Origin of the sequence: Nocardioides cynanchi (assembly GCF_008761635.1) — a bacterium.
Taxonomy (GTDB): domain Bacteria; phylum Actinomycetota; class Actinomycetes; order Propionibacteriales; family Nocardioidaceae; genus Nocardioides; species Nocardioides cynanchi.
The window spans coordinates 778343-1006231 of sequence record NZ_CP044344.1; the positions used below are offsets into that span (position 1 = coordinate 778343).

Annotated in this window: 212 protein-coding genes, 2 tRNA genes, 3 rRNA genes, 1 pseudogene and 2 riboswitches (1 of these 220 running past the window's edge); of the genes and pseudogenes, 149 read left to right on the top strand and 69 right to left on the bottom strand. The window is 71.8% G+C overall.

Annotation, left to right across the window (positions count from 1 at the left end):
• Nucleotides 1-422: the 3' portion of a methionine adenosyltransferase gene (gene metK, locus E3N83_RS04035; protein ID WP_151082085.1), read on the top strand. 775 nt of this gene lie to the left of the window's left edge; only the last 422 of its 1197 coding nucleotides appear in the window; its start codon lies beyond the left edge, outside the window; the stop codon is at nt 420-422.
• 129 nt (nt 423-551) lie between these two features.
• Nucleotides 552-3077 carry a M4 family metallopeptidase gene (locus tag E3N83_RS04040; protein WP_151082086.1) on the top strand — a complete coding sequence of 842 codons (2526 nt, stop codon included), beginning with the start codon at nt 552-554 and terminating at the stop codon, nt 3075-3077.
• A 10-nt stretch (nt 3078-3087) separates the two neighbouring features.
• Here the strand turns inward: E3N83_RS04040 and E3N83_RS04045 are convergent, their stop codons facing one another.
• On the bottom strand, nt 3088-3861 hold the full coding sequence (locus E3N83_RS04045; RefSeq protein WP_151082087.1) for a class I SAM-dependent methyltransferase: 774 nt from the start codon (nt 3859-3861) through the stop codon (nt 3088-3090).
• Nucleotides 3862-3939: 78 nt separating this feature from the next.
• Here E3N83_RS04045 and E3N83_RS04050 point away from each other — a divergent pair, with 78 nt between their 5' ends.
• The 13 genes from E3N83_RS04050 to ribH all read left to right on the top strand — a co-directional run bounded on the left by E3N83_RS04050 (nt 3940) and on the right by ribH (nt 16964).
• Nucleotides 3940-5970 carry a primosomal protein N' gene (locus E3N83_RS04050; protein WP_151082088.1) on the top strand — a complete coding sequence of 677 codons (2031 nt, stop codon included), beginning with the start codon at nt 3940-3942 and terminating at the stop codon, nt 5968-5970.
• Between the two features lie 35 nt (nt 5971-6005).
• Nucleotides 6006-6782 (top strand): hypothetical protein, encoded by a 777-nt coding sequence (locus E3N83_RS04055; RefSeq protein ID WP_151082089.1) that lies wholly within the window; start codon nt 6006-6008, stop codon nt 6780-6782.
• 9 nt (nt 6783-6791) lie between these two features.
• A complete protein-coding gene (gene def, locus E3N83_RS04060; RefSeq protein WP_151082090.1) occupies nt 6792-7340 on the top strand; it encodes a peptide deformylase in 549 nt (182 codons plus the stop codon).
• A complete protein-coding gene (gene fmt / locus E3N83_RS04065) occupies nt 7340-8260 on the top strand; it encodes a methionyl-tRNA formyltransferase (RefSeq protein ID WP_151082091.1) in 921 nt (306 codons plus the stop codon). The genes def and fmt overlap by 1 nt, the downstream gene beginning before the upstream one ends.
• Nucleotides 8257-9594 carry an RsmB/NOP family class I SAM-dependent RNA methyltransferase gene (locus E3N83_RS04070; RefSeq protein ID WP_238343058.1) on the top strand — a complete coding sequence of 446 codons (1338 nt, stop codon included), beginning with the start codon at nt 8257-8259 and terminating at the stop codon, nt 9592-9594. The genes fmt and E3N83_RS04070 overlap by 4 nt, the downstream gene beginning before the upstream one ends.
• 298 nt (nt 9595-9892) lie before the next feature.
• Nucleotides 9893-10846 (top strand): non-homologous end-joining DNA ligase, encoded by a 954-nt coding sequence (gene ligD, locus E3N83_RS04075; protein ID WP_151082093.1) that lies wholly within the window; start codon nt 9893-9895, stop codon nt 10844-10846.
• On the top strand, nt 10843-11847 hold the full coding sequence (locus E3N83_RS04080; protein WP_151082094.1) for a GTP pyrophosphokinase: 1005 nt from the start codon (nt 10843-10845) through the stop codon (nt 11845-11847). Before ligD ends, E3N83_RS04080 begins: the two co-directional genes overlap by 4 nt.
• Before the next feature lie 9 nt (nt 11848-11856).
• Complete coding sequence (gene rpe, locus E3N83_RS04085) at nt 11857-12519, top strand: ribulose-phosphate 3-epimerase (protein ID WP_151082095.1); 663 nt, start codon at nt 11857-11859, stop codon at nt 12517-12519.
• A 59-nt stretch (nt 12520-12578) separates the two neighbouring features.
• Nucleotides 12579-12723, top strand: a riboswitch (FMN riboswitch).
• Nucleotides 12724-12837: 114 nt separating this feature from the next.
• Nucleotides 12838-13887 carry a bifunctional diaminohydroxyphosphoribosylaminopyrimidine deaminase/5-amino-6-(5-phosphoribosylamino)uracil reductase RibD gene (ribD, locus tag E3N83_RS04090; protein WP_238343059.1) on the top strand — a complete coding sequence of 350 codons (1050 nt, stop codon included), beginning with the start codon at nt 12838-12840 and terminating at the stop codon, nt 13885-13887.
• The gene (locus E3N83_RS04095) at nt 13887-14519 is read left to right on the top strand and encodes a riboflavin synthase (protein ID WP_151082096.1); all 633 of its coding nucleotides are present in this window, start codon (nt 13887-13889) and stop codon (nt 14517-14519) included. Before ribD ends, E3N83_RS04095 begins: the two co-directional genes overlap by 1 nt.
• The gene (locus E3N83_RS04100) at nt 14516-15235 is read left to right on the top strand and encodes a nicotinamide mononucleotide transporter family protein (RefSeq protein WP_151082097.1); all 720 of its coding nucleotides are present in this window, start codon (nt 14516-14518) and stop codon (nt 15233-15235) included. The genes E3N83_RS04095 and E3N83_RS04100 overlap by 4 nt, the downstream gene beginning before the upstream one ends.
• Nucleotides 15232-16491 (top strand): bifunctional 3,4-dihydroxy-2-butanone-4-phosphate synthase/GTP cyclohydrolase II, encoded by a 1260-nt coding sequence (locus E3N83_RS04105; RefSeq protein WP_151082098.1) that lies wholly within the window; start codon nt 15232-15234, stop codon nt 16489-16491. Before E3N83_RS04100 ends, E3N83_RS04105 begins: the two co-directional genes overlap by 4 nt.
• Nucleotides 16488-16964 (top strand): 6,7-dimethyl-8-ribityllumazine synthase, encoded by a 477-nt coding sequence (gene ribH, locus E3N83_RS04110; protein ID WP_151082099.1) that lies wholly within the window; start codon nt 16488-16490, stop codon nt 16962-16964. Before E3N83_RS04105 ends, ribH begins: the two co-directional genes overlap by 4 nt.
• Before the next feature lie 4 nt (nt 16965-16968).
• Here ribH and E3N83_RS04115 read toward each other — a convergent pair whose 3' ends face one another.
• From E3N83_RS04115 to E3N83_RS04125, 3 genes are read right to left on the bottom strand one after another with little or no spacing between them, the layout of a single operon-like run.
• Nucleotides 16969-17547, bottom strand: a complete 579-nt coding sequence (locus tag E3N83_RS04115; protein WP_151082100.1) for a GNAT family N-acetyltransferase — start codon at nt 17545-17547, stop codon at nt 16969-16971.
• The gene (locus E3N83_RS04120; RefSeq protein ID WP_202879320.1) at nt 17544-18137 is read right to left on the bottom strand and encodes a GNAT family N-acetyltransferase; all 594 of its coding nucleotides are present in this window, start codon (nt 18135-18137) and stop codon (nt 17544-17546) included. Before E3N83_RS04120 ends, E3N83_RS04115 begins: the two co-directional genes overlap by 4 nt.
• A gap of 32 nt (nt 18138-18169) precedes the next feature.
• Nucleotides 18170-18754 (bottom strand): GNAT family N-acetyltransferase, encoded by a 585-nt coding sequence (locus E3N83_RS04125; RefSeq protein WP_151082101.1) that lies wholly within the window; start codon nt 18752-18754, stop codon nt 18170-18172.
• A gap of 56 nt (nt 18755-18810) precedes the next feature.
• Between E3N83_RS04125 and E3N83_RS04130 the strand changes: the two genes are divergently transcribed.
• From E3N83_RS04130 to E3N83_RS04140, 3 genes are read left to right on the top strand one after another with little or no spacing between them, the layout of a single operon-like run.
• On the top strand, nt 18811-19074 hold the full coding sequence (locus tag E3N83_RS04130; protein ID WP_151082102.1) for a phosphoribosyl-ATP diphosphatase: 264 nt from the start codon (nt 18811-18813) through the stop codon (nt 19072-19074).
• A 7-nt stretch (nt 19075-19081) separates the two neighbouring features.
• A complete protein-coding gene (hisG, locus tag E3N83_RS04135; RefSeq protein ID WP_151082103.1) occupies nt 19082-19927 on the top strand; it encodes an ATP phosphoribosyltransferase in 846 nt (281 codons plus the stop codon).
• Nucleotides 19911-20393 carry a PH domain-containing protein gene (locus tag E3N83_RS04140; RefSeq protein WP_151082104.1) on the top strand — a complete coding sequence of 161 codons (483 nt, stop codon included), beginning with the start codon at nt 19911-19913 and terminating at the stop codon, nt 20391-20393. Before hisG ends, E3N83_RS04140 begins: the two co-directional genes overlap by 17 nt.
• Here the strand turns inward: E3N83_RS04140 and E3N83_RS04145 are convergent.
• The 9 genes from E3N83_RS04145 to E3N83_RS04185 all read right to left on the bottom strand — a co-directional run bounded on the left by E3N83_RS04145 (nt 20361) and on the right by E3N83_RS04185 (nt 27942).
• Nucleotides 20361-21284 (bottom strand): aldose 1-epimerase family protein, encoded by a 924-nt coding sequence (locus E3N83_RS04145; RefSeq protein WP_151082105.1) that lies wholly within the window; start codon nt 21282-21284, stop codon nt 20361-20363. The two genes, E3N83_RS04140 and E3N83_RS04145, sit on opposite strands and share 33 nt — an antisense overlap.
• Before the next feature lie 23 nt (nt 21285-21307).
• Nucleotides 21308-21721, bottom strand: coding sequence for a VOC family protein (locus tag E3N83_RS04150; protein WP_151082106.1), 414 nt, complete (start codon nt 21719-21721; stop codon nt 21308-21310).
• Between the two features lie 80 nt (nt 21722-21801).
• On the bottom strand, nt 21802-22356 hold the full coding sequence (locus E3N83_RS04155; protein WP_238343060.1) for a nucleoside/nucleotide kinase family protein: 555 nt from the start codon (nt 22354-22356) through the stop codon (nt 21802-21804).
• Nucleotides 22357-22363: 7 nt separating this feature from the next.
• Nucleotides 22364-23596, bottom strand: coding sequence for an amino acid deaminase/aldolase (locus E3N83_RS04160; protein ID WP_151082107.1), 1233 nt, complete (start codon nt 23594-23596; stop codon nt 22364-22366).
• Nucleotides 23596-24042 (bottom strand): hypothetical protein, encoded by a 447-nt coding sequence (locus E3N83_RS04165; protein ID WP_151082108.1) that lies wholly within the window; start codon nt 24040-24042, stop codon nt 23596-23598. Before E3N83_RS04165 ends, E3N83_RS04160 begins: the two co-directional genes overlap by 1 nt.
• Nucleotides 24043-24103: 61 nt before the next feature.
• Complete coding sequence (locus E3N83_RS04170; RefSeq protein WP_151082109.1) at nt 24104-25279, bottom strand: LLM class flavin-dependent oxidoreductase; 1176 nt, start codon at nt 25277-25279, stop codon at nt 24104-24106.
• A 1-nt stretch (nt 25280) separates the two neighbouring features.
• Nucleotides 25281-26306, bottom strand: coding sequence for an ABC transporter substrate-binding protein (locus tag E3N83_RS04175; RefSeq protein WP_151082110.1), 1026 nt, complete (start codon nt 26304-26306; stop codon nt 25281-25283).
• Nucleotides 26303-27130, bottom strand: a complete 828-nt coding sequence (locus E3N83_RS04180; protein ID WP_151082111.1) for an ABC transporter ATP-binding protein — start codon at nt 27128-27130, stop codon at nt 26303-26305. The genes E3N83_RS04175 and E3N83_RS04180 overlap by 4 nt, the downstream gene beginning before the upstream one ends.
• Nucleotides 27118-27942 carry an ABC transporter permease gene (locus tag E3N83_RS04185; RefSeq protein WP_151082112.1) on the bottom strand — a complete coding sequence of 275 codons (825 nt, stop codon included), beginning with the start codon at nt 27940-27942 and terminating at the stop codon, nt 27118-27120. Before E3N83_RS04185 ends, E3N83_RS04180 begins: the two co-directional genes overlap by 13 nt.
• Before the next feature lie 88 nt (nt 27943-28030).
• On the opposite strand from E3N83_RS04185, the gene E3N83_RS04190 reads away from it, so the two are divergent.
• The 5 genes from E3N83_RS04190 to E3N83_RS04210 all read left to right on the top strand — a co-directional run bounded on the left by E3N83_RS04190 (nt 28031) and on the right by E3N83_RS04210 (nt 31134).
• A complete protein-coding gene (locus E3N83_RS04190) occupies nt 28031-28558 on the top strand; it encodes an SseB family protein (protein ID WP_151082113.1) in 528 nt (175 codons plus the stop codon).
• A 216-nt stretch (nt 28559-28774) separates the two neighbouring features.
• The gene (infC, locus tag E3N83_RS04195) at nt 28775-29512 is read left to right on the top strand and encodes a translation initiation factor IF-3 (protein ID WP_151082114.1); all 738 of its coding nucleotides are present in this window, start codon (nt 28775-28777) and stop codon (nt 29510-29512) included.
• 149 nt (nt 29513-29661) lie between these two features.
• Nucleotides 29662-29856: a 50S ribosomal protein L35 gene (gene rpmI, locus E3N83_RS04200; protein WP_151082115.1), complete on the top strand. Its 195-nt coding sequence runs from the start codon at nt 29662-29664 to the stop codon at nt 29854-29856.
• Between the two features lie 89 nt (nt 29857-29945).
• Nucleotides 29946-30329 carry a 50S ribosomal protein L20 gene (rplT, locus tag E3N83_RS04205; RefSeq protein ID WP_151082116.1) on the top strand — a complete coding sequence of 128 codons (384 nt, stop codon included), beginning with the start codon at nt 29946-29948 and terminating at the stop codon, nt 30327-30329.
• 7 nt (nt 30330-30336) lie between these two features.
• A complete protein-coding gene (locus tag E3N83_RS04210) occupies nt 30337-31134 on the top strand; it encodes a TrmH family RNA methyltransferase (RefSeq protein WP_151082117.1) in 798 nt (265 codons plus the stop codon).
• A 25-nt stretch (nt 31135-31159) separates the two neighbouring features.
• Here E3N83_RS04210 and E3N83_RS04215 read toward each other — a convergent pair whose 3' ends face one another.
• Complete coding sequence (locus E3N83_RS04215) at nt 31160-31801, bottom strand: MerR family transcriptional regulator (RefSeq protein ID WP_151082118.1); 642 nt, start codon at nt 31799-31801, stop codon at nt 31160-31162.
• A 217-nt stretch (nt 31802-32018) separates the two neighbouring features.
• On the opposite strand from E3N83_RS04215, the gene E3N83_RS04220 reads away from it, so the two are divergent.
• From E3N83_RS04220 to E3N83_RS04235, 4 genes are all read left to right on the top strand, one after another.
• Nucleotides 32019-33062: a sensor histidine kinase gene (locus tag E3N83_RS04220; protein WP_238343061.1), complete on the top strand. Its 1044-nt coding sequence runs from the start codon at nt 32019-32021 to the stop codon at nt 33060-33062.
• 94 nt (nt 33063-33156) lie between these two features.
• Entirely contained in the window at nt 33157-34260 is a 1104-nt protein-coding gene (gene pheS / locus E3N83_RS04225) for a phenylalanine--tRNA ligase subunit alpha (RefSeq protein ID WP_151082119.1), read from the top strand.
• Nucleotide 34261: 1 nt separating this feature from the next.
• Nucleotides 34262-36742 carry a phenylalanine--tRNA ligase subunit beta gene (gene pheT, locus E3N83_RS04230; RefSeq protein WP_151082120.1) on the top strand — a complete coding sequence of 827 codons (2481 nt, stop codon included), beginning with the start codon at nt 34262-34264 and terminating at the stop codon, nt 36740-36742.
• A 160-nt stretch (nt 36743-36902) separates the two neighbouring features.
• Nucleotides 36903-38849, top strand: a complete 1947-nt coding sequence (locus E3N83_RS04235; protein ID WP_238343062.1) for a M3 family metallopeptidase — start codon at nt 36903-36905, stop codon at nt 38847-38849.
• 56 nt (nt 38850-38905) lie between these two features.
• On the opposite strand, the gene E3N83_RS04240 is transcribed toward E3N83_RS04235, so the two are convergent.
• Nucleotides 38906-39700, bottom strand: coding sequence for a maleylpyruvate isomerase family mycothiol-dependent enzyme (locus E3N83_RS04240; RefSeq protein ID WP_151082121.1), 795 nt, complete (start codon nt 39698-39700; stop codon nt 38906-38908).
• Between the two features lie 85 nt (nt 39701-39785).
• Here E3N83_RS04240 and argC point away from each other — a divergent pair, with 85 nt between their 5' ends.
• The 15 genes from argC to E3N83_RS04315 all read left to right on the top strand — a co-directional run bounded on the left by argC (nt 39786) and on the right by E3N83_RS04315 (nt 57515).
• The gene (argC, locus tag E3N83_RS04245) at nt 39786-40820 is read left to right on the top strand and encodes an N-acetyl-gamma-glutamyl-phosphate reductase (RefSeq protein WP_238343063.1); all 1035 of its coding nucleotides are present in this window, start codon (nt 39786-39788) and stop codon (nt 40818-40820) included.
• Nucleotides 40817-41971 (top strand): bifunctional glutamate N-acetyltransferase/amino-acid acetyltransferase ArgJ, encoded by a 1155-nt coding sequence (gene argJ, locus E3N83_RS04250; RefSeq protein WP_151082123.1) that lies wholly within the window; start codon nt 40817-40819, stop codon nt 41969-41971. Before argC ends, argJ begins: the two co-directional genes overlap by 4 nt.
• Nucleotides 41968-42888 (top strand): acetylglutamate kinase, encoded by a 921-nt coding sequence (argB, locus tag E3N83_RS04255; protein ID WP_151082124.1) that lies wholly within the window; start codon nt 41968-41970, stop codon nt 42886-42888. The genes argJ and argB overlap by 4 nt, the downstream gene beginning before the upstream one ends.
• Nucleotides 42885-44111, top strand: coding sequence for an acetylornithine transaminase (locus tag E3N83_RS04260; RefSeq protein WP_151082125.1), 1227 nt, complete (start codon nt 42885-42887; stop codon nt 44109-44111). Before argB ends, E3N83_RS04260 begins: the two co-directional genes overlap by 4 nt.
• 23 nt (nt 44112-44134) lie before the next feature.
• Nucleotides 44135-45061 (top strand): ornithine carbamoyltransferase, encoded by a 927-nt coding sequence (argF, locus tag E3N83_RS04265; protein ID WP_151082126.1) that lies wholly within the window; start codon nt 44135-44137, stop codon nt 45059-45061.
• The gene (locus E3N83_RS04270; RefSeq protein WP_151082127.1) at nt 45058-45612 is read left to right on the top strand and encodes an arginine repressor; all 555 of its coding nucleotides are present in this window, start codon (nt 45058-45060) and stop codon (nt 45610-45612) included. The genes argF and E3N83_RS04270 overlap by 4 nt, the downstream gene beginning before the upstream one ends.
• 87 nt (nt 45613-45699) lie before the next feature.
• Entirely contained in the window at nt 45700-47142 is a 1443-nt protein-coding gene (gene argG / locus E3N83_RS04275) for an argininosuccinate synthase (RefSeq protein WP_151082128.1), read from the top strand.
• A 149-nt stretch (nt 47143-47291) separates the two neighbouring features.
• A complete protein-coding gene (locus tag E3N83_RS04280) occupies nt 47292-47762 on the top strand; it encodes an NUDIX domain-containing protein (RefSeq protein WP_191907937.1) in 471 nt (156 codons plus the stop codon).
• Entirely contained in the window at nt 47759-49174 is a 1416-nt protein-coding gene (gene argH / locus E3N83_RS04285) for an argininosuccinate lyase (protein WP_151082129.1), read from the top strand. The genes E3N83_RS04280 and argH overlap by 4 nt, the downstream gene beginning before the upstream one ends.
• Entirely contained in the window at nt 49158-49760 is a 603-nt protein-coding gene (locus E3N83_RS04290) for a DNA-3-methyladenine glycosylase (protein ID WP_151082130.1), read from the top strand. The genes argH and E3N83_RS04290 overlap by 17 nt, the downstream gene beginning before the upstream one ends.
• A gap of 9 nt (nt 49761-49769) precedes the next feature.
• Nucleotides 49770-51065, top strand: a complete 1296-nt coding sequence (locus E3N83_RS04295; RefSeq protein ID WP_151082131.1) for an MFS transporter — start codon at nt 49770-49772, stop codon at nt 51063-51065.
• A gap of 396 nt (nt 51066-51461) precedes the next feature.
• Nucleotides 51462-52999, top strand: a 16S ribosomal RNA gene (locus E3N83_RS04300).
• 577 nt (nt 53000-53576) lie between these two features.
• Nucleotides 53577-56724: ribosomal RNA gene (locus tag E3N83_RS04305) — 23S ribosomal RNA — on the top strand.
• Nucleotides 56725-56873: 149 nt separating this feature from the next.
• Nucleotides 56874-56990: ribosomal RNA gene (gene rrf, locus E3N83_RS04310) — 5S ribosomal RNA — on the top strand.
• The 16S, 23S and 5S rRNA genes sit together here, the layout of an rRNA operon.
• Nucleotides 56991-57164: 174 nt before the next feature.
• On the top strand, nt 57165-57515 hold the full coding sequence (locus E3N83_RS04315) for a single-stranded DNA-binding protein (protein WP_151082132.1): 351 nt from the start codon (nt 57165-57167) through the stop codon (nt 57513-57515).
• Here E3N83_RS04315 and E3N83_RS04320 read toward each other — a convergent pair.
• Nucleotides 57493-58614, bottom strand: coding sequence for a DUF1015 family protein (locus tag E3N83_RS04320; RefSeq protein ID WP_151082133.1), 1122 nt, complete (start codon nt 58612-58614; stop codon nt 57493-57495). The two genes, E3N83_RS04315 and E3N83_RS04320, sit on opposite strands and share 23 nt — an antisense overlap.
• Nucleotides 58615-58651: 37 nt before the next feature.
• On the opposite strand from E3N83_RS04320, the gene E3N83_RS04325 reads away from it, so the two are divergent.
• The 8 genes from E3N83_RS04325 to E3N83_RS04360 all read left to right on the top strand — a co-directional run bounded on the left by E3N83_RS04325 (nt 58652) and on the right by E3N83_RS04360 (nt 67335).
• Nucleotides 58652-59668, top strand: a complete 1017-nt coding sequence (locus E3N83_RS04325; protein ID WP_238343064.1) for an HAD-IIA family hydrolase — start codon at nt 58652-58654, stop codon at nt 59666-59668.
• A gap of 9 nt (nt 59669-59677) precedes the next feature.
• A complete protein-coding gene (locus E3N83_RS04330; protein WP_151082134.1) occupies nt 59678-59983 on the top strand; it encodes a hypothetical protein in 306 nt (101 codons plus the stop codon).
• 4 nt (nt 59984-59987) lie between these two features.
• Complete coding sequence (locus E3N83_RS04335) at nt 59988-60830, top strand: TlyA family RNA methyltransferase (RefSeq protein WP_151082135.1); 843 nt, start codon at nt 59988-59990, stop codon at nt 60828-60830.
• Nucleotides 60827-61756 carry an NAD kinase gene (locus E3N83_RS04340; RefSeq protein ID WP_151082136.1) on the top strand — a complete coding sequence of 310 codons (930 nt, stop codon included), beginning with the start codon at nt 60827-60829 and terminating at the stop codon, nt 61754-61756. Before E3N83_RS04335 ends, E3N83_RS04340 begins: the two co-directional genes overlap by 4 nt.
• Nucleotides 61749-63470: a DNA repair protein RecN gene (gene recN / locus E3N83_RS04345; protein ID WP_151082137.1), complete on the top strand. Its 1722-nt coding sequence runs from the start codon at nt 61749-61751 to the stop codon at nt 63468-63470. Before E3N83_RS04340 ends, recN begins: the two co-directional genes overlap by 8 nt.
• 75 nt (nt 63471-63545) lie before the next feature.
• Nucleotides 63546-64760, top strand: a complete 1215-nt coding sequence (gene steA / locus E3N83_RS04350; protein WP_151082138.1) for a putative cytokinetic ring protein SteA — start codon at nt 63546-63548, stop codon at nt 64758-64760.
• The gene (locus E3N83_RS04355; RefSeq protein ID WP_191907938.1) at nt 64757-65623 is read left to right on the top strand and encodes a copper transporter; all 867 of its coding nucleotides are present in this window, start codon (nt 64757-64759) and stop codon (nt 65621-65623) included. Before steA ends, E3N83_RS04355 begins: the two co-directional genes overlap by 4 nt.
• An 11-nt stretch (nt 65624-65634) precedes the next feature.
• Nucleotides 65635-67335 carry a CTP synthase gene (locus E3N83_RS04360; protein WP_151082140.1) on the top strand — a complete coding sequence of 567 codons (1701 nt, stop codon included), beginning with the start codon at nt 65635-65637 and terminating at the stop codon, nt 67333-67335.
• 17 nt (nt 67336-67352) lie between these two features.
• Here E3N83_RS04360 and pepN read toward each other — a convergent pair whose 3' ends face one another.
• Complete coding sequence (gene pepN / locus E3N83_RS04365; protein ID WP_151082141.1) at nt 67353-69806, bottom strand: aminopeptidase N; 2454 nt, start codon at nt 69804-69806, stop codon at nt 67353-67355.
• Between the two features lie 183 nt (nt 69807-69989).
• On the opposite strand from pepN, the gene E3N83_RS04370 reads away from it, so the two are divergent.
• The 11 genes from E3N83_RS04370 to E3N83_RS04420 all read left to right on the top strand — a co-directional run bounded on the left by E3N83_RS04370 (nt 69990) and on the right by E3N83_RS04420 (nt 81136).
• Complete coding sequence (locus E3N83_RS04370) at nt 69990-70877, top strand: ABC transporter substrate-binding protein (protein ID WP_151082142.1); 888 nt, start codon at nt 69990-69992, stop codon at nt 70875-70877.
• Nucleotides 70878-70887: 10 nt separating this feature from the next.
• Nucleotides 70888-71982 (top strand): amino acid ABC transporter permease, encoded by a 1095-nt coding sequence (locus E3N83_RS04375; protein WP_151082143.1) that lies wholly within the window; start codon nt 70888-70890, stop codon nt 71980-71982.
• Between the two features lie 2 nt (nt 71983-71984).
• Nucleotides 71985-72728 carry an amino acid ABC transporter ATP-binding protein gene (locus tag E3N83_RS04380; RefSeq protein WP_151082144.1) on the top strand — a complete coding sequence of 248 codons (744 nt, stop codon included), beginning with the start codon at nt 71985-71987 and terminating at the stop codon, nt 72726-72728.
• Nucleotides 72729-72748: 20 nt separating this feature from the next.
• On the top strand, nt 72749-73342 hold the full coding sequence (locus E3N83_RS04385; protein ID WP_151082145.1) for an NUDIX domain-containing protein: 594 nt from the start codon (nt 72749-72751) through the stop codon (nt 73340-73342).
• Nucleotides 73339-74457 carry a dipeptidase gene (locus tag E3N83_RS04390; RefSeq protein WP_151082146.1) on the top strand — a complete coding sequence of 373 codons (1119 nt, stop codon included), beginning with the start codon at nt 73339-73341 and terminating at the stop codon, nt 74455-74457. Before E3N83_RS04385 ends, E3N83_RS04390 begins: the two co-directional genes overlap by 4 nt.
• Before the next feature lie 88 nt (nt 74458-74545).
• Nucleotides 74546-75670, top strand: a complete 1125-nt coding sequence (gene ald / locus E3N83_RS04395; RefSeq protein WP_151082147.1) for an alanine dehydrogenase — start codon at nt 74546-74548, stop codon at nt 75668-75670.
• A gap of 2 nt (nt 75671-75672) precedes the next feature.
• Nucleotides 75673-76602 (top strand): site-specific tyrosine recombinase XerD, encoded by a 930-nt coding sequence (gene xerD, locus E3N83_RS04400; RefSeq protein WP_151082148.1) that lies wholly within the window; start codon nt 75673-75675, stop codon nt 76600-76602.
• Nucleotides 76603-76837: 235 nt separating this feature from the next.
• The gene (locus E3N83_RS04405; RefSeq protein ID WP_151082149.1) at nt 76838-79732 is read left to right on the top strand and encodes a sensor histidine kinase; all 2895 of its coding nucleotides are present in this window, start codon (nt 76838-76840) and stop codon (nt 79730-79732) included.
• The gene (locus E3N83_RS04410) at nt 79729-80160 is read left to right on the top strand and encodes a roadblock/LC7 domain-containing protein (protein WP_151082150.1); all 432 of its coding nucleotides are present in this window, start codon (nt 79729-79731) and stop codon (nt 80158-80160) included. Before E3N83_RS04405 ends, E3N83_RS04410 begins: the two co-directional genes overlap by 4 nt.
• A gap of 9 nt (nt 80161-80169) precedes the next feature.
• Nucleotides 80170-80553, top strand: a complete 384-nt coding sequence (locus E3N83_RS04415) for a DUF742 domain-containing protein (protein ID WP_151082151.1) — start codon at nt 80170-80172, stop codon at nt 80551-80553.
• Entirely contained in the window at nt 80534-81136 is a 603-nt protein-coding gene (locus E3N83_RS04420) for a GTP-binding protein (protein ID WP_202879321.1), read from the top strand. Before E3N83_RS04415 ends, E3N83_RS04420 begins: the two co-directional genes overlap by 20 nt.
• Nucleotides 81137-81181: 45 nt before the next feature.
• Here E3N83_RS04420 and E3N83_RS04425 read toward each other — a convergent pair whose 3' ends face one another.
• Nucleotides 81182-82828 carry a fatty acid--CoA ligase gene (locus E3N83_RS04425; protein WP_151082153.1) on the bottom strand — a complete coding sequence of 549 codons (1647 nt, stop codon included), beginning with the start codon at nt 82826-82828 and terminating at the stop codon, nt 81182-81184.
• A gap of 92 nt (nt 82829-82920) precedes the next feature.
• Here E3N83_RS04425 and E3N83_RS04430 point away from each other — a divergent pair, with 92 nt between their 5' ends.
• Nucleotides 82921-86070 (top strand): ATP-binding protein, encoded by a 3150-nt coding sequence (locus E3N83_RS04430; RefSeq protein WP_151082154.1) that lies wholly within the window; start codon nt 82921-82923, stop codon nt 86068-86070.
• Here E3N83_RS04430 and E3N83_RS04435 read toward each other — a convergent pair.
• Nucleotides 86054-86872: an ABC transporter permease gene (locus E3N83_RS04435; protein WP_151082155.1), complete on the bottom strand. Its 819-nt coding sequence runs from the start codon at nt 86870-86872 to the stop codon at nt 86054-86056. The two genes, E3N83_RS04430 and E3N83_RS04435, sit on opposite strands and share 17 nt — an antisense overlap.
• Entirely contained in the window at nt 86869-87876 is a 1008-nt protein-coding gene (locus E3N83_RS04440; protein WP_151082156.1) for an ATP-binding cassette domain-containing protein, read from the bottom strand. The genes E3N83_RS04435 and E3N83_RS04440 overlap by 4 nt, the downstream gene beginning before the upstream one ends.
• A gap of 141 nt (nt 87877-88017) precedes the next feature.
• Here E3N83_RS04440 and E3N83_RS04445 point away from each other — a divergent pair, with 141 nt between their 5' ends.
• On the top strand, nt 88018-89118 hold the full coding sequence (locus tag E3N83_RS04445) for an ROK family glucokinase (protein ID WP_151082157.1): 1101 nt from the start codon (nt 88018-88020) through the stop codon (nt 89116-89118).
• Between the two features lie 4 nt (nt 89119-89122).
• On the opposite strand, the gene E3N83_RS04450 is transcribed toward E3N83_RS04445, so the two are convergent.
• Entirely contained in the window at nt 89123-89860 is a 738-nt protein-coding gene (locus E3N83_RS04450; RefSeq protein WP_238343065.1) for a GntR family transcriptional regulator, read from the bottom strand.
• A gap of 123 nt (nt 89861-89983) precedes the next feature.
• On the opposite strand from E3N83_RS04450, the gene E3N83_RS04455 reads away from it, so the two are divergent.
• The 23 genes from E3N83_RS04455 to E3N83_RS04565 all read left to right on the top strand — a co-directional run bounded on the left by E3N83_RS04455 (nt 89984) and on the right by E3N83_RS04565 (nt 111580).
• The gene (locus E3N83_RS04455; RefSeq protein WP_238343066.1) at nt 89984-90904 is read left to right on the top strand and encodes a TIM barrel protein; all 921 of its coding nucleotides are present in this window, start codon (nt 89984-89986) and stop codon (nt 90902-90904) included.
• Complete coding sequence (gene iolC, locus E3N83_RS04460; RefSeq protein WP_151082159.1) at nt 90901-91854, top strand: 5-dehydro-2-deoxygluconokinase; 954 nt, start codon at nt 90901-90903, stop codon at nt 91852-91854. The genes E3N83_RS04455 and iolC overlap by 4 nt, the downstream gene beginning before the upstream one ends.
• Entirely contained in the window at nt 91851-92723 is an 873-nt protein-coding gene (locus tag E3N83_RS04465) for a Cgl0159 family (beta/alpha)8-fold protein (protein WP_151082160.1), read from the top strand. Before iolC ends, E3N83_RS04465 begins: the two co-directional genes overlap by 4 nt.
• A complete protein-coding gene (iolB, locus tag E3N83_RS04470; protein WP_151082161.1) occupies nt 92723-93604 on the top strand; it encodes a 5-deoxy-glucuronate isomerase in 882 nt (293 codons plus the stop codon). Before E3N83_RS04465 ends, iolB begins: the two co-directional genes overlap by 1 nt.
• On the top strand, nt 93601-95526 hold the full coding sequence (gene iolD, locus E3N83_RS04475) for a 3D-(3,5/4)-trihydroxycyclohexane-1,2-dione acylhydrolase (decyclizing) (protein WP_151082162.1): 1926 nt from the start codon (nt 93601-93603) through the stop codon (nt 95524-95526). The genes iolB and iolD overlap by 4 nt, the downstream gene beginning before the upstream one ends.
• 106 nt (nt 95527-95632) lie before the next feature.
• The gene (locus E3N83_RS04480) at nt 95633-96619 is read left to right on the top strand and encodes a substrate-binding domain-containing protein (protein ID WP_151082163.1); all 987 of its coding nucleotides are present in this window, start codon (nt 95633-95635) and stop codon (nt 96617-96619) included.
• Nucleotides 96620-96699: 80 nt separating this feature from the next.
• Nucleotides 96700-97803 (top strand): ABC transporter permease, encoded by a 1104-nt coding sequence (locus E3N83_RS04485; RefSeq protein WP_151082164.1) that lies wholly within the window; start codon nt 96700-96702, stop codon nt 97801-97803.
• Entirely contained in the window at nt 97800-98777 is a 978-nt protein-coding gene (locus E3N83_RS04490; RefSeq protein ID WP_151082165.1) for an ATP-binding cassette domain-containing protein, read from the top strand. The genes E3N83_RS04485 and E3N83_RS04490 overlap by 4 nt, the downstream gene beginning before the upstream one ends.
• Nucleotides 98774-99946, top strand: coding sequence for a Gfo/Idh/MocA family protein (locus E3N83_RS04495; RefSeq protein ID WP_238343067.1), 1173 nt, complete (start codon nt 98774-98776; stop codon nt 99944-99946). The genes E3N83_RS04490 and E3N83_RS04495 overlap by 4 nt, the downstream gene beginning before the upstream one ends.
• On the top strand, nt 99943-100959 hold the full coding sequence (locus E3N83_RS04500; RefSeq protein WP_151082166.1) for a Gfo/Idh/MocA family protein: 1017 nt from the start codon (nt 99943-99945) through the stop codon (nt 100957-100959). The genes E3N83_RS04495 and E3N83_RS04500 overlap by 4 nt, the downstream gene beginning before the upstream one ends.
• Nucleotides 100960-101448: 489 nt before the next feature.
• The gene (locus E3N83_RS04505; RefSeq protein ID WP_238343156.1) at nt 101449-102264 is read left to right on the top strand and encodes a ParA family protein; all 816 of its coding nucleotides are present in this window, start codon (nt 101449-101451) and stop codon (nt 102262-102264) included.
• Nucleotides 102249-102611, top strand: a complete 363-nt coding sequence (locus E3N83_RS04510; protein WP_151082167.1) for a hypothetical protein — start codon at nt 102249-102251, stop codon at nt 102609-102611. The genes E3N83_RS04505 and E3N83_RS04510 overlap by 16 nt, the downstream gene beginning before the upstream one ends.
• 10 nt (nt 102612-102621) lie before the next feature.
• Entirely contained in the window at nt 102622-103548 is a 927-nt protein-coding gene (locus E3N83_RS04515; RefSeq protein ID WP_191907939.1) for a segregation and condensation protein A, read from the top strand.
• Nucleotides 103545-104159 (top strand): SMC-Scp complex subunit ScpB, encoded by a 615-nt coding sequence (scpB, locus tag E3N83_RS04520; RefSeq protein WP_191907940.1) that lies wholly within the window; start codon nt 103545-103547, stop codon nt 104157-104159. The genes E3N83_RS04515 and scpB overlap by 4 nt, the downstream gene beginning before the upstream one ends.
• 19 nt (nt 104160-104178) lie before the next feature.
• Nucleotides 104179-104937: a pseudouridine synthase gene (locus tag E3N83_RS04525; RefSeq protein ID WP_151082169.1), complete on the top strand. Its 759-nt coding sequence runs from the start codon at nt 104179-104181 to the stop codon at nt 104935-104937.
• 154 nt (nt 104938-105091) lie between these two features.
• On the top strand, nt 105092-105529 hold the full coding sequence (locus E3N83_RS04530) for a YunG family protein (RefSeq protein WP_151082170.1): 438 nt from the start codon (nt 105092-105094) through the stop codon (nt 105527-105529).
• A 52-nt stretch (nt 105530-105581) separates the two neighbouring features.
• Nucleotides 105582-105977 carry a chorismate mutase gene (gene aroH, locus E3N83_RS04535; protein WP_151082171.1) on the top strand — a complete coding sequence of 132 codons (396 nt, stop codon included), beginning with the start codon at nt 105582-105584 and terminating at the stop codon, nt 105975-105977.
• A complete protein-coding gene (locus E3N83_RS04540; RefSeq protein WP_151082172.1) occupies nt 105970-107031 on the top strand; it encodes a prephenate dehydrogenase in 1062 nt (353 codons plus the stop codon). Before aroH ends, E3N83_RS04540 begins: the two co-directional genes overlap by 8 nt.
• 153 nt (nt 107032-107184) lie before the next feature.
• Nucleotides 107185-107868, top strand: coding sequence for a (d)CMP kinase (cmk, locus tag E3N83_RS04545; RefSeq protein WP_151082173.1), 684 nt, complete (start codon nt 107185-107187; stop codon nt 107866-107868).
• On the top strand, nt 107865-108560 hold the full coding sequence (locus tag E3N83_RS04550) for a lysophospholipid acyltransferase family protein (RefSeq protein ID WP_151082174.1): 696 nt from the start codon (nt 107865-107867) through the stop codon (nt 108558-108560). The genes cmk and E3N83_RS04550 overlap by 4 nt, the downstream gene beginning before the upstream one ends.
• On the top strand, nt 108557-109906 hold the full coding sequence (der, locus tag E3N83_RS04555; RefSeq protein ID WP_151082175.1) for a ribosome biogenesis GTPase Der: 1350 nt from the start codon (nt 108557-108559) through the stop codon (nt 109904-109906). Before E3N83_RS04550 ends, der begins: the two co-directional genes overlap by 4 nt.
• Before the next feature lie 28 nt (nt 109907-109934).
• Nucleotides 109935-110573, top strand: coding sequence for a LysE family translocator (locus E3N83_RS04560; protein WP_151082176.1), 639 nt, complete (start codon nt 109935-109937; stop codon nt 110571-110573).
• Nucleotides 110570-111580 (top strand): hypothetical protein, encoded by a 1011-nt coding sequence (locus E3N83_RS04565; RefSeq protein WP_151082177.1) that lies wholly within the window; start codon nt 110570-110572, stop codon nt 111578-111580. Before E3N83_RS04560 ends, E3N83_RS04565 begins: the two co-directional genes overlap by 4 nt.
• Here E3N83_RS04565 and E3N83_RS04570 read toward each other — a convergent pair.
• The 3 genes from E3N83_RS04570 to E3N83_RS04575 form a co-directional block, all read right to left on the bottom strand.
• The gene (locus tag E3N83_RS04570) at nt 111577-112017 is read right to left on the bottom strand and encodes an OsmC family peroxiredoxin (protein WP_151082178.1); all 441 of its coding nucleotides are present in this window, start codon (nt 112015-112017) and stop codon (nt 111577-111579) included. The genes E3N83_RS04565 and E3N83_RS04570 overlap by 4 nt on opposite strands.
• Before the next feature lie 70 nt (nt 112018-112087).
• Nucleotides 112088-112246 (bottom strand): hypothetical protein, encoded by a 159-nt coding sequence (locus E3N83_RS19420; protein ID WP_191907941.1) that lies wholly within the window; start codon nt 112244-112246, stop codon nt 112088-112090.
• Between the two features lie 116 nt (nt 112247-112362).
• Entirely contained in the window at nt 112363-113568 is a 1206-nt protein-coding gene (locus E3N83_RS04575; protein ID WP_151082179.1) for a S1C family serine protease, read from the bottom strand.
• Nucleotides 113569-113778: 210 nt separating this feature from the next.
• On the opposite strand from E3N83_RS04575, the gene E3N83_RS04580 reads away from it, so the two are divergent.
• Nucleotides 113779-113852, top strand: a tRNA-Pro gene (locus E3N83_RS04580).
• Between the two features lie 174 nt (nt 113853-114026).
• Here E3N83_RS04580 and E3N83_RS04585 read toward each other — a convergent pair.
• The 3 genes from E3N83_RS04585 to E3N83_RS04595 all read right to left on the bottom strand — a co-directional run bounded on the left by E3N83_RS04585 (nt 114027) and on the right by E3N83_RS04595 (nt 118313).
• Nucleotides 114027-114944, bottom strand: coding sequence for an exonuclease/endonuclease/phosphatase family protein (locus E3N83_RS04585; protein ID WP_151082180.1), 918 nt, complete (start codon nt 114942-114944; stop codon nt 114027-114029).
• 184 nt (nt 114945-115128) lie between these two features.
• Nucleotides 115129-116313, bottom strand: a complete 1185-nt coding sequence (locus E3N83_RS04590) for an acyltransferase family protein (protein ID WP_151082181.1) — start codon at nt 116311-116313, stop codon at nt 115129-115131.
• 110 nt (nt 116314-116423) lie between these two features.
• Nucleotides 116424-118313, bottom strand: coding sequence for a glycine rich domain-containing protein (locus E3N83_RS04595; RefSeq protein WP_191907942.1), 1890 nt, complete (start codon nt 118311-118313; stop codon nt 116424-116426).
• Nucleotides 118314-118464: 151 nt separating this feature from the next.
• On the opposite strand from E3N83_RS04595, the gene E3N83_RS04600 reads away from it, so the two are divergent.
• On the top strand, nt 118465-119985 hold the full coding sequence (locus tag E3N83_RS04600) for a CYTH and CHAD domain-containing protein (RefSeq protein WP_151082183.1): 1521 nt from the start codon (nt 118465-118467) through the stop codon (nt 119983-119985).
• 46 nt (nt 119986-120031) lie between these two features.
• On the opposite strand, the gene E3N83_RS19425 is transcribed toward E3N83_RS04600, so the two are convergent.
• On the bottom strand, nt 120032-120343 hold the full coding sequence (locus E3N83_RS19425; protein WP_191907943.1) for a hypothetical protein: 312 nt from the start codon (nt 120341-120343) through the stop codon (nt 120032-120034).
• An 88-nt stretch (nt 120344-120431) separates the two neighbouring features.
• Here E3N83_RS19425 and E3N83_RS04605 point away from each other — a divergent pair, with 88 nt between their 5' ends.
• On the top strand, nt 120432-121100 hold the full coding sequence (locus E3N83_RS04605; RefSeq protein WP_191907944.1) for a class II aldolase/adducin family protein: 669 nt from the start codon (nt 120432-120434) through the stop codon (nt 121098-121100).
• A 47-nt stretch (nt 121101-121147) separates the two neighbouring features.
• Here E3N83_RS04605 and E3N83_RS04610 read toward each other — a convergent pair whose 3' ends face one another.
• Nucleotides 121148-121588, bottom strand: coding sequence for a DUF6069 family protein (locus E3N83_RS04610; RefSeq protein ID WP_151082185.1), 441 nt, complete (start codon nt 121586-121588; stop codon nt 121148-121150).
• A gap of 181 nt (nt 121589-121769) precedes the next feature.
• Between E3N83_RS04610 and E3N83_RS04615 the strand changes: the two genes are divergently transcribed.
• Entirely contained in the window at nt 121770-122132 is a 363-nt protein-coding gene (locus E3N83_RS04615; RefSeq protein WP_151082186.1) for a YciI family protein, read from the top strand.
• A gap of 16 nt (nt 122133-122148) precedes the next feature.
• Here E3N83_RS04615 and E3N83_RS19430 read toward each other — a convergent pair whose 3' ends face one another.
• Nucleotides 122149-122301, bottom strand: coding sequence for a hypothetical protein (locus E3N83_RS19430; protein WP_191907945.1), 153 nt, complete (start codon nt 122299-122301; stop codon nt 122149-122151).
• A 229-nt stretch (nt 122302-122530) separates the two neighbouring features.
• Between E3N83_RS19430 and E3N83_RS04620 the strand changes: the two genes are divergently transcribed.
• Nucleotides 122531-122920 carry a VOC family protein gene (locus E3N83_RS04620; RefSeq protein WP_151082187.1) on the top strand — a complete coding sequence of 130 codons (390 nt, stop codon included), beginning with the start codon at nt 122531-122533 and terminating at the stop codon, nt 122918-122920.
• A 15-nt stretch (nt 122921-122935) separates the two neighbouring features.
• Here E3N83_RS04620 and E3N83_RS04625 read toward each other — a convergent pair whose 3' ends face one another.
• Together E3N83_RS04625 and E3N83_RS19435 are read right to left on the bottom strand one after the other, a co-directional pair.
• Nucleotides 122936-123274, bottom strand: a complete 339-nt coding sequence (locus E3N83_RS04625) for a hypothetical protein (protein WP_151082188.1) — start codon at nt 123272-123274, stop codon at nt 122936-122938.
• A gap of 102 nt (nt 123275-123376) precedes the next feature.
• Nucleotides 123377-123775 (bottom strand): low affinity iron permease family protein, encoded by a 399-nt coding sequence (locus E3N83_RS19435; RefSeq protein ID WP_191907946.1) that lies wholly within the window; start codon nt 123773-123775, stop codon nt 123377-123379.
• A gap of 73 nt (nt 123776-123848) precedes the next feature.
• On the opposite strand from E3N83_RS19435, the gene E3N83_RS04635 reads away from it, so the two are divergent.
• Nucleotides 123849-125540: a cyclic nucleotide-binding domain-containing protein gene (locus E3N83_RS04635; RefSeq protein WP_191907947.1), complete on the top strand. Its 1692-nt coding sequence runs from the start codon at nt 123849-123851 to the stop codon at nt 125538-125540.
• 18 nt (nt 125541-125558) lie between these two features.
• On the opposite strand, the gene E3N83_RS04640 is transcribed toward E3N83_RS04635, so the two are convergent.
• From E3N83_RS04640 to E3N83_RS19440, 5 genes are read right to left on the bottom strand one after another with little or no spacing between them, the layout of a single operon-like run.
• Complete coding sequence (locus E3N83_RS04640) at nt 125559-126302, bottom strand: PIG-L deacetylase family protein (protein ID WP_202879322.1); 744 nt, start codon at nt 126300-126302, stop codon at nt 125559-125561.
• Entirely contained in the window at nt 126299-126874 is a 576-nt protein-coding gene (locus E3N83_RS04645) for a GNAT family N-acetyltransferase (RefSeq protein WP_151082192.1), read from the bottom strand. The genes E3N83_RS04640 and E3N83_RS04645 overlap by 4 nt, the downstream gene beginning before the upstream one ends.
• Nucleotides 126871-127083 carry a hypothetical protein gene (locus tag E3N83_RS04650; protein ID WP_151082193.1) on the bottom strand — a complete coding sequence of 71 codons (213 nt, stop codon included), beginning with the start codon at nt 127081-127083 and terminating at the stop codon, nt 126871-126873. Before E3N83_RS04650 ends, E3N83_RS04645 begins: the two co-directional genes overlap by 4 nt.
• Entirely contained in the window at nt 127080-128540 is a 1461-nt protein-coding gene (locus E3N83_RS04655) for an MFS transporter (protein ID WP_191907948.1), read from the bottom strand. Before E3N83_RS04655 ends, E3N83_RS04650 begins: the two co-directional genes overlap by 4 nt.
• Entirely contained in the window at nt 128537-128734 is a 198-nt protein-coding gene (locus E3N83_RS19440) for a hypothetical protein (protein WP_191907949.1), read from the bottom strand. The genes E3N83_RS04655 and E3N83_RS19440 overlap by 4 nt, the downstream gene beginning before the upstream one ends.
• 231 nt (nt 128735-128965) lie before the next feature.
• On the opposite strand from E3N83_RS19440, the gene E3N83_RS04660 reads away from it, so the two are divergent.
• A complete protein-coding gene (locus E3N83_RS04660) occupies nt 128966-130042 on the top strand; it encodes a class I SAM-dependent methyltransferase (RefSeq protein WP_151082195.1) in 1077 nt (358 codons plus the stop codon).
• A gap of 4 nt (nt 130043-130046) precedes the next feature.
• On the opposite strand, the gene E3N83_RS04665 is transcribed toward E3N83_RS04660, so the two are convergent.
• Nucleotides 130047-132887, bottom strand: coding sequence for an ATP-binding protein (locus E3N83_RS04665; protein ID WP_191907950.1), 2841 nt, complete (start codon nt 132885-132887; stop codon nt 130047-130049).
• Nucleotides 132888-133026: 139 nt separating this feature from the next.
• On the opposite strand from E3N83_RS04665, the gene E3N83_RS04670 reads away from it, so the two are divergent.
• The gene (locus E3N83_RS04670) at nt 133027-134196 is read left to right on the top strand and encodes an NAD(P)/FAD-dependent oxidoreductase (protein WP_151082197.1); all 1170 of its coding nucleotides are present in this window, start codon (nt 133027-133029) and stop codon (nt 134194-134196) included.
• Nucleotides 134197-134220: 24 nt separating this feature from the next.
• Here the strand turns inward: E3N83_RS04670 and E3N83_RS04675 are convergent, their stop codons facing one another.
• On the bottom strand, nt 134221-134670 hold the full coding sequence (locus tag E3N83_RS04675; protein ID WP_151082198.1) for a hypothetical protein: 450 nt from the start codon (nt 134668-134670) through the stop codon (nt 134221-134223).
• 260 nt (nt 134671-134930) lie between these two features.
• On the opposite strand from E3N83_RS04675, the gene E3N83_RS04680 reads away from it, so the two are divergent.
• The 8 genes from E3N83_RS04680 (at nt 134931) to E3N83_RS04715 (ending at nt 142315) form a co-directional block, all read left to right on the top strand.
• A complete protein-coding gene (locus tag E3N83_RS04680; protein ID WP_151082199.1) occupies nt 134931-135857 on the top strand; it encodes a universal stress protein in 927 nt (308 codons plus the stop codon).
• 126 nt (nt 135858-135983) lie between these two features.
• Entirely contained in the window at nt 135984-136562 is a 579-nt protein-coding gene (locus E3N83_RS04685; RefSeq protein WP_151082200.1) for a 2-oxoacid:acceptor oxidoreductase family protein, read from the top strand.
• A gap of 4 nt (nt 136563-136566) precedes the next feature.
• The gene (porA, locus tag E3N83_RS04690; protein WP_238343068.1) at nt 136567-137808 is read left to right on the top strand and encodes a pyruvate ferredoxin oxidoreductase; all 1242 of its coding nucleotides are present in this window, start codon (nt 136567-136569) and stop codon (nt 137806-137808) included.
• Nucleotides 137805-138800 (top strand): thiamine pyrophosphate-dependent enzyme, encoded by a 996-nt coding sequence (locus E3N83_RS04695; RefSeq protein ID WP_151082202.1) that lies wholly within the window; start codon nt 137805-137807, stop codon nt 138798-138800. The genes porA and E3N83_RS04695 overlap by 4 nt, the downstream gene beginning before the upstream one ends.
• Nucleotides 138800-140434, top strand: coding sequence for an NAD(P)-binding protein (locus E3N83_RS04700; protein WP_191907951.1), 1635 nt, complete (start codon nt 138800-138802; stop codon nt 140432-140434). Before E3N83_RS04695 ends, E3N83_RS04700 begins: the two co-directional genes overlap by 1 nt.
• Nucleotides 140435-140706: 272 nt before the next feature.
• Nucleotides 140707-141288 carry a dihydrofolate reductase family protein gene (locus E3N83_RS04705; protein ID WP_151082204.1) on the top strand — a complete coding sequence of 194 codons (582 nt, stop codon included), beginning with the start codon at nt 140707-140709 and terminating at the stop codon, nt 141286-141288.
• A gap of 86 nt (nt 141289-141374) precedes the next feature.
• The gene (locus E3N83_RS04710; RefSeq protein WP_151082205.1) at nt 141375-141788 is read left to right on the top strand and encodes a hypothetical protein; all 414 of its coding nucleotides are present in this window, start codon (nt 141375-141377) and stop codon (nt 141786-141788) included.
• A gap of 137 nt (nt 141789-141925) precedes the next feature.
• Nucleotides 141926-142315, top strand: coding sequence for an ester cyclase (locus E3N83_RS04715; protein ID WP_191907952.1), 390 nt, complete (start codon nt 141926-141928; stop codon nt 142313-142315).
• A 305-nt stretch (nt 142316-142620) separates the two neighbouring features.
• On the opposite strand, the gene E3N83_RS04720 is transcribed toward E3N83_RS04715, so the two are convergent.
• On the bottom strand, nt 142621-143421 hold the full coding sequence (locus E3N83_RS04720) for an alpha/beta fold hydrolase (protein ID WP_151082207.1): 801 nt from the start codon (nt 143419-143421) through the stop codon (nt 142621-142623).
• A complete protein-coding gene (locus E3N83_RS04725; RefSeq protein ID WP_202879323.1) occupies nt 143422-143961 on the bottom strand; it encodes an ester cyclase in 540 nt (179 codons plus the stop codon).
• A gap of 202 nt (nt 143962-144163) precedes the next feature.
• Between E3N83_RS04725 and E3N83_RS04730 the strand changes: the two genes are divergently transcribed.
• From E3N83_RS04730 to E3N83_RS04740, 4 genes are all read left to right on the top strand, one after another.
• Nucleotides 144164-144622, top strand: a complete 459-nt coding sequence (locus tag E3N83_RS04730; protein ID WP_191907953.1) for a nuclear transport factor 2 family protein — start codon at nt 144164-144166, stop codon at nt 144620-144622.
• A gap of 192 nt (nt 144623-144814) precedes the next feature.
• Nucleotides 144815-144937, top strand: coding sequence for a hypothetical protein (locus E3N83_RS20185; protein ID WP_272950290.1), 123 nt, complete (start codon nt 144815-144817; stop codon nt 144935-144937).
• 247 nt (nt 144938-145184) lie between these two features.
• The gene (locus E3N83_RS04735) at nt 145185-145496 is read left to right on the top strand and encodes a hypothetical protein (RefSeq protein ID WP_151082209.1); all 312 of its coding nucleotides are present in this window, start codon (nt 145185-145187) and stop codon (nt 145494-145496) included.
• A 90-nt stretch (nt 145497-145586) separates the two neighbouring features.
• Nucleotides 145587-146129: a DinB family protein gene (locus tag E3N83_RS04740; protein ID WP_202879324.1), complete on the top strand. Its 543-nt coding sequence runs from the start codon at nt 145587-145589 to the stop codon at nt 146127-146129.
• Between the two features lie 56 nt (nt 146130-146185).
• On the opposite strand, the gene E3N83_RS04745 is transcribed toward E3N83_RS04740, so the two are convergent.
• A complete protein-coding gene (locus E3N83_RS04745; protein ID WP_191907954.1) occupies nt 146186-146656 on the bottom strand; it encodes a CBS domain-containing protein in 471 nt (156 codons plus the stop codon).
• A gap of 148 nt (nt 146657-146804) precedes the next feature.
• On the opposite strand from E3N83_RS04745, the gene E3N83_RS04750 reads away from it, so the two are divergent.
• Nucleotides 146805-147320, top strand: coding sequence for a GtrA family protein (locus E3N83_RS04750; protein WP_191907955.1), 516 nt, complete (start codon nt 146805-146807; stop codon nt 147318-147320).
• The gene (locus E3N83_RS04755; protein WP_151082212.1) at nt 147317-148048 is read left to right on the top strand and encodes a class I SAM-dependent methyltransferase; all 732 of its coding nucleotides are present in this window, start codon (nt 147317-147319) and stop codon (nt 148046-148048) included. The genes E3N83_RS04750 and E3N83_RS04755 overlap by 4 nt, the downstream gene beginning before the upstream one ends.
• Here E3N83_RS04755 and E3N83_RS04760 read toward each other — a convergent pair.
• From E3N83_RS04760 to E3N83_RS04780, 5 genes are all read right to left on the bottom strand, one after another.
• The gene (locus E3N83_RS04760) at nt 148012-149439 is read right to left on the bottom strand and encodes a hypothetical protein (protein WP_151082213.1); all 1428 of its coding nucleotides are present in this window, start codon (nt 149437-149439) and stop codon (nt 148012-148014) included. The genes E3N83_RS04755 and E3N83_RS04760 overlap by 37 nt on opposite strands.
• Nucleotides 149426-150874, bottom strand: a complete 1449-nt coding sequence (locus E3N83_RS04765) for a hypothetical protein (protein ID WP_151082214.1) — start codon at nt 150872-150874, stop codon at nt 149426-149428. Before E3N83_RS04765 ends, E3N83_RS04760 begins: the two co-directional genes overlap by 14 nt.
• On the bottom strand, nt 150861-152363 hold the full coding sequence (locus E3N83_RS04770; protein WP_151082215.1) for a glycosyltransferase family 2 protein: 1503 nt from the start codon (nt 152361-152363) through the stop codon (nt 150861-150863). Before E3N83_RS04770 ends, E3N83_RS04765 begins: the two co-directional genes overlap by 14 nt.
• 5 nt (nt 152364-152368) lie before the next feature.
• Complete coding sequence (locus E3N83_RS04775; RefSeq protein ID WP_238343069.1) at nt 152369-153265, bottom strand: NAD-dependent epimerase/dehydratase family protein; 897 nt, start codon at nt 153263-153265, stop codon at nt 152369-152371.
• Between the two features lie 85 nt (nt 153266-153350).
• A complete protein-coding gene (locus tag E3N83_RS04780) occupies nt 153351-155390 on the bottom strand; it encodes a DUF6077 domain-containing protein (RefSeq protein ID WP_151082217.1) in 2040 nt (679 codons plus the stop codon).
• 41 nt (nt 155391-155431) lie between these two features.
• Between E3N83_RS04780 and E3N83_RS04785 the strand changes: the two genes are divergently transcribed.
• From E3N83_RS04785 to E3N83_RS04795, 3 genes are all read left to right on the top strand, one after another.
• The gene (locus tag E3N83_RS04785) at nt 155432-156301 is read left to right on the top strand and encodes an NAD(P)-dependent oxidoreductase (RefSeq protein ID WP_151082218.1); all 870 of its coding nucleotides are present in this window, start codon (nt 155432-155434) and stop codon (nt 156299-156301) included.
• Nucleotides 156302-156491: 190 nt separating this feature from the next.
• The gene (locus E3N83_RS04790) at nt 156492-157139 is read left to right on the top strand and encodes a response regulator transcription factor (RefSeq protein WP_151082219.1); all 648 of its coding nucleotides are present in this window, start codon (nt 156492-156494) and stop codon (nt 157137-157139) included.
• A 66-nt stretch (nt 157140-157205) separates the two neighbouring features.
• Complete coding sequence (locus tag E3N83_RS04795) at nt 157206-157577, top strand: DUF5709 domain-containing protein (protein ID WP_151082220.1); 372 nt, start codon at nt 157206-157208, stop codon at nt 157575-157577.
• Nucleotides 157578-157614: 37 nt separating this feature from the next.
• On the opposite strand, the gene selA is transcribed toward E3N83_RS04795, so the two are convergent.
• Both selA and E3N83_RS04810 read right to left on the bottom strand, forming a co-directional pair.
• Nucleotides 157615-160629: an L-seryl-tRNA(Sec) selenium transferase gene (gene selA, locus E3N83_RS19910; RefSeq protein WP_238343070.1), complete on the bottom strand. Its 3015-nt coding sequence runs from the start codon at nt 160627-160629 to the stop codon at nt 157615-157617.
• A 21-nt stretch (nt 160630-160650) separates the two neighbouring features.
• Nucleotides 160651-160745: transfer RNA gene (locus E3N83_RS04810), tRNA-Sec, on the bottom strand.
• A 76-nt stretch (nt 160746-160821) separates the two neighbouring features.
• On the opposite strand from E3N83_RS04810, the gene E3N83_RS20375 reads away from it, so the two are divergent.
• From E3N83_RS20375 to E3N83_RS04840, 6 genes and pseudogenes are all read left to right on the top strand, one after another.
• Nucleotides 160822-161391, top strand: a complete 570-nt coding sequence (locus tag E3N83_RS20375; protein WP_151082222.1) for a molybdopterin-binding domain-containing protein — start codon at nt 160822-160824, stop codon at nt 161389-161391.
• 12 nt (nt 161392-161403) lie between these two features.
• Entirely contained in the window at nt 161404-164091 is a 2688-nt protein-coding gene (gene fdh, locus E3N83_RS04820) for a formate dehydrogenase (RefSeq protein ID WP_151082223.1), read from the top strand.
• Nucleotides 164091-165002: a 4Fe-4S dicluster domain-containing protein gene (locus E3N83_RS04825; RefSeq protein WP_151082224.1), complete on the top strand. Its 912-nt coding sequence runs from the start codon at nt 164091-164093 to the stop codon at nt 165000-165002. The genes fdh and E3N83_RS04825 overlap by 1 nt, the downstream gene beginning before the upstream one ends.
• Nucleotides 164999-165943, top strand: coding sequence for an NrfD/PsrC family molybdoenzyme membrane anchor subunit (gene nrfD, locus E3N83_RS04830; RefSeq protein WP_151082225.1), 945 nt, complete (start codon nt 164999-165001; stop codon nt 165941-165943). Before E3N83_RS04825 ends, nrfD begins: the two co-directional genes overlap by 4 nt.
• A 27-nt stretch (nt 165944-165970) precedes the next feature.
• Nucleotides 165971-166968 (top strand): annotated as a pseudogene (gene selD / locus E3N83_RS04835) (selenide, water dikinase SelD).
• Nucleotides 166969-167077: 109 nt separating this feature from the next.
• Nucleotides 167078-167437 (top strand): dsRBD fold-containing protein, encoded by a 360-nt coding sequence (locus E3N83_RS04840; RefSeq protein ID WP_191907956.1) that lies wholly within the window; start codon nt 167078-167080, stop codon nt 167435-167437.
• On the opposite strand, the gene E3N83_RS04845 is transcribed toward E3N83_RS04840, so the two are convergent.
• Both E3N83_RS04845 and E3N83_RS04850 read right to left on the bottom strand, forming a co-directional pair.
• Complete coding sequence (locus tag E3N83_RS04845; protein ID WP_151082227.1) at nt 167380-167934, bottom strand: Dps family protein; 555 nt, start codon at nt 167932-167934, stop codon at nt 167380-167382. The two genes, E3N83_RS04840 and E3N83_RS04845, sit on opposite strands and share 58 nt — an antisense overlap.
• Before the next feature lie 93 nt (nt 167935-168027).
• Nucleotides 168028-168978, bottom strand: coding sequence for an SAM-dependent methyltransferase (locus tag E3N83_RS04850; protein WP_151082228.1), 951 nt, complete (start codon nt 168976-168978; stop codon nt 168028-168030).
• 73 nt (nt 168979-169051) lie between these two features.
• Here E3N83_RS04850 and E3N83_RS04855 point away from each other — a divergent pair, with 73 nt between their 5' ends.
• From E3N83_RS04855 to E3N83_RS04870, 4 genes are all read left to right on the top strand, one after another.
• Nucleotides 169052-169651 carry a TetR/AcrR family transcriptional regulator gene (locus tag E3N83_RS04855; RefSeq protein ID WP_151082229.1) on the top strand — a complete coding sequence of 200 codons (600 nt, stop codon included), beginning with the start codon at nt 169052-169054 and terminating at the stop codon, nt 169649-169651.
• Nucleotides 169652-169788: 137 nt separating this feature from the next.
• Nucleotides 169789-170712, top strand: a complete 924-nt coding sequence (locus E3N83_RS04860) for a universal stress protein (protein ID WP_191907957.1) — start codon at nt 169789-169791, stop codon at nt 170710-170712.
• The gene (locus tag E3N83_RS04865; protein WP_151082231.1) at nt 170690-173092 is read left to right on the top strand and encodes a cation-translocating P-type ATPase; all 2403 of its coding nucleotides are present in this window, start codon (nt 170690-170692) and stop codon (nt 173090-173092) included. Before E3N83_RS04860 ends, E3N83_RS04865 begins: the two co-directional genes overlap by 23 nt.
• 102 nt (nt 173093-173194) lie before the next feature.
• Nucleotides 173195-174124 (top strand): universal stress protein, encoded by a 930-nt coding sequence (locus E3N83_RS04870; protein ID WP_151082232.1) that lies wholly within the window; start codon nt 173195-173197, stop codon nt 174122-174124.
• 39 nt (nt 174125-174163) lie between these two features.
• On the opposite strand, the gene E3N83_RS04875 is transcribed toward E3N83_RS04870, so the two are convergent.
• On the bottom strand, nt 174164-176884 hold the full coding sequence (locus E3N83_RS04875; RefSeq protein ID WP_151082233.1) for a cation-translocating P-type ATPase: 2721 nt from the start codon (nt 176882-176884) through the stop codon (nt 174164-174166).
• A 162-nt stretch (nt 176885-177046) separates the two neighbouring features.
• Here E3N83_RS04875 and E3N83_RS04880 point away from each other — a divergent pair, with 162 nt between their 5' ends.
• From E3N83_RS04880 to E3N83_RS04915, 8 genes are all read left to right on the top strand, one after another.
• The gene (locus E3N83_RS04880; protein WP_151082234.1) at nt 177047-177922 is read left to right on the top strand and encodes a slipin family protein; all 876 of its coding nucleotides are present in this window, start codon (nt 177047-177049) and stop codon (nt 177920-177922) included.
• The gene (locus E3N83_RS04885) at nt 177876-178130 is read left to right on the top strand and encodes a dsRBD fold-containing protein (protein WP_151082235.1); all 255 of its coding nucleotides are present in this window, start codon (nt 177876-177878) and stop codon (nt 178128-178130) included. The genes E3N83_RS04880 and E3N83_RS04885 overlap by 47 nt, the downstream gene beginning before the upstream one ends.
• Nucleotides 178131-178346: 216 nt before the next feature.
• Complete coding sequence (gene kdpF / locus E3N83_RS04890; RefSeq protein ID WP_151082236.1) at nt 178347-178436, top strand: K(+)-transporting ATPase subunit F; 90 nt, start codon at nt 178347-178349, stop codon at nt 178434-178436.
• Nucleotides 178436-180100, top strand: coding sequence for a potassium-transporting ATPase subunit KdpA (kdpA, locus tag E3N83_RS04895; RefSeq protein WP_151082237.1), 1665 nt, complete (start codon nt 178436-178438; stop codon nt 180098-180100). The genes kdpF and kdpA overlap by 1 nt, the downstream gene beginning before the upstream one ends.
• Nucleotides 180097-182172 carry a potassium-transporting ATPase subunit KdpB gene (gene kdpB, locus E3N83_RS04900; protein ID WP_151082238.1) on the top strand — a complete coding sequence of 692 codons (2076 nt, stop codon included), beginning with the start codon at nt 180097-180099 and terminating at the stop codon, nt 182170-182172. The genes kdpA and kdpB overlap by 4 nt, the downstream gene beginning before the upstream one ends.
• Before the next feature lie 5 nt (nt 182173-182177).
• Nucleotides 182178-182753 carry a potassium-transporting ATPase subunit KdpC gene (gene kdpC / locus E3N83_RS04905; RefSeq protein WP_151082239.1) on the top strand — a complete coding sequence of 192 codons (576 nt, stop codon included), beginning with the start codon at nt 182178-182180 and terminating at the stop codon, nt 182751-182753.
• 4 nt (nt 182754-182757) lie between these two features.
• Nucleotides 182758-185286, top strand: coding sequence for a DUF4118 domain-containing protein (locus E3N83_RS04910; protein ID WP_151082240.1), 2529 nt, complete (start codon nt 182758-182760; stop codon nt 185284-185286).
• Nucleotides 185283-185984, top strand: a complete 702-nt coding sequence (locus tag E3N83_RS04915; RefSeq protein ID WP_151082241.1) for a response regulator — start codon at nt 185283-185285, stop codon at nt 185982-185984. The genes E3N83_RS04910 and E3N83_RS04915 overlap by 4 nt, the downstream gene beginning before the upstream one ends.
• A gap of 12 nt (nt 185985-185996) precedes the next feature.
• Here E3N83_RS04915 and E3N83_RS04920 read toward each other — a convergent pair whose 3' ends face one another.
• The 3 genes from E3N83_RS04920 to E3N83_RS04930 all read right to left on the bottom strand — a co-directional run bounded on the left by E3N83_RS04920 (nt 185997) and on the right by E3N83_RS04930 (nt 190606).
• A complete protein-coding gene (locus E3N83_RS04920; RefSeq protein ID WP_238343071.1) occupies nt 185997-187682 on the bottom strand; it encodes an ABC1 kinase family protein in 1686 nt (561 codons plus the stop codon).
• Nucleotides 187683-187766: 84 nt separating this feature from the next.
• Entirely contained in the window at nt 187767-189044 is a 1278-nt protein-coding gene (locus E3N83_RS04925; RefSeq protein ID WP_191907958.1) for a DUF1501 domain-containing protein, read from the bottom strand.
• Nucleotides 189045-189058: 14 nt separating this feature from the next.
• A complete protein-coding gene (locus tag E3N83_RS04930) occupies nt 189059-190606 on the bottom strand; it encodes a DUF1800 domain-containing protein (RefSeq protein WP_151082244.1) in 1548 nt (515 codons plus the stop codon).
• 316 nt (nt 190607-190922) lie between these two features.
• On the opposite strand from E3N83_RS04930, the gene E3N83_RS04935 reads away from it, so the two are divergent.
• The 12 genes from E3N83_RS04935 to gcvP all read left to right on the top strand — a co-directional run bounded on the left by E3N83_RS04935 (nt 190923) and on the right by gcvP (nt 202374).
• A complete protein-coding gene (locus E3N83_RS04935) occupies nt 190923-192272 on the top strand; it encodes a hemolysin family protein (protein ID WP_238343072.1) in 1350 nt (449 codons plus the stop codon).
• Nucleotides 192269-193354 (top strand): hemolysin family protein, encoded by a 1086-nt coding sequence (locus E3N83_RS04940; protein WP_151082245.1) that lies wholly within the window; start codon nt 192269-192271, stop codon nt 193352-193354. Before E3N83_RS04935 ends, E3N83_RS04940 begins: the two co-directional genes overlap by 4 nt.
• Nucleotides 193355-193375: 21 nt before the next feature.
• Entirely contained in the window at nt 193376-193993 is a 618-nt protein-coding gene (gene clsA, locus E3N83_RS04945; protein WP_151082246.1) for a cardiolipin synthase ClsA, read from the top strand.
• Nucleotides 193986-194873 carry a DUF881 domain-containing protein gene (locus E3N83_RS04950; protein WP_151082247.1) on the top strand — a complete coding sequence of 296 codons (888 nt, stop codon included), beginning with the start codon at nt 193986-193988 and terminating at the stop codon, nt 194871-194873. Before clsA ends, E3N83_RS04950 begins: the two co-directional genes overlap by 8 nt.
• Nucleotides 194870-195202 carry a small basic family protein gene (locus E3N83_RS04955; protein ID WP_151082248.1) on the top strand — a complete coding sequence of 111 codons (333 nt, stop codon included), beginning with the start codon at nt 194870-194872 and terminating at the stop codon, nt 195200-195202. The genes E3N83_RS04950 and E3N83_RS04955 overlap by 4 nt, the downstream gene beginning before the upstream one ends.
• Nucleotides 195195-196040: a DUF881 domain-containing protein gene (locus E3N83_RS04960; RefSeq protein ID WP_151082249.1), complete on the top strand. Its 846-nt coding sequence runs from the start codon at nt 195195-195197 to the stop codon at nt 196038-196040. Before E3N83_RS04955 ends, E3N83_RS04960 begins: the two co-directional genes overlap by 8 nt.
• A gap of 47 nt (nt 196041-196087) precedes the next feature.
• A complete protein-coding gene (gcvH, locus tag E3N83_RS04965; protein ID WP_151082250.1) occupies nt 196088-196474 on the top strand; it encodes a glycine cleavage system protein GcvH in 387 nt (128 codons plus the stop codon).
• A 150-nt stretch (nt 196475-196624) separates the two neighbouring features.
• On the top strand, nt 196625-197125 hold the full coding sequence (locus E3N83_RS04970; RefSeq protein WP_151082251.1) for an FHA domain-containing protein: 501 nt from the start codon (nt 196625-196627) through the stop codon (nt 197123-197125).
• Nucleotides 197122-197868, top strand: a complete 747-nt coding sequence (ftsR, locus tag E3N83_RS04975; RefSeq protein WP_151082252.1) for a transcriptional regulator FtsR — start codon at nt 197122-197124, stop codon at nt 197866-197868. The genes E3N83_RS04970 and ftsR overlap by 4 nt, the downstream gene beginning before the upstream one ends.
• Nucleotides 197869-197920: 52 nt before the next feature.
• Complete coding sequence (locus E3N83_RS04980; protein WP_151082253.1) at nt 197921-198388, top strand: bifunctional nuclease family protein; 468 nt, start codon at nt 197921-197923, stop codon at nt 198386-198388.
• Between the two features lie 174 nt (nt 198389-198562).
• Entirely contained in the window at nt 198563-199177 is a 615-nt protein-coding gene (locus E3N83_RS04985) for a MerR family transcriptional regulator (protein ID WP_151082254.1), read from the top strand.
• 192 nt (nt 199178-199369) lie between these two features.
• Nucleotides 199370-199474: riboswitch (glycine riboswitch) on the top strand.
• A 125-nt stretch (nt 199475-199599) separates the two neighbouring features.
• Nucleotides 199600-202374 (top strand): aminomethyl-transferring glycine dehydrogenase, encoded by a 2775-nt coding sequence (gcvP, locus tag E3N83_RS04990; RefSeq protein ID WP_238343159.1) that lies wholly within the window; start codon nt 199600-199602, stop codon nt 202372-202374.
• Nucleotides 202375-202520: 146 nt separating this feature from the next.
• Here the strand turns inward: gcvP and E3N83_RS04995 are convergent, their stop codons facing one another.
• The 5 genes from E3N83_RS04995 to E3N83_RS05015 are packed head-to-tail and all read right to left on the bottom strand — an operon-like array spanning nt 202521 to nt 210490.
• Nucleotides 202521-203945, bottom strand: coding sequence for a metallopeptidase TldD-related protein (locus tag E3N83_RS04995; RefSeq protein WP_151082256.1), 1425 nt, complete (start codon nt 203943-203945; stop codon nt 202521-202523).
• Nucleotides 203945-205483, bottom strand: coding sequence for a TldD/PmbA family protein (locus E3N83_RS05000; RefSeq protein ID WP_151082257.1), 1539 nt, complete (start codon nt 205481-205483; stop codon nt 203945-203947). Before E3N83_RS05000 ends, E3N83_RS04995 begins: the two co-directional genes overlap by 1 nt.
• 25 nt (nt 205484-205508) lie before the next feature.
• Entirely contained in the window at nt 205509-208463 is a 2955-nt protein-coding gene (locus E3N83_RS05005) for an AAA family ATPase (RefSeq protein WP_151082258.1), read from the bottom strand.
• A complete protein-coding gene (locus E3N83_RS05010; protein WP_151082259.1) occupies nt 208463-209617 on the bottom strand; it encodes an exonuclease SbcCD subunit D in 1155 nt (384 codons plus the stop codon). The genes E3N83_RS05005 and E3N83_RS05010 overlap by 1 nt, the downstream gene beginning before the upstream one ends.
• 48 nt (nt 209618-209665) lie before the next feature.
• Nucleotides 209666-210490 carry a formate dehydrogenase accessory sulfurtransferase FdhD gene (locus tag E3N83_RS05015; protein ID WP_151082260.1) on the bottom strand — a complete coding sequence of 275 codons (825 nt, stop codon included), beginning with the start codon at nt 210488-210490 and terminating at the stop codon, nt 209666-209668.
• A 121-nt stretch (nt 210491-210611) separates the two neighbouring features.
• Between E3N83_RS05015 and E3N83_RS05020 the strand changes: the two genes are divergently transcribed.
• Nucleotides 210612-212348 carry a SpoIVB peptidase S55 domain-containing protein gene (locus E3N83_RS05020; RefSeq protein ID WP_151082261.1) on the top strand — a complete coding sequence of 579 codons (1737 nt, stop codon included), beginning with the start codon at nt 210612-210614 and terminating at the stop codon, nt 212346-212348.
• 78 nt (nt 212349-212426) lie between these two features.
• Here the strand turns inward: E3N83_RS05020 and E3N83_RS05025 are convergent, their stop codons facing one another.
• Both E3N83_RS05025 and E3N83_RS05030 read right to left on the bottom strand, forming a co-directional pair.
• Nucleotides 212427-213878, bottom strand: coding sequence for a hypothetical protein (locus E3N83_RS05025; protein ID WP_151082262.1), 1452 nt, complete (start codon nt 213876-213878; stop codon nt 212427-212429).
• A 106-nt stretch (nt 213879-213984) separates the two neighbouring features.
• Complete coding sequence (locus tag E3N83_RS05030) at nt 213985-215412, bottom strand: hypothetical protein (RefSeq protein WP_151082263.1); 1428 nt, start codon at nt 215410-215412, stop codon at nt 213985-213987.
• A 113-nt stretch (nt 215413-215525) separates the two neighbouring features.
• Between E3N83_RS05030 and E3N83_RS05035 the strand changes: the two genes are divergently transcribed.
• The 3 genes from E3N83_RS05035 (at nt 215526) to E3N83_RS05040 (ending at nt 218090) form a co-directional block, all read left to right on the top strand.
• Complete coding sequence (locus E3N83_RS05035; protein WP_151082264.1) at nt 215526-217244, top strand: aminotransferase class V-fold PLP-dependent enzyme; 1719 nt, start codon at nt 215526-215528, stop codon at nt 217242-217244.
• A gap of 205 nt (nt 217245-217449) precedes the next feature.
• Nucleotides 217450-217587, top strand: a complete 138-nt coding sequence (locus tag E3N83_RS19445) for a hypothetical protein (RefSeq protein ID WP_191907959.1) — start codon at nt 217450-217452, stop codon at nt 217585-217587.
• Nucleotides 217588-217658: 71 nt separating this feature from the next.
• The gene (locus E3N83_RS05040) at nt 217659-218090 is read left to right on the top strand and encodes an OsmC family protein (RefSeq protein WP_151082265.1); all 432 of its coding nucleotides are present in this window, start codon (nt 217659-217661) and stop codon (nt 218088-218090) included.
• Nucleotides 218091-218099: 9 nt separating this feature from the next.
• Here E3N83_RS05040 and E3N83_RS05045 read toward each other — a convergent pair whose 3' ends face one another.
• Nucleotides 218100-218771: a peptidylprolyl isomerase gene (locus tag E3N83_RS05045; protein WP_151082266.1), complete on the bottom strand. Its 672-nt coding sequence runs from the start codon at nt 218769-218771 to the stop codon at nt 218100-218102.
• A gap of 94 nt (nt 218772-218865) precedes the next feature.
• On the opposite strand from E3N83_RS05045, the gene tpx reads away from it, so the two are divergent.
• Complete coding sequence (tpx, locus tag E3N83_RS05050; RefSeq protein WP_151082267.1) at nt 218866-219363, top strand: thiol peroxidase; 498 nt, start codon at nt 218866-218868, stop codon at nt 219361-219363.
• A 12-nt stretch (nt 219364-219375) separates the two neighbouring features.
• Nucleotides 219376-219705 (top strand): PGPGW domain-containing protein, encoded by a 330-nt coding sequence (locus tag E3N83_RS05055; protein ID WP_151082268.1) that lies wholly within the window; start codon nt 219376-219378, stop codon nt 219703-219705.
• Nucleotides 219706-219786: 81 nt separating this feature from the next.
• On the opposite strand, the gene E3N83_RS05060 is transcribed toward E3N83_RS05055, so the two are convergent.
• A complete protein-coding gene (locus E3N83_RS05060) occupies nt 219787-220068 on the bottom strand; it encodes a Fe-S cluster assembly protein HesB (protein WP_151082269.1) in 282 nt (93 codons plus the stop codon).
• 111 nt (nt 220069-220179) lie between these two features.
• On the opposite strand from E3N83_RS05060, the gene E3N83_RS05065 reads away from it, so the two are divergent.
• Nucleotides 220180-220821: an HAD family hydrolase gene (locus E3N83_RS05065; RefSeq protein WP_151082270.1), complete on the top strand. Its 642-nt coding sequence runs from the start codon at nt 220180-220182 to the stop codon at nt 220819-220821.
• Between the two features lie 42 nt (nt 220822-220863).
• Here E3N83_RS05065 and E3N83_RS05070 read toward each other — a convergent pair whose 3' ends face one another.
• The 3 genes from E3N83_RS05070 to E3N83_RS20325 all read right to left on the bottom strand — a co-directional run bounded on the left by E3N83_RS05070 (nt 220864) and on the right by E3N83_RS20325 (nt 225293).
• Nucleotides 220864-221886, bottom strand: a complete 1023-nt coding sequence (locus E3N83_RS05070) for a phosphotransferase enzyme family protein (RefSeq protein WP_191907960.1) — start codon at nt 221884-221886, stop codon at nt 220864-220866.
• A gap of 861 nt (nt 221887-222747) precedes the next feature.
• The gene (locus E3N83_RS05075; protein ID WP_151082272.1) at nt 222748-223539 is read right to left on the bottom strand and encodes a hypothetical protein; all 792 of its coding nucleotides are present in this window, start codon (nt 223537-223539) and stop codon (nt 222748-222750) included.
• A gap of 1199 nt (nt 223540-224738) precedes the next feature.
• Complete coding sequence (locus E3N83_RS20325) at nt 224739-225293, bottom strand: rolling circle replication-associated protein (protein ID WP_420371837.1); 555 nt, start codon at nt 225291-225293, stop codon at nt 224739-224741.
• A gap of 1060 nt (nt 225294-226353) precedes the next feature.
• On the opposite strand from E3N83_RS20325, the gene E3N83_RS05080 reads away from it, so the two are divergent.
• Nucleotides 226354-226695, top strand: coding sequence for a hypothetical protein (locus E3N83_RS05080; protein ID WP_151082273.1), 342 nt, complete (start codon nt 226354-226356; stop codon nt 226693-226695).
• A gap of 196 nt (nt 226696-226891) precedes the next feature.
• Here the strand turns inward: E3N83_RS05080 and E3N83_RS05085 are convergent, their stop codons facing one another.
• Nucleotides 226892-227155 carry a hypothetical protein gene (locus tag E3N83_RS05085; protein ID WP_151082274.1) on the bottom strand — a complete coding sequence of 88 codons (264 nt, stop codon included), beginning with the start codon at nt 227153-227155 and terminating at the stop codon, nt 226892-226894.
• Nucleotides 227152-227640, bottom strand: coding sequence for a hypothetical protein (locus E3N83_RS05090; RefSeq protein WP_151082275.1), 489 nt, complete (start codon nt 227638-227640; stop codon nt 227152-227154). Before E3N83_RS05090 ends, E3N83_RS05085 begins: the two co-directional genes overlap by 4 nt.
• Nucleotides 227641-227889: the final 249 nt, after the last annotated feature.

Genomic DNA, 227889 nt, shown 5'->3' on the forward strand with positions numbered 1-227889 from the left:
TCGTCGACACCTACGGCGGGATGGCCCGGCACGGTGGCGGCGCCTTCTCCGGCAAGGACCCCTCGAAGGTCGACCGCTCCGCGGCGTACGCCATGCGCTGGGTGGCCAAGAACGTCGTCGCGTCCGGCCTGGCGCGGCGCTGCGAGGCCCAGGTCGCCTACGCGATCGGCAAGGCCGCTCCGGTGGGGGTCTTCATCGAGACGTTCGGCACCGGTGTGATCCCCGACGAGGAGATCCAGCGGGCTGTGCTCGAGGTCTTCGACCTGCGCCCCGCCGCGATCATCGAGGACCTCGACCTGCTGCGCCCGATCTACGCCCGGACCGCCGCCTACGGCCACTTCGGCCGCGAGCTCCCCGAGTTCACCTGGGAGCGCACCGACCGCGCCGAGGCGCTGCGCAAGGCGGCGGGCGTCAGCGACTGACGACCGCGCCGACCCCGTTCGGCTCGGACCGTTACCACTTCTTGACCGCTGCGTGATGTCGCCCGCGCTGCGGTGATGGCTAGATTGCCCCGGAGACCAACGGCCGCACGGCCAGACGGGGGCGATCGGGTGAGGTCCACCGCAGCAGCACTCGGGGCGGCCCTGGCCCTGACCGTCACCGCCCTCGGGTCGCTGCCTGCCGACGGCAGTGCGAGCGCGAAGCCGGATCGCGGCGGCGACCGCTCCGCCCGGGCCCTCGGGCTGCTCGAGACGGAGGCACGGGGCAGTGTCGAGGTGTCCCGCTCGCCGTCCGGCGCGGTCCGCGTCGTGGGCTTCCGGGGTGAGAGCGCCGACCCCGCCGTCGGCCCGGCGATGACCGCCCGGGGGGCCGCACGCACCCACCTCGCCCGGTACGGCGCGGCCCTCGGGCTGGCCGGCTCGAGGCTGGTCGCGGGCCGCACGACGCACTCGGTGACCGGCGACGACGTGGTCCGCTTCGCCCAGTGGCGCGGCGGTCTGCGGGTGATCGGCGGGGCAGTGGCCGTCGACCTCCGGCCCGACCGGCAGCTCGGCTCGATCACGGCGTCGGTCTCCCGCGCCAGGGTCGCGCCGGCGTCGTACCCCCGGCGCAAGGCCGTGCAGACCGCCCTGGCCGCCGCGCTGAAGCGGCCCGGACACCCGGCCCGCGCCGACCTGGCCGCGCACGCCGTGCGACGCCTCGACGACCCGGCGGTGCTCGGCATCGCGCGCAGCAGCGACCCGGCGACCCACGCGCGGGGGGTCTGGCGGGTGGTGGTCGACGGCGGACCGACCTTCCGCCGGCTCGTCCTGGTCGACGACCGCACCGGCGCGGTGCTCCAGGACGTCGACCTGGTCGAGCGGCTCGACCGGGTGGTCTGCGACTACGACAACGGCTACCACGTCGACTCGCCCTGCGACCACGGGTTCGCGCGCACCGAGAGCGACCCCCCGAGCGCCTCCGCCGACGTGAACTCGGCCTTCGACCTGGCCGGGGTGGTTTCGGACTTCTACCAGCAGATCGGCGGCATCGACCTCACCGACCTGATCGGGATCGACGTCGCCGGTCAGAAGAAGCTGGCCTCCAGCGTCCGGATCTGCCTGCCCGGCGCCGAGTGCCCGCTCCAGAACGCCTTCTGGAACGGCGTCCAGATGTTCTACGGCGACGGGTTCGCCGGCGCCGACGACGTGGTCGGGCACGAGATGACCCACGGCGTCATCCAGCACAACGCGAACCTGCTCTACTGGGGCCAGTCCGGCGCGATCAACGAGTCGCTGGCCGACGTCATGGGCGAGATCATCGACCACCGCCACCCGGGTCCGGGCGACAGCGCGAGCAGCTGGACGATCGGCGAGGACCTGCCGATCGGCGCGATCCGGAGCATCGAGGACCCACCGCTGCTCGGCCAGCCCGACACGATGACCAGCCCGCTCTACGCCGGCGGGATCGACGACAACGGTGCCGTGCACACCGACAGCGGGGTCGGCAACAAGGCGTTCTACCTGATCTCGCAGGGCGGCACGTTCGGAGGCCGGACGATCCACGGCATGGACGGCCCCGGCCTCGCCAAGACCGCGACCCTCTACCTCGCGGTGATCCAGCACCTGGTCTCCGGCAGCGACTACGCCGACCTGGCGGAGGTGCTCGAGCAGAGCTGCGCCGACCTCGCGTCGCACCACGGCAGCGGGTTCGGTGCGGCCGACTGCCGGTCGGTGCACCGGGCCACGGTGGCCACGCAGATGCGGACCACCCCGCCGGCGGCAGCCCAGCCGCCGGACGCGCCGGAGTCGTGCCCGGCGGGCGCCGGGCGGGTCCGCGTGCTGTTCGACTCCGAGAAGGGCTCGCCGCGCTCGAAGTTCGTGACCGGCCCGACCTGGAGCCGCTCGCCGTCCGCGGACGGGCCGGCCAACGCGATCTCCGGCACCCACTCGTGGTTCTCCCTCGACCCCGAGGACATCGGCACCAGTGCCCTGGTGGCCCGGCGGCCGGTCGCGCTCCCGGCCGGGCGGCCGGTCTACCTGTGGTTCCACCAGTGGCGGGTGCTCGACTTCATCGGCCACGGGGTCTTCGACGCCGGCACGGTCGGCATCGCCGACCGCTCCACCGACAGCCGCCCGCGCAACGCCGCCCGGCTGCCGTGGGTCAACGGCCCGCACAACCTGATCGACGACCGCTACGGCAACCCGGCCGGCGGCCAGCTCGGCTTCGGCCGGGACAGCTTCGGCTACGTCGCGAGCCGGGCCGACCTCTCGTCGTACGCCGGCCACGCGGTGACGCCGCGGTTCACCATGAACACCGACAACAGCGTGGCCTTCCCGGGCTGGTACCTCGACGACATCCGGGTCTACACCTGCGGCTCGCGGCTGGTGCCGACCCGGAGTCCCGTCATCTCCGGGCGGGCGCGGGTCGGCGCGCGGCTGACCGCCAGTCGTGGCGGCTGGTCGCTGTCCGGGACGACGACCCGCTTCCAGTGGCGCTCCGGCGGCCACGCTGTCCACGGCGCCACCGGGGCGTCGTACCGGGTGCAGCGGGCCGACCTGGGGCACCGGATCACCGTGCGGGTCACGGCCTACCGGTCAGGTCGCGGTCACACCGCCACCATCTCGCCGGCCACGAGCCGGGTCACCCGGCACTGAACGCTGCCGATCAGTCGTCGTCTTCGTCGTCGGAGCGGCCGCGCCTGCGGTTGCGGTTCGGGAGCCGCAGGCGGAGCACCGAGCCGCCCATGATGTCGAGCTCCTCCACGTCGTACCACGTGGGGTCCTGGGCGACCATCGCCCGGATCGTCTCCTGGTGCGGGGTCGGGTCGTCGTAGCACGCGTAGAGCTTCTTGCGCGTGGTCGCGAAGGGGATCAGGCCGTCGGTGACCACGGCCTCCCAGATCGCGGCGCCGACGCCCGGGCTGCTGGCGTTGCGGTAGTCGTCGAAGGAGACGACGCCGCCCGGCCGCATCAGCGCCCTCGAGGACTGGCAGTCGACCTTCACGGCGGGATAGAGGTGCGAGGCGTCGATGTGGATGAACCGGGCCGTCCCGGGCTCGACGTGCTTGACGATCTCGGTGGTGAAGGCCTGGACCACGACCGGCAGCTCGTCGTGGACCGAGAGGTAGTTCTCCTCGAAGACCCCACGGGTCAGCCGCGGGTAGGAGCGCTGGTTCTCCCGCCGGTTGGCCTTCGCCTCCTCGCTCTGGTCGAACTGGCCCTCGTCGCCGAAGAGGTCGATGACGACGAAGCGCTCACCGTCCCGGAGGTAGTCCCCGATGATCACCGCGCTCTTGCCCTGGTAGGCCCCCATCTCGACCAGATCGCCGGGGGGAGAGTCCCGCTGGCTCTCCAGCAGCGCCGTGAAGCACCGCCGGTCGATCTCGTTGAACCAGCCCTTGATGTCCTGGTAGGCCTCGGATGCGCTCTTCTTCGCCATGGGCACACGCTAGTAGTACGACGTCGCCCCGCCCCGCAGGGGGACAGCGGGTCGGTGCCCGCTGGTAGAACTGCGGCCATGTCCGAGCGCGCCCAGCCGCCGCCCCCCGAGACCCTGCCGGGTCTGCGGGCGACGGTGCGCGCGTCGCGGGCCCGTCGGCCGGCTCGGACCACGCCCGAGCCGCTCGCCGAGGTCGACCCGGTGGCACGGGTGCTCGTCGACACCCCGCTCGCCCATCTCGACCGGACCTTCGACTACGCGGTGCCGGCATCCCTCGCGGAGGGGGCGGTGGCGGGAGCCCGGGTCAAGGTCCGCTTCGCCGGCAAGGACCTCGCCGGCTTCGTCGTCTCCCGGGTCGCGGCCTCCGACCACACCGGGGCCCTGAGTCCGCTCCGCAAGGTCGTCAGCTCCGAGCCGGTCCTCTCACCCGCGGTCGCACACCTCGCCGAGACCCTCGCCGAGCGGTACGCCGGCACCCGCGCCGACGTGCTCCGGCTCGCCGTGCCTCCCCGCCACGCCACCACCGAGAAGCAGCCGTCGCCGCCCGAGGGGCGGGTCACGGTCGACCCGGCGGCCGCTGCCGAGGCCTGGGCCGCCTACCCGACCGCCGGCGCGTTCCTCGACCACCTGGGAGCCGGCGGCGCGCCCCGCGCCGTCTGGTCGGCGGCCCCCGGTGCCGACTGGCCGCGGCTGCTCGCGCACGCTGCTGCCGTCGCCCTCGGGGGCGGGCGCGGCAGCGTGCTCGTGGTCCCCGACCGGCGCGACGTCGTCCGGCTGGACGCCGCCCTCACCGACGTGCTCGGTGAGGGGCACCACGTCGTCCTGACCGCCGGCGCCGGGCCGGCCCGGCGCTACCGCGAGTTCCTGGCCGTGTCGCGGGGCACCCGGCGCGTCGTCGTCGGCACCCGGGCGGCCGCGTTCGCACCGGTCGCCGACCTCGGCCTGGTGGCGATCTGGGACGACGGCGACGACCTGCACGCGGAGCCACGAGCGCCGTACCCCCATGCCCGCGAGACCCTGCTCACCCGTGCCGTGCACGAGGGAGCCGCGGCCCTGGTCGGCGGGTTCTCCCGCAGCGTCGAGGCCGAGCAGCTGCTGGCGACCGGTTGGGCCCACGAGCTGGCCCTGCCGCGCGAGGTGCTGCGCGCCGCGGTCACCGTGTCGGTCACCGGCGACTCCGACCTCGCCCTCGAGCGGGACCCCCTGGCCCGGGCGAGCCGGCTGCCGCGACAGGCCTACGACGCTCTCGGCGCCGGGCTCGCGCGGGGTCCGGTCCTGGTGCAGACGCCACGCCAGGGGTACGCCGCGTCCCTGGCCTGCGAGCGCTGCCGCACGCCCGCACGCTGCGACCTGTGTGCGGGGCCGCTCGTGGTGCCGCGCCGGGCCGCTCCACCCACCTGCCGCTGGTGCGGGACGGTCGCCGACTCGTGGTCCTGCCGGGCCTGCGGCCATCGCGGCCTGCGAGCACCGGTGGTGGGTGAGCGGCGCACGGCCGAGGAGCTCGGCCGGGCCTTCCCCGCGGTGCCGGTGGTGGCCTCCGGTGGTGACCACGTCGTGGAGTCGGTCGCCGCGCGGCCGGCGATCGTGGTGGCGACCCCGGGGGCCGAGCCGGTCGCGGACGGGGGCTACTCCGCCGTGCTGGTCCTCGACACCTGGCTGGCCCTGGCCCGGGCCGACCTGCGCACCGACGAGGAGGCGCTGCGCCGCTGGCTCAACGCCGCCGGTCTGGTCGCGCCCGGGGGCACGGTCGTGGCCGTGGGCGACCCCTCTCACCCGGCGCTCCAGGCGCTGGTGCGGTGGGACCCCGACGGTCATGCCCGTCGTGAGACCGAGGCCCGCGCCGAGGCTCACCTGCCGCCCGCGAGCCGCCTGGCCACCGTCACCGGACCTCCCGGGGCCGTCGACGACGCGCTGACCCTGCTCGACCTGCCACCCGGTGCCGAGGTGCTCGGGCCCGTCCCGGTCGACGACGACGCCTACCGGGTGGTGGTCCGGGTCCTGCGCGCCTCCGGGCCGTCCCTGTCCCGCGCGCTGGGCGAGGTGCAGCGGGTGCGTTCGGCGCGCAAGCTCGACGCCGTCCGCATCCAGGTGGACCCGGTGACCCTCTGACGGAACCCCTCGGTAGGCCCCTGCGTCCGACCCGCATGCGTCCGCGACTCGCCCTGATCCCCGCGGCGCTGCTCCTCGTCGGGTGCGGAAGCCATCAGCCGGTCGCCTACGTCGCGCATCCCACCGGTCATCGCGACGTGGTGCTCCGGCTCACCACCGGCCCGGGCATGGGCACCGTCGAGACCTTCTTCAGCGAGCCGCCGGTGCTGGTCGTCACCGGTGACGGCACGTCGTACCTCCGCGGCGAGGAGGTGACGGCCCACGGGATCGTGTGGCCGGTCTTCCGGTTCCGGGCCGGCGACGCCGAGGTCCAGTCTCTGCTCCAGGAGGCCGACCGCGACGGACTGCTCGCACCGTCGCCCGACTACTCGCCCCCCTCCCCGATCATGGACGGGGGCGACACCACCGTCGCGGTCTCGGCGGCGAACGGCACCTGGACCCACCGGGCCAACGGACTCGACGACGCAGCCCTCGAGAGCGGGGCGCGCGGCCGCCTGGCCGGGTTCGTGGCCTACCTCGATCGCTGGGGGCGCACCCCTCGCCGGCCACGCGCGCAGGAGCTCCGGCCGACCACCCTCCGGGTGCTGGCCCAGCCCAGTGACGGGGCTGGCACCCCGGTCGCTGCCTGGCCGTCGGGGACGGGGGTGCCGCTGGACCGGATCGGCGACTGCACCGTGGTGCGCGACCCCGTCGTCGTACGGCGGCTGACGACGTCCGACACCCACTACTACCGCGACGCGGGCCGGACCTACCAGGTCGCCGCGGCGGTGCTGCTCCCCGGCGACTCCTGCCCGGCCGGCGGCGCCTCCTAGACTGCGCTCGTGCCCATCCAGCCGATCCGCCTGTTCGGCGACCCCGTGCTGCGGACGGCGGCGGTCGAGGTCGTGGACTTCGACCGCGAGCTGCGCCGCCTGGTCCAGGACCTCACCGACACCATGCTCGAGGCCCCGGGCGCGGGGCTCGCCGCGCCCCAGATCGGCGTCGGGCTGCGCGCCTTCACGTGGTACGTCGACGGGGAGGTCGGCCACCTGGTGAACCCGGTGCTCGACCTTTCCGCGGAGACCCAGGACGGTCCCGAGGGCTGCCTGTCGATCCCCGGCCTCTCCATCGACTGTCGGCGGGCGTTGCGCGTGGTGGCGCGCGGTTTCGACATGTACGGCGAGCCGGTAACGATCGAGGGCAGCGACCTCCTGGCCCGCGCGATCCAGCACGAGACCGACCACCTCGACGGCGTGCTGTTCCTGGACCGGCTGAGCGCCGAGAACCGCAAGCTGGCGATGAAGGAGATCCGCGAGTCCGAGTGGTTCGGGCTCGGTGGAGCGCCCACGATCAAGCTGTCGCCGCACCCCACGGGCGGGCTCGGCCTCTGATGCGGGTCGTCTTCGCGGGCACCCCCGAGGTCGCCCTTCCGTCCCTGACGGCGATCGCGGCCTCGCCGCACGAGGTGGTCGGCGTGGTGACCCGCCCGGACGCGCCGGCCGGCCGCGGGCGCAAGCTCGCACCCTCGCCGGTCGCCGAGGCGGCGGCAGCGCTCGGCGTCCCGGTGCTCAAGCCCGTCCATCCGCGCGAGCCCGACTTCCAGGCGGCCCTGCGCGAGCTCGCCCCCGACGTCTGCCCGGTGGTCGCCTACGGCGCCCTGCTGCCGCAGTCGGCTCTCGACATCCCGGTCCACGGCTGGGTCAACCTGCACTTCTCGCTGCTGCCGGCCTGGCGTGGCGCCGCGCCGGTGCAACGGTCCCTGTGGGCCGGCGACGACGTGACCGGGGCGACCACCTTCCGGATCGTCGAGGAGCTCGACGCGGGCCCGACGTTCGGGCTGATGACCGAGACGATCCGGCCCGACGACACCGCCGGCACCCTGCTGGCCCGGCTGGCCGAGGGCGGCGCCGGGCTCCTGGTGGCCACCCTGGACGGCATCGCCGACGGCTCGCTCGAGGCCCGGCCCCAGAGCGAGGACGACGTCTCCTTCGCGCCCAAGATCAGTGTCGACGACGCCCGGGTGGACTGGCGTCATCCGGCAGCGGTGCTCGACCGGCAGGTGCGGGCCTGCACGCCCGCCCCCGGCGCCTGGACGACGTACGCCGGAGAGCGGCTCAAGCTCGGCCCGGTCTCGCCTGCCGACGGCAACCTGCCGCCCGGTGAGCTGGTCGCCGGCAAGAACGCGGTGGTGGTCGGCACCGGCACCGCCGCCCTGCGGCTCGGCGAGGTCCAGCCGGTCGGCAAGCGGCCGATGCCTGCGGCGGACTGGGCGCGGGGCCTGCGTCTCGCCGGCGGCGAGGTGCTCGAGTGAGCGCTCCCGACCCTGCCCGCCGGGCGGCCTACGACGTGCTGCGCGCCGTCCGCGTCGCGGACGCCTACACCAACCTCGCACTGCCGGTGGCCCTCGGCCGGCGGCGGGTGACCGGGCGGGACGCGGCCTTCGCCACCGAGCTGGCCAGTGGCACCATCCGCCGGCGTGGCACCTACGACGCGATCCTCGGCGAGTGCATCGACCGGCCGCTCGACAAGGTGCAGGTCAAGGTCCTCGACATCCTGCGGCTCGGCTGCCACCAGCTCCTGTCGATGCGGGTGCCGCCCCACGCGGCCATCAGCACCAGCGTCGACCTGGCCCGTGCCGAGGTCGGTGACGGGGCCGCGGGGTTCGTCAACGCGGTGCTCCGCAAGGTCTCGGCCCGCGACGTGGCGGGCTGGCTGAACACCCTCGACGCCGACCGGACCGTCCGCTTCTCGCATCCGCAGTGGATCGTCGACCTGCTCACCGAGGCGGTCGGGGCGGCCGAGATCGACGCCCTGCTCGCCGCCGACAACGAGTCACCCGCGGTGACCCTGGTCGCCCGCCCCGGACGCTCGACCCGCGACGAGCTGCCCGGCGAGCCGACCCGCTTCTCGCCGTACGGCGTGGTCTCGGCCGGCGGAGACCCGGGCAGCGTGCCTGCAGTCGCCGAGGGTCGGGCCGGAGTGCAGGACGAAGGCTCCCAGCTGGTGGCCGTCGCGCTGGCCGGGGCGCCGCTGGAGGGCCCCGACCGTCGGTGGCTCGACCTCTGCGCGGGGCCGGGCGGCAAGGCGGCGCTCCTGGCGGCCCTGGCCGCCGAGCGCGAGGCCCGGCTGGTCGCCGCCGAGGTCCAGCCGCACCGGGCCGACCTGGTCCGCCGGGTCCTGGGTGTCGCCTCCGCCCACCCGGCGCCCGGCGTCGAGGCGGTCACGGTGGCGGACGGCACCGCGCCGCCATGGGAGCCCGGCAGCTTCGACCGGGTCCTGGTCGACGCTCCCTGTTCCGGGCTCGGCGCGCTCCGCCGGCGCCCCGAGGCGCGCTGGCACAAGAGCCCCGACGACCTCGCCCAGCTCGTCGGGCTGCAGGTCGCGCTGCTCACCTCCGCCGTGTCGCTGGCGCGGCCCGGGGGAGTGGTGGTCTACGCCACCTGCTCCCCGGTGCTGGCGGAGACCGCCGGCGTGGTCACCCGGGTCCTCGACGCCTCGCGCCTCGACGGCCGCCCGGAGGTCACGCTGGAGCCCATGCCCCTCGACATCCCCGACAGCGTCGGCCCGCTGCCGGGCACCGTCCAGCTCTGGCCGCACCGGCACCGCACCGACGCGATGTTCGTCGCCCTGCTCCGGCGCACCTGACCGCGTCCTGGATCACCCGGTCCCGGTTCCCGAGCGGCTCTGCACGGGGATGTGGAGCACCCTGTCCCGGCTCCCGAGCGGCTCCGCACGGGGATGTGGACCACCCCGATCCACTTCCGCTTCCACGGTCGCCCGGGATCTGCACCAGGGTGATCCAGCTCCGCATCGACGCTGTCCCGGGATGTGCGAGGGGCCGATCCACCCCGACGACCAGGCGTCAGGCGGGGCCCAGGTACCGCAGGTGGGCCTCCGGCGAGGTCAGGAAGCGGCGCCACGGCCGGGATGGGAGGGTGGTCCCATGGCGAGCCCGTTCACCGAGGTCGAGGTCGACAACCGGGTGGTCAAGGTGACCAATCCCGATCGCGTCTATTTCCCCGACACGGGTGCGACCAAGCTCGATTTGGTCGACTACTACCTGGCCGTCGGCCCCGGCATCGTCAACGCGTTGTTCGAGCGACCGTGCATGCTGCACCGTTTCCCGACCGGTCTGGCCGGCGAGAAGGTCCACCAGAAGCGGCTGCCCTCCGGCGCTCCCGACTGGGTGGAGACGGTCCGGCTGCACTTCCCGCGCTGGAACCGCACCGCCGACGAGCTGTGCGTCACCGAGCTGGGGGCGGTGATCTGGGCGGTCCAGATGTCGACCGTCGAGTTCCACCCCTGGAACAGCCGACGCGAGGACCCCGAGAAGCCCGACGAGTGGCGGATCGACCTCGACCCCGGCCCGCTCAGCGACTTCGCCCAGGTGCAACGGGTGGCGGCGGTGACCCACGAGATCCTGGACGAGCTCGGTGCGGTCGGCTATCCCAAGACCAGCGGTGGCAAAGGCCTGCACATCTACGTCCGGATCAAGCCCGACCACGGCCACCAGGAGGTACGACGTGCGGCGCTGGCGTTCGCCCGTGAGGTCGAGCGCCGGATGCCCGACGACGTGACCACCCTCTGGTGGCGCAAGGACCGCGACCCCCATCACCTGTTCGTGGACTACAACCAGAACGCCCGCGACCACACCATCGCCGCGGCGTACTCCGTCCGCGGCGTCCCCGACGCCCGCGTCTCCACCCCGGTGCACTGGGACGAGGTGGACGACTGCGATCCTCGCGACTTCACGATCTCCACCGTCCCGGCCCGCTACGCCGAGCTCGGTGACCTGCACGCCGACATCGACGAGCACGTCTTCGACCTCGAGCCGCTCCGCGAGTGGGCGGACCGGGACGAGGCGGAGGGCCGGCAGACACCCGAGGAGGAGTCATGAGCGACCCGGCACCGGCCGCGGTCGCGGCCTTCGCCGCCGACCACGAGGCCCTCGTGCTCGCCGGCGCCGAGGCCGTCGAGCTGGTCACCAGCGTGCTCGACGAGGCCGGCATCAACTACCTGAGCGTCTCGGGGCGGACCAAGAGCATCGCGTCCTTCGCGGAGAAGGCGACCCGCAGCGTCGACGGGGTGCGGCTGTACGCCGACCCGTTGCGCGAGATCGGCGACCAGCTGGGCGTCCGGGTGATCACCTACGTCCGCGACGACGTGGACGCCGTGGCCGACCTGCTCGGTGACCAGGTGGTCGTCAACGACGACCGTGACCTCGGCCGCGAGACCGCCAGCGAGGGTCGCTTCGGCTACGCCAGCAGGCACCTCCAGATCGCCCTCGACCCGGCGCGGGAGAGCCAGCCCGCCTACGCCCACCTCCGCGGGCGCAACGTCCAGGTCCAGATCCGCACGGTGCTCCAGCACGCCTGGGCGGAGTTCGAGCACGACATCCGCTACAAGGGCACGGTGCCGGCCGAGCACGCCCACGACTTCGACCGCCGCTTCACCCTGGCCGCCGGGCTGCTCGAGCTGGCCGACCAGGAGTTCGCCACGATCCGCGACCGCCTCCGGGGACCCGTGGACGGCGAGCGCGGCGCCCAGACCGAGCCCGACGCCGACCCGCGGCTCGACGCCCGGGAGCTGGCGGCCTTCTTGGCCGGGCAGTACGCCGACGCCGGCTGGTCGCGCAGCGACCACTACACCTGGGTGTCCGGGCTGCTGCTGGAGCTCGGCATCACCTCGCTCGACGAGCTCGCGGTGGTGCTCCGGGCCGCCGACGAGGAGGCGATCCGCGAGCGCATGGACTACCGCTACCCGCCCGGCGCCGTACGCCGGCTCGACGACGCCCTGCTCGCGACGTACGGCGAGGAGTACGTCGGGCTGCACGGCAACGCCCATCGCTCGGCCGCGCTGCGGGCCCGGCTCGACAAGCTGAGCGAGACCTCGCCCTAGGATCGCTGCGTGGGCATCCAGATCACTCCCAGCATCCTGTCCGCCGACTTCGCTGCGCTCGGCGCCGAGATCGCCCGGGTCCCCAGCGCGGACTGGATCCACGTCGACGTGATGGACAACCACTTCGTGCCCAACCTGACCCTCGGTCCGGCCATGGTCGAGGCCCTGGTCAGGAGTACGACGGTGCCGGTCGACGCGCACCTGATGATCACCGAGCCCGACCGCAACTCCGCGGCGTACGTCGAGGCGGGCGCGTCCAGCGTGACCTTCCACGTGGAGGCGGCCGCGGCGCCGGTGCGCCTGGCGCGCGAGATCCGCAGGCTGGGGGCCCGGGCCAGCATGGCGCTCAAGCCGGCCACCCCGATCGACCCCTACGAGGACCTGCTCGCCGAGCTCGACACGGTGCTGCTGATGACCGTCGAGCCGGGGTTCGGTGGCCAGACCTTCCTCGAGCTGTGCCTGCCCAAGATCCGGCGCTGTCGCGAGCTGATGGACAAGCACGGCGTCCAGACCTGGCTCCAGGTCGACGGCGGAATCAGCCTGGAGACCATCGAGCGGTGTGCCGAGGCCGGCGCCGACGTGTTCGTGGCCGGCTCCGCGGTGTTCGACGCTGACGACCCCGACGCGATGGTGGCCGCTCTGCGCGAGCGCGCTGTGACCGCCACCACCTGAGCCCCGGACCGCTCGCCGCTCGGGCCGCGCTAGGCTGGGCGGGCAAGGAGCAGAGATGCTCGCGTGCTCTGGGGGCGGTGTAACTCCGCACCGGCGGTGACTGAGCCAGACTCAGAAGTCCGCGACCCGGTCACCGCCAGTGACCGGTTGACCAGGCGAAACTCCTGGACCGACGGTCAAAGTCCGGATGGGAAGCGCACGCAGGGTGAGGCGGGACGACAACGTCCCCGCGGGTCGCAGGGTCCGCAGTGGTCGAGCGGAGTCGAGACCACGTCCCACCCGTAGCCCCGGAGTCCGCGACGAGGACACGAGGGGCACATGGACACCAACGGGCGGTTCGGCGAAGCCGAGGAGGCCGCGATGCGTCGCGCCCTCGCGCTCGCCGCGACCGACGGCGTACCCCTCGGTCCCAACCCCCGTGTCGGCTGCGTGCTCCTCGGTGCCGCGGGCGACCTCCTCGCGGAGGGCTACCACCGCGGTGCCGGCACCCCGCATGCCGAGGCGGACGCCCTCGCCCAGGTGGATGGCCGGGCGCCCGGGGCCACCGCCGTGGTGACCCTCGAGCCCTGCAACCACACCGGTCGCACGGGCCCCTGCGCCCGGGCCCTGCTCGACGCCGGCGTACGTCGCGTGGTGATCGCCCAGCGCGACACCAACCCGGTCGCGACCGGCGGGGTCGACACCCTGCTGGCCGCCGGGGTGGAGGTCGAGTCCGGCCTGCTGGTCGACGAGGCACGGGCGCTCAACCAGGTCTGGACGTTCGCCGTGGAGCACGGCCGGCCCTTCGTCACCTGGAAGTTCGCCACGACCCTCGACGGTCGCAGTGCGGCGGCCGACGGCACCAGCCGCTGGGTCTCGAGCCTCGCGGCCCGCCGTGACACGCACGAGCTGCGCGCCCGGTGCGACACCATGCTGGTCGGCACCAACACGGTGGCCGTCGACAACCCGCTCCTGACCGTGCGCGACGCCGAGGACCGGCCGCTGCCGCGCCAGCCGCTCCGGGTGGTGATGGGGGAGCGCTCGCTCGACCCGGCCCACCGGGTCTTCGGACCCGAGGCGGAGACGCTGCACCTGCACACCCGCGACCCCGGCGCCGCGCTCACCGAGCTGTTCGCCCGCGACCGGCAGCACGTCTTCCTCGAGGGTGGCCCCACCCTCGCGGCCGCCTTCGTCCGCGCCGGCCTGGTCGACGAGGTGGTGGCCTACGTCGCGCCGATGCTGCTCGGCGCCGGTCGCCCGGCCGTCGGCGACCTGGGCATCCCCACGATCTCGAAGGCGTTGCACCTCGACGTGACCGACGTGACCGTGCTGGAGCCCGCGAAGCCCGGCGACGACACCGACGTCCGGATCACCATGAGGAGGGCCTGATGTTCACCGGCATCGTCGAGGAGCTCGGCACGGTCGAGGCGATCGAGCCCCAGGGTGACGCCCTGCGGCTGTCGGTCCGCGCCGCCACCGTGCTCGACGACGTACACCTGGGCGACTCGATCGCCGTCAACGGCTGCTGCCTGACCGTGACCTCGGTCCGGGACGGCGTGTGGACCGCCGACGTGATGCAGGAGACGCTCGACAAGACCTCCCTGCTCGGCGTCGGCCCGGGCGACCGGGTCAACCTCGAGCGCGCGGTCACCGCCGGCACCCGCCTCGGCGGGCACATCGTGCAGGGCCATGTGGACGGCGTCGGCACCGTGGTCCGTCGTACCCCCAGCGAGCACTGGGAGGTCGTCGAGGTCTCGCTGCCGGCTGGGCTCTCCCGCTACCTGGTCGACAAGGGCTCGATCACCGTGGACGGCGTCAGCCTGACCGTGGTCTCGACGTCGCGCGACCACCGCGATGGCACGCACAGCTTCACCGTCAGCCTGATCCCCGAGACCCTCGCCCGCACCACGCTCGGCTTCCGGGCACCCGGTGACCGGGTGAACCTCGAGGTCGACATCATCGCCAAGTACGTCGAGCGTCTGCTCGGCGACCGCACCCCCGAAGGAACCCCCACCCCATGAGCATCCACGCGCTCTACAACTCCGGCCTCGACTTCTCCGGTCACCACATCACCTGGCGCGAGATCGTCGGCAACGCCTTCGGCTTCGCCTCCGCGATCGGGGGGCTGCGCCGGCGCATGTGGGCCTGGCCGGTCGGCATCGTCGGCAACGTGCTGCTCTTCAGCGTCTTCATCGCCGCCACCTTCGACTCCACCCAGTCGCAGCCGCCCCTGTTCGGCCAGGCCGGGCGCCAGGTGTTCTTCGTGATCACGAGCATCTACGGCTGGTGGCGCTGGCGGCAGGTCCGGGGGAGCCGGGCGGCGGACGCGCCGGCGATCACCCCGCGCTGGGCGACCGGGGCGGAGCGGCTCGGCTACCTGCTGGTGGCCGCTGCCGGCGTGGTGGTGTTCCAGTGGGTCTCCTTCCAGATCGGGGCCGGCTACCCGGCGCCGCGCTGGTACTACTGGTCCGACGCCTGGATCTTCGTCGGCTCGATGATCGCCACCTATGCGATGGCACGCGGCTGGAACGACTTCTGGCTGGCCTGGATCGCCGTCGACCTGGTCGGGGTCCCGGTGCTGTGGCACTTCACCTACTACCCCTCGGCGATCCTGTTCATCGTCTACGGGGTCCTGGTGGTCTGGGGCTTCGTGGTCTGGCTGCGGGCCAGCCGGGTGGAGGACCCCGCGCTGCTCGAGCGCAGTCGAGACCACGAGACGGCCGGAGACGTCGCGTGACCACCCGCCTGGACTCCGTCGAGCGGGCGATTGCCGACATCGCCGCCGGCAAGGCCGTGGTCGTCGTCGACGACGAGGACCGCGAGAACGAGGGGGACATCGTCTTCGCCGCGGCCAAGGCCACCCCGGAGCTGATGGCGTTCACGATCCGTCACTCCAGCGGCGTGATCTGCGTGCCGATGCCCGCGCCGATGCTCGACCGGCTCGAGATCCCGCTGATGACGCCGCACAACCGCGACCGGATGCGGACGGCGTACACCCTCTCGGTCGACGCCCGGGACGGCGTCTCGACCGGGATCAGTGCCGCCGACCGGGCGCACACCGCGCGGGTGCTGGCCGACTCGGCCACCGAGCCCACCGACCTGACCCGGCCGGGACACGTCTTCCCGCTGCGCTACCGCGACGGCGGCGTGCTGGTCAGGCGGGGTCACACCGAGGCGGCCGTCGACCTGGCCAGGCTGGCGGGGCTGACCCCGGCCGGGGTGCTGGTGGAGGTGGTCAACGACGACGGCACCATGAAGCGGGCGCCGGAGCTGCGGGCGTTCGCCGACGAGCACGGGCTGGCGATGATCTCGATCGAGGACCTGGTCCGCTACCGTCACCGCACCGAGATGCTGGTGACCCGCGTGGCGCAGACCTCGTTGCCGACGCCGTACGGCGAGTTCACGGCCTACGGCTACCGCTCGACCATCGACGGGTCGGAGCACCTCGCCCTGGTGTACGGCGACCTCGGCCCGGCCGGCTCGGTCCACGGAGGGGAGTCGGTGCTGACCCGGGTGCACTCGGAGTGCCTGACCGGCGACGTGTTCGGATCCCAGCGCTGCGACTGCGGGCCCCAGCTGGACGAGGCGCTGGAGCGGGTCGTCGAGGCCGGTCGTGGGGTGGTCGTCTACCTGCGCGGGCACGAGGGCCGCGGGATCGGCCTGGTCGCCAAGCTCCAGGCCTACGCCCTCCAGGACCACGGCCGGGACACCGTCGACGCCAACCTCGACCTCGGGCTGCCGGCCGACGCCCGTCACTACGGCGCCGCGACGCAGGTGCTGCGCGACCTGGGCGTGACCAGCGTCCGGCTGCTGACCAACAACCCCGACAAGTCCGAGAGTCTCGAGGACTTCGGCGTCCACGTGGAGGCACAGGTGCCACTGACCCCCAGCCCCAACCGGCACAACCTCGCCTACCTGCGCACCAAGCGCGACCGGATGGGCCACCAGCTGCCCGACCTGGCGACCGAGCCCGCACCGGGGGCCCGGTCGTGAGCGGGCACGGGGCGCCCGACGTGGAGCCGGTGGACTGCAGCGACCTCCGGGTCGCGGTGGTGGCCGCGCAGTGGCACACCGAGGTGATGGAGGGCCTGGTGGCCGGAGCCCGCCGCGCCCTCGCGGCGTACTCCGTGGTCGACGCCACCGTGGTGCGGGTCCCCGGCACCTTCGAGCTGCCGATCGTGGCCGCCGAGCTGGCCCTGACCCATCACGCGGTGGTCGCCCTGGGTGTCGTCGTACGCGGGGGCACCCCGCACTTCGACTACGTCTGCTCGGCGGCGACCGACGGGCTGACCCGGGTCGCCCTGGACTCCGGCGTCCCGGTCGGCTTCGGCGTGCTGACCTGCGACGACGACGCCCAGGCTCTCGATCGCGCGGGGCTCGAGGGGTCGAGCGAGGACAAGGGCTACGAGGCCACGGCCGCGGCGCTGCTGACCGCGCGCACCCTCGCCACCTTGCGCGACGACTGACCGGTCAGGACCGGCCGGCCCGCCACTCCTCGGCGAGGAGGGCGTACACGACGCCGTCGATCCAGCCGAGGTCGCGGTGCAGCGAGTCGCGGACGCCGTGGCTCTCCTGGCGCATGCCGAGCCGCTCCATGATCCGCAGGGACGGGACGTTGTCGGCGAAGGCGGCGGCGCTGACCCGGCGGACGCCGAGGTCCTCGAAACAGATCCGCACCAGCTCGGCCGCCGCCTCGGAGACGTAGCCGTGGCCCTGGTGGGCGGGGGACAGGCACCAGCCGATCTCACCCTCCTGCCCGGCCCGGTCGGCGACGTCCTCCTGGGCCCACGCGTCGGTCACGTGGAGGTAGAGGTCGCCGATCACGACCCCGTCCAGCTCCATCACCAAGGTGCGGGCCAGCACGCCGAGCTCCCCGAAGCGCAGCACGAACTCGGGGTACGACGTGGGCCGGTCCGGCATCCACTGGCCCACGTCGGGCAGCGTGCGGGTCTCGAAGATGCTCCGCAGGTCGCCGCTCGTCGCCGGCCGAACGGTCAGGCGGGCGGTGCGGACCGGCCAGCCGACCCGGTCGAAGACAGCGGTGGTCATGCCGCCCCTCCCGCGACCGGACGGCCGGCGGCCCGCCACTCGTCGGCGAGCAGTGCGTAGACGACGCTGTCCGCCCAGCTCCCGCTGCGGTGCAGCGTGGTCCGGACCCCGAGCGTCTCGCGGCGCATCCCGAGCCGGTCCATGATCCGGAGGGAGGCGGCGTTGTCGGCGAAGGCCTCGGCCGTGATCCGCCGCAGGCCGAGGTCCTCGAAGCAGCTCCGCACCAGCTCCGTGGTGGCCTCCGTGGCGTAGCCCCGGCCGTGGTGGGCCGGGTCGAAGCCCCAGCCGATCTCGGCCTCGCAGTCGCGGGCGGCGTCCGCGACCTCGCGCTGCGCCCACCCGGACCTGATGTGGACGTAGAGCTCGCCGATGATCACCGAGTCCAGCTCCACGGCCAGGGTCTGCGCCAACAACGAGTGCCGGCCCATCCGCAGCAGGTAGTCGTCCTGCGTGCCAGCGCTGGACGGCAGCCAGGCCGCGACCTCCGGGAGGTTCTGGATCCGGCCCAGGGCGTCGAGGTCCTCGACGGTCGCGGGCCGGATGGACAGCCGATCGGTGCGCAGGGGCCAGGAGATCCGGTCGAGGGACACAGCGGCCACCCTCGCGGGCCGGGCCGGAGAGGTCAACGTTGTTTCGCCCGCCACTCCTCGGCCAGCACCGCTGCCTCCACCCCGTCCACCCAGCCCCGGTCGCGGTGCAGGGAGCCGCGGAGGGTCCGGGTCTCGATCCGCATCCCCACCCTGGCCATCACCCGCAACGAGGCCTCGTTGTCGGCGAAGGCGCCGGCCACCACCCGACGGAGGCCGAGTCCCTCGAAGCAGATCCGCAGCACCTCGCCCGCCGCCTCGGTGGCGTAGCCGCGTCCGGTGTACGCCGGGTCGAGCAGCCAGCCGATCGTGGCCTCGCTGTGCTCGGCGCGGTCCCGCACCTCGACCTGGGCGTACGGCGTCGCCAGGGCGAGGAACAGGTCGCCGACGATCGTCGGACCCGCCTGCACCACCAGCGTCGACTCCAGGCGCTCCGGTGTGCCGTAGCGCTCGACGTAGTCGTCGTAGGACGTGGGTCGCCCGGTCAGCCACTCGGTCACCTCCGGGATCGCCCGGATCTCGTAGAGGCGGCCGAAGTCGTCGGGCGTGACCGGTCGGATCAGCAGCCGCTCGGTCCGGGCCGGCCAGTCCAGGCGTGCGAACGGCGTGCGCTCCTCCATCCGGTCACCTTGGACGGGGTGGCGAGCGCAGGTCAACCGACAACTACCCTTCTCGAGTGAAGACGTTCGAGCAGCTGTGGGCCGAGCTCGCCGACAAGGCCGAGCGGCGTCCCGACGGCTCGGGGACCGTGCGCGAGCTCGACGCCGGGGTGCACGCCATCGGCAAGAAGCTCGTGGAGGAGGCGGCCGAGTCGTGGATGGCCGCCGAGCACGAGTCGCCCGCCCGGGCGGCGGAGGAGATCAGCCAGCTGCTGTACCACGCCCAGGTCCTGATGCTGGCGACCGGCCTCACCCTCGACGACGTGTACGCCCACCTGTGAGGCCCCGATGACGCTGCGTATCGCCGTACCCAACAAGGGCGCGCTGTCCCAGGCCGCCACCGAGATGCTCCGCGAGTCCGGCTACCGCCAGCGGCAGGACGCCAAGGAGCTGGCCCTGGTCGACGTCGACAACGACGTGGAGTTCTTCTACCTGCGGCCCCGTGACATCGCCCTCTACGTCGGCGAGGGCACCCTGGACGTCGGCATCACCGGGCGCGACCTGCTCCTGGACTCCGGCGCGAAGGCCGACGAGGTGCTCGGGCTCGGCTTCGGGAGGAGCACGTTCCGGTTCGCCGGGCCGATCGGGCGGTTCCACGACATCGCGGAGCTGGCCGGCACCCGGATCGCCACGTCGTACGTCGGGATCGTGCGGCAGTACCTCGCCGAGCACGGCATCGAGGCGACCGTGAACCGTCTCGACGGGGCCGTCGAGTCCAGCGTGCAGCTGGGGGTCGCCGACCTGATCGCGGACGTCGTGGAGACCGGGAGCACCCTGCACAAGGCCGGGCTGGAGACCTTCGGCGAGCCGATCCTGGAGTCCGAGGCGGTGCTGATCACGCGGGGCGGCTCCACCCACCCCGCGCTGGACGTCTTCCGGCGACGGCTCGAGGGCGTGATGGTGGCCCGCAGCTACGTGATGATGGACTACGACATCCCCGAGGCCGAGGTGACCCGGGCCGTCGACCTGACTCCCGGCATCGAGAGCCCCACCGTCTCGCCGCTGCACCGACAGGGCTGGGTGGCCGTGCGCGCGATGGTGCCGCGCAGCGAGGCGCACCGGGTCATGGACGAGCTGTGGACGATCGGGGCCCGGGGGATCCTGGTGACCGACATCCATGCCTGTCGTCTCTGAGCCCGGGCTGCCGCACACCTGGCGCCCGCTCGGGGTGCGGCTGGCGGTGCTCTTCTTCGGCGGGCTGCTCGGCGTCACCTGCGTCGCCGGCTGGATCGCGGTCGGGCCCGACGTGCGGTCCCGGGTCACGATCTACCAGCAGGCGACGGTCTGGCTGATCGCCGCGCTCGCGGCCTCCATCGGCTGGGGGCTCGTGCGCTGCCGGCTCACCGCCACCACCGGTGGGCTCGAGCTGGTCAACGGCTACCGGCGGCGGTCCTACGAGTGGGCCGAGGTGCTCGCCGTGCACCTGCCGACGGGAGCGCCGTTCGCGACGTTCGACCTCGCCGACGGCACGAGCACGATGGTGCTGGCGATCCAGTCCGCCGACGGCGACCGGGCCAAGGTCGCGGTCCGGCAGGTGCGGCTCCTGCTCGAGCGGACCGCGGCGGAGTCACTCCAGCGCCCGGATCCCCCAGGAGACTGAGACCTCGTCGCCGGGCTCGCCGGCGGGTGCCAGCGTGAGCAGGTCGTCCCCGCTGCGGAAGGCGTCGGGCGGGGCGGTCATCGGCTCGACCGCGAGTGCGCAGCGCGCGCCGGTCCCCGGAGGGTCGGCGCTGAAGACCATCAGCCAGGGATGGTGCCGGTCGACCCACAGGGCCGTGCCGAGCCCGGTGCCGGGGTCGCGCACCTGGGCGGTCGCCACGCCCTGCTCGTCGCGGGCCAGTTCGCCGAAGGCATGGTCGAGCACGGTGTCGCGCACCGGGCGGGCGACCCGGAAGTCGTACGGCGTACCGGTGACCTCCTCGCGGCCCACCGGCAGCTGCCGCTCGTCGGCGAGCAGCCGGACCGACGCCGGCAGGGTCAGCTCCCAGCCGTCGACGGGTCCGGGGCCGGCGCTGAGGTAGGGGTGGGCGCCGCTGGCGTACGGCGCCGGCCGGTCGCCCAGGTTGGTCGCGGTCTGGGTCACGGTGAGCCCGTCGGCCGACAGGTCGTAGAGCACGTGCAGGTCGAGTGTCCAGGGGTAGCCGGTCTGCGCCATCAGCCGGTACCCGAGGGACACCGAGGTCGCCGTGTGCTCCTCGGGAGACCAGGCTGCCCAGCGGACCAGCCCGTGCGAGGCGTTGCTGCGGTCCGGCTCGCTCAAGGCGAGCTGGAGCTCCCGGCCGTCGAAGGTGTAGGCGCCGTCGCCGATCCGGTTGGGCCACGGCATCAGCAGCTGTCCGCGCGCAGCCCGGCTCATCGCGGCCTCCTCGAAGCCGTCGACCAGGGCCCGGCCCCGGTGCTCGAGGACCCGCAGGCCGCCTCCGCACTCGGTCACGACCGCGCGGTAGCCGCCGGCTGCGATCTCGAACTGGTCTCCCGACGGTGCCACCATGCCGCGAGACTAACGATCCCGCGTCAGGGCAGCACCAGCTGTCCGATCTCACCGGGGTTCCAGGCGATCTCCCACCGCACACCGTCGGGATCGGCGAGGTAGCCGGTGTAGCCGCCCCACTCGCGCTCCTGGGGCCCGCTGACCTCGGCCCCCAGCGCCCGCGCCTCGGCGAGCACCGCGTCGACCTCCTCGCGGGTCGCGACGTTGTGCGCGAGCGCGACGGGAGGGACGCCGTCCCCGCGCCGGATCGGGCCGATCTCGGCCTCGAACCCGGTCTCGTCCCACAACGAGAGGACCAGCCGCTCACCGACCCGGATCATCACCACCTCCCCGGGCACGTCGAGCTCGGGTGTCCAGCCCAACCCGGTGACGTAGAACGCCCGGGACGCGTCGAGGTCGCGGACGGCGAGGGTCACGAAGGAGATGCGTGGGTCCATCCCCCCGACCCTGCCACGGGCCACCGACCCGGGAAAGCGCGGGCCCAGGAGGGCGGCGGCCCGGGCGGGTCTCCCCGAGCTCAGCCGCCGAGCAGCCCGAGGCGGCCGTCCAGGACGAGGTCGGCGCGTTCGCGGATGCGATCCCGGGTGAACAGGGCCTGCTCGGCGGCGGCCCACTCCTGCCAGTGCTCGGCGACGCCGACACCACCCCGCTCCAGGCCGCGCTGCCTGCGCAGGTCGGAGGGCACCTCGACCCAGGCCAGCACGGTGACCAGGTCGGCGTGGGCCAGCGCGCCGGAGCCGACGCCCTCCAGCACGAGCAGGGGCGCCGGCTCGACCAGCACCGCCTCGGCCCAGCGGCTGCCCCGCCAGTCCCAGCGGCGGTAGCTCCCGGCCCGGCCCTCGGCGAGCGGCCGGAGCAGCGTGCCGAGCTGGTCGCCGACCCGGGGCAGCCCGCCCCAGCCCTCGAACAGGTCGTCCATGTGGACGACGGGGGCGTCGGCCAGGCCGGCGACCTCGTCGGCCAGCGTGGTCTTGCCCGAGCCGGCCGGCCCGTCGACGCAGACGAGCCGACCCGCTCCGAGCGTGACCGGGCGTGACCGGGCCAGCTCCAGCACCGTCTCGGCGTTGCTCACCTGCCGGTCACCAGGCCTGGCCGGCCCCGCGGTACGTCGGGACCTCGTCGGTGAAGGTGCTCCCGGCCAGCAGCCGCACGGAGTTGGTGTGCTCGAAGAGCTCGCCCGACTTGGCGTGCCGGAACCACACCAGGTCGCCGATCCGGAGCATCGCCGCGGGGTGACCGGTCAGCGGGGTCTGCACCTCGCCGGCGCCCTCGAGCCCGGTCAGGTGGAGCCCCGGCGGAGCCCAGGGGAGCGGGGCCCGGTCGGCCCCGACCGGCCCCGAGGCGATCAGGCCGCCGCCGTGCACCGTCGCCATCGTCGGCGACGGCCGGCGGGTCACCGGCAGGCCGAAGAACGCCGCCGGTCGCGGCCGGAAGGACTGGTAGTGGTCGAAGAGCCCGGGCACCAGCAGGCCGGAACCGGCGGCCACCTCGGTGACGGCCCCGTCGGCGGCGGTGGCCTCGACCGAGCCGGACCCGCCGCCGTTCCAGAACTCCAGCTCGACCAGGGCGCGCAGGCGGTCGGAGATCACGCGGCGACGCTCGGCGAGCTGTGACATCGAGGCCGACTTCAACCGGCGTACGACGAGTGACTTCGCCCGCTGGGACGGTACGTCGTCGGGGACCCCGGCGACCTGCCCCTCGTAGGTCATCACACCCACCAGCGCGAAGCCGGCTCGCTCGGTGATCCGCCGGGCCAGGCGGACGACGTCGTCGACGTCGTACAGCGGGGAGCGCTTCGGGCCGACGTGCTGACCGCCCATCCGCAGCCCCGCGTCGATGTCGAGCGCGACCCGCACCCGGACCTCGTGCGACGAGCGGACCGAGTCGACCACGTCGAGCTGGGCGGGGTCGTCGACCATCAGGGTGATCCGGGCGGCCGCGTCCGGGGACGCGAGGAGAGCGGCGATGGCGACCCGGTCGACGGTCGGGTAGGCAACGACGACGTCGTCGGACAGGCCCTGCTCGGAGAGCCAGAGCGCCTCGCGCAGCGAGTAGCCGAGGACGCCGTGGAAGCCGGGTGCGGCCAGGGCGCGCTCGAGCAGGGCCGGCACCCGCAGCGACTTGGAGGCGACCCGGATCGGCGTGCCGCCGGCACGACGTACGAGATCCGCCGCGTTGGCGTCGAAGGCGTCGAGGTCCACGACCATCAGCGGGGTCGCCGGCGGCTCGGGGAGCGCCTCGACCGCGGCCGAGAGCCGTGCCCACAGGCGGTTCCGGGCGACATGGCTGTCGCCCGAGGTGGTGCCGGCCATCAGCTGATGCCGCGCTTCTTCAGGATCGCCTGGATCTCGGCCATCTCGTCGTCGATCAGGGAGTCCTGCTGCCGCCTCGGGGCCGGGGCCACCGCCTTCGGTGCCGCCTGGCTGGTCCCTCGGGTACGGCGTTCCGGCTTCGCCCCGGGGACCCGCCGGGAGACGACGTTCGCGCCACCGATCAGCACCACCGCGACGAACGCGATGATCATCCCCAGCCACACGCTCGGGCTGAACACCAGGCGCGTCAGCCAGTGGGCCAGGGAGTCGGCGATGTCACCGAACACCTGGAGCAGCCCGGTCATCCAGGCGGCCAGCGGGAGCAGCGTCAGCCCGGCGCCGCGCACCGCGGCGGTGACGCCACGGTGCCGGAGCGCCCACCACGTGTAGGTGCCGCCCAGCACCGTCAGGGCCAGTGCCAGCGCGCCCCAGGAGACGTTGTCCACGTTTCGAGGATCCCACACACCTGGGCGCCGAGGGCAGCCTCGGCGCCCGGCGTGCGAGAGGTCAGGACGCGGCCCGGGCCGGCTCCGCGAGACCCTCGACGGAGCGGTCCGCCAGCAGACCGCGCCGGCGCAGCCGCGGCATCACGCCCTCGGCGAACCAGTACGCCTCCTCGACGTGCGGGTATCCCGAGAAGATGAACTCGTCGATCCCCAGGTCGTGGTAGTCGGCGATCCGCTCGGCGACCTCGTCGTGGCTGCCGACCAGGGCGGTCCCGGCACCCCCGCGGACGAGCCCGACCCCGGACCACAGCCCCGGCGAGACCTCCAGCTCGTGGGCGTCGGCGTACGTCGTTCCCGGTGTGCGCAGCGCGAGCATCCGCTGCTGCCCCGTGGACTCGCTCGTCGCGAGGGCTTCTTGTGCCCGGGCGACGACCTCCGGGTCCAGGCTGTCCAGCAGCCACTGGGCGTGCCGCCAGGCCTCCTCGCTGGTGTCGCGCGAGATCGTGTGCAGCCGGATGCCGAACCGCAGCCGACGGCCCCGCGCTGCCGCCAGGCCACGCATCCACTCGATCTTCTCCGCGACCTGCTCGGGCGGCTCGCCCCAGGTCAGGTAGACGTCGGCATGCTGGGCCGCCACCTCCCCGGCCGGCCCGGAGGAGCCACCGAAGTAGATGTCCGGCTGCGGCCGCACGCCTCCGTTGACCAGCGCGCCGCGGACCCGGAAGTGCCGGCCGTCGTAGTCGAACGGCGGCTGCTCCCAGGTGCCGCGCACCACGGCCAGGAACTCCTCGGTGCGGCCGTAGCGTTCCTCCTTGGGCGCGTCGTCGCCGAACCGCGCCTGCTCGACGGGCTCGCCACCGGTGACGATGTTGAGCATCAGCCGGCCGCCCGAGATCCGCTGGTATGCCGCGGCCATCTGCGCCGCCAGCACCGGGTTGATCACGCCGGGCCGGAACGCGACCAGGAACTTCAGGGTCCGGGTCTCCCGGAGCAGCGCCGCGGTCACGAGCCAGGCGTCCTCGCAGAAGGTGCCGGTCGGCGTGAGCACCCCTTCGAAGCCGAGCTTCTCGGCGGTGCGCGCCACGTCGGCGAGGTAGTCGATGGAGGGCTCACGGACGCCGTGGACGGCGGCGTCCCGGATGCCGGCTCGCACGTCGTGCGGCACTCCCTGGCCGGCCCCGACCAGGGACCGGCTGTCGCCGGAGGTGGGCAGGAACCAGTGCAGCTTGACCGTCATGTCACTTCCCGGTGGTGTCGTTGTTGAACTCGCCGGTGAAGTACGACGAGATGTCGATCTGGCTGGGGATCAGCTTGTTCTCGGCGAACGCGTCGGCCATCGTCTGCTCCGAGTCGATGACCTTCTGGTCGATCGGCACCAGCTGCACGTCGCGCTTCTTGTTCGCGGCCAGGGTGATCGAGTCGCTCAGGCCCGTCTCCTTGGCCCAGACCTTGGACCAGGCGGACTTATGGGTCTGCGACCAGGTCTGGGCTTTCGCGATCCGGGACAGGTAGTCCTTCAGGGCCGCGGTCGTGGCCTTGTCGGCGAGGGCGTCGTCGGAGGCCACCTGGAACGAGTAGCCGTTGACCAACCCCTGGCCCGTGGTCAGGACCTGGGCGTTGGAGTCGTGCTCCGCCTGTGAGGTGTAGGGCTCCCAGATCGCCCAGGCGTCCAGGTGGCCGGACGAGAACGCGGCTGCCGCGTCGGCCGGCTGGAGGTTCTGCACCTGGACGTCGCCGTACTTCAGGCCGGCCTTCTGCAGCTGTGCGAGCAGGTTGTAGTTGGCCGAGCTGCCCTCGGCCACGGCGACCTTCTTGCCCTTGAGCTGGGACACGGAGGTGATCGGCGAGCCCTTGGGTACGACGATCGCGTCACCGGTGCCGCCGTACGTCGCGCCCTGCACCACCTTGAAGCGGCTCTTGGCCGCAGCGGCGAACAGGGGCGGGGTGTTGCCGACCCCACCGACGTCGATCGCCCCGGCGTTGAGGGCCTCGAGCAGCGGTGGACCTGACGTGAAGGTCTTCCACTGGATCGTGTAGGGCACGTCCTTCAGCTCGCCGGCGGCCCGGAGCAGCGACTCGGAGCCGCCCTTCTGGTCGCCGACGACCAGGGTGACCTTGGACAGGTCGACCGAGCCGTCGCTGCGCACGGCGGCCTCGTTGCCGTTGGCGGCACCGCTGCAGCCGGCCAGTGCGGTCGCGCCGACGACCGACGCGGCCACGGCCAGGACGGTCCGGCGGGTGGTGGAGATCCGGGGGATGCTCATGCTGCTCCTTCTGCGTTGTTCTTCAGGGGGTTGCGCTTCGGGTTCGGGGGGAGCGGCCTGACGCCGAGGGCCTGCAGGACCTCGGCGCGGGCCTGCGCGATCTCGGGCTGGGACGGCGCCCGGTCGGTGCGCGGCAGGCTGATCCGCCACGACCGGGAGAGCCGGCCCTCGTCCATCACGACGATCCGGTCCGCCAGGGCGAGGCCCTCGTCGACGTCGTGGGTCACCAGCAGGACGGCCATGGAGTGTCGGCGCCACAGCTCGATCACGAGCTGGTGCATCTCGATCCGGGTCAGGGCGTCGAGGGCGCTGAAGGGCTCGTCGAGCAGCAGCAGGGACGGGTTGCTGACCAGCGCGCGAGCCAGCGAGACGCGCTGCGCCTGCCCACCGGAGAGCTCACGGGGCCAGGCCTCGGCCTTCTCGGTCAGCCCGACCTCGGCCAGGGTCTCGTCGGCCCGTCGGTTGCGCCGGCGGCTCTCGGGCGACTGGAGGAGGGCCAGGGCGACGTTCTGCCGGACCCGCTTCCAGGGCAGGAGGCGAGTCTCCTGGAAGGCGACGGACGTCCGGCCGTGCACGGCGACCTCGCCGTCAGGTACCGGGTCGAGCCGGGCCAGGCTGCGCAGCAACGTGGACTTCCCGCAGCCGCTGCGGCCGAGCAGGGCGACGAACTCACCGGGCTCGATGTCCAGGTCGATGTCGCGCAGCACCTGGTTGCTGCCGAACGAGCGGTTGTGGGCTCGCACCTGTGCGACGTAGGGGGAGTCCCCGACGGTGGTGGCGGCCCCGGAGCCGCGGTGGGAGGGGGTGTCGTTCAGGCGCGCCATGCGAGGGCCCTTCTCTCGAGGTAGCGGACGGCCGCGTCGGTCGCGAGACCGAGCAGGCTGTAGACGACGAGACCGACGACGATCACGTCGGTCTGCTGGAACTCACGGGCCTGGTTGATCATGTAGCCGAGCCCGGAGTCGGCACTGATGGTCTCCGCGACGATCAGCGAGAGCCACGCGATGCCGAGGCTCTGCCGCAGTCCGACCAGGGTCTGCGGGAGGGCGCCGGGCAGGACGACGTGGCGGATCCGTTGGGACCAGCTCAGCCCCATCGCCTGCGCCGCCTCGCTGGTCTTGCGGTCGATGCCGTGGATGCCCGCGAGCGTGTTCAGGTAGAGCGGGAACGTCGCGCCCAGCGCGATCAGGGCGACCTTGGGCTGCTCCCCGATCCCCATCCAGAGGATGAACAGCGGGATCAGCCCGAAGTGCGGCAGCATCCGCAGCATCTGCATCGGCGGGTCGACGGCGTCCTCGCCGATCCGGCTGAGCCCGGCGACGACCGCCAGCAGCACGCCGATCGTGGCGCCGATCGAGAATCCGACCAGCACCCGCTGCACCGAGACCAGGGTCGCGCTGCCGAGGGTGCCGTCGCGGACCAGGCCGGCGGCGGTGTGGGCGATCTGGTTCGGCGAGGCGATGGTCCGCTCGGAGAGCACCCCACTGCTGCTGAGCAGCTGCCAGACGGCGACGATGAGCACGGGGGAGACCCATCGGCGCAGGAAGGCGAGCCGCGACCGGCTGCGCCCCTGCCTGGCCGACGGCCCTCCGGCCCGAGGCCGGTCGAGGACCGGCACGGAGAGAGATGAGGTCATGTCGAGTATGTCTACCGAATTACATGACTTAACTCAAACCGACCCTCCGGAGGTCCCGGGATCCGGCCGGTCGCGAGAGGATGTGGGCATGGCCGACGAGCACGCGTCACCCGCGGCGGGTCGGCAGATCCCCGACCCCGGCTTCGCGGGGGACGACGGTGCCGCCGAGCCGCGCCTGGCCGCCGCCCTGGCGTCGTACGCCGGTGCCGGGGAGGACGGCCTGGGCGTGTTCCTGGTCCTCCAGCACGCCCGCCTCCTGGTGCCTGTCGTCGCGGTCCTCGGCGAGGTGGAGCACGACGCCTCCGGTCTCGCCCACGACAAGACCAGTGACATGGCGACGGCCCTGCTGACCGGGGCGGACGGCCGTCAGGCAGTGCTCGCGTTCACCAGCCTGGAGAGCCTCGGCAGGTGGCGGCCCGACGCCCGCCCGGTCCCGGTGCCGGCCATCCTGGCGGCCCGCTCGGCCGTCCAGGAGGGTGCCTCCGCGCTCGTCGTCGACGTCGCCGGCCCGACGTCGTACGCCGTCGAGGGCGACCTGCTGGAGGGCCTGGCCCGCGGGTGGCCGTTGGCCCGGACCGCGGACGGCGCCTACGCCTGGGTCGAGCCTGTGGAATAGGCAAGCCCTCCCGATCCTTGTATCGTGTGTCACGACCGACAGGTTCCACCCCGGTGGAGCCGGTCAGACAAGTGGAGGCTCGCTCCCACCCGCATCGACCGCAGCACTGGCAACAGGGCACAGGTCGTCGGGTCCGGTCCGCACCGTGGGTGCGACGTACGCCGTCGACCCTTCGGTGCAGCCTGAGCCTCCGCGCGTCGCGCGGGGGCTCTCGTCGTGTGCGAGGTCCTCCCGTGGCGGTCACCCAGCCGTTCGACCCATGGAGGACACATCAGCACCGAGCTACGCATCAACGACCGGATCCGGGTTCCCGAGGTCCGGCTCGTCGGACCCAACGGCGAGACCGTCGGCATCGTCCCCACGGGCGAGGCACTCAAGCTGGCCCAGGAGGCGGACCTCGACCTCGTCGAGATCGCCCCGATGGGCAAGCCCCCGGTCTGCAAGCTCATGGACTACGGGAAGTTCAAGTACGAGAACGCCCAGAAGGCCCGTGAGGCCCGTCGCAACCAGACGAACGTGATCATCAAGGAGATGAAGCTTCGTCCCAAGATCGACGCGCACGACTACGCGACCAAGAAGGGTCACGTCGTGCGGTTCCTCAAGGCCGGCGACAAGGTCAAGATCACGATCATGTTCCGCGGTCGCGAGCAGCACCGCCCCGAGCTGGGCTTCCGGCTGCTGCAGCGGCTGGCCGAGGACGTCACGGAGCTGGGCTTCGTGGAGTCCGCGCCCAAGCAGGACGGCCGCAACATGATCATGGTCCTGGGGCCGCACAAGAAGAAGGCCGAGGCCAAGGTGGAGATGGAGGCGGCGAAGGCCGACCGCATGGCCGCCCGGGCTGCCGAGGTCGCCGAGGAGCGCGAGGAGCGCATCGCCCACAACGCCGGGCAGGCCGTGGCCCAGAAGAAGGCCCACGGGCGGAGCGAGAACCTCGACCCCGAGATCGAGGCCTGAGCGCTGCGAAGGGCTCGATCGAGAAGAACGAGGTCGCACCCAGTTTTCGGGGACATGTGCAGTGCCTGCACCAGGCAGTGAGTCCCCACCACAGCACGACGTGGGCCGCCCGCCGCGACCACACGACGTACCAAGAGGAAGAGAGCACCATGCCGAAGAACAAGACGCACTCCGGCGCGAGCAAGAGGTTCCGGGTGACCGGCTCGGGCAAGATCCTGCGCGAGAAGGCCGGCAAGCGACACAACCTGGAGAAGAAGGCCTCCAAGGTCACCCGTCGCATGACCGGCACCACCGAGGTCGCCAAGGCCGACGTCCCCCGCGCGAAGAAGATGCTCGGCCTCTGACTCACCCCGCATCGGTGGTCGAGCGGAGTCGAGCTTTGTATCGAGCGACGTCGAGATGACCACTGGCACGAACCTGAAGGAGACACACCATGGCACGCGTCAAGCGGGCAGTGAACGCCCACAAGAAGCGTCGTACCACCCTCGAGCGCGCCAGCGGCTACCGCGGCCAACGCTCGCGCCTGTACCGCAAGGCCAAGGAGCAGGTCACCCACTCGCTGGTCTACAGCTACCGTGACCGCAAGGCGCGCAAGGGCGACTTCCGCCGGCTCTGGATCCAGCGCATCAACGCTGCGGCCCGCGCCGAGGGGATGACCTACAACCGCTTCATCCAGGGTCTCAACCTGGCCGGCGTCGAGGTCGACCGCAAGATCCTGGCCGAGCTCGCCGTCAACGACGCGCCCGCCTTCTCGGCGCTGGTCGCGACCGCCAAGGCGGCCCTGCCCGAGGACGTCAACGCGCCGAAGGCGTCCTGAGGCCCTCGTGCCGGACGCGCCCCTGACCGCGGGGAACACCCGGGTCAAGGAGGCGCGCAAGCTCAGCCGTCGTTCGGTTCGCGCCGAGCGACGGCTGTTCCTCGCCGACGGCCCGAAGGCCGTCGAGGGGGCCCTCGGCGCGGGCTGCGTGGTCGAGATCTTCGGGACCCCGCCGGCCCTCGAGGAGTACGCCGCGCTGGTGGCGACCGCCGAGCGGCGGACGGTCGTTGACGAGCGGGCCCTGGCCTCGCTCAGCGAGAGCGTGAGCCCGGCCGGGATCGTGGCCGTGTGCTCGTTCCTCGACGTGGCCCTGTCCGACGCCGTGACCACCGCGCGCGACGGCAGCGGCCTGCTGGTGATCTGCGCCGACGTCCGCGACCCCGGCAACGCCGGGACCTTGCTGCGCACGGCCGACGCGATGGCGGCCGACGCCGTCGTGCTGGCCGGTCACTCGGTCGACGCCTACAACGCCAAGACCGTGCGGGCCAGCGTCGGCAGCCTGTTCCACCTGCCGGTGGCCCTCGAGCCCGATCCGGTGACCGCCGTGCGCACGGCTCGTGAGTCGGGCCTGACCGTGCTCGCCGCCGACGGCGGCGGCGAGCTCGACCTCGACGACGCCGGCGGGATCCTGGCCGGTCCGACGGCCTGGCTCTTCGGGAACGAGGCCTGGGGCCTGCCGGTGGAGCTGGCGGCCCTCGCCGACCACCGGGTCCGGATCGCGATCCCGGGTCGCGCCGAGAGCCTGAACCTGGCCACCGCGGCGGCGATCTGCCTGCACGAGAGCGCGCGGACCCGCCGGCGCTGAGCCGTGGGCGTCCGGCCGGGTCCCCTCACCCGTCGTCGGTCGACCCACGCGTCAGCCGCGCGTGGTGGTGCTCGTGCCCGAGCTGGCGCAACAGGATGAACACCTGCCCGTAGACCACCGATCCGGTCACCATGTCCTCGAGCAGGTCGGCCCGGTCGCGGCTCTCGTCGATCATCGTGATCTCGGTCCGGGCCAGCTGGTCGGCCAGCCCGGCGTAGTAGCTGAGCACCTCCACGCTGGCCCCCAGGGGCCCGGGCGCGTTGAGCAGCGTGACCAGGGACTCCAGCCGCTGCCGGTCGACGGACTCGGGCCGGATCGCGTCCCAGCCGACCGCGTCCAGCACCGCGTCCACGATCTGCGTCGAGGCCGGGTCCCGGCTCCCGGGCTCCGGACCGGCCGTGATCACGTCGGCGGTCACGGTCATCACGTCGTGGATCGGCAGGTCCTCGTCGTCGAGGGCGTCCATCACCTGCCGCAGGTGGGAGACGGGTACGCCGCCGATCTCGCGGAGCAGCCGCAGGATGCGCAGCCGGCGTACGTGCGACTCGTCGTACTCGGCACGTCGCGGGGCGGTGGTCTCTCCGGGCGGGAGGAGACCTTCGCGCAGGTAGTACTTGACGGTCGCCACCGGGACGTCGGCGCGGGCGGCAAGCTCTGAGACCTGCATGGTTTGCACCCAATTCGATGGCAAAATCGCGGAAATCCTGCGAAATCGGTTGTGCAGGGTTGGATAGCGGAACTATCCTAGTCCTTGTTCGCAGGCACGTGCGGCGAACACCCGGACGGGCCCCACGGGGGAGGGGCTGTCCACCAACGTTGCGGGGCCGGCCCCACCGGGGGGAGGGGCCGCCCCCGACATCGTCTCTCTGACTAGGCTGCCCGTCGTGGACGTGTCCCCGGAGGCGCTGGACGCGCAACGCGCGGTCGACTCGCTGCCCGACGGCGTGGTGATCGCCGACGGTGCGGGCCGGGTGAGCCTGATCAACGACCGCGCCGCCGCGATGCTGGCGCTCGACGGCGAGGCCGTCGGGCGGCCGTTGGTCGAGGTCCTGTCGGTGACCAACCAGGACGGCGTCGGCTGGGTCGAGTGCGTCAAGCCGTACGACGGCCTGGTCACCCGCACCGGGGTCCCGGAGCAGTCCTGGGTGCTCCCCACCGGCGCCGAGGTGCTGCTCACCGCCCGGATCCGGCGCGCGCCCGGCCACGGGCCGGTCACTGAGGTCGCGGTGAGCATGCGTTCCGGGCGCGCCCGGGCCCGGCTCGACCGCGACCGCTCCGACCTGGTCGCGACGGTGGCCCACGAGCTGCGCTCGCCGCTGACCGGTGTGAAGGGGTTCGTACAGGCGCTGCTGAACCGCTGGGACCGGCTCAACGACGACCAGAAGAAGCTGATGCTGACCACCGTCCACGCCGACTCCGACCGGCTCAGCCGGTTGATCACCGAGCTCCTCGACGTGGCACGCCTGGACACCGGCCGGCTCTCGATGCACCAGCGGCCGTGCGACGTCGGGCTCCTGACGCAGCGGGTGATCGAGAGCATCCGCGCCGGGGCGCCGCACCGCATCGACTACCGCGCCCCCGAGGGGCTGCCGCCGATCTGGGCAGACCCCGACAAGTTCACCCAGGTGCTGACCAACGTGCTGGAGAACGCCATCCGGCACGGCTCGGAGCCGGTCTCGGTGACCGCGGCCATCGAGGGCGAGATGATCGTGATCCACGTCGACGACTCCGGCGACGGCATCCCGCCGGACACCCGGCGTCGGGTGTTCACCAAGTTCTGGACCACCGGTCAGCGGGGCGGCTCCGGGCTCGGGCTGTACCTCGTCAACGGGCTGGTCCGCGCCCACGGCGGCACGGTCACCATCGAGGACGCGCCCGGCGGTGGCGCCCGGATCACCATGACCTGGCCGGGCTCCTACGGCGCGTGATCCGTCTCGCCCGCGAAACCCCGTCGCCGGGCTCGCGCGGCCCTTCCTAGACTTGCCCCCGCGAGACCCACACCCAGCACCTCGAAAGGCACCCATGTCGGGCCCGAACACCGAGTACGACCCGGTCGAGGTGACCCCGCTCGGAGCCGAGCAGGTCGCCGCGATGCGGGACGAGGCGCTGGCCGCGATCGCCGCGGCTCCGGACCTCGCCGGGCTCAAGCAGACCCGTCTGGACCACGCCGGTGACCGGTCCCCGCTCGCCCTGGCCAACCGCGAGATCGGTGCCCTGCCGCCGCAGGCGCGCAAGGAGGCGGGCCAGCGGGTCGGACAGGCCCGCGCGGCCGTGACGCAGGCGCTCACCGAGCGGACCGCTGTGCTCGAGGTCGCGGCCGAGGAGCGGATGCTGGTCGAGGAGACGGTCGACGTGACCCTGCCGACCGCCCGACGGCCGCGCGGCTCCCGGCACCCGATCACCTTGATGTCCGACTACATCGCCGACCTGTTCGTCGCCCTGGGCTGGGAGGTCGCCGAGGGGCCGGTGCTGGAGGCCGAGTGGCTGAACTTCGACGCCCTCAACCTCGGCCCCGACCATCCGGCGCGGACCATGCAGGACACCTTCTGGACCGAGCCCGCCTCCGACCACCTCGTGCTGCGGACCCACACCTCGCCGGTGCAGGCCCGCACGATGCTGAGCCGTACCCCGCCGATCTACGTGATCTGCCCCGGGCGGGTCTTCCGCACCGACGAGTACGACGCCACCCACTCGCCGATGTTCCACCAGGTCGAGGGGCTCGTGGTCGACGAGGGCATCACCATGGCCCATCTCAAGGGCACCCTCGACCACTTCGCCGAGCAGCTGTTCGGTGACGGGATCACCACCCGCTTCCGCCCGTCGTACTTCCCGTTCACCGAGCCGTCGGCCGAGGTCGACCTGGTCTGCTTCGTGTGCCGCGGCGTGGCCCCGACGGTGGACTCGTGCCGCACCTGCAAGGGCGAGGGCTGGATCGAGTGGGGCGGCTGCGGGGTGGTCAACCCGCGGGTGCTGGCGGCATGCGGCATCGACTCCAAGCGCTACCGCGGCTTCGCGTTCGGGATGGGGATCGACCGGTCCCTGATGTTCCGCACCGGCGCGGAGGACCTGCGGGCGCTGTTCGAGGGCGACGTGCGCTTCAGCGCGGCCTTCGGGACGGAGTGGTGAGATGAGGACCCCCGTCTCCTGGATCCGTGAGTACGTCGACCTGCCCACCGGTCTCGCCACCGAGGACCTCGCTCGCAGGCTGACCGCGCTGGGCCTCAAGCTCGAGGCCATCGAGCGACCGGGCGCCGACATCCGGGGGCCGCTGGTGCTCGGCCGGGTGCTGACCCTCGAGCCCGAGCCGCAGAAGAACGGCAAGACCATCAACTGGTGCACCGTCGACGTCGGTGCCGCGAACGGCACCGGCGAACCGCAGGGCATCGTCTGCGGTGCGCACAACTTCGCGGTCGGTGACCTGGTGGTCGTGATCCTGCCCGGGGGCGTCCTGCCGGGCGACTTCGCGATCTCGGCGCGCAAGACCTACGGCCACGTCTCCGCGGGGATGATCTGCTCGATGGCCGAGCTCGACCTCGGCGACGACCACGACGGCATCATCGTGCTGCCCGCGGACGCGGGAGACCCCGGAGACGACGCCCGGCCGGCCCTCGGTCTGGACGAGGAGGTCATCGAGTTCGAGATCAACCCCGACCGGGCCTACGCGCTGTCCCTGCGCGGCGTCGCCCGCGAGGCCGCGCTCGGCTTCGACGCGACGTACACCGACCCGGCGCTGCGCGACGTACCCCTCGCCAACGACCAGGGGCAGCCGGTCGTGGTCGAGGACCCCGTCGGCTGCCCGGTGTTCGTGGCCCGCACGGTGACCGGCTTCGACCCCGCGGCGCCGACACCGGAGTGGCTGGCCACGCGGGTACGGCTGGCCGGGATGCGGCCGATCTCGCTGGCCGTGGACGTCACCAACTACGTGATGCTCGAGCTCGGCCGCCCGATCCACGGCTACGACGGCGACAAGCTCCGGGGGCCGCTCGTGGTCCGGCGGGCCCGCGAGGGCGAGCGCTTGACCACCCTGGACGGCACCGACCGCGTCCTGTCCGGCGAGGACCTCGTGGTCGCCGACGACTCCGGGGTGATCGGGCTCGGCGGCGTGATGGGCGGCGCGGACACCGAGATGTCGGAGACCACCACCACCGTGGTGATCGAGGCCGCGCACTGGGAGCCGGTCGCGATGTTCCGCACCGGCAAGCGGCACCGCCTCACCTCCGAGGCCGGCAAGCGCAACGAGCGCGGTGTCGACCCCACGATCTGCGAGGCCGCGGCCGACCGGGTGGCCGAGCTGCTGACGACGTACGGCGGCGGGGTCGTCGACCCGGGCGTCACCGTGGTCGGCACGCCACCCTCGCAGCCGACGATCACCGTGTCGCGCGAGCTGCCCGGACAGGTCGCCGGGCTGCCGATCGACGGTGGCCGGGTCGTCTCCTGCCTGCGGGCGATCGGCGCCGAGGTCGACGAGGCTGCCGAGCTGCTCACCGTGGTCCCGCCGCCGTGGCGTCCGGACCTGACCGACCCCTACGACCTGGTCGAGGAGGTCGTGCGCCTCGTCGGCTACGACCAGGTGCCCTCGGTGCTGCCGACGCCTCCGGGCGGCCGCGGGCTGACCCGCGAGCAGCGGCTGCGACGCCGGATCGGTCGCACCCTGGCCCGGCTGGGCTGCGTCGAGGTCGTCACGTTCCCGTTCCTGGGCGACGACACGTTCGCCGCGCTCGGGCTGCCCGACGACGACCCGCGGCGGCACGCCGTACGCCTGGCCAACCCGATCTCGGCCGAGAAGCCGTTCTTCGCCACCACCCTGCTGCCCGGTGTGCTCGATGCCGCGGCCCGCAACCTCGGTCGAGGTGCGGCCGGGGTGTCGCTGTTCGAGACCGGTACGGTGGCCTTCCCGGTCGACCGCGGCCCGGCGCCGGTGTACGGCGTGGACTGGCGCCCGAGCGAGGCCGAGCTCGGCAAGCTCTTCGAGGCGATCCCCGAGCAGCCGCTGCACCTGGTCGCCGTGCTCTCCGGCGAGCTCGAGCCGCAGGGCTGGTGGGGGCCGAGCCGCCTCGCCGACTGGTCGGACGCGATCGAGATCGTCCGGTCGCTGGCCGCCGAGCTCGGTGTCAGCGTCCTGGTGGAGCCGGCGACCCGGATGCCGTGGCATCCCAGCCGCTGCGCCCGGGTGACGGTCGGCGACGGCGAGCTGGGGCACGCCGGGGAGCTGCACCCGCGGGTCTGCCAGGCCTACGGCCTGCCCCGTGGCACCGCCGCCCTCGAGATCGACCTCGACCTGCTGATCCGGCACGCCGTCGACACCCCGCGGGCCCCGTCGTTCTCCAGCCAGCCCCTCGCCAAGGAGGACGTCGCCCTCGTCGTCGACGCCGACGTCGCGGCCTCCGACGTCGAGGCGGCACTTCGCGAGGGGGCCGGCGACCTGCTCGAGTCGGTCCGGCTGTTCGACGTCTACACCGGCTCCCAGGTCCCGCCCGGGCGCAAGTCGCTGGCCTTCCACCTGCACTTCCGGGCCCCCGACCGCACCCTGACGGAGGCCGAGACCGGTGCCGCCCGCGACGCCGCGGTCGCGGCCGCCGCCGCCGCGGTCGGCGCCATCCAACGCTGAGTCGGCGCAAACAGGCACCAGATCACCGCCGAGTCGGCGCAAACGGACACGAGATCACCGCCGAGTCGGTGCACAGAGGCACCGTCACCCGTCGAGTCGGCACGACGATGCACGAACAACCCCGGCGACGACCTCGACCCCGGCCGGGTAGTTTCGGTCCGTGACCGATCTCGCCCCGCTGACCCTGCCCGCCGTCGACGCCGGGACGGAGGCGTGGTCGGCCTGGCTGACCGCCCGCACCACCGATCAGCTCGACGCCGCCCGCGCCCTGGTCGCGGACCTGAAGTCCCAGCGACCGCGCGAGGCTGCGGTGCTGCTCGAGCGATGGAACGACGTCAACCTCGCACTCGGCAACGCGTTCGCGGCGGCCGGGCTCCTCCAGCAGGTGCATCCCGACGAGGCGATCCGCGACCAGGCCGAGAGCGCCGAGACCGAGGCCCACCGCCTGCTGACCGATCTCTCGCTCGACCGCGAGGTCTACGACCTGATGGTGGTCGACAACGCGGAGCAGCGCACGTCAGGGCTGGACGACGACGCCGAGCGGGTGCGCAACTTCGCGCTGCGCGACTTCCGTCGCGCCGGTGTCGACCGCGACGAGGCGACCAGGGACCGGGTCCGCGCGATCAACGAGCGGGAGACCGAGCTCGGGCAGGTCTTCGGCCGGCACATCCGCGACGACGCCACGACGGTCCGGGTCCGCCCCGAGCAGTTGGCGGGGCTCCCGGAGGACTGGGTCGAGGCCCACCCGGCCGGCGACGACGGTCTGGTCGAGCTCAGCCTGGAGTACCCCGACGTCGTACCGATGCTCACCTTCGCCACCGACCGCGACGCCCGCGTCGCCGTAGCCTCCGCCTTCAGCAACCGGGCCTGGCCCGCCAACGACGACGTGCTGGTCGAGCTGATGGCCCTGCGCCAGGAGCACGCCGGACTCCTGGGGTACGACGGGTGGCCGGCGTACGACGCCGAGGTCAAGATGATCGAGACCGGCGACGCCATCGCCTCGTTCATCGACAAGATCAGCAAGGCCGCCGAGGCCTCCGCGCTGCGCGACCGCGACATCCTGCTCGAGCGCCTCCGGCAGGACCGCCCGGACGCCGAGGCGCTCGACGCCGCGGACACCCGCTACTACACCGAGCTGATCAAGCGCGAGCGCCACAGCGTCGACGCCCAGGAGGTGCGGCGCTACTTCTCCTTCGACCGGGTCCGCCAAGGCCTGCTCGACGTGACCGGACGGCTCTTCGGGCTCGGCTACGAGAAGGTCGACGTGCCGGTCTGGCACGACGACGTCACGGCGTACGACGTGTCCCTGGCCGGGGCGCGGATCGGCCGGATCTACCTCGATCTCCACCCCCGCGCCAACAAGTTCAACCACGCGGCGCAGTTCACGCTGACCGACGGCGTGACCGACCGCCAGCTCCCCGAAGGCGTGCTGGTGTGCAACTTCCCGCGCGGGCTGATGGACCACGACGACGTGGTGACGCTGTTCCACGAGTTCGGGCACCTGGTCCACCACGTGCTCGGTGGGCACCAGCGCTGGGCGCGCTTCGCCGGCGTCGCGACCGAGTGGGACTTCGTCGAGGCTCCCTCGCAGCTGCTCGAGGAGTGGGCCTGGGACGCCCGCGTGCTCGCTGACTTCGCCACCGACGACCAGGGCGAGCCGATCCCGGCCGACCTCGTCGCCCGGATGCGGCAGGCAGAGGACTTCGGCAAGGGCCTGCACGCACGCACCCAGATGTTCTACGCCGCGCTGTCCTACCGCATCCACCAGGACCCTCCCGCGGACGGTGCGGCGATCGAGGCGCTGTCGCGCCGGCTGCAGGCCGACTACTCGATGATCACCCCGCTGCCCGACACTCATTTCCATGCTGCGTTCGGTCACCTCGACGGCTACTCGTCGGGCTACTACACCTACATGTGGTCGCTGGTGATCGCCAAGGACCTGTTCTCGCAGTTCGACCGCGACGACCTCTACGACGCCGAGATCGCGGCGCGCTACCGCGACCGGGTGCTCGCCCAGGGTGGCCGTAAGGACGCGGCCGACCTGGTCGAGGACTTCCTCGGGCGGCCGTTCGGGTTCGAGGCGTTCGCGACCTGGCTCGAGGAGTAGTCCGCGACCGGCTGGTCGAGCCCCGGTGACGCCCGTGCCGACCGGGCGGCGTCCGACTAGTTGATCGGCTGGTGGACGACCGCCCGGAACCGGTCGACGATGCCCAGGTCGCCGGCGAGGTGGATGTCGGCTCCGTCGGCCCGCCGCCAGAGCCGTGCGTCGAGCGCCTCCGCCGTGCCGCTGATCACGGCGTCCGGCTCGACCCCCGGGTCGGTCACGACGTGGAGGTCGTCCTCGTCGTGCGCGATGCCCTCGGGGTCGGTGCCGTGGAAACGGCCGAGCTGGACCCACACGCTGTCACCGGTGTCGGTCAGGTCCACCCGCACGTAGTGGGGGAGCCCGGAGAACTCTCCCCAGGGCGGGCAACCGCCGTACATCACGTCGAGCACCTCGTCGACCCCGTCGGCGGCCAGGTCGGCCGGGAACGGCGTGACGGTGTGTGCGGTCAGCTCCGCGTCGCGTCGGTGGATCAGCGCCTCGTGCGCCTGGCGGCGGAAGATGAAGGCGACGTTCTTGTGATCGGGGTGCCAGGTCCAGGCGGCCTCCGAGGGGTCGGCGTCGGCGAGCGCGCCCACCAGCGCGGCGTACTGCTCGTCGTAGAACGACAGGAGCGCAGCGTGGTCGGCGGGCCGCTCGGGCTCGGGGTACTCGTCGGGTCCCTGGGGCCGGTGCTGCACCATCCAGGTCCACCAGTGCTGGACCTCGCCGAGGTGCCACAGCAGGTCGTCGGCGCGCCACTCGGGGCAGCTCGGCACGGGGGCCGCGGGGTCGCAGTCGGCCAGGGTGTCGCGGAACTTCCGCGACTCTGCCTCGATGTGCTGGAGGTACGTCGTGTGGTCGAGACGGGTCATCCCCCGAACCTAGCGAGCCCCACCGACCAGCGCATCCGGCGACCACAACGAGCATGAACATGCACTGTCATGTATGCTCATACATATGGATGCTCAGATCCGGGTCGCCGTCGCCGGCGCCAGCGGCTACGCGGGCGGGGAGGTGCTGCGCCTCCTGCTCCAGCACCCCCTGGTCGAGATCGGGGCCGTGACCGCCGGCGGCAACGCGGGCGAGACCCTGGGCCCGCTCCAGCCGCACCTGACCCCCCTCGGGGACCGGGTGCTCGCACCGACCACGGCCGCGGTGCTGGCCGGCCACGACGTGGTCTTCCTGGCGCTCCCGCACGGGCAGTCGGCTGCGCTGGCGGAGTCGCTGCCCGAGGACGTGCTGGTCGTGGACTGCGGAGCCGACTTCCGGCTCGAGGACGCCGCCCGCTGGGAGCAGTTCTACGGCGGCGCCCACGCCGGCACCTGGCCCTACGGCCTCCCCGAGCTGCCGGGCCAGCGCGAACAGCTGCGCGCGACCCGCCGGATCGCCGTACCGGGGTGCTATCCCACGGTCTCCACCCTGGCCCTCGCCCCCGCCGTCGCGGCCGGACTGGTCACCCCCGACGTCGTGGTGGTCGCAGCGTCCGGCACCAGCGGGGCCGGCAAGGCGGCCAAGCCTCACCTGCTCGGGAGCGAGGTGATGGGCAACGCGTCGGCGTACGGCGTCGGCGGCGGGCACCGGCACACGCCCGAGATCGTCCAGAACCTCGGCCATCTGACCGACGCCACCGTCACGGTCAGCTTCACCCCGCTGCTGGTGCCGATGCCGCGGGGGATCCTGGCGACCTGCTCCGCGCCGCTGGCCGCGGGCACGTCGTACGACGAGGTGCGCGAGACCTACCTGAAGGCCTACGCCGCCGAGCCGTTCGTGACCGTGCTCCCCGAGGGGCAGTGGCCGCAGACCAAGGCGGTGCACGGGAGCAACGCCTGCCACCTCCAGGTGACCGTGGACACCGCCGCCGGTCGCCTGGTCGCCGTCGGTGCGATCGACAACCTGGCCAAGGGCACGGCCGGGGGAGCGATCCAGTCGATGAACCTCGCTCTCGGTCTCGACGAGACCCTCGGCCTGACCACCGTGGGGGTGGCGCCGTGAGCGTCACCGCCCCCCAGGGCTTCCGGGCCGCCGGCGTGGCCGCCGGGCTGAAGAGCACCGGCGCCCGGGACGTCGCCCTGGTCGTCAACGACGGACCGTCGTACGCCTCGGCGAGCGTCTTCACTGCCAACCGCTGCCTGGCCAACCCTGTGCTGTGGAGCCGGGAGGTCGTCAAGGACGGCGTCGTCCGGGCGGTCGTCCTCAACTCCGGCGGCGCCAACTGCTACACCGGCCCCGACGGCTTCGCCACCACCCATGCGGTCGCCGAGCAGGTCGCCGGGCACCTCGGCATCGGCGCGATCGACGTCGTCGTCTGCTCGACCGGCCTGATCGGCCTGTCCAACGACCGGGCGCAGGTCCTGGCCGGCGTCGACCAGGCGTACGGCGCGCTTGGCCCGGGCAGCGGGGGGGACGACGCAGCCCGCGCGATCATGACCACCGACTCGGTGCCCAAGCAGGTGGTCGTCGAGGGCGCCGGCTGGAGCGTCGCCGGGATGGCCAAGGGTGCCGGGATGCTCGCTCCGCAGCTGGCCACCATGCTCGTCGTGCTGACCACCGACGCCGAGGTCCCGGCAGCCGACCTCGACACCGCGCTCCGCGCCGCCACCCGGGTCAGCTTCGACCGGCTCGACTCCGACGGCTGCATGTCGACCAACGACACGGTCACGCTGATGGCCAGCGGCGCCAGCGGCATCGCCCCGACGCTGCCGGACTTCACCGAGGCGCTCACCCGCGCCTGCACCGACCTCGCGATGCAGCTGCTGGCCGACGCCGAGGGGGCCGACCACGAGATCGCGATCACCGTGCTGCACGCCGCGACCGAGGACGACGCCGTCGAGGTCGCCCGCTCGATCGCGCGCAGCAACCTGTTCAAGGCGGCGGTCTTCGGCAACGACCCCAACTGGGGTCGGGTCCTGGCCAGCATCGGCACCACCCGCGCCGCCTTCGACCCCGCCGACCTCGACGTCGCGATGAACGGCGTGTGGGTCTGCCGGCAGTCGGCGCCGGCCGCGGACCCCGCGACCGTCGACCTGGCACCGCGCGAGGTGACCGTCACCGTCGACCTCAAGTCCGGCGACGCGCGGGCCACGGTCTGGACCAACGACCTGACGCACGCCTACGTCCACGAGAACAGCGCGTACAGCTCATGACCGAGGAGCAGGAGGCCCAGGAACGAGCCCAGCAGAAGGCCCGGACGCTGGCCGGTGCGCTGCCCTGGCTCAAGCGCTACCACGGCAAGGTCGTCGTGGTGAAGTACGGCGGCAACGCGATGACCGACGACACCCTCAAGCGGGCGTTCGCCGAGGACATCGCGTTCCTCCGCTTCGCCGGCTTCAAGCCCGTGGTGGTGCACGGCGGCGGGCCGCAGATCTCGGCGATGCTCGACCGGCTCGGCATCGAGTCGGAGTTCAAGGGCGGCCTGCGGGTCACGACCCCGCCGGCGATGGACGTGGTCCGGATGGTGCTGGTCGGTCAGGTCCAGCGGGAGCTGGTCGGGCTGGTCAACGAGCACGGCCCCCTGGCGGTCGGACTCAGCGGCGAGGACGCGGGCCTGTTCACCGCCAAGCGCACCAACACGATCGTCGACGGCGAGGAGGTCGACCTCGGCCTCGTGGGCGAGGTCGCGAGGGTCCGGCCCGAGGCGGTGCTCGACCTGGTCGAGGCCGGCCGGATCCCGGTGATCTCGAGCGTCGCCCCCGACGAGGCCGGCGTGGTCCACAACGTCAACGCCGACACCGCCGCCGCGGCGCTCGCGGTCGCCCTCGGCGCCGAGAAGCTGCTCGTGCTCACCGACGTCGAGGGCCTCTACCGCGACTGGCCCGACAGCGACGACGTGATCGGCGAGATCAGCCCCGAGTCGCTGGCCGAGCTGATGCCCTCGCTGGCGTCCGGGATGGTGCCCAAGATGGGCGCCTGTCTTCAGGCCGTGCAGGGTGGAGTGCCGCGGGCGACCGTGGTCGACGGCCGCGAGCCGCACGCCGTACTCCTCGAGCTGTTCACCGACGAAGGCGTGGGCACCCAGGTGCTGCCCGGCGTCGCCACCCGGATCCGGAAGGCCCGCTCATGAGCACCCACCCCGCCAGCCCCAGGACCAGCCAGGAGCGGTACGCCGCTGCGCTGATGAACACCTTCGGCCCGCCGCAGCTGGTCCTCACGCACGGCAAGGGCGCCCACGTCTGGGACGAGGACGGCACGGAGTACGTCGACCTGCTCGGCGGGATCGCCGTCAACGCCCTCGGCCACGGCCACCCGGCGGTCGTGGAAGCCGTCACCCGTCAGCTCTCGACCCTCGGCCACGTCTCCAACTTCTTCGCCAGCGAGCCCCAGATCCGCCTGGCCGAGCGCCTCCTCGACCTCATCGGCCCCCCCGATTCCGAGGTCGAGGAGGTCGCTCCGGGCAGCGGCCGGGGCCGGGTGTTCTTCACCAACTCCGGAGCCGAGGCCAACGAGGCGGCGCTCAAGCTGACCCGGCGGACCGGCCGCACCCACGTCGTCGCGGCCGAGGGCTCGTTCCACGGCCGCACCATGGGCGCCCTCTCGCTGACCGCGAAGGCGGCCTACCGCGAGCCCTTCGAGCCCCTGCCCGGTGGCGTCACCTTCGTGCCGTACGGCGACTCCGCGGCGCTGGCCGCGGCCGTCACCGGCGACACGGCGGCGGTCGTCCTCGAGCCGATCCAGGGCGAGGCTGGTGTCGTCGTACCCCCCGATGGCTACCTGTCCGATGCCCGCCGGATCACCCGCGAGCACGGGGCCCTGCTCTGGCTCGACGAGGTCCAGACCGGGATCGGCCGGACCGGTGAGTGGTTCGCGGCGGCGACCGACCCCGGGGTCGAGCCCGACGTGGTCACCCTGGCCAAGGGGCTCGGCGGCGGGATCCCGATCGGGGCCTGCATCGGGCTCGGCGCGGCCGGCTCGCTGCTCCAGCCCGGCCACCACGGGACGACGTTCGGTGGCAACCCGGTGGCCTGCGCCGCCGCGCTCGCGGTGCTCGACACGATCGAGGCCGACGGGCTCCTGGAGCACGTCACCGACCTGGGCTCAGAGCTGCGGTCCGGGCTGTCCGCCGACCCCCGGGTCACTGCCGTGCGCGGCCGCGGGCTCCTGATCGGGCTGGACCTGACGGTGGACGCGCCCGCGGTCGTGACCGCCGCGCGCTCGCACGGCTTCCTGATCAACGCGACCGGCGCGCGGACCGTGAGGCTGGCCCCGCCGCTCGTCGTCGGCCACGATGAGGCCGAGGCGTTCCGGGCGGCCTGGTCCGGGATCCTCGACGACGCCGCCGCGGCCTGACCGCCGAGACAGGAGCCAGCCTCATGACCCGTCATTTCCTGCGTGACGACGACCTCTCGCCGTCGGAGCTGGGGGAGGTGCTCAGCCTCGCGGCGACGCTCAAGCGATCGCCGTACGACTCCCGCTGCCTCGCCGGACCACGCACGGTCGCCACGATCTACGACAAGCCCACCCTGCGCACGCAGGCGTCGTTCGCGGCCGGCATCGCCGAGCTCGGTGGCAACCCGATGATGGTGGACGGCTCGCTGGCCGGCATCGGCAAGCGCGAGTCGGTGGCCGACGTGGCCCGGGTGCTCGGGCGGCAGGCCTCGGTGATCGTGTGGCGCACGTTTGCGCAGTCCGCGCTCGAGGAGATGGCCGAGCACGCCGGCGTTCCCGTGATCAACGCCCTCACCGACGAGTTCCATCCCTGCCAGCTGCTCGCCGACCTGCTCACGATCCGCGAGCACAAGGGCGAGCTGACCGGACTGACCGTGGCCTTCGTCGGGGACGGCGCCTGCAACATGGGCAACTCCTGGCTCCTGGCCGGGACGACGGCCGGGCTGCACGTCCGGATCGCCGCGCCCGAGGGGCACCAGCCCGAGGAGCAGTACGTCGCCCGGGCCCGCGAGATCGCCGCCGGCACCGGCGGCTCGGCCGAGGTGATGACCGACCCGGTCGCAGCCGTCGGCGGCGCCGACGTCGTGGTCACCGACACCTGGGTCTCGATGGGCCGCGAGGACGAGGCTGCGGCGCGGCTGGCTGCCTTCGGGGCCTACACCGTCACCGCGGAGCTGCTCGCGCACGCCGCCCCCGGCGCCATCGTCCTGCACTGCCTGCCCGCCTACCGGGGCAAGGAGATCGACAGCGACGTGCTGGACGGTCCGCAGAGCGTCGTGTGGGACGAGGCCGAGAACCGCCGGCACGTGCAGAAGGCGATCATCACCTGGCTCCTGGAGGTGGCCCCGTGAGCGGCTCGGAGACTCGACCGGCGACGGACTCCGCCGCCGGAGCGCAGCGCCGCCCCGGCACCAAGAACGCCCGGCACCGCCTGATCGTCGAGCTGCTGGCCGGCCACGAGGTCCGCTCCCAGCCCGAGCTGCTGGAGCTGCTGGTGGCCCAGGGCACCCGGATCACCCAGGCCACGTTGTCGCGCGACCTGGTCGAGCTCGACGCCGTCCGGGTCCGGACGCAGTCCGGTGCGCTGGTGTACGCCGTCCCGGCCGAGGGCGGCGACCGTCGCCCCGCCGTACCGGGGGAGACCGCTGCCTCGGGCCACCGGCTCGGCCGGCTCCTCGCCGAGCTGCTGGTCAGCGCGGAAGCGAGCGCCAACCTCGTGGTGCTGCGGACCCCGCCGGGTGCTGCGCAGTTCCTGGCGTCGGCGCTCGACAAGGTGGAGTACCCCGAGATCCTCGGCACCATCGCCGGCGACGACACCGTCCTGGTGATCTCCCGGGAGCCGTCCGGGGGAGACGACCTGGCCCGACGACTCCTGGCGCAGGCCGACCAGGCCGCGCCCTGACCCCGTCCCGGAGCTCGATGGTCGAGCAACCACCCGGTGGTCGAGCGACGTCGAGACCACACATCCCAATCGAAGGAACCCCCAGCTGTGAGCAAGGTCCTCACCTCCCTGCCCGTCGGCCGACGCGTCGGCATCGCCTTCTCCGGCGGGCTGGACACGTCGGTGGCGGTCGCCTGGATGCGCGCCAAGGGCGCCGTTCCGTGCACCTACACCGCCGACATCGGGCAGTACGACGAGCCCGACATCGACAGCGTGCCGAGCCGCGCCTTCGAGTACGGCGCCGAACTCGCCCGGCTCGTCGACTGCAAGGGCCCCTTGGTCGAGGAAGGGCTGGCGGCGCTGGCCTGCGGTGCCTTCCATGTGCGCTCGGCCGGTCGGGCCTACTTCAACACCACTCCGCTGGGACGCGCGGTCACCGGCACGATGCTGGTCCGCGCCATGCACGAGGACGGCGTCGACATCTGGGGCGACGGCTCGACGTTCAAGGGCAACGACATCGAGCGGTTCTACCGCTACGGCCTCCTGGCTAACCCCGACCTGCTGATCTACAAGCCGTGGCTCGACGCGGACTTCGTCGCCGAGCTCGGCGGGCGGCACGAGATGAGCGAGTGGCTCGCTGCCCGCGGCCTGCCCTACCGCGACAGCACCGCCAAGGCCTACTCCACCGATGCCAACATCTGGGGCGCGACCCACGAGGCCAAGACGCTGGAGCACCTCGACGTCTCGCTGGAGACCGTCGAGCCGATCATGGGCGTGAAGTTCTGGGACCCCGCCGTCGTGATCGAGCCCGAGGACGTCACGGTCCGCTTCGAGCGCGGCCGCCCGGTGGCCCTCAACGGCACGTCGTACGACGGCCCGGACGGCGCGGTGCGCCTGGTGCACGCCGCCAACGAGATCGGTGGGCGACACGGGCTGGGGATGTCCGACCAGATCGAGAACCGGATCATCGAGGCCAAGTCGCGGGGGATCTACGAGGCGCCCGGCATGGCCCTGCTCTGGATCGCCTACGAGCGGCTGCTCAACGCCGTCCACAACGAGGACACGCTGGAGACCTTCCACTTCGAGGGCCGCCGGCTCGGGCGGCTGCTCTACGAGGGTCGCTGGCTCGACCCGCAGGCGCTGATGCTGCGGGAGTCGATCCAGCGCTGGATCGCCTCGCTGGTCACCGGCGAGGTCACCCTGCGGCTGCGCCGCGGCGAGGACTACACGATCCTGCGCAGCGACGGGCCGGCCTTCTCCTACCACCCCGACAAGCTGTCGATGGAGCGCGTGGAGTCGGCCGCCTTCGGCCCCACCGACCGGATCGGCCAGCTCACGATGCGCAACCTCGACATCGCCGACTCGCGCAGCAAGCTGGAGCTCTACGCCACCCAGCCGCTCGACGAGGGCCAGGTGCTCGTCGAGCACGGCCACCTGCTCGGCGCCCTGCCGGCCGGGGGAGCGGACCGGATCGCCCGCAACCCGGCCGCCGAGGGCGACGAACGCGACTCCGCCCTCGACCACGCCGCGATGGAGGTGGGCACGGACTAGCGCTCACTCGGCGCAAAGAGACACCCAGAGCCCGCCGAGTCGGCGCAAAGAGACACCAGATCCACGCCGAGTCGGCGCAAAGAGACACCAGATCCACGCCGAGTCGGCAGGTGACGACTGGCGGACAAACGACTGATAGGAAGGTCCCCGTGCCCGAGCCCATCCGTCGTACGACGGCCCGCGTGGTCCCGGTGAGCCCGGAAGGGGCGTGCCTGCTCCTGCTGGAGCGCGACCCGAGCCGCGCCGACGAGCCCTACTGGGGCACGATCGGCGGTGCCGCCAACCCGGGGGAGACCCTCCCCGACGCGGCGGTCCGCGAGCTGTGCGAGGAGACCGGCATCGTCGTGGACGCCGCGGACCTGACCCCGCCCTTTCACCAGCGCGTGACGGAGTTCAGCTGGAACGGCGTGCACTATCTCGCGGACTCCACTGTGTTCGCGCTGTCGCTCCGGCCGGACCGGACGATCACCTTCGAGCACCTCGAGCCCGAGGAGATCGGCAACGTCCTCGAGGCACGGTGGCTCACCCCGCAGCAGGCCGCCCTCGACGGCCGCTTGATGTGGCCAGACCTGCCCGAGGTCCTGTCCAGCGCCGTCGAGGCTGCGGGTGGTGGCCGATGAGCAGCACCAACGAGGGCAAGCTCTGGGGAGGGCGGTTCGCAGGCGGGCCGTCGCCGGAGCTCGAGGCGCTCTCGCGGTCCACCCACTTCGACTGGCGCCTGGTGCCCTACGACCTTGCCGGCAGCCGCGCCCACGCCAACGCCCTGCACACGGCCGGGTTGCTGACCGACGACGACCACGGCTCGCTCCTCGAGGGGCTCGCCACCCTCCTCACGTCGTACGACGAGGGGTCACTGCAGCCGGACCCGTCGGACGAGGACGTCCACGGCGCCCTCGAGCGGCTCCTGATCGAGCGGGTCGGGCCCGACGTGGGCGGCCGCCTGCGCGCCGGCCGCTCGCGCAACGACCAGGTGGCGACCCTGTTCAAGGCCTACCTCCGCGACCAGGGCGTCGCCGTCGCGGCCCGGCTGCTCGACCTCGCCGAGGCCCTCGCCACCCAGGCGCGCGACCACCTCGACGTGGTGATGCCCGGCCGCACCCACCTGCAGCACGCTCAGCCGGTGCTGCTGGCCCATCACCTGCTGGCCCACGCCTGGCCGCTGGTACGCGATGTCGACCGGCTGCGCGACTGGGACGCCCGCGTGGCGGCGGACTCGCCGTACGGCTCGGGTGCCCTGGCCGGCTCGAGCCTCGACCTGGATCCGCGCGCCGTCGCCCGGGAGCTCGGCTTCACCGACTCGAGTCCCAACTCGATCGACGGCACGGCGGCTCGCGACTTCGTCGCCGAGTTCGCGTTCGTGGCGGCGATGTCCGGCATCGACGTCAGCCGCCTGGCCGAGGAGATCGTGCTGTGGTCGACCGCGGAGTTCGGCTTCATCCGGCTCGACGACGCCTGGTCGACCGGCTCGAGCATCATGCCGCAGAAGAAGAACCCCGACATCGCCGAGCTCGCGCGCGGCAAGTCGGGGCGGCTGATCGGCAACCTGACGGGTCTGCTGGCGACCCTCAAGGGCCTGCCCCTGGCCTACAACCGCGATCTCCAGGAGGACAAGGAGCCGGTCTTCGACTCGGTCGACACCCTGCTGGTCGTCCTCCCCGCGATGACGGGGATGGTGGCCACGATGTCGGTGGACTCCGCCCGGATGACCCAGCTCGCGCCCCAGGGCTTCTCGCTGGCGACCGACGTCGCGGAGTGGCTGGTACGCCGCGGCGTGCCCTTCCGGGAGGCGCACGAGCTCGCCGGCGCCTGTGTACGACGCTGCGAGGAGCTCGGCGTCGACCTGCCCGACCTCGACGACGGGGAGCTGGCACGGATCTCGGCACACCTGACGCCCGACGTCCGCGAGGTCCTCACGGTGGAGGGTTCGGTGGCCTCGCGCCGCGGCCGGGGAGGGACAGCCCCCGAGCGGGTCCGCGAGCAGCTCGCCGAGCTCCACGATCGCCTGCGGTCCGCCCGTGCCGCCCTCGGCTGACCTGCGTGACGTGCTCTCCGGCCCGGTGCTGGACGCCGCACCGCGGCTCCTGGGCAGCGTCCTGCGCCACGGCGAGGTCTCCTGCCGGATCACCGAGGTCGAGGCGTACGACGGCTCCGGCGACCCGGGATCGCACGCCTTCCGCGGACCCACGCGGCGCAACGCGGTGATGTTCGGCCCGGCGGGGCGCCTGTACGTCTACTTCACCTACGGCATGCACTACTGCTGCAACGTGGTGTGCGGGCCGGACGGGACAGCCGGCGCCGTGCTGCTCCGGGCCGGCGAGGTCACCGAGGGTCTCGAGCTCGCCCGGTCCCGGCGGCCGGCAGCACGCCAGGACCGTGACCTCGCCCGTGGTCCGGCGCGCCTGTGCCAGGCCCTGGGCATCGCGGGCGAGGCCAACGGCCACGACCTGACCGAGGCGCCGCTCACCCTCACGTTGGCGACGGGGCCGGTGCGCGAGGTGCTGACCGGTCCGCGGGTCGGCCTGCGTCACGCGTCCGACCGACCGTGGCGCTTCTGGGTCGCCGGCGACCCGACTGTCAGCACCTACCGCCCCGCCGTACGTCGTACCTCCGCGTCGTAGGGTCGCCACGTGCAGCTCCGGGGCCTGATCGCGGACACCCGCCCGCTGGCCAACCCGGCCTACCGGCGTCTCTGGTCGGCCAACATCGTGACCGTGGTCGGCGCCCAGCTGACGGTGGTCGCTGTCCCGGCCCAGATCTACGCGATCACCGGGTCGTCGGCGTACGTGGGGCTGACCGGCATCTTCGGTCTGGTGCCCCTGGTGGTCTTCGGCCTCTGGGGCGGCGCGCTCGCGGACGTCATGGACCGGCGGAGCATCCTCCAGGTCACCACCGCCGGGCTGATCGTGACCAGCGCCGCCTTCTGGGCCCAGGCCGCCTTCCACGCCGACAACGTCTGGCTGCTGCTGGTCCTCTTCGCGGTGCAGCAGTCCTTCTTCGCGGTCAACCAGCCCACCCGCAGCGCGGTCCTGCCACGGCTGCTGCCCCTGGAGCAGCTCCCGGCCGCGAACGCCCTGAACATGACGGTGTCCCAGGCCGGTGCGATCGCCGGGCCGATGGTCGGGGGAGCCCTGATCCCGGTGCTCGGCTTCTCGGCGCTCTACCTGGTGGACACCGTCACCCTGTTCGCGACGTTGTGGGCGGTGATCCGGCTGCCCGCAATGCCGATCGAGGGTGTCGCCGGCGGGCCGCCCGGCCTGTCGGCGGTGCTCGACGGGTTCGGCTACCTCCGTGGCCATCCGGTGCTGCTGATGAGCTTCGTCGTCGACATCATCGCCATGGTCTTCGGGATGCCGCGGGCGCTCTTCCCGCAGGTGGCGCACGAGAGCTTCGGCGGCCCCGTCGGCGGGGGGCTCGCCTTCGCCCTGCTGTTCGCGGCCATCCCGGCGGGGGCGGTGCTCGGCGGCGTTCTGTCCGGCTGGGTCTCCCGGGTACGGCGGCAGGGGCGCGCGGTCGTCGTCGCGATCACGATCTGGGGAGTCGCCATGGCCGGCTTCGGGGGTGCCGTCGGGCTGGCTCCCCACGCGCGCAGCGCGATGCTGGTCGTCTCCGTCTCGATGCTGGTGATCGGTGGCGCGGCGGACATGTCGTCCTCCGCCTTCCGCAACAGCATGCTCATGGGCGCGGCGTCCGATGCCGTCCGCGGACGGCTCCAGGGCGTGTTCATCGTCGTCGTGGTGGGAGGTCCCCGGATCGCGGACGTCGTCCACGGCGGTGCGGCCGCCAGCCTCGGTACGGCGGTCACCGCCGCTGCCGGGGGCGTGCTGGTCGTCGTGCTGCTCGCGGTGTCGATCGCGCTGGTGCCGTCCTTCTACCGCTACCGGCTCCCCGACCCGGAGCCGGAGCGTGCCGCCCCGACGGGCTGACCGGCGGAGATGCGGCCACGCCACCCCGACGAGCGCCTGCCGCGGCGTGGCTGCTACTCTTCTGGACGTCACCTCGGGTGAGGCGGACGGGCTCCGGTCCGCGGCCTCCAGACCTCGTGACAGAGCGAACCGGATCCGATTTGACGCCTACGGCGGCGGCCCGGTAAGTTCTTGCAGGTTGCCCCCGAGCAGGTCTCCTTCGTGAGGCCGGCTCTGATGTGCGTCTGATTTTTGAGAACTCAACAGTGTGTTTGTCGATGAATTGGTTTGTATGAATTCTCCGTTGCCATGGCTCTTTGGGGTTGTGGTGGAGGTTCTTTTTGAGTTGACGAACGATGATTCTTGGCGATTGTTTGCTAGTTGATCGTTTTTTGGCTTGGACAAGTTTTCTGTTTTTCTATGGAGAGTTTGATCCTGGCTCAGGACGAACGCTGGCGGCGTGCTTAACACATGCAAGTCGAGCGGAAAGGCCCTTTTGGGGGTACTCGAGCGGCGAACGGGTGAGTAACACGTGAGTAATCTGCCCCTCACTCTGGGATAACTGCCTGAAAGGGTGGCTAATACCGGATATTCTCCTTGCACCGCATGGTGTGGGGTGGGAAGATTTTTTGGTGGGGGATGTGCTCGCGGCCTATCAGCTTGTTGGTGGGGTAATGGCCTACCAAGGCTTTGACGGGTAGCCGGCCTGAGAGGGTGACCGGCCACACTGGGACTGAGACACGGCCCAGACTCCTACGGGAGGCAGCAGTGGGGAATATTGGACAATGGGCGGAAGCCTGATCCAGCAACGCCGCGTGAGGGATGACGGCCTTCGGGTTGTAAACCTCTTTCAGCACAGACGAAGCGCCCTGTCGGGTGGTGACGGTATGTGCAGAAGAAGCACCGGCCAACTACGTGCCAGCAGCCGCGGTAATACGTAGGGTGCGAGCGTTGTCCGGAATTATTGGGCGTAAAGGGCTCGTAGGCGGTTTGTCGCGTCGGGAGTGAAATCCATTGGCTTAACTGGTGGCTTGCTTTCGATACGGGCAGACTGGAGGTATGCAGGGGAGAACGGAATTCCTGGTGTAGCGGTGAAATGCGCAGATATCAGGAGGAACACCGGTGGCGAAGGCGGTTCTCTGGGCATGTCCTGACGCTGAGGAGCGAAAGTGTGGGGAGCGAACAGGATTAGATACCCTGGTAGTCCACACCGTAAACGTTGGGCGCTAGGTGTGGGATCCATTCCACGGGTTCCGTGCCGCAGCTAACGCATTAAGCGCCCCGCCTGGGGAGTACGGCCGCAAGGCTAAAACTCAAAGGAATTGACGGGGGCCCGCACAAGCGGCGGAGCATGCGGATTAATTCGATGCAACGCGAAGAACCTTACCTGGGTTTGACATACGCCGGAAAGCTCCAGAGATGGAGCCCCTTTTAGTCGGTGTACAGGTGGTGCATGGCTGTCGTCAGCTCGTGTCGTGAGATGTTGGGTTAAGTCCCGCAACGAGCGCAACCCTCGTTCTATGTTGCCAGCATGCCCTTCGGGGTGATGGGGACTCATAGGAGACTGCCGGGGTCAACTCGGAGGAAGGTGGGGATGACGTCAAGTCATCATGCCCCTTATGTCCAGGGCTTCACGCATGCTACAATGGCCGGTACAAAGGGCTGCGATCCCGTGAGGGGGAGCGAATCCCAAAAAGCCGGTCTCAGTTCGGATTGGGGTCTGCAACTCGACCCCATGAAGTCGGAGTCGCTAGTAATCGCAGATCAGCAACGCTGCGGTGAATACGTTCCCGGGCCTTGTACACACCGCCCGTCACGTCACGAAAGTCGGCAACACCCGAAGCCCATGGCCCAACCACCTTGTGTGGGGGGAGTGGTCGAAGGTGGGGCTGGCGATTGGGACGAAGTCGTAACAAGGTAGCCGTACCGGAAGGTGCGGCTGGATCACCTCCTTTCTAAGGAGCACGCACCCAGCACGGCATCCGTGCCTCCCGCGTCCGCGGGGGGTCTGGTGGTGTCGGCGACATGGTGGTGTTCACTAGTGGAATCATCGACATCTCCCCGCCCGGTATGCCGGGTCCGGGCCTGCTGCTCCTAGGTGAGCAGTGTGGTTCTGGTCTGGTGGGTGGGGGCACACTGTTGGGGTTCTGAGGAATCAGACCCGGATCCGTCCCGGCCGTGCCGGCGTCCAGCTCCTGCCTGTGGTGGGGGGTGGGGGTCGTCGGTGGGGGTGGTGGGGTGTGGTTGCTTGGTTCCCGGCCTGCGCGGGCTCCTCCGGTACGGGGGGGTGGTGTGTGGGTGTGGGGTTGTTGTTTGAGATCTGGATAGTGGACGCGAGCATCAAATTCTTTTGTAGTTGTGTCGAGTGTGCATCACCAGCCTGGTGTGCCCGCTGCTGATCTGTTGTTTCCATGTGGTGCCGTCGTGGTCTGGTTGCTGTGCCCTGTAGGTGGGGGTGTGGTGGTCGGGGTGGGGCGGTTTTTGTGCGTGGTGGGGCGGGTTGGTGTGGGTGGGTTGGGTTGGTGGTGTGTGTGACAAGCTGTGAAGGGCACATGGTGGATGCCTTGGCATCAAGAGCCGATGAAGGACGTAGGAGCCTGCGATAAGCCCTGGGGAGTTGGCAACCGAGCGTTGATCCGGGGGTGTCCGAATGGGGAAACCCAGCTGGAGTCATGTCCAGTTACCCGCGCCTGAATGAAATAGGGCGTGTGGAGGGAACGTGGGGAAGTGAAACATCTCAGTACCCACAGGAAGAGAAAACAATAGTGATTCCGTGAGTAGTGGCGAGCGAAAGCGGATCAGGCTAAACCGTTTCAGTGTGATACCTGGCAGGGGTTGCTGGAGCGGGGTTGTGGGGCGTGTTTGTTACCGGGCTGCTGGCCGGTTGCGAAGTGATCAAGGTGTGGTGAAGTTGAAGTCCATTGGAAAGTGGCACCGTAGAGGGTGATAGTCCCGTAGGTGTAAGCCGCACTCTTCGTGAGCACGTACCCAAGTAACACGGAACTCGTGAAATTCCGTGTGAATCTGGCGGGACCACCCGTCAAGCCTAAATACTTCTTGATGACCGATAGCGGACAAGTACCGTGAGGGAAAGGTGAAAAGTACCCCTGGCGGGGAGTGAAATAGTACCTGAAACCGTGTGCCTACAATCCGTCAGAGCCTGGCATCCCTTCGGGGGTGGGTGGGTGATGGCGTGCCTTTTGAAGAATGAGCCTGCGAGTTTGTGTTGTGTTGCGAGGTTAACCCGTGTGGGGGAGCCGTAGCGAAAGCGAGTCCGAAGAGGGCGGTTCAGTAGCACGATCAAGACCCGAAGCGAAGTGATCTATCCATGGGCAGGTTGAAGCGTCGGTAAGACGACGTGGAGGACCGAACCCACTTCAGTTGAAAATGGAGGGGATGACCTGTGGATAGGGGTGAAAGGCCAATCAAACTTCGTGATAGCTGGTTCTCCCCGAAATGCATTTAGGTGCAGCGTTGCGTGTTTCTTGCCGGAGGTAGAGCACTGGATAGCCGATGGGCCCGACCAGGTTACTGACGTTAGCCAAACTCCGAATGCCGGTAAGTCAGAGCGCAGCAGTGAGACTGCGGGGGATAAGCTCCGTAGTCGAGAGGGAAACAGCCCAGACCATCAGCTAAGGCCCCTAAGCGGTGACTAAGTGGAAAAGGATGTGGAGTCGCAGTGACAACCAGGAGGTTGGCTTGGAAGCAGCCACCCTTGAAAGAGTGCGTAATAGCTCACTGGTCAAGTGATTCCGCGCCGACAATGTAGCGGGGCTCAAGTCATCCGCCGAAGCTATGGCATTCACGCGTTGACCAAGCCGCCGGCTTGTCCGGTTGGTTCAGGTGTGTGGATGGGTAGGGGAGCGTCGTGCCGCCAGTGAAGTCCCGGAGTGATCCAGGGGTGGAGGCGGCACGAGTGAGAATGCAGGCATGAGTAGCGAATGAGGAGTGAGAAACTCCTCCGCCGAATGATCAAGGGTTCCAGGGTCAAGCTAATCTGCCCTGGGTAAGTCGGGACCTAAGGCGAGGCCGACAGGCGTAGTCGATGGACAACGGGTTGATATTCCCGTACCGGCAACATGGCGCCCCTGACGAACCCGGTGATGCTAACCATCCGAAACTTCGCTGACCAGACCCTTCGGGGCGCGGCGGCGGAGCAGAGCGTGGGACCCGAACCGGTAGTAGTCAAGCGATGGGGTGACGCAGGAAGGTAGCCCAACCGTGGCGATGGTAGACCACGGGCAAGGACGTAGCACGGGCGGTAGGCAAATCCGCCGCCCTCACTTCAATGTGACGTGTGAGATCTGACGCGGAGCCATCAGTGGTGAAGTGGGTGATCCTATGCTGCCAAGAAAAACCTCTAGCGAGCCATGCGCCGCCCGTACCCCAAACCGACTCAGGTGATCAGGTAGAGAATACCAAGGCGATCGAGCAAACCATGGTTAAGGAACTCGGCAAAATGCCCCCGTAACTTCGGGAGAAGGGGGACCCGGAGCGTCAACCCACTAGCTGGGGGAAGCGTGAAGGGTCGCAGAGACCAGGCCCAAGCGACTGTTTACTAAAAACACAGGTCCGTGCGAAGTCGCAAGACGATGTATACGGACTGACTCCTGCCCGGTGCTGGAAGGTTAAGGGGACGGGTCAACCACTTCGGTGGTGAAGCCTCGAACTTAAGCCCCAGTAAACGGCGGTGGTAACTATAACCATCCTAAGGTAGCGAAATTCCTTGTCGGGTAAGTTCCGACCTGCACGAATGGAGTAACGACTTGGGCGCTGTCTCAACCATGGACTCGGCGAAATTGCACTACGAGTAAAGATGCTCGTTACGCGCGGCAGGACGGAAAGACCCCGGGACCTTTACTATAGTTTGGTATTGGTGTTTGGTACGGCTTGTGTAGGATAGGTGGGAGACTGTGAAACCCCCACGCCAGTGGGAGTGGAGTCAACGTTGAAATACCACTCTGGTCGTATTAGATGTCTAACCTAGGCCCATGATCTGGGCCAGGGACAGTGCCTGATGGGTAGTTTAACTGGGGCGGTTGCCTCCTAAAATGTAACGGAGGCGCTCAAAGGTTCCCTCAGCCTGGTTGGCAATCAGGTGACGAGTGTAAGTGCACAAGGGAGCTTGACTGTGAGACAGACATGTCGAGCAGGGACGAAAGTCGGAACTAGTGATCCGGCACCACCATGTGGATGGGGTGTCGCTCAACGGATAAAAGGTACCCCGGGGATAACAGGCTGATCTTCCCCAAGAGTCCATATCGACGGGATGGTTTGGCACCTCGATGTCGGCTCGTCGCATCCTGGGGCTGGAGTAGGTCCCAAGGGTTGGGCTGTTCGCCCATTAAAGCGGCACGCGAGCTGGGTTTAGAACGTCGTGAGACAGTTCGGTCCCTATCCGCCGCGCGCGCAGGAAACTTGAGAAAAGCTGTCCCTAGTACGAGAGGACCGGGATGGACGAACCTCTGGTGTGCCAGTTGTCCCGCCAGGGGCACCGCTGGTTAGCTACGTCCGGACGTGATAACCGCTGAACGCATCTAAGCGGGAAGCACATTTCAAGATAAGGTTTCCCACCCACAAGATGGGGTAAGGCCACCCGCAGAACACGGGATTGATAGGCCGGAGGTGTACAGCAGCAATGCCCAGCCGACCGGTACTAATAGGCCGAGGGCTTGTCACCCACACCCCCAACACACCAAAGAACTTGTGCCCGCGTCCACTACCAGAATCTGAACCAACAAACCCAACCCCCAAACACCCACACCAACACGTGTGTGAAAACCCGGGGGACAGGGACATGGGAAAACAACACCATAAGGTTCACCACGTTACGGCGGCCATAGCGACAGGGAAACACCCGGACCCATCCCGAACCCGGAAGTTAAGCCAGCCAGCGCCAATGGTACTGCAACCGACAGGCTGTGGGAGAGTAGGACGCCGCCGAACATCTATTGCTGAAGGGGTCACCGCGAGGTGGCCCCTTCAGTGCATTTACCGGACATTCCGGCCCGATTGCCGTCCACAGTCGATGGCCGCGCCCTGTGTTCCCACAGCCTCTGTTCGGCCGGCCCGATCTGGTCGGTCCCGTGCCCCAGGGTGGAGGTCGAGGAGGTGGTGCACATGGGCACACCGGAGAAGGGGCTCGCCGAGTCCAACGAGGTGGTGCTGGTCGGGCGGGTGTCGGCGCCGGCCGAGGAACAGGTCCTGCCGAGCGGGTCCGAGCTGTGGAAGTTCCGGTTGATCGTCGCAAGGCCGCCCTCGTCGACCTCGCGGGCCACCGTCGACACTCTGGACTGTGTCGTCTGGGAGCGCCGCCCGGCACGATCGGTGGCGCGTTGGCGCAGCGGTGACGTGGTCGAGGTCAAGGGCAGCCTGCGGAGACGGTTCTTCGCTCCGGCCGGCGGGGGCCGCGCCTCGAGGTGCGAGATCGAGGTGGCCGCGGCCAGGCTCATTCGTCGAGCAGCCGGATGAAGCTCCCGAGGTTGGGCTTGGGCTGGAACGACGTGGCCTTCTCGGGCAGGAGCCCGCCGGAGCGGACGACGCTGAGCACCACGTCCAGGTCGACGGCCGGCAGGAGCGCTGCGGTGACCTGCCCGGGCCGGACCTGGTCCATCGCCTGCTGCAGGGAGTGGGCGAAGGCCACCTTCTGGGGCGGGCGGGGCAGGCGCGAGATCAGCACATCGTCGACCAGCTGGACGGCGGCCTGGCCGGGCGGCACGTCGAGCTGCACGGTGGCCCACTCCCGGCCATCGGTCAAGACCAACGTGTCCGCTCTCAGCTCGCTGACGGCGTCGTCGCCGGCGATCCGCGTGATGGTGGCTCCGGCCGCCTCCGCCGAGGAGAGCAGGTCGCTGATCCGGACGCCGTGCAGGATCCGGTGGATCGCGCCGAGGAAGAGTGCGGTGTCCTCGTGGTCGATGATCATGGCCAGCCCCCGGCGGTTGGCCTTGCTGGAGGTTCGTGACTCGAGCGAGACGTAGGCGGCGTAGCGGTGGTGCCCGTCGGCGACCAACAGGCGCGCGTCGGCGAGGGCCGCCGCGATCGTGTCCTGCTGCTGGGGATCGGTGATCGCCCAGACCCGGTGCTCCTGGCCGGCGTGGTCGACGTACTCGCGCTGCGGGTCGGTCTCCCTCAGCTGGCCGACGAGCTCCCGGATCGCTGCCGGGCCGTGATGGACAAGCAGGATCGGGGCCGGGTTGATGCGCATCTCGTCCATCCGGGCGGCCAGCTCGTCGACCTGCTGGGGGTGGACTCCCTCGTGCGGGAAGATCTGGCAGTCCGCGACGCTCGTGGCGTGGTGGGAGACGTCGATGCAGCCGACCAGCCCGCGAATGGTCAGTCCCGACTCGGAGTACTCGTGCAGATAGATCGCCGGGGTGGCGTCCCGGCTGGCCAGTCCGCGGCGCAGCCACACCGCGAGGCGGTGCGGGACCCCGCGGTAGGGTCGCGCGAAAGCACGCGCCGAGGCTGGGTCGCCGACCCGCCGCGGGGTCAGGGAGAACGCCCGGAACGGTGTCAGCGTCAGCGGCCCCGCGACGTACGGCGGGGCCGTGGATGGGCCGGACTCCATCGGTGCATCGTAGGCGCAACCAACGAGGAGCCAGTCAGTGGCAGACGCACGTGAGCAGGCGCTCGCGGAGACCTACGACCTCCTGATGTTCGACCTCGACGGCGTGGTCTACGTCGACGGCCGGGTCGTGGCCGGCGCCCCCGAGGGGATCGCGTGGTCGAGACGAGCCGGAGCTCAGGTCGCGTTCATCACGAACAACGCCTCGCGGACCCCGGTGCAGGTGGCGGCACACCTGCGCGAGCTCGGCATCGAGGCGGCCCCCGCCGACGTCGTGACGTCGTCACAGGCGGCGGCGCGGTTGCTGCGCTCCCGGGTCGGTGCGGGTGCGGCAATCGCGGTGCTGGGTACCGACGGGCTGCTCGAGGCCTTGCGTGAGCAGGAACTGGAGCCGGTGGACGTCGACGTGGAGTCGGCTGTCGCGATCGTCTCGGGCTACGCGCCGGAGGTCAGGTGGAAGGTGATCATGCAGGCGGCGGTACGGATCCGCAACGGTCTCCCGTGGTGGGCGACCAACACCGACCCGACCCTTCCGACCGGCGACGGTCCGGCTCCCGGGCACGGCACGCTGGTCAGGATGATCAGCGAGTTCGCGGACGTGGACCCGGTGGTCGCCGGCAAACCGGAGAAGCCGCTGTTCGACGAGACTCTGCGACGGGTGGGCGGAGCGCGCCCGCTGATGGTCGGCGACAGCCTGCACACCGACATCGCCGGTGCCCACCGTGCCGGGATCGACTCGCTGCTGGTGCTGACCGGGGTCACCGACCTCGCCGAGCTGGCGCGGGCGCGCCCCGACCAGCGCCCCACCTGGATCGGCCACGACCTGGGGGTGCTGGGGCGTCCGGGGGTGCGTGCCGGGCAGCACGACGAGTCCTGGACGGCCGAGGGGTGGACCGCCCGGGTCGTCGACGGCCGACTCGTGGTCGAGGGCTCGGGGAGCGGTGACGCGTGGTGGGCCTGCGTCGGGCCGGCGCTGTGGAGCGGGCTCGATGCCGCCGGGGAGCCCGCCGACATCTCCGGTGTGGTGGCTCCCGCGCCTGACGACCGGCGAGGGTAGCCTGCGGCCATGACCGAGCAGTCGCGCGCGCCCGGCCCGGAGGAGATCCGCCCCGAGGAGATCGGCCCGGAGGAGGTCGACCCGGAGGACGCCGTCGTGGAGGACGCCGTCCCGGAGGACGACGCCCCCGACGCCGCCGGGGCCGAGTCCCCGATCCGGACCGGCCTGCCGAGCGTCGACGCGGTGCTGGCGGAGATCGACGAGCTCGACGAGCTGCCCCTGGACCAGCACCTGGCGAGGTTCGAACGCGCCCACGACACCCTCCGCTCGGCCCTGGACGCTCCGACAGGGCCGGCGGCCGACGACCCGGCGTGACCGCGTGCCTCGTCGCCTCCGGCTGGATGCCGAGCTGGTACGCCGTGGCCTGGCGCGGTCCCGCGACCACGCCGCCGAGCTGATCGCCGACGGCCGGGTGCGGGTGGCCGGCGCCCGCGCCACCAAGCCGGCCACCGGGGTGAGCACCGATGTCGCCCTGGTGGTGAGCGCGGACCCGGCGATCCCGGGCGGTGAGGAGTACGTCTCCCGGGGAGGGCACAAGCTGGCCGGGGCGCTGGGCGCCTTCGAGCCGGCCGGTCTGGTCGTGTCGGGGCGTCGGTGCCTGGATGCGGGTGCGTCGACGGGTGGATTCACCGACGTGCTGCTGCGGGCCGGGGCTCGCGAGGTGGTCGCGGTCGACGTGGGCTACGGCCAGCTGGCCTGGCGGATCCGTCAGGACGAGCGGGTCGTCGTCCACGACCGGACCAACGTCCGCGAGCTGGATCTCACCCTGATCGGCGATCCGGTCGACGTGGTGGTCGGTGATCTCTCCTTCATCTCCCTCACGCTGGTGCTCGACCCCCTGATCTCGGTGACCGCGGACGACGGCGACCTGGTGCTGATGGTCAAGCCGCAGTTCGAGGTCGGACGTGACCGGGTCGGCAAGGGCGGCGTGGTCCGCGATCCCGACCTGCGCGTGGACGCCGTACGCACCGTGGTCGCTGCCGCGGACCAACGCGGCTGGGGGCTGCGCGACGTGGTCACCAGCCCGCTGCCGGGGCCCTCGGGGAACGTCGAGTTCTTCGTCTGGCTGCGTCGCGGACCCGCCACCGTGGCGGACGCACGGCTGAGGGCCGTGGTGTCGGCCGGGACGACGTCGGTGCCGGGTGAGAGGGTGGAGGAATGACCGACCAGCGTCGTGTGCTCCTGCTCGCCCACCCGGGGCGACCCGAGGCGCACGACGTCGCCGCGCAGCTGGTCGACGCGCTGACCGGTCACGAGATCCGCGTCCGGCTGCTGGCCGACGAGGCGGCTGCGCTGGGCATCGAGGCCGGCGATGCCGTCGAGATCGCCGACGCCGGCGACCCCAGCGCCGACTGCGAGCTGGTCGTCGTGATCGGCGGCGACGGCACGATCCTGCGGGCCGCCGAGGTCGCGCGCGAGAGCGGCACCCCCATCCTCGGCGTCAACCTCGGCCATGTCGGGTTCCTGGCCGAGGCGGAGTACGACGACGTGGCGTCGACCATCGACGCGATCGTGGAGCGGCGCTACACCTGGGAGGAGCGGCTGACCATCGACGTCTCGGTGTTCCGTGACGGCGAGCTGGTGACCAGCACCTTCGCCCTCAACGAGGCGAGTGTGGAGAAGGCGGCGCGCGAGCGGATGCTCGAGGTCGTGGTGGAGATCGACGGCCGCCCGCTGTCCCGGTGGGGCTGCGACGGCGTGGTGTGCGCCACGCCGACCGGCTCCACGGCGTACAACTTCAGCGCCGGCGGTCCCGTGGTCTGGCCGGGGGTGGAGGCGCTGCTGATGGTGCCGATCAGTGCCCACGCGCTGTTCGCCCGCCCGCTGGTGGTCGCCCCGACATCGGTGCTGGCGGTCGAGGTGATCGCCAAGGCCGAGGCGGCCGGCGTGCTGTGGTGCGACGGGCGGCGGACGGTCGACCTCCCGCCGGGAGCCAGGATCGAGGTCCGTCGTGGCGCGCGACCGGTGCGCTTGGTGCGGCTGCACGAGGCGCCGTTCACCGACCGGCTGGTCGCGAAGTTCGGACTGCCGGTCGAGGGCTGGCGCGGAGCCAGCGAGCGTCGTCGGCGCGGAGATGGCGATGCTTGAGGAGCTGCGGATCAGCGGACTGGGGGTGATCGAGTCGGCCACCCTCGAGCTGGGGCCCGGGCTGACCGTGATCACCGGTGAGACCGGCGCCGGCAAGACGATGGTGGTCACCGCGCTCGGTCTGCTCCTCGGCGGGCGCGCCGACAGCGGCGCCGTCCGAGTCGGCAGCCGCTCGGCCCGGGTGGAGGGCTCGGTGCACGTCGCCGCCCTGCCGCACGTCGTCGAGGCCGTCGAGGCGGCCGGTGGCGAGGTCGAGGAGTCGCAGGTGATCTTCGCGCGCAACCTCACCGCGGAGGGCCGCTCGAAGGCGTTCGTCGGCGGCGCCGCGGTGCCGGTATCCCGGCTCGCCGAGGTCACCGAGCCGCTGGTGGCCGTGCACGGGCAGGCCGACCAGCACCGCCTGCTCCAGCCGCGGGCCCAGCGCGACGCGCTGGACAGCTATGCCGGAGAGACCGTGGCGGCCCTGCTGGCCGACTACCGCGCGCTGCACAGCGACCTGCTGAAGACCGAGCGCGAGCTCGCCGAGGTCGTCGCCACCGCACGCGAGCGGGCCCGCGAGGCAGACCTGCTCCGGTTCGGGCTCGGCGAGATCCAGGCGGTGACCCCCGAGCCCGGCGAGGACGACGCGCTGGCCGAGGAGGAGCGACGCCTCGGGCACGCCGACACGCTGCGCACGGCCGCGGAGTCGGCACGGGAGGTGCTCTCCTCCGACGACGGCCAGCCCGACGCGCTGGCCGCGGTGGCGGCGGCCCGCACCCTGCTGGAGGGCGTCCGCGACCACGATCCCGCAGCCGGTGAGCTCGCCGACCGGGTCGCCGAGATCACCTACCTGCTCTCCGACGTCGCCGCCGACGTCGCCGGCTACGCGACCAGCCTCGACACCGACCCGGCCCGGTTGGCCGCGGTGTCCGAGCGCCGGGCCGCACTGACCGCCCTGACCCGCAAGTACGGCGAGTCGGTCACCGAGGTGCTGGCGTGGGCCGAGGCGTCCGCCGCCCGGCTCGCGGACCTCGACGACACCGACGACCAGATCACGCGGCTGGGGGAGCGACGCCGTGAGCTGCGGGCCCGCCTCGGGCCGGCGGCCGAGACCCTCTCCCGGGCTCGGGCAGAAGCCGCGCTCAGACTGTCGACGGAGCTGACCGGTGAGCTCGACCTGCTCGCCATGCCGCACGCCGTGCTCGAGGTGGTGGTGCGACAGACGGTCACCGCAGACGGGCTCGAGGTCGGTGACCGGCACCTGCGGTTCGGTTCGTCGGGAGTCGACGAGGTCGAGTTCCTGCTGACCGCCAACACCGGCAGCGAGCCGCGCCCGCTGCACAAAGGTGCCTCGGGCGGTGAGCTCTCGCGGGTGATGCTGGCCCTCGAGGTAGCCCTGGCCGGCACCAGTCCGGTGCCCACCTTCGTGTTCGACGAGGTCGACAGCGGGGTCGGTGGCAAGGCAGCCGTGGAGGTCGGGCGGCGTCTGGCCCGCCTGGCCGCCACCGCCCAGGTGCTGGTGGTCACCCACCTGCCCCAGGTCGCGGCGTACGCCGACCGGCATGTGCTGGTGGAGAAGGCGAGCGACGGGTCGGTGACCACCTCGGGCCTGACCGTGCTCGACCCGGCCGGCCGCGAGCGGGAGCTGTCGCGGATGCTGGCCGGTATGGAGGACTCCGCCACCGCCCTGGCCCACGCTCGCGAGCTGCTGGCCGCCGCCGGCCAGTCCTCCTGAGCTCCGGGCGCCGACTCGCCGGGGGTTCCCTGCCTCCCCGGCCCGCCCCGTATCGGCTGACAAGATGAATCGGTCATGAAGCTCAGGACCCGCCCCCAGACCGACGCCGCCGGGATCGTCGGGACCGCGCGCACCGACCGGTCCCGCCCGCACGGACGCCGTACCACCGACCTGCTGCCGCGGCTGGGCTCGGGAGACATCGCGGTCGTCGACCACCTCGACCTCGACGGCTCCACCGCGGAGGCCCTGGTGGAGGCCGGAGTGGCCGCGGTCCTCAACCAGTCGGCGATGATCTCCGGGCGGTTCCCCAACCGCGGACCCCAGATCCTGGTCCGGGCCGGGATCGTGCTGGTCGACCAGCTCACCGGCGTCGACGGCCGGTCCCCGATGGACGCCATCCCCGACGGCAGCCGGGTCCGTCTCCACACCGACGGCTCGGTGTCCGTGGACGGCGCCGTCGTGGCGCGCGGCCGGATGCTCAGCGCGGCGGACGTCGAGGGCCAGCTGACGGCGGCTCGGGCCGGACTCGCCACCCAGCTGAGCACGCTGACCCACACCAGCGCCGAGTTCCTCCGACGTGAGGAAGCCCTGCTGCTGCACGGCGACGGCGTACCCCGGCTGCGGACCCGCCTCGACGAGCGACCGGTGGTCGTCGTCGCGCAGGGGCCCGACGACGCGGCCGAGCTCCGGCTGCTGCGGCGCTACCTGCGTGAGGTGCGCCCCGTGGTGATCGCGGTCGCGGGAGGCGTCGAGGTCGCTCGCGCCGCCGGCGTGCGGCCCGACGTGATCGTCCTGGACTCGCGGGCCGAGGACATCCCCGCGGCCCGCGAGCTCCGTGCCGCCCGGGACGTCGTGGTGACCGAGGCTCCCGGCGGCGTGCGCTCCGGGGGAGCCGAGGCCGAGCGCTTCGAGCGGGTGGGCGTACGCCGGGTCGCGATGCAGACGACGGCGGCGCCCGCCGACGCCGCGCTGCTCCTGGCCGACGCGTGCGGCAGCGGGCCGATCATCGCTGTAGGAGTCCGCGGCACCCTCGAGGAGTTCCTCGACGGTGGTCGCGACGCCCTGGCCAGTGGCTACATGACCCGCCTCAAGGTCGGCTCGCGCCTGGTCGACGCCCGCGCCGTGCCGATGCTCTACTCCGGTCAGCTCCGTGCCCGCCACGCCTACCTCGTGCTGCTGATCGGGCTGCTGGCCGTCGCCGCCGCGATCGCGTCCACCCAGGTCGGCCACCAGTGGGCGCTCGACCTCCGCGACCAGCTCCACGAACTGCTCCGCCGGTGGTTCGGGTGATCCGCTCGCGCGGGTACGCCGTACCCCTCGTCGGTGTCCTGCTCGCCCTGGCCACGGGCATCGCGCTCGGCGCCGGCCCGTTGACCGACACCGGCTCCAGCGCCGCACCCGGACCCGCGGTCCACCAGCCGGCCCCCCAGGCCGGCTACGCCGACGCCTTCGCCGGTGCCGTGGCCACCCGGCTCTACGGCAACGGCCTGTCCCGCCGGCCCGTGGCGGTGCTGACCGCCCCCGGTGCCGATCCGGCCACGGTCGCCGCGGTCACGGCCCAGGTCAAGGCCGCCGGTGGGCAGGTGTCGGGCACCTATGCGCTGGGCTCGCAGCTGGTGGACCCCCAGCAGAAGAGCCTCGTGGACACCCTCGGCGCCGAGCTCGGCAAGCAGCTGCACGCCCACCTCGACCGGAGCGCCACCACCTACCCGCGGATCGGCGAGCTCCTGGCCGTCGCGGCCGCCAACCGTGGCAACAGCGTCGGCCAGGTCAACGACGACGTGTCCGCCGTACGTCAGAGCATGGTCGCCGCCCACCTGGTGACGGTGCCCCACGACGCGCAGGGCAACCAGCCCGGTACGGCGCCGCTGGTCCTGCTGGTGCTCGGCCACGACCTCGACCAGGCGATCGCCGACGGCCTGGTGAGCGGACTCGCGGCCCGGTCCCGCGGGGTGGTCGTGATCGGTGACACCGCCGCGCCCGACCTGGTCGGGCTGCGCCAGGACGGCGTGACCAAGGTCGCGGCGGCGGTCGACGGTGCCGAGACCACGGCCGGCCAGGTTGCATCGGTGCTGGCCCTGATCCGGTCGTGGCGAACCCCCGGCGGATCCTTCGGTGCGTCGGGTGTCACCGGTGCGGCACCACTCGGGTAGGATGGAACCCCGTGAAGCCGGCGCCCGTCACCAAGCACGTATTCGTCACCGGAGGCGTCGCCTCCTCACTCGGCAAGGGGCTCACGGCCTCCAGCCTCGGGCGGCTGCTCAGCTCCCGTGGTCTCCGGGTCACCATGCAGAAGCTGGACCCCTATCTGAACGTCGATCCGGGCACCATGAACCCGTTCCAGCACGGCGAGGTGTTCGTCACCGACGACGGAGCCGAGACCGACCTGGACATCGGGCACTACGAGCGGTTCCTCGACACCGACCTGGGCCAGAAGGCCAACGTCACCACCGGGCAGGTCTACTCGAGCGTGATCGCCAAGGAGCGCCGCGGCGACTACCTCGGTGACACCGTCCAGGTGATCCCGCACATCACCAACGAGATCAAGGAACGCATCCTGGCCATGGGCGGCCACGGCGGTACGCCGGGCGTCGACGTGGTGATCACCGAGATCGGTGGCACGGTCGGTGACATCGAGTCGCTGCCGTTCCTCGAGTCCGCCCGCCAGGTGCGCCAGGACATCGGCCGCGACAACTGCTTCTTCCTCCATGTCTCCCTGGTGCCCTACATCGGCCCGTCCGGCGAGCTGAAGACCAAGCCGACCCAGCACTCGGTGGCGGCGCTGCGCTCGATCGGCATCCAGCCCGACGCCATCGTGTGCCGGGCCGACCGCGAGATCCCGGACGGGATCAAGAAGAAGATCAGCCAGATGTGCGACGTCGACCAGGACGCCGTGGTCACCGCCGCGGACGCGCCGTCGATCTACGACATCCCCAAGGTGCTGCACCGCGAGGGCCTCGACGCCTACGTCGTGCGCCGGCTCGACCTGCCCTTCCGCGACGTCGACTGGACCACCTGGGACGACCTGCTCCGCAAGGTGCACCATCCCCAGGAGGAGGTCACCGTCGCACTGGTCGGCAAGTACATCGACCTCCACGACGCCTACCTCTCGGTGGCCGAGGCGCTGCGCGCCGGCGGCTTCGCGCACGAGGCCGCCGTCCGCCTGAAGTGGGTGCCGTCCGACGAGTGCGCCGACCCGCACGGTGCCGCCCGCGAGCTCCACGACGTCGACGCGGTCTGCGTGCCCGGTGGCTTCGGCATCCGCGGACTCGACGGCAAGCTCGGTGCGTTGACCTACGCCCGGATCCACGGCATCCCGACGCTGGGCCTGTGCCTGGGCCTGCAGTGCATGGTGATCGAGTACGCCCGCAACGTCGCGGGCCTCGAGAAGGCGGCCTCCACGGAGTTCGACCCCGACTGCCCCGAGCCGGTGATCGCCACCATGGAGGAGCAGAAGTCCTACGTGGACGGTGCCGGTGACCTCGGCGGCACCATGCGGCTCGGTCTCTACCCCGCCGAGCTCACCGCCGGCTCGATCGCCCGGCAGGTGTACGGCGAGGCCCGGATCGAGGAGCGCCACCGGCACCGCTACGAGGTCAACAACCACTACCGCGAGCAGCTGGCGGCAGCCGGGCTGGTGTTCTCCGGCACCAACCCCGACCTCGACCTCGTCGAGTTCGTCGAGCTGCCGCGCGACGTGCACCCCTACTACGTCGGCACCCAGGCCCACCCGGAGCTGCGTTCCCGCCCGACCCGCCCGCACCCGCTGTTCGCCGGGCTGGTGGGGGCCGCGATCGAGCGGCAGCGTGCCGAGCGGTTCCCGATCGACGAGTCCAAGCTGCGCCGCGAGCCCGCGGACGACTGACCGCGGGCGCCCCGAACTCAGGCTCGGCGGGCTCGGTTCATCCGGGTCAGCGTGTCGGCGCCGATCAGCAGGGCCGCGCGCACCGTCGGGTCGCAGCCCGGCTCGGCCGCGACGCTCGTGGCCCGGGCCAGGAAGTCGTCGTCGGCCACCTGCGGGAACATGCCGTACATCAGCCCGAACACGGTGAGCATGCCGCCGCCGGCCAGGGCCGGGATCGCGTCGAGGAAGCGGTCGCCGTACGGCGCGAGCACGTCGTCCTGCTGCGGCTGCCAGAAGGCGCGGATCATGTTGCCCATCATCGGACCGCCGGGCACGTCGCGCTTGTCGAAGAGATGCACCCAGGCCTCGTCCTTGGCAGCGGTGTCGGGCTGCGCGGTGCGCACCGCCAGCGCCCGCATGGCGGCGTCGGGGTCGGGATCGCGCTGGAGCAGCGACTCGACCGCGTCGTCGTCGTAGCGACCCAGGGCGGCGCGGCGGGTGGCGACCCGCCAGGCCAGGTCGTTGTCGGACTCGGCGGCGGAGTCCAGGCGGCGGAAGTGCTCGTCGCTGGTGGCAGCCGCGGCCAGGGTCCGCAGCGCCGGGGTGGTGTGCTCGGGGTCGTCGGCCAGGCCGGCGGCCATCACCGCGAGGTGCTCGAGCTGGACCGGGATGTCGCCGTTGGGGGTCCAGCGCTGGGCGACCTCGAGGGCGACGTTGAGGAAGGGCTCCACCAGGCTCGGGCTGCGCTCGCCGGCGAGGAGCCCCAGGACGCACGAGAACAGCTCCGGGCCCGGGAGCTCGCCGTCGTAGAGCATCTGGAAGCCGGTGACCACGGCCATCGCCCGGTCCACGGCCTCCGGCAGCTCGGCGGCGCGGTCGAGGAGCACCCGGACGGAGTCGGCGTCGGGGCGGACGGCGGCGAACGTCAGGTCGGCGGCGTTCAGCAGGTGGAGGTCCGCGGCCGGCAGCTGGACCTCGGTGGTGTCTCCGGCGGTCTCGACGGAGACGGTGTCCACCAGGGTCAGGCCGGTCTCGGAGACGGCGTAGCAGCCGACGTCGAGCCGGTGCGGCCGCGGCGCCCCGTCGTCGGGGGAGGTCGCCGTGATCGCGCCGTCGGTCAGGCGGAGGGTGTCGGTACCGGCCCGGTCGAGCCAGGCGACCGTCCAGTCGTCGAGGTCACGCCCGGCGGCGTCGCCGATCGAGCTCATCAGGTCGGCGAGCACGGTGTTGCCCCAGGCGTGCTCCCGGAAGTAGCCGCGCAGGCCCTCGACGAAGGCGTCCTCCCCGACGTACGCCATCAGCTGCTTGAGGACACTGGCTCCCTTGGTGTAGGTGATCGCGTCGAAGTTGGCCATCGCCTGGGCGACGTCGGGCACCTCGCCGCGGATCGGATGGGTGGCCGGCGACATGTCCTGCCGGTAGCCGGCCATCTTCCCGCCCGCGAGGAAGGTCGCCCACTCGTCGGTGAAGTCGTCGGTGCAGTTGACCGCGGCCCAGTTGGAGGCCCACGAGGCGAAGGCCTCGTTGAGCCAGAGGTCGTCCCACCACTGCATGGTGACCAGGTCGCCGAACCACATGTGGGCCATCTCGTGCAGCAGGATCTGGGCGCGCACGGAGCGCTGACCGTAGGTCGGGGTGCTGCGGTAGAGCACGCTGTCGGTCCAGGTGACCGATCCCCAGTTCTCCATCGCGCCGCCCATGTTGGGCACGAACACCTGGTCGTAGCGCTCCTGGGCGAAGGGCTGGCCGAAGCGCTCACCGAAGAACGCCAGGCCGCGGTCGGTGAGGTCGAAGAGCTCCTCGGCGTCGCGCTCGAGGTACTGCTTGAGCGACTGCCGGGAGTAGAGGCCGAGGTCGTAGCCGCCCCTGCTCGAGCGGAGCTCGTGGAAAGGGCCGGCGTTGACGACCGTCACGTAGGTGGACAGGGGCGGGGTGTCGGCGAAGGTCCAGCGCCGACCGCCGCCCGCCGCGCCGTCGAGGTCGGTGACCGAGTCGGGGGCGGAGTTGCTCGTGACCGTCCAGGTCTCCGGCGCGTCGACGACGATGCCGTGCGGTGCCTTGAGGTCGGGCTGGTCGAAGCAGGCCCAGGCGAAGCGCGCCATGTCGGGCTCGAACGTCGACCAGATGTAGACCAGCTTGTCGTTGGGGTCGACGGTCCGCAGGATCGCGTTGCCGCTGCTGGTGTCGTGCTGGGCGGAGCTGACCACGAGCACGTTGTCGGCGGCCAGATCGGGCAGCGGGATGCGGCCGCGCTCGGCCGTGGCGGGGTCGAGCTCGCGACCGTTGAGGGTCACCGACGACACGTGGCCGACGCAGTCCACGAACGTGCTGGCACCGGGGGTGCGGCAGGTGAACGAGATGGTGGACGTGGCCGCCCAGACCTCGCCCTCGAACAGTGCCCTCAGGTCGACCGCGACGTCGTACCTCTCCACGGAGACCAGCTCCGCACGCTCTCGGGCTTCCTCACGGGTCAGGCTCGCGACATCGCTCATCGGCCCACCGTATCCCGACGCCTCGGGCTGCTGCGTCTCGATGAGGTCACGGTTCCTCCCCGTGTTGCGAAGGGTGCACCACCATGGTCCAAGGGGTGAATGTTCTTGACTCTGCGGCTCCGTGGCACGAGCCTGACCCCCAGGCCACTTGGCCTCGACGTCGGCGGAAGGACGCGTTTTCACATGCATTTCAAGCGCACTCTGGCTCTCACAGGCGCTCTCGCGCTCACCGCGGCCCTCGCGGCCTGCGGTTCGAGCAACTCCTCGGCACCGAGCGCCGGCACCGGCGCCAGCGGTGCCCCCAAGATCGGCGACTGCACGGTCACCGGTAAGCCCAACAGCATCTCGATCACTCCCGTGAGTGCGGGGACGCTGACCGTGGAGACCACGCTCCCTGCCCCCGGCTGGTGGGACGGCACCACGCCGGACTCGATCAACGGCGGCTACGAGTACTGCATGGCCGCGAACCTCGCCTACATGGCCGGCCTCACCTCGGTGACGGTCAAGAACGTGTCCTTCGACCAGCTCGTCGCCGGGCGCACCAACACCTTCGACCTGGCGCTGGCGGAGATCTCGATCACCCCCGAGCGCGCGAAGGTCGTCGACTTCTCCAAGCCCTACTACGACTCCAACATCGGCGTGATCGTCAAGAAGGGGGCGGACGTCACCGAGTCCAACATCACGACCAAGTCGTGTGCGGCGTACGCCGGGACCACCTCGGTGACCTTCCTCCAGGACCAGCTCAAGTGCGCGAGCACCAAGATCTACCCGAACTCTTCGACCCTGTACCAGAGCGTTCTCTCGGGACAGGCGGACGCTGCGTTCCTCGACACCGCGATCGTCCTGGGCGAGGCAAAGAAGACCGGGGGTCAGCTCGAGGTCGTGGGTCAGTACAGCACCGGTGAGAAGTACGGTGCGATCTACCCGCAGGGCTCGGCCAACGAAGACGCACTCAACCAGGGGATCGCGACCATGCTGAGCGACGGCACCCTCGACGGCCTGTCGAAGCAGTGGCTCGGCCCCGCCTTCGGTGGCGACCCGTCCTCGGTACCCGTGTGGGCGATCCAGTAACGCCGCGCGGATGAGCGCGACTTCCCTCGTCAGCGAGGAGCTCCAACCCACGCCCACGCCGGGCCGGCCGCGCCCGGTGGCCGGCTTGGCCGTGGCGGGTCTGGTCCTGTGCCTGGTCGGCGCCGCACTCATGGTGTTGGCGGCCACGAGGTTGCGCGACTACAACAGCGGCGGAATCGTCTCGACCGTTGTGGCCGCGGTGCTGGTGCTGCTCGCGCTGTACCCGTTGTGGCCGACCTTGCTCGCGTTCCGCAGGAGTGCCGCTCGTAGGTCCCTGTTGGCGAACGACGAGCTGGTGCCTGCTCGGAGGGCTGCTGCGGCCGGGCGGGAGGAGGCGCAGATCGCCTTGGGGTACTCGGCCGCTGCGATCATCGTGGCTGGTCTCCTGCTGATGTCGCTTGCCTACGGCGGGGGCGTCGCGCACACGTTCTTCCAGACGCATGCCTGGCGCGCCGCGTTCCCGAAGATGATCCATGCGTTCTGGACCAACGTCTGGGTCGCGTGCGTCGCCCAGGTGCTGGTGCTGGTCTTCGGGCTGCTGATCGCGATCATGCGGATGCTCCCCGGGCGGGCGGGCGCCCCGCTCCGTGCCATCGCGCTGGTCTACTGCGACGTCTTCCGCGCAATTCCCGCGATCGTGGTGATCCTGCTGGTCGTCTTCGGCACGCCGCTCGCCATCCCGGCCACCGCCAAGTGGCCCACCGTGTGGCTGGGGATCACGGCGCTGACCCTGACGTACTCGGCGTACGTGTCGGAGGTGTACCGCGCGGGACTCGCGTCGATCCACCCCAGTCAGAGCGCGGCAGCTCGTTCCCTGGGTCTGAGCTACGTCCAGACCCTGCGCACCGTGCTCGTGCCGCAGGCGGTCAGGCGGGTCATCCCACCGCTTCTCAACGACTTCATCAGCCTGCAGAAGGACACGGCTCTGCTCGCGTTCGCCGGCATCCTGGACGTGGTGCTCGTCGCGCAGCTGTTCCAGTCCGACCTGTTCAACCTGTCGCCCATCACGTTGGCTGCCTTCTTCTTCATCCTGATCACGATCCCGCAGGCACGGTTCGTGGACTTCCTCATCGATCGAGACGCGGCTCGCCGGGCGGGGAAGTAGTCATGTCCTTCCTGGAGATCGACGAGGTGCACAAGTCCTTCGGCCGCAACGAGGTGCTCAAGGGCGTCTCGCTGAACGTCGAGCGGCACGAGGTGGTCTGCCTGATCGGCGCCTCGGGCTCCGGCAAGTCCACGCTGCTGCGCTGCGTGAACGCGCTGGAGGAGATCAGCTCCGGTGAGATCCGGATCGACGGCGACTGCGTGACGGGGGCCGGGGTCGACCTCAACGCCTTGCGTCGCGACGTGGGGATCGTGTTCCAGAGCTACAACCTGTTCCCGCACATGTCGGTGATCGACAACGTGATCCTTGCCCCCACGAAGGTGGGTGGCCTGTCCAAGGACGAGGCGCGCGAGCGGGGCATGAAGCTGCTCGAGTCGGTCGGGATGGCCGAGAAGGCACCGGCCTATCCCGACAGCCTGTCCGGTGGCCAGCAGCAGCGGGTCGCGATCGTGCGAGCCCTGGCGATGCAGCCGCGGGTCATGCTGCTGGACGAGATCACCGCCGCCCTCGACCCCGAGCTCGTCGGCGACGTGCTCGAGATCGTCCGTGAGCTCGCCCACGAGGGCCTGACGATGCTCCTGGCCACCCACGAGATGGGCTTCGCCAAGGAGGTCGCCAGCCAGGTGTGCTTCCTCGACGCCGGCCAGATCCTCGAGCACGGCTCGGCCGAGCAGATCTTCGAGGATCCGCGCGAGGAACGCACCCAGCAGTTCCTCAGCAGGGTCGTGAAGTCGGGCCGGCTCTAGACGCCCGCTAGCGTCGGGCCATGAACTCGGAGCTGCGCGACCTGCCCGGACCGTGGCCGGTGACCGCGAGCCGTGACCTGTACCGCGGCGACTGGCTGATGGCGCTCCGCGCCGACGAGGTACGACGGCCGGGCGCCGAGGGCGAGAAGCCCTTCGAGCGCTGGGTCCTCGAGCACCCGGGTGCCGTGGTCGTGTTCGCCGTCGACGAGCAGGAGCGGGTGTGCTGCCTGCGGCAGTACCGCCACCCCGCCGGTGGACGGATGCTGGAGCTGCCCGCGGGGCTGCGGGACGCCGCGGGGGAGGACCCGCTCGAGACCGCGCGGCGGGAGCTCCGCGAGGAGGCCGAGCTCGAGGCAGGGGAGTGGCGACAGCTCTTCGACCTGTACCCCTCGGCCGGCATCACCAGCGAGCGCCAGCTCTGCTACCTCGCCCGCGAGCTGAGGCCCGCGAGCCGGGGCGACTTCGCTCTCGAGCACGAGGAGGCCGACATGGAGCAGCTCTGGGTGCCCGTGGACGACCTTGTCGACGCGGTCCTGGCCGGTCGGGTCAGCGAGTCACCGATCGCGGCGTGCGCGCTGGCGTACGTCGTCCTGCGGCATCGAGGAGAGCTGTGAGCGACCTGTCCGACGTGCTGTCCGGCCACCCTGTCATCGACGGGCACAACGACCTGCTGTGGGCGCTGCGTGACCTGAACGGCTACGACCTCGCGGCGTACGACGTGGGGGAGCGACAGACGCAGACCCAGACCGACCTGCCGCGACTGCGGGACGGAGGGGTGGGTGCGCAGTTCTGGTCGGTGTTCGTGCCGACGCAGGAGGGCGAGCGATCGGTGACCTCCACGCTGGAGCAGATCGACGCGGCGTACGCCCTCGTCGCCCGCTATCCCGACCAGCTGGCCCTGGCCACCACGGCCGACGAGGTGGAGCAGGCCTGGGACGGTGACCGGATCGCCTGCCTGATGGGGGCCGAGGGGGGCCACCAGATCGCCGGCTCCCTGGCCGTGCTGCGGCTCTACCACCGGCTCGGGGTCCGCTACCTGACCCTGACCCACAACGACAACGTGCCGTGGGCCGACTCCGCGACCGACGAGCCGGTGCTCGGCGGCCTCAGCGACGAGGGTCGGGCCGTGGTCGCGGAGATGAACCGGATCGGGATGATCGTCGACCTCTCCCACGTCAGCGCCGACACCATGCGCGATGCCCTGGACACCACGACGGCCCCGGTGATCTTCAGCCACTCCTCGGCGTACGCCGTGTGCGACCACCCGCGCAACGTGCCCGACGACGTGCTGACCCGGCTCGCCGGCAACGGGGGCACCTGCCTGGTCACTTTCGTGCCGCGCTTCGTGAACCAGGCGGTCCGCGACTGGTCGCTGGAGGCCGAGCAACGTGCGGTCGCGGAGGGGGTCGACCCGCGCGACCTCCCGGCGCTGATGGCCGTGGAGCAGGCCTACCAGCTGGAGCGGCCGTGCCCGCCCGCGACGCTGGGCGACGTGGTTTCCCACCTCGACCACGTACGCGAGGTCGCGGGCATCGACCACATCGGTCTCGGGGGCGACTACGACGGCGTCGACTGGCTGCCCGAGGGTCTCGAGGACGTGTCGTCGTACCCCCGACTGCTGGCCGCCCTGCGTGAGAGCGGCTGGTCCGACGCCGACCTCGCCAGGCTCACCTGCCGCAACGTGCTGCGCACGATGCGGGACGTCGAGGACGTGGCACGGACGCTCTGACGTCCCTCCAGGTCGTGGTCGGCGTCACATTGGATAGTGTCTGACCGGCTCCCAGCGAGGTGGGCCGGTGTCTGTGAGGAGTACGAAGGTGAAGGTCGGCGTCCCCAAGGAAGTCAAGAACCACGAATACCGCGTCGCGATCACGCCGATCGGCGTGCACGAGCTCTCGGCACACGGCCACGAAGTCTTCGTGGAGAAGAGCGCGGGCGTCGGCTCGCAGATCGACGACAGCGAGTTCGAGGCCGCCGGGGCGAAGATCCTCGACAGCGCGGACGAGGTCTGGGGCACCGCCGACATGGTGCTCAAGGTCAAGGAGCCGATCGCCGAGGAGTACCACCGGATGCGGGAGGGGCTCACCCTCTTCACCTACCTGCACCTGGCCGCCGACAAGCCCCTCACCGAGGAGCTGATCGCCCGCCAGGTGACCGGGATCGCCTACGAGACCGTGCAGCTGCCCTCGGGCGGGCTGCCGCTGCTCTACCCGATGTCGGAGGTGGCCGGCTGCCTGGCGCCCCAGGTCGGCGCCTACTCGCTGCTCAAGGCCCAGGGCGGACGCGGGGTGCTGATGGGCGGCGTCGGTGGCGTCGCCAACGCCAAGGTGGTGATCATCGGTGCCGGCGTCTCCGGCCAGAACGCCGCGAACATCGCCCTCGGCATGGGTGCCGACGTGACCCTGCTCGACACCGACCTCGACAAGCTGCGGATGTCGTTCTGGCGCTACAACAACCGCGTGCACGGTCTCGCGTCGTCCAGGCTGGCGATCGAGCAGCAGGTGCGCGAGGCCGACATGGTGATCGGGGCCGTGCTGATCCCCGGTGCCAAGGCGCCCAAGCTGGTCACCAACGACCTCGTCGCGCAGATGAAGCCCGGCTCGGTGCTGGTCGACATCGCCGTCGACCAGGGCGGCTGCTTCGAGGACACCCACCCCACCACGCACGCCGACCCCACCTTCGAGGTCCACAACTCGATCTTCTACTGCGTGGCCAACATGCCGGGTGCGGTGCCGAACACCTCGACCTACGCCCTGACCAACGCAACGCTGCCGTACGCCGTGTCCCTGGCCGACAAGGGCTGGGCGCAGGCCTGCCGCGACGACCACAGCCTGGCGCTCGGCCTGAACACGCACGCCGGCCGACTCACCAACGCCCCGGTGGGCGAGGCAGTGGGCATCGAGGCGGCCGACCTCGACGAGCTCCTGGCCGGAGTCGGCTGAGCTTGGCTGACGTCGCAGGCGCGCTGCGGACCTATCTCGACCACCTCACGGTCGAGCGGGGCCTCGCGGCGAACACCCTGTCGTCGTACCGACGCGACCTGCGCCGCTACCTCGGCTTCCTCGGCGGGGCCGGCATCGGTGACCTCGACGCGGTGACCGAGGCGGACGTGGCGGCGTTCCTGGTCCGCCTGCGCGAGGGCGACGCCGAGCACCCGCCCCTGTCGGCGACCTCGGCGGGGCGCACGGTCGTCGCGGTGCGCGGCTTCCACAAGTTCTGCGTCGCCGACGGCCTGGCCCGCGTCGACCCCGCGTCCGCCGTACGACCTCCGTCGCCGGCGCGGCGCCTGCCCAAGGCGCTGCCGCTGGCCGACATCGAGGCGATCCTCGACGCCGCGGGTGCGGCCGGCACCACCCTCGCGCTCCGCGACCGGGCGCTGCTCGAGGTGCTCTACGGCACCGGCGCCCGGATCTCGGAGGCGGTCGGGCTCGACGTCGACGACCTGGACCGGGTCGACGGCACGGTGCTGCTGCGCGGCAAGGGCGGCAAGGAGCGCCTCGTGCCGGTCGGCTCCTACGCCCTCGAGGCGGTTGACGCCTACCTGACACGGTCCCGGCCCGAGCTCGCCTCGACCGGTTCGACGGCGCGGGCCGGGGCCCTGTTCCTCAACGCCCGCGGCGGCCGGCTCTCCCGCCAGTCGGCGTGGACGGTGCTGGTCAAGGCGGCCGACCGGGCCGGCGTCACCCGTGACGTCTCGCCGCACACCCTGCGTCACTCGTTCGCCACCCACCTGCTCGAGGGAGGTGCCGACGTGCGCGTCGTGCAGGAGCTCCTGGGGCACGCGTCGGTGACCACGACGCAGATCTACACGCTGGTCACCGTCGACAACCTGCGCGAGGTCTTCGCCGCTGCGCACCCCCGCGCCCGCGCCTGACCCGGAGTGGCGCGGCGTCTAGTCAGTTCGGGCCATGGATAGTCCCCGTTCGGGCCACTTCTTTGCCATTTTGCCTTCCCAAATCGCGCCTGGTGCCTATGGTGGCAAAGCCGGGGAATGGGGCCCGGCCATCACTGACGCAGGTCGGCGGTGCGGGTAGGACTCAAGCTTTCCTGGAGTACCGTTGCTGAACATTCGTCGTGGCGCCATCTCGGGCGCGTCGTCAACGTTCCGTGTGTCGGAATGGTCGGTACGCCGCAAGGTCGTCGCCGTGCTCGCCGTCCCCGTCGCCCTGGCCGCCGTGTTCGGTGGCCTTCGTGTGTCCACCGAGCTGTCCTCGGCCAGCGACTACTCCGCGACCCAGCAGCACGCGGGGGTGATCGGCCCCGCCGTGGCCTACCTCGCCGCCTCGGAGCGCCTCACCCTGCCCGCGCCCCTGGCCGCCAAGATCGACTCCGCCGGCGGCAGCCCGACCCAGACCTTCGACGCCGCCGCGACCACCTTGAGGAAGGCGGCCGCCTCGGCCAACCTGACCCCGACCGAGGCCGGGCTCGTCAGCTCGCTCACCAAGATCGGCACCGAGCTCCGGACCGGCTCCGGCACCGGCCTCACGGCCACCAAGCCCGTGCAGCTCAGCGAGATGACGCGCTACACGACCGCCCTGATCAACGAGACGCTGAACACCAGCGGTGTGCCCGACCCCAACGTCGAGGGACTCGTGCAGGCACTCAACGCCCAGCTCTCGCTGACCAAGCAGCAGCTGCTGATCCAGAGCTCGACCCAGCAGTCGAGCCAGCTCGGCTCGGTCTGGTTGGCCGCCGAGGTCGGCGTCGAGGGCTCCGCGCTGAGCAACCTCCGGGCCGCGGCCGGTGGCAGCGGCAAGGTCTCCAAGCTGATCACGAGCAACAGCACCCGCCTCGGTGAGGCGACGACGAACAAGGTCCAGGACCTGGCGGCCCCGCCGACGGACTTCCTGCGCTACGAGGCTCTGAACGCGAGCCTGCTCGACGAGATCCACAGCCTGATCGCCACCCGCGCCTCGGACTCCAAGACCAGGGCGCTGACCGACACGGCGATCATCCTGGCCGCCCTGGTGGCGTCACTGCTCCTGGCGCTCCTGATGGCCCGCGCGCTGATCAACCCGCTGCGCCGGGTGCGCAACGGTGCGCTCGACGTGGCCCACGTCCAGCTGCCCGAGACCGTCAAGCGGATCCGGAACGGCCAGGAGCCGGAGGAGATCCAGCCGATCGCGGTCCACAGCAAGGAGGAGCTCGGTCAGCTCGCCCGGGCGGTCGACGACATGCACCGGCAGGCCGTCACCCTGGCGACCGGTGAGGCCCAGCTGCGTGCCCAGGTCGGCGCCATGTTCGTCACGCTGTCGCGCCGCAACACGACCCTGGTCAACCAGCAGCTCGCCCTGATCGAGTCGCTGGAGCAGGACGAAGAGGACCCGCAGCGTCTCGAGCAGCTGTTCAGCCTCGACCACCTGGCCACCCGGATGCGCCGCACCGCCGAGAGTCTGGTGATCCTGGGCGGTACCCAGGGCCGCACGGCCAGCTTCGAGGAGCTCAGCGTCTCCGACGTCATCCACGCCGCCGTCTCCGAGGTGCAGGACTACCAGCGGGTCCGCATCGACGCGGCCCCCGACCGGAGGATCTCCGGCCGGGCCGCCTCCGACGTGGTGCACCTGCTCGCCGAGCTGATCGACAACGCCCTGTCGTACTCGCCGCCCGGATCGCCGGTGGTGATCCAGGCCGCCGAGGAGACCGGACGCGTCGAGATCGAGATCCTGGACACCGGGCTCGGCATGGCCGGCGACGCCCTGGCCCAGGCCAACGAGGCGCTCAAGCAGGGCGGCGAGGTCACCGTCGACACCGCCCGCCGGATGGGCCTGTTCGTGGTCAGCCGCCTGGCGCACGAGCACGGCCTGCGGGTCAAGCTGCGCCGCAACACCACCGGTGGCGGCATCATCGCCACGATCATCCTGCCCGACGCCGTCCTGGCCTCCGAGCAGCCCGTGCACCACGCGTCCCTGATGGACGCGCCGGAGACCGTCGAGGAGGCTCCCGTCGCACCCGTCTTCGAGGACGAGCCGGACGAGGAGTACGACCCCTACCTCGAGCGGATCGAGGAGGCCATCGCCGCGGTGACCGGGCTGCCCCGCCGCCGCCCGGGCGCCAACGTCACCACCGACGCCCCGGTCGAGGCACCCGCCGCTGCGGTCAGCATGTTCGACGCCGCGCCCGAGCTGCCCGCCGGCTTCGAGCCGGTCGCGCTGCCCAGCCAGCTCGACGACCTCGAGAGCGGGCTCCCCGAGCCCGTCGCAGAGAACGACGCCACCGAGGAGGTCTCCGACCCGGAGGCCGCCGAGGACAGCGAGCCCGAGGAGACCCTCGCCGAGGTCGTCACGCCCGACTTCGGTGCCGAGCCGCCGGCCACCGACGACGAGCCCGCCACCGAGGTGGCCCAGCTCGACGACGTGGACGACGACGTGGACGACGACGTGGACGAGCCGGAGCCCGAGCACGAGGAGGTGGGTGACGCGGTCGTCGCGTCGTTCGGCTCGTCGTGGCGGCCCCAGCCCCTCGGCCAGCCGACCAGCGCCGGAACGCCGGCCGAGCCGGCGATCGTCGCCGCCGTGCCCGACCCCGCTCCCGTGTCGGAGCCCGCGCCCGCCGTGGCAACCGCACAGGACGTGCCGGTGCGCCTGACCATCCGTCGGCCACTGTCGGCGGCGCCCGCGGCCAGTGCCCTCGACGGCGAGCTCGTGCACGACGGCAACGAGCCGCCGGAGACCCCGATCTTCGGCCAGCTCCGCTCCAACTGGCTCAACGACGAGCCCGAGCGGCCCTGGACGTCCAACGAGGTCGAGCGCGGTTGGGAGACCGCGACCGAGGCCGAGACGGCGAGCACCGACACCAGGACCCGCACCGGTCTGCCCGTACGACGCCCCGGCGGCCGCCTGGTCCCCGGCGGCGTCACCCCCGAACCTGCCGCAATCGCCCGTGACCCGGAAGCGATCCGCAACCGCCTGGCCGCACACTCGGCCGGTGTCTCGCGCGGACGGGCTGCAGCAGCCGCACAACCCCTGCCCGAGAACTACGCGCACGAGGAGACTGGCCCAGCATGACCGAGAGCCTCCAGGTAGACCTGACCTCCGTCGGACCCGAGACGCGGGAGCTCGACTGGATCGTCAACCGATTCGTCGACAGCGTCCCGGGCGCCGCACACGCCGTCCTGGTGTCCGCGGACGGGCTGCTGATGGCAGCGAGCAACCGGCTTCCGGCCGACCGCGCCGAGCAGGTGGCCGCGGTCTCCTCCGGACTGGCCAGCCTGGCCACCGGTGCCGCGCGGCTCTTCGAGGGCGGTGCGGTCCTGCAGACCATCGTGGAGATGGAGAGCGGGTTCATGCTGCTGATGAGCGTCGGTGACGGCTCTCACCTGGCCGTGCTCACGCAGGCCACCGCCGACATCGGGCAGGTGGGCTACGAGATGGCCCTCATGGTCGAGCGCGTCGGCCAGATGGTCCAGGCCCAAGCCCGCGTGATCGGCGTCTGAGGAAGCCCCATGTCCAGCAACGAGCCCGAGGGCGACCAGAGACGAGCGGCCCCGCCGGCCGCCCGGATCGTGCGGCCGTACGCCCTGACGGCCGGTCGCACCCGCTCGGTGGTCGACCTGCCGCTGGAGGCGACACTGCGCCTCGACACCTCGGCCACCCGTCGTGCCTGGGGCGAAGACCTCCAGGGCCGGATCATCGGCGTCTGCGACTCCCGCTCCGTCGCCGAGTGCTCGGCACTGCTGACCACACCGATCGGCGTGATCCGGGTGCTGCTCGGCGACCTGGTCCAGCAGGGCTACGTCCACGTCCAGGCCACGATCACCGAGAACTCCACCGACGACGAACGCTATGACCTCCTCGAAAGGACCCTCCGTGGACTCCGCGCTCTCTAACGGCCGCCGTGCCGCCGCTTCGACGAAGATCGTCATCGCCGGCGGCTTCGGCGTCGGCAAGACCACGCTCGTGGGCTCCGTGTCGGAGATCGTGCCGCTGCGCACCGAGGCTCTGGTCACCAACGAGTCCGAAGGCGTCGACGACCTCGCCAGCACGCCGTCCAAGTCCACCACCACGGTGGCCATGGACTTCGGCCGGATCACCCTGGCCGAGGACATCGTGCTCTACCTGTTCGGCACCCCGGGGCAGAAGCGCTTCTGGTTCATGTGGGACGACCTGGTCCGCGGAGCGATCGGGGCGATCGTGCTGGTCGACACCGGCCGCCTCGACGCGGCCTTCGCGCCCCTGGACTACTTCGAGTCCAAGGACGTCCCGTTCATCGTGGCCGTCAACGACTTCGAGGGCGGGAACAAGTACCCGCTCCACGAGATCGCCGAGGCGCTCGCGCTTCCCGACGACGTACCCCTGATCAGCGTGGACGCGCGGGACCGCGAGTCGGCCAAGCGGGCCCTGGTGCGGGTCACGGAGTTCGCCCTGACGCGTCTCGCCGTGGCCTCGGCGCGGAAGATGGAAGTCTCCTGAGGATGCTGCCGGCCCGGTGAGCCGAGTGTCGTGACCTGACCCGACTCAGGGTCGGGTGATGTCGAGCGTGCCGTCGGCGAACTCCTTGCGGATCACCTTCTTGTCGAACTTGCCCACCGAGGTGCGCGGGACCTGCGGGATGAACGCCCAGGCGTCGGGGAGCTGCCACCTGGCGAACGACTGGGCGAGGTGGTCGCGCAGCTGCTCGACCGTGGCGCTCGCGCCCTCCCGGAGGACGACGGTCGCGAGCGGCCGCTCCTGCCACTTCTCGTCGGGGATGCCGACCACCGCCGCCTCGAGCACGTCGGGGTGGCTCATCAGGGCGTTCTCGAGGTCCACCGAGCTGATCCACTCACCGCCGGACTTGATCACGTCCTTGGCGCGGTCGGTCAGGGTGATGTAGCCGAGCTCGTCCAGGGTGCCGACGTCACCGGTGCGCAGCCAGCCGTCGTGGAACTTCGCCTCGGCCTCCGGGTCGTCGGGGTTGTAGTAGCTGCCGGTGACCCACGGCCCCCGCACCTCGAGCTCGCCGACGGACTCGCCGTCACGCGGAAGCTCCGTCGCGTCGTCGCCCACGATGCGCGCCTCGACCCCGCACAGCAGCCGGCCCTGTGATCCGCGGTACTTCCACTCGTCCTCACCGGTCACCCCGACCGGCACGGTCCCAGCGGACGCGACCGGAGAGGTCTCGGTCATGCCCCAGGCCTGCCGGACGTAGATGCCGTGCCGCTCCTGGAGCGCCTTCTGCAGCGCCACGGGTACGGCGGAGCCGCCGCACAGGATGAAGCGCAGCGAGTCCAGCTTCACGTCCTCGTGGGCGTCGAGGTAGTGCAGCACGTCGTTCCACACGGTCGGCACCGCCCCGGAGATGGTCGGGCGGCTCGCCTGGATGAACCTGACCATCGGCTCCGCCTGGAGCCACCGGTCGGGCATGCACAGCGAGGCGCCGGTCATCAGCGCGGCGTAGGCCAGGCCCCAGGCGTTCGCGTGGAACATCGGCACGATCGGCAGGATCCGGTCGTGGCAGGTGACGCCGCTGACGTTGCCGGTGCTGACCGCCAGCGAGTGCAGCCAGGCGGAGCGGTGGCTGTAGGCCACGCCCTTGGGGTTGCCGGTGGTGCCGGACGTGTAGCACATCGCGGCGGCGTCCCGCTCGTCCACGTCGGGCCAGTCGAAGTCGACCGGCTGCCCGTCCAGCAGGTCCTCGTACAGCAGCACCTCCTTGCCGGACGCCCGGAGCGAGTCGAGGTCCGCCTCCGCGGCCTCCGGGCCGGCGACGACCACGTGGGTCACCGTCGTCATCTCGCCGAGGTGCTTGGCCAGCAGCGGGACCAGCGAGTCGTCGACGATCACCACCTGGTCATCGGCGTGGTTGGCGATGTAGACCAGCTGCTCGGGGAAGAGCCGGATGTTGAGGGTGTGCAGGACCGCGCCCATGGACGGGACGGCGAGATAGGCCTCGAGGTGCTCCACGTTGTTCCACTGGAAGGTCGCCACCCGCTGGTCGGCGGTGATGCCCAGGCTGCGCAGACCGTGGGCGAGCTGCGCGGCGCGCCGCCCCAGCTCGGTGTACGTCGTGCTGCGGGTGCCGGTCGCCGTCGCGGTCACGACCTCGGCGTCCCCGTGGACGGTGGTGCCGTGCTTCATCAGAGAGCCGATGGTGAGCGGGACGTCCTGCATGGTGCTCTTCACGGTGGCTCCTCCGGATCGACGACGGGGCCATCTTCCCTCCCGGACGGTAGCGGCGCACCTGTCGGTCCACGACGGCTTCCTATGCTGGGCCGGTGACCATCCGGCTGCGGCTTCTCGGCGAGGTGTCGTACGACGGGCGCCCGGTCGCCGGTGGACGGCTCGCGGACCTGCTGGCCGCCCTGGCACAGCAACGCGCCGGGGCCGCCGACCACCGCCTCGTGGCCGAGATCTGGGGTGACGAGCCCCCCGCCGCACCGGGCAAGGCGCTGCAGGTGCTGGTCTCCCGGCTGCGCACCCAGGTCGGCGCCGAGGTCGTCGCGAGGTACGACGGCGGGTACCGACTCGCTCTGGCCGACGATGCGGTCGACGTCCGGGTGCTGGAACGTCTGGTGCGTGACGCCGCCCGCAGCCTGGCCGACGGCGACGCCGGCGAGGCCCTGGTCTGGGCCGACGCAGCCTCCGGGCTGGTGGCGTCGATCGGCGAGATCGGCGGGGACGGCCCCCTCGGCGACCTGCGCCGCTCGGCCGCGGCCCACGCCCCGGGTCTCGACCGGCTGCGGGCGCTGGCTCTCGGCCGCTCGGGTCGGGACTCGACGGCGGTCGACCTGCTCCGTCAGGTCCACGCCACCGACCCCGACGACGTCGAGGTGCTCGAGGCCCTGCTGCGCAGCGAGGCCACCGCGGTCGGGGTGCCCGCCGCCCTCGAGCGCTACGACTCCTACCGCCGCGACCTCGCCGACCGGCTCGGTGTCGACCCCGACGCCGCCCTGCGGCGCGTCCACCGTGAGCTGCTCGCGTCCGACGCCCCGGTACGGACCGGGGTCCGCTACGAGGCCGACGAGCTCCTCGGCCGCGAGGCGGACCTGGCCGGACTGCGCGTCCTTGTCCGGACCGGCCGGCTCACCACGATCCTGGGTCCGGGCGGCCTCGGGAAGACCCGGACCGCGCACGTCCTGGCCCGGGAGGCCACCCAGCCGCGGGTGCACTTCGTCGAGCTGGTCGGCATCTCCGCGTCCGAGGACGTCGTCTCGGAGGTCGGCACCGCCCTGGGCGTCCGCAACTCGGTGACCGGTCGTCGTACCCTCACCCCCGCGCAGCTGGCCGACGTCCGCGGCCGGATCGCCCAGGAGCTCGACACCGTCCCGACCCTGCTCGTGCTCGACAACTGCGAGCACGTGCTGGACGCCGCGGCCTCGCTCGTCGCCTTCCTGCTCGCCACCACCCGCGACCTGCGGATCGTCACCACGAGCCGCGCTCCGCTGGGGATCGCTGCCGAGCGGGTCTTCCTGCTCAGCCAGCTCGCGCCCGTTGACGGCGCCGAGCTGTTCCGCCGCCGGGCCCGCGCCGTCCGCCCCGACGTCGACCTGCCGGCCGAGGCCGTGGACGACGTCGTGGCCCGGCTGGACGGCCTCCCGCTCGCCGTCGAGCTGGCGGCGGCGCGGATCCGCACGATGTCCGTCGACGAGGTACGACGTGCGCTCGCCGACCGCTTCACCCTGCTGCGCGGGCACGACCGCAGCGCCCCGGCCCGGCACCAGACCCTGACCGCGGTGATCGGATGGTCGTGGGACCTGCTGGCGCCCGCCGAGCAGCAGGCGCTGGCCTGGCTGTCGGTGTTCCACGACGGCTTCTCGGCCGACGCCGCCTGCGTGGTGCTGGGACCCGACGGACCGGACCGGGTCGCGGCTTTGGTGGACCAGTCGCTGCTCACGGTCTCCGAGCACGACGGGGTGACCCGCTACCGGATGCTGGAGACGGTCCGGGAGTTCGGGACCCAGCGGCTCGCCGAGCAGCAGGCGACCGAGGAGGCACGGGCGGCGCAGACCCGCTGGGCCCTGGGGCTCGCGACGCAGGTGCGGCCCGAGGTGTTCGGCTCCCGCCAGATCGAGGCCATGGACCTGCTGTCGGCCGAGGAGGGCAACCTGACCGACGTGCTGCGCCGGTGCCTCCTGGCCGGCGACCCGGCGCACGCCGTACCCCTGCTGGCGGCCCAGGGTGCCCTGTGGGCGATCACCGGCAACCACCCACGCTTCTTCGCCCTGGCCGACCTCGCCGAACGCGTGGTGACCGACTGGGACCCGCCCCCCGAGCTGGTCCAGGTGACGCTCGAGGCGGTCGGGCTGCTGGTGGTCCACATCGGCTTCCTGCGCCCGGACGGGGTCGACGAGCTGACGGCGATGATGCAGCGACTGGGCCCCTGCGAGCAGCCGTGGACGCGGGTCATCCAGGCCCTCTTCGCCGCCGACGTCCCCCCGGCCGGGCGGGTCGCCGCCGCCCTGGCACTGGCCGACGACCCCGACCCGCGCACGGCGCTGACGGCCTGGCAGTGGGCGGCGGTGCTCGCGGAGAACCAGGGCGAGACCGACGCGGCCCGCACCTACGTCGAGAAGGCGCTCGACCGGGTGACCGAGGCAGCGACCCCCTGGCAGGTGGCGACCCTGCACGCGCAGCTGGCGATGCTGTGCTTCAACGCCGGGCGCCATCACGAGGCGGTCGAGCACGCCCGCGTCGCCGTGCCGCTGCTCGAGCGGCTCCACTCCGACGAGGACGCGCTCAGCATGCGCACCAGCCATGCGCTGGCAGCGCTCGAGGACGGCGACCTCGACGAGGCCGACCGACTGCTGGCGGCGTCGGGGGAGCCCCGTCCGACGGACCTGACCGGCGGCGTGGTGCAGCAGCAGGTGCGTGCCGAGCTGCTACTCGCCCGTGGCGAGGTCGCGGCCGCGCTCGACGCCTGGGCGGGGTCGGTGGAGAGCATGCGCGCGATGCGCTTCGCCGGGGTCGAGACCAACGGTCTGGAGCCGTGGGTCGCGGTGGCGCTCGGTACGGCGCTGACCGCGCACGTGCGGCACGCTCCGTCCGCAGCGCAGGAGGAGCGCACGGCCGTGCTGACCGGGGAGGCGGTGCGGGTGCTCACGGGGTTGCTGTCGGGCCCCGAGGGTGCGCTCGACTACCCGGTGGCCGGGATGCTGGTCGCCGCCCTGGGCGCCCGGGTGCTCGACACCGCGACTTCCAGCGAGGAGCGCGACGCCGGCGTACGCCTGCTCGCCCAGGCTCTCGCCTTCGGCTACAACCGGTGGTTCCCGGTGCTCGCCTGGCCGCCGCTGCGGGACCGCGCCGAGCTGGCGGCGCCCGGACGCCTCGCCGAGCTGGCCGAGGAGTACGCCGCGCGGCGTGGCGCCGAGCTGCACGCCGAGGTGCTCGGGGCGCTGACCGGCGCCGGGCTCACATCTTCCGGGTGAAGCTGCGCACCGACAGCGGGGCGAAGATCGCCACGACGACCGCGCAGCCGAGGAGGGCCCATGCCGCGTCGGCCCCGACGTGGCCGTTGTTGGCCAGGTCGCGGATCGCGGTGATGACGTGGGAGACCGGGTTGGCGTCGGCGAAGACCCGCAGCCAGTCGGGCATGGTCGAGGTCGGCACGAACGCGTTGGACAGGAAGGTGAGCGGGAACATCACCATCAGCGACGTGGCCTGCACGCCCTGGGCCGTGCGCCCGACGGTGCCGAACCAGGTGAAGATCCACGCCATCGACCAGCCCGCGACGATCCCGAACAGGATCGCGCCGGCCACGCCGAGCACGCCGCCGCCGGGCCGGTAGCCCAGGGCGATGCCGGTGCCGAAGGTCAGGGTGCTGGCGATCGCGTAGCGCAGCATGTCGGCGACCATCGGGCCGGCCAGGGGTGCGATCCGGGAGATCGGCAGCACCTTGAACCGGTCGAAGACGCCCTTGTCCATGTCCTCCCGGAGCTGGACGCCGGTGGCGACGCAGGCGGTCAGCACCGTCTGGCCGACCAGGCCCGGGATGATCACCGGCAGGTAGTCGGTGACGCTGCCGGAGACCGCGCCGCCGAAGATGCCCGCGAACATCGCGGTGAACAGCAGCGGCTGGATGGTCACGTCGAAGAGCTGCTCGAAGTTGCGGCGCATCTTCATGGTGGCGCGCCAGGCCAGGGTCATGGTCTGGCTGAGGGTGGCCCGCAGGCTCACGTGGGGCGACAGGCCGGCGCCGGGGTCGCGGAGGTGGGTGGTCAGGGCGGTCATCGGACGTTCTCCAGTACGGGTGAGTCGGTGGGGGAGTCGGACGGGTCGGTGTGGTCGCCGGCCCCGTGGCCGGTCAGGGCCAGGAAGACCTCGTCGAGGGACGGCTTCTGGACGCTGACCGACTCGATCGCGATGCCTCGCTCGCGGAGGGCGACCAGGACGTCGACGGCCTGGTCGCTGCGCTGCAGCGGCACGGTCAGCCGGCGCGACTCCGGCGAGAGGGCCGGGGCCTCGCCGCCGATCAGCCGGTGCGCGATCTCGACCGCGACCGGCAGCTGGTGGTGGTCGGCGAGGCTGAGCTGGAGCGTCGAGCGGCCGACCGACGACTTCAGCTCGTCGGAGGTGCCCTCGGCGACCTTGCGGCCGTGGTCGATCACCGCGATCCGGTCCGCGAGCTGGTCGGCCTCGTCGAGGTACTGGGTGGTCAGCAGCACCGTGCAGCCGTTGGCGACGAGGTCGCGGATGGTGTCCCACATCTGGCCGCGGGTGCGCGGGTCCAGCCCGGTCGTCGGCTCGTCGAGGAAGATCAGGGGCGGGCGAGTGATCAGGCTCGCCGCCAGGTCGAGCCGGCGGCGCATCCCGCCGGAGAACGCCGAGATCGGCTTGCTCGCCGCATCGGTGAGGTCGAACTGCTCGAGCAGGCTCGCGGCCGTGCTGCGCGCCGTACGACGGTCGACGCCCTGGAGCCGGGCGAAGAGCCAGAGGTTCTCGGTCGCGGTGAGGTTCTCGTCCACCGAGGCGTACTGGCCGGTGACCCCCAGGAGCTGACGCACGACGTGCGGCTCGTGGCGGACGTCGTGGCCGAAGACCTCGGCGGAGCCGCCGTCGATCGGCAGCAGGGTGGCCAGCATCTTCAGCATCGTGGTCTTGCCGGCGCCGTTGGGCCCGAGCACGCCGAAGACCTCGCCACGTCGTACCTCGAGGTCGATGCCGTCGACGGCGCGCTGGTCGCCGAAGGTCTTGAGGAGGTCCCGGGCGAGGACGGCCGGAGTGGTGTCGTTCATGGGGAGGAGTCTGCGGCCCGCCGGTTTCACCGCGGTTTCACCGAACCTGCACGGGGCCTGCACGGGGCCTGCACCCTGCCCGCTCCGGCCGGTTCCGGGCGGTGGGGGCGCAGCAGTGCCGGCTCAATTACCCTGAGGGCCATGTCCGACGACGTCGTCGCCCCCCGGCGAGCCCGCGCCTCGCGCTGGGAGCCGCTCACGGTCGGCATCGACATCGGTGGCACCAAGGTCCTCGGCGCCGTCGTGGACTCGACCGGTGCGGTGATCGCGGTCGAGCGCCGGCCCACCGAGGGGCACGACGTCCGGGCCGTCGAGGACACCATCGTCGACCTCGTCGAGGGCTTCGCGCGGGAGTACGACGTGGCGGCGGTCGGCATCGGAGCGGCCGGCTTCGTCGACGTCACCCGCACGATCGTGATGTTCTCCCCGCACCTGAACTGGCGCCGCGAGCCGCTGCGCGCCCAGGTCGCCGAGCGGGTGCGGCTGCCGGTGGTGGTCGACAACGACGCCAACACCGCGGCCCTGGCCGAGTGCCGGTTCGGGGCCGGTCGCGGGCACCGCTTCGTGCTCTGCGCGACGCTCGGCACCGGGATCGGTGGGGCGCTGGTCTTCGACAACCGCGTCTACCGCGGGGCCAACGGCATGGCCGGCGAGTTCGGCCACATGCAGGTGGTGCCCGACGGCCATCGCTGCGAGTGCGGCAACCGCGGCTGCTGGGAGCAGTACGCGTCGGGCAACGCGCTGGTCAGGGACGCCCGCGAGCTGGTGCGGGCCGGCTCGCCGATGGCGCAGCACCTGCACGACCTCGTGGACGGCGACGCGTCGCTGCTGGAGGGACCGCAGATCACCCAGGCCGCCCGCGACGGCGACCCGCTCTCGATCGAGCTGCTCGCCGACGTGGGGCGCTGGCTCGGCGTGGGGCTGGCCGGGATGGCCGCCGCCTTCGACCCGGGCTGCATCATCATCGGTGGCGGTCTCTCCGAGGCGGGCGACCTCCTGATCGGGCCGACCCGCCAGGCGTTCGCCCGCTCGCTGACCGGTCGCGGGCACCGGACGGAGCCGGAGATCCTCCAGGCGGCGCTCGGCCCCAACGCCGGCTTCATCGGGGCGGCCGACATGGCGCGCTCGGCGGCCCGGCGCTCCCGTCGCGGCCGGGTACGACGTACCACCCGCGCCGGGCGTCCGCGTCGTCGCCTGTTCGAGATCCTGACCGAGGTGCCGGCCGACCGCGAGACGCGCTAGCGGGTCAGCGGTCCACCAGGGTCGCCTCGTAGGCGTAGCGGTCGGGGCGGTAGAGGTGCATGCCGTACTCGACGGCCCGCCCCTGGTCGTCGTACGACGTGCGCTCCATGGTCAGCACCGGGTCGCCGCGGTGGATGCCGAGCAGCTTCGCCTCCCGGTTGTCGACGACCCGCGCGCCGATCACCTGGTGGGCGACCCGCAGGTTGATCGCCTGGGCGCGGAAGTGCTCGTAGAGGCCGACCGCCTCCAGGTCGAGGAACGACAGGTTGGTGACGCTCTCGGGGACCAGGTTGCACATCAGGGCCAGGGGCTCGCCCTTGACCGACCGGAGCCGCTCGAGGCGCCAGACCTGCCGGCCGGCGGGGAGGTTGAGCCGGGTGGCGGCGGCCTCGTCTGCGTCGACCAGCTCGAGGCCGAGCACCTTCGTGGCCGGGCGGTGGCCGCTACGGGTCAGGTCGTCGTACAGGCTGGTCAGCTCGACGGTACGACGGATCGGGGCGTTGACCACCTGCGTGCCGACACCGCGCTTGCGCACGAGCAGGCCCTTGTCGACCAGGGTCTGGATCGCCTGCCGCACGGTCGGCCGCGAGAGCCCGAGCTGGTCGGCCAGGGCCACCTCGTTGGCGATCCGGTCACCGGGCAGCAGCAGGGCGTCCTGGATCGCGCGCTCGATCTGCTCGGCCACCTGGAAGTACAGGGGCACGGGACTGGACCGGTTCACGACGACCTCGGGCAGCGGCACGCCGTCCTCCTGGTTCGGCAGCGGGTGACCAACATCAGGAAGCATGGGGGCGGCATGTCCGTACGTCAATATGTCAGGACAAACTGTTGACACGTCCACCGGCGTGTGACGACAATCTCCCCCGTGAGCCCCGAGACGACCGCCGCGCGCACCCTCGATGCCGCGGCGGGGGACTCGGTCCGCGACCGGATCGCCGGTGCCCCGATCTCGTGGGGCGTGTGCGAGGTGCCCGACTGGGGCTTCCAGCTCGACGCGGACGCGGTGCTGTCCCAGATGCGCGACCTCGGCCTGGCCGCCACCGAGTTCGGCCCGGACGGGTTCCTCGAGATCGCGCCCGCGGCCAGGGCCGCCCAGCTCGCGTCGTACCGGCTCCGCGCGGTCGGCGGCTTCCTGCCGATCCTGCTGCACGACCCGTCGTACGACCCGCTGCCCGAGGTGGAGCGCTTCATGGACGGCTGCGTCGCCTGCGGCGCGGGGGTCGTGGTGCTCGCCGCGTTCACCGGCGTGGCGGGGTACGACGCCCGGCCGGCGCTCGGCGACGACGGCTGGCGGGTGCTGCTGGGCAACCTCGACCGGATCGCCGACCTCGCACGGAGTCGCGGCCTGGTCGCGGCACTGCACCCCCACGTCGGCACCATGGTCGAGTCCGGTGCGGAGACCGAGCGGGTGCTCGCCGGCTCGCGGGTCGGACTCTGCGTCGACACGGGTCACCTCCTCGTCGGCGGTGCCGACCCGGTCGCGATCACCGCGGCACATCCGGAACGGGTCGTCCACGTGCACCTCAAGGACGTCGACGCCGCGATGGCGGCCCGGGTGCGGGCCGGCGAGGTCACGTTCGGGGACGCGGTGCGGGACGGGATGTTCCGACCCCTCGGAGCCGGTGACGTCGACATCGAGACGATGGTCGCCGTGCTGGAGACGGCGGGCTACCGCGGCTGGTACGTCCTGGAGCAGGACGTCAAGCTGCACGGCCCCGAGCAGCGCGACGACCCGCTCGCCGACGTCCGGACCAGCCTGGCCTACCTCTCCCGGTTGGCCGGATGACCTCCGCCGGGCATCTCGAGGTGCTGACCATGGGTCGGGTGGGGGTGGACCTCTACCCCGACCAGAGCGGCACCCGCCTCGAGGACGTCTCGACGTTCCACCGGTTCCTGGGCGGCAGCGCGACCAACGTGGCGGTCGCCGCCGCGCGGCACGGACGCGCAGCCGGGCTGATCACCCGTACCGGCGACGACCCGTTCGGTCGCTACGTCCACCGTGCACTCCGCGACTTCGGGGTCGACGACCGGTTCGTCACTCCGGTGCCCGGCATCCCGACGCCGGTGACGTTCTGCGAGATCTTCCCGCCCGACGACTTCCCGATCTACTTCTACCGCTACCCGACCGCCCCGGACCTCCAGATCCACGCCGACGACCTCGACCTCGACGCCGTGGCCGCCGCCGACGTGTTCTGGGTGACGGTGACCGGGCTGTGCCAGGAGCCGTCCCGCTCGGCGACCATGGCGGCGCTCGAGGCCCGCGGCGACCACGGCCTCACCGTCCTCGATCTCGACTACCGGCCGGTCTTCTGGTCGTCTGCGCAGGAGGCGCACCGCCACGTCGCGGCAGCGCTGCCGCTGGTCGACGTCGCGGTCGGGAACCGCGAGGAGTGCGAGGTCGCCGTGGGCACCCGCGACCCCGAGGCGGCTGCCGCAGCGCTGCTCGACGCCGGCCTCGATCTGGCGGTGGTCAAGCAGGGCCCGGCCGGCGTGCTCGGCGTGAGCCGGGAGGAGGCGGTGCTGGTCCCGCCGGTGCCGGTCGACGTCGTGAACGGTCTCGGCGCCGGTGACGCCTTCGGTGGCGCACTGTGCCACGGGCTGCTCGCGGGCTGGGGCCTCGAGCGGACCCTGCGCTTCGCCAACGCGGCCGGAGCGGTCGTCGCCGGGCGGCTCGCCTGTGCCGACGCGATGCCGACGACGGCCGAGCTGGACGAGATCCTCGGGAGCCCGGCGTGAGCCCCGACGTCCGTGACCTGGTCCGGATCCGGGCCGAGCAGCCCGGCTCCATCGCCGAACGGGCCGCGGCCCGACGGGTGCCGGCCGGGCTCACCGGCAGCACCGGACGGCTGTTCCTGGTCGCGGCTGACCACACCGCCCGCGGCGCGCTCCGCGCGGGCGACGACCCGACGGCGATGGGCAACCGGTTCCGGCTGCTGGAGCGACTGGCGACGGCGTTGTCACGACCCGGGGTCGACGGGGTCCTGGCGACGCCCGACATCATCGAGGACCTGCTCCTGCTCGGCGCTCTCGAGGACAAGGTCGTGGTCGGCTCGATGAACCGGGGCGGCCTGGCCGGCACGTCGTTCGAGATCGACGACCGGTTCACGGCGTACGACGCCGATGCGCTGGCGAGGATGGGACTCCAGGGCGGCAAGATGCTGCTGCGGATCGACCCCGACGACCCGGCCACCGCGCCGACCCTGGCCGCCTGCGCCGCCGCCGTCGGCGACCTCGCCGCCCACGGGTTGATGGCGATGGTCGAGCCGTTCATCTCCCACCGCGTCGACGGGCGGGTCCGCAACGACCTCGCGGCGGACGCCGTGGTCCGCTCCGCGACGGTCGCGGCCGGCCTCGGCTGGACCAGCGCCCACACCTGGCTCAAGCTCCCCGTCATCGACGACATGGACGCCGTGCTGGCCGCCACCACCCTGCCCGTGGTGCTGCTCGGCGGCGAGGTCGCGGCCGACCAGGACGCCCAGTTCGCGCTGTGGCAGAAGGCCCTGGACAACCCCCAGGTGCGCGGCATGGTGGTCGGCCGGTCGTTGCTCTACCCGCCCGACGGCGATGTCGCGAGCGCCGTGGACGCCGTCGTGGAGATGATGTGATGAGCACCGGGTCGGCAGCCACCGTCGAGCGCCATCTGCGGCGCGGCGACGGGCCGCTCGTGGTCACCCCCGAGTCGGCGGGCTGGACCTACTCGGGCCTGGCCGTGGTCGACCTGGGGCCGGGGCAGTCGACGACGTGGCACACCGGGCCGGCCGAGACCCTGGTGCTGTCGCTGTCCGGATCGTGCTCGGTGAGCTGCGAGGGCGAGACCCTCGTGGTGCAGGGGCGGCCGGACGTCTTCACCGGACCCAGCGACTTCGTCTACCTGCCCCGCGACGCCGAGGCGGTGGTCACCAGCGTCGCGGGTGGCCGCTTCGCCCTCCCGTCGGCGGTGTGCCGCGGCCGGCTGCCCTTCCGGCACCAGCCCGCGAGCGCCGTACCGGTGGAGCTGCGCGGGGCCGGGGCCGCCAGCCGGCAGGTCAACAACTTCTGCACCCCTGACGCCTTCGAGGCCGAGGCCCTGATCGCCTGCGAGGTGCTCACGCCCGGCGGCAACTGGTCGTCGTACCCCCCGCACAAGCACGACGAGGCCTCGGCCGACGAGAGCGAGCTGGAGGAGATCTACTACTTCGAGGTCGCCGACGGGCCGGAGGGCCCGGGCCTGGCCTACCAGCGCGTCTACGGTCACCCGGGCAAGGACATCGACGTGCTGGCCGAGGTCCGCACCGGGGACGTCGTGCTGATCCCCTACGGCTGGCACGGTCCCTCGATCGCGGTGCCCGGCTACGACCTCTACTACCTCAACGTGATGGCCGGGCCCGGCGACGAGCGCGCCTGGCGGATCTGCGACGACCCCGCTCACGGCTGGGTCCGCGACACCTGGGCCGACCAGGCGATCGACCCGCGGCTCCCGTTCGGCAGCGAGGGGGAGGGCCGATGAGCGTCCGACTGACAGTGGCCCAGGCGATCGTGCGCTTCCTGGAGGTGCAGTACGTCGAGCGCGACGGCGTCGAGACCCCGTTCTTCGCGGGCTGCTGGGGCATCTTCGGGCACGGCAACGTCGCCGGAGTCGGTCAGGCGCTGCTCGAGCGCGAGAGCGCCGAGAACGCCGGCTCGGCCGAGCACGTCCTGCGCTACCACCAGGCCCGCAACGAGCAGGCGATGGTGCACGCCGCCGTCGGCTACGCCCGGCACCGCGACCGGCTCTCCGCGTTCGTCTGCACCGCGTCGGTCGGCCCCGGCTCGACCAACATGGTGACCGGCGCGGCCCTGGCGACGGTGAACCGGATCCCGGTGCTGCTGCTGCCCGGCGACGTCTTCGCCACCCGGGCCGCCAACCCGGTGCTCCAGGAGATCGAGGACCCACGGTCGTACGACGTGAGCGTCAACGACTGCTTCAAGCCGGTCTCCCGCTACTGGGACCGGGTCAACCGGCCCGAGCAGCTGCCCTCGGCGCTGCTGGCCGCGGTCCGGGTGCTCACCGACCCGGCCGAGACCGGCGCCGTCACCCTGGCCCTGCCGCAGGACGTGCAGGCCCAGGCCTGGGACTGGGAGGACGACCTGTTCGCCCGGCGGGTGTGGCACGTGTCCCGCCAGGTCGTGGCCGACGACGCGCTGGCCCGGGCCGCCGCTGTCGTGAGGAGTGCCCGCCGGCCGCTGCTCGTGGCGGGCGGCGGCGTCATCTACTCCGACGCCGGCGACGCCTTGCGCGCCTTCGTCGAGGCGACCGGCATACCCGTCGCCGAGACGCAGGCCGGCAAAGGCAGCCTGCGCTTCGACCACCCCCTGGAGGTGGGTGCCGTCGGAGCGACCGGCACCACGGCGGCCGACGCCCTGGCTGCGGAGGCGGACGTCGTGATCGGCGTGGGCACCCGCTACAGCGACTTCACGACCGGGTCCCGCACGGTGTTCGCCGATCCCGGCGTCCGCTTCGTCAACCTCAACGTCACCGGCTTCGACGCCTACAAGCTCTCGGGGGAGGCGCTGGTCGGCGACGCCCGCCGCGGGCTCGAGCAGCTCGGCGACGCGCTGACCGGGTGGCGAGCACCGGCCGAGCACTCCGAGCGGGCCGGTCGGCTGGCCCGCGAGTGGGACGACGTGGTGCAGGCCTCCTACGACCTCCAGCACGAGCCGCTCCCGGCGCAGTCCGAGGTGCTCGGCGTGGTGAACCGGCTCACCCGCGACCAGGACGTCGTCGTGTGCGCGGCCGGGTCGATGCCGGGCGACCTGCACAAGCTGTGGCGCACCCGCGACCGCAAGGGCTACCACGTCGAGTACGGCTTCTCGTGCATGGGCTACGAGATCGCGGGCGGCCTGGGCGTGAAGCTGGCGGTGCTCGACGCCGGCGAGGACCGCGAGGTCGTCGTCATGGTCGGCGACGGGTCCTACCTGATGATGTCCCAGGAGATCGTCACCGCGGTGCAGGAGGGGGTGAAGCTGATCGTGGTCCTCGTGCAGAACCACGGCTTCGCCTCGATCGGGGCCCTCTCGGAGTCACTGGGGTCCCAGCGGTTCGGCACCTCCTACCGCTACCGCACGCCGACCGGGCTGGACGGCGACCACCTCCCGGTCGACCTGGCCGCGAACGCCGCCAGCCTCGGTGCCCGGGTGATCTCGGTCGCCGACATCGCCGAGCTGGAGAAGGCGTTCGCCGACGCCCAGGCCGCGGAGGTCACCACCGTCATCCACGTGGAGACCGATCCGCTGGTGCCGGCCCCCGACAGCCCGGCCTGGTGGGACGTGCCGGTCTCCGAGGTCGCCGACCTGGCGTCGACCCGCGAGGCGCGCACGACGTACGACGTACAGAAGGCGCGTCAGCGCAGCCACCTGCGGCCCATCCCGACCCCGGGCGACCCACCATGAGGGCCGGCCTCGGAGCACCAGCGTTCGCACGTCCCGACGAGCCATCCGGCTACCAGGGTCACCAACAAGAGAAACCCGCGAGAAGCGGTCGACAAGGAGAACACGCATGAAGATCCGACGGTTACTCACCGCTGGAGTCGCAGCCGGACTGCTCGTGCTCACGGGCTGTGGGGCGAGCAACAGCAGCGCCCCGAAGGCCGACTCGAACAGCACCGGGACCACCAGCGCGTCGAGCGGGTTCCGCATCGACGTGATCACCCACGGTGCCCCCGGCGACTCCTTCTGGGACGTCGTCAAGGCCGGTGCCGTCCAGGCCGGCAAGGACGAAGGCCTCGACCTGCACTACCAGAGCGACCCCGACGTGGGGAAGCAGGCGACCCTGATCGACAACGCGGTCGCAGCCGGCACCGACGGGCTGGTCGTGTCGATGGCCAACCCGGACGGACTGAAGAGCAGCATCCAGGCGGCCGTGGCCGCGGGCATCCCGGTGGTCACCATCAACTCGGGCATCGACCAGTGGAAGCAGTACGGCGCGATCACCCACGTCGGCCAGAGCGAGACCCTCGCCGGTGAGGCCGCTGGTCAGCGGCTGTCCGACGACGGTCTGAAGAACGTGCTCTGCGTGATCCAGGAGGCCGGGAACGTCGGCCTCGAGCAGCGCTGTGCCGGTGCCAAGTCGAAGTTCTCCGGCACCATGACCAACCTCCAGGTCGACAACACCGACCTGGCCGGCTCCGAAGCGACCATCGAGTCCAAGCTCCAGGCCGACCCGAGCATCGACGGGATCCTGTCGCTGGGTGGCGACATGTCCGGCCAGGCCGTCAAGGCCGTGGCCGCCACCGGTGCCAACGTCACCGTGGGCACGTTCGACGTGAACGCCGACGTCGTGCAGAACGTGATCGATGGCAAGATCGAGTTCGCCATCGACCAGCAGCCCTACGCACAGGGCTACATGGGCGTCACGGCCGTCTACCTGAAGAACCTCGACGGTCTCGACATCGGTGGCGGGCAGCCGGTCTACACCGGTCCGGCCTTCATCACCAAGGACAACGCCTCGGCGGTCCTGAAGTTCGCTCAGGCGGGTACCCGCTGAGCCAGCGGTCGGTGGTCCGGACCCGTGTGGTCCGGACCACCGACCGGGCACCTGTTCCACCGCAGCCCCAGGAGGGACTCATGAGCACAACCGAAGCGCCGGCACCGGCCCCGGCGCAGAAGCCCGAGCGTGACGAGCGGGTCGGCGACCACGCCCGGCTGGCCGCCGTACTCCTGCGGCCCGAGGTGGGAGCCCTGGCTGCCGCCATCGTGATCTTCTGCTACTTCGCGTTCACCACCACGGCCTTCGCCCTGCCGCAGGGAGCCAGCACCTGGATCTTCTACTCGTCATCGTTCGCGATCATGGCGGTCGTCGTCGCGATGCTGATGATCGGCGGTGAGTTCGACCTGTCGGCCGGCGCCATGGTCGGGACGACCGGCCTGATCACCGGCATCATGATGTCCCACTGGCACGTCAACGTCTGGGTCTCGGTGCTCACCTCGCTGGTGGTCGCGCTGGCGATCGGGTTCGTCAACGGCGTGTTGGTGATGAAGACCGGGCTGCCGAGCTTCATCGTCACGCTGGGGACGTTCTTCGTGCTGCGTGGCCTCAACCTGGCGGTGGTCAAGCGGATCATCGACCAGGTGTCCGTGGTCGACTTCGCGTCCGCCAAGGGGTACGCCGCGGGCAACAAGCTCTTCGGCGGCTACATCGAGGTCCACCTCGGCTGGCTCCCGTGGGTGCACGTCGCGTCCACCGGGGTCATGCGGATCTACGCCGCGACGTGGTGGGCGCTCGCCGTGATGATCCTCGCCACGTGGATCCTGCAGCGCACCCGCGCCGGAAACTGGATCTTCGCCGTGGGTGGTGCCCAGACCAGCGCCCGCCAGGTCGGGGTCCCCGTGTTCCGGACCAAGGTCGGGCTGTTCATGACCACGGCCTTCGGCAGCTGGCTGGTGGGCATGCTGACGCTGTTCAAGACCACCACCGCCCAGTCGACCACCGGCGTCGGGCAGGAGTTCTTCTACATCATCTGTGCGGTGGTCGGCGGCTGCCTGCTGACCGGCGGCTACGGCTCGGCCATTGGGGCGGCCCTCGGCGCCCTGATCTACGGGATGGTCTACCAGGGGATCGTCTACCACAACTGGGACAGCGACTGGCAGTACACGTTCCTGGGCGTGATGCTGCTCGGTGCGGTGCTGGTGAACAACTGGGTCAAGGCACGAGCGGAGCAGGTGCGATGAGCGAGCAGGACACCGTGCAGGCGGCGAAGCGTCGCGGAGACCGCGACGCCGCTCCCGGCGCCGACGCCGGGAGCGGCCCGGGGCTGCCACCGCCCGGCACCCCGATCATCGAGGTCAAGGACATCGGCAAGAGCTACGGCTCGGTGATCGCGCTGCGCGACGTCACCACCACCGTCAACGCCGGTGAGGTCACCTGCGTGCTCGGTGACAACGGTGCCGGCAAGTCGACGTTCATCAAGATCCTCGCGGGTGCGCACGCGCACACCCAGGGGGAGTTCATCGTCGACGGCGAGACCCGGAAGTTCTCCTCGCCCCGCGAGGCACTCGCGCTGGGCATCGCCACCGTCTACCAGGACCTCGCCGTGGTGGCGCTGATGCCGGTCTGGCGCAACTTCTTCCTCGGCTCCGAGCTGACCAAGGGCCGAGGCCCGCTGCGTCGGCTCGACATCGCGAAGATGAAGGAGATCACCAAGGCCGAGCTGGCCCTGATGGGGATCGACCTGCGGGACGTGGAGCAGCCGATCGGCACCCTGTCCGGCGGCGAGCGTCAGTGCGTCGCGATCGCCCGGGCGGTCTACTTCGGGGCCCGGGTGCTGATCCTGGACGAGCCGACCGCGGCCCTCGGCGTCCGCCAGTCCGGTGTCGTCCTGAAGTACATCGCCAAGGCCCGCGACCGCGGTCTCGGCGTCATCTTCATCTCCCACAACCCCCATCACGCCTATCCGGTCGGCGACCGGTTCATGCTGCTGCGCCGTGGCCGCAGCATGGGCAACTTCCCCAAGGCCGAGATGCCGCTGGAGGAGCTGGTCCAGATGATGGCGGGCGGCACCGAGCTCGAGGCCCTCAGCCACGAGCTGGCGCGGGAGATGCCCGACTCCGAGGTCACCCGGTCCCTGCAGGACGAGGTCGCCGAGACGCTCGGCACGAAGTCGGAGACGACCGACGCGGAGAGCGCCCGGGGCCCACGTCCGTGACCCCACGTCGTGAGATCGGCGTGGCGGTGGTCGGCTTCGGCTGGATGGGGCAGGTGCACACGCGCGCCTGGGCCCGGCTCGCGCACCACTACCCCGACGCCCCGTTGCGCCCCCGCTTCGTCGCCGTGGCCGACACCGACGCCGGCCGCCGGCAGCTCGCGGTCGACGACTACGGCTTCGCCGACTCCGTCGAGAGCTGGGCCGACCTCCTGACGCGTGACGACATCGACGTCGTCAGTGTCTGCGGCCCGAACTTCGTGCACCGCGAGGTCGGCGAGGCCGTCGCCCGCTCGGGGCGCCACCTCTGGATCGAGAAGCCGGCCGGGCGCAGCGCCGCGGACACCGCCGCGATCGCGGCGGCGGTGCACGAGTCCGGCGTGCGGTCGGCGGTCGGCTTCAACTACCGCAACGCCCCGGCCGTGCAGGCCGCACGGCGCCTCGTGGCCGAGGGTGGGCTCGGCACCCTCGAGTCGGTCGACGTGCGGATGCTCGCCGACTACTCCGCGCACCCCGACCAGGCCCTGTCGTGGCGCTTCGACCCGGAGTACGCCGGCACCGGCGTGCTCGGCGATCTCGCCAGCCACGGCTTCGACCTGGCGCTCCACATCGGCGGCGAGACCCTCGGAGGGATCAGCGAGCTGGTCGCCGACCAGGCGACGTACATCGTCGAGCGCCCGCTGCCGGGGGAGGGCTCGATGTCGCACTTCGCACGGGGCGGCGAGGGTCCCCGCGGGCCGGTCGGCAACGAGGACACCGCGTCGGCGCTGCTGAGGTTCGGCTCCGGGGCCCGCGGCACCCTGACCTCGTCGCGGGTGGCAGTGGGCGAGCAGTGCAGCTACGGCGTCGACGTGCGCGGGAGCCGCGGCGCCCTGTCCTGGGACTTCCGGCGGATGGGTGAGCTCCGCGTCTGTCTGGCCGCCGACTACCAGGACGCCACCTGGGAGACCCGCCTCGTCGGGCCCGGTGACGGCGACCTGGCGGCGTTCCAGCCGGGCTCGGGCATGGCGATGAGCTTCGACGACCTCAAGGTCGTCGAGTGCCGCGCCCTCGTGGAGAGCATCCACCGAGGTGCGCCGTACGGCGCGACGATCGACGACGCGGTGGTCGCGGCCACCCTGGTCGACGCGATGGTGACCTCCTACGACGAGAGACGCTGGGTGACCCCATGACCACCTCGAGCAGCCAGGTGCGGATCGGTGTGATCGGCACCGGCGCGATGGGCACCGCCCACGTCACCAACCTCGGGAGCTGGGTGAGCGGCGCGGCCGTGACCCGGGTCTTCGACGTCGACGCCGAGCGGGCCGCGGCCGTGGCGGCCGGCGTCGGCGCTTCGCCGGCGCCGACCACCGAGGCCCTGATCGGCTCCGACGAGGTCGACGCCGTGCTGATCGCGGCCCCCGACCCGTTGCACGAGGAGCTCGCCCTGGCCTGCCTGGCCGCGGGCAAGCCGACCCTGCTCGAGAAGCCGATCGCCACGTCGCTCGAGGGGTCGCGTCGCGTCGTCGACGCCGAGGTGGCCGGGGGCACCCGGCTGATCCAGCTCGGCTTCATGCGGCGCTTCGACCCGGCGTACGTCGCCCTGCGCGAGGCCGTGCTCGGCGGCAGCATCGGCACGGTCCGGGCGGCCCACTGTCTGCACCGCAACGCGCACTCCCACCCGAGCCACACCGACGAGGGCCTGCTGGTGAACTCGATGATCCACGAGTTCGACTCGGTGCCGTGGCTGCTCGACGACCCGATCGCGGCGGTCACGGTCTTCGTGCCCCGGGTCGACGAGGGTGCGCTCAAGGACGTGCAGGTGGCGGTCCTGGAGACGGTGGGCGGCTCGGTGGTCACCGTCGAGGTCTCGATCAACGCTCAGTACGGCTACGACGTCCACACCGAGGTCACCGGCACCACGGGGACGGTCTCGCTGCTCCCGCCGTACGGCGTGTCGGTGCGTCGCGACGGCGTGGACGGGCGGGTGGTGGGCTCCGACGGCACCCTCCGGTTCGAGGACGCGTACCGGATCGAGCTCGGCGCCTGGGTACGCGGGATCCGGTCCGGGACCCCGTCCGGGCCGAGCGCCTGGGACGGCTACCTGGCCAACGTCGCGGCCTTCGCGGCGGTCGAGTCGCTGCACGGGGCCGGCCGGGTCGAGGTCCCGCAGCACTCCCGACCCGCGCTCTACGACCCCGCCTGACCCGCCCCACGGGGCGTTCCTGACTGCACAGGGTTGTGCACAGGCAGGGGGTCGCCTGTGCAGTCCCCTCGTGACCAGTGCACACGCTGTCAACAGATTCGGGGTCGGGCCTGGGGGTTTCCCGGGATCGGTTGTGGCCGCTCGGCGCGCCCTCCTACAGTCACGGCGTACGTCGGGGCACTATGTCGGAAAGTCGACATTTTCAGTCGAACCGGCACGGACACAACTGGAGCGCACATGACGGGCATCTTCGGCCGCGGACACACCGGCACCACCGCACCCGAGATGCCGCCTCAGGCCCCGGTGCCGGCGCCCCCCGTGTCCGAGAACGTGGAGACCCCGGTGAGCGCCCCCCTGCCCTTCGCCCGGACGAGCGTCCCGCCGGAGGGAGTCGTCGTCGAGCAGACCCCCGTCGTCGAGCAGCCACTCACGGACGCCGTGACCGACGAGGTGGCGGTGGCCGTGGTCCTCGGTCCGACCGGACGCCCGATGCAGCAGTTCCCCGATCCCGGTCCGGTCACCGGCCCGACGCACGCGCGGGTGATCGCGATGTGCAACCAGAAGGGCGGGGTCGGCAAGACCACGACCACGATCAACCTCGGTGCCGCGCTCGCGGAGTTCGGCCGCAAGGTGCTGCTGGTCGACTTCGACCCGCAGGGCTCCCTCTCGGTGGGGCTCGGCCTCAACCCGCACGAGATGGACCTGTCGGTCTACAACCTGCTGATGGACCGCGAGGTCGGCATCGACGACGTGGTCGTCCCGAGCGGCGTGCCGGGGATGGACCTGCTGCCGTCCAACATCGACCTGTCCGCCGCCGAGGTGCAGCTGGTCCACGAGGTGGCCCGCGAGCAGACCCTGCAGCGCGTGCTGGCCCCGGCGATCGAGCAGTACGACGTGATCCTGATCGACTGCCAGCCATCCCTGGGCCTGCTGACGGTGAACGCCCTGACCGCCTCCGACGGCGTGATCGTGCCGCTGGAGTGCGAGTACTTCGCCCTCCGCGGCGTGGCGCTGCTCAAGACCACCATCGACAAGGTGCGCGAACGGCTCAACCCGCGACTGGAGATCGAGGGGGTGCTCGGCACGATGTTCGACGGGCGCACCCTGCACAGCCGCGAGGTGATGGACCGTCTGGTCCAGGCCTGGGGCGACAAGGTCTTCCACACCGTGATCCGGCGGACCGTGAAGTTCTCCGACTCCACCGTGGCCGGCGAGCCGATCACGTCGTACGCCACGGCCTCGGCGGGTGCCGAGTCCTACCGCGACCTGGCCCGGGAGGTGGCGGTCCGTTGTCTCGACGTGTGACCCTCCCCGCCGCGGACGACCTGTTCCGTCCCACCGGCGAGGCCCCCGAGGTCGGGACCGCCCACGACGAGCGCCGCGACGAGCGGCGGGTCCGGGCGGTGCCGCCGGCCGACGACACCAGGCCGCGCCGGCCCAGCGGGCGGGTGCGGCACGACGAGAAGATGACCGTCTACGTCACCTCCGACGAGCTGCTCGACCTCGAGCACGCCCGGCTGGCGCTGCGCCGTGACCACGGCCTGGCCGTCGACCGGGGCCGGATGGTGCGCGAGGCGATCGCCCTGGTGCTCGCCGACCTCGAGGAGCACGGGCTCGACAGCCTGCTCGTGCAGCGCCTGATCGAGGAATGACGCCTCGCAGATGACTCTCGCCGCAGCCCCCGAGGAGGCCGGCCCCGACCAGGTGTCGTTCGCGGTCACCCTCGACAACTTCGAGGGCCCGTTCGACCTCCTGCTCAGCCTGATCTCCAAGCACAAGCTCGACATCACCGAGGTCTCGCTGCACCGCGTCACCGACGAGTTCATCGCCCACGTCAAGGCCGGCGCCCAGCTCGACGGACGGGACGGCGCGTGGGACCTCGACCAGACCACGTCGTTCCTCGTGGTCGCCTCCACGCTGCTCGACCTCAAGTCGGCCCGGCTGCTGCCCCAGGGCGACGTCGAGGACGAGGAGGACCTCGCCCTGCTGGAGGCCCGCGACCTGCTCTTCGCGCGCCTCATGCAGTACCGCGCGTTCAAGCAGGTGGCCGCGGTGCTGGAGCGCCGGCTGGCGGGGGAGTCGCGCCGTCATCCGCGGGCCGTCGGCCTGGAGGACCGCTTCGCCGGGCTGCTGCCCGAGGTGCTGATCGGGATCGGCCTGGACGCCTTCGCCTCGCTCGCGGCCAAGGCCCTCGAGCCCCGGCCCGAGCTGGAGCTCTCGCTCCAGCACATCCACGCCCCGGCGGTCAGCGTGCGCGAGCAGGCCGAGCTCGTCGTCGAGCGGCTGCGCCGGACGGGCACGATGACCTTCCGGTCCCTGTGCGGTGACGCCCCGGACACCCTGACGACCGTGGCGCGGTTCCTGGCGCTGCTGGAGCTGTTCCGCGAGAACGCCGTGGCCTTCGACCAGGTGACGCCGCTGGGCGAGCTGACCGTACGCTGGATCGGCGGCGACGACCTGGACCTCGAGTCGGGGCTGCAGATCGACGAGTTCGAGGGCGTCCCGCTCGAGGCGGCCGTCACCACCGACGACACCGCTGCCGGGCCCACCGACGACACGACCGACGAGACGACTGGGGAGATCCCGTGACCGACGACGCACTCGAGGTCGCCCTGGTGCCCGAGGGCGGGCTGCGGCCCTCGCTCGAGGCCCTGCTGATGATCGCCGACCAGCCGCTCGACGAGTCCACCCTGGCCACCGCGGTGGGGCACCCGCTGGGCGACGTCACGGCGGCGCTCACCGACCTCGCCCAGGAGTACGCCGAGCAGGGGCGCGGCTTCGAGCTGCGCAACGTCGCGGGCGGCTGGCGCTACTACACCCGCGAGGAGTACGCCGGCGTGGTCGAGGCCTTCGTGCTCGACGGGCAGCAGGCCCGGCTGACCCAGGCAGCGCTCGAGACGCTGGCCGTGGTCGCCTACCGGCAGCCGGTCTCGCGGGCGCGGGTCTCGGCGATCCGAGGTGTCAACGTGGACGGTGTGATGCGCACCCTACTCACCCGCGGTCTGGTCGAGGAGGCCGGTCAGGACCACTCGTCCGGCGCCAACCTGTACCGCACCACGTCGTACTTCCTGGAGCGGATCGGGGTCACCTCGCTCGACGACCTGCCTGAGCTGGCGCCGTTCCTGCCCGACCTCACCGACCTCGGCGACCTCGGCGACTTCGACGACGAGGTCGTCGGGGCCGAAGGGTCAGCGGAGTGACGACCCGGCTGATCACCCGATGACCGGCCACCTGGTCGAGCCCGACGAGGACGGCCTGGTCCGGCTGCACAAGCTCTTGGCCCGCTCCGGCGTCGCGTCCCGCCGCAAGTGCGAGGAGCTCATGCTGGAGGGCGAGGTCACCGTCGACGGTGAGGTCGTCACCCGGCTCGGCACCAAGGTGGACCCGTTGACTGCGGTGATCCGGGTCTCCGGTCAGCGGCTGCCGCCGGTCTCGCCGCACGTCTACCTCGTGCTCTACAAGCCCACCGGCGTCGTCTCGACGATGTCGGACCCACAGGGGCGGCCGACCATCAGCGACCTGGTCGCCGACCGGCCAGAGCGGCTCTTCCACGTCGGCCGCCTCGACACCGACACCGCCGGGCTGCTGCTCCTGACCAACGACGGCGAGTTCGCCCAGCGGATGGCCCACCCGTCGTACGAGGTCGACAAGACCTACGTCGCCGAGGTCGACGGCCGGGTCGGCAAGACCACCGTCGAGGCCCTGCTCGCGGGGGTGGAGCTCGACGACGGGCCGGTGACGGTGTCGTCGGCGCGAGTGGTGGGCCAGGGCGTCCAGGACCGCTCAATCATCGAGCTGGTGATCCACGAGGGTCGCAACCGGATCGTCCGGCGGCTGCTCGACCACCTCGGCCACCCCGTGCGCAAGCTGACCCGGATCGCGATCGGCCCGATCCAGCTGACCGGCATGAAGCCCGGCGAGCTCCGCGACCTGACCAACGACGAGCTCGGGGCCCTGCTGGACGCCGCCAAGCTCTGACCCGTCGCCGGTGGAGCAGGTCGTGTGCCTGAGGACGCGCTCTACCGCGTGCTCAGGCACACGAGCCGGTGCTGCCGGGCGGACGACCGGACCTACCGGACGAGCAGCGGCATCGGTCCGAACGGGTGTCGGCACCCTGGGGCACAATCCGTCCATGCCGACGTGGACCTTGAGCGAGATCGAAGCAGCAGTGCGCTCCTCGTGGGGGTCCGACACCTGCTTCGCCTCGAGTGACTACCTGGCCCGGGGGCAGGGACGTCCGTCGCGGGGCCAGTGCGGGACGACGGCCCTGGTCATCCAAGATCTGCTCGGTGGCGATCTCATGGTGGCCGAGGTGGAGTACGACGGCCGGGTCGAAGGCGTGCACTACTGGAACGTGACGCCCGGAGGCGTCGAGCTCGATCTGACACGGGACCAGTTCATGCCGGGCGAAGCGCTGGTCAACCAGCGGCTGGTCAAGACCCGACGGAACACCGCCTCAGACGGCGAACACTCGTTCCAGCTGCTACGCGGGCGCGTCGCTGCGTCGCTGGAGAGCGAGTACGGCGGCCCGGCGGCGTGTGCGAGCGGCTACGAGACCCTGACGCGCTGACCGCCATGGACAGGGCCCGGTCGCGAGGTGTCGGCGCCGTTAGGGTTTGCCCGTGGCAGTCAGGGCGGTGCGGGGCGCGACCCAGCTCGAGCAGGACTCGCGCGACCACATGCTGGAGCGGGTCGCCGAGATGGTGACCCAGGTGATGGACGCCAACGGATGGGTCGTCGACGACTTCATCTCGATCATCTTCACCGCGACCACCGACCTGGTCTCGGAGTTCCCCGCCTATGCCGCCCGGATGCTCGGCTTCACCGACGTGCCGCTGATCTGCACCCGCGAGCTCGAGATCGAGGGCTCGATGCCGCGGGTGGTGCGGATGATGGCGCACGTCGAGTCCGACCTCCCGCGCGCGGACATCACCCACGTCTACCTGCACGGCGCGGCCGAGCTGCGCCGCGACCTGGCGCGGGTCCGCGCGGTCCCGGACGAGCCCTCCGGTGACTGACCGGCTGCCGGAGCCGGTGCTGGTGGTCGGCACCGGCCTGCTCGGCACGTCGCTGGGGCTGGCCCTGCGCCGCCACGGCGTCGACGTCCTGCTCGCGGACGCGAACGCCGAGCACGTCCGCACCGCCTCCGGGCTCGGCGCCGGCCGGCCGCACGCCGGTGAGCGGCCCGGCCTGGTCGTGGTCGCGGTCCCGCCCGACCACGTCGGCGCCGAGGTCGCTCGGGCCCTGGTCGAGACCGACGCCCTGGTCACCGACGTCGGGAGCGTGAAGACCGCTCCGCTGCGCGCGCTGGACGGCCTCGCGGGCACCGAGCGGTACGTCGGGAGCCACCCGATGGCGGGCAGCGAGCGGTCCGGCCCGTTGGCCGCCAGCGCCACCCTGTTCGACGGACGCCCCTGGGCGGTGACCCCGCACGAGGGGTCGGCGCCGGCCACGGTCGAGGCGGTGACCGAGCTGGCCCGCCTGGCCGGCGCGAGCGTCGTACGCCTGAGTCCGGAGGAGCACGACCTGGCCGTGGCCCGGACCTCGCACCTGCCGCACTTGCTCGCCGTGCTCGTGGCCGGTCGACTCGCGGACGCGCCGGCCGAGCACCTGGCCCTGAGCGGTCAAGGGGTGCGGGACGTGACCCGGGTGGCCGGGGGAGACCCGGCCCTGTGGGAGCAGATCGTGACCGGGAACGCGTCGGCGGTGGCCGGCCTGCTGACCCAGGTGCGCGACCAGCTCGACGTGCTGATCGACGCGGTCAGCACGGGGGAACGCGAGCCGCTGGCGACGATCCTCGAGCGCGGTGTCGCCGGCACCCTCGCGATCCCCGGCAAGCACGGCGGACCACCCCGTCCGACCGGCTCGGTGTTCGTCTCGGTGCCCGATCACCCCGGCGAGCTGGCCCGGCTGTTCGCGGACGCCGGCGAGAGCGGGGTCAACATCGAGGACGTGCGGATCGACCACGACCCCGCCCGTGACACCGGCCAGGTCGAGCTGGTCGTCGACGAGGCCCGGGCCGAGCACCTGATGGCCTCGCTCGAGTCGCGGGGCTGGGCGATCCACCGCTAGGGACGCTCCCGTGGAATCAGCCCCACGGGTGGGTCACCGGTAGGCTGGGCCCTTGCTCGGCGCCCCCTCGGTGGCCGGCCGGGCGTCCCCCGTGGTCGGGCTCCGTGGTCGGCGGGCCAGGACCACGTCCCAGCCAGGCCAGGAGAGGTTGTCATGAGCGAGCGCGCACACAGCGACGTCGTCGTGGCCATCGACGGACCCTCTGGCTCCGGCAAGTCGAGCACGTCGCGCGGCGTCGCGGCCCGGCTCGGCCTGCGCTACCTCGACACCGGGGCGATGTACCGCGCGATGACGTGGTGGCTGCTCGAGCGCGGCGTGCCCGTCGACGACGCGGCCGCGGTCGTGGCCCGCTGCGACGAGCCGGTGATCGATTCCGGCACCGACCCGCTCGCACCCACCATCACCGCCGACGGCGTCGACGTCTCCGAGGCGATCCGCAGCCCCGAGGTGACCGGCGCGGTCTCGGCGGTCAGCGCCGTGCCCGAGGTTCGGGCCCGGCTGCTCCGGCTCCAGCGTGAGGCGATCGGCGGCGGCGGGATCGTGGTCGAGGGCCGCGACATCGGTGCCGTGGTGGCACCCGACGCCGAGGTGAAGGTCTACCTCACCGCCGATCCCGCGGCGCGGGCCGCACGCCGCGCCGCCGAGGAGGGTGGCACCGATCTCGCCGCCACCGAGTCCTCGCTGCTCGCCCGTGACCGGGTCGACTCCACCCGCGCCGCCTCGCCGCTCACGATGGCCGCAGGTGCGGTCCACGTCGACACCACGCCGTACACCCTGGACGAGGTCGTCACCCTGATCGTCGGGCTGGTCGAGGACGCGGTCGAGGACCGGCGATGACCACCCGGCGGCACCCGCCGACCTGGCTGCTGCACGGTGGCCGCCCGGCATCGCGCTGGATCGTCCGGCGACGGTACGACGTGCGCGTGCACGGCGGCGCTAACGTCCCCACCACCGGCCCGGTGATCGTCGCCGCCAACCACACCGGCGTCATCGACGGCCCGCTGCTGGCGATCTTCAGCCCGCGGCCGGTGCACGCGCTGACCAAGGACGAGATGTTCCAGGGCCGGCTCGGGCGCTTCCTGCGGCTGACCGGGCAGATCCCGCTCGACCGCACCCACACCGACCGCCGTGCGGTCCGCGCCTGCCTGCACGTGCTGGAGCACGGGGGAGCGGTCGGCATCTTCCCCGAGGGCAACCGGGGCGCCGGCGACCTGACCCGCTTCCACAACGGCGCGGCGTACCTCGCCCTGGTCAGCGGGGCCCCGATCGTGCCGCTGATGATGTACGGCACCCGCCCGGCCGGCAGCGGCAAGGACGCCCTGCCGACCCCGAAGGCCGTCCTCGACCTGGTCTACGGCGCCCCCTTCCACGTCCCACCCCGACCGTGGCCGCGCACCAAGCGCATGGTCGCGGCCACCTCGACCCAGCTGCACGAGCGGATGCGCGCCGAGCTCGAGGCGGGGCTGGCCCTCACCGGCCAGGCCCTCCCCGGCCCGATCCCGGCCGCGTCCGCGAAGGAGATGTCATGACAGTCAGCGACGAGCTCGACCAGCCCGCCGGCCCGGTGCCGGTGCTGGCGGTGGTCGGCCGGCCCAACGTCGGCAAGTCCACCCTGGTCAACCGGATCCTCGGCCGCCGCGAGGCGGTCGTCGAGGACGTGCCGGGCGTGACCCGCGACCGGGTCTCCTACGACGCGGTCTGGGCCGGACGCGCCTTCACCGTCGTCGACACCGGCGGCTGGGACCCCAACGCCCGCGGGCTCGCCGAGCGGATCAAGGCCCAGGCCGAAGTCGCGGTCAACCTGGCCGATGCGGTCCTCTTCGTGGTCGACGCGACGGTCGGCATCACCGACGCCGACGAGGCCGTCGTCCGCGTGCTGAGGGCTTCGAAGAAGCCGGTGATCCTGGCCGCGAACAAGGCCGACGACCAGAGGATCGAGGCGGAGTCGCACAGCCTGTGGCACCTCGGCCTGGGCGAGCCGTTCCCGGTCTCGGCGTTGCACGGCCGCGGCTCGGGCGACATGCTCGACGCGATCATCGCCGCGCTGCCCGAGCCCCCGCCGGAGTCGTTCGACAAGCCGCTCGGCCCGCGGCGGGTCGCGATCGTCGGCAAGCCCAACGTCGGCAAGTCGTCGTTGCTCAACCGGCTGGCCGGCTCGGAGCGGGTCGTGGTCGACTCGGTCGCGGGGACGACGGTCGACCCGGTCGACGAGCTGGTCGAGCTGGGTGGCCGGGAGTGGCGCTTCATCGACACCGCGGGCATCCGCAAGCGGGTCAAGGAGGCCTCGGGCCACGAGTTCTACGCCTCGCTGCGCACCTCGACCGCGATTGACCGGGCCGAGGTCGCCGTGCTGGTGCTCGACGCCGACCAGACGATCAGCGAGCAGGACGTGCGGATCCTCCAGACGGTCCGCGAGGCCGGCCGGGCGCTGGTGATCGCGTTCAACAAGTGGGACCTCGTCGACGAGGACCGCCGGCACTACCTCGAGCGCGAGGTGGAGCGCGAGCTGGTGCAGGTGCAGTGGGCGCCGCGGATCAACATCACCGCCCGCACCGGCTGGCACGTCGACCGGCTCGTGGTCGCCCTCGACAAGGCGCTGGAGGGCTGGGAGACCCGGGTGCCCACCGGGGCGCTGAACGCCTTCCTGGGCCGCCTGGTCGCCGAGCACCCCCATCCGGTGCGCAGCGGCAAGCAGCCCAAGATCATGTTCGCCACCCAGCCGTCCACGGCGCCGCCGACCTTCGTGCTGTTCACGTCGGGCAAGCTCGATGCGGGCTACGAGCGCTACATCGAGCGTCGCCTGCGTGAGGACTTCGGCTTCGTCGGTACGCCGATCGTGCTCACCCAGCGGGTGCGGGAGAAGCGCAAGCGCTGACCCGAGCCGCCGTGAGACCATGCCGGGCATGGTGACGCTGCATCAGGTGCTCGGCTTCGGGCTGGTGGCGCTCGTGCTGATCGCGATCCCCGGGCCGAGCGTGGTCTTCACCGTGGGCCGGGCGATCACCTACGGCCGGGCGGTGGCTCTGACCACGGTGCTGGGCAACTCCCTCGGCCTGCTGGTCGTGCTGGTGCTGGTCTCCCTCGGGCTCGGCAGCCTCGTGGCCACCTCCGACACGGCGTTCCTGGTGCTCAAGCTGGCCGGGGCCGCCTATCTCGTGTGGCTGGGGGTCCAGGCGCTGCGCCACCGGCACGGCGTCGAGGTCACCGACCTCGACGGCCCCGAGGTGCGCGGGCTGCGGGCGCTCCGCCAAGGCTTCGTCGTCGGCTTCACCAACCCCAAGGCCTACGTCATCTTCGGAGCGGTGCTGCCGTCCTTCGTCGAGCCCGGCCGCGACAGCGGCACCGTGCAGATGCTGCTGCTCGGCCTGATCGCGTTCGTGATCGGGCTGTGCTCCGACAGCCTGTGGGCACTGCTCGCCAGCCGGCTGCGGACCTGGTTCAACGGGTCGCCGTCGCGGGGGCGTGCGCTCGGGACCGTCGGCGGGGTCTCGATGATCGGGCTCGGTGTCGCGGTCGCGGTCGGCGGGCGGCCGGACGCATGAGGGGCCGGGGACCAGCCCTCGCGGTCGCCGCTGCGCTGGCGGTGACCGGCGCGTCGTACGGCGCGCAGGCGGGGCCGCAGCAGGCCCAGCCGGCGTCTCGCGCGACCACGACGTCGGCGGTGAAGCCGGTCGCGGGCACGACCTGTCCGGTCTTCCCGGCCGACAACTACTGGAACGCCGACATCCGCTCGCTGCCGGTCGCGGCCCGGAGCAGCCAGTGGCTCTCCCACATGTCGACGTCGGTGAACCTGCACCCCGACTTCGGGCCGTCGTTCGGCAACGGGCCCGACTACGGCATCCCGATCACGGTGGTGGGCTCCGGTCACCCGAGGGTGCGGGTCAGGTTCGACAGCCAGGCCAGCGGCGAGAGCGATCACGTGCGCTACCCGCTGGGCAGCGACACCCGGATCGAGGGCGGGGCGAGGTCGACCGGCGACCGGCACGCGATCATGGTCGACAAGGACGCCTGTCGGCTCTACGAGACCTACCTGACCCGCAAGCGGAGCGGTCACTGGCACGCCTACTCCGGCGCCACCTGGTCGCTGACCTCCGACCACCTCCGCCCGGACACCTGGACCTCCGCGGACGCCGCCGGGCTGCCGATCCTGCCCGGGCTGCTGCGGTGGAACGAGGTCCGCACCCATCACGTCGACCACGCGATCCGGTTCACCACCGACGTCACCTCGAGCCACCACCTCTGGCCGGCGCGGCACGACGCCGGCTCGACGTCGAGCCGGCGCTACCCGCCGATGGGGGCTCGCTTCCGGCTCCGGTCGTCGTACCACCCCAGCGGCTTCGGTGCCGACGCGATGGCGGTAGTCCGGGCGATGAAGGTCTACGGGCTGGTGCTCGCCGACAACGGCTCGCCGTGGTACTTCCAGGGCGAGCAGAACGCGAAGTGGCCGGACTCCATGATCGAGCAGCTCAAGCAGATCCCGGCGCGCGCGTTCGTCGCGGTCGACACCTCGTCGCTGAAGGTCAGCAACAGCAGCGGGGCGACCCGTTAGCTCTCGAGCGCGGCGTCGAGGGTGATCTCGACGCCGGTCAGGGCCTTGCTGACCGGGCAGCCGGCCTTCGCGGCCTGGGCGGCCTTCTCGAAGGCGTCGGCGTCGAGGCCCTCGACCTCACCGCGCACGGTGAGGGTGATCCCGGTCAGCCGGAAGCCGCCGGCCGGGTCGGGGCCGAGGGTGACGTCGGCCTTGACGTCGAGGGCGATCGGGGTGCCACCGGCGGCGGCGATCCCGCCGGAGAGGGACATGGCGTAGCAGGCGGAGTGCGCGGCGGCGATCAGCTCTTCGGGGCTGGTGGTCCCGTCAGCGTCGTCGGCGGCCCGCTTGGGGAACGACACGTCGTACGTCGCGAGGCCGGAGCTGGTGAGCTCGACCTGGCCGGTTCCCTCCTGAAGGGTGCCGGTCCAGGCGGTGCGTGCGGTGCGTGTGGGCATGAGGTCTCCTCGGTCGGGTCCAGCAGGTCACCGGGCCAACCGCACCCGCCGCGGGGACATTCCCCGCGGGTCAGCGCTCGTGCGGGAGCTGCTGGTGGCGCACGGCGCCGGCCAGCGTGGTGGCGCCGAAGGAGTAGAAGAAGTAGAGCATCAGCCCGGCCGCGGCGCTGAGCGCCAGGCACAGGATCGCGAAGAAGAGCAGGATGTTGGCGATCGTCAGGTTGGACATGGGGCACCCTCGCGCGTGAGCCGCCCACCGACGTCTGAGCCACGCCGGAGTGACGTGACTCTAGAGTGCCCCACCGTGTCAACCCCCAAACGTACAGACTTCGGAAATCTCTCGGACTAGGCCACCGGCCCGTCGATCAGCGTCATCGTCGCGCTGTGCGTCGACCCGGCCAGGTCGGTCCAGGTCAGGGTCACCGAGTCGCCGGGGGAGTACGTCGTGACGGCCTGGCGCAGGGCCGCGGCCGTCCGCACGGGGGTGCCGTTCAGGGCGGTGATGGTGGCGCCGGCCGTGACGCCCGCACTGGCGGCGGGGGTCCCGGGGAAGACGTCGGCGACCCGGGTGCCGGTGCCGGAGAGCCCGACGCCGAGGAAGGCCGGGGTGCCGTACTCGTAGCGCGCGTTCTGGGCGCCCTGCTCGAGGTCGCCCGCGATGGAGAGCACGGTGCCGATCGGGATGGCGTAGCCCACGACGTCGTTGTTGCCCGACGAGGCGGCGGTGGTCATGCCGATCACGGCGCCCTGGGCGTCGTACGTCGCGCCGCCGGAGTCACCGGAGATCACGTCGCTGCTGATCTCGATCAGGCCGTGGAGCTTCTCGGTGCGGCTGCTGTCCTGGCTGTGGGTGGTGATGTGCTGGCCGGTCGCGGTGACCTTGCCCGGGGCGGAGTTGAAGGAGGAGGTGGAGCCACCGGCGTCACCGACCGCCGTGACCGCGTCGCCCACGCTGGCGGCGCTGGTGTCGGTGGTGACGGTCTGGAGGCCGCTGGCGTTGCTCAGCTGGAGCACGGCCACGTCGTCCTTGGAGTCGATGCCGACGACGGTGGCGGCGTACTTCTGCTTGGTGTCCATCACGGTCACCCGGATCCGGGTCGCGCCCTCGACGACGTGGTGGTTGGTGATCACCTCACCGTCGCTGGTCAGGATCATCCCGGTGCCGGCCGCGCGGCCGCCCTGGTACTTCAAGGTCGCACTGATCCGGACCAGCCCGGTCAGCTGGTCGGTGGTGGCCGGTGTGCCGCTGGTCCCCGAGCCGAACGGCGCCCCGCCGGGGCCGCCCGGCCCGTTGAACGGCGAGCCCTCGAAGGGCGTGGTGCCGCCGTTGCCCTGGTCGGCGAAGCCGTGCGTGGAGCCGACAGCGCTGCCGTTGCCGTCGTGGTGTCGGCCGAACGCGAACCCACCGGCCCCCGCGGCCACGACGACGGCCACCGCCGTACCGACGGCGACCAGGCGCGGCCCGCGGCGACGCGGAGCCGGCGCCGGGGGCGGCGGCGGTGGCGCGTCGTACGGGAACGAGAACTGGTAGGGGTCGACCGGCTGGTCCATGGAGCTCCTCCTGGAGTGGATGCTCCCATCCAGCACCACCATCCCGTGAGAACGCTGTGCTGGCCCTGAGACAGCGGTGTTCGCGGCCGAAGAACTTGCTGAGGAGCGCCCCACCCTCCCGCCGTACGACGTGGAGCCGGGCCGATTCGGGCGTCCCCGCCCGCTGCGATACCCTTCACACCGCCCAGCGGAGCCAGCTCCGACGGGCATCGGGCTGTGGCGCAGTTTGGTAGCGCACTTGACTGGGGGTCAAGGGGTCGCAGGTTCAAATCCTGTCAGCCCGACCGAGTTTCCGCAGGTCAGAGGCTGTTTTCCACTTTCGTGGGAGGCGGCCTCTGGTCATTCTGGGGCTTCTGACCGCCCGCCCGCGCCCTGGCGGAGTCCTGGCCCGGGCCGAGCGCGAACCGGTCCCGGCCGAGGCCGCGTGACCGACCCCAGGAGCGCGTGTAGGTCAGCAACTACGGGGTCACGTAGGTCGACATGATCGGGTAGTGGTCGGAGTGGATCTCGTGGATGAACACCGTGGAGCTGGCCGCAGGCGTCGGTGCCCAGATCTGGTCGATGTAGGCACCGCAGTGCGACTTGCTGGGCGGGCACTGGTTGTCGATGTGGGTGCCGTAGTTGTTAAGCCTCTGGCCCTGCCAGTTCGCGATCAAGTGCCGGCGGGTGAGCTTGTGGTACGGCGCCTTGCGCAGCTGCACCTGGCGGTCGGCGACGTAGCCGATGTTGAAGTCACCGGTGACGTAGACCTGCCAACCGGCCTCCTGCTCGGCATGCACGGCGGCCTTCACGGCCTTCACCTGGTGGACATAGACCCTGTAGGTCAGCGGGGCGTTCCGGCGCGGGCGTCCCTCGTTCATCGCGGCCCGGATCAGGTGCACGTTGATCACCGAGAACTTGTAGCCGGTGGAGATCTGGCGGAGCCGGACCACCGGGGCCCAGAGAGCCTTCCACGGCATCGTGCGGCCGTTACCGGCCTCCACTCGGGTGGAGTCGGAGAGCTTGACCTGCTTGGCCGAGATGAGCTGGTAGACGTGCGGGTTCCAGATCACCGGGTCCTGGGGCAGGCCCGGCGGGTGATAGATCCGCCAGCTCTTGTCGCCGTCGAGATACTGGCGGCGCGGGGCGCCGCCGGCCTCCTGGAGACCGGCCACGTCGGAGACCGACTTGATGAAGTCCACGGCCTGACGGAACTGGTTGATCGGCTGGCTGATCTGGATGTTGTAGCTGCCGATCCGCAAGGGTCCGGAGATGGCAGCATCGGTGGCGGCAGCGGGCGAGGACGCCACCGGCGCGAGTGCGAACAGCATGGTGCCGGCAAGCCCGGCGAGTGCGAGACCGAGGCTCGATCGTCGCGGGGCGTCGTTGAACCGCATTACTTCCTCCGGGGGGGTCAGAGGACCGCGGGAGCATCCCGCGACAGTTCGAAGTTAGGACTCCGGACTCGGCCGCGTGGAACTTCGATCGAGTCTTTACCTTGTGCCTACCACAACCGGGGCGCGTAGTGACAGCACCGGGACCTCACCCCAAGGGGTGGGGATCGGTGCCACCGGGGCCTGATCAGGGACCCGCGGGGGCTCCGGTGCCGGGTGATTCGCGGCGTACGTCGAGGACGTGGTTGGTGAAGTTGGAGACCATGACGTCGAGCGACGTGCGTGCCACCGCTGGGGACTCGCGCTCGGCAGGCACCGTCCGCGGGGGACGGCGCGAGTGGCTGATCCTCCGGCCGAGCTGGATCATCGGCTGCTCGACGAGCCGGTACGTGACCTCGGCGACGAAGAGCGAGATCCCAAGCACTGCGCCGTACCGGATGAGCTCGACTGCCACGTTGTGGCTGCCGCTGGCCAGGCCCAGGTCGACGAAGTTCTTGACGACAGGGTGGATGAGGTAGATCGCGTAGGAGCGGGTCCCGATGTAGGTGAGCCAGGGTCGGCTGAGCCCGGCAGCGAGCCACCGGTTGCCGCTGAGGGTGGCGACGATCAGAACGGCCGTGATCAGGGCGATGGCTTGGTTCCGGGGGGTTGCGGAGGGAATGAGCGCGACGGCCAGCACGTAGGCGGTGAGCGCTGCGATCGACCAGGAGCCCTTCGAGACCACGGCGAGGCGGTCGAAGGTCGCTCGCTCGTGCATGAGGATCGCGGTGACGCAGCCGACCAGGATCGCTGAGTAGAGGCCGAAGTAGTTGAGGGCAGACCAGGGAGTCCAGGCGGCGATGAAGGTGCTCGCGGTCAGAGCGGCAGTCAGCGCCAGGCGGCGGCGTGCCAGGAAGGGCACAGCGAACGCGATGACCGGCCAGACGAGGTAGTACTTCTCCTGGACCGCCAAGGACCAGGTGTGGCCGAAGGTGGAGCCGTGCTCGAACTCGTTGTTGTAGGTGAGGTAGAGCGGGAGGTCGCGGCGGAACGCGCTCTCTCCACCGTTGAGGTGCAGCCCCAGGATCAGGATCGTGTAGCCGACCAGGGAGACGTAGTACAGCGGCAGGATGCGGAAGATCCGACGGATGTAGAAGCTGGTCACCGAGATACGGCCGGTGTTGTGCTGTTCGCGGAGCAGCAGGGTGGTGATCAGGAAGCCGCTGAGCACGAAGAACAAGACGACGGCCCCGTGGAAATAGGTCCAGATCGGGTCATAGACGTGGGCGGTGATGACGAGCGCGATGCTGACTCCGCGGAGGCCGTCGAGGGGTGTGAACCGCCGGAGTTGCTGGAACTCGGTGAAGCGCGTGTCGGCCCGAGTCCCTGGCATTGCCAAATTTTAGTAGAAGTCGTGGGTTTCCATGGGTGGATCGGGCGAGCCCATTTCGGGTACGACGAGCCGCACTGTGGACGTCGTTCTGGGCGTCACAGCCGAGAGGGTCAGCGGGTGATCTTCAGGGAGCGCTTGACGGTGGCCGCACCGGAGTAGTCGGAGTTGCCAGCCTGGGCTGCGGCGATGGTGCAGGTGCCTCTGTGCCGGGCGTGCACCTTGCCCCGGACCACGCTGCAGGTCCGCGGGGTCTTGGTGACGTAGTGCACCCGGAGCAACGAGGTGGCGGTGGCGCGCAGCGCCTGGTTGGCGTGGTGCAGCCGCATCGCCTTCAGCTTCGGGAACCTGATCGTCTGGGTGGCGCGGACCACGGTGACGGACTGGGTCTGCTGAGCTGCGGCGGTGTAGTCCGAGCTGCCGGCCTGGTTGGCCGCCACGACGCAGGCGCCGGCGTGGATGAACTCGACGGTGGCGGTGTCGTCGCCGTGGTCGGTCACCGTGCACGAGGTCGAGGTCGAGGAGAACGTCACGGGGCTCGTGGAGGCGCCGCCGGTGGCGGTGACGAGGTACGACGCGCCCACCTTCGGACCGACCGGGCTGGCCGAGGTGAAGCCGATCGACTGCGCGGCCTGACCGACGATCATGGTCTGGGTCTGCTGGGCTGCGGGGGTGTAGTCCGCGTTGCCGGCCTGGTCGGCCTTCACGGAGCAGTCGCCGACGTGGACGAAGTCGACAGTGGCGGTGCTGTCCCCGTGGTCGGTCACCGTGCAGGTGGACGAGGCGCTGGAGAAGGTCACCGGGTTGGCCGTGTTGCCGCCGGTGCCGGTGACCAGGTAGGAGCCGCCGACGGCGGGGGCCGGGGGAGTGGAGGTGAAGGCGACCGTCTGCGAGCCCTGCGCCACGCTCATCGACTGGGTCTGCTGCGGGGCCGCGGTGAAGTTGGCGTCCCCGGCTTGGTCCACCGCGATCGTGCAGCCGCCGAGGTGGGTGAAGTGCACCGTTGCCGTGTCGTCGCCGTTGTCGGTCACGGTGCAGGTGGCCGAGGTGGTCGAGAACGTCAGCGGGGCGCTGGAGCCGCCGTTCGACGCCGTGGCGAGGTAGCTGCTGCCAGCGACCGGGTTCGCCGGGGCCGTGGACGTGAAGGCGATCGACTGGCCGAAGGTCACCGACACGAACGTCACCGACGGAGTCGACCCGAGGGGCGCCAACGAGGTGCTGACCCCGGTCGCAGAGGGTTCGACGTAGCTCGAGCCACCCGCGCCACCGCTGTAGGGGTTGCCGCCACCGCCGCCGTAGTAGCCACCGCCACCGCCGCCGCCCGTGACATTGCCTTCGGGGGAGTAGGACCCCTGCCCGCCCACGCCGAGCGTGCCGGCGGTGCCGGCCCCGTAGAAGGTGCATCCGGTGCCACCGGCGCCGCCGGCCACCAGCGTGCCGGGCTGGGCGGCCGAGCTGCCTCCGCCGCCGCCGGCGCAGTAGCTCTGCAGCCCGTCTCCGCCGGCCGCACCGGCGTCACCCACGGCGCCCTGCTTGGTGTTGCCCGAGCCTCCGCCACCGCCCGCGACCAGGACCCGGTGGGCCAGGTCGTCGGTTCCGACGCGGATGTCGGACGCTCCGCCTCCGGACGCCGCGGTCTGCGAGGCGCCGCCACCGTTGGCCGCTCCGCCGCCGGTGCCGTAGCTGCCGTTCGCGGCGACGTGCACGTAGACGGTCTGCCCGGGGGTCACGCTCACCGTGGCCTGGACCTCGGCCGCCTGGCCACCCGCGAGCGGGCCGTTACCGCCCGCGCCACCGACGGCGTCGACCGTCAGCGCCGTGACCCCGGCAGGCACGACGAAGAAGTGCGTCGAGCCCTCGTCGTTGAAGGTCGCGGCGGATGCGCTGGACGGCACCGCGGCGATGCCGAGGGCTCCCAGACCGGCCGTGGTGAGGCCGATGACCAGCCGCTTGGTACGGCGGGGGCGGGCGGCGTGCGGGCCGGAGTCGGCAGTAGAGCGCACAACGGTTCCTGTCGGAGAAGGGGTGAAGACGGGAGAAACGCTTCTCCCGCTTCGGAGACAGGCCCGTGCCACGAACGTAACAGCGGGATCGACGTCCGCGCTCCACAACTCGCAACCCCCGGCGTTCACCTTGGCCCGGTAGACACGTGGCATGAGCGCCGACCACCTCGAGGTCGAGGACAAGTACGCTCTCGACGAGTCCACCGTCCTCCCCGACCTCGGCACCATCTCCGGGGTGAAGAGCGTGTCGGTGGCCGACCACGAGCTGGTGGCGACGTACTTCGACACCCCCGGCCTGGCATTGGCCGCCGCGGGCGTGACACTCCGCCGTAGGACCGGGGGCGAGGACGCCGGCTGGCACCTCAAGCTGCCCCGGGAGGACGGCCGCCTCGAGATCGCCCTGCCCCTCGGTCGGGCTGTGCGCACGCCGCCGGCGGCCCTGCGCCAGGTGGTCGCCGGCATCGTCCGGGACGACGAGCTGGCACCGGTCGTCGTGATCCGCACCGAACGTCGGGCTCATCGCCTGCACGACAAGCGCGGGGAGGTGCTCGCCGAGCTCGCCGACGACCGCGTCTCGGCCGAGCCGGTGACCTCCGGCGCGCCGGGTCTGGCGCCGATCACCTGGCGCGAGGCCGAGGTGGAGCTGGTCTCCGGGAAGCTCTCCCTGCTGGTGCGGGTCGCGGACCTGATGGCGTCGGTCGGCGCCCGTCGTTCGCAGAGCCCGTCGAAGCTCGTCCAGGCCCTCGGTGACCGGCTGACGCCGGCCGGCGCCACGCTGCGACCCGAGCTGAGGGGCAAGAGCCCCGCAGCCGATGTGATCCAGCTTCGCCTTCTGACCCAGGCCGCCGCGCTGCGACAGCAGGATCCCTGGGTGCGCCACGACTCACCCGGGGCCGTGCACAACCTGCGGGTCACCGTGCGTCGGCTCCGGCACGCCCTGGCCAGCTATGCCGCCTTCCTCGACGTCGAGCAGACCGAGCCGCTGCGCGAGGAGCTGGGCTGGCTCGGCGACCTCTTGGGCGGCCCGCGCGATGCCGAGGTGCTCGCAGGGCTGCTCACCAGCCTGGTCGACGAGGTGCCGACGACTCTGGTCCGCGGACCGGTCCGGGCCCGCATCGCGGCCGCCTGCCGCCAGAGGTACGACGTCGAGCGCGCCGCCCTCGTGTCGGCGATGGCGTCGGGCCGGTACTTCGACCTGGTCGACCGGGTCCAGGCTCTGGCGGAGGCTCCACCGTGGACCGAGAAGGCCGAGAAGAAGGCCGCCCGCACCCTGGCGAAGGCGCTCGACGAGGACTGGAAGCGGCTGAGGGCGCTGGTGCTCCGGGCCGCCGACGAGCCGGCCGAGTCCACCGCGCTGCACGACGTACGCAAGGCCGCGAAGCGGGTCCGGTACGCCGCCGAGGCGCTGGTCCCGCTCCCCGGCAAGGGTGCCAAGCGGATGGTCCGGGCGCACGAGCGGATCCAGGCCGTGCTCGGCGAGCTTCACGACGACGTCGTGGCGCAGGGCGCGCTGGTCGAGCTCGCCGACGCGGCGCTGGCGGCGGGGGAGAGCGACTTCACCTACGGGCTGCTGCACGCCCGCCTCCAGGCGCGCTCGGCCGAGCACGCCGCGGCGTTCGACCTCGCGTGGCAGGACTCGCTCACCGCCCGGGCCCGGCAGCGGATCGGCTGACCGGCCGTCCCGGCGACAGCGTCGACACTGCGCGCGGGGCCGTCGGTCAGGGGTCGACCTGCTCGCGCCACTCGACGAGCAGCTCCTCGACGTACTGGTCGGGGGAGAGCTGCTCGGTGACGTCGAGCAGGGCCTGCATGGCGTAGACGGCGCCGCTGACCAGCATCGTCAGGTCGACCTGGGCGGTCTCCGAGTCGGCTGCCATCGAGGCCGAGACGGCGCCGAGATCCATGAAGCGGCCGGCCGCCAGGGCGATCTGGGCGTCGACTCCCTGCTCGTCCTCGTGGGCTGCGGTGATCACCGACATCAGGTCGATGAACACGTGCGCGATTGACCTGACCTCGTCCACATCCGCCATGGTCGACACGCTAGTACGACGAACGGCGGCCCGCCCCTGGCGCCGACTCGACCCGAGGTGGATAGTCGGCGCAGCGAAGGGAGGACCCATGGACAAGGGTCTGGCGGAGCGGGTCGTGGAGACGGCGGGGCGCGTGGTCGCGAGCGGAGCGATCTCGACCAACGGGCACGGCAACGTCAGCATCCGGGAGCCCGGCTCCGACGAGATGTACTTCACCGCCGGCCCGTCGCTGCGCGGCCACCCGCTCGACGCGGTGGTGCGGGTCGGCCTGGACGGCGTGCTCCGCGAGGGCGACCTGCCGCCGATCCAGGGAGCAGTGGTCGCCATGCACACCGCGATGTACGCCGACCGGCCGGACGTCGGCTGCGTTATCCACACCCACTCGCCCTTCGCCACGGCGTACGCCGTCGCCCAGCGGCCGATCGGCTGCTGGATCGAGGCACTGGCGATGTTCGGGCTCCCGAGCGGGATCCCGGTCGCCGGCTACGGGCCGCGCGGATCCGCCGAGGCGATCGCGCACATCCGCGCGGCCGTGCTGCCCGACCACCCGGCGGTGCTGCTCGCCAACCACGGGGTGCTGGTCTTCCACCGCACCCCGGAGCTCGCCGTCCTGGTCGGCGGGATCGTCGAGGAGGCCGCCGAGGCGGGCTTCCACGCCAGCGCGCTCGGTGGCCCGGTGGAGCTGCCCGAGGAGATGCGGGCGGCCGCGCTGCAGCGGGCGATGGCCTACGCCGCAGCGGGCACTGCTCACGGCTGACACAGCGAAGCACCCCTCGACCGAGGGGTGTCGCTGGTGAGCGCTCCTCACCGGGCGCGGACGAGACGCGAGGCGAGGGCCGGGACCACGATCGACGCGGCGACCGTGTGCAGGGTGATCAGGGTGGCGGCCGAGGCGGCGTCGAAGCCGAAGGTCAGGTCGGGGACGAAGGACAGCGCGGTCAGCGCGATCGCGGTCCGGACGAAGGTACGCCGCGGCCGACGGGCCCGGCGGGACAGGACGGCGGCGAGCCCGACACCCAGGAGCGAGAAGGCCAGGGTCAGCTCGGCGAACCCGGCGATCGGGATGCTCACGCCGGTCTGGTCCGCGAACGAGACACCGGCGGCGGAGGCCAGGGCGGCCAGCACGGTGGTGGTGACCGACGCGATGGCAGCGGCGGCGACGCCGCGCTTCCAGATCACCGGCCGGGCTCCCGGACGGGCGGCGGTGGCGGTGGTGCTGGTGGAGATCTCGGTGGTGGTGGTCATGTCGACTCCTTGTGTGGTGGTGACCCGGACGGGCCTGGTGACACCTCCTCCACGAACCATCGGAGCCGGATTCGACAGCGTCCGAGAAAGTGGTGAAGGGTTGTCGTTTCGCCGAGATCCCCTTCGTGGTGAGAGTGGAAGGCGGTCATCGGGACCGCCCCGGAGCACAAGGAGCACTGACATGACGCACTACCTGATGAGCGTGCACGGGCCGGTCGAGCGCGAGGAGTTCGGCGGCTACGGCTCCCGGGAGGCGATGGAGGCGGCCTTCGCCACGACCGGTGAGTTCAACGACCGGCTGAAGGCCGAGGGCTACTGGGTCTTCGCGGGCGGGCTGGAGCCGGCCACCACTGCGACCGTCGTCGACGGGCAAGGCGCCACCCCGGTGATGACCGACGGCCCCTACCTCGAGACCAAAGAGGTCATCGGTGGCTTCTGGGTGATCGACGCGCCCGACCTCGATGTGGCGCTGAAGCTGGCCGCCGACGGCTCGCGGGCCTGCGGTGGCAAGGTCGAGGTCCGGCCGTTCGAAGGGCTCGCCTGAGCCGGCTCTCCCGGGCCTACCCGGGTCCGAGCAGGTCGGCCGACAGCCACTCCTCGACGACCACCCACCCGGAGGTGTCGAGCACGGGACGGACGACCCGCCCCTGCCAGCCCGCCGCGACCTGGCGCCACTCGAGGAGGAGACCGGGGTTTCGGCCGTGCTGGTCCACGACCCAACAGGGTTTGACCGGTGCGGCCGGCCCCGGTTCGCTCCTTCGCGGGACGGGGGCCTGGGACGGGGGAGGGTCACAATGGATGCGCTCGGCCAGGGACGGACGGTCGCTGCGGCGCCTCATCCCTCCGGCCATGGGACATGGTGACACATAGACCGAACATGTGTTCGAACGATCGTCGCGGCAGACTGGTACCCCGTCGACCCGCCTACCGGAGGTCTTGCACATGACCAGCAAGTTCACCGAGCTCGCCGTCGACTGCGCCGACCCGGTCGGGCTGGCGCAGTTCTGGTGCGCGGTCCTCGGCTACGAGGTGCAGGGGAACGACGCGGACGAGGTGGTCACGATCGGCCCGCCGCAGGTGCCGGAGGGCAGGGACCGGCCGGGTCCGGTGCCGCCGACGCTGACCTTCGCCCGGGTGCCGGAGGGCAAGATCGTCAAGAACCGGCTCCACCTCGACCTCAATCCGGCCGACGCCGACCAGGACGAGGAGGTACGTCGTCTCCTGGCGCTGGGGGCCCGTCGCGCAGATGTCGGGCAGGGCGAGCAGAGCTGGGTGGTGCTCACCGACCCGGCCGGCAACGAGTTCTGCGTGCTGGCGGCCCGCTGTCCCTGAGGATCCGAGCCGGTCTCAGACCGACTCGTCCTGGAAGTGCACCGGGATGGCGTGCCGCGGCAGCTCCTGCTCGAGGATGTTGCGGACCCGCGCCCGGTCGGCCTCGTCGCACTCGACGATCAGCGAGCGTCCTGCGTCGCCGTGCCCCAGCACGGTGCTGAAGCTGGCGTGGTTCAAGGCGGTGCGCAGCGGTGCCGGGTCCTGACCGGCCGGCACGTCGTACGACGCCGTGTGGGTCTGCGACTGGTGCAGCCGGGTCTCGGTGCGGGCATCCTGCTGGCCCCATTGACGTAGGGCCAGGATGATCAACGCTGGGATGCCCACGAGGGCGACGGCGATGGCGACGAAGATCATGGTTCCTCCTCCCTCCAGCGTCGGGTGGGTACTGAGGAGGGGCGAGGGTCGTAGGTCGCCGGGCCCGGGGCCGTAGGTCCCGGCTCAAGGCGTCGTCGGGACTCAGTCGTCGCCGACGTGGGAGTCGCGCACCTCGCGGTGCTTGCGAGCCGTCGCCCGGAGCTGGTCGTCGGGCGCGTCCTCGAGGCTGATCACCGAGTTGTCGGCGTCGGGCAGGGCGGCCAGGATCTCGTCGAGCTTGCGCTGGGTGGCCTCCTGCTCGCGGGCCTGCGTGTGCTGGATGACGAAGACCATCGCCAGCGTGATCGCCGCGACCAGGGTCTGGAAGACCCGTTCCAGCCGGGTGGGGAACTGCAGCCACAGGGAGAAGAGCACCCACAGCAGGTCGAGGCCCACGATCGTGAGCGCGACCCACGACGTCGAGGACAGGTCGTCCAGCACGTGCAGCAGCCGGGAGGTCGGCCGCTTGCCGGTGGACGTCGTGCCGCTCCCTGAGCTCATGCCGGGATTGTCCACCGTCGCCCCGCCGTCCCGAGTGCCGGGCTCACCGGGCCGGGGACCGCTGCTGGATACAGTGACGGTCTCTCGGTCCGGAGGACAGGAGGCGCAGCGTGCGCACCCGACGTCTGGTCCGGGCACCTCGGTGATCGTCGGCACCGACCCCGGAGGCCGCTGGGCGGTGGTCCGGCAGGCGCTGCGCAACCCGCGGCTGCGGCGGGTGCTCGCCGCCTTCCTGGTCTTCAACATCGCGGAGTGGGCCACCTGGATCGCGCTGCTGGTCTGGGGGTACGGCGAGGGTGGCGTCCGCGGGGCGAGCGCGATCAGCCTCGCCCAGCTGCTGCCGGGAGCCCTGCTGGCCTCACCCGCGGCGGCCCTGCTCGACCGTCTTCCACGCGGTCGCGCGGTGTGCGCCGGCTATGCCGCGCAGGCGGTCGCCTACCTGGGGCTCGGTCTCGCCCTCGGCGCCGGCGCGCCGGTGGCCGTGGTCGCGCTGCTGGCGGCCACCACACGGGTCGCGGCGAGCCTGACCCGGCCGATGCACCACGCGCTGCTGCCCGAGATCTCGCACACCACCGGTGAGCTGACCACGGGCAACGCGGCGTCGGGCTCCCTCGAGGCACTGGGGACCTTCGCCGGACCGCTGGCCAGCGGCGGGCTGCTCACACTGTGGGGACCGGGCGTGGTGCTGCTGACGTTCGGCGCGGCGACTCTCGTGTCCGTGGCGCTGACCCTGCGCCTGGAGTCCTCCGGCCAGCGGCGGCCCACCGCCGCCAGCGAGCACGGTGAGCGACCGATCCGCGACCTGCTGCGGGACCCGTCCGCCCGGCTGATGTCGGGACTGATCGCCGCCGAGCAGGTGCTGGTCGGGATGATGGACATCCTCCTGGTGCTGCTGGCCCTCGACGTGCTGTCGATGTCCGACGCCGGCCCGGGAGTCCTGAACTCCGCGATCGGCCTGGGCGGCCTCCTGGGGGCCGGGCTGACGATCGTGCTGATCGGGCGCCAGCGTCTGGCCCGGCCGCTCGTCCTGGGGGCGGTTGCCGCCGGGGCCGCGTTCGCCTTGGCCGGCACGGCCTCGGTGCCGGTCGTCGCGCTGGTGCTGGTCGCGGTGAGCGGGGCGGGCAAGGCGTTCTACGACATCACCTCGCGCACCTTCATCCAGCGGCTGCTGCCCGACCACCTGCTCGGCGCCATGTTCGGCCTGCAGGAGGCGATGACCATGTCCGGGATCGCCCTGGGCACGGTGGTCGCACCCGGCCTGGTCGGGGCGGTGGGTCCGCGGTGGGCGTTCGTGGTGGCGGGCTCGTTCCTGCCGGCGGTGGCGCTGGCGTCGTACGCCATGGTGCGAAGGCTCGACGACGACGCGGCGGTCCCGGTCGAGGTGCTGACCTTGCTGCTGCGGGTGCCGATCCTGGCGGTGCTGGCACCTCGGATCGTGGAGCGGCTGGCCCGTGACGCGGGCCGCGAGGAGGTGAGGTCCGGGGAGGTGGTGGTCCGCAGCGGCGAGCCGGGGTCGCTCTTCTACGTGATCAGGTCGGGCTCGGTCGAGGTCAGGATCGACGGGGCGGCGGTCCGGGAGCTGGGGCCGGGTGGCTGGTTCGGGGAGATCGCACTGTTGCACGACGTGCCCCGCACGGCGACAGTGACCGCGCTCAGCGACCTCGAGCTGTGGACCCTGGACCGTGACTCGTTCCTGTCGTCGGTGGCCTCGGTGCCCACCTCCCTCGACCTCGCCGAGTCCCACATCCGCGACACCTACCTCTGAACGGTGGCGCCCCGCAGGTCAGCCGAGCCGGCGCGCCGCGACACGGGGCGCTGCCACGAAGCTCTCGTCGGCCCACCAGCGGCGGTAGACCGTGGCACCCACGAGGTCCTCGAGTCCACGCGTCTGCGACGCGTGAGCCCGCAGCGCGCGATGCTTCTGGGTCAGCCGGCGACCGGTCAGGTGGAGGTGCGCCGCCAGGTCGGCTTGGGGGGTCGACGGGGGACGCCCCGCGAACCAGAGGCCGACCTCCTCGTTCAGGTGACCCCACTCGTCGTGGAACTCCGGCGTCAGCGTGGCGTACCACAGCTCACCCCGTTGCCCGGTCAGTCGCCAGGCCTCGGTGGTCCACCGGGACACGGCCCGGTGGTCGTCGTGGCCGGTCATCCCGTCGGGTCCGAACGTGACGACGGTGTCGGGCCGCAGCTCCTCGAGCACCCCGACCAGGGCGTCCGCCCCGGCTGCGAGCGGCAGGTCCGCCAGCTCGCCGTCGCGGTGGGGGAGCCAGCGGTGCTCGTGCACCCCGACCACGGCCAAACTGTCTCTCAGCTCGCGCTCGCGGTGCGGGGCCAACCGCTCCGGTGGCCAGCGCTGAGGGTCGTCGGTCCCGTGCTCACCGCGGGTGGCGGTGACCACGACCACCCGGCCGCCCGCGCGGCGTACCGCTGCCATCAGTCCGGACGAGAGGTAGGCCTCGTCGTCGGGATGCGCCCACACGCCGAGCAGCGTGCGGATCCGGTCCGGCCGGGCCTCGCCCCGGGTCACGGCCGAGATCCCTTCAGCGCCGAGACGGTACGACGGTGGACCGGTCGCGCGGAAGGTTCGAACGAGACCTCGAAGTCCGCCGTCCCCTCGTCCCAGCCCACCCGCGTGGCAACCCCGTCGACACCGTGCATCAGGCGGACCGCCGCCTCGTTGTCGTGGGCGATCGTCAGCGACACCCGGGTGACCCCGAGCTCACGGGCACGGGCGGTGAGGGCCCGGGCGAGGCCGGTGCCGACGCCGCGTCCCTGCCAGGCGTCGACCACGGCCACGGCAGCCTCGGCGACGGCCGGGTCGTCGGGGTCGCGGACGAACCGGGCGACCCCGATCGGACGGCAGGCACGGTCGCGCGCGACCAGCGCCACGTGGTGGTGGTCGTCGACGTCGGTGAGGGCGCGCAGGTCGGCAGCGGTCAGGCGAGGCTTCGCGGTCAGGAACCGCTGCTCGCGCGACCGCGGCCCGAGCTGGTCGAAGACCTCCAGGACGGTGGCCACGTCACCGGGTGCGAGCGGCTCCACCGCCCGCACCACGGCCGGGGCGAGTCCGCCCGCGGTGGTGGTCGGGCAGGCGGTCATGACGTGCACTCCTGGGTCGGTCGGGCCGGGACGTGGCGCCGGACCCAGCGACGGCGGGTCTCGGTCCGGGCGGCGCGCGCTGCGGCCCTTTGCTCGCGGTCGAGATGCTCGGCGGCGACGCGGGCGGCCACCCGCCGGGCGCGTTCCCGGTTCAGTGCGGCGCGCTGCTGGTCGCTGGACAGGGCGTAGATCAGGTCGGCGGGCATCATGTGGTCAGCTCCAGTTCAGGTCGTGGTGTGGTGCGGGGACCCGGGCGGCGGTGGTCTGACGTGCCGGGCGGGAAGAGGGTGGCGACGGCGGCCGCCAGGGCACAGAAGCCGGCAGCCACCAGCCAGACGGCGTGGAAGTGGGCCGGGGACGGGGTCGCGGACGGGCCGAGCAGGCCCACCGACACCGCGACGCCGAGGGCGGCGCCGAGCTGGCGGCCGCTCTGGTTGAGCCCCGAGGCGGCGGCGAGATCGGCCCGGTCGAGTCCGTGCACGGCCGCGGCGGCCAGCAGCGGGTAGCACAGGCCGACACCGATCCCGAGCAGGACGGCGAGGGCGTACCACCGGGGCTCGAAGTGGTCACCCGACAGCGTCAGCGCGCTCAGACCGAGCCCGACAGCCATCACCCCGGCACCGGCCGCGATCGGGGTGCGGTAGCCGACCAGCCGGGCGAGCCGACCTACCCGGGTGGTGAGCAGCACGACGACGAGGCCCATCGGGACCAGGCAGCCGCCGGCCTGGACCAGGTCGAGGCCCCAGCGCCCGACCAGGAACAGCATGAACGACAGCACCATGGAGAACAGGCCGGCTGCGTAGAGCACGGAGACCGCGACGGCCACCGCCACCCGGCGACGGTGCAGCAGCGCCAGGTCGAGCAACGGGTCCGCGACGCCGGCCGAACGTCGTACGAAGTAGAACGCCAGGGCGACCCCCGCGACCAGGCTGCCGATCACGCGGGGGCTGGTCAGCCCCCAGTCCGAGACCTCGGACAGGGCCAGGGTGACCGCCGCGGCCGAGGACGTCAGGACCAGGGCGCCGACGGGGTCGGGCAGCCGCCGCCCGGGATGCCGGCGAGTCTCCGGAAGCAGCCGGGGTGCGGCCAGGGTGATCGCCGCGACGATCGGCAGGTTGACCAGGAAGGCCCAGCGCCAGTCACCGAGCGTGGTCAGGAAGCCGCCGACGAACGGTCCGACGGTCATCCCCAGGGCGGCCGCGCCGGTCCAGCGCGCGGTCCAGCCGGCGCGGTCCCGGTCGCCGGTGGCGGCGAGGAGCAGGCCGAGCGATGCCGGTGAGGACGCGGCGGCGCCGAGCCCCTGCACGGCGCGACCGGCGACCAGCACGGGCAGGCTGGGGGCGAAGCCGCACACGAGGGAGCCGAGCGCGAAGACGGCCAGGCCACCGAGGTAGGTCCGCCGTCGCCCGGCCCGGTCGGCGATCCGGCCGGCCGGGACCAGGGTGGCCGCGAAGACGATCGCGTACGCCGTGATCACCCAGGAGACCGCCGCGCGGCCGTCGCCGCGGAAGTCGACCCCGATGGCCGGCATCAGGGCGTTGGCCACCGACACGTCGAGCGAGACCAGCAGGCCGCCGGCGGCGGTCACTGCGAAGACTCCCCGGCGGGGCTTCGTAGCGGCCGCTGCCTCGGCAGGGCGGCCCCCGGCCGCGAGCAGATCGGTCATGCCCGGCTCACGAACGCCGCGAGGCGGGACCAGGAGCCGGAGCGCCGGGCGGTGGTACGACGCGTGGCCGGTCCCGCCTCGCGCCCGGCGCCCGGCGCCGGGACAGGGGTCGGGCGAGGGTGGCGGGCCCGGACCCGCGCCGCCAGCACGTCCTGGCGCTGGGTCGCCAGCTGCTCCAGGAGGTGGTGAGTCATCACGATGCTTCCTTCCCACGGTGCGGCAGGGTCGCCGCGCGTGGTCAAGCCTGTGGCGCGCGGGGCGCGCGCACATCGGTGCGGAGCACGGATCCGCGGACTCCGTGGTGGTCTCCGTGGTGAGCACGGATGCGGGTGTCCGGGCCCCCGGCGCAGGGTTTCCGGGAGCCGTCCACCCGGCCGGCCGCACGTCGTACCGACACCAGGACGACCCGTCCGAAGGAGCAACCGATGACCGTGACCGACACGCCCCGTCTCGACGAGGCAGCCCTCGAACAGTTCGTGCACCAGGCGGTGGGCGACCTCGCCGCCGCCATCTCCGGCCTGATGGTCCATCTCGGCGACCGGCTCGGGCTGTACCGCGCGATGGCCGGGGCCGGCCCGCTGACGGCGGCCGAGCTGTCCGCCCGGACCGGCACCTCCGAGCGCTACGTCCGCGAGTGGCTGAGCAACCAGGCCGCCGGGGGGTACGTCGCCTACGAACCCGCCGCGGGCACCTTCGAGCTCAGCGCTGAGCACGCGCTGGTGCTCGCCGACGAGAGCAGCCCGGTCTTCCTCGACGGAGCCTTCGAGACCATCGCCTCCTGCTACACCGACCACGAGGCGTTCGCAGAGGCGTTCCGGAGCGGCGACGGGATCGGCTGGGGCGACCACGACGACCGGCTGTACACCGGTGCGCTGCGCCTCTTCCGACCCGGCTACGCGGCGAACCTGGTGGACTCGTGGCTCCCCGCGCTCGACGGCGTGGTCGAGAAGCTGCGGGACGGTGCCAGTGTGGCCGACGTCGGCTGCGGGCTCGGAGCGTCGACGGTGATCCTCGCGCAGGCGTTCGAGCACTCGTCGTTCGTCGGGTACGACATCCACGGCCCGTCGATCGACGCGGCCCGCGAGGCGGCGGCCGAGGCCGGGGTGGAGCGGCGCGCCCGCTTCGAGGTGGGCTCCGCGAAGGATCTGCCCGGTGCCGGCTACGACCTGGTCACCCTGTTCGACTGCCTGCACGACATGGGTGACCCGGTCGGTGCCGCCCGACACATCCGGGACTCACTCGCCGAGGACGGCACCCTGCTGCTCGTCGAGCCGGCCGCGGGGGAGCGGCTGGAGGACAACCTGAACCCGGTGAGCCGGCTCTACTACGGCCTGTCGACCGTGATCTGCACGCCGTCGTCGCTGGACCAGGAGGTCGGCCTCGGGCTGGGGGCCCAGGCCGGGCCGAAGCGGCTCGAGGAGGTGCTCAACGAGGCCGGCTTCTCCCACGTGCGGGTGGCCACGCGCACGCCGTTCAACCTGGTGATCGAGGCCCGTCGCTGAGCAGTCAGGCCCATGCCATGGGGGTGGCCCCGAGCGCGGCGAGCTCCTGCTCGCCGCGCTCGCGGTCCGCTCCGCCCAGCATCACCAGGGTCCGGAACCACTGGTAGCGCGCGCCCAGGCGCCGGAGCTCGGCGGCCGCGGCGACCAGACCGGCACGGCCGGACTCGTCGTTCGCCCCGGCCGCCAGGCCCGACGCCCGCCGGACCACCGCCTCGGCGATCGGGTTCCCGGCGACCAGCGGCACGGCCCGGGCGACACGCTCGTGCGCGTCGGGACGGCCCGCCAGCACCGCGGCCTCGGCCCACGCCGAGGCGTACCACGGCCGCCACATGCCGTTGTAGTGGTTGACGAACTCCTCGGGGTCCTCGGCGAGCAGGGTCACCGCATCGCCGGCCTGCCCACGGTGGAGCAGCACGAGGGCGTCGAAGAAGTCGCCGAAGTGGATCGTCTCGCGAGGCCGTCCGGGCGTGGCCAGGGTCGCGGAGACGTCCTTCCAGTGCTGGCGCCGGACGTCGTCACCGCGCAGCGCGTGGACCGTGGCGGCGGCGTACGGCGCGGGGCTGAGGTTGCCGGCGATCGGGCGCCCGGCCCGCTCCCACCCGCGCTCGAACAGCACCGAGAGCCGGACCGCCTCGTCCCACGCCCCGCTGAGCAGCGCGACCACGATCAGGCGGGAGGTCGCGAGGTGGTCCTCCTCGCGGTAGAAGGGCAGGTCGCAGAGTCCCTCGCCCAGCCGGTGCGCTGCCCGCAGGTCGCCCGCGGCCACGGCGCAGGCGGAGCCCATCTGGAACGCGTCGAAGAACTCCAGCGCCGAGTCCGCCGTCACCGGCACCCGCGTCAGCAGGTCGGTCCGCAACACGGCGCAGGCCAGGGCCTCGGCGGGCTCACCGTGGGCGGTGTGGATCGTGCAGCGCATGTCGAGCGCCGCGGACTCGCCCATCGGGTCACCGGCCGCCCGGGCCAGCTCCATGGCGCGCTCGACCAGGTCGACGGTCGCGGGGTCCCGCTCGTCGGCGTCGAAGGCCGCGGCGGTCAGGATCCGGCTCTCGGCGGCCAGGTCGCCGTCAGCGAGGGGGCGGGCCCGGTCGAGCAGCCGCCGCACCTCCCCCTCCGGTGGCAGCGTGGCGATGATGCCCGGGCCCCGGTTGATCAGCTCGGCGGTCCGGGCCAGCTCCAGGGCGGCGCCGGTGCGGTCGCCGGAGCGCAGGGCCGCCTCCGCGGCCAGCTGGCGCAGCCGCAGCGCCTCGTTGCCGAACTGTCGCCCCTCGGCAGCCCCCGCCGCCAGTCTCAGGGCGGAGGCCGCCGCGGCGTCGTCGGGCGCCAGCTCGGCGGCCAGCTCGTAGCGTCGCTGGGCCTCGCCCGGCCGGCCACGGTCGAAGGAGAGCTCGGCCAGCAGCAGGGAGACCTGGTACGCCGGCTCCCGCTGGTCGGGCACGTAGCGCGCCCGGGGCAGCGCCTGCCGGGTCTCGGCCGAGATCACGTCGAAGTCGGCCCGCCACGCGTCGCCCTCGGGGCCGTCCATCACCGGCGGCAGCATCCGCCGGGCCGCAGCCAGGATCCAGGCCAGGTGCCGGGCCTGGAGCTCCGCGGTCTCGCCGGCGTCCTCGACGAGGGCGGCGCCGTACTGGCGGATCGTCTCCAGGACGCGGTAGCGGGTGCCGCCGGGGGTGGTCGCGGTCACCAGCAGGCTGTGGTCGGCCAGCCGGGCCAGGATCGAGGGCACCGGCTCCTCCGGGGACCCGAGTGGTGCCCACCCCGCCAGCACCTCGGCCGCCGAGGCGGCTGCGAAGGGTCCGGCGAAGACCGAGAGCCGGCGCAGGAGAGCGCGGTCCGGCTCGTCGAGCAGCCGGTAGCTCCAGTCCAGGGTGGAGCGCAGGGAGCGGTGCCGGTCGTCGAGCCGGGACCCGCCGGTGAGGAGGACCAGCCGGTCCGCCAGGCCCGACTCCAGCCCGTCGAGACCGAGGGTCGGCAGCCGGGCTGCTGCGAGCTCGATCGCCAGCGCCATGCCGTCGAGGCCACGGCAGAGCGACACCACACGCGGGAGGTCGTGGTCCGCGACGGTGGCGCCACCGGCCGCGGCGCGGCTCAGGAAGAGCTCGACGGCGTCGGCGCGGCCGTCGGGGTGGGGCTCCACCGAGAGACCCGGCACGGGGAAGGCGCGCTCGAAGGGGAGCAGGAGCCGGGCCCGGCTCGTGGCCAGCACGGTCAACGACGGACAGCCGGCCAGCAGCCGCTCGACCAGCACCCCGACGCCGTCGAGCACGTGCTCGCAGTTGTCGAGCACCAGCAGCGCGGTGCGCGGCGCCAGCCAGCCGGTGACCACCTCCTCGATCGACCGGCCCTGGCTCTCGTTGAGGCCGAGGACGAGCGCGAGCGCCGTCGCGGTGAGGGTGGGGTCGGTGACCGAGACCAGGTCGACGAACCACACGCCGTCCGGGAAGTGCGCCTCCACGTCGCGGGCGACGCGGAGCGCCAGCCGGGTCTTGCCGACGCCACCGGGCCCGATCGCGGTGACCAGGCGCTGTTCGGTCAGTGCGGCGACGAGCGCCGACGCCTCGGACTCGCGACCGACGAACGACGTGAGCGGGGTCGGCAGTGAGGACGACGGGCCCCGGTCGGGCCAGCGGGTGGCCGGCACGGTGAGGTAGTCCTCGGCCGCGTTCGCCAGCTCGCGGCGGTCGTCGACCTGCAGCTTGCGCAGGAGCGACGACACGTGGCTCTCGACGGTGCGCACCGAGATGAACAGGCGCTCCGCGATCTCGGCGTTCGTGAGGTGGTCGGCAACGGCGGCGAGCACCTCCGCCTCGCGTGCCGAGATCGCCGACACCCCAGCGTCGGCGGTCACCCTCCCCGTCACCACGGCACTGATTCTGCACCCTGGCGCGGGTCGGGTCCTCGCCCGTTCTCGACCCGTGGCGTCCCGACGTCGGCGGCAGTACGGTGTCGCCGGTCTCGGACGGTCGTTCAGCACGAGAGGGGATGCCATGCCCGGGATCGATCGACAGCCGTTGCGTGTCGTGGTGCTCGGCGCCGGATTCGGCGGTCTGGAGCTGACCACGCGGCTCTCCGACGAGCTGGGCGACGGGGTGGACGTCGTGCTGGTCGACCGGACCGAGGACTTCGTCTTCGGCTTCTCCAAGCTGGACGTGATGTTCGGGCGCCTCGAGCCCGAGCAGGTGCGACACCGTTACGAGGACATCGCCGCGCCCGGGGTCCGCTTCGTGAACGCCGAGGTGCTCGCCATCGACCCCGTGGCCAGGCGGGTGGAGACCACGTCGGGCGCCTTCGAGGCCGACGTCCTGGTGCTGGCGCTGGGATCGGACCTCGACCCGACCGCGACCCCGGGCCTGGCGGAGGACGGCGTCGACTTCTACAGCGAGGCGGGTGCCTTCGCGGCCCGCGACGTGCTGGAGCGCTTCGAGGGAGGGCGGGTGGTGATCGGCGTGATGTCGACGCCGTACAAGTGCCCGCCGGCCCCGAGCGAGACCGCCCTCCTGGTCCACGAGCACCTGACCCGCCGCGGGCAGCGGGAGCGCTCCTCGATCACTCTCGTGCTGCCGCTCCCCAGCCCGGTCCCGCCGTCACCGGCGACCTCGGCGGCGTTGACGGAGGCGTTCGACCAGCGCGGCATCGACCTGCGGGCCCATCGCGCGGTGCAGCGGCTCGACCCGGAGCGCCACGTCGCCGTGCTCGACGACGGGAGCGAGCTGCCCTACGACCTGTTCCTCGGGGTGCCGGTGCACCGGGTGCCGGAGGTCGTGGAGAGATCCGGGATGGCCACCGACGGGTGGGTGGCCGTGGACCGTGGGACCTTGGCGACGCGCTGGCCGGGGGTGTACGCCGTCGGTGACGTCACCAGCGCCGGCACCCCCAAGGCCGGGGTCTTCGCCGAGGGGCAGGCCTCGGTCGTGGCCGAGGCGATCCTGGCGCAGGTACGTGGCCAGGGCGGCGGCCCGGCCTACGACGGCCACGGGGTCTGCTACGTCGAGTTCGGCGACCAGGAGGTCGCCGTGGTCGACGTGACCTTCCCCGACGGTGCGGCACCTTCGGGCTTCCTCGAGGGACCGTCCGTGGAGCTCGCCGCGGTCAAGGGCGAGTTCGGCACCAGCCGGATCCGGCGCTGGTTCGGACAGGACTGGGCGCCGCTGTCCTGACTTGCTGCGACCGGCGGGAGGGCGTCACGTCGTACGGCGCACGTAGCGGCCGTCGAAGGCGGTGCGCCACGTCGTACCTCCGTCGGAGGAGACCTCCCAGTGCTGCCGGACCTCGCCGGACGTCGGGGTCCAGGTGATCCGCTGGTGCTCGGGGGCCGAGCCCTCGGCCTCGCCCGGCGCCAGCCCCTCCATCACCATGGCCCCGTCGCGGAGGCCTCCGTCCAGCATCAGCACGCCACCGGCGGAGTCGACCCAGGTCTGGTGCCAGCAGCCGCGGAGCTCGTCCCAGGCGTTCAGGCTGCGGCCCTCGACGTCTCCGGACCCGTGCCAGTGCTCGGCCAGGGCGCCGGTGCCGAACAGCGCGGTGATGGAGTTGGTGCCGACCTGGCGGCCCTCGGGGCCGAAGACGTCCCACTCGCCGACCCAGAAGTCGAAGTCGTGGGCAGAGGCGGCACCGGCAGTGGACTCGGACATGGCCCGAACCTAGGGAGCCGGCACGGTCGGTGCCGAGACCCGGTGACCAAACGTGTCCGGAGCGCAACCGTCCCGTGACCCGGCACCGGCAGGACCGGAGGTCGGCCCGACGCCTCGTCGCCCGGGCGGGTGACCAACGGGTCACGGCCGTGACCGAAGGGCCCTGTCCGGGGCGCCCCGCAGACGGTGTGCTGGAAGCGAGGACCAGTCACGAACGAGCTCCCGGACCGGGCCCGCCCGGCGGGACAGATGGAGGGGCCATGACCACCGCCACGCTGACAGGGCACGTCGTCGTCGCCACCGACGGCAGCGAGGGGAGCCTGGCCGCGGTGAGGTACGCCGCCCGGGCCGCCGAGGGTCGTGGCGTGGAGCTCGAGGTCGTGCACGTCGTACCTCCCGGCCTGCCTGCGGGGCCTTTCGGGGCCGTGCCGGACGCTCAGATCCGCCGGTCGGGGAACACCACCCTGCGGCACAGCCGCGACGTCGCCGTGGCGGAGGTGCCGGACCTCGAGGTGGTCAGCACCCTCCTGATCGGCTCCCGGGTCGACGCGCTCGTCTGGCACACCCACGACGCGGCCGTCCTGGTGCTCGGCGCCGCACCCCACGGTCTGGTGGAGCGGCTGTGGACCGGCTCGGTGGTGACCGGCATCGCGGCCCGTGCCACCTGCCCCGTCGCGATCGTTCCGCTGGGCGCCCACGAGCCGCGGGCCGGCGCCGGACGCCGGATCGTGGTCGGCCTGAAGTCCACCGAGCACGCCGAGCACCTCCTGGGCGCTGCCTTCGCGCTCGCCCGCCAGACGCAGTCGGACCTGACGGTCGTGCACGCCTGGCACCTGGTGTCGCCGTACGACGACGCGATCGCGGAGCGGACCCTGCGTCGGGCCTGGCTGGTCGAGCAGGAGCGGACACTCGAGGACGCGCTGATCGACCACCGGCTGGCCTTCCCGGAGGTGCAGGTCGACGTCGACCTGGTGCACGGCCAGGCTGCGTTCGCGCTGGTCGGGCTGTCCCGCACCGCCGACATCCTGATGATCTCCCGGCCGGGTCACGGCGGACTGGTGCACTACCTGGGCAGCACGGCCCGCGCGGTGATCCGCGACGCCGAATGTGTGGTCGAGGTGGTGCCGCCGCTGCACGAGGAGCGCGAGCACGACGGTCGCCACGCCCTGGCTGGCGCCCGCGGCTGACGCGGCACGCTCGACGACCCCGGCGGGTGCCAGCGGTCCCGACCCGGGGGGACGTCCGGCCCTGCCCGGGGTGCGGTGGCGCAGACACGCTCAGGTGGTCGGACCAGTTGGACGGGAGGAGTCCCGGTGACCTTCGAGGTGAGGTTCCACGGGCGCGGTGGCCAGGGGGTTGTGACGGCCGCCGAACTGCTGTCGGTCGCGGCCTTCTCGCAGGGCCTGAGGGCCCTCGCGTTCCCCAGCTTCGGATCCGAGCGCACCGGGGCACCCGTGGTGTCCTACTGCCGGATCGACGACCGGCCGATCCGCGCCCATGACCCGGTGACCGAGCCCCAGGCCGTCGTGGTCCAGGACCCGACCCTGCTGCACCTGCCCGGGGTCCTCGACGGGCTGACCGACGACGGCTATCTGCTCGTCAACAGCTCGGGGAGCCCCGAGACGCTCCATCTTGCGGCGCTCGCCCCTCAGCTCGAGCCCCGGCGGATCGTCACCGTCGCCGCCACCGACCTGGCCCGCGCCGCTCTCGGCCGGCCGCTTCCCAACACCGCACTGCTCGGCGCCCTGGCCGGGCTGACCGGTGTGGTGAGCCTGACCTCGCTGCAGGCGGCGATCCGGGAGCGGTTCGGCGCGGCCGCGGGCGACCTGAACGCGGAGCTGGCCGAGCGGGGCCTGGTCCTGGCCACCGGAGGGAGTCGTCGTCGTGCGTAGGCAGATGGAAGGTTCGCGGGCGGTCGCCGAAGCGGTGGCGATGTGCCGTCCCGGGGTGATCGCGGCATACCCGATCTCGCCCCAGACCCACATCGTCGAAGCGCTCTCCGACCTGGTCTCACTCGGCCGGGTCGGGACCTGCCGCTACCTGATGGTGGAGTCGGAGTTCGCGGCGATGTCGGCCTGCATCGGCGCCTCGGCCGCCGGTGCCCGCGCCTACACCGCCACCGCCAGCCAGGGTCTGCTGTTCATGTCGGAGGCGCTCCCCAACGCCTCCGGGCTCCGGCTGCCGATCGTGATGACCGTCGCCAACCGCGCGCTGGGTGCTCCGATCAACATCTGGAACGACCACTCCGACGCGATGTCGCAGCGCGACGCGGGCTGGCTCCAGCTCTTCGCTGCCTCGAACCAGGACGCCGTCGACCTGCACGTGCAGGCCTTCGCGCTGGCCGAGGAGCTCTCGGTGCCGGTGATGGTCTGCATGGACGGCTTCGTGCTGACCCACGCGGTGGAGGAGGTCGACCTCCCCTCCCAGGAGCAGGTCGACGCGTTCCTGCCGCCGTTCGCCCCCGCCCAGGTGCTCGACCCCGACGACCCGATCACGATCGGCGCGATGGTCGGGCCCGAGGCGTTCACCGAGGTCAAGTTCCTCGAGGCGCACCGGCAGCTCCAGGCTCTCGACGCTGTCCAGGAGTCAGCGGACCGCTATCTCCACGTGGTCGGTCGCGACACCGGCGGCCTCACCACGTCGTACCGTCTCGACGACGCGGACGTCGCGGTCGTCGCACTCGGCTCCGTGCTCGGCGCTGCGGCCGACGTCGTGGACGACCTGCGCGCGGCCGGCGTGCCCGTGGGCACCCTGGGCGTGACCTGCTTCCGGCCGTGGCCGCTCGACGAGATCCGCGAGGCGCTCTCCGGCGTCAGCCGGGTGATCGTGCTGAACCGTGCCTTCTCGGTGGGCTCGGGCAGCATCCTCGGCGCCGACGTCCGCCTCTCGCTGGCCGCCGAGCAGACCCGGGTGTACGACGTCGTGCTGGGGCTGGGCGGTCGGCCGGTGACCCGGGCGGTGCTGCGCCGGCTCCTCGACGACGTGCTGGACGGCCAGGTCTCGGACAGGGCCCTGTCGTTCCCGGATCTCGACGTCGACCTCGTCGTGCGCGAGCTGGACCGCGAGGGGACGGACCGTCCGCAGGCTGTGACACGCGGTGAGCTCGGCGCCGACGAGTGGGGAAAGGCATGGACATGAGCGACGTCAAGCTGTACCAGATCGGGACCTTCGCGGCGGGCAACCGCCTGATGGACCCCTCGCTGGGCACCGAGCAGTCGAGTGCGGCCCGCACCAACGCGATCACGTCGGGGCACCGGGCGTGCCGTGGCTGCGGGGAGGCGCTCGGCGCGCGGGTGGTGCTCGACGCCGCGATGCGGGCCAGCGAGGGCCGGATGGTGACGGTGAACGCCACCGGCTGCCTCGAGGTCTTCTCGACGCCGTACCCCGAGTCGTCGTGGCAGGTCCCGTGGCTGCACTCGCTCTTCGGCAACGCGGCGGCAGTGGCCTCCGGGGTGGCCGCCGCCCTCGAGGCCCAGGGGCGCGATGACGTGCGGGTCGTGGCCCAGGCCGGCGACGGCGGCACCGTGGACATCGGGCTCGGGTGCGTCTCCGGCATGTTCGAGCGCAACGACGACGTGCTCTTCGTCTGCTACGACAACCAGGGCTACATGAACACCGGGGTCCAGCGCTCCGCGGCGACGCCGCCCGCGGCCAGCACCGCGAACACCCGCGCCGTGGGCACCCGGACCGGCAACGCGTTCGGCACCGGCAAGAGCCTCCCGGTGATCGCGATGGCCCACGAGATCCCGTACGTCGCCACCGCGACCGTCGCGGACCTCCACGACCTCGAGCGCAAGGTCACCCGGGCGATGAGCCTGCACGGCGCTCGCTACCTGCACGTCCTGGTGCCGTGCCCGCTCGGCTGGGGGACCGAGTCCGCCGACACGGTCCGGGTCGCCCGGATGGCCGCCGAGTCCGGCATGTTCGCGGTCTTCGAGGCCGAGTACGGCGACGTCACGGCCGTCAGCAGGATCCGGCGCCAGGTTCCCGTCGCGGACTACCTGCGCACCCAGGCGAGGTTCCGGCACCTGTTCGGCGACCCCGGCCACCCGGAGGTGGTCGAGCGGCTGCAGCGGCAGGGGGACCGGACCATCGCCCGCTACGACCTGCTCGGCACCGGGGAGCGGTGATGGACCTCCCCTTCGCGGTCAGCCTCGGACCCGGGTCGAGCGTGGCCGACCTGACCGGGTCGTGGCGCACCGAGCGCGCGGTCTTCGTGAAGCCGACGGCGCCGTGCGGCGCGTCCTGCCCGGCCGGTGAGGACGTCCGCTCCTGGCTGTACGCCGCGGAGTCCGGCGGGCCGGGCTACGAGCAGGCCTGGCGCACGATCATGGAGGTCAACCCGTTGCCCGCGGTGATGGGCCGGGTCTGCTACCACCCCTGCGAGACGGCCTGCAACCGAGGCAGCCTCGACGAGGCCGTCGGCATCAACTCGGTCGAGCGCTTCCTCGGGGACGAGGCGATCCGGCACGGCTGGTCGGTGGGGCCGCTGCATCCCCCCACCGGGCATCGGGTCCTGGTGGTCGGTGCCGGACCGGCCGGGCTCTCCGCGGCCTACCACCTGGCCCGCGCCGGGCACGCGGTCACGGTCAAGGACTCCTCGGCCGCTGCCGGCGGAATGCTGCGCTACGGCATCCCGCGCTACCGGCTGCCGCGCGAGGTCCTCGACGCCGAGGTCGCCCGGATCCTCGACCTGGGCGTCACCCTCGAGCTCGGCTGCGAGGTGACCGACCTCGACGAGACCATCGCGGCCGGCGGCTTCGAGGCGACCTTCCTCGCGGTCGGCGCGCGGCTGGGCCGCCGGGCCTACCTGCCGGCCGCCTCCGCCGCCCGGATCGTCGACGCCGTCTCGGTGCTGCGCGCGGTCGAGGAGGGCGACGCCCCGCTGCTCGGCCGCCGGGTCGCGGTGTACGGCGGCGGGAACTCGGCCCTGGACGCCGCCCGGACCGCTCGCCGGCTCGGCGCCTCCGAGGTGGTGATCGTCTACCGCCGGACCCGCGAGCGGATGCCTGCCCACGACCTCGAGGTGCGTGAGGCCGAGGACGAGGGCATCGAGTTCCGCTGGCTGTCGACCATCCAGCACGTCGACCCGGACGGGATCACCGTCGAGCTGATGGAGCTGGGCGCCGACGGCTTCCCGCAGCCCACCGGCAAGACCGAGCGCCTCGCCGCCGACTCCGTCGTCCTCGCCCTCGGGCAGGACACCGACCTGTCGCTGCTCGGCAACGCCCCCGGCCTCGACGTGGAGGACGGCACGGTCGTCACCCGGGGCGCCGCCCTGATGACCAGCCGGCCGGGTGTGTTCGCCGGTGGCGACGTGGCGCCGGGGGAGCGGTCGGCCACCGTGGCGGTAGGGCACGGCCGGACCGCGGCCCTGGGGATCGGCGACTGGCTCGACGGGCGTGTGCCGGAGCTGCCCGCGGCGCCCGCGCTGGCGCCGTACGACTCCCTCAACACGTGGTACTTCGAGGACGCACCTCGCCAGCACCGCACCCAGCTGGAGCTGGTGCGGCGGCAGACGACGTTCGAGGAGGTCGTCCAGTGCCTCGACGCCGACAACGCGCTCTACGAGGCCCGGCGCTGCCTCTCGTGCGGTGGCTGCATCTCCTGCGACAACTGCTTCGCCTACTGCCCCGACAACGCGGTGATCAAGCTCGGCCCGGAAGGGGAGTACGCCGTCGACCTCGACTACTGCAAAGGCTGCGGGCTGTGCGTGGAGGAGTGCCCGACCGGCTCGATCGTGATGGAGCCCGAGGAGGTCTGAGCGGGGGTTGTCACCGGTGGATGTCGGTGGGCCCAAGCTCACGCGTGGGACTTCTCAGCTCCCGAGCACGACCAGCGGCTCGGTTATGTCACCTACGGCCGCGAAGTCGACCATCGACCTGGCTGGCGGCTCAGCCGAGACCCCGACCCTTGTCACGAACACCGTTCTTGAATATCACTGGGGAGGACGAACGCCGCTCCGTGGTGGTATCCCTCACCGCTGTGCAGGCAGTCGCCCGTAGCATCCAGGACGCGAACAAGGAGAAGGCACGTATGCCAGAACTGCTGGTGGATTTCATCACGTCGCTCGACGGTTACGGTGCCGGCGAGGGCTGGCCGGGTCATTGGGGGCTCGCGGGACCCGAGTATCTCGCCTCCCTGGAGGAGGACCCGTCGGCCGGCTACTTGCTCCTGATGGGCCCGACCACCTACCGGCTGATCTCGGGTGTGACTGGGGATGGTGCGCCGGGAACCGAGGGATTCACGGGCCAATCGAAGGTCGTTTTCTCGGACTCCCTCGAGGAGCCGCTGTCGTGGCCGAACACGCGGCTTGTCACGGGCGATGCGGTCGCCGCAGTGGCAGACATGAAGGCCAACGGCACGGTGGCGATGCGCACCATCGGCAGCCTGGCCCTGTGCCGCTCACTGTTGCGCGCCGGGCTGGTGGACCGCTTCCGAGTGAGCGTGTTTCCGGTCATCACCGGGATCACCGGCCGCGAGCGCATCTACGACGGCTATCCCGATGTCGCCCTGGACCTGATCAGCAGCACTGTGTTCGACGGCCGAATCCAGCAGCTCGAATACGCGCCACGTGTCCTCGATGGTCCACCCAACGCCACCACACATGACGACTGACAGATCAGCTGCTGAGATGGCTGGTACCGACGCCCCTGTGTGTGGGTCTGTCGCGGTCACCTGCAACCAGTTGCTTGACTGCGGTCATGAACTTCATTCCCAGCGTCCTCGTCGGTACGTGGTCGATCGAGGGCGAACATCCGCTGCTACCTGGTGAGCCGATCACCGGCACCGCAGAGGTGACCTGGCTCGACGAGCAGCAGCTATTGTTGCTGAAGGCCCACTACGACCACCCACAGATCCCGGACGCCTTGTCTGTGACCGCAGTCCTCGACGGCTCACCGACGATGCACTACTTCGACCCTCGCGGGGAGCATCGCGTCTTCTCCGTCCAGCTCGATGAAACAGGTTGGCGGTGGTGGAACGATGATCCGGTATTCGCACAGCGCTGGGTCTCGTCGTTCAGCGAAGGCGGTGCGGAACTCACCGGTCATGTCGAGCGCTCAGAGGCGGGCGGCGACTGGTTGCCGGACATCGAGCTGACCTATCGCCGACGCTGACCCAGCCTTGAGCGAGTGAGCGAACCCTCGCCATGGCGCCGGACGCCGCGAGTCATCGCCCGCATGCCGCCGTCCGCACGCACACCTGCGGATGCACCTGCCTGCTCCGCCGGCTCGGGACAGCAATACTGCGTGCTGTGGAACAGCTGATCAGACGGTTCTATGAGGACTTGTGGAACCGTTGGGACAACGACGCCATCGAAGACCTCCTCGATGAAGACTTCGTCTTCCGTGGATCTCTGGGCACCGAGACCAGGGGCCTTGCCGAATGGCGCTCCTACCGCGACACCGTCCGAGCGGGGTCGGCCGACTTCCACAACCACATCGTCACCCTGCTTGCCGACGGCGACCACGCAGCCGTCAGGCTGCAGTACACCGGAACCCACACCGGCCCACTGGTCGGCCTGGCACCCACAGGACGTCGGTTCACCTACTCCGGCGCCGCCTTCTTCACCGGCCACGGAGGCCGACTCACCTCGGCATGGGTCCTGGGCGACCTCACAACACTGCATGAACAACTGAGCTGACTGCTGAGCGCCGACTGTCAGACGTCCCTGTCGACCCCTCATGCCGCTGTCCGCGCGGCAGACGTGCGACGCAAGCGGTGTCCTCAGGGCTGGTAGACGACACCGAACCCCGTGGCCCGGCTCGCCCTAGGCGGCGAACCAAGCGCGCCGCCTCGGCAGCGCGTCGCGGTTCCCATGCTTCCTGAGGCCGGTTCGACGTGGTCGACAACGTCGTTCCTGGCTTTGAAGCGCCACACCTCATCCTGCTCCGCGACCACCCAGACCTGGAAGGACGCCTCCCGAAGGCCGTGCTTCGACGAGCGACGTCAGTATCCGAGAACCTCTCCGGCGGTGTGGTCGAGGATCAGCTGGGTCGCTTCGTGCGGTGCGTCCCACTGTGGAAAGTGGCCGCACCGCTCGAACCAGTGCAAGACAGCGTCGGGGAACAGGTCCGTGGCGCGTGCGGCCTGTCTCGGCACGGTCACCAGGTCACGACGACCCCAGCCGATCGTTACCCGCCCGGGCACGGTGCCGGCCGGGGCTCCTTGTTGCTTGGGACCCCTGGTCAACGCGTCCAACGCGGCGCCGGTCGACGGGGAGTCGGCCAGCCCGCGGACGTCCGGCAGCACGGTCTCCCGCGAGAGCGCCCAGGGGCGCGCCGACAGCTGCGCCAGCAGGAGTGTGCGTCCCACCGAGCTGCCGAGCAGCTGTGGCAGCATGCCTCGCAGCGCTCGGACCAGCGCGATCGACGGCCGGAGGGTGGCGCCGAAGAGGACGAGCTCACGGTCGCTCCAGAAGCCGCCCGGGTCCAGGGCCACGGTGTCGCCGCCGACGCCCCGACGCGCGAGCTCGAGCACGATCCGACCGCCCATCGACTGACCGACGGTCGAGATGCCGTCGAGCTCGTGGTCGCGGATGAAGTCCGCGACGGAGTCGGTCAGGGTGGCGATCGAGACCTCGTCGGTCAACGGCGGTGTTTCGCCGAACCCCGGGAGGTCGAGGGCGATCACCTCGCGGTGCTTGGCCAGCTCGTCGAGGATTGGCGACCAGGAGCGCCACCCGGCGCCTAGTCCGTGCACGAGCAGCAGCGGGCTGCCGCTCCCTCGTCTGACGTGGTTGAGCGTCACTCAGTCGAGTCCGAGCTGGGTGAGGATCCCCATCTCGTCGGTGCTGCCCCAGCGTTCTGTCATCTTGCCCTCGGCGAACTTGCTGATCTGCAGGCCGCGGACCTCGATGGTCCTGCCGGTGGCTTCGTGCCCCTTGAAAGGACCCTGATGGGTGCCGGTGAGCGTGTATGCGAAGGCGACCTGGTCGCCGTCGGCGAGCAGGTTCTCGACATCGACGTGGAGATCGGGGAAGGCGCTCCGCATCTCACCGAAGAACTGCTTGTAGCCCTCCGGTCCGGGCTGTTGTCCCGGTGCCGGGTCGTGGTCGATGCTGTTCAGATCGACGAGGTCGTCGAACGCGTCGATGTCGCCGGTGTTGATGGCTTCACCGAAGGCTTCCTGGGCTGCGATGTTGGTCTTCTTGTCGAACATGAGTTCCTCCCCATAGTGGTGCCGACTTGTGCGATGGCGATCTGGGAGCGGGACGAGGTGATGGGTGCGAACCCGCCTCGTCGCTACCCCTTGCTCGACGCGTCGTGGCTTCGCGCGCCGGCGCGTCATCCCTGCTCCTCAACCAGAGGAGAAGGGCGCGTCCGGCCGAGCCTGAAGGGCAGGAGCAACGCTGCTGTCTGAGTACCCGGAATCAGCACGGACATGCAGCCCAGACCGACCGGCTGCCATCCGCTCATGCCGCTGTCCGCGCGCGCCGGCGCCGATGAGTGGTCACGTAGGTCATCCGGAGACCGCGCGGTTCCGAGCTCGCATGCACCAGTTCGTGGCCCAGGTGGCAACACCGATGCGCGATGTCCAGCTGTGGGAGAATTGCGCGATGACTGACGCGGACCAGCTGGCGCGCGGCATCTTGTCCGAGCTCCAACGGGGGTTCGCCGCGCACGATCTCGCCGCTGTCATGAGGCTGCTCGATGACGAGGTCGTTGTCTTCGGTGCAGCGGGACAGGGCCTGGACGCGGAGCACAGCAGGGACTATGTGTCGAGCATGTTGGCTCAGGACGGCGTGGTCCGCTGGGACTGGGACCGAGTGGTGCCGGTGCTGGCCGAGCCGACTGTCGTGGTGTTCGCCGTGGTGGGGACGGTGGGGTTTGACGATGCGCAGGGTCAAGCGCTCGGAGAGCGCTCGGCTTTCCGATTGACATGCGTCGCAGTCCTCCGAGACGGGCGATGGCGGCTCAGGCACTTTCACGGATCAGTCCCTCAGTCCTGACCTGGGCGGGAGCCGGGTCCGCGACCGGAGCTCAACCCGAAGCGCACTCTCAGGCCGTCGTCCGAGCTCGCTCATGCCGATGTGCGGACGTGGGGATCAGCCTGCCGATGGTCCTGGAAGGCAAGGGTCGTTGTTCTGTAGCCCCGAGTGCGGAGCATGCCTGACGTGGAAGCACCGGCTACCGCCGCGCACATGAAGAAACAGAGAATCGACGCCGCCGGCGGTGGGGTCAAGGGCCCCTGGACCGGGAAGGGGCTCGGCAGCCTCAGCGTCGTCGTCCTCGTGGCGGTCGGGCTCTACCTCCGCACCCACTGACCAGCCTCGCCGAACCGACACAGCTGACGTGCGCCCGGCCTTTCCCAGCTCGCTCACATGTCGCTTGCCCGCGCGGCTCGGGCGGCTGATCAGCCGAAGGATCTGAGTCGTCGTGCTCAGGTGCGTGACCCGGAGGACGGGCCACCCTGGAGGTACCAACCTCGCACTGCCTGGATGGGCGGCGCTGCCCTTGCGCGGCTCCGCCCGGCCATCGCTGGCCGGCAAGTGTGCTCTGAAGGAGAGTCAGATGATCGTCATCGCCGCTTTGTTGCTCGTGGTCCTGGGGGCCTCCGCTTTCGGCCTGGGGGCGGCCGGCGGGGGTCCTCGGTGGCCGCTCCTGGTCGCCTCCACGATCTCCGGGGGCGCCCTTCTCGCCCTGGCCATGGCGAGCGCCATCGCCTCGACCGTTGGCAGGGACGCATGGAACAGCTGGGTGAGCGGGACCCAGCTGTCCGAGACCGTCACCCTGTGGGTGGTGCTGATCGTCGGGCCGATTCTGCTTGTCATTTCTGGTGCGTTCCTCATCATCGGTTCGGTCCTCCGCACTCGGCATCCCTGATCGACACACTGACGAGCCGCGTCCTGACTCACGTCGAGGGCCTGTGACCGCACGCCGCTGAGAGCTGGTTCCCTCGTAGTCTCTCGACCTGTGAGCGAGGCACAGGCTTTCGACATCGATGAGCGCACCGAGGCGCCCCGGCACGGCGACGAGGTTGCCGTGCTGCGCGGGATGCTCGCCTACCAGCGAGACACGTTGCGTTGGAAATGTGCTGGGCTCACCCAGCAGCAGCTGGCCATGACGTTGCCTCCCAGCGATCTGACGCTCGGTGGGCTGATGAAACATCTCGCCCTGGTCGAGTCCCAGTGGTTCGACCACTGGTTCCGCGACGCCGGCTACGCGCCCCCGTTCGACACCATGGACTGGGACACCGACTGGGACATCGAGTCCGCGCGCTACGACAGCCCGATCGAGCTGAGGGAGCTCTTCGATCAGGCTGTGCGGAGGTCGGATGCGGTCGTCGACGATGCGCTCGGGCGTGGTGGGCTGGACACGGAGTCGGCCTTGGCCAGTCCACGGACCGGCGAGACCTTCACGCTGCGCTGGATCCTGGCGCACCTGATCGAGGAGTACGCCCGCCACAACGGCCACGCCGACCTCATCCGGCAGTCCGTCGACGGCCAGACCGGCTGACCCGGCAGCGGGTCTCGTCTCGCCGAGAGTGTGTGGGGGCTGGTTGTGCGACCGGGTCACTCGGTGCGGACGACGACCCGCGAGCCGCTGGGCACGAAGACCACCTCGGCGTCGTCGGCAGCCGCGTCGATCAGTACGTTGAACACGTCCCGGATCGAGACGATGCCCGCGATCTGATCGTCGTCCACGACCGGCAGGTGGCGTACCTGGGCCTCGCGCATCATTCGCGCCACCGAGAGCACGGAGTCCTCGGGGCCGACCGTGATCAGGTCCGACGACATCATCTCGCCCGCGGTCATGTGGGCGGGGTTGGCGCCGGCAGCCAGATGGGTCACCGCGTCCCGCTCGGAGACGATGCCGGCCAGCGCGCCGTGCTCGACGACGCACAGCGCACCGATCTCGTCGGCGGACAGGGCCTCGGCGACCTGGGTCATCGAGGCATCGGTCTCCACGGTCGCGACGGGCCACATCATCACCGTCCGCACCGGGTCCGAGGGCCAGGTCCTGTGGTTCGTCCTGCCGTACATCACTGCCCCCTTCATCGGTGCCTGCCTTCTCCTCCACACTGTTCCCGCGGTCATCGGGTGTCCCGGGGCGAACGTCCCCTCCGGCATGCCGTTGTACCCGCCGGCGGGCGATTCCTCGTCCGGCGCCCTCGGCCATTACCCTCGGGGCGTGCCGAGACCCCCCGCGCCCACCGCCGCGCCCGCGCCCCCGGTGGCCGAGACCCTCGGTCTGGGCCCGAAGCTGCTGCGCTACCTCGGCGGCTCGGTGGTCGCCACGGTCTGCAGCGAGGTCACCTTCGTGCTGCTCTACGGCCCCGTCCACGTCGGTACGACGTCCGCGTCGCTGGTGGGCTGGCTGGCCGGGGCGGTCCCCAACTACTGGCTCAACCGACGCTGGGCCTGGCAGCGCACCGGCCGACCCAGCTTCCGCACCGAGCTCTTGCCCTACATCACCATCGTGCTGATGACGCTGCTGCTCGCGACCGGGATCACCCACCTGCTCGACGTGTGGCTGCACCACCTCGGCACCCAGGCCTCGCTGCGGGTGGCGCTGGTGGCCGTCGCCTACCTCGGTGTCTACGCCCTGATGTTCGTCCTGCGCTTCGTGCTCCTGGACCGCCTGTTCGAGCGGGTCGCCCGGCTCGAGGCGCGCCACCACCACGCCCGGACGGAGGCCGCCTCGTGAGCACCGGTGCCGGAGAAGGCTCGTTCAGCTCGGCGACCGGCCGTTCGCTGGAGGACTCCTCGGGAGCCGACCAGCGCCGCTACCGCGCCTTCCAGCTCGAGCTGATCGGTCCGCACTGCGGCGACTCGGTGCTCGAGGTCGGAGCCGGGCTCGGTGAGTTCGCGTCCCAGTTCTCCGGTCTGCGGCGCCACGTCGTCACCGACCGTGACCCTGACGCGGTCGCCTCGATGGCGCAGCGGTTCGCCGACCGGCCCGAGGTCGAGGCCCGGACGTTCGACCTCGCCGACGGCGCGATCGACATCGGTGAGCCGGTGGCCTCCGTGGTCGCGATCAACGTCCTGGAGCACATCGACGACGACACCGGCGCGCTGCGCGGGCTGGCCTCGATGGTGCGTCCCGGCGGCCGGATCGTGCTGTTCGTGCCCGGCTACATGCAGCTGTACGGCGACTTCGACCGCGCCGTCGGCCACGTGCGCCGCTACACCCCGCGCACCCTGACCGCCGCGATCACCGCCGCCGGGCTGACCCCCGAGGTGGTCCGCCCGGTCAACCTCCTGGGCGGAGTGGCGTGGTGGCTCACCGTCCGGCGCGGGGGAGTCGGCACGCCGAAGCCCGCGCTGGTGCGCACCTACGACCGGTTCGTGGTGCCGGTCACCCGCACCATCGAGCGCCGGGTCACCCCGCCGTTCGGTCAGTCGATCCTCGGCGTCGCGGTCGTCCCCGGCTGAGCCTCGGGAGCACCGCGCAACCGGGTCCAGGCGAGCGCAGCGCTCATCGGGAGCAGCACGAGCGCCGGTAGCTGGTAGCGCCAGACGAACTCCGCGGTCGCATCCGGCACGAGCACGAACCCGACCCCCAGGGCCAGGGTGAGGAACGTCAGCGGTCGGGTGGCCGGTGCGCCGTCGGGCCGACGGAGGGCCAGACCGGCGACGGCGACGAGCAGGAGCAGGAACAGCACCGGCCCCGGGACGTACACGACCCTTCCGTACCAGTCGAGGAGATCGGCGACGGGGTGCCGGGTGCCGGGCATCTCGCCCCCGTGGGCGGCGTAGGCCGGCTCGGTCCACAGCGGCGTCGGCACGTAGTCGACGTAGTGGGTGAAGCTCCACTTGTACTGCGTGTCGTACTCGAAGTAGTCGAACCTGCGAGGCGCCCAGAAGCCCATCGCGAGGTCGCGGCCGACGGTGGCCGCGTAGGCACTCGGCTGGGCCCGGATCGCCCGCTTCGCGAAGTCGTACATCGCCTGGTTCTGGGTGACGCCCGCCGGCGTCCTCAGGCCCAGCACCGCTGGGTCGTGCCAGCCGTACCACGTCGGGTCCTGCCGGCTACCGAGAGGCTCGGTGGGGCACAGGGGCCGCTCGTAGGCAGGCACCTGGACCTTCGAGCAGTCGACGAACGTCGTGGTTCGCATGTACAGCGCGCGCCCGTTCGACTGGGTGATCGCCCAGACGCCGTTGTCGTGGTGGTACCACGCGGCGTACGCCGTGAGCGGGAGCGCGAAGGCCGCCGTGACGAGTACGACGTGGAGGAGGCGCTGCCGCCAGGAAGAAGCCACGATCGCCAGGAACACCACCATCGCCAGGATCCCAGGCTCGCCGACCAGTCGGAGGAGGGTGGCGGTGCCCAGCAGCAGTCCCGCCGCCGCGGTGCTCCAGACCCGAGGAGTGCGATGCCAGGCCAGGGCGGCGACGGCGAGGAGGAGCACGAGGTCGAAGAAAACGTCGCTGAGCACGGAGTGCTCGACCACCAGCTCCATCTCGTCGAAGAGCAGGGGGAGCATGGCCAGGGTCGCCAGGCGCGGGGACACCGACCAGCGACGCAGCAGGGCATAGCCGACCATGGCCGTGACGAGTCCCAGCAGGTGCTGGAGGACCGCCACCAGGGTCAACCCACGGGTCACGCCGGCCAGCATCCACAGCGCGATGCCGTAGCCGACGGGTCGGTCGGGCGAGGGGACGAGGTGGTCGACGAAGCCCAGGTACGTCGGGCCGTCGCTGAAGACGAACGCCGGGGGGAAGGCGTACTGCACCAGGATGCGCAGCACCACGGCCGCCCCGAGCGCGACGACGAAGACCCGCTCCGAGTGCCACACCCGGGCCAGGGCGCTAGCCGGTGCCATGCCCTCGGGCCCGTCGCAGTGCCGGTACGGTCGTCCCCGGCCGGGCCAGGGGGGCTCGGCGCAGCCGGGTCCAGCCGAGTGCGGCGGCCAGCGGGAGCATGGTGAACATCGGCAGCTCGTAGCGCCACACGAACTCCGCGGTCAGGTCGGGCACCAGGCTCAGCCCCAGCGGCAGCACGACCAGGAGCACCGTCAGGGGTCGCCTCGACGGTGCCTCCTCCCGTCGTACGACGGCACCGGCGACGGCCACGACCAGGAGCACGAGGGTCGCCGGCCCCGGCACGTAGACCAGCCGTCCGTACCAGGAGAGGACGTCGGCGGCCGGTTGCCGGGTCAGCTGCACCTGGCCGCCGTGCTCAGCAAAGGCCCGACCCGTCCATGACGGCGACGGTCGGTAGTCGACGAAGTAGGCGAAGGTCCACTTCACCGACGTCTTGTACTCGTAGTACGGGCCCCTGTCCGGTGCCCAGAACTGGAGCACGAAGTCCCGTGCACCCACGCGGAGGTAGGCCAGCGGGTCGGACTTGATCGCCCGGATCGCGAAGTCGCGCAGGGCCTGGTCGACCGTGACGCCGGGGGGCGGGTGGAGCCGGGGCAGGGTGGATGGGGAGTGCCAGCCGTAAAACGTGGGCTCGCGGCGGGAGCCGAGCGGCTCGCGCGGGCACAGGACGCGCTCGTAGGCCGGCAGGTGGAGCTTCGAGCACTGCACGAACGTCGTGGTGCGCATGTAGAGCGCCCGGCCCGAGGCCTGGGTCAGCGCGTACACGCCGTTCTCCTGGTGGTACCACCCGGCGTAGGCGACCAGTGGCAGGGCGAAGGCCACGCAGACGACGACCGCCTGGGCGATCCGGTGGCGCCAGGTGGTCGCCGCCATCAGCACGAACAGCACGGCGGCCAGGATCGACGGCTCGCCGACGATCCGGACCAGCGTGGCCAGGCCGAGCAGGAGCCCGGCGGCGGCCGTCGTCCAGAGCCGCGGCGCCGGCCACCAGGCGAGCGCGGCCACGGCCGCGACGAGGAGCAGGTCGAAGAGCACGTCGCTGAGGACGGCGTGCTCCAGGAGCAGCTGCATCGAGTCGAAGAGCAGTGGGAGCGTGGCGAGGGTCGCCACCAGGGTCGACACCCCCCATCGCCGGAGCAGGACGTAGGCGAGGACGGCGGTGGCCAGGCCCATCAGCACCTGGGTCGTGGAGATCACCCACAGCGAGCGGCTGACCCAGGACAGGACCCGCAGCACCGCGCCGTACCCCGCGGGACGGCTGACCGGTGGAACCAGGTGGTCGACCAGGTCGAGGTACGCCGGCGCGTCGCTCATCACGAAGGCCGGCGGGAACGCGATCGCGATGACCACCCGGACGACGACGCCCAGGGCGACGGCGACCAGGAAGGGTCTCTCGGTCCGCCACAGCCCTCGGAACCGCTCAGCGAGGCGCATGCGAACGAGTGTGGCGCAGGGCCGGTGCGACCTCTGCCACGGGTCGCGGGCAACCCTCGCGCCACCAGGTGCCGGTCATCACCCGGGCATAGCTGGAGCCGTAGACCAGGTTGCGGCCCTTCTTGCTGGCCCCGGCGGCACGGACGTGCATGGTTCCGGGCACCTCGAGCACCCGGAAGCCGTGGGCGAGCACCCCGAGCAGCAGCTCGGAGGACTGGTACTGCGGCTGGTTGAGGGTGACGGCCGCGGTCACCTCCGAGCGCATCGCACGCAGCCCGAACGACGTGTCGGTCAGCCGGTGCCCGGTCAGGACGGTGGCCAGCCAGGCGAACACGTGGACGCCCGCGCGTCGTACCTTGTCGAGGGTGTGCTGGTGCCCGATGATCCGCGAGCCCGACACGAAGTCGGCGCGGCCCTCGACGATCGGCGCCAGCACGGTCGGGAAGTCGGCGACGTCGTACTGCCCGTCGGCGTCGGTGGTGATCACGTACGTCGCACCGTGCTCGCGCGCGACCCGGTAGCCGAGCCGGAGCGCGGCGCCCTGCCCACGGTTCTGCGGACAGGCGACCACGAGGGCACGCGAGCCGGCCAGCGCCTCGGCGGTGCCGTCGCTGCTGCCGTCGTCGACCACGATCACGTCGGCATGCAGCCCGCAGACCTGGTCGGGCAGCGTCGGCAGGACGCCCGGGATGCCGTCCGCCTCGTTGTAGGCCGCGATCACCACCGCCACCGGGCCCAGCGCGGGTCGCCCGTAGTGGTCGGCGAACGCCGCCAGGGCAGCCTCGTCGGTGGAGTCCGCCTGGGGGAGCGACGACGCGCGGCCCCGGCGACCGCGCAGGATCGCGGTGATGCCGAGGGCGCCCGCGGCCGGCCACCAGGTGACCAACGCCGGCACGTCGTGCCAGGTGCCGGAGGTGGCGGACGGGACAGCGACCGCGGCGACCAGAGGCACCAGCACCGTCAGTGCACACACCAGGCGCAGCCCGGGCACGCCGGCAGCCCGGGCGACGCCGACACCCGCGGCCACGCCGACCACGCCCGCCGCGCCGAGCAGCACGTCCGGCAGGTGCGGCGCGGCGACACCGGCGGCGTCGACATGGGCGGACGTCGCCACGCCCGCGACGTACCCCAGCACCGCCCCGGCCGCGGCCAGGGCCGCCGGACCGATCGCCCGCCCGCCGGTCGGCCAGCGCTTCCAGGATGCGGTCGCGAGGAAGAGCGTGATCGCTGCCGAGGCGACCACGGTGGAGCCGTCACGCAGTGACATCATCCGCTCGTCGAGCAGGGCGGGGGCGGCGGCGAGGAGCGCCAGCCAGGTCCAGCAGCCCCACCGCAGGGCCACGACGTACGCCGCGACACCGCCGGCGATGGTGACCAGCGCGCCCGGGCCGAGCCCGGCGGACGAGGCCAGGTGCAGCGCCAGCGCAAGGACCACGAGGAGGGCCAGGGGAAGGTGCCGGGCGACCAGGCGTCCGTGGGGTGTGCGCACCGGCGTCAGGAGGCTGTCGACGGGGCGAAGTCGGCCCACGCCATCCGGACGCCCTCGAGCAACGAGATGCTCGGCTCGAAACCGCGGGCCCGGGCCCGCCCGATGTCGACGACCACGGCGGGCATCTCGCCGGGCTTGCCCGGCACGTGCTCGAACGGGATCGGCGCTCCGGTGGCCTCACGGGCCGCGTCGACGAGGTCGAGCACGGTGTGGGAGATGCCGCTGCCGATGATCACCGGACCGCTGGGCCAGCTGGTCGCCGCGGCGACGAAGGCACGAGCCACGTCGTGGACGTGCACCAGGTCGCGGCGCTGCAGGCCGTCGCCGTAGACCTGGACGCTGCCATGGTCGGCCGCAGCTCGCATCAGGCGCGGGATGAAGCTGTCCTTGTGGCGCATGCCGGGCCCGTAGACGTTGGTCAGCCGCAGGGCCGGCGTCCGCACTCCGTAGGCGCCGGAGTAGCCGGACAGGAGCATCTCTCCTGCGGCCTTGGTCGCGCCGTACGGCGTCAGGGGGGCGAGTGGGACGTCTTCGGTGAAGGTGCCCTCGAAGCTGCCCACCACGGCGTTGGTCGAGGCCAGCACGAAGGCGCCGACACCACGCTCCCGGGAAAGCTCGAGCAGGGCGGCGGTCACCTCGACGTTGACGCGGTGCACGAGCGCGGGGCGCTCCATCGAGCCGAGGACCGAGGTCTCCGCGGCCAGGTGGACCACCGCGTCGGTGCCGGCAGCGACTGCCTCGTCCCGGACCGCGGGGTCCTCGAGCTCACCGGTGACCGCACGGACGCCCGGGCCGGAGAAGGGGACGCGGTCGACCACGGCGACCTCGTGCCCCTCGTCCTGGAGCGCGGCGACGACGTGGCGACCGATGAAGCCGGAGCCTCCGGTGACCAGGATGCGCAATGAAAACTTCCTCTCTCGGGCCGCGGTGAGCATAGCGGCGGACGGTGGGGGTCGGTCCCCACCCGGTCGGGGGAGGACTCCCTGGTCAGGTCTTGTGCAGGCAGCGGTAGTAGGTCGTGGTCAGCAACGGGGTGTAGCCGGCGGCCCGGAACCGGCGGAACAGCCGCCCGTCCAGGATCGACGTGCAGGCCACGTCGACCCCCAGGACCCGCAGGTCGCGGCCCAAGCCGGGGGTGTCGGCGGGGATGTCGTCGTTGACCGCATGCACGAGCGCGAGCCTGGCCCGGTAGTGGAACCCGGGCACGCCGCTGAGGTAGTGCATGTAGTAGTCGCGCGGTGCCACGGCCTTCACGTCGGTCGTGGTCACCGCGAGGGTGATCGAGATCGAGTCGGGTGCCAGCACGAGGTCGCCCGGGCGGGTCGCCTCGAGGATGCCCGAGACCACGGCCCGACTGGAGTAGGACCGCTGCCAGTGGAAGGGGGCGCGGATCTCGGAGGTGGTGTCGGCGGCCCAGATCGGGCTGCCGAACACCGCGAGCAACGCCAGCAGCAGGACACCGATGCCCGGGATCGCCCAGCGCCGCTGGGGCCGGTCGCGCAGGCGTTGCTCGAGCGCGCTCCCGGCTCGGAGCACGGCGACACCGACCAGGGCCGCCACGGTGATCGCCCAGCTCAGCCGCCACAGGGTCGGGCCCAGACCGGCCGCGGCGTAGGAGAGCTCGGTCGCCCCGGGCACCAGCACGAGCCCGGTGAAGAGCACCAGCACGCCGGTGGTCAGCCGGGCAGCTGGATGGGGCAGCAGCAGCGCGCCCAGCAGCACGGCGAGCACACCGATCAGGGCGACCAGGCCGCTCAGGAACACCTGGTGGCCGATCCACGAGGCGTCGAAGCGGTAGAGCCGCCGGCCGCCGAAGTCGTCGGCGCTGCGCCCACCGATCAGCACGGTCACGATGCCCGCACCCAGCGCGTAGGCGGCCATCGCGACGAAGCCCTCGAGGGCGCGCCGTCGGTCACTGCGGACCAGCGGCAGCATGCCGCCGACCGCCAGGAGCGGGACCAGGAAGATCGCCGTGGTGCTCAGGCCCACCGCCGCCACCCCTCCGACGGCCAGGGGCACGAGCCGCCTGCGGGTGGGGCGCTCGACGTAGCGCAACGCGTGGGTGAGCAGGAGCGGTACGACGACACAGAGCAGGATCACCTTGCCCTGCCAGAGCCGGGTCACGAAGAGGTTCCCGGGCGTCGCATAGGCCGAGGTGCCGTCGAAGGCGAGGAAGAGCAGGGCGACGGACAGCACGAGCGCGACTCTCTGCACCCGCCACGCCCGCAGCAGCCGCCAGAGCGCCAGCACGGCCAGGGCGCTGGCGATCGGAGGGACGGCCAGGTACTCGACCGATGCCGCGTGGGCGTTCGTCAGCCGGCCGAGCGTTCCGACCAGGCCGTCGTACGACGCCACCGGCGGCCAGTTCGCCATCGGGTACACGAGGTCGGAGAACAACGTGTCGCGGATCGGGAAGGTCCCGTGCGCGGTGACCCACTGGGAGTAGTTCAGGTAGAAGAGGTCGTCCGGGTTGGGCCGGCGGACGAGCACGCTGGCGACGGCCATCGCGAGGGTCCAGAGCAGGACCACCAGAGCGGTGCGGCTGCCGGAGCCGCCGTCCCCCTCGTCGGCGCTGTCAGCCCCGGCAGCGTCGGGCGCACCGGACGGGTCCGGTCGCGAGGTCCCGAGGCGCAGCGCGGCGGCGGCGATGCCGGCACGGGCGGCGACGAGCCACGGCACCCAGACCAGCACCCAGGGTGCGTTGGTCGCCGTGCCCAGCGCGGCGCACCCGGCAGCGACCGCCGTCACCACCACCAGCCGATGGTGGCGGGTCACCGCCGCGGCCGACACGGGAGTCGTCGGGCCGGCAGCCGGGGGCGGCAGCTCCTCTGGAGAACGCCGCAGACGACGCAGGAGGAGTCCGGTCACGGCCAGGGCGACGACCTCGAGCGCGACGGCCCAGGTGGTGCCCAGACGCACCACGACGCAGAGGTGGTAGACGAGGGTCCATGTCGCCATCAGCACCAGGAAGGCGTCCAACAGCCGGTCACACCAGCGCTCGACGCCCGAAGCTTCGAGCCGGACCATGCCAGAAACCTATCCGTTGGTCCTCGTGCCACGATGTGGGGATGCGTACCGCCGTGCTGGGAACCGGGATCATGGGGGCCGCGATGGCCCGTTCGCTCGCCCGCGAGGGCCACGAGGTCCGGGTGTGGAACCGGACGCCCGAACGCGCCGACGCCGTCGCCGGATCGATTGACGGCGGGCCGATCACCGCCCATCGCGAGATCTCCGACGCACTCGCCGGCTGCGACGTGGCGGTGACCATGCTGTACGACGCCGACAGCGTCCTGGAGATCGTCGACCAGGTGGTCGCGGGGCTCGGCCCCGAGACGGTCTGGCTGCAGTGCAGCACCGTCGGTCCGGCCGGAATGGCCCGGATCGCGGAGGCGGCCACACCCGTCGGTGCCCGGCTGGTCGACGCGCCGGTGCTGGGCACGCGCCAACCGGCGGAGACCGGCAACCTGGTCGTCCTGGTGTCCGGGGCCCCGACGGCGGTGGACCACGCGCAGCCGGTGCTGGACGCCGTCGGCGCCCGCACCTTGCGGGTGGCCGACACGGTCGGTGCCGCGAGCGCCCTGAAGCTGGCGAGCAACTCCTGGGTCGCCTCGATCAACGCTGCGGCGGCGCAGGCCCTGGGGCTGGCCGAGGCGCTCGGGCTGGAGCCGGGCCTCTTCCTCGAGGCGATCAAGGGCGGTGCGTCGGACTCAGTCTTCGCCCAGATGAAGGGCTCGATGATGGCCGAGCGGTCCTGGGCGGAGCCGGCGTTCGCGCTGGACAGCGTGCGCAAGGACGTCGGGCTGATGATCGACGCGGCGGAGGACGCGTCGTTCCCGGTCGACCTGCTGAGCACGCTGCTGGCGCTCTACGACCGCGCCTCGGAGCGCGGCCACGGGGAGGCCGACATGGCCGCGGTGCGGACGGCGTTCGATCGCTGACCCCCCTGACCGTGCGGATGGCTACGCACGCAGGGGTGAGGACAGGTCCGGGCGGGAGGCCTACGGTGGTGGTCTCCGGTAACGGAGAGGCACATCCCGTGGATGAGGGCCCAACATGCCGCGGGATGCTGTCCTGCCCGGATGACGTCGGTCGCGCGCATGGGTTGTTGCGCCCGGGGTACGAGGGGGCATGGGGTTCGACCAGCCACTGACAGTGGCTCTCGTCGACGAGTGCGAGCTCGTCCACGAAGGCATCACGACCATGCTCGCGGGCTACGCCCGGCGAGTGACTGTGCTGCCTGCGCAGCACCATCCGGCAGGTCCCGTCGACATCGCGCTCGTGGACCCGTTCACGCGGCCCGGTCCCGAGAACGACGGTCCGGCCTCAGTCCGCCCGGCGCCCGGCACCGGCGCCCGGGTCGCCGTCTACACGTGGGAGATCCGCGACGGCTTCGTCGAGCGCGCGATGTTCGGGGGAGCCGACGGCTACCTCTCCAAGGCCCTGCCCGGCTCCGAGCTGGTGGTGGCGCTGGAGAAGGTGCACGCCGGTGAGCGCCTGATCGCCCTGGACGAGCCGGTCCGCCGCCTCGACGAGCCGACCCGGTTGATGCCCGAGCTGGGGCTGACGCCGCGCGAGTCCGACGTGATCGCGATGATCGCGGCCGGGGCCTCCAACCAGGAGATCTCGCTGCGGCTCAAGCTGTCGATGAACACCGTCAAGTCGCACATCCGGACGGCGTACCGGTCGATGGGCGTCACCAGCCGGACCCAGGCCGTGATCTGGGCGGTGGAGCACGGCGTCAACGCGCCGTACCTCGCGGTCCGCCGGGCCTCGTAGCCAGGCTGAGCCGGGCCGGACGGGGCAGTGGCGTCGGTGGCAGCCGTGGGCGAGTAGGTTCGACGTGTGAGCGAAGACCAGCTGCAGCCCAGCGACACCCTCGACGACCGCGGCGTGGACGACGTCCTGGACGAGGGCTTCTCGCCGCCCGACCGCGAGCCCGGACACCTCCGGCACCCGCACGAGGTGGACGAGCCGGAGACCCTGGACGAGCGGCTGGCCGAGGAGGAACCCGACGTGGGCGCCGACCTCGACGACGAGGTCGACGACGACCTGGACGACGGTGAGGTCGGGGACGCGCGCAGCGGTCGGCTGGTCGCCCAGGACCAGGGCTCGGGTGACGACGAGGACTCGGACTTATGGGCCTCGGACGCGGGCATCGACGGCGCCGGTGCGAGCGCCGAGGAAGCAGCCATGCACATCGTCGACGAGGACTGACCCAGGACCTCCTGCCGCTGTCTCGAGCAGCCGAGGGTCAGCGCAGGCGGCGACGGTCGTCGGGCAGCCGGACCGTCCGGCCGGTCCGGTCGAGGTAGGCGAGCAGCGGGAGGGCGACGCGGCGACTGGTGCCCAGTGCCTGCCGCGCCTGGCTGGTCGTGAACGGCGATGGCAGCTCCGCCAGCCGGCCCAGGGCCTCGTCGTCGGCTCCGGGCAGCACGACGATCCCGTCGTCCAGGACGAGCAGGTGACCGCTGCGACCGAGCCGGGCGAGCGTCGCCCGGTCGATGCCGAGCTCGGCCAGGCGGTCGGCTGCGGGGGCATCGAAGGGACGGCCGGTGAGCTCCGCACGAACGGCGTCCAGAGCCCGCAGCTGGGCGTCCGGCAGGCCGGTGTCCAGCGTGACCCGCCCCGCGACCAGGCGCAGGGGCGCAGCGACGAGGGCGCCGACGAGCTCGGCGTCCGGCAGGCCGAGCAGGTGGGCGGCCGAGGCCTGGCTCAGACCGTCCTCGGTGGCGCGCACCGCGGCGTCCAGCGCGTCGTACCAGCTCCGTCGCCGCTCGCCCGACACCACCCAGTCGCCCACGGACAGGGCGTCGTCGGGCAGGGGCTCGGTCGGTACGCCGAGTCGGCGTAGGAGACTGCGGCGGACGACGCCTCGCGCGGCGAGCTCGGCGGCTGGCCCGGAGCCGCGCTCGGCGAGATCCGTGGCCCGAGCCCGTCCGGCACCACGGCGCGTCAGCGACGGCGGCGCGGCGTCGACGACCTCGGCGCCCCAGATCGTGCGGCTGCCGGGGTCGCGCAGCGCCATCCGGTCCCCGTGCCGCAGCGGCAGGGGCGGGTCGAGGACCAGCCGCGCGAAGCGGTCTCCGAGCGGGCGGGCGTGCACCGCCTGCTGGGCGGCGCCGACGTTCAGCAGCGGCTGCTCGGGAAGCCGTCCCTCGCCGCGCAGCCGCACGTCGACCTCGGTCACGGCCAGGAACGCATCGGGCGTCAGCAGGACCGAGCCGCGGGCGAGGCCCTCCGGCCGGGAGCCCAGCCGGAGCGCCACCCGGGCCACGCCCGAGACCTGCTCAACGCTCACCCCCAGGCTCTCCAGCCCCCGCACCCGGACCCGTTCGCCACCGGTGACGAGGTGGTCGCCCACCCGCAACGTGCCGGCCGGCAGCGTGCCGGTGACCACCGTGCCGGCCCCGCGCACGTGGAAGACCCGGTCCACCCAGAGGCGCACGTCGGCCGCGGGGTCCGGTGGTGCCATCCTCGCGAGAACGTCGACCAACGTCGCGCGCAGCCGGTCGAGCCCGGCCCCGGTGCGGCCGCTGACCACGACGGCGGGTGCGCCGGCCAGCGAGGTCCGGTGGACCTCCGCACGGGCCCGGGCGAGGGCCGGGCCCGGGTCGGCCAGGTCCGAGCGGGTCACCACCACGACGCCGTGCGCGACGGCCAGGGCGTCGAGCGCCGCGAGGTGCTCGGCGGCCTGCGGCATCCACGGGTCGTCAGCGGCCACGACGAGCATCGCGACCGGCACCGGGCCCAGGCCGGACAGCGTGGTGGACAGGAAGCGCTCGTGGCCGGGTACGTCGACGAACGCGACGTCGCCGACCGGCGGCAACGCCGCCCAGCAGTAGCCCAGCTCGATCGACAGCCCGCGCCGTCGCTCCTCCTCCAGGCGGTCCGGGTCCTGCCCGGTCAGGGCGCGGACCAGCGTGGACTTGCCGTGGTCGACGTGCCCGGCGGTGGCGACGACGTGCACCTCAGGACCCGGCGACCCGTCGTACGGCGTCCACGACCGACGGGTCGTCCTCGGGTGGGACCGTGGTGAGGTCGAGCAGCAGCCGGTCGCCGGTGACCCGGCCCACCACCGGGGGACGCCGAGGCGCAGCGGCGCGGCGAGGCGGGCGGGCAGCGAGACGGCCGCGCTCGGCAGGGTCACCCCGGGCGCCCCGCCTCCGCCCACGGCGGCGTCGGACTCCACCGCCGCGGCGAGTCCGTCCGGCAGGCCGGCCACGATCCGGCGGGCGCGCTCCATGAGGTCGTCCGGCCGCCTCTGCAGCGCCTCCGCGACCGGAGTCGCGGGTCCGGTCAGGGTGGCCTCGAGCGCCGCCAGGGTCAGCTTGTCGACGCGGAGGGCCCGGGCCAGGGGGAACCGTCGGACCCGCTCGACCAGGCTCGCGTCACCCAGGACGAGCCCGCACTGCGGACCTCCCAGCAGCTTGTCGCCGGAGGCGGTCACCAGCGACGCCCCGGCCGCGAGGGTCGAGGCGGCGTCGGGCTCGTCGGGGAGCCGGCGGTGCGGTGCCAGGAGACCGGAGCCGATGTCGGCCACCACCGGCACCGGCAGCGTGGCCAGGTCGGCGACCGGCACGGTGGAGACGAATCCCTCGACCCGGAAGTTCGACGGGTGCACCTTGAGGACGAACGCCGTGTCGGGGCCGATCGCCCGCTCGTAGTCGGCCCGGTGGACCCGGTTCGTCGTCCCCACCTCGCGCAGGCGCGCGCCCACCGACTCCAGCAGGTCGGGGATCCGGAAGCCGTCGCCGATCTCGACCAGCTCGCCGCGAGCCACCACGATCTCGCCCCCGCTCGCGAGGGCGCAGGCGACCAGAGCGAGCGCACCGGCGCCGTTGTTCACCACCAGCACGTCGCCCGCGGCCGGTACGGCGGCTCGCAGGGCCTCGAGGGTGGACCGGCCCCGGCCCCCGCGCTGCCCGGTCGTCAGGTCGAGCTCGACGTCGGTGGCTCCGGCTGCGCCCACCACGGCGTCGACCGCGGCGGCCGACAGGGGAGCGCGGCCCAGGTTGGTGTGCACCACGATGCCCGTCGCGTTGATCACGCGACGGAGGGAGGCCGCCGACTCGGGCAGCTGCGCGACCACCTCGCCCACGACGTCCTCGGGGGCCACGTCGCCGGCCCGGCACCGGTCCAGTGCCCCGACGACCGCGGCCTTGACCCGGGATCGGCCGAGCCGGGTCAGTGCGTCCTCGAGACGTGGGTCGTCGAGCACCGTGTCGGTGCGGGGAGTACGGCGTCGCGGGTCGTCGTGGGTCGACACTCGGACTCCCTTCGGGCGTGTTGGCGGAGGCGGACGGGAATCGAACCCGCCTGACCGGGGTGCCCGGCCACTACGGTTTTGAGGACCGCGCCCGTCACCAGACGAGGAACGCCTCCGTGGAGGAGCGTAGACGCGCCCGGGTTGCCCTCAGGGGTGAGGCCGCCACGGGGATCCGCGGGCTACGTTGAGCCCATGGGTCTCCGCTCACGCCTCGAGGGCTGGCCGCTGGTGCGGCAGGTGACCGGCGGCGACCGGCTCGGCCGAGGCCACGCGGCGCAGTCCCCCCGCAGCGACCGGCTCGAGCCCCGCACCGTCACGGCCGACCGGGTGGTCGAGACCGTGTGCCCGTTCTGCGCGGTCGGCTGCGCGCAGAAGGCCTTCGTCAAGGACGACAAGATCGTGGCGATCGAGGGCAACCCGGCCAGCCCGATCTCGCGCGGCCGGCTGTGCCCCAAGGGCAGCGCCACCATGCAGCTCGTCACCTCGCCCAGCCGGGTCACCACGGTCCGCTACCGGCGCCCGCACGGCACCGAGTGGGAGGACCTCGACCTGGACACCGCGATGGACATGATCGCGGACCGCGTCGTCAAGACCCGCAAGGAGTTCTGGGAGTGGGAGGACGCCGACGGTCGGCGCACCCGCCGTTCCCTCGGCATCGCCAGCCTCGGAGGAGCGACCCTCGACAACGAGGAGAACTACCTCATGAAGAAGCTCTACACGGCGATGGGCGCGATCCAGATCGAGAACCAGGCCCGGATATGACACTCCTCCACGGTGCCCGGTCTGGGTGCCTCGTTCGGCCGTGGTGGGGCCACCACCTACCTGCAGGACCTCAGCAACGCTGACGTCATCCTGATCGAGGGCTCCAACATGGCGGAGGCCCATCCGGTCGGGTTCCAGTGGGTGATGGAGGCCAAGCGCAAGGGCGCGACGATCATCCACGTCGACCCGCGCTTCACCCGCACGTCGGCGGTCGCCGACATCCACGTGCCGATCCGCGCCGGCTCCGACATCGCCTTCCTCGGCGCCCTGGTCAACCACGTCCTGGTCAACGAGCTCGACTTCCGCGAGTACGTCGTGGCCTACACCAACGCCGCGAACCTGATCAGCGACGACTTCCAGGACACCGAGGACCTCGACGGGCTCTTCTCGGGCTTCGACGAGGAGACCGGCCACTACGACCCCGTGTCCTGGCACTACCAGCCACCCGAGCACCCGTCGGCCGACGACCGCCGCAACGCCGCGCAGATGACCGAGGACGACAGCGGTGGCGCGGCCGCCAAGCAGTCGCACCAAGCGGCCCAGTCCGAGACCCACGGCTCGGGCGGCGCCCCGGTCAGCTGGAAGGGTCGCCGCGACGAGACCCTGCAGGACCCGCGGTGCGTCTACCAGATCCTCAAGCGGCACTTCTCCCGCTACACCCCGGAGATGGTGCAGGAGGTCTGCGGCATCACCCCCGAGCAGCTCGCCGAGGTCGCCGCCGCCCTGACCTCGAACAGCGGACGGGAGCGGACCGGCGCGATCTGCTACGCCGTCGGTTGGACCCACCACAGCGTCGGCTCGCAGATGATCCGGACGGCGGCGATCCTGCAGACCCTGCTGGGCAACATCGGCCGGCCGGGCGGCGGGATCATGGCCCTGCGCGGCCACGCCTCGATCCAGGGCTCGACCGACATCCCGACCCTCTTCAACCTCCTGCCCGGCTACCTGCCGATGCCGCACGCCGACCAGCACCAGTCGCTCGACGAGTGGGTGGAGGACGACGAGGGCAAGGCCGGCTTCTGGGGCAACATCAGGCCATACGCCGTGAGCCTGCTCAAGGCCTACTGGGGCGACGCGGCCACCCCGGAGAACGACTTCTGTTTCGACTACCTGCCCCGGCTGACCGGCGACCACTCGACGTACACCACCGTCAAGGCGCAGATCGAGGGTGGCTGCAAGGGCTACTTCGTGGTGGGGGAGAACCCTGCCGTCGGCTCGGCGAACGGCAAGATGCAGCGCCTCGGCCTGGCCAGCCTCGACTGGCTGGTGGTCCGCGACCTGCAGATGATCGAGTCCGCGACGTTCTGGAAGGACGGTCCGGAGATCGAGACCGGTGAGCTGGTCACCGAGGACGTCGGCACCGAGATCTTCTTCCTGCCCGCGGCGTCCCACGTCGAGAAGGCGGGCTCGTTCACCCAGACCCAGCGGATGCTCCAGTGGCGGGACAAGGTCGTCGAGCCCCCAGGAGACTGCCGCAGCGAGCTCCAGTTCTACGTCGAGCTGGGCAACCGGATCCGAGCGAAGCTGGCGGGCTCGACCGACGAGATGGACCGGCCGCTGCTGGACCTCGCCTGGGACTACGAGGTCGACGAGCACGGCGAGCCCGACGGGCAGCAGGTGCTCCGCGAGATCAACGGCAGCGGGCCCGACGGAGCCCTGTCGGCCTACACCGAGCTGAAGGACGACGGCTCGACCTCGTGCGGCTGCTGGATCTACTGCGGGGTCTATGCCGACGACGTCAACCAGGCCCGGCGGCGCAAGCCCCACTGGGAGCAGGATCTCGTGGCCCCCGAGTGGGGCTGGGTCTGGCCCGCCAACCGCCGGATCCTCTACAACCGGGCCTCGGCCGACCCCGAGGGCCGGCCGTGGAGCGAGCGCAAGCGCTACCTCTGGTGGGACGCCGACCAGGGGAAATGGACCGGTGCGGACGTGCCCGACTTCATCCCGGACCGCGAGCCCGGGCACGTGCCGGCCGAGGGCGCCCACGGACCCGACGCGATCGGTGGCAGCGACCCGTTCATCATGCAGACCGACGGCAAGGCCTGGCTGTTCGCGCCCCTCGGGGTCGCCGACGGGCCGCTGCCGACCCACTACGAGCCGCCGGAGTCACCGGTCGCGAACGCGCTGCACAGCCAGCAGAAGAACCCGTCGCTGCGGCACTTCACCCAGTCCGCCAACCCGATCAACCCCAGCCAGAGCGACGTCTTCCCCTACGTCTTCACCAGCTACCGCCTGACCGAGCACCACACGGCCGGCGGCATGAGCCGGACCCTGCCCCTGCTCACCGAGCTCCAGCCCGAGCCGTTCTGCGAGGTCTCGCCCCGGCTCGCCGAGCAGCGCGGTCTGGTGCACGGCGAGTGGGCGACCGTGGTCACCGCCCGGTCGGCGATCGAGGTGCGGGTGCTCGTCACCGACCGGGTGCGGTCGCTGCGGCTGGGTGACCGGTGGGTCGAGCAGGTCGGTCTGCCCTACCACTGGGGTCGCAACGGGATCACCACGGGCGACTCCCAGAACGACCTGGTCAACGTCCAGCTCGAGCCCAACGTCTACATCCAGGACAAGGTCGGGACCTGCGACATCCAGCCGGGGCGGCGTCCGCGCGGCCCCGCGCTCACGTCGTACGTCGAGGGCTACCGGCGCCGTGCCGGGGTCGGCTCCGAACCCGTGACCGACGACGCACCCGAAGGTGAGGCCGACTGATGGGCAGGCTGTCCGGACCGCTCGACGATGTCACCGGCGACGCCGGGTACGCCGAGCACCCGCCGCGGATGGGGTTCTTCACCGACACCTCGGTCTGCATCGGCTGCAAGGCCTGCGAGGTGGCGTGCAAGGAGTGGAACTCCGTGCCCGACGACGGCTACCTGCTCACGGGGATGTCCTACGACAACACCCAGGAGCTGGGGGCGAGCACCTGGCGGCACGTCGCGTTCGTCGAGAAGTCGTCGCCGTCCAGCGTCTCCGTCGACCTCGGCATGCCCGGGGCCGGGCCGCCGGGAGTCACCCTGCCCTCCGGGGAGGACCAGGCCGCGGCCTCCGGCGACAACGCGATCACCTGGCTGATGTCGTCCGACGTCTGCAAGCACTGCACCCACGCGGCGTGCCTCGACGTCTGCCCGACCGGGTCGCTGTTCCGGACCGAGTTCGGCACCGTCGTCGTCCAGCCCGACATCTGCAACGGCTGTGGCTACTGCGTGCCGGCGTGCCCGTACGGCGTGATCGACATCCGCGAGGAGGACGGCCGGGCCTTCAAGTGCACGCTCTGCTACGACCGGCTCAAGGAGGGGCAGACGCCGGCGTGCGCCCAGGCGTGCCCGACCGAGTCGATCCAGTTCGGGGAGCTCGACGAGCTGCGCGAGCGCGCCGACCTGCGGCTCGCGACCCTCCACGAGCAAGGGGTCGACGTCGCCCGTCTCTATGGCCACGACCCCGAGGACGGCGTCGGCGGCGACGGCGCGTTCTTCCTGCTGCTCGACGAGCCGGAGGTCTACGGCCTGCCACCCGACCCCGTGGTCACCACCCGCGACCTGGTGTCGATCTGGAAGCACGTGGGCGCCGCCGCCGCGGCCCTGACCGGGCTCGGCGTGGCCTCGTTCCTCGGGCGACGCCGATGAGCCCGCGTGGCGAGCAGCCGATGGTCCCGGACGTCGAGTTCGAGTCCTACTACGGCCGGCAGATCCTCAAGACGCCCACCTGGAAGAACCCCGACGTCCCGCTCTACCTGTTCCTCGGTGGCCTCGCCGGCGCGTCGGCGGTTCTCGCCGAGGGTGCGGCGCTGACGGGTCGTCCCGACCTCGAGCGGGTCGCCCGGCTGGCCGCAGCCGGCGGCGCGGCCGCGGGCTCGGTCGCCCTGGTGCACGACCTCGGGCGTCCGGAGCGCTTCCTGCACATGCTGCGGGTCTTCAAGCCGACGTCGCCGCTGTCGGTCGGCTCGTTCATCCTGGCGCCCTTCAGCGGTCTGGCGGCCGCTGCTGCGGCCTCCACCGTGACCGGGCGCCTGCCCCGGCTGGGGAGGCTGGCCGGGCTCGGCGCCGGGGCCCTCGGTCCGCCACTGGCGACCTACACCGCAGCCCTGATCGCCAACACCGCCGTCCCGGCCTGGCACGAGGGTCACCGTGAGCTGCCGTTCGTGTTCGCAGGCTCGGGGGCGACGGCGGCCGGTGGGCTCGCCATGGTCTTCACCCCGCTGCCCCAGGCCGGACCTGCCCGGCGGATGGCGGTCGCGGGGGCGGCGCTCGAGATCGTGGCGGCCGAGGGGCTGCTGCACCGGATCGGCATGGTCGCCGAGCCCTACCGCGAGGGTCGGCCGGGGAAGCTGATCAGCACGGCCCGGACCATGACCGCGGTGGCGGCCGGTGTCACCTTCCTGGCGGGGCGCCGATCACGGGCGCTCTCGGTCGCTGCGGGCCTCACCTGCGTCGCTGCGTCGGCGATGACCCGGTTCGGGATCTTCGAGGCGGGCATCGTCTCGGCTGAGGATCCCAAGTACGTCGTGGTGCCCCAGCGCGAGCGGATGGCGGCCAGGGCCCGGGCCGAGGCCGACGCGTTTGCCTAGACCGTCCCCGGCGGGTACGAACGCAGCATGACCTTCGAGCTCCCGCGCCGGCTGACCCAGTACGCCTCCGGCGGCGGGTGCGCCTGCAAGATCCCGCCCGGTGAGCTCGAGCAGGTGCTGTCCGGCCTGCCCGGGGGCCGGGCGGCCGAGGCGCTGCTGGTCGGCGTCGAGCACGGCGACGACGCCGCCGTCGTACGCCTCGACGACCGGCGTGCCGTGGTGCTGACCGCGGACTTCTTCACCCCGGTGGTCGACGACCTGCGCGACTGGGGACGGATCGCTGCGGCCAACGCGCTGTCCGACGTCTATGCCATGGGGGCGAGCCGCTGGTGGCGGTGAACCTGCTGGCCTGGCCGCGCGACGAGCTCCCCTTCGAGCTGGCCGCCGAGGTGCTGGCCGGGGGAGCGGAGGTCGCGAGCGAGGCCTCCTGCCACCTGGCCGGGGGCCACAGCATCGACGACCGGGAGCCCAAGTACGGCCTGGCCGTGACCGGGCTGGCCGACCCCGACCGCCTCCTGCGCAACGACGCCGGGCGGCCCGGCGTGCCCCTCACGCTGACCAAGCCGCTGGGGCTCGGGGTGCTCAACAACCGGCACAAGGCGACGGGGGAGTCCTTCCCCGAGGCGGTCGCGGTGATGACCAGCCTCAACCGGAACGCCTCGCGGGCTGCCCTGGCGGCGGGTCATGCCTGCGCCACCGACGTCACCGGCTTCGGCCTCCTGGGTCACCTGCTGAAGCTCTGCCGCGCCAGCGGTGTCGACGCGGAGGTGGACGCCGCCGCCGTGCCCTATCTCGACGGGGCCCGGGCCTCGCTGGGCGACGGCTTCGTGCCGGGGGGATCGCAGCGCAACCTGGAGTGGGTGCGTCCCCACGTCGTTGCGGACGTCCGCGACGACGAGCTGCTGCTCCTGGCGGACGCGCAGACCTCGGGCGGACTGCTCGTGGCGGGCGAGCTGCCCGGTCACCCGGTGATCGGGCGGCTCGTCCCGCGGGCCGGACCGGGCGCGATGATCCGGATCCGCTGACACCCAGGCACTAGCCCTCGCGGCCCAAGGTCCCCCGACCCCGGTGACCTCGGGCCCTGCAGTGGTCCGGTCTGCCGCGATGAGATGGGGCGACCCCCGAGGAGAGCCCATGCCCCGCCACACCTGGACCGTCCGGATCGAGCTGTGCGAGACCTCGGACGCGGTGTCCGCGCACGCCTACCTCGAGGAGGGCCCGATCCGTCTCAGCGGTCGCGGCCAGGCCCCGGTCACGGCCCTCACCGAGGCCACGCACGCCCGCGGAGTCGCCGCCAGCCGGGCCCTGGCGCACCTGGGCCAGGAGCTGATGATCGCCGAGCAGCCGACGGGAGACCTGGTCCGGGCCGGCGGGACCCGGACGGAGCCCACGGTCTCCCCGGCTCACGTGCTCGACGTCCCGGTGCCCGAGCCGAGTCACTCCATCTTCGACGCCGCGCCCTCCTCGTCGATGCTGCCCTCCGTCGCCAGGTGACCGCTCTGGTCCTCCAGGTGGGCCCGGATGAACCAGTGGAAGAGCTCGAGCTGCTCGGTCTGCCCGATCACCATGTCCTGGGTGACGAGGTCGAGGCCGTCGAGCTCCTCGAGGGTGGCGCGGTTGGACTCGAGCACACCTCGGTAGACGATCTCGAGGGCGGCCAGGTGCTGCTGGGTCGAGGCCCGGCCCAGGGAGTAGTCGTCCCAGTCGCGCTCGGCGACGAGTGCTCCCGGGGTGCCCTTCGGTGAGCCGCCGAGGGTCGCGATCCGCTCGGCCAGGTCGTCGGCGAAGCCGCGCACGGCCTCGACCTGCGGGTCGATCATCTGGTGGACCGCGATGAAGTGCGGGCCTACCACGTTCCAGTGCACGTGCTTGAGCGTCAGGTGGAGGTCGTTGGCGGCATGGAGCCGTGACTGGAGCAGGTCGATGACGCGCGCGGCGTCCTCGCGGCTCAGCCCGGGAACGGTGAAGTGGAGTTCTGATGAGTTGGCCATGACTGCCCCGTACCCGACTTCTCGCGGAGTACGACGGGTGTGACGAAGCCGGTCGGTCGGGGCCGGCTCCGAGCCGCCGGTCCGACGACGTGGCTAGTCGGTCGGGCGTCGGCCGATCGTGACGGCCGGTGCGTGCGGGGGCGTCGGCACGGTCGTCACGTCCACCAAGCCTGCCTCACGGAGCAGCCGTTGCGCCTCCTCGTCGTTCAGCGGGGTACCGCCGTAGCAGACCGTCTTGAAGCGGGTCAGGGCCTCGTCGACCGGGTCGTCGCCGAGCTTCCCGTGACCCATCGTCACCCAGCCGCCCGGCACGAGCGCCCGCACGACCCGGGGCACACCCGCGCGCAGCGCCGCCTCCGGGACGAACGGCGCCGGCAGCCAGGCGAGCGCGAAGCACGCGTCGTCGGCGAGCTCGGCGACGTCCTGACGACGCAGCACGACCCGGTCCCCCACGGGGCTGCTCTCCAGCAGGCGTTCGGCCAGCTCGAGCACGCGGGGCAGGACGTCGATGCCGACGACGGTGAGCTCGGGGAACAGCTCGGCGTAGCCCGCCGCCAGTGCTGCGACCCCCGTCCCCACGTCGAGCATCCGGGCGCCGGGAGTCGTCAGCAGGTCGGCGAGCCCCGCGAGCATCGGCAGCCCGAGCTCCGCGAACGCGGCGGCACCCTGGGCGCTGGCCCGACCCTGGGCCAGGATCGCCTCGTCGGGCTGGTCGAGCCAGACCTCGGCACCCGAGCCGAGCACGGCCGAGGCCTGGAGCAGGGGAGCGGCCGCCTGCGCAGCCACCCCGTGCCGGTCGACGGACCCGCCTTCGAGCAGCTCGCTCGGGATGCCCAGGCTGTCGAGCACGGACCGGGCGGCGACGCGCCGGTCCCTCCGCGCGCCCGGGACATCGCGGGAGCCGCCGTCCGGCTCGCCGGCGACCAGGGCCAGGGCTGCTGTCGTCCAGGCGGCCCGGTCGCCCGTGGACAGGATCTGGTGGAGCCGGCTCAGGTGCGCCCGGTCGTCCGAGGCGGACCGGTCGCGTTGCTGGGTGATGGTCATGGTGCGGTCATGTCCTCCGGTGAGTGAGTTTCGGTACGTCGTAACGTAACAGCGTTGCGATAGACTGACAAGCATGGGCAGACCTCGAACCCACGACCGCCAGGTGGCTGACGCTCTCGTGGACGCCGCCGAGCAGCTGGCCGACTCCGGCGGCGTCGGCGCGGTCTCGGTGCGTGCGGTCGCCGAGCGCACCGGCACCACGACCCGGGCGGTCTACAGCGTGTTCGGCTCCAAGGCGGGGCTGGTGGCGGCGCTCGGCACGCGGATGTTCGAGCTGCTCGGCGACGGGGTAGCGGAGCTGCCCGAGACCGACGACCCGGTCGCCGACCTGGTCGAGGCGGGGGTCGGCGTCTTTCGCCGGCTGTCGGTCACCAGGCCCGCGCTGTTCGACATCGGCGTGCGGCACACGGCGGTCGACCCCGACACGGTCGGCGAGTTCGTGCCCGCCGCTCGCGACGCCTGGGGCAGCCTCGAGGCGAGGTTCCAGCGCCTGCAGGACGCCGGGCTGCTCCCCGGCCGGACCGTCACCGTCGCCTCCCGCCAGTTCGACGCGATGTGCGAGGGGCTCGCCGCCATGGAGCGCCGCGGCTCGATGGAGACCTCCGGTGCGGAGGACGTCTGGCGTGACGCGCTGCAGACCCTCCTGGACGGCATGACCCGACACCGGGACTGACGCCGCGGCCGGACGGCGTACGGCTCGATCTCTGACGAAGGTCCCGGTCCGGTGAGGCCTGCGGCACTGCTTCGCGGCCGGGCCGCGGCGGTGCAATGGGCGTGGACCCCCAGTGGGGCGAGCGATCGGAGACCGACATGGCGACGCCGGCGGTGGGCAGGATCCTGGTCGGTATCGGACCGTCCGGGCGCAACAGCGCGGCTCTGGAGTACGCCGCCGCCGAGGCGAAGCGTCGGGGTTGCGGCGTCCACCTGGTGCTGGTGATCCACCCGCGGTGGCCCGGCCCCGACGGCATGGTCGAGCTCAAGCTGGTCGGGCAGGACCTCGTGCGGGTCGACACCGACCTGCTGATGGCGTGCGAGCAGTGGCTGGTCGACCGGTCGGACGGCGACCTCAGGGTCACCACCAAGGTCGTGCACGGCGCGCCCACCAAGGCCCTGGTGCACGCGGCCCGCAACGCGGGACTGGTCGTGCTCCAGCACCACCGGATGGCCCGCGAGCACCACCTGCCGACGATGTCGATCACCAACGCGGTGGCCTCGCGGTCCGCGGCCCCGGTGGTCGCCGTACCCGACGACTGGCACGAGGACGGCGCGGGCGACCTGCCGGTCGTGGCCGCGGTCGTCGACGCCGAGACCTCGCGGGGGGTCGCGACCCATGCGCTCGAGGCCGCACGCCGGTCCGGGAGCGACCTGCACGTCACTCGCGCCTGGTCCTACGCGACCGACCTGGAGGTCGAGGACCCGATCTTCTCGAGCAGCTCCGCAGACGATTGGGAGGCGTGCCTGACCGAGCGGCTCACCAGCGGCCTGGGCGGGCTCCTCGCCGGGGAGCCGACGGTCGCCAGCCGCACGGACGTGGTGCACGGCCAGCCGGCGTACGTCCTGGTCGAGGCGTCGAGGCACGCGCGTCTGGTCGTGATCGGCCGGCACCGGCCCATGATGCCCGTGGGGTCGCACCTCGGCCCGGTCACCCGGTCCGTGCTGACCCACGCCCACTGCCCGGTGCTGGTCGTGGACGCCTCGGCTGCAGGCCCCGATGCCGACCCAGAGCCGGTCTGACCGGGCGGGTCTGACCGCTGCGGAGGCATCCCAGCGGCTGGCCGTCCACGGCCTCAACCAGATCGCCGGTGCCGTCCGCTCCAGCATCCCCGCGCAGGTGCGGGAGCAGCTGCGGGACCCGATGATCCTGGTGCTGCTCCTGGCGGCCGCGCTGACCGTGGCGACCGGGGACCGGCCCGACACCGTGGTGATCCTGCTGGTCGTGGCGATGAACACCACCGTGGGCATCGTGCAGCACCGCCGGGCCGAGGAGGCGATGGCAGCCCTGGGTGCACTGGCGCCGCAGGAGGCGACGGTCCGGCGCGACGACCTGCCGACCCGGATCCCGGCAGTCGAGGTGGTCCCCGGTGATCTCGTGCTCCTGGCCGGCGGTGACGTCGTCCCGGCCGACGGCCTGCTCGCCGTGGCGGAGGGGCTGACCCTCGACGAGTCGGCGATGACCGGCGAGTCGCTCCCCGTCGCGCGACTCGTCGGCGAGGAGGTGACCGCCGGCACGCTCGTCGTCCGGGGGAGGGGTGAGCTGGTGGTCACGGCGACCGGGGCCGGGAGCGGCCTCGGTCTGCTCGCGTCGATGGTCCACGACGCCCCCTCTCGTCGTACGCCGCTCCAGGACCGGATGCGGCGACTCAGTGCCGCGCTCGTGGCCCTGGTGCTCTCCCTGACCGTGCTCGTCGTCGTGCTGGGACTGCTGCGCGGAGAAGGACTGGTCGAGATGCTGGTGGTCGGCGCCAGTCTCGCCGTGGCGGCCGTGCCCGAGTCGCTGCCTGCCGTGATGACCGTCGCGCTCGCCACCGGTGCGCACCGGATGGCGCAACGGTCCGCCGTCGTACGGCGGCTCTCGGCCGTCGAGACCCTCGGCTCGGTCACCGTCATCGCCACCGACAAGACCGGGACCCTGACGGTCGGGAGCCTCTCGGTGGCCGCGCTCTGGTCCGCCGTCGACGCCGCGCCGGGGGAGGGTGACGACACGCTGCTGCGCGACCTCGTCCTGTGCAACGACGCCTCGACGGCGGCCGAGACGGACGGCCGGGGACAGGGCGACCCGCTCGAGCTGGCGATCCTGGCCCGGGCGGACGCCGCGGGCTACGACCACCGGTCGGTCCGGGCGTCCTGGCTGCGCTGCGCGGAGCTGCCGTTCGACGCAGCGACGCAGCAGATGACGACGGCCCACCGGTGCGGGGGAGCCGAGCTGACCGTGGTCAAGGGTGCCCCCGAGCAGGTGCTGCCCCTGGTCGGTGACGTGGACCGGGAGCGCGCACGGGCCATCGCCGACCGCTGGGCGGCCGAGGGGCAGCGCGTCCTGGCGGTGGCGCACGCCGACTGCCTCGACCTCGCCCCGGCACCCGGCTCGATGGGGCTCGCCGGCCTGGTCGCCTTCGCCGACCCGCCGAGGTCGGCCGCGGCGGCCGTGGTGCAGCGGTGTCGGGAGGCCGGCATCCGGGTCGTGCTGGTCACCGGCGACCACCTGCTCACCGCCCGGTCCGTGGCGCGGCAGGTCGGCATCATCGCCGACCCGGAGGACGACGCGGCGGGCACCGCGGTGTTCGCCCGTGTCGCCCCGGTCGAGAAGGTCGGGATCGTCGAGGCGTTGCAGGCCGGTGGCGAGGTCGTCGCGATGCTCGGTGACGGCGTCAACGACGCTCCGGCGCTGAAACGCTCGGACATCGGCGTCGCGGCCGGCCGGGGCGGCACCGAGGTCGCCCGCCAGGCGGCCGACGTCGTCCTCCTGGACGACGACCTGTCGACCGTCGTCGCCGCCATCGAGGAGGGTCGCCGGATCTTCGCCAACCTCCGGAGCTTCCTGGTGTACGCCGTGTCGGGCGGCCTGAGCGAGGTCGCCGTGATGCTGGTCGGTCCGTTCCTCGGGATCGCGCTGCCGCTGCTGCCCTCGCAGATCCTCTGGATCAACCTGCTCACGCACGGACTGACCGGCGTCGCCTTCAGCGGGGAGCCCGGCAGCCCGGACGCGATGCGGGCTCCGCCGGTGCCGCGCGACGCCCCGGTGCTCACCCGTCGGCACGTCGTCGTCCTCGGCACCGCGGCGGCGCTGCTGACGGCGACCTCGCTCGCGGTGGCGCTGGTGGTCGGTGGTGGGCAGGCGCGCACGGCGGCGTTCGTGACGTTGGGGCTGGGGCAGCTCGGTGTGGCGCTGGCGTTGCGCGCTTCGCGCACCGGGGCGAAGCGCAGTCCCGGGCTCGTGGTCTCCGTGGCTGTCTCCGCGGTGCTGATGCTGTGCCCGCTGGTCGTGGCTCCTCTGCAGAGCCTGCTCGGGGTCTCCGCCCTGTCCGGTGCCCAGCTCGGTCTGGCGGTGGGCGCGGCGCTCGTGCCCGGCCTCCTGGTGTCCGGCCTGCGGCGACTGGGCGTGGTGGCGTCGCTCTGAGGTCACGGCGGCGGGTGTCGAACGTCCCGGCAGGTGTCGACGCTCGGCACGGGACAGCGGTGGACCGGCGCACGACGATGGAGACACAGGAGGAGGCAGGTCATGAACGCACAGCAGGCATCCGGACATGTGGTCGTCGGCGCCGACGGGTCGGAGCAGGGTTATGCAGGAGTCCAGTACGCCGCGGTGGAGGCGGCGCGCCGGGGCGTGCCGCTCGACGTGGTGCACGTGATCCCGGGCTATGTCCCGGTCGGGCCCTTCCTGATGATCCCGGAGGGCTCCCTGCAGGAGTTCGGCACCTCGGTGGCCGACCGGGCCGCACTCGTCGCGGCCGGCCAGGAGCCCGGGCTGCGCGTCGCCAAGCACGTGCTGTCCGGCAACCGGGTGCGCGAGCTGATCCACTTCTCCGAGGGCGCCTGCCTGCTGGTCCTCTCGGCTCGTCATCTCAGTGTCATGGAGCACCTGACGACCGGGTCCACGGTGACCGCCGTGGTGAGCCGGGCCAGGTGCCCGGTCGCCGTCCTGCCGGTCGGCTGGCAGGCCCCGCCGACGCCGCACCGGCGGGTGGTGGCCGGCTACAAGTCGTCGTCGCACTCGGCCGAGCTGTTCGAGGACGCGTTCGCCGTCGCCGAGGCGCTGGATGCCGAGCTGGTCGTCCTGCACGCCTGGAAGCTCGAGGGCGTGTACGACGACGTGGTCGCCGGTCACGTCGAGGAGGAGCGGTGGAACACCGAGGAGCGGGCGATGATCGAGACGCTGCTCGAGGACTACCGCGAGTCCTACCCCGACGTGCCGGTCCGCGTCGTCGTGGTCCACGACCGGCCCACCCACGCCCTCGTCCACGCATCGCGGACGGCGGACCGGCTGGTGCTGGTCAAGCCGGCCCACGGCGCCCGCCTGCATCACCTGGGCGCGACCGCCCGGGCCGTCCTGCGGATGTCGTCGTGCCCGGTCGAGCTGCTGGCCACCACCGAGCGGCCGGAGATGGTCGCGGGGCTCACCGTCGAGGCCAACGGGCACATGGTGCGCTGAGCATCGTCGGACCTACTGCCCGCGAGGGCGCGCTTCCCGTCAGCGAGCAGCCGGGACGAACGGTCGTGCGGCCCGGCGTCGGACGGCGCGGTAGCTCTCGTCCGCGCCCCAGACGATCACCGGGAAGGTCACCAGCACGAGCAGCTCGCGCCAGCCGAGGGCCCGGGTGCCGAGCACGCTCTGGGCGGACGGCAGGTAGATCGCGAGTCCGCTGACCAGCAGCTCGAAGGCGATGCCGGCCACCAGCAGCCGGTTGCTGAAGATCCCGATACGCAGCAGGGACACCCGGTCGGTGCGTGAGGCCATCGCCGTACCGACCTGGCACGCCACGATGCCGGCGAACGCCATCGTGGTGGCGCGCAGGTAGGTCTCGTGCAGCGGGGTGCCCGCGCCGACGTCCGTGCCGGGGGTCCAGCCGGCGGCGTGCAGCACCCACAGGAAGCCCCCGATGACCAGCACCGCGCTGACCCCGCCGAGGATCCCCCAGGCCCGCAGCAGCATCGAGCCGGTGATGATGTTCTCCCCCCGACGGCGCGGGGGACGCTCCATGATCCCGGGCTCGGCGGCCTCCCGGCCGATGGCGAGGGCGGGCAGCGTCTCGGTGCCGAGGTCGATCATCAGGATCTGGGCGACCGTCAGCCCCAGCGGGATGGCACCGCCGGAGAGCGCGAACACCAGGAACGGGACGACCTCGGGGACGGCGTGCGCGAAGATGTAGAGGATGAACTTCCGGACGTTGTCGTAGACGCGGCGACCCGACTCCACGGCACGGATGATCGTGGCGAAGTCGTCGTCGGTCAGCACCATCGTCGCGGCCTCGCGGGCCACGTCTGTCCCGCTCTGGCCCATGGCGATCCCGATGTCGGCACGCCGCAGCGCGGGGGCGTCGTTCACACCGTCCCCGGTCATCGCGACGACGTGGCCGAGCGACTGGAGACGGGTGGCGATCCGGAGCTTGTCCTCGGGTGAGCTGCGCGCGAAGACGATCTCGTCGCCGCGCGCCAGCAGGGCGTCCAGCTGCTGGTCGGGCATGGCGTCGAGCTCGCTGCCGGGTACGACGTTCATCTCGCCGTCCGCGCCGATGCCCGCAGACCGGGCGATCGCCGCGGCGGTCGCGCCGTTGTCGCCGGTGATCACGTGCACGGTGATGCCGGCGGCGTGGGCGCGTCGTACGGCGTCGGGGACCGCGTCGCGGACGGGGTCGGAGAGGGCCACGAACCCCAGCAGCGTCAGGTCACGCTCGACGTCCGCCCGGTCCGTGGGTGGGGTTTCGGCGCCCAGGTCGCGGGATGCGCACGCGATCAGGCGCAGGCCCTGCGAGGCGAGATCCTCCAGGCGGGCGGACAGCGCCGCCCGACGGTTCGCGTCGAGGGGGACCGGCGGCTCGTCGTCGCGGATGGCCTGCACACAACGCTCGAGGACGGCTTCGGGCGCGCCCTTGGTGTACGCCGTGGTGCCGCCGCGGGCGTCCGTCGGCGGTGCGGCCGACAGCACCGTCATCAGCCGTAGTCGCGGGTCGAAGTGGAACATCCCGGTGCGTGCGCCGAGGGTCACGTCGTGACCGCGGGCGAGCCGCTCGGCGGCGTCGAGGAGGGCCAGCTCGGTGGGGTCGCCGGTGTGCGACTCGGGGTCGGCGGTGGTGCAGGCCCGCAGGGCGCGGGCCAGGGCCGCGGCCTCCCCGACCGCCTCCGGTGACGAGCGTCCGGTGGGGCCCCACCGGCTGTGCACCTGCATCCGGTTCTGGGTCAGGGTCCCGGTCTTGTCGGTGCAGATCACATCGGTGGAGCCCAGCGTCTCGACGGCGCTGAGTCGCTTGATCAGGCCACCGCGGCGGGCGAGGTCAGCCACGCCGACCGCCAGCGCGAGGGTGATCGTCGGAAGCAGGCCCTCCGGGACGTTGGCGACCAGCAGACCGATCGCGAAGACGGAGGCCTGTCGGAAGCTGAGGCCGGCCAGCATGCCGAGCGGCAGGAAGGCGATGCCCACGCTGACCGCGACCGCGGCGATCAGCCAGGCCACGCGCCGTACCTGACGCTCCAGCGGGCTGCTGTCGCGGGTCGTACGGCTGCTGAGGTCGGCGATCCGGCCGAGCTCGGTGTGCATGCCGGTGTGGGCGACCACCGCCGTGGCCTCGCCCCCCGTGCACGTGGTGCCCGAGAGCACGACGTCGGTCGCCTCGATCACCCGGTCGCCGACCACGACTCCCGGCCCGGCCAGCTGGCGGAGTGCCGGGACCGACTCGCCGTTGATCGAGGAGAGGTCGATCTCGACCGCGCCCTCCACGATCCTGGCGTCGGCGCTGATGGCCGCCCCCTCCTCGATCACGAGGAGGTCGCCGGGCACGACAGCGGTCGCGTCGACCACGACGTGGTGGCCGTCCCTGAGCACCGTCGCGTGGGTCGGCAGGTAGGCGCGGAGGGCGGCGACCGCATGCTCGGCGTGGCGTTCCTGGATCAGGGCGAAAGCAGCATTGAGAGCGATCACGGTCAGGATCGCGGTGCCGAGCACCGGTCCCTGCGTCGCGTAGGCCAGCGCGGCGGCGACCCAGAGCAGGAGAGCCAGGGGATGGGTCAGCTGACGCAGCAGGGCGGCGACCAGACTGCTCTTGCGAGCGGTAGCCAGCGTGTTCGGGCCGACCTGGTCGAGCCGCCGGCGGGCATCGGCCTCGGTCAGCCCCGCGAGGTCACACTCCAGCTCGGTGAGGAGATCGGGGAGCGGAGCCAGCAGGAGGTCGGGAGCAGCCGCGGTCTCGTACGCCATGACTTCACGCTGCCGCCGGTCCGCCGGACGGCACAGAGGCGTTGGGCCCAGCGCGTCCCGACCCCTCGGGGACCTTCGCCCCCGCCGTCCGGGCCCTCCCACCCTGCCGGCCGGACCGTGGCAGCAGCAGAGTGGGGACTGGCTCGGAGAAGGAGTTGCGCGATGAAGGTCCTCGCGGTCGTGCTCGTGGTTGTCGTCGTGCTGGCAGTGGTGCTGCTGGCCCTGTCGATGCGGGTCGTGAACCAGTACCAGAAGGGCGTGGTCTTCCGGCTGGGGCGGGTCCGCGCCGTGCGTGAGCCAGGTCTGACGTTCATCATCCCGTTCGTCGACAAGCTCAAGAAGGTCTCGCTGCGGATCATCACCATGCCGGTGCAGTCGCAGGGGATCATCACCAAGGACAACGTCAGCATCGACGTCGCCGGCGTGGCGTACTTCCGGATCGTCGACGCCGTCAAGGCCGTGATCGCGATCGACAACGTCGCTGCCGCGATCGACCAGATCGCACAGACCACCCTGCGCAACGTGGTCGGCCAGCACACGCTGGACCAAGCGCTCTCCGAGACCGACTCGATCAACGCCAACATCCGCGACATCCTCGACCGGACCACGACCGAGTGGGGAGTCCTGGTCACGCTGGTCGAGCTCAAGGACATCCAGCTCCCGGACAGCATGAAGCGGGCGATGGCCCGCCAGGCCGAGGCCGAGCGCGAGAAGAGGGCCAAGATCATCGCCGCCGAGGGCGAGGCGTCCGCGGCCGCCGCGCTGGGTCAGGCCTCCGACACGATGATGCGGCACCCGTTGGCGCTCCAGCTGCGCAACCTGCAGAGCCTGGTCGAGCTCGGCGTCGACAAGAACACGACCGTCGTCTTCCCGGCCCCGCTGATGAGCAGGATCGGAGAGCTCGGGACCTTCCTCCGGCGCGAGGGCGAGGCCGCCGCGAACCCGCGGCTCATGGACCTCTCGGACCTGATCACCGGAAAGGAAGCCCACGATGAACGAGACAGTGACGCGCTGGTCGGTGCAGATCTACCTCAGTGAGATCGACGGCCACACCCACGCCCAGGCCCGGCTCGCGAGCGGGCTCGAACCGCCGCTGACCACCACCGGCGAGGCGAACCTGTCCCGGAACGACGTCCTCGACGTCGCGGAGGTCGGCTTCGAGCTGGCCACCGCCCGGGCCCTCCGGTCGCTGGCCGACGAGCTGATCACGATCGCCAACGAGGACGTCGAGGCCCTGACCGGCTGACCGAAGCTCGCCCGCGCGTCAAGGACGCGTCAGGGATCCGGCGTACGCCGTCAGGAACGCGTTAGGAAATCGGTGCCGGGGGCGGCACCACCCCTGTGATGGGAACCAGAAGGTTCCCGTCCTGGAGGTGTGTGTGGTGGTCGATGTCGCCCTGGTGGCGCTGACGGTCGCGGTGTTCGTGGCCCTGGCTCTGGTCCTGCGAGGGTTGGAGCGCTTGTGAGCGCCGAGAACCTGACCGGGCTGATCCTGGCCGTCCTGCTGACCGCCTACCTCGTGGTGGCCCTGGTCTTCCCGGAGAAGTTCTGATGCGCGACTCGGCAGCCGGGCTGCTCACCGTCCTCGCACTGCTGGTCGTCCTCGCCGTCACGCACGTCCCGCTGGGCGACTACATGGCGCGGGTCTACTCCAGCGTCAGGCACTGGCGCGCCGAGCGGCTCGTCTACCGGGTCTGCCGGATCGACCCCGACGCCGACCAGACCTGGGCGACGTACGCGATGTCGGTGCTCGGCTTCTCGCTGGCTTCCGTGCTGTTCCTCTTCGGCCTGCAGCGGGTCCAGCACCTGCTGCCGTGGTCTCTGGGCTACCCGGGAGTGGAGTCGCACCTGGCGTGGAACACCGCGGCGTCGTTCGTGACCAACACCAACTGGCAGAACTACTCGGGCGAGTCGACCCTGGGCTACCTCGTCCAGATGGCCGGCCTGGCGGTGCAGAACTTCGCCTCGGCCGCGGTCGGCATCGCCGTCGCCGTCGCGCTGGTGCGCGGCTTCGCGAGATCCCGCACCAACCGCCTCGGTAACTTCTGGGTCGATCTCACCCGCGGCTGCTTCCGGATCCTGCTCCCGCTGAGCCTGGTCGCGACGGTCCTGCTGATCGGCGCGGGCGTCGTCCAGAACCTCTCCGACACCCACACGATCACCACGATCGCCGGCCAGACCCAGCACCTGCCGGGTGGCGCGATCGCCAGTCAGGAGGCGATCAAGGAGCTCGGCCAGAACGGCGGCGGCCCCTACAACGCGAACTCCGCCCACCCGTTCGAGAACCCGAACGCGTTCACGAACCTGCTCGAGATCGTGATGATCCTGCTGATCCCCTTCGCCTTGCCACGCACCTTCGGGAGGCTGCTCGGCGACAAGCGGCAGGGCTGGGCGATCCTCGGCGCCATGACCGTGATCTACACCGCCATGCTGGCCCTGCTCACCACCTTCGAGGCGCAGCACTCCGGTGTGGCGCTGCGGGCAGCGGGTGCCGCGATGGAGGGCAAGGAGGTCCGCTTCGGGATCCCGTCGTCGGCCCTCTTCGCGAACTCGACCACCCTCACGTCGACCGGCGCGGTCAACGCCATGCACGACTCCCTGACGCCGCTCGGCGGAGGCGTGGCGATGGTGAACATGATGCTCGGCGAGATCGCGCCCGGCGGATCGGGGTCCGGTCTCTACGGAATGCTGGTCCTGGCTGTGGTCACGGTGTTCGTCGCCGGCCTGATGGTCGGGCGAACACCTGAGTACCTCGGCAAGAAGATCCAGGCCCGGGAGGTGAAGTTCGCCGCCCTCTACATCCTGACCACGCCCGCCGTCGTCCTGGTCGGCACCGGCCTCGCGATGTCGATCCCGTCGGCCCGGGCCTCGATGGAGAACGCCGGCCCGCACGGCCTCTCCGAGGTGCTCTACGCCTTCACCTCACAGGCCAACAACAACGGCAGCGCGTTCGGGGGACTGACCGGCAACACGAGCTTCTACAACATCACCGGGGGCCTGGCCATGCTGATCGGCCGTTTCCTGCCGATGCTCTTCGTGCTCGGTCTGGCCGGCTCCCTGGCCGCACAGAAGCCCGTCCCTGCCACCGAAGGCACCATGCCCACCCATCGGCCGTTGTTCGTCACGATGCTGGTCGGCGTCGTGGTCGTCGTGGTCGCCCTCACCTACTTCCCGGCACTCGCGCTGGGACCGCTCGCAGAAGGAGTCACCCGATGACCGAGCTCGCCGCTCCCGGCTCGCCCGGCGCCCGGGTCGGCGCCGGGCTGCTCGACCCACGCCTGCTGGTCACCCAGCTCCCGGCCGCCTGCGCCAAGCTGGACCCGCGGCTGATGGCCCGGAACCCGGTGATGTTCGTCGTGGAGGTGGGGGCCGCCCTCAGCACCGTGCTGGCCGTCGTACACCCGTCGGTGTTCGCCTGGCTCATCGTCGGGTGGCTCTGGGCCACCGTCGTGTTCGCCAACCTGGCCGAAGCCGTCGCCGAGGGCCGCGGCAAGGCCCAGGCCGCCTCACTGCGGCGCAGCCGTCAGGAGACCACGGCCCGGCTGCTGGTCGACGGTGTCGAGCAGCCGACCGGCGCCGCAGCGCTGAAGGTCGGCGACCTCGTGGTCTGCGAGAGCGGCGACGTGATCCCCAGTGACGGCGACGTCGTCGAGGGCATCGCCAGCGTCGACGAGTCCGCGATCACCGGCGAGTCCGCCCCGGTGATCCGGGAGGCCGGCGGAGACCGTTCCGGGGTCACCGGCGGCACCCGCGTCCTGTCAGACCGGATCGTGGTCCGGATCACCGCCAGGGCGGGGGAGACCTTCCTGGACCGGATGATCGCCCTGGTCGAGGGAGCGTCCCGGCAGAAGACCCCGAACGAGATCGCGCTGAACATCCTGCTGGCGAGCCTCACCATCGTCTTCCTGCTCGCCGTGGTGACGCTCCAGCCGCTGGCGACCTACAGCGGCGCGCCCCAGTCGGGCATCGTGCTCGTCTCGCTCCTGGTGTGCCTGATCCCGACCACGATCGGTGCGCTCCTCACCGCGATCGGGATCGCGGGCATGGACCGGCTCGTCCAGCGCAACGTCCTGGCGATGTCGGGCCGGGCCGTGGAGGCCGCGGGTGACGTCAACACCCTGCTGCTCGACAAGACGGGGACGATCACGCTCGGCAACCGCGAGGCCGTCGAGTTCCTGCCGCTCAGCGGGATCGACGGCCAGGAGCTGGCCGACGCCGCGCAGCTGTCCAGCCTCGCCGACGAGACGCCCGAGGGCCGCTCCATCGTGGTCCTGGCCAAGCGGGAGCACGGCCTGCGCGACCGGAGCCCTGGTGAGCTGACCCACGCCACGTTCGTACCGTTCAGCGCCCAGACCCGGATGAGCGGGTGCGACCTGTCCGAGGACGGCCACTCCCGCGAGGTCCGCAAGGGCGCCAGCAGCGCCGTCCGGGAATGGGTGCGCGAACAGGACGGCGTCCTGCCCGACGAGCTGGGCCGGACGGTGGACGCCATCTCGTCCGCCGGAGGTACGCCGCTCGTGGTCGCCGACCACAGCCCGTCGGGCGCGCGGGTGCTCGGTGTGATCCACCTCAAGGACATCGTCAAGAACGGCATGCGCGAGCGCTTCGACGAGCTGCGCCGGATGGGCATCCGGACCGTGATGATCACCGGCGACAACCCGCTGACGGCCAAGGCCATCGCGGACGAGGCGGGGGTCGACGACTTCCTCGCCGAGGCCAAGCCGGAGGACAAGCTCGCGCTGATCCGGCAGGAGCAGGAGGGTGGCCGGCTCGTGGCGATGACCGGCGACGGCACCAACGACGCCCCGGCTCTGGCGCAGGCGGACGTCGGCGTGGCCATGAACACCGGCACCTCGGCCGCGAAGGAGGCCGGCAACATGGTCGACCTCGACTCCAACCCGACGAAGCTGATCGAGATCGTGGAGATCGGCAAGCAGCTGCTGATCACTCGGGGGTCGCTGACGACGTTCTCCATCGCCAACGACGTCGCGAAGTACTTCGCGATCCTCCCGGCGATGTTCGCACCGGTGTACCCGGGCCTGGACCGCCTCAACGTGATGCAGCTCGCCAGCCCGTCGTCGGCGATCCTCTCGGCGGTGGTCTTCAACGCCCTGGTGATCGTCGCGCTGGTGCCGCTGGCCCTGCGTGGCGTCCGCTACACGCCGTCCTCGGCGGCGGCGATGCTGAGGCGCAACCTGCTGGTCTACGGCCTCGGCGGCCTGGTCGTCCCGTTCGTCGGGATCAAGGCGATCGACCTCCTCGTGCAGTTCATCCCCGGAATCAGGTGACCTCCATGTCCATGCTCCGACAGACCGTTGCCGGCGTCCTCCTGCTGCTCGCGTTCACCGTGGTGCTCGGCCTCGGCTACCCGCTGGTGATGACCGGCGTGGGTCAGGTCGCCTTCCCCGGCCAGGCCGACGGCTCGCTGGTCCGGCTCCAGGGCCGCGACGTCGGGTCGTCCCTGATCGGGCAGGAGTTCACGGGAACGCGGTGGTTCCACTCCCGCCCCTCCGCGCCGTCGTACGACGCGCTGGCCTCGGCCGGCTCGAACCTCGGCCCGAACTCGCCCGATCTCCTGGAGGCGGTCCAGCAGGCCCGCGCCCAGGTCGCTCGTCAGAACGGCGTGGCTCCGGGCGACGTACCTCCGGACGCCGTGACCTCGAGTGGCTCCGGCCTGGATCCACACATCAGCCCGGCCTACGCCGATCTCCAGGTCGCCCGGGTGGCGCGGGCCAGGGGGATGAGCGTGACCGACGTCCAGCAGCTCGTCGACGACCACACGCAGGGGCGGATCCTCGGGTTCCTGGGGGAGCCGCGGGTCAACGTGCTCGAGCTGAACCTCGCGCTGGCCGCAGCCACGGGAGGATGACCCGGTGAAGCGCGGCCGGCTGCGGGTCTACCTGGGGATGGCGCCCGGGGTGGGCAAGACGTTCGCGATGCTGGACGAGGGGCGCCGCCGTCAGGGGCGTGGCACCGACGTCGTGGTGGGGATCGTCGAGACCCATGGCCGCGCGCACACGGCCGAGCAGCTGGAGGGACTCGAGATCCTGCCGCGCCGGCGGCTCGACTACCGGGGTACGACGTTCGAGGAGCTCGACCTCGATGCGCTGCTCGCGCGCCGGCCCGAGGTCGCCCTGGTCGACGAGCTGGCGCACAGCAACATCCCCGGCACCCGCAACGATAAGCGCTGGCAGGACGTCGACGAGCTCCTCGACGCCGGGATCGACGTGATCACCACGGTCAACATCCAGCACCTGGAGTCGCTCAACGACGTGGTCGAGCGGATCAGCGGGGTGCCGCAGCGCGAGACGATCCCGGACGAGGTTGTCCGCCGCGCCGAGCAGATCGAGATCGTCGACATCGCCCCCGAGGCGCTCCAGAGGAGGATGGCGCACGGCAACATCTATCCGCCGGAGCGCGTGGACGCAGCACTGACCAACTACTTCCGGGTCGGCAACCTCTCGGCCCTGCGCGAGCTGGCGCTGCTGTGGGTGGCCGAGCGGGTGGACGAGGGCCTGCAGCGCTATCGCGCCGCCCATGGGATCGACCAGCCGTGGGAGGCCCGCGAGCGGATCGTCGTCGCGCTGCCCGGAGGGCCCGAGGGAGAGACCCTGCTGCGGCGGGCGGCCCGGATCGCGGCGCGGACCACGGGTTCGGACCTGCTCGCCCTCCATGTGGTCAAGGGGGACGGGCTCCGCGCGGACGACCCGGCCGCCCTGGCCAGGCAGCGCCACCTCGTGGAGTCGATGGGCGGCACCTGGCACCAAGTGGTGGGTGACGACGTCGCGGTCTCCGTTCTCGCGTTCGCCGGTGCGGAGAACGCGACCCAGATCGTGCTCGGCGTCAGCAGTCGGGGGCGCTGGGAGACCTTCCTGTCGGCCGAGGGCGTCGGCGCCCGGGTGATCCGGCTGTCCGGTCACATCGACGTGCACCTGGTCAGCCACGAGGCCGCGCGCGGGCCGGGGCTGCTGCCCGCGGTGCCACTGGCCGGACTGACCACGGCGCTGAGCCCGCGGCGCAGGCTCCGGGCCACGGCACTGGCAGCCGTGGCTCTCCCGCTGCTCACCCTCGCGCTCACCCGGGTCCGCGGCGACAACCTGCCGAGCGACATGCTGCTCTTCCTGGGCGTGGTGATCTTGGTCGCGCTCGCCGGGGGACTGTGGCCAGCGCTGGCCACCGCGGTCGTCGGCACCCTGCTGCTCAACTACTACTTCACCCCACCGGTGCACACCTTCACGATCGCGGACCAGAACAACGCGCTCGCCCTGCTGGTGTTCGTGGCCGTGGCCGCCCTGGTCTCGGTGCTGGTCGAGCGGGTCGTCCGGCGTACGACGGAGGCCGGCCGGGCCACTGCCGAGGCGACCATCCTGGCCGGACTGGCCGGGGGGATCCTGCGCGGCGAGACCTCCCTGGACGCACTGCTCGGTCGCGCCCGGGAGACCTTCGGTCTCGCCGGGGTCACGCTGCTCCAGCGGGACTCCACCGGGGAGCCGTGGCGTCCCGTCGCCTCGGTCGGCGAGTCGGAGGCCGGGGGAGCGGCCGAGGTGCCGCTCGGGGACCTGCTCCTGCTGCGCACGAGTGGAGGCCCGGTCCGACCCGACGACCAGCGCCTGCTGGCCGCCTTCGCGGCCCACGCTGCGGTGGTCCGGGAGCGGGCGGAGCTCGCCGGCCGGGCTGCCGAGGCCGTCGTCGTGGCCGAGGGCGACCGCACGCGGGCCGCCCTGCTGGCCGCGGTCAGCCATGACCTCCGGAGCCCGCTGGCGGCCGCGAAGGCCGCGGTCACCTCACTCCGCAGCGACCACGTCGCCTGGAGCGACGAGGCGCGAGTCGAGCTCCTCGCCAACGCCGACGAGTCGCTGGACCGGCTGACCCGGCTGATCGAGAACCTGCTCGACATGAGCCGGCTCGAGGCCGGGGCCCTCGGGTTCGTGCTGTCCCCGGTCGCGCTCGACGAAGTGGTGCCCCTGGCCCTGGACGCGATCGCGGCCGGACCGGGAGCCGTGGTCACCGACGTCCCCGAGACCCTGCCGGAGGTGGTCGCCGATCCGGTCCTGCTCGAGCGGGTCCTGGTCAACCTGCTCGCGAACGCGCTGCGTCACAGTCCCGAGGGACGGCCCCCGCTGGTCGCGGCGAGCTGTCACGCCGGCCGGGTCGAGCTGCGGGTGGCCGACCGCGGACCGGGGGTGCCGCACGGCGACCGGGAGCGGATGTTCGCTCCCTTCCAGCGTCTCGGCGACCGCGACACCTCGACCGGCATCGGCCTCGGGCTCGCCCTCTCGCAAGGACTCACCCGGGCGATGGGCGGCACCCTGGAGCCGGGCGACACCCCCGGCGGCGGGCTGACCATGACCGTGACGCTGCCGGTGGCCGGCGGAGCGCGCATTCACCCGGAGCCGGAATGACCACGGTCCTGGTGGTCGACGACGAGCCGCAGATCCTGCGTGCCCTCGTGGTCAACATGCGCGCGCGGGGGTACGACGTGCACACGGCCGCCGACGGAGCGAGCGCCCTGCGCGTGGCCGGCCTGCACCCGCCGGACCTCGTGGTGCTCGACCTCGGGCTGCCCGACATGGAGGGGCTCGAGGTCATCGCGGGGCTCCGCGGCTGGAGCACCGCTCCGGTCATCGTGCTGACCGGACGCACCGAGCAGGTCCAGAAGATCGCGGCGCTCGATGCCGGTGCGGACGACTACGTGACCAAACCGTTCGGGATCGAGGAGCTCTTCGCCCGGATGCGCGCGGTCTCGCGCCGCAGCCATCCCGAGCACGCGCCGGAGGTGCGGCTGGGGGAGTGGGTCGTCGACCTCGTGGCCGCGCGGGTCCGGCCGGCGTCCGGCCGCGGAGAGGACCAGAAGCTGACTCCCAAGGAGTGGCGGATCCTCGAGATCCTGGTCCGCAACCCCGGGCGGCTGGTCACCAAGGCCCAGCTGCTGCGCGAGGTCTGGGGGCCGTCGTACGAGAGTGAGAGCCACTACTTGCGGCTGTACCTCGCCCAGCTGCGCCGCAAGCTCGAACCCGACCCGTCGCGGCCGGCGTACCTGCTCACCGAGACGGGTATGGGCTACCGGTTCCGGCCCGACGACCAGGTCGACTGCTCCTGACCGGCGGGCCGGTCAGGGGCCACGCGTGTCGCCGCGCGACCGCAGCTCGGTGCCGGCCACCTTCCGGTCGGTGACCAGGATCCACACCGCGAGGGCGACCGCTCCCAGCACCGCGAGCACGAAGAACACCAGGGCGATGGCGGGGTAGCCGCCGATCCGCTGGTCGGTCTGGACCTGCATCAGCATCGCGGCGCCGACGATGGTCGCCGCGATGACCAGCCCGAGGGTGAGCCGGTTGGCGAGCCGTTGGAGCACGATGTGGAGCCGCTCCTCGTCCATCGCGTCCACCCGGAGCTGGAACTCGCCCTCGGCCAGCGCGTCCAGGATCTGGTTGGCCCGGCGGGGGAGCTGGGAGGTGAACTCCTTGGCGTCGAGGGCGGCGGCGACCAGGTCACCGGGCGAGGTCGCCAGCCCGCTGCGGAGCAGCTCGCGCACGTCGCCCCGGATCGCCTCGGCCGGAGCGAAGTCGGGGTCGAGGTGGAGGGTGGTCTGGTCGAGGTTGAGCAGGGCCTTGCCGACCATGGACATCTCGGCCGGCGGCCGGAGCCGGTGGTGGCCCGAGAGCCGGCTGAGCTCGACGAGCACGCTCCCGGCCTGGAGCTCGGCCCCCTCGGCGAGCGCCTCGGACACGAGGTGGGTGACGTCGTCGCGGAACGCCGCGGCGTCGTACCCCTCGAGCGGGTGTCCGAGATCGGCGAGCACCCGGGCGACCTGCTCGCCGTTGCCGTCGCTGATCGCCATCAGCAGCCGGAGCACCCGCTGCTGGATCCGCGGCGGGACGTTCACGACCATGCCCAGGTCGAGGACCGCGAGGCGTCCGTCGGGCGTGAGCAGCAGGTTGCCCGGGTGGGGGTCCGCGTGGAGGAAGCCCTCGTGCAGGATCGAGCGCAGGTAGGCGCTGAACAGCTGCTCGACCATGGGCCGGGCGTCGATGTCCATGAGCCCGAGCGGCCCGACGTCGGTGACCTTCCGGCCCTCGATGAAGTCCATCGTCAGGACCCGGCCGCTGGTGAGGTCGAGCACCGGCGCGGGGACCACGAGGAGGTCGTAGCCGCGGGTGATCTCGCCGAAGCGGAGCAGGTTGCGCGCCTCGCGACGGTAGTCGAGCTCCAGCCGCAGCGATCGCTCGAACTCGCCCAGCAGGCGCTCGAAGCCGTAGGTGCGGCCGACGTCGGTGCGCTTGTCGGCGAGGGTGGCCAGCGTGGTCAGGGTCTTCAGGTCCCCGGCGACGTCCTCGCGGGCGTCGGGCCGCTGGACCTTCACCGCCACCTCACGGCCGCTGTGCAGCGTGGCCCGGTGCACCTGCCCGAGCGAGGCCGCGGCCAGGGGCTCGACGTCGAAGTCCGCGAAGAGGTGCCGGATGTCGCTGCCGAGCTCCTCGGCGACCAGCTCCGCGACCTGCGGGTAGGGGAACGGCTCGACCTCGTCCTGCAGCCGGCTCAGCGCGGTGGTGTAGGCCGGCGGCAGGAGATCGAACCGGGTCGAGAGCAGCTGCCCGAGCTTGATGTACGTCGGCCCCATCGCTTCGAGGTCGGAGGCGAACGCCTCGGCGCGGTCGACGTCGCCGGCGGGCACCTCCCCGTCCGCGACGTAGGAGTCGAGCCCGGCGCCGGAGACCAGGTCGCTCCGCCCGTGGCGGATGAGCAGTCGGACCAGAGCGGCGTAGCGGTCGGCGGCGCCGCGGCGGGGGGAGGACACGGGCGTCAGCATGCCCGAGCCGCGCGGCCGGCGCCTGACATTGACCTGATCGCGGTGGGGTGGCTGTGCCGTCAGGCGCCCTCGTCACGCCCCCTGCATGAACCCGATCGTCCGCGGTGCCAGCCCCGGGAAGACCTTCGACACGGGGCTCCCGAAGCGCGCGGCCACGATCTCGGCCAGGACGTTGCGGTAGTCGGTGGTGACGTGGAGGTCGGACTCGAGGTCGTCGCTGAGCGGCTTCCAGCCCTGCTGCTGGTCGACGTAGTACCGGCCGCCCTTGACGCCCGCGCCGGCCACGAACATCACGTTGCCCCAGCCGTGGTCCAGCCCGCGGTTGCCGTTCTCCAGGACGCGCCGGCCGAACTCGCTGATCGTGACCAGGGTGACCTTGCCCGCCTGGTCGCCGAGGTCGCCGAAGAAGGCCGCGAGCGAGGTGGCCAGGTCGTCGGCATTCCCGAGCATCTGGCCGCCGTCGAGGTTCCCGAGGTCGACGTGCATGTCCCAGTCGCCCTGGTCGACGGTGATCACCTCGGTGCCGACGTTGCCACGGATGATCCGCGCTGCCGCGGCGAGGGCCTGCCCGAGGTGCGAGCCGCCGTACGACGCGCTGTTGTCGACCGCGGCGACCGCCGGAGTGAGGTCGGCGGTGGCCTGGAGGGTGGACCGCACGGCGACCCCCAGGGCGCTGCGGTCGTGGTCCCACAGGGTGTGCAGCGACCGGCGCCGCTTGCCCGCCGGGTCGGTGTCCCACTGGTCGTCGGCGGCGATCGAGGCGTCGTCCAGCGAGCCGATGGTCATCAGCGGGACGGGTCCGGAGATCTCGGTGGGCGGGGTGCCGTTCACGATGCCCACGCCCTGCAGCGGGGAGCCGTCGGAGTTGGTCGACACCAACCGGTTCAGCCAGCCGATCCGGGCACTCGAGCCAGGGTCGGCCTCCTCGACCTCCTCCATCGCGGAGAAGTGCGAGCGGTTGGCGACGGTCAGCCCGGTGGCGTGGATCGCGGCCAGGCTCCCGGCGTTCCACATGGCCGACAAAGGAGCCAGCTTCGGGTGGAGCCCGAAGAAGCCGTCGGTGGTCCCGGCCAGCAGCTGGCCCTGCGGGATCGCGATGGTCGGCCGGGCGTTGTAGTACCCCGGGTCGCCGTACGGCACGACGAGGGAGAGGCCGTCGGCGCCGCCGCGCAGCGACAGCACCACCAGCACCGCCGAGGCCGGCGTGGGCGAGGAGGCCGACGCCGAGACCGTGGCGGAGCCGACCATGAACGTCGCGCCGCCGAGGGCGAGCGCACCGCGCAGCACGCTGCGCCGGTTCAGCGCGGCGTACTCGGGACAGCAGTCGCCACCCGGGGCGGCGGAGGTCATCGGATCCATCGTGGTCACCGCCGAAGGAAGTCGGGAGAGTCGAAGAAGGTGGTCAGCAACCGCGGGAACAGCCACAGCATCACCGGATGGTTCTTGTCGACCTGCTCGTGCCCGCCGGTCGCCACCGCCTCCCGGCACGCCTGCTGCAGGGTGTCGCTCGCCGGCCGGTGCAGGATCTGCCGCGCCAGGTGGTCGACCAGGTGGTCGAACCGCGTCGTCGGTGCGGGCAGCCAGGACGTGGGCTTCGGGTAGTGGATCCCCTTGTTCGGCCACCAGCCGCCGGCCATCGTGTAGTGGGTGCTCATCGAGCCCATCACCCGCGACGGGGACGCCCAGGCGGCGCCGGCGATCGGCTGCCCGTTGGGTGCCGGCCACGACATCGGCATCATCCCCATCGTGCTGGCCTGCCACAGCAGCTGATGGGCGGCCCGGTCCGGGTCGGTCGGCTTGGCGACGTCGACCCCCATCAGCCGGTACGTCGCCACGAGGTCGTTCTCCGGGTCGCGGATCTTCTCGCCGACCGAGTGCCGGAACTCCGACGAGTCCACCAGGGCGCGCAGCACCGGCCGGATCTGGGTCCCGTGCCGGAGGTAGACGTGGGCGAGGTGCCTGACCAGCGATGCCGGCGGGGTGTCCGAGACGAAGGCGACCGCGAGCTTCGCGGCCAGGTGCTGCGCGGTCGCGGGGTGGTGGGCGAGGTAGTGGAGGTACTCCCGGGTGACCTTGCGGCCGTCGCCGGAGCCGTTGGCGCTGCGGAACCCGAGCACGTGCACCGGCTTGCGGTAGTGCGACCCGCGGTCGTAGAACGCGGCCCAGGTGTCCCACATGTCGACCCGCCAGCCGGTCAGGATCCGGGCCGAGTCGACGACGTCGCTCTCGTCGTACCCGGCGGCGAGTCCGACGGTGTGCAGCTCGAGCAGCTCGCGGCCCTGGTTCTCGTTCGGGTGGTCCTTGTCGGAGACGGCGTTGCCGAGGTACATCCCCATCGCCGGGTGCACCGAGACGGCCTGGAGCAGCGACTCGAAGGAGTCGAGGGCCCGCGCACGGATCACGTCGCCGTAGTGCTTGCGGTAGGTATAGACGCCGTCCGCGCTGACCGGGACGTTGAAGTGGTTCTCCCAGAACTCCGTCATCGTCTCGAGCACCTGGTGCCGGCTCTTCATCCGGCGCAACAGCAGCCAGTTCTGGTAGTCCGCCATCACCTCCCAGCCGCCCACGCGACCGCTGTCGTTCTCGGCCGCGATCCGCGACGTCGACCAGGACAGGTGCGGGAACCAGCCGAGCAGCGCGTCACCCTGGCGGTCGGAGATCCGGCCCGGCGAGAGCTGCCAGTCGAACCAGGCACGAGCCCCACCCCGGCCTCGCACCTCGCGGGCCAGCGCCGGGGTCACGCCGTACGAGAAGCGCCCGACGAGGTGGCGCGCCTGGGTCGAGAGCAGCGGCCGGGTGGCTGCCAGGGCGGGGGAGCCCAGGGTGGCGGCACCGACGGCGAGGCCGGCTCCGGCGACGACCGTGCGGCGACCCGGCGTACGAGGGGTGGTCGCCGGGGGGTGTGACGGCATGCGGGGCTCCAGTCGGACAGGCCGCCACGAGGAACCCCCCTCGAACGTGGCGACAGCGTGCAGAGGCGTGGGAACACGGTAGTGGCCGAGATGGCCTCCCGGTCCGGTTCCACCCGATTTCCCCGGCGCGGGAGTCCGCGCCCGCAGGCGGCCCGGCGACGCCCCGACCGGACCCGTGGCCCCCGAGACCGGGCGCCCTGCCGCCACCTCGGTACAGTTCGGGGCAGCATCTCCGAGGCCGAAGGACCCACTCACCCATGGACGGCTCCGACAGTCGCCCCCGTCCGATCCCGTCCGAGTCCACGGGCAGTGGCCCGTGCTGACGTCCTGGCTCCTGCTCGGCGGGTCGGTGCTGCTGGTGGTCGCGGCCGGTGTGTTCGTGGCCGCGGAGTTCTCGTTCGTCACCGTGGACCGCAGCAAGGTCGCCCAGGCAGCCGAGTCCGGTGACGTGGGTGCGGCCGGCATCCTCAAGGCACTGCGCTCGCTCTCGACCCAGCTCTCGGGTGCCCAGGTCGGGATCACGATCACCAACCTCGCGATCGGCTTCCTGGCCGAGCCGGCGATCTCGTCGCTGATCGAGGGTCCGCTCGGGTCTGCGGGGCTCCCGGAGGGCGCCGTCGGTCCGGTCGCGGTCGCGATCGGGCTGGTGATCAGCTCCGTGGTCACGATGGTCTTCGCCGAGCTGGTGCCGAAGAACCTCGCGATCGCCCGGCCGATGGAGACCGCGCGCGCGACTCAGGGGTTCCAGCGGCTGTTCACCGCGGTGATGCGCGCGCCGATCCGGGTGCTGAACGGCTCCGCCAACGCCATCGTGCGCCGTCTGGGCATGGAGCCGCAGGAGGAGCTCCGCTCGGCCCGGTCCTCCACCGAGCTGGCGTCGCTGATCTCCCGCTCCGCCGACGAGGGCACGCTGGACCCCGACACTGCCGAGCTGATGGAGCGATCGGTCGAGTTCGGCACCCGCACCGCCGGCGAGATCATGACCCCGCGGGTCCGCACTGTCAGCCTGGAGGCCAACGACCGGGCCTGGACGGTGATCGAGCTGGCCCGCGACACCGGGCACTCGCGCTTCCCCGTGCTGGACCCCGACGATGCCGTGATCGGCACCGTCCACGTCAAGCACGCCGTCGCGCTGGCCCTGCCCGAGCGACAGACCACCCGGGTCAAGCACCTGATGACCCGCCCGATCGTGGTGCCCGACTCGCTGCGCCTCGACCCGCTGCTGACGCTGCTGCGGCAGGAGGGGCAGCTCGCGGTCGTCCTCGACGAGTACGGCGACCAGGCCGGCATCGTCAGCATCGAGGACGTGATCGAGGAGATCGTCGGCGACATCTCCGACGAGCACGACCGGCTGGGGGCCCGTGCCCGTCGGCGTCCGGACGGCTCGTGGTCGCTGTCCGGGCTGCTGCGCCCCGACGAGGTCGAGGACCTGACCGAGGTCGAGCTGCCCGACCACGAGGACTACGACACCATCGGCGGCCTGGTCATGCGGGTGCTCGGCCGGGTGCCCGAGCGCGGCGACGTGGCCGAGGTGCCGGTGCCCGACCGGTCGAACCCCGAGCAGCCCGAGCGCCAGAAGCTGGCCGTGCTCACCGTCGAGCACATGGACGGCCTGCGGATCGACCGGATCACGCTGCGGGTCCACGACGGGGGTGACGAGGCATGAGCACCGGCACCGCCGTCGTCCTCGCGTTCGCCCTGCTGCTGGGCAACGCGTTCTTCGTGGCTGCGGAGTTCGCCCTGGTGTCGGCTCGTCGTAGCCAGATCGAGCCGTTGGCCGACGACGGCTCCCGGCTCGCCCGGACCACGCTGCGGGCGATGGAGCACATGTCGCTGGTGATCGGGGTCAACCAGCTCGGCATCACCGTCTGCTCCCTGGTGCTGGGTGCGGTGGCCGAGCCGACCGCCGCGCGGCTGCTGGAGCCGGTGCTGCGGGCCGTGCACGCGCCGCACTCGTTCGTCCACCCGGTGGCGATCGTGGTCGGGCTGTCCGTCGTGGTCTACCTGCACGTCGTGCTCGGCGAGATGATCCCGAAGAACATCGCGCTGGCCGGCCCGGACCGCGCCGCGCTGGTCCTCGGCACGCCGATCTGGGCCATCGTCTCGGTGACCCGCCCGGTGATCACCGGCGTCAACGCGCTCGCCTCGGGGGTGCTGCACCTGTTCGGCGTCCGCCTCATGGACGAGGTCAGCTCGACCTACACCCGTGAGGAGGTCGCTGCGCTGGTCGAGGAGTCGCGCGGCGAGGGGTTGCTCGAGGACGGCGAGTACGACCGGCTCTCGGGCGCGCTCGGCTTCACCGAGAAGACCGTCGACACCGTCCTGATGACCCCGGAGACCCTGCAGACCGTTCGTCGGGGTTCGACCGGGGCCGAGGTGGAGGCGCTGTGCGCCGCCACCGGTTTCAGCCGGTTCCCGGTGGTCGGCGACGACGGCGCCCTGGTCGGCTACCTGCACATCAAGGACGTGCTCGAGACCGACGAGGCGCGCCGCCAGCGCGTGGTCGAGGACAAGTGGGTGCGGCCCTTCGCGCTGGTCCGCAGCGACGCCCTCCTGCACGACACCCTGGAGAAGCTGCAGAGGCGCGGAGCCCACATGGCGAAGGTGGTCGACGCCGACGGCGCCACCCTCGGGGTTGCCACCCTGGAGGACGTGATCGAGGAGCTGGTCGGTGAGATCCGCGACACCGCCCACCTGGAGTCCTCGACACCGTCGTACGGCGCGGATCCGCGTGGTCAGGACGGTTAGGGTGTCTGCGGCGGGATCCCGATGAAGGTGCAGGCGGAAGTGGCGGACGAGGCAACGCGCGACACGCGCGTCTGGACCGTCCCCAACGCCCTGAGCATCGTGCGGCTGCTGGGCCTGCCGCTCTTCCTGTGGCTGGTGCTGGGCCCCCACGCGGACGGCTGGGCGCTCGGCGTCCTGATGGTCTCCGGGATCACCGACTACCTCGACGGCTACCTCGCTCGCCGCCTCGACCAAGCCTCCCGGCTGGGGCAGATCCTCGACCCGGTCGCGGACCGGCTCTACATCCTGGCGGTCGTGATCGGCCTGGCCCTGCGCGACATCGTCCCGTGGTGGTTCGCGATCATCCTGCCGCTGCGCGACGTGCTCCTGTGGGGCCTGGTCCCGGTCCTGCGCACCCGCGGCTACAGCGCGCTCCCGGTGCACTTCCTGGGCAAGGCGGCGACCTTCAACCTGCTCTACGCCTTCCCGCTGCTGCTCCTCGGCGACGGCAGCGGGTCCGCCGCCACCCTGGCCAAGGTCTTCGGCTGGGCGTTCGCCGGCTGGGGGATCTCGTTGTACTGGTGGGCGGGGATCCTCTACGCCTACCAGGTCTACAAGCTGGTCAAGACCACCGAGCGCCGGGTGGTCGCGCATGGTTGAGTCGACCCGCACCGCCCCTCCGGCGGCACCGCTCCCGCAGCACGTCACCGAGCCGCTGCTGGCGCTGATCACGCAGCGGTCTCTCGACGCCGACTACGAGCACGTCGCCGCGCGGCGTCGTACGACGGGAGTCGCCGCCGGTACCAAGTCGGCGCCCCGCCACACCGCCGCCATCGTGCTCGTGGTCTTCGGCCTGCTGGTCACCGTCGCCGCCGTCCAGACCTCACGCAACGCGTCGGTCGACCAGTCCAGCCGGGCCAGCCTGATCGACCAGATCAACCTACGGCGACAGGGCGTGGCGAAGCTGCAGGCGCAGCTGGCCAACCAGCAGACCCGCCAGCTCCGGCTGCGCGACGAGCTGACAGCGCTCGCGACGGCCCAGCAGGCCACCCGGTCCCGGATCCAGCGCCTCGACGTCCGGACCGGTTTCGGCGCGGTGCGGGGCCCCGGAGTGCAGATCACGGTCGCCAGCGCGCCGGACAGCAACGCCTCGGAGACCGTGCGTGACTCCGACCTGGCGCTGCTGACCGACGCGCTGTGGGCGGCCGGCGCCGAGGCGATCAGCGTGAACGGCGAGCGGCTCACGGTGCTCAGTGCCTTCCGCAACGTCGGGGTCGGCATCCTGGTCAACTCCCAGCCGGTCTTCCCGCCCTACGTGTTCTCGGTGGTCGGTGACCCCAACGAGCTGCCGGCCAACCTCCTGTCCAGCTCGGCCGGGGCCGCGTGGTACGCCCTCAAGGACAGCTTCGGCTTCCGGTTCGACGTCAAGAACGGCGGCACCATGGACCTGCCAGCGGCCCCGCCGGCCAACCTGCGATCGGCGAAGATCATCCCGCCGAAGAACCTCGACACCCAGACCAAGGGGGACAGCACCTCATGATCGCCGCACTCGGACTCCTCGTCGGTGTCGTGCTGGGGCTGATCTTCACCCCCGACGTCCCGGCCGGCTTCGACCCCTACCTCCCGATCGCGGTGGTCGCGGCGCTCGACGCCGTGTTCGGAGCGCTGCGCGCCTACCTCGAGGGCATCTTCGACGACAAGGTCTTCGTGGTGTCGTTCGTCTCCAACGTCGTGATCGCGGCCGCGATCGTCTACCTCGGCGACAAGCTGGGGGTGGGCGGCCAGCTCTCGACGGGCGTGATCGTGGTCCTCGGCATCCGGATCTTCTCCAACGTCGCGCAGATCCGGCGGTACCTCTTCCATGCCTGACGAGCACACCGAGCAGGTCGCACTTGACGGGCCGCCCGGGAGCGAGCCTCTCGAGCCCCTGCCCTCCGACGCTCCGGACGACGTGGACGACCAGGTCGACCCGGACACCGCGGGAGACCCCGCGGACGACGACGTCCGCCGCCGGCTGCTGCAGGCGGTGGTCCGACCCTCCCGCGGCCAGGCCGTGGTCGGCGTGCTGCTGGCCGTGCTCGGCTTCGCCGCGATCACCCAGGTCCGCACCAACACCACCGACAACACCTACGCCGGCTACCGCGAGCAGGATCTCGTCGACGTGCTGTCCGGCCTGGCCGGCACCTCGCAGAAGGCGCAGAACGAGATCAGCACCCTGGAGAACACCCGCCGCGACCTGCAGGCCAAGCAGCAGGGCGCTTTGACCGCCCTGGAGGCGGCCAAGAAGCAGGAGCAGGAGCTCAGCATCCTGGCCGGCTGGGTCCCGGTCACCGGTCCCGGCATCCGGGTGACGGTGACCGAGGGTCCACGTCCGGTCGACGTGGACGCGGTCCTCGACTCGATCGAGGAGCTCCGCTCGGCCGGGGCCGAGGCGATGCAGGTCAACGGCAAGGTCAGGCTGGTCGCCCAGAGCTCGGTGCAGACCGCGCCGGGCGGTCTCCTGATCGACGGCACCGTGGTGACGTCGCCCTACGTCTTCGACGTGATCGGCGACGCGCACACCTTGACCGGTGCGCTGAGCCTGTTCGACGGCCCGATCGCGGAGTTCGAGAGCGCCGGAGCCACGGTCGACGTCCAGCCCGAGAAGGCGCTCGACATCACCGCGGTGCACAAGCCGACGACGCCGCAGTTCGCCCAACCTGAATAATCAGCCACGAGCCGCCGCAACGGCGGCCGTCGTACCGAAGGAGAGCCGTGTACCCCGACGACCTCAAGTACACCCAGGAGCACGAGTGGGTCCGCAGCCCCGGCGAGTCCGAAGGCTCCGTGCGGGTCGGCATCACCCACTTCGCTCAGGACGCGCTCGGCGACATCGTCTACGTCTCGCTGCCGGCCGTCGGTGACGCCGTGGTGGCCGGGGCCGCGTGCGGTGAGCTCGAGTCGACCAAGTCGGTCAGCGACGTCTACGCACCCGTCGACGGCGAGATCGTCGCGGTCAACGAGTCCCTCGACGCGACTCCGGAGCTCGTCAACAGCGATCCGTACGGCGGGGGCTGGCTCTACGACCTGGTCCCCAGCCAGCCCGAGGCGCTCGACGCGCTGATGGACGCCACGACCTACCAGGGCACGCTCGCGGAGTAGCTCGACGCGGTCTCCGGCCGGTTCGGGTCCGACGACGCGAACTCGCGTAGGAGATCCTGACCGGTCCCGGGGACAGCCTGATAGGTTTTCAGCAACCATCACCCTCAGGCCCGTACTGAGGGTTCGGCTGCGAACAGGAGACCATCACCGATGCCGTTCTGCACCAACTGCGGCAAGGCGAACCCCGATGACGCCCGCTTCTGCGCGAGCTGCGGGACCCGCCTGGTGAGCGACGCCGTTCCTGACTCGACCGCCACCATCAACATCTCCGGCGGCGAGCGTTCCGACATCTCCTCCGACCGCCAGCTGAACCCGGTCGACGCGGCCGCCGTGGACGCGCTGCCGCTCGGCTCGGCGCTCCTCGTGGTGCAGCGCGGGCCGGGAGCCGGCAGCCGCTTCCTCCTCGACAAGGACGTCACCACCGCCGGTCGGCACGCCGACAGCGAGATCTTCCTGGACGACGTGACCGTCTCGCGCCGGCACGCGACGTTCACCCGCGAGGGCGACACCTTCACCGTCGCCGACGCGGGCAGCCTGAACGGCACCTACGTCAACCGCGACCGGATCGACACCGTGCAGCTCAAGGACACCGACGAGGTGCAGATCGGCAAGTACCGCCTGGTCTTCTTCCAGGGCCACGAGAACCCATGACCGAGCCGCTCGGCGCGGGTGCAGCGAAGGCCGGCCGGGTCCGGCTCAACATCGGTGAGGTCCTCGACCGGCTGCGGCCAGACTTCCCCGGGGTGACGATCCCCAAGATCCGCTTCCTCGAGGACAAGGGGCTGGTCAAGCCCGAGCGCACCCCTTCGGGGTACCGGAAGTTCTCCGGCGAGGACGTCGACCGCCTGCGCTACGTGCTGCGGATGCAGCGCGACCACTACCTCCCGTTGCGGGTGATCGGCGAGCACCTCGACGCGATCGACCGCGGGCTCGAGCCGCCGCCGATCGAGCCGGTGGTCCCCACCGTGCCGACCGTCTCGCTGGCCGCGGACGGTCTCCCGTCACCCGAGTCGTTCAGCCGCCGCGACAACGTGCGGCTCTCCCGCAAGGAGCTGCTCAAGATCGCCGAGGTCTCCGACGAGCTGCTCACCCAGCTCGAGCAGTACGGCCTGGTGACGCCGCGGACCGGCACCGGTCACTACGACACCGACGCCCTGGTGATCGCGACCACCGCCCGCGAGCTCGCCGACTTCGGTTTCGAGCCGCGCCACCTCCGCGCCTTCAAGACCTCCGCCGACCGTGAGGTCGGCCTGGTCGAGCAGGTGATCGCTCCGCAGAAGCGCGGTCGCGACGCCTCGGCCCGGGCCCGTGCGCAGGACACCGTCAGCGAGATCGCCGCGCTCTCGGTGCGGCTCCACGCGACCCTGGTCAAGGCCGGTCTGCGCAGCGTCTGACCCGCCTGCCGGCCCCGGGAGGGGTTGCGGTCAGCGGGGTAGTGTGGACGTCATGCGCGAGGTGGATGTCCTGGGTGTGCGGGTCGAGATGCCGTCGAACTCCCCGATCGTGCTGCTGCGCGACGTGGAAGGTCAGCGCTACCTCCCGATCTGGATCGGCGCGGTCGAGGCCACGGCCATCGCCTTCGCCCAGCAGGGCGTCGTACCCCCGCGGCCGCTGACCCACGACCTGCTCAAGGACGTGCTCGACTCGACCGGGAACGAGCTCACCGAGGTCCGGATCACCGAGGTCAAGGACGGCATGTTCTTCGCCACCCTGGTGCTCGCGTCCGGCGTGGAGGTCAGTGCCCGGCCGTCGGACTCCATCGCGCTGGCGCTGCGCACCGGGAGCAAGATCCTGTGCGCGGACGCCGTGCTCGACGAGGCCGGTCTCGACGCTCCGGCCGAGCAGGAGGACGAGGTCGAGAAGTTCCGGGAGTTCCTCGACCAGATCTCGCCGGAGGACTTCGAGACGACCTGAGCGTCCCGGTACTCTCACCCTCAAGTAGAGGTTGAGGTTTGCGACACGCGGCACTTGTCTTTGACGAGTCTCCACCTCAGGCATACCTTGAACTGTCCTCGTTGTAACTCCACCGGTGTGGTTGCTCCCGCGATCGCCCGGTTCCCCAGGGGTTGCGCGTAGCGGGGTGAGCCGATGGAGGCAGTAGTGAACGACAACGAGCAGCACACCGCCGAGGACCAGGCCGGACAGGCCGAGGCGGTCGAAGCCGCGGAGGAGCAGGGTCTGCTCTTCACCGACGACGTCTCACCGCTGCCCAGCGACACCGGCTACCGTGGTCCGACGGCGTGCAACGCCGCCGGCATCACCTACCGCCAGCTCGACTACTGGGCCCGCACCGGCCTCGTCGAGCCGACGGTCCGCGGCGCGACCGGCTCGGGCTCCCAGCGGCTCTACTCCTTCCGCGACATCTTGATCCTCAAGGTGATCAAGCGACTCCTCGACGCCGGCATCTCGCTGCAGCAGATCCGCACTGCCGTCCAGCACCTCCGCGCCCGCGGCACCGACGACCTGACCCGCGTGACCTTGATGAGCGACGGCGCCTCGGTCTACGAGTGCACCAGCAACGACGAGGTGATCGACCTGCTCCAGGGTGGGCAGGGCGTGTTCGGGATCGCGATCGGCGGAGTGTGGCGCGAGATCGAGGGCACCCTCGCCGAGCTGCCGAGCGAGCGCACGGCGGAGGAGCCCCAGGTCTCCGACGCCGCCGACGAGCTGGCCGCCCGCCGGGCCGCCCGCAAGCTCGGCTAGCTCCAGACATCCCCCAGCAGCGCCCGCGGATCCGTCCGCGGGCGTTCTGCATCTGCCGTTTGGGACCAAACGACGCGATTTCGGCGCTTCATGATGCGGTTTGGGACCAATCGGCAGTGGTTCGACCCGCCGACGCGCGCCCGCTGACCATGCCGGCCCCGGGGGCCGGGCGGGCTAGACTGACGGCGCTGACAATCCCGCACGGGAGAGTCTCTGCCCGGGCCCGGCCCGGGATCGGAGCGCCGAAGGGGCAATTCCTCCCCGGAACCTCTCAGGCGCCAGGACCGTGCGGATCAGGCAACTCTGGAGCGGACGCGACAGAGGGGGAGGCGAATCGAGCCCACATCGAGGAGCCCCCGTTGAGCACACCGTCCGCCTTCGCCGACCGCCACATCGGCCCCCGCCCCGACGACCTGTCCCGGATGCTCGAGGCCGTCGGCTTCGCCTCGCTCGACGAGCTGATGGCGGCCGCCGTGCCCACCGCGATCGCCACTGACGCCCTCGACCTGCCCGAGCCGCTCTCGGAGTACGACGCGGCCCGTGAGCTGCGCCGGCTGGCGGCGGCCAACCGGCCGGCGGAATCGATGATCGGGCTCGGCTACCACGCCACGATCACCCCGCCGGTGATCCGGCGCAACGTGCTCGAGGATCCCGCCTGGTACACCGCCTACACGCCGTACCAGCCCGAGATCTCGCAGGGCCGGCTCGAGGCGCTGCTCAACTTCCAGACCGTGATCGGCGACCTGACCGGCCTGCCGACAGCCAACGCGAGCCTCCTCGACGAGGGCACCGCGGCCGCCGAGGCGATGACGTTGGTACGCCGTGCGCAGCGCGGCGCGAGCGGGCCGTTCCTGGTCGACGCGGACGCACTGCCGCAGTCGATCGAGGTGATCAGCACCCGGGCCCACGCCATGGGGATCGAGGTCGTCGTCGCCGACCTGACCGACGGTCTGCCCGAGGGCGAGCTGTCCGGGGTGCTCGTGCAGTATCCCGGTGCCTCCGGGCGGATCGTCGACCCCCGACCGCTCATCGAGCAGGCCCACGACCGGGGCGCGCTGGCCGTCGTGGCCGCCGACCTGCTGGCCCTGACCCTGCTGGAGTCGCCGGGCGAGCTCGGCGCAGACATCGTGGTCGGCTCGTCGCAGCGCTTCGGAGTCCCGCTGTTCTACGGCGGCCCGCACGCCGGCTTCATGTCGGTCTCCGCCGGGCTCGAGCGGCACCTGCCCGGCCGGCTCGTGGGGGTGTCGATCGACGCCGAGGGTCGTCCGGCGTACCGCCTCGCCCTGCAGACGCGCGAGCAGCACATCCGCCGGGACAAGGCGACCTCCAACATCTGCACGGCGCAGGTGCTGCTCGCCGTCGTCGCCTCGATGTACGCCGTCTACCACGGCCCTGAGGGGCTGAAGGCGATCGCGGAGCGGATCAACGGCCACGCCCGCGAGCTCGCGGCGGTGCTGGGCGACCGCGGCGTCGAGGTGGTGCACGACCGCTTCTTCGACACTGTCCTGGCCCGGGTGCCCGGACGTGCGGCCGACGTCGTGGCGGCGGCTCGCGAGCGGGACGTGCAGGTCCGGCACGTGGACGACGACCACGTCGGACTGAGCGTGGGGGAGACCTACGGGCCCGCCACTCTGGCGGCCCTGCTGCACGCGTTCGGCGTCTGGGAGGAGGGCGCCTTCGGCGTCGCCAGTGTGGACACCATCCCGAGCGCCCTCGCCCGCAGCACGCCGTACCTGACCCATGAGGTCTTCTCCAGCCACCACAGCGAGACCCAGATGCTGCGCTACCTGCGTCGGCTGTCCGCCCGCGACTACGCGCTGGACCGCGGGATGATCCCGCTCGGCTCGTGCACGATGAAGCTCAACGCCACCACCGAGATGGAGCCGGTCTCGATGCCGGGCTTCGCCGACCTGCACCCCTTCGCGCCGGTGGAGGACGCCCGAGGCTACCGCGAGCTGGTCGACCAGCTCGAAGGCTGGCTGGCGGAGGTGACCGGCTACGACGCGGTCTCGATCCAGCCGAACGCCGGCTCCCAGGGAGAGCTCGCCGGGTTGCTCGCGATCCGCGCCTACCACCACGCCAACGGCGACGCGGGCCGCACCGTCTGCCTGATCCCGTCGTCGGCGCACGGCACCAACGCGGCGTCCGCGGTGATGGCCGGGATGCAGGTGGTCGTGGTCAAGGCCGCGGGCGACGGGGCCGTCGACCTCGACGACCTGCGCGCGGTCTGCGAGACCCACGCCGGCAAGATCGCCGCGATCATGGTCACCTACCCCTCCACCCACGGGGCCTACGAAGGCACGATCACCGAGCTCTGCTCGATCGTCCATGAGGCGGGCGGCCAGGTCTACGTCGACGGCGCCAACCTGAACGCCCTGCTGGGCCATGCCCGGCCGGGGGAGTTCGGCGGCGACGTCTCGCACCTCAACCTGCACAAGACCTTCTGCATCCCGCACGGTGGCGGCGGGCCGGGCGTGGGTCCGGTGGGCGTGCGCGCGCACCTCGCGCCGTACCTCCCGTCGCACCGGCAGCACCCCGACCCCGCCAAGCGCGACGGCATCGGCGCGATCAGCGCGGCGCCGTACGGATCGGCGGGAATCCTGCCGATCTCGTGGGCCTACATCGCGATGATGGGGGCCGAGGGGCTGCGCCGAGCGACCGCGACCGCGGTGCTGGCGGCCAACTACGTCGCGGCGCGGCTCGACGGCGCGTTCCCCGTGCTCTACAAGGGCCAGGGCGGCCTGGTCGCCCACGAGTGCATCCTCGACCTGCGGGCGATCACCAAGGCGTCGGGCGTCACCGTCGACGACGTGGCCAAGCGACTGGTCGACTACGGCTTCCATGCGCCGACGATGTCGTTCCCGGTGGCCGGCACGCTGATGGTCGAACCGACGGAGTCCGAGGACCTCGGCGAGATCGACCGGTTCTGCGACGCGATGCTCGCCATCCGGGCGGAGATCGAGCAGGTCGAGCACGGCGAGTGGAGCGTGGACAAGTCGCCGCTGCGCGGGGCACCCCACACCACCCGCGCCATCGTCGGCGACTGGGACCGCGCGTACCCCCGTGAGCTGGCGGCCTTCCCGACCGGCCCCGACCCCGACAAGTACTGGCCGCCGGTGGCCCGGATCGACCAGGCCTACGGCGACCGGCACCTGGTCTGCGCCTGCCCGCCCCCCGAGGCGTTCGCGGAGAACTGACCCCTCGACCAGGCGCTCTGGGCGGCGTCGCATTGCTGCCGATTGGTCCCAAACCGCAGGTTTCGGCACCGGAATTCTGCGGTTTGGGACCAAACGGCGACATCAGGCCCCCAGGATCCGGGACGGCAGGAGCCCAGGGAGCGGGGCTACATCGCCTGGGAGACGCTCGACATGTTGAAGTCGGGCACGCGCAGGGCCGGCATCGCGGTGCGGGAGAAGTAGTCGTCGCCCCACTCGCGGCTGAACGCCGGCCCGGTCGCCGAGGCATGGGTGAAGCGGCGGAGCAGGTCGACCGGGCTCTCGTTGAAGCGGAAGTTGTTGACCGCCCCGGTGATCTCGCCGTGCTCCACGAGGTAGACGCCGTCGCGGGTCAGCCCGGTCAGCAGGAGGGTCTGGGGGTCGACCGAGCGGATGTACCAGAGACAGGTCAGCAGCAGCCCGTGCTCCGTGCCGGTCACTAGGTCGTCGAGGCTGCCGGTGGCGCCGTCGACCTCCAGCACCAGGTTGTCGATCGCCGGGGTGACCGGCCGCCCGGTGAGGTCGGCGGTCTCGCGGGTCTGGCGCAGGGCGGACAAGACCCCGTGGTCGATCCAGTCGGTGCGGCCGAGCGGCAGGCCGTTGTCGAACACCGAGTCGTCGTTGCCGGACGCCTCCACGACGGCGTACGGCGCGCACTCGAGGCCGGCGTAGCGCGGGTCGGAGTACAGGGTGACGTCGGGGCGCACGATGGTCTCGCCGATCCGGGTGCCCCCGCCGCGGCGGCTGTAGACCGACTGGCCGTCGTGGGCGTCGCGGGCGCCCGCGCTCCAGTAGGCGTCGATCATCAGGTCGGCCACCGCCGCGGGCGGGAGGACGGTGTCGTAGCGCCCGGCGGCCAGGTCGACCCGCCGCGCGGCCCAGCCCAGGCGCTGCTCGAGCTCGGCCTCCACGGCCAGCGCGTCGACGCCGACGAAGTCACGGGTCGCCCCGCCCACCCAGGCGCTGCTCGCCAGGTCGGCGGTCTTGCCCGTGCACGCGTAGTGACCGGTCGGCTGGACGTGGCGCAGCCGGACCCCGGTCGAGGAGGCGAGGTAGGTCGTCGTCACGTGGTGGTCGACGAAGCCGTAGAGGATCCGGCCGCCCCCGTGGGCGCGCCCGAAGGCCTCGCCCAGCGCCGGCGCGAAGGCGTCGAAGACGTGGATGTCGGTCTCGCCTGGCTCGTCGTCCCACGCCGGGTCGGTGACGTCGGCGACGAGGTCGTGGGCGTCGGGTGCGGGGGAGGCCAGGAGCGCAGCTGCATCGGCGGCGGACACCAGGGCGGTCACCTGCTCGGGGGAGCCGGCGCTGCCGGAGACCGTGCCGACGCAGACGCCCCCGGAACGACGGGCGAACGAGATGACGGTGACGTCGATGCCGCGCATCACGCCGTTGGTGGTCAGGGTGTTGTGGGCCCACCGCAGGTTGGCGCTGGTGCGATGGTCGGCGACCACGATGCAGTCGTCGGCCGTCGAGCTCGCCAGCGCGTGCTCCACCAGTTGCTGGACCGTGGCGGTCGCGGTGCCCGGCAGCTCGGCTCCCCTCGACCCGGCCATCAGTGCGCTCCCTCGTCGTTGGTGTTCAGCACGCGTACGCCGCGGAACAGCGCGGTCGGGCAGCCATGGCTGACCGAGGCGACCTGTCCGGGCTGCGCCTTGCCGCAGTTGAAGGCGCCCCCGAGCTGCCAGGTCTCCGGGCCACCCACCGCCTCCATCGAGCCCCAGAAGTCGGTGGTCGTCGCCTGGTACGCCGCGTCCCGGACCTGTCCGGCCAGCCGGCCGTCCTCGATCCGGTAGAACCGCTGCGCGGTGAACTGGAAGTTGAAGCGCTGCATGTCGATCGACCACGACTTGTCGCCGACCACGTAGAGGCCCTGCTCGACCCGCCCGATCAGGTCGGCGGTCGTGGTGCCCGCGGCGCCGGGCTGCAGCGACACGTTGGCCATCCGCTGGATCGGGATGTGTCCCGACGAGTCGGCGTAGGCGCAACCGTTGGACCGCCCTTGGCCGTCCAGCGGGTTGAGCTCGGGATGCAGCGCCGCCATCGGCCGGTCCAGCTGGTAGCCGACCAGCACGCCGTCGCGGACGATGTCCCAGCTCTGCGTGGCGACGCCCTCGTCGTCGTAGCCGATCGTGGCCAGGCCGTGCTCGACCGTGCGGTCACCGGTCACGTGCATCACCGGGGAGCCGTACTGGAGGCTTCCGAGGCGGTCGATGGTGGCGAAGGACGTGCCCGCGTAGTTGGCCTCGTAGCCCAGGGCGCGGTCGAGCTCGGTGGCATGCCCGATCGACTCGTGGATGGTCAGCCAGAGGTTGCTCGGGTCGATCACCAGGTCGAGGACGCCGGCCTCGACGCTCTTGGACACCAGCTTCTCGTCGAGCAGGTCGGGCACCTCGGCGATCTCGGCGTCCCAGTCCCAGGCGCCGTCGGCGGGCGACCCCACGACGTACTCCCAGCCGCGGCCCGCCGGGGGCGCGATCGAGGTCATGTCGTCGAACGTGCCGGTGTTGTCGTCGGCGCCCATCGCGGTGAACGTCGGCAGCAGCCGCACCCGCTGCTGGGTGGTGCGGGTGCCGGCGGTGTCGGCGTAGTACTTGTTCTCGAAGACCTGGTAGAGCCCGGCGGTGGCGTGCGCCACGGCCGGATGCCGGCGCAGCCGCTGGGTCCAGTCGACCAGCACCTCGGTCTTGTCGGCGAGGGGTACGCCGAACGGGTCCAGGGTGTACGACGACACCCACTCCACGTCGTCGTAGACCGGCTCGGGGGCGATCTCCACGGGCACGCTGGTCATCGCCGCGGAGACCTTCGCCACCGCCACCGCGGTCTCGGCAACCCGGACGGCCTCGTCGACGGTCAGGTGCACGGCCGCGGCGAAGCCCCAGGCACCCCCGTGGATCACCCGCACCGCGAAACCCAGGTCCTCGGCGTCCGAGGCGCCCTGGAGCTGACCGTCACGGACCCGGACGTCCTGGTAGCGCACCCGCTCGAACCGGAAGTCGGCGTGGCTGACCCCGAGCTCGCGGGCCCGGGCGAGCGCTGCGTCGCCGAGCTCCCGGTGGGGAAGAGCGGTGAAGCCTGGGTCGACACGAGACATGGGCGAAAACCTATCTGCTTCTCGGTCAGGCCCGCAGTCGCACCGTCGACGGCCCGTGGTCACGCGGCTTGTCCACCAGGACCTGCACCGGGATCCGGCTGCGCATCTCGGCGACGTGGCTGACCACACCGACGGTGCGCCCGGACTCGCGCAGGGAGTCGAGGGTGTCCATCACCAGGTCGAGGGAGGTGGCGTCGAGCATCCCGAAGCCCTCGTCGACGAACAGCGTCTGCAGAGCCGCGCCGCCGGCCTCGGCCGTGATCACGTCGGCAAGGCCGAGCGCCAGCGCCAGCGCGACCACGAAGGACTCGCCGCCGGAGAGGGTGACCGGGTCGCGGGTGACGCCGGTCCACTCGTCGCGGACCACCAGGGTCATCCCGCCCCGCCGCTCCCCGGCACCGCGCAGGTCGGTGTGCTCGAGGCTGTAGCGGCCCGAGGTCAGCACCGCCAGGCGCAGGTTGGCGGCGTCGGCCACCTGGGAGAGTCGCCAGGCGACGACGTAGGCGGACAGCTGGATCTGCCAGCGGTTGTCGGGTGCCTTGCCCTCGCAGAACGCCGACAGGTGCTGGGCGACCTCGAGATCGCTGCGGACCGGCTCCCAGTCGGCGTGGCGTCCGGCCAGGTCGGTGAGCAGTGCGTCGAGACGCGACAGCCGCCGGCGCTGGGTCTCGGCGTCGGCGACCGCGGCGGCGCGGGTCTCCTCGGAGGTCAGGTGCTCCGCCTCGAGGGCGGCGACGTCTGGCGCAGCGAGGTCGTCGAGGTCCTGGAGAGCGGGATCGGCGAGCTGACGCGCCACGGCGGTGAGCCGCCCGCTGTGGCGGTCGAGGTCGCGGACGTGCTGCTCGATCTCGACCGGGCGGAGCAGCGCCGCCTCGGCCTCGGCCACCGAGTCGAACCCGGCCTCCAGCGCTGCGACCAGCCGGGCACCGGACGCCTCGGCGAGCGAGCGAACGGCGGCGACGAGATCGCCCTCGGCACGGAGGGCCGCCTCGACCTCGGTCAGCATCCGGGCGGTCTCGTCGTGGGCCGTGCGGGCGTCGGAGTACGGCGTGCCGGCCAGCGCCTCCGCGAGCTTGGCGTCGAGCACCGCCAGCTGCTGGGCGACCCGGTCGCGACCCTCGCGCAGCGACGCGCTCCGCTCCCGCACGGCCTGGCGCTCCTCGGCCTCGCGGCCCCGACGCTCGCGCGCGGCTGCGAGCGCTGGAGCGGCCTCGGCGCCACGGTCGACGATGCCCTCCAGCTCGGTCGTCCGCGCCCGAAGCGATGTCAGCCCGGACCTGAGCTCGGCGATGCTCGTCTCGCCGGCCAGGGCGCGGGCCTGCTCGAGGGCCGTCGCGAGCTCGCGGACCTGCTGGTCGTGAGCGTGCTGGACGGCGTTGGCGTCGTCGACCGCTCGCAGGGCGACCCGCTCGGCCTCGGCATCGGGGGCGTCGTGGTGCGGCCGCGCCGGGTGGGGATGGTCGTGTGACCCGCACACGGGACAGTCGGCCCCGACGGCGAGCGCCCCGGCCAGCTCGGCGGCCATTCCGTCGATCCGGGCCTCACGGACGGCGAGCCACACCTCCCGTGCGTCCAGAGCCTGCGCGGTCGCGACAGCGAGGGCGGACACGGCCTGCGCGTGGGCCGGAGCGAGTGACTCGACCTGGTCGTGGGCCCGGAGCAGGGCGCGGCGCTCGTCGATCTCCAGACGCACGTCGGGAAGGGCGAGCCGGGCGTCGTGCGCGGCGTCCTGCTGCGCGGCGAGGGTGCTGATCACGGCCTCGACGTCGGAGGACTCCAGCGCGCCGCATCGGGTGTCGAGGGCGTCGAGCGCGGCGACGATCGCGGCCTGCTCGTCGCGCAGCGCCTGGGCCTCGTCGCTCCGGGGGACGAGCGCGTGGAAGCGCTGGACCGCGGCCCGCAGCACGTCTCGGTGTGCCGTCGGGTCGTCCGGCGCGGAACCGAGGGCAGTCGCCAGCCGCCCGGTCGCTGCATCGCGAGCCTCGGTGGCTGCTGCCTGAGCGGCCTCGCGCGCCTCGACCAGGGGCGTGAGGACCGCGACCTGGGCGGCCCGTCGCGCCCGGTCGACCCGGGCCGCCACGGCTTCGATCTCGGGGGCCGTCGCGCGGAGCGAGGCCTGCTCGGCCCGGGCCGCCTCGAGCCGGGCGAGGCGGGCCGCGACGTCGCGCCCCGACTCCAGGGCGGCGCGGGTGCGTGCCTCCGCGCGGACCGCCTCGGCCGAGCGCCGGTCGGCTGCGGCACGTACCGCGCTGAGGTCGTCGCACAGACCCGCGGCCCAGGCCAGGGGATCGCTCTCGGGGGCGGGGACGGCCGCCCCGGCCACCTCGCTGATCCGGTTGACGACCTCGGCGACCGCGGTCTCGTGCTCGAGGGAGGTACGGCGCAGCGCGAGGCGGTGCTCGCGCAGCCAGCCCTCCACCCGCTGGAAGCGGCCGGTGTGGAACAGCTGCTGGAGCAGCGCCTGACGCTCGGTGGCGGTCGCCTGGAGGAAGGCCTGGAAGCGGCCCTGGGGCAGGATCACGACCTGGCAGAACTGGGTGAGGTTCATCCCGACCAGCCGGGTGATCAGCTGCCCGGCCTCGTCGAGCCGGGACGTGACCGGCCGCCACTCGTCACCGACCCGGCGCGAGACGCTCACCGTCGCCTGCTGGGTCGTGGTACCGGTGCCGCGGCGCTTGGGGCGCTCCCAGGCAGCGGTGCGGACCACGCGGTAGGTGCCCTCTGCGAACGTTGCCTCGAGCTCGACCGTGGGCGCCTGGTCGGGGGCCGCGTGGTCGGAACGGAACCGGCGGGCGGTGTTGCGCTCGCCGGGCACCGCGGCGTACAGGGCGAAGCAGACCGCGTCGAGGATGCTCGACTTGCCGGCGCCGTTGCTGCCCGCGAGCAGGAAGAGCCCGGCGTCGTTGAGCGCGGCGAAGTCGAGGTCGACCGACTCGGCGAAGGGGCCGAACCCGCTGATCCGCAGCCGCTGGATGCGCATCAGCGGGCCACCGGGTCGGCGTCGGGGTCGTCACCGCACGCGTCGAACGCTGCCACCAGCAGCGCGTGCTCGGCGGGGGTGGCGGGGGCACCGCGCATCTCGCGGACGAAGTCGGCAGCGATCTCGTGGCCCGGGCGATGCGGCCGGGCAGCCAGACGATGCCGCTCGGCGCGCTCGCCGGACGGCGTGAAGGCGATCTCGAGCGTGTGGGGGAACCGGGTCTGCAGGCGCTCCATGGCGCGCACCGGCCGCTGGGGATCGGTCAGCGTCGCCTGCACCCAGGCCTGCTCGGCCCAGGCGTGGGCAGGGTTGTCGAGGAGGTCGTCGAGGCTGCCGGACAGTCGGGCCAGGGCGCGCGGCACCGGGGCCGTCACGAACTCGGCAGCCGTGACCCCCTCGGGCCCGAGGTCGACCAACCAGCAGCCCTTCTCGTGGCCGGCCTCGGAGAACGAGTAGGCCAGGGGCGATCCGCTGTAGCGGACCGACTCGGTGAGCAGCTGCTGCCCGTGCAGGTGCCCGAGCGCGGTGTAGGTGACGCCGTCGAACACCGAGGTGGGCACGATCGAGATGCCGCCGACGCTGATGTCGCGCTCGGAGTCGCTCGGGGCCGCCCCGGCTACGAAGGCGTGCGCCAGCACCACCGAGCGCGCCTCCGGGTGGGCAGCCAGGTCGGCCCGGACCCGTCTCATCGCCTCGGCCACCGCCGCCTCGTGGGAGCGCACCGGGAGCTGCCACGGCTCGTGCAGGGCGATCGGGTCGAGATAGGGGAGGGCGTGCACCCGCACCTCGCCATGCTCGTCTCGGAGCACGACCGGGCGGCCGACCCCGGCCGGGTCGGTGCGGATGTAGACCCCGGCCGCATCGATCAGCCGCGAGGAGAAGCCGAGCCGCTGGGCGGAGTCGTGGTTGCCGCTGCTGATCACGACCGCCGCGCGGGAGCCGGCCAGCCGGGCCAGGGCCTCGTCGGCGAGCGCCACGGCGTCGACGTGGGGGAGGGCCCGGTCGTAGACGTCACCCGCGACCACCACCAGGTCGACCGACTCGGCCTCGACCACCCCGACCAGGTGGTCGACGAAGGCCGCCTGGTGCTCGAGCATGCCCACGCGGTGGAACGAGCGACCCAGGTGCCAGTCGGAGGTGTGGAGGATCCGCACACCACGAACCTAAGGACCACCACCGACAGGGCGGTGCCCCCACGCCGGTCAGGTGTAGCGAACCGTGCGCTCGGCGCGGGTGAAGCCGTACAGCACCAGCCCGGCCTGGCTGGCGAGGTGCACGGCGAGGGCGGAGGGTGCGCCGACCGCGACCATGCAGCCGACCCCGGCCGAGACGGCCTTCTGGACCAGCTCGAAGCCGGCCCGCCCGCTGACCACCAGACACGCCTCGCTGGTCGGCTGGCCGGCCAGCACCCGTGCCCCGGTCACCTTGTCCACGGCGTTGTGCCTCCCGACGTCCTCGCGTACGACGAGCCGTTCGCCGTCGGCGGTGAACAGCCCGGCGGCGTGGACCCCGCCGGTGCGGGCGAAGACGGACTGCTCCTCGTGCAGCAGCGCCGGGAGCCGGCGTACGACGTCGGGCCCGGGCACCCCGCCCTCCCAGCGCGGCCCTCGGGTCGTGGTCAGGGCCGCCTCGATGCTGTCCTTGCCGCAGACGCCACAGGCCGACGACCCGCTCGACAGCCCGGCATGCCGGTGCTGGAGGTCGACCGGCGTGGTCGTGGTGACCGTGACGACGTTGAACTCCTGCTCGCGGGTCAGGTCGGCGTCGGTGCAGTAGACAACGCCGGCCAGCGCGGCAGGCGCGACCAGGCCCTCGTGCACGACCCACCCCGCCGCCAGCTCGAAGTCGTGGCCCGGTGTCCGCATCGTCACCCAGGCCCGCTGGGCGGCGGCGCCGGGCCAGGAGAGCCGGATCTCCAGCGGTTCCTCGGCGGCGACGGTGTCCTCGTGGAGGCGTTCGTCGCCCGCCACGTGCTCGGCCACGCGCAGTCTCACGGTGGCCCCGGGTCGGCGCTGGAGCTCGGTCACGCCCCCAGCCTAGGAGGCGGTCCTCGACCGAGGCGACCAGCGCGCAACCAAACGCCCGCCCGGCGCGTCTGTTGGAGCAGAGGCGCCGACCACGGGGGAGGTGCACGATGGAGGGAAACTCATGACCAGACCCACTTCTCGGACCAGGGTGCTCGCCTCGGCGGCAGTCGCGACCGGGCTCTGCCTGGGCGCCGCGACCGCCGTTCAGGCACCGTCCCAGGCCGCGTCCGGTACCTGCGACACCGCCTACCCGGTCTCCCAGCTGACGACCGGCCAGGCCGTCACCGGGCTCACCGTCTCCAGCGGTACGACGCCCTCGGGCTTCTCCGGCACGGTGCTCGGCGTCCTCAAGGACGGCATCGAGCCCGGTGTGGACATGATCATGATGCGCCTCACCTCGACCGAGATCGACCGGGTCGGCGGGATCTGGGAAGGCATGTCCGGCTCGCCGGTCTACGCCTCCGACGGCCGCCTGATCGGTGCGGTGGCCTACGGCCTGGCCTACGGCACGACGCCGGTCGCCGGCATCACGCCGTACGAGGACATGGACCAGTACGCCGGGACCCCGCCGACGCCGCTGCGCGTCGGTGTCCCCTCCTCGGCGGCCCGGGCCATCGCCCGGTCCACCGACGTCACGACCGCCCAGGCCCACCAGGGCTTCGCCGAGCTGAAGGTCCCGACCGGCATCTCCGGGCTGAGCCCGCGGGTGCTCGCCCGTGACACCGGACGCCCGTACCTGAAGTCCCACACCTACGTCGCCGGGCGATCCGGGTCGTCCGCGAGCCCCGGCGTCGGCGACATGATCTCCGGCGGCAACCTCGTGGCCACCCTGTCCACGGGCGACGTCCTCCAGGGTGCGGTCGGCACCATCACCTCGGTGTGCAACGGCACCGTCGTCGGCTTCGGTCACCCGTTGAACTTCGTCGGCAAGGCCAGCTACGGGATGGCCGGGGGAGATGCGATCTACATCCAGGAGGACCCGGTCAACGTCCCCTTCAAGGTCGCCAACATCGGAGACCTGCTGGGCACGGTGGACCAGGACCGGATGACCGGCATCGCCGGCCTGCTCGGTGCCACCCCGCCGAGCCTCCCGATCCAGTCCAAGGTCACCTACACCCCGGACGGCGGCGTCGCCCGGTCGCGCACCGGCAGCTCCGACGTCCAGCTCCAGGACGCGGCCGCCGCCACGGCGAACTACGAGCTGATCCTCAACCACCAGGCCGTGATGGACGCCTACCAGCCCGGCTCGGAGACCCAGTCCTGGACCGTGACCGGCTCCAGCGCGTCGGGACCGTTCACGTTCACCGGCGGCAACCGCTACACCGACGGCTTCGACCTCACCTTCGCCTCCGTGTGGGACCTGCCTGACCTGGTCTGGCTGCTGAGCAACGTCGACGGCGTGACCATCGACTCGGTCAAGGTCAGCTCCAACGTCACCGACAGCACCGCGACCAAGAAGATCGCCGGGCTGCAGCAACGACGGGCGGGGGCCTGGCACACCGTCACCGCCGGTGCTCCGGCACTGGTGCGAGCCGGCGGCACGTTGACCGCACGGGTCGTCTACGCGGGCGGCACCACGGGTCGGACGTTCACGGTCGCCGTGCCTGCCCGGGCGGCCGGGATGCGGGGCCAGATGACGGTCGCCGCGGCCCAGGGGTTCCCGTTCGAGCAGTTCCCGATGCCGAAGACGATCGGCGGGGTGAAGAAGCTCGTCGACGGCGCCGTTCGCAACGACCAGGCCACCGTCGAGCTGTCGGCTTTCGGGGGCAAGACCCGGCCGGTGCAGGTCCACACCACCACGCCGAAGGACCACGAGGTGATCACCGGACACCACACCTTCAAGGTCAAGGTCCTCTGACGAGGGTCTCCACCGACGGCCGCGCTCAGCAGGTGAGCGCGGCCGTCGCTCGTGGTGGCCGGACCGGTCGGGGCGCCGTCACTTCACCGTCAGCCGGGTCGCGGCCTTCGCGTAACCCTTGCGCGCGGCCGTGGCGGCGTGCTTCCCCTTGCCGAACGACGCGGGGAAGGTGAGCGTGCAGGTGCCGCCCTTGCCCGTGGTGCACGCCTTCGAGCCCACCCTCACCTTCGACCCGGCGACGCCGGCCCGGGCGTCGGTGACGGAGAAGACGACCTTCTGCCTGCCGCCGTGCTGCCAGCTCCTCGGCGAGGCGTGCAGGGTCAGGCCCGGAAGCACCTGGGTGTGCCACAACGCGTTCCCGACGTTGACCACCAGGTCACCGCGGGCCCGGGTGCCGTCGACGCCGAGGCCGTAGGTCAGGTCGGCTCGGGGCGGGAGGCCGGCGTTGCGCACGGCACCCATCACCAGTCCGGTGGCCCCCGTCCGCACCGCCTTGACCTGCGGCGCGCTGCTCGTCCAGGCGACCCACAGCCGACCCGACGGTCCGGGCGACAGGGCGACCCGGGTCGCGCCCTTGCTCTGCGGGATGGTCGAGGTCTTCGCGGAGCCGACCTTCCAGACCCGCAGCGACGTGCAGGGCAGCGCCGAGCCGGCGCAGTACGCCTCGAAGACCCCGCCGCCGCTCCGGGCCGCCAGCGCGACCCGGCCGGTGGTGTGCGAGCTCGCCCCGCCGCTCGACTGGGGCGCCTTCAGCGGCGTGCCGACCGTGGGGTAGATCCGCATCGCGAACGTGCCGTTGGTCGCGGCGGTGCTCCCGTTCTGGTACCAACCGGCCCAGATCTCGCCGCCGTCGCGCACCAGGGTGGTGTCGAAGATCCCCGGCGACGTCGTCGTGTACGACGCGTCGGGGTCGTTGCCGACCCCGATGTGCCAGGACAGCTTGACGTCGCCGTCGGCGTACGCCCCGACCGGGGTGGTGCCGTCGGCCAGCATCACCGCACCGGTGCCGTACGTCGGCACGGCCGCGTTGCTTCCCAGCGACTCGGCGGGCAGCGCCCAGCTGCTCCCGCCCTGGTCGCCGGTCGCGGTGTACATCAGGCCGTGGTCCCAGAAGGTGGGCCCGGACGGGGTCTGGTTGCCGGTGAACACGATCCTCAGCCCGGTGCTGGTCGACAGCACGACCGGTCGGCGGTCGACGTTCTCCCAGGCCGTCGGCAGCACGTCGTTCTGCCGGAGGATGCGTCCGTGGCTGTCGAGTGCGGTGTGCCCGAGCTGCATGCCGCCGGGGACGTTCTCGGGGTAGACCACGTGCAGGACCCCGTCGGAGGACTTGACCAGGCTCGGCATGAAGATGCTCTGGACGCCGCCCGTCGACACCTTCGTCCAGTGCCCGGGACCGCCCTTGCCGACGGCGGCGGTCTGCCGGTGCGAGGGGGCGGCACCGCTGGCCGTGCTGGCGGTCGTCCCGGCCACCGCGGCGGTCAGGGCGCCGGTCAGGGCCAGAGCGGCGAGAGCGGGTGTACGGATCATGCGACCCTCCGGGGTTGGCGAAGGGTCCAGCCTGCCCTGTCGTGGCCCCCAGGCACATGGCCCCAACGGGCCGTTGACAGACGCTGCCTCGGTCGGTGCAGGTTCGTCAGCGCACCTTGAGGGTCACGATCGCCTTCGCGTACCCCTTCCGGGAGGCGGTGGCGTTGTGCTTCCCGGCCCCGAGCGTGCGCGGGAAGGTGATCGCGCAGGTGCCCCTGTTCCCGGTGGTGCAGCGGCTGGAGCCGACCTTGACGTTGGCGTTCTTCACGGCCGCGTGGGCGTCGGTGACGGTGAACACCACCCGCTGACGGCTGCCGTGCCGCCACTTCGACGGCGACGCGTGCAGGGTGAGGCCGGCGAAGACCTGGGTGTGCCAGAAGCCGTCGCCCACGTTGACCACGATGTCGCCTCGCCCGCGGCTGCCCTCGAGCACGAGGCTGTAGACGGAGGGGTGACCGCTGGGGATCCCGACGTTCTGGACGGCGCCCATGGCCAGGCCGTTGACTCCCGTGCGCACGGCCCGCACCTTGGGCAGGTTGTCCGACCACGCGACCCAGAGTCGACCGGACGGTCCCGCCGAGAGGGCGACGGTCTCGGCCAGGTGGCTGTGGGGCACGTCGGCCGTCTTGCTGGTGCCGACCTTCCAGACCCGCACCTTGCTGCACGTGGCGTAGCCCACGCAGTACGCCTCGTACACACCGCCGCCGGCCCGCGCAGCCAGGGCCACCCGGCCGAGCTTGAGGGTGTTCGTGCCCTGGCTGGAGCCGGGGGCCTTCAGCACGGGTCCGACGCTGGGAAGGATCTGGCGGGCGAAGATCCCGGTCGTCGCGGCGGTCGAGCCGTAGGCGAACCAGCCGATCCACACGTTCGAGCCGTCCCGGACCATCGTCGTGTCGTAGAGCGAGGCGCCCGGCACCGAGAAGGACCCGTCGGCGCCGGGACCGGTCCCGACGTGCCAGGTGATCGTCTCGTTCAGCGGGAACGCCGCCACCGGCGTGCCGTCGGCCAGCTCGACGGCGCTGGTCCCGTAGGAGCCGTACGCCGCGTTGCTGACCCCGACGTTCTGCGCGGGCAGGGTCCACGTGGCGCCCGAGTCGGAGGTGGCGTCGGCCATGAACATCCGGCCGCTGTCGAAGAAGCCGGAGGCGGTGTCGAGCTGGCCACCGAAGATCACGTGCGGTCCGCTCGCGCCGTTGACCACGACGGGCGCGTTGTCCATCGTCGCCCAGCCGGTGGGGAGCACGTCGTTCTGCCGGATGGTCGCTCCGTTGCTGGTGAGCGAGGTGTGGGCCAGCGTCACCGGGTTGCCCGCCGCTGCGGTCTTGCGCGGGTAGACCACGTGCAGGACGCCGTCAGCGGTCCGCACCATGGAGGCCTCGTAGATGGTGTCGACGGTGCTCGACGAGATCTTGGTCCAGTGGCCGGGCGAGCCCTTGGCGATCGACCGGTCGAGAGCCGGCGCCCCGAGGGCGGACGTGCCGGCGACGGCGACACCGAGGGAGACGGTGAGCCCGAGGGCGACGAGAGCGGGCATGCGGTTCATGGGACCCTCCGGAGTGGTGGAGGACTCCACCCTCCCGCGACTCCGCCCGGGCTCGATATGGCCCGAACGGGTGGTTCGCGGCGGCCCGGCCCTACTGTGGATCCATGCCCCCGGAGACCTCTCCGCTGATCGACCTGATCCGGGCGTCCGTGATCGGCGACGACCACGTGATGACGACGCCGTACGGTCATCGGCGGGTCACCTACGCCGACTACACCGCGTCGGGTCGTGCCCTGGCGTTCCTCGAGGACTTCATCCGGGAGCAGGTGCTGCCGGGCTACGCCAACACCCACACGGAGTCCAGTGGGACCGGCCTGCAGACGACCCGCCTGCGCGAGGAGGCGCGGGCGATCATCCGCGACGCGGTCGGCGGGGACGACGACACGATCGTGGTGTTCGCCGGCTCGGGCTGCACCGGAGCGATCGACAAGCTGATCGGCATCCTCGGCCTCCGCATCCCGTCGGTGCTCGAGGACCAGCACCACCTGTCCGCCCACATCCCGCCGTCCCAGCGCCCGGTGGTCTTCCTGGGCCCCTACGAGCACCACTCCAACGAGGTTCCCTGGCGCGAGACGGTCGCCGACGTGGTCACCATCCACGAGGACGCCGACGGCCACATCGACCGCACCGAGCTGGTCGAGCAGCTGGAGAGGTATGCCGACCGGCCGCTGAAGATCGGCTCCTTCTCGGCAGCGTCCAACGTCACCGGCATCGTGTCGGACACGTTCGCGATCTCCGAGGTCCTGCACCAGCACGGCGCCCTGTCGTTCTGGGACTTCGCCGCGGCGGCGCCGTACGTCGAGATCCGGATGGGGGCGCCCGACGGACGGCCGCAGGCGCACAAGGACGCGATCTTCCTGTCGCCGCACAAGTTCATCGGCGGCCCGTCGACGCCCGGGGTGCTTGTGGCCCGGCGGGCGCTGTTCGCCAACCGGGTGCCCGACGTGCCCGGCGGCGGCACGGTCGCCTACGTCAACACCGACGAGCACCGCTATCTCGAGGATCCGGCGCACCGCGAGGAGGGGGGCACCCCGGCGATCATCGAGGCGGTCCGCGCCGGACTGGTGTTCCAGCTGAAGGAGGCCGTGGGCACCGAGACGATCCGGGCCGCCGAGTCACGGCTGCTGCGCCGTGCGGTGACCGCCTGGCGCGACGAGCCGGCGATCGAGCTGCTCGGCAACCTCGACGCCGAGCGGCTCTCGATCGTGTCCTTCGTCGTACGGTCGCCGTCGGGGCGCTACCTGCACCACAACTACGTCGTCGCCCTGCTCAACGACCTGTTCGGCATCCAGTCGCGCGGAGGCTGCTCCTGCGCCGGTCCCTACGGCCACCGGCTGCTCGGGATCGACCTCGAGCGCTCCCACGAGTTCGAGCGGGAGATCACCGGCGGCTGCGAGGGCATCAAGCCCGGCTGGGTGCGGGTGAACTTCAACTACTTCGTCTCCGACGTGGTCGTCGACTACATCGTCGACGCGGTCCGCCTGGTCGCGCGCGACGGGTGGCGGCTGCTGGACGACTACCGCTTCGACATCGCCGGCGGCCGGTGGCGGCACCGGGACGGCCTGGTCGAGCCACCGATCAGCCTCCGCGCGATCTCGTACGCCGGCGGGCAGCCGCACTTCCCCTCCGAGCGGATGACCGGGGGAGAGGACCTCCTCGCCAGCCACCTCTATGACGGTGCCGCGATCCTGTCCGCCGCCACCGGGCCCGACCTCGCCGCCCACCCCGGCCAGGTCAGCCCGGACTTCGAGCACCTGCGCTGGTTCGACCTCCCCCCGACCTGCCTGGAGGGGGTGGCGGAGGTTTCACCGGTGCACCGGTGAAACCTGCGGTTATCGGCCGAAATGTCGCGGCAGAACGTCAGGTTTCGCGCGAGAACCTCCTGGCATGCGGCCCCCACCGGGGTGGTGGACGTCACCCTGATTCTGGTTCGGAGCGCGCCAATACAGACGTAGAATGTAAGAGTCGCACCAGCGACAGAGTCCATTACACCAACCTCGGTCCAGGACGGGCCGGAGAGAGAATGACATGAACACCCAGCTGTACCTCATGGGGGGCCTCGTCGAGGGCCGCGTCCGGTCTGACCGGGACCTGGACCAGGCACGCACCGCGCAGAACATGCGCCGCGCCGCGCGCGCCGCGCGCCGTTCAGCCGTCCGGCGCTGACCCAGCCGACGGGAGCGGCCGCCGACAGGGGAGTGGGGCGGCCGACCGTCAGCGGCACTAACGTGGCCGGCATGGACGAGAAGCTGGACGACACGCTGCGCTCACTCGACCTCACCCAGATCGGCGAGGGCCGCTTCAAGGCGGTCAACCGGCGTGGGGGAGTGCTGCCGATCGGCTCGGGCGACGATCCCGACTTCACGCCTGTCGAGCTGCTGCTCGCGGCGCTCGCCGGGTGTACGGCGATCGACGTCGGCTCGATCACCGGCAAGCGCTCCGCGCCGGAGTCGTTCGACATCCGCACCACCGGCCACAAGATCCGCGACGACGACGGATCCCACCTCGTCGACCTCGACGTCTCGATCTCGATCACCTTCCCCGAGGGGGAGGCGGGTGACCGGGCTCGCGAGGTGCTGCCCCGCGCCGTACGCCAGACCGCCGACCGGATCTGCACCGTGGGCCGCACCCTCCAGCTCGGCACCACGATCGGGTACGACGTGAAGTGAGCGCCGGGCTCAGCCTCCGCTGGTCACCTTCGTGATCGTGACCGGCTGCTTGGGCGCGCCGTCGCCGGGGCCGAAGGAGTTGTCGCTGCCCTTGGCCGCGACCTTCTGCACGGCGGCCAGGCTCGCCTTGTCGAGCTGGCCGAAGACCGTGTAGATCTTCTGCAGGTTGGCCGTGGAGTCCTTGTAGACGATGAAGAACTGCGAGCCACCGCTGTTCGGCTGCCCGGTGTTGGCCATCGCCAGGGTGCCCGGCGCGTACGCCTCGGCGCCGTGCAGCTCGTCGGGGATGGTGTAGCCCGGGCCGCCGTTTCCGGTGCCGGTCGGGTCACCGCACTGGAGGACGTAGATGTGCTCCGTGGTCAGTCGGTGGCACGGCGTGTTGTCGAAATAGCCCTGGCCGGCCAGCGCGACGAACGAGGTCACCGTGCAGGGCGCGGCAGTGGCGTCCAGGGTGGCCTTCAGGGTGCCGATGTTGGTGTCGATGGTCACCGGGACCGACCCGGTCTGGGTCGACGTCGGGCCGGGGACCGTCACCTTCCTGACCGCGGGTGCCCCCTTCGCCCAGGGGCACGGCGTACCGCCGGAGTCTGCTGCCGGCGTCGACGAGCTGCTTGCGCCGCAGGCGGCCAGGGTCGGGACGAGCACGAGCGTGGCCGCGAGGGCAGCGAGTCTGGTCAGCACGGGCTCGATGGTAGAAGGCGCACGGTGAGCTGGACCTCCCGGGCCGCCGGCACCTCGCAGGCACCCGGTGGGGACCACCTGCTAGACAGGGCGCATGGCTACCACTGCGCTCGGGGACAACCCCGCCCACACCGTCGGTGACCTGCCCCAGCCGGGCAGCACCGCACCGTCGTACACCCTGACCGGCACCGACCTCGCCGAGGTCGCCTCGGAGTCCTTCGCCGGACGGCGGGTCGTCCTCAACATCTTCCCCAGCGTCGACACCGGCGTGTGCGCCGCGTCCGTACGCCGGTTCAACGAGCTCGCCGCGGGCCTCGACAACACCACGGTGGTCTGCGCCTCCGCGGACCTGCCGTTCGCGCTCCGCCGGTTCTGCGGCGCCGAGGGCATCTCCGACGTCGTCGCGGCCTCGAGCTTCCGCAGCAGCTTCGGCGCCGACTTCGGAGTGACGCTCGTGGACACCCCGATGCGCGGGCTGCTGGCCCGTTCGGTGGTCGTGGTGGACACCGACGGCACGGTGCTGCACACCGAGCTGGTTCCAAGCATCGGGATCGAGCCGGACTACGACGCCGCCGTCGCGGCCCTCGGCTGACCGGTCCGACCGATGACCCGCACCCTGCGCCGCGTCGTGCTGTTCGTCGCGGGCCTGGTGCTCATCATCACCGGCCTGGTCCTGATCGTCCTGCCCGGACCGCTGACGATCCCGCCGATCCTGCTCGGGCTCTGGCTGTGGTCCCTGGAGTTCGAGTTCGCCCGGCACTGGCTGCGGCCGGTGCAGGCGCGGGGCTCGCAGGCGTGGGACCTGGCCCGGGAGAAGCCGGTGCACACCACCGTGGTCACCACGCTGGGGCTGGTCGGCGCCGGCGTCGCGATCTGGATGACCCTGCGCTACGACCTCCTCGACCGGGGCCGGGAGCTCGTCGGTCTCGGCTGACCCCGGCCCCGGCTGGAGACGCGAACGACCCCGGCAGCCTGCTGGCCGGCGGGGTCGTCCGTAGCTCGGGTCAGGGCTGGTTCACAGCTGGGGAGCCAGGGCGAACTGCACCCGGCCATCCTCGGCCACGGCGGCGTCGAGGATCTGGTCGTCCAGCTGCTCGGAGGCGGTCGGGTCCAGGTAGACGGTGGCTCCGTCGCTGACCACCGTGGCGTCGCCCGGCTCGGGCTGCCCGGTGGCGGTCACCATCAGGCCGACGGACGGGTCCTCGCTGCTGATCCGCAGCCCTGTGGTGTCGGGGCCACCCTGCTGGGCGGCGATGTCCTTGACGATCGTGCTGGCGTTCTCGGTGAGGCTGAGCATCGCGCTCTCCTTACGTCGGTTGCTGGCAGGAAGCCGTCCACCTTTCCGGTCCGGCGCGTCGTACGCAAACCGACGGCGCGTCGGTCGGCCACGCGCGAGAGGATGACGAGCGTGAAGAAGTACCTCCTCCTCGATCACGACGGCGTCCTGGTGGACACCGAGCCGTGGTACTTCAGGGCTGGGCAGCGTGCCCTGGCCGAGATCGGGGTCGGTCTCGACCCGGACCTGTACCTGGCCGACATGGCCAGGGGAGCGGGCACGTGGGCGCGGGCCCGGGCGGCCGGTGTGGACGAGGGCACCATCGACCGGGCGCGCGAGGCGCGCAACGACTACTACCGGGACTACCTGCGCACGGAAGCGATCGAGATCGACGGGGTCCTCGACGCGCTCGCGGAGCTGGCGACTCACGCCCGGATGGCGATCGTCACCACCGCGAGGGGCGTGGACTTCGACCTGATCCACGAAGGGCGGCAGATCAGGCGGTTCATGGAGTTCGTGCTGGTGCGCGAGGACTACACCAACGCCAAACCGCACCCGGAGCCCTACCTGACCGGCCTGGAGCGCTTCGGGGCCGCCAGGGACGAGACCCTGGTCGTGGAGGACTCGTCGCGAGGCCTGCAGTCCGCCGTCGCGGCCGGCATCGACTGTGCCGTCGTCCTCAACGAGTTCACCCGAGGCCAGGACTTCTCGCTGGCCACCCACCGGATCGACACGCTGACCGAGCTGACGGACATCGTCCGCGACGGCACCTGAGACGATCGGGGCCTCGGCCGCCTCCCGGGTTGCGCGAGGTGGCTACTCCAGGGCGAACGGCAGGCCGTCCACGAGGTTGCGGCAGTACCCGGTCGCGAACCGGTGCACGTTGGTGTGGAACAGCGTCGAGGTGCGCTGCGCCGGGATGGAGGACTGGAAGGCGAGGTTGGCCAGCGCGGCGGCGCAGACGAAGACCTCCAGGGCGAGCGGCGGTGTCACCAGCCCCGGCCGACCGTCGCGGTATCCCGCCACCAGTGCTCGGCGCACCGCGGCGTCCTGGTAGGAGTACTGGTAGAGGGCGACGCCGACGTCCCAGAGGTACGGAGCCACGACCAGCTGGGCGAGGTCGATGAACTGGACGGCGCCGTCGGCGGCGACGATGACGTTGTCGGGGTTCAGGTCGCCGTGCACCACGCCGTACACCTCAGCGGACGTCCCGATGGTGTCGATCACGCTGCCGGCCAGGGCGGTTGCCTGCTCGATCGTGTGCCAGGACTCGTCCGTGACGGCGCCGGTGGCCTCCAGGACGCGCAGATCGTCGAGCATCCGCTCGAGGTAGCGGCTGTCATAGGTCACGGCGCCCTCGGCGGTCCCCACCCGTCGCTCGGAGCACGCGTGCCACCGCCCCATCAGGTCGCCGACGGCTCGGGCCTGGGCGGGGGAGAGCTCCTCGACCTGGTGACCGTCCAGCCACCGCTGGAGCGAGCACGGAAGCGGTACGCCGCGGAAGGACACGGTCGGCAACAGGGCACCAGTCGGATCCGGGACGGGCTCCTGCACGGGTACCTGCGCCACCTCGGCGATCGTGGCCAGCCAGGCGAGGCCGCCAAGAACGGCGCGCTCGGTCAAGGCCTCGCTCTCGCCCTGAGGAGCGTGGACCTTGAGCAGCAGGCGCCGCCCATCGGCAGCCTCGATCCGGAACGCGGCCCCGGAGTTGTGACCCAGGAAGAGCACCTCGTGCGCGGCCACCCCGAAGACCTGGAGGGCGGCGTCCGCCAGCTCGTCGTAGACGGCACCGCGGTCGGCCTCCGCCTGCTCGTTCACCAGGTCACTGAGAGCACTCACGCACCCACCCTGCCGGAGATCCTCGCTCAGCGCTCACTGTGCGGAGGAGGAGGTCCCTCTGTGTCATCTGACATAATGTCAGTTATCGGCGAATCTGCCAGGCGTGGGAAGGGGGGTGTTGGGTTGCACCCTTCCGGGTGACGCGACTCAAAACCTACCCCCGTGTTACTAGCCGGGGGCTCGACCCCAAGCGACCTCTCATGCCGATGAGCGTGCGGACTGTTCCGGCTAGGTCCACACTCGTCCACAGGGCGTGGAACGGATCAGTTCCTGGCCGCGTCACACGGGTGTGCGGATACTCACCGCCGCCGACGGGAGCAGGTCATGAGGCGTGGCATAGCGACGGTCGCGATCGTGGCTTTCGTCTTAGGTCTCGTCGCCTTCGGCGCGGCCGTCGCGAAGCCTCGCCACGCATCGTCCGCTGCCCACCTGCCGAGCGGGTTCGCTAGCCAGATGCAGGACATGAACATCACATATTCGGACGTAGCGGTTGTTAGCGACCAGGTCAGGTCGGCGGCCTTGCGCTCAGCCGCACGAGGGTCCTCGCCACTCACCGGTAAGGATGCGCGGGCTGTTGTAGTCCGAGTGACGTTCACCGACGACGGGTACCGCGACCACGGTCGGCGCATCTACGTCGATCGACCGGCCTTGATGTTGGTCTACCCCGACACGCCTATGGCCCTCAGCGGCCCCCCCCCGGGACGCCAAACGGCACCGTGAAGTCGACCCTTGTCGACTTCATTGACCCCGACTCCATGCAGGGCCTCCATGCCGTTTCGTTCGCTACCTCAACGCATGTCGACCAAACCACCGGGGAATGACAGAACGCACGCACATGCCGCTGCCCGCGCTTTCGACTGCTCAGGTCCAGATGCGGGTGATCCAGGGCGAGTGTTCTCCGGTGGCCTCTGAGAGGGCTTTGAGTGACTGGACCTCGGCTCGGCGTACGCCGTCTGGGAAGAAGCCTCGGGAGAAGTGTCCGACGCGGCCGCCGTTGAGCCGGAGGGCGTCGTCAGCATCGGTCCGGTAGCCCTTGACGGCGTAGGTGGCGAAGCCCTTGCCGACGTAGGAGGAGAACTCTGCGCCGGACTTGATCCGGGCGTAGGTGAACCTGCCAGCGAACCCGGCTGACACGAGTCGTCGTCGGAGCCAGTCGAAGTCGATGCGGTGGCCGTCCTTGACGACGATGTGGGCGTGGGTCATCCCGTTGGCGCTGCCCTGCTCGACGTAGGTTCCGAACGCGCCCAGCGCGACCTGGTCGCGTCTCGCTGCCTGCCTGAGCACCCGAAGCCGGTCCTGTACCTCGGGCCACGGGAGATCGGCTCGGTGCAGGTCCGTGGTGGTGACTGTCAGCTCGTGCGTGGGTTCGATGTAGCGCACCGCCAAGGAGCGTCGCCAGGCGTTCACCCCGATGCAGTCCGGGCACCCGTTGCGCTGGCACCGCATCGGGCGAGTTTCGCCGGTCTCGACGTTGATCATCACCACGTCACCGACCTGGATGGGACGCGACATGCACGGCAGTCGGTTGAGCCACTGACGAGCCGTCGGCTCGTCTGTCGGCTCTGTGAGCGTTTGGTCTGTTAGGACAAGGAAAGGGCCGGCTTCGCCGGTCTCCCCCGTCGCCGCAGCGCCGTAGGCTTGTTCCGTCGTCATCAGTAGCCCCTGATGTCGTCCACGACCCCGAGGAGTTGACGCTCCTGCGGGGTCTCTTTTTTCAGTTGAATTGACCCGGACATCGGGTCGCGTAGACGTACGTAAACACCGGGAGTCGGAATGTCGCCGGAAGGCGCGCCGATTGAGGCTTTTCTTGGACACGTTTGCTTGCAGCAGTTAGCAGGCTTTGGCGCGTCAATCGGTATTGACCCGATCGCGTCGTTAGGTGTCCGCGGTGGGTGCCAATATCCGTTGACGTGAGCACCGAAGAGGGCAGCCATGCGCGGCTGCGGACCCGCTGGGTGGTCGAGAACCTCGCCGGAACTCTGCGCGGCCCTCAGAGGCCGTTGGACGCCCTGCAGGAGGTGCGACACGCCCAAGAGGGGTTGGCAGAGGTACGCGATTTGTTGACCTGCGCTGCACGCCGCGACGGCGCTACCTGGGCCCAGATCGGACACGCCCTCGGCATCAGCCGGCAGGCCGTCCACCAGGCCGACCAGCGGCGCCGGCGCCACGAGCTCGAGCGGCAGGACGCCAGCGTGTGGCGCATGCCGATGCCGAGGCGGCGCCGTCGGTTCCGATGGTGGCGGAATCGGAGCGCGTAGGAGCCAGCGATGGTCCAGGCACCCGCGCGGCTCACTGATGGCGGGTGTGGGTGGCCTTGCGGCTTCCGGGGCCCCCTCACGGGCTCGCTGCGCTCCCCCGCGAGCCTCGGGGCCCCTCCAGCCACCCGAGAGAGGCCACCCACCCCCACCCGCCGCGCGGGCCGTGCAGGTGGTGGGGAGCAGCGCAGAAGAAGCAGGACGAACAGTCGTCAACATCGGGGGCGGATTCCCTCCGGTCAGGAGGTCCGCCATTCCTATTTTTGGACAGACCTCTCGGAGGCCGTCCGCCCATCACGCTCAACCCACGCTGGCTCTGTTCACAGACGAACAGGTTGACTCGCAACGAGCCTCGGCTCGGAGAGGCCCGTCGCCCGCGTCCTCACATCACTGACGGTTGCTACGCATTGCCGATAGACCGGAGGAAGCGCCCGAGGGCTGCTCAGTCGCGACGGTACAGTCCCGCGCCGACACCGGCGGCGAGATCCGAGCGCGTGTCGCTGCCAGGGCCCGCCGTGCGTCCTCGGCGCTCCGCGCCGTCCGGGCGCGCGCCAGCCCCCGCCAGCGAGCCGCGCATCGTCTCCTCGACGTCCGGGGTCAGGTCCCGGTGTCAGTTATCGGCGAATCTGCCAGGCGTGGGAAGGGGGGTGTTGGGTTGCACCCTTCCGGGTGACGCGACTCAAAACCTACCCCCGTGTTACAGGTCGGGGGCTCGGCAGCCGCGTAGACGGCCAGGTGAAGGTGCGGGACGCCTCGACGCTGCCACTCCACGACCCAGTGCCACCGGAGCAGCCCAGCCCGCCTCAGACGCTGCTGCAGGACCTTCACGAGCCGTGTCCAGTCCTCAGAGGTCGGAGGGCAGTCCAGCAGTGTCAGTGTGACCGCCGCGCCGATGCCGTCGAGCTGCGTGGTGTCGACCGACCGGAGCCAGGCCGTGTGCCGGCGCACCGTGCCGGCCGACCAGCCGGTGACCTCACCGCGTTTGGCCGGCGCGTGAGCGCAGCACAGGACGCGGGAGCCCGTCAGACACTCGCAGCCTTCACGGTGGCAGCACCCCGGGCCCAGGTAGACCACTGAGCCCCGTTGGCATGGCTCCCGGCCTCCGGCCCATCCCAGGGTGAGCCCGTTCTCGTACGCTTGAACTGTCGGCATCAGCGAACACCTGATCCGTCCAAGCCCCGAGCGGTTGCAGCCGCGTCGGGGCTTCTTCTTTGGTTGTCACCAGCACCCGGTCGGGAGCCGTGTGCTGATATGTGACTACTAATCAAGAAGGTGGTCCCGGCAGGCGCGCCGACGACGGCCCCGAAAGAATGCAAATGCTTGCTGTTGTTAGCAGCGTTATCACCGTCAATAGTCGTTGTCGCCGAACCGGTCCCAGGAATGGTCAGACGGTGGCAACCTGCGTTGACGTGAGCACCGAAACCGGCAGCCATGCCCGGTGGCTGATGGGCCGAGCCGCCGCAGACCTCGACCACGCCAGGTCCGGCCCACAACGCCCCCTGGACCACCTCAAGGCCGCACGACACGCCCAAGAGCGCATCCACGACGCAATCGGGCTCCTGGTGCTGGCCGCCCGCGACGAGGGCCACAGTTGGGGCCAGATCGGCACCGCCCTGCAGATCAGCCGACAGGCCGCCCGTCAAGCGCAGCTGCGACGCGACCAGGTCGACCGGCAGCGCCAAGAAGACCGACAGTGGCGGATGCCCAGCAAGCAGCGACCACGACGACTGAGATGGTTGAGGAGTCGGCTCAAAGCCGGATGAGCAGAACACGGGACGACGGCCTTCCGGACGCACGGGAGTGGACTGCTTCCCGTGCAGAAGACCTAGTTGTGCGTCCGCTCGATGCGGCCTACCTCTGCCTTCCGCCGCACCTGCACCCGGGCTGGACGACTCTCAGGTCAGTCCCGGGCCTCTCGTATATGTCATCGGCCGGGCTCTCCCCGGTCCCTTCGAAAGCCCCCTCAGGATGCCAGAGCCCACCGACCGCATCCCGGGACCAACGCCCTGCGTGTCTCACCACCGGGGCCGGGCGCGCCGCTCATCGCTCCCCCAACCGCGCTCCTCCGTCGCGCGCCCGGGGCCCCTGCGACCCGAGAGCCCAGCAGCACCCCCGGCCCCTCCCAGACGCGCACGGACAGCGGCATGAGCGGACGCTTCGCGGAACTCACTCGAAGCGGCGACCGTCACAATGGTCGATGAGGGGGTTTCCGATGCAGACGCTTGTTCTTCTCTCCGTGCTGGCGCTGGCGGTCTCCTGCTCGGCTGACGACAGAAGCGCGACACCCGAAACGTCCGTGAGCATCACTGTGAAGCGGGACGTGGTGATGCAGGTCGGCAACCTCATCCAGAAGGAACTAGCGCCTGGTGACATGGTTGAGGCCCTGTGCATCGCCCCGCCGCCGGATGGCTACCCGGGACCAGTCGTCAAGGTGCGTTCGGGTTCCACGGTCGGGTACGCGACCGTGGAAGCCGACGGGTTGCACTACTTCGATACGTCAGCGGCCGAGTTGCAAGAACGCCTACCCGACTGCGGTCCCACAGGACTTACGTAGCCATCCGCTCATCGGCATGTGAGTGCGTTGGCTCAGGTCTGGAGCCAGTCGCGTCGACAGCCGGGGCAGACCTCGCCGTAGAGCCGTTCGGGCCACACCCGTTCCAGGCAGATCCGGCACGGTTGCGGTAGGCAGCGCCAGGCGTGCCGCGCGCTTCGCTTGCCGCGGCCCGCCTGGCGCTGCCTGACCGGATCCGTCACGGTCCGACCTCGAGCGGGCCGAAGACGCCGACTTCCCCACAGTCGAGGCACCGCCACGCGTCGAGCTCGAGCAGCCCAGGCCCGGCACCCATGCCGACACCCTGCGCGACCTGGATCAACCAGTCGTCGGCGTCCTGGTGCGCATCGACCAGGCGGGCGACTTCGTCACCGACGCTCCCCCAGCCCAACTGCCCAGAGCCGCAGACCGTGCACGTGCTGCGGAACAGCCGCGCGAAGCCCACCCCATCGAAGCCGTTCACGCCATCACTCCGTCCCATCCGGCCGCGAGCGCGAGCCCCACGGCGATCTCCTGGCTTCCCCATTCCGACACTCCCCGGCACGCGCCCAGCACCCGATCCGATGACTTGAGCATGCCCCGCAGGTACGACACCCGGTCCCACTCACCGGCAGCCTTGACCATCTGTCCGGCCCGCTCATGGCTGATCGCCTTCGCCCGAGCATCCGCAATCGCGTATCGCCTCACCAGCCGCCGGAACCGATGCCCCTGCTGAGTCGTCAGGTCCATCTGCAACGGAGCCACTACCGGCCACCCGCTGCTCTTGCCCCACAGTCGGCCGGTCCGCTCCCAACCTGCAGGCTTGCCCTGGCGCTGGTAGTGCCGCACCCCACGCGCTGCGTGCTTGGACAGGTACTTCAGCCAGCCCACCGGCCCGGTGATCGGCGTGACCTGCTGCCCCCTCAACCCCGGCTGATACTCCGAGGCGATCTCCCGCCACTGCCCCACCACCCACCAGCCGACGGCCGACGCAGCGGAACTGTCAGTTATCGGCGAGTTGGGCGCAGCCTGACGGTACGGCTCTCATATGCCGATGTGAGTCCAGGGTCACGGCTGTAGCGAAGGCGGCGAAGATGCCCGGATCATCACAACGGCGAAGTCCGACCTGGGGCGATCCGCCGTCATGATGTCACGCGAGGAGCGCTTCGGTCAGGGTGCCCGCCCGGTGTCAATCGAGGTGATCGACGAAGGGACTTT

Bases quoted from the DNA above. Each gene is read 5' to 3' on its own strand.
- E3N83_RS04045 (WP_151082087.1), bottom strand. From the start codon at position 3,861: ATGGCGAAGAAGAGCGCATCCGAGGCCTACCAGGACATCAAGGGCTGG.
- E3N83_RS04050 (WP_151082088.1), top strand. From the start codon at position 3,940: ATGTCCGAGCGCGCCCAGCCGCCGCCCCCCGAGACCCTGCCGGGTCTG.
- E3N83_RS04055 (WP_151082089.1), top strand. From the start codon at position 6,006: ATGCGTCCGCGACTCGCCCTGATCCCCGCGGCGCTGCTCCTCGTCGGG.
- fmt (WP_151082091.1), top strand. From the start codon at position 7,340: ATGCGGGTCGTCTTCGCGGGCACCCCCGAGGTCGCCCTTCCGTCCCTG.
- ligD (WP_151082093.1), top strand. From the start codon at position 9,893: ATGGCGAGCCCGTTCACCGAGGTCGAGGTCGACAACCGGGTGGTCAAG.
- E3N83_RS04080 (WP_151082094.1), top strand. From the start codon at position 10,843: ATGAGCGACCCGGCACCGGCCGCGGTCGCGGCCTTCGCCGCCGACCAC.
- ribD (WP_238343059.1), top strand. From the start codon at position 12,838: ATGGACACCAACGGGCGGTTCGGCGAAGCCGAGGAGGCCGCGATGCGT.
- E3N83_RS04095 (WP_151082096.1), top strand. From the start codon at position 13,887: ATGTTCACCGGCATCGTCGAGGAGCTCGGCACGGTCGAGGCGATCGAG.
- E3N83_RS04100 (WP_151082097.1), top strand. From the start codon at position 14,516: ATGAGCATCCACGCGCTCTACAACTCCGGCCTCGACTTCTCCGGTCAC.
- E3N83_RS04115 (WP_151082100.1), bottom strand. From the start codon at position 17,547: ATGACCACCGCTGTCTTCGACCGGGTCGGCTGGCCGGTCCGCACCGCC.
- E3N83_RS04125 (WP_151082101.1), bottom strand. From the start codon at position 18,754: ATGGAGGAGCGCACGCCGTTCGCACGCCTGGACTGGCCGGCCCGGACC.
- hisG (WP_151082103.1), top strand. From the start codon at position 19,082: ATGACGCTGCGTATCGCCGTACCCAACAAGGGCGCGCTGTCCCAGGCC.
- E3N83_RS04140 (WP_151082104.1), top strand. From the start codon at position 19,911: ATGCCTGTCGTCTCTGAGCCCGGGCTGCCGCACACCTGGCGCCCGCTC.
- E3N83_RS04145 (WP_151082105.1), bottom strand. From the start codon at position 21,284: ATGGTGGCACCGTCGGGAGACCAGTTCGAGATCGCAGCCGGCGGCTAC.
- E3N83_RS04150 (WP_151082106.1), bottom strand. From the start codon at position 21,721: ATGGACCCACGCATCTCCTTCGTGACCCTCGCCGTCCGCGACCTCGAC.
- E3N83_RS04160 (WP_151082107.1), bottom strand. From the start codon at position 23,596: ATGGCCGGCACCACCTCGGGCGACAGCCATGTCGCCCGGAACCGCCTG.
- E3N83_RS04170 (WP_151082109.1), bottom strand. From the start codon at position 25,279: ATGACGGTCAAGCTGCACTGGTTCCTGCCCACCTCCGGCGACAGCCGG.
- E3N83_RS04175 (WP_151082110.1), bottom strand. From the start codon at position 26,306: ATGAGCATCCCCCGGATCTCCACCACCCGCCGGACCGTCCTGGCCGTG.
- E3N83_RS04180 (WP_151082111.1), bottom strand. From the start codon at position 27,130: ATGGCGCGCCTGAACGACACCCCCTCCCACCGCGGCTCCGGGGCCGCC.
- E3N83_RS04185 (WP_151082112.1), bottom strand. From the start codon at position 27,942: ATGACCTCATCTCTCTCCGTGCCGGTCCTCGACCGGCCTCGGGCCGGA.
- E3N83_RS04190 (WP_151082113.1), top strand. From the start codon at position 28,031: ATGGCCGACGAGCACGCGTCACCCGCGGCGGGTCGGCAGATCCCCGAC.
- rpmI (WP_151082115.1), top strand. From the start codon at position 29,662: ATGCCGAAGAACAAGACGCACTCCGGCGCGAGCAAGAGGTTCCGGGTG.
- rplT (WP_151082116.1), top strand. From the start codon at position 29,946: ATGGCACGCGTCAAGCGGGCAGTGAACGCCCACAAGAAGCGTCGTACC.
- E3N83_RS04215 (WP_151082118.1), bottom strand. From the start codon at position 31,801: ATGCAGGTCTCAGAGCTTGCCGCCCGCGCCGACGTCCCGGTGGCGACC.
- pheS (WP_151082119.1), top strand. From the start codon at position 33,157: ATGTCGGGCCCGAACACCGAGTACGACCCGGTCGAGGTGACCCCGCTC.
- pheT (WP_151082120.1), top strand. From the start codon at position 34,262: ATGAGGACCCCCGTCTCCTGGATCCGTGAGTACGTCGACCTGCCCACC.
- E3N83_RS04240 (WP_151082121.1), bottom strand. From the start codon at position 39,700: ATGACCCGTCTCGACCACACGACGTACCTCCAGCACATCGAGGCAGAG.
- argC (WP_238343063.1), top strand. From the start codon at position 39,786: ATGGATGCTCAGATCCGGGTCGCCGTCGCCGGCGCCAGCGGCTACGCG.
- argB (WP_151082124.1), top strand. From the start codon at position 41,968: ATGACCGAGGAGCAGGAGGCCCAGGAACGAGCCCAGCAGAAGGCCCGG.
- E3N83_RS04260 (WP_151082125.1), top strand. From the start codon at position 42,885: ATGAGCACCCACCCCGCCAGCCCCAGGACCAGCCAGGAGCGGTACGCC.
- argF (WP_151082126.1), top strand. From the start codon at position 44,135: ATGACCCGTCATTTCCTGCGTGACGACGACCTCTCGCCGTCGGAGCTG.
- argH (WP_151082129.1), top strand. From the start codon at position 47,759: ATGAGCAGCACCAACGAGGGCAAGCTCTGGGGAGGGCGGTTCGCAGGC.
- E3N83_RS04315 (WP_151082132.1), top strand. From the start codon at position 57,165: ATGGGCACACCGGAGAAGGGGCTCGCCGAGTCCAACGAGGTGGTGCTG.
- E3N83_RS04320 (WP_151082133.1), bottom strand. From the start codon at position 58,614: ATGGAGTCCGGCCCATCCACGGCCCCGCCGTACGTCGCGGGGCCGCTG.
- E3N83_RS04330 (WP_151082134.1), top strand. From the start codon at position 59,678: ATGACCGAGCAGTCGCGCGCGCCCGGCCCGGAGGAGATCCGCCCCGAG.
- E3N83_RS04340 (WP_151082136.1), top strand. From the start codon at position 60,827: ATGACCGACCAGCGTCGTGTGCTCCTGCTCGCCCACCCGGGGCGACCC.
- recN (WP_151082137.1), top strand. From the start codon at position 61,749: ATGCTTGAGGAGCTGCGGATCAGCGGACTGGGGGTGATCGAGTCGGCC.
- steA (WP_151082138.1), top strand. From the start codon at position 63,546: ATGAAGCTCAGGACCCGCCCCCAGACCGACGCCGCCGGGATCGTCGGG.
- pepN (WP_151082141.1), bottom strand. From the start codon at position 69,806: ATGAGCGATGTCGCGAGCCTGACCCGTGAGGAAGCCCGAGAGCGTGCG.
- E3N83_RS04370 (WP_151082142.1), top strand. From the start codon at position 69,990: ATGCATTTCAAGCGCACTCTGGCTCTCACAGGCGCTCTCGCGCTCACC.
- E3N83_RS04375 (WP_151082143.1), top strand. From the start codon at position 70,888: ATGAGCGCGACTTCCCTCGTCAGCGAGGAGCTCCAACCCACGCCCACG.
- E3N83_RS04380 (WP_151082144.1), top strand. From the start codon at position 71,985: ATGTCCTTCCTGGAGATCGACGAGGTGCACAAGTCCTTCGGCCGCAAC.
- E3N83_RS04385 (WP_151082145.1), top strand. From the start codon at position 72,749: ATGAACTCGGAGCTGCGCGACCTGCCCGGACCGTGGCCGGTGACCGCG.
- E3N83_RS04410 (WP_151082150.1), top strand. From the start codon at position 79,729: ATGACCGAGAGCCTCCAGGTAGACCTGACCTCCGTCGGACCCGAGACG.
- E3N83_RS04415 (WP_151082151.1), top strand. From the start codon at position 80,170: ATGTCCAGCAACGAGCCCGAGGGCGACCAGAGACGAGCGGCCCCGCCG.
- E3N83_RS04435 (WP_151082155.1), bottom strand. From the start codon at position 86,872: ATGACCGCCCTGACCACCCACCTCCGCGACCCCGGCGCCGGCCTGTCG.
- E3N83_RS04440 (WP_151082156.1), bottom strand. From the start codon at position 87,876: ATGAACGACACCACTCCGGCCGTCCTCGCCCGGGACCTCCTCAAGACC.
- E3N83_RS04445 (WP_151082157.1), top strand. From the start codon at position 88,018: ATGTCCGACGACGTCGTCGCCCCCCGGCGAGCCCGCGCCTCGCGCTGG.
- iolC (WP_151082159.1), top strand. From the start codon at position 90,901: ATGACCTCCGCCGGGCATCTCGAGGTGCTGACCATGGGTCGGGTGGGG.
- iolB (WP_151082161.1), top strand. From the start codon at position 92,723: ATGAGCACCGGGTCGGCAGCCACCGTCGAGCGCCATCTGCGGCGCGGC.
- iolD (WP_151082162.1), top strand. From the start codon at position 93,601: ATGAGCGTCCGACTGACAGTGGCCCAGGCGATCGTGCGCTTCCTGGAG.
- E3N83_RS04480 (WP_151082163.1), top strand. From the start codon at position 95,633: ATGAAGATCCGACGGTTACTCACCGCTGGAGTCGCAGCCGGACTGCTC.
- E3N83_RS04485 (WP_151082164.1), top strand. From the start codon at position 96,700: ATGAGCACAACCGAAGCGCCGGCACCGGCCCCGGCGCAGAAGCCCGAG.
- E3N83_RS04490 (WP_151082165.1), top strand. From the start codon at position 97,800: ATGAGCGAGCAGGACACCGTGCAGGCGGCGAAGCGTCGCGGAGACCGC.
- E3N83_RS04500 (WP_151082166.1), top strand. From the start codon at position 99,943: ATGACCACCTCGAGCAGCCAGGTGCGGATCGGTGTGATCGGCACCGGC.
- E3N83_RS04505 (WP_238343156.1), top strand. From the start codon at position 101,449: ATGCAGCAGTTCCCCGATCCCGGTCCGGTCACCGGCCCGACGCACGCG.
- E3N83_RS04515 (WP_191907939.1), top strand. From the start codon at position 102,622: ATGACTCTCGCCGCAGCCCCCGAGGAGGCCGGCCCCGACCAGGTGTCG.
- E3N83_RS04525 (WP_151082169.1), top strand. From the start codon at position 104,179: ATGACCGGCCACCTGGTCGAGCCCGACGAGGACGGCCTGGTCCGGCTG.
- E3N83_RS04530 (WP_151082170.1), top strand. From the start codon at position 105,092: ATGCCGACGTGGACCTTGAGCGAGATCGAAGCAGCAGTGCGCTCCTCG.
- cmk (WP_151082173.1), top strand. From the start codon at position 107,185: ATGAGCGAGCGCGCACACAGCGACGTCGTCGTGGCCATCGACGGACCC.
- E3N83_RS04550 (WP_151082174.1), top strand. From the start codon at position 107,865: ATGACCACCCGGCGGCACCCGCCGACCTGGCTGCTGCACGGTGGCCGC.
- der (WP_151082175.1), top strand. From the start codon at position 108,557: ATGACAGTCAGCGACGAGCTCGACCAGCCCGCCGGCCCGGTGCCGGTG.
- E3N83_RS04560 (WP_151082176.1), top strand. From the start codon at position 109,935: ATGGTGACGCTGCATCAGGTGCTCGGCTTCGGGCTGGTGGCGCTCGTG.
- E3N83_RS04565 (WP_151082177.1), top strand. From the start codon at position 110,570: ATGAGGGGCCGGGGACCAGCCCTCGCGGTCGCCGCTGCGCTGGCGGTG.
- E3N83_RS04570 (WP_151082178.1), bottom strand. From the start codon at position 112,017: ATGCCCACACGCACCGCACGCACCGCCTGGACCGGCACCCTTCAGGAG.
- E3N83_RS19420 (WP_191907941.1), bottom strand. From the start codon at position 112,246: ATGTCCAACCTGACGATCGCCAACATCCTGCTCTTCTTCGCGATCCTG.
- E3N83_RS04575 (WP_151082179.1), bottom strand. From the start codon at position 113,568: ATGGACCAGCCGGTCGACCCCTACCAGTTCTCGTTCCCGTACGACGCG.
- E3N83_RS04585 (WP_151082180.1), bottom strand. From the start codon at position 114,944: ATGCGGTTCAACGACGCCCCGCGACGATCGAGCCTCGGTCTCGCACTC.
- E3N83_RS04590 (WP_151082181.1), bottom strand. From the start codon at position 116,313: ATGCCAGGGACTCGGGCCGACACGCGCTTCACCGAGTTCCAGCAACTC.
- E3N83_RS04600 (WP_151082183.1), top strand. From the start codon at position 118,465: ATGAGCGCCGACCACCTCGAGGTCGAGGACAAGTACGCTCTCGACGAG.
- E3N83_RS19425 (WP_191907943.1), bottom strand. From the start codon at position 120,343: ATGGCGGATGTGGACGAGGTCAGGTCAATCGCGCACGTGTTCATCGAC.
- E3N83_RS04605 (WP_191907944.1), top strand. From the start codon at position 120,432: ATGGACAAGGGTCTGGCGGAGCGGGTCGTGGAGACGGCGGGGCGCGTG.
- E3N83_RS04610 (WP_151082185.1), bottom strand. From the start codon at position 121,588: ATGACCACCACCACCGAGATCTCCACCAGCACCACCGCCACCGCCGCC.
- E3N83_RS04615 (WP_151082186.1), top strand. From the start codon at position 121,770: ATGACGCACTACCTGATGAGCGTGCACGGGCCGGTCGAGCGCGAGGAG.
- E3N83_RS04620 (WP_151082187.1), top strand. From the start codon at position 122,531: ATGACCAGCAAGTTCACCGAGCTCGCCGTCGACTGCGCCGACCCGGTC.
- E3N83_RS04625 (WP_151082188.1), bottom strand. From the start codon at position 123,274: ATGATCTTCGTCGCCATCGCCGTCGCCCTCGTGGGCATCCCAGCGTTG.
- E3N83_RS19435 (WP_191907946.1), bottom strand. From the start codon at position 123,775: ATGAGCTCAGGGAGCGGCACGACGTCCACCGGCAAGCGGCCGACCTCC.
- E3N83_RS04645 (WP_151082192.1), bottom strand. From the start codon at position 126,874: ATGACCGCCTGCCCGACCACCACCGCGGGCGGACTCGCCCCGGCCGTG.
- E3N83_RS04650 (WP_151082193.1), bottom strand. From the start codon at position 127,083: ATGATGCCCGCCGACCTGATCTACGCCCTGTCCAGCGACCAGCAGCGC.
- E3N83_RS04655 (WP_191907948.1), bottom strand. From the start codon at position 128,540: ATGACCGATCTGCTCGCGGCCGGGGGCCGCCCTGCCGAGGCAGCGGCC.
- E3N83_RS19440 (WP_191907949.1), bottom strand. From the start codon at position 128,734: ATGACTCACCACCTCCTGGAGCAGCTGGCGACCCAGCGCCAGGACGTG.
- E3N83_RS04660 (WP_151082195.1), top strand. From the start codon at position 128,966: ATGACCGTGACCGACACGCCCCGTCTCGACGAGGCAGCCCTCGAACAG.
- E3N83_RS04670 (WP_151082197.1), top strand. From the start codon at position 133,027: ATGCCCGGGATCGATCGACAGCCGTTGCGTGTCGTGGTGCTCGGCGCC.
- E3N83_RS04675 (WP_151082198.1), bottom strand. From the start codon at position 134,670: ATGTCCGAGTCCACTGCCGGTGCCGCCTCTGCCCACGACTTCGACTTC.
- E3N83_RS04680 (WP_151082199.1), top strand. From the start codon at position 134,931: ATGACCACCGCCACGCTGACAGGGCACGTCGTCGTCGCCACCGACGGC.
- porA (WP_238343068.1), top strand. From the start codon at position 136,567: ATGGAAGGTTCGCGGGCGGTCGCCGAAGCGGTGGCGATGTGCCGTCCC.
- E3N83_RS04695 (WP_151082202.1), top strand. From the start codon at position 137,805: ATGAGCGACGTCAAGCTGTACCAGATCGGGACCTTCGCGGCGGGCAAC.
- E3N83_RS04700 (WP_191907951.1), top strand. From the start codon at position 138,800: ATGGACCTCCCCTTCGCGGTCAGCCTCGGACCCGGGTCGAGCGTGGCC.
- E3N83_RS04705 (WP_151082204.1), top strand. From the start codon at position 140,707: ATGCCAGAACTGCTGGTGGATTTCATCACGTCGCTCGACGGTTACGGT.
- E3N83_RS04710 (WP_151082205.1), top strand. From the start codon at position 141,375: ATGAACTTCATTCCCAGCGTCCTCGTCGGTACGTGGTCGATCGAGGGC.
- E3N83_RS04725 (WP_202879323.1), bottom strand. From the start codon at position 143,961: ATGACGCGCCGGCGCGCGAAGCCACGACGCGTCGAGCAAGGGGTAGCG.
- E3N83_RS04730 (WP_191907953.1), top strand. From the start codon at position 144,164: ATGCACCAGTTCGTGGCCCAGGTGGCAACACCGATGCGCGATGTCCAG.
- E3N83_RS20185 (WP_272950290.1), top strand. From the start codon at position 144,815: ATGAAGAAACAGAGAATCGACGCCGCCGGCGGTGGGGTCAAGGGCCCC.
- E3N83_RS04735 (WP_151082209.1), top strand. From the start codon at position 145,185: ATGATCGTCATCGCCGCTTTGTTGCTCGTGGTCCTGGGGGCCTCCGCT.
- E3N83_RS04745 (WP_191907954.1), bottom strand. From the start codon at position 146,656: ATGTACGGCAGGACGAACCACAGGACCTGGCCCTCGGACCCGGTGCGG.
- E3N83_RS04760 (WP_151082213.1), bottom strand. From the start codon at position 149,439: ATGGCACCGGCTAGCGCCCTGGCCCGGGTGTGGCACTCGGAGCGGGTC.
- E3N83_RS04765 (WP_151082214.1), bottom strand. From the start codon at position 150,874: ATGCGCCTCGCTGAGCGGTTCCGAGGGCTGTGGCGGACCGAGAGACCC.
- E3N83_RS04780 (WP_151082217.1), bottom strand. From the start codon at position 155,390: ATGGTCCGGCTCGAAGCTTCGGGCGTCGAGCGCTGGTGTGACCGGCTG.
- E3N83_RS04785 (WP_151082218.1), top strand. From the start codon at position 155,432: ATGCGTACCGCCGTGCTGGGAACCGGGATCATGGGGGCCGCGATGGCC.
- E3N83_RS04790 (WP_151082219.1), top strand. From the start codon at position 156,492: ATGGGGTTCGACCAGCCACTGACAGTGGCTCTCGTCGACGAGTGCGAG.
- E3N83_RS20375 (WP_151082222.1), top strand. From the start codon at position 160,822: ATGGGTCTCCGCTCACGCCTCGAGGGCTGGCCGCTGGTGCGGCAGGTG.
- E3N83_RS04825 (WP_151082224.1), top strand. From the start codon at position 164,091: ATGGGCAGGCTGTCCGGACCGCTCGACGATGTCACCGGCGACGCCGGG.
- nrfD (WP_151082225.1), top strand. From the start codon at position 164,999: ATGAGCCCGCGTGGCGAGCAGCCGATGGTCCCGGACGTCGAGTTCGAG.
- E3N83_RS04840 (WP_191907956.1), top strand. From the start codon at position 167,078: ATGCCCCGCCACACCTGGACCGTCCGGATCGAGCTGTGCGAGACCTCG.
- E3N83_RS04845 (WP_151082227.1), bottom strand. From the start codon at position 167,934: ATGGCCAACTCATCAGAACTCCACTTCACCGTTCCCGGGCTGAGCCGC.
- E3N83_RS04850 (WP_151082228.1), bottom strand. From the start codon at position 168,978: ATGACCATCACCCAGCAACGCGACCGGTCCGCCTCGGACGACCGGGCG.
- E3N83_RS04855 (WP_151082229.1), top strand. From the start codon at position 169,052: ATGGGCAGACCTCGAACCCACGACCGCCAGGTGGCTGACGCTCTCGTG.
- E3N83_RS04860 (WP_191907957.1), top strand. From the start codon at position 169,789: ATGGCGACGCCGGCGGTGGGCAGGATCCTGGTCGGTATCGGACCGTCC.
- E3N83_RS04865 (WP_151082231.1), top strand. From the start codon at position 170,690: ATGCCGACCCAGAGCCGGTCTGACCGGGCGGGTCTGACCGCTGCGGAG.
- E3N83_RS04870 (WP_151082232.1), top strand. From the start codon at position 173,195: ATGAACGCACAGCAGGCATCCGGACATGTGGTCGTCGGCGCCGACGGG.
- E3N83_RS04875 (WP_151082233.1), bottom strand. From the start codon at position 176,884: ATGGCGTACGAGACCGCGGCTGCTCCCGACCTCCTGCTGGCTCCGCTC.
- E3N83_RS04880 (WP_151082234.1), top strand. From the start codon at position 177,047: ATGAAGGTCCTCGCGGTCGTGCTCGTGGTTGTCGTCGTGCTGGCAGTG.
- E3N83_RS04885 (WP_151082235.1), top strand. From the start codon at position 177,876: ATGAACGAGACAGTGACGCGCTGGTCGGTGCAGATCTACCTCAGTGAG.
- kdpA (WP_151082237.1), top strand. From the start codon at position 178,436: ATGCGCGACTCGGCAGCCGGGCTGCTCACCGTCCTCGCACTGCTGGTC.
- kdpB (WP_151082238.1), top strand. From the start codon at position 180,097: ATGACCGAGCTCGCCGCTCCCGGCTCGCCCGGCGCCCGGGTCGGCGCC.
- kdpC (WP_151082239.1), top strand. From the start codon at position 182,178: ATGTCCATGCTCCGACAGACCGTTGCCGGCGTCCTCCTGCTGCTCGCG.
- E3N83_RS04915 (WP_151082241.1), top strand. From the start codon at position 185,283: ATGACCACGGTCCTGGTGGTCGACGACGAGCCGCAGATCCTGCGTGCC.
- E3N83_RS04925 (WP_191907958.1), bottom strand. From the start codon at position 189,044: ATGACCTCCGCCGCCCCGGGTGGCGACTGCTGTCCCGAGTACGCCGCG.
- E3N83_RS04930 (WP_151082244.1), bottom strand. From the start codon at position 190,606: ATGCCGTCACACCCCCCGGCGACCACCCCTCGTACGCCGGGTCGCCGC.
- E3N83_RS04940 (WP_151082245.1), top strand. From the start codon at position 192,269: ATGAGCACCGGCACCGCCGTCGTCCTCGCGTTCGCCCTGCTGCTGGGC.
- clsA (WP_151082246.1), top strand. From the start codon at position 193,376: ATGAAGGTGCAGGCGGAAGTGGCGGACGAGGCAACGCGCGACACGCGC.
- E3N83_RS04950 (WP_151082247.1), top strand. From the start codon at position 193,986: ATGGTTGAGTCGACCCGCACCGCCCCTCCGGCGGCACCGCTCCCGCAG.
- E3N83_RS04955 (WP_151082248.1), top strand. From the start codon at position 194,870: ATGATCGCCGCACTCGGACTCCTCGTCGGTGTCGTGCTGGGGCTGATC.
- E3N83_RS04960 (WP_151082249.1), top strand. From the start codon at position 195,195: ATGCCTGACGAGCACACCGAGCAGGTCGCACTTGACGGGCCGCCCGGG.
- E3N83_RS04970 (WP_151082251.1), top strand. From the start codon at position 196,625: ATGCCGTTCTGCACCAACTGCGGCAAGGCGAACCCCGATGACGCCCGC.
- ftsR (WP_151082252.1), top strand. From the start codon at position 197,122: ATGACCGAGCCGCTCGGCGCGGGTGCAGCGAAGGCCGGCCGGGTCCGG.
- E3N83_RS04980 (WP_151082253.1), top strand. From the start codon at position 197,921: ATGCGCGAGGTGGATGTCCTGGGTGTGCGGGTCGAGATGCCGTCGAAC.
- E3N83_RS04985 (WP_151082254.1), top strand. From the start codon at position 198,563: ATGGAGGCAGTAGTGAACGACAACGAGCAGCACACCGCCGAGGACCAG.
- gcvP (WP_238343159.1), top strand. From the start codon at position 199,600: ATGCTCGAGGCCGTCGGCTTCGCCTCGCTCGACGAGCTGATGGCGGCC.
- E3N83_RS04995 (WP_151082256.1), bottom strand. From the start codon at position 203,945: ATGGCCGGGTCGAGGGGAGCCGAGCTGCCGGGCACCGCGACCGCCACG.
- E3N83_RS05000 (WP_151082257.1), bottom strand. From the start codon at position 205,483: ATGTCTCGTGTCGACCCAGGCTTCACCGCTCTTCCCCACCGGGAGCTC.
- E3N83_RS05005 (WP_151082258.1), bottom strand. From the start codon at position 208,463: ATGCGCATCCAGCGGCTGCGGATCAGCGGGTTCGGCCCCTTCGCCGAG.
- E3N83_RS05020 (WP_151082261.1), top strand. From the start codon at position 210,612: ATGACCAGACCCACTTCTCGGACCAGGGTGCTCGCCTCGGCGGCAGTC.
- E3N83_RS05025 (WP_151082262.1), bottom strand. From the start codon at position 213,878: ATGATCCGTACACCCGCTCTCGCCGCTCTGGCCCTGACCGGCGCCCTG.
- E3N83_RS05030 (WP_151082263.1), bottom strand. From the start codon at position 215,412: ATGCCCGCTCTCGTCGCCCTCGGGCTCACCGTCTCCCTCGGTGTCGCC.
- E3N83_RS05035 (WP_151082264.1), top strand. From the start codon at position 215,526: ATGCCCCCGGAGACCTCTCCGCTGATCGACCTGATCCGGGCGTCCGTG.
- E3N83_RS19445 (WP_191907959.1), top strand. From the start codon at position 217,450: ATGAACACCCAGCTGTACCTCATGGGGGGCCTCGTCGAGGGCCGCGTC.
- E3N83_RS05040 (WP_151082265.1), top strand. From the start codon at position 217,659: ATGGACGAGAAGCTGGACGACACGCTGCGCTCACTCGACCTCACCCAG.
- tpx (WP_151082267.1), top strand. From the start codon at position 218,866: ATGGCTACCACTGCGCTCGGGGACAACCCCGCCCACACCGTCGGTGAC.
- E3N83_RS05055 (WP_151082268.1), top strand. From the start codon at position 219,376: ATGACCCGCACCCTGCGCCGCGTCGTGCTGTTCGTCGCGGGCCTGGTG.
- E3N83_RS05060 (WP_151082269.1), bottom strand. From the start codon at position 220,068: ATGCTCAGCCTCACCGAGAACGCCAGCACGATCGTCAAGGACATCGCC.
- E3N83_RS05075 (WP_151082272.1), bottom strand. From the start codon at position 223,539: ATGACGACGGAACAAGCCTACGGCGCTGCGGCGACGGGGGAGACCGGC.
- E3N83_RS20325 (WP_420371837.1), bottom strand. From the start codon at position 225,293: ATGCCGACAGTTCAAGCGTACGAGAACGGGCTCACCCTGGGATGGGCC.
- E3N83_RS05080 (WP_151082273.1), top strand. From the start codon at position 226,354: ATGCAGACGCTTGTTCTTCTCTCCGTGCTGGCGCTGGCGGTCTCCTGC.